Below are 165,806 nucleotides of genomic sequence, written 5' to 3'. Positions count from 1 at the left end.
AGAACGGCCTGAACCTCGGCCAGCCGTACACGGTGAACGGCTATCCGACTGGGACGAACATGGCAACCGGTCTGCCGTGGGCACCGGCAACCGACGGCCTGCGTAACCTGACGGGCCAGGTCGAGAGCGACGGCACCGTGATGTTGTGGGCGATCACGTCGACCGTCAGCGGCAGCGGCGACCAGGGTGCGGACCCGAACAAGCTGGTGGCGATCCGCGATTTGCTGAAGAACACGACCGCTCCCGGCGCCCAGGAACAGTTCGTCACGGTGCGTAACGCAGGGTTTGCGGAGGTGCTGCGCGGCGTATCGTTCACGCCGACGCACTAAAGCCGGCAGGGCCGCATGACGGTCCTGGCTTGACGGGAGGGCGGCCCGGAATTCCCGGGCCGCGCTTCCGTTCAGCTTCGTTCTCATCGAGACGCGCGATGGTCCGCTGTCTGGGGCGAACCAGTCGAACGAATGACATCATGCTCGCAATGGCACATGTCCGCTCGTGACCCGAACACGGGCCGGGCTCGAACCGCCGCCGTGCTCCATTCATGGTATTCCTGACAGAAAAAGGGGAAGACCGAAGTCTTCCCCTCGCGACGGCTATGCAGCCTTCCCGCGTTACACCGGAACCCAGCCACGCAACCGGTCCTCATCTTCACGCGCGGGGCTGACCGACAACACGATTCGCATCGAACCGTCAGCGTTCCGGGTACGCTGGCCTCTTAACCTCAACTCGCCAGCAGCCATCGCAGCTTCGTCGGAAGGCGGTTCGTCCCTGAACATCGGCAACAGCGACAGCCAGCCGCTGTATTCCGGTTCGGAAGCTTCCTTCGCATATGCGCAAACCCGAAGCTCGCCGACGTAGTGAACGTCTGTCGATCCAAATGCCAGACAGAGCAGATGCTCGCCGTCTATGCCAACTCCAAGTGAAGCAATGACGGGCATCACAGCGTCAGCCGTGCGGACAAATCCCATCATGAGCGGCCTGCTGACCGGACCACGCCATTCGTCGATCGCTTTCCGGGCCTCCGGAAGAACGAACAATTCAGCAGTTGCAACGGTTGTTACCGAGAACATATGGCCTCCAGAAAAAGGCCATCCGGGAGCGTCGTTGGACGTTCCACGAATGGCGGAACGTCGAACAACACTGGGTCGACATCCAGGCGAAAAAAGTCAGTTGTCCAGGTCAATGCTTAACGCATTGACGAGGCGATACACCTCCACCTAACGATTTATCACTGAATAGCAGTGCGAAGTTTCGTGAGTTTCACTGTTCTAGCGGGTCGAGGCAACGCTCCCATGTGGCCCGAGATCAGATCAGGTGTTATGTCGATCACGCGCGAGCAGGGTTCCGCGAACGGCAGTGATGCCGTTGCCGTCATTCATCTCACGCGGCTCAGCGGCCGCTTTAAAATTTGCAAAGGCCGCTTGCACGACGATCGGCCCGTGGCCGCGGAAAATCCCCGCCGGACGCAGGGCATCTGGCTATACGAAAATAACGGCAACGCGCCTTTACCAATTCTATCGGCGCAAACTCGCAAATTCCGCCCGCAGATGGGTGAGGAAGCGACAAGCCTTATAGGTCAGCGCGATCAAAGGTCAAGCCGTCATCGATATCGATCCTGCTTGCGGTCCAGGAAATTGCGGTTTGGCAACGGAGATCTGTCACACCAACCGGGGAACAGGCGCGCCGCTGCAGCAGACTACGCACGGATCGTTCACGTGCGCAGGGAATTGCGCGTGACGGGTTCAAGCCCATCGGTACGCATCCCTGAATCCTCGCTCTCCTGCGGTTTGCCAGCCACACTCGCCTTATTCAAAAGGTCAGAGGCGACCGCGCACAGGAGTGAGATGTCGACGGGCTTCCTGAGGTAAACAGTCTCCGACAGAGATGCAGGCTCCTCCGGTAGCGCCAGCGGCGAAGCAAGAGCAAGAATGATTGGTACCTGATTGAGCGCAGGAGTGTCCCGGAACAGACGGCGCAACGTCATACCGTCTATCTCCGGCAAAAGCCAGTCCGTGACAAAAAGATCCGGACGTGTGCTCATCGCGAGCGCAAGTGCGGACTCGCCGGCACGAGCCCATACGACCTCAAAGCCGTTCAGGCGGAGTGCCTCTGTCCATGCGCGGGCGGTCACATCGTCATCCTCGGCGAGCAGAACGACACGCTTTGATGTTGGCTGGTTCAAGCGATTTTCGCCAGTTGATCGGTCCAACAAAGCATTAGCAAATGGCGGACCTGATAGCGGCGTCCGTCCTGATCATTTTTCCTCGGTGCAGCCTGGGAAGCCCGTCGTTGGATGCGTTTCTCTGTACACCTGTTGCCTTGCCTGATAAGGTCCTTTATCCATATAACTGGTCATCGCAGAGGTGAGCCGTGGACAACAGACGACGGCCAGACGAGCCGGCCGATGCGGAGGTGGCCGCCGTGCTGGCGGCGCTCGAACAGGTCACACTCACGCTCAGCTTCGACCCGGATGACCCGGCCAGCATCGAGGCGGCGCTCGGCGAAATGGACGCACGCATCGACGCCGCGATCGCGCCGTTTCATGGACACCCCTTCGTCGAGGCGGTCGCCCGCCAGATCAAGGACGAATGCCGCTACCGCGTGCTGGAGCAGATCGCCACAGGCGCGGCGGCCGGTTCCAGCCGCACGCTGCACTGATGACGTCGTGGCGAATCAACAGCAGCTCGCGCTGCTGCAACAGCCGTGCGACTGACCAGGGCGGCGACGGGAACATGATCCGGCAGACGGAGCTGGCCATGGCGATGTAAGCGCGCCGCGGGCCTGAGCGACCGCGCGCTGATGGTGTTTTCGTTCGCGCGGGTGGGCGCGGCGCTCGCGATGCGTGTCGACGACGTCTATGTGCAGCAGCGGCGCCTGTGAGTGCGCCTCCGCGAAAAGGGCGACAAACGCCATGAGATGCCGCGTCATTACACGCTCGAGGCGTACCTGCATGCGTATCTCAAGGAGACTGGCCTCGCCCACGAGCCGAACGGGCCGCTGTTCCGCACGGTTGCGCCCGGCACGGGGCAACTGAGCGCGACGCCGCAGGCGAATGCGTACGATGGTGCGCCGGCGCGCGCTGCCGACCGGCATCGGCACGAGGATCAGCAACCACACGTTCCGCGCGACCGGCATCACCGCCTACCTGAAACGGCGGCGCGCTCGAGAATGCACGGGCGATATCACGAGTCGACGCGGACCACACAACTCTATGACTGGCGCCGCGACGACAAGGATATTCGCGAGAAGTGTCAGTGCTGAGGAAAATGGCCGAAAGGGATTCCTGACGTCGGGCCAGTTCAGCGGGAATCTTGCCGCACTTCGCGCGCGCATCGACACGGGAATCAAGAAAGTGGACCATTTGGGTTGTAGTACCTGCGCGCGCCACACGCATCCGCGAATTCGCGTACCGCGTGCACCGCAAGAAGTGACTCCCTACGGGTCTTGATGCGGCAGTTCGGTCTTTTTCGTCAGAGTGGCTTCGTCATCGAACTCATCGATACGCAGTAGCCGGCCAGCGTTGGCAATGACGATGAACGTACCGAGGTTGTGCAGGAGCGCAACCGAGACGGCGCCCACCACCCCCGTTGCGGCGAACCCGATCACGCCGACGGTCCACGCGAGACCGATCGCCGCGTTGACGGTTGCGGTACGGCGGCACTGTCGTCCGAGCCGGATACACGTGCCGATGCGCCGCAGGTCATCGCCGAGCAGCACGACATCTGCCGATGCCAACGCAATGTCGATGCCACGCTCGCCCATCGCAATGCTGGTTGAACCCGCCTTGATCGCGAGCACATCGTTCAAGCCATCTCCGATCATCAATGGATGGTGGCCCGCTTCGATTTCGCCCATCACGTAGTCAAGCTTGTCATGGGGCAAAGCCTGCGCGACCACGGTATCGATTCCGGCTTGCGCTGCGAGCTTGCGCGCTACCCGTTCGCGATCACCCGTCAGAAGCGTTTGCCGCACCAGACCCAGATCACGCAATTCCGACAGCGCGCCGCGCGCCTCCGCACGCAACCCGTCGGCAAAGCCGAACCACGCGAGCAATCTGCCTTCGAGTGCCAGACCGACACAGGGGCCGTCAATCCCGTCGGGTGGCATCGGCAATGCTCGCACGTGTTGTGCGAGCAACCCGTGCCGTCCGAGCACCGCAACGCCTTCCGGCGTATCAGCCACGACACCCAGTCCGCGCAGTTCCTGCGTATGCGCGAACGGTGTGCTCGCGCATCCCGCGCGTCCGGCGTCCATCGCATGTCGCACGAGGGCACGGCTCACGGGATGCGCACTGCCCTCGCCGAGTCGCGCCGCGAGCTCGAGAACCTGCGCCATGTCGGCGCCGCGCTCAAGGAACACGTTTTGGACGCGCAGTTCGCCGTAAGTCAGCGTGCCCGTCTTGTCGATCACGAGCGAGTCGATCTCAGCAATCTTGTCGAGAAACGCAGCGCTCCTGAACAGGATGCCATGCCGTGCGCCGACCGCGATCCCGGCGATAGCGGTTGAAGGTGCGGCGAGCACCAATGCGCACGGACACGCGGCGACTATGACGGCCAGCATCGCCGAAGCGTTCGCCGACGCAAACCACACGATCGACGCAATCAGCAGCACGAGCGCCAGATACGCACCCATATAGCGTTCAAGCGCTTGCGTGATCGGCGGTTTCGCCTGCTCTGCGCGCTGCATGAGTTCGATGATCTTGCCGAGCGTCGACTGCTTGCCGGCGTGCGTGACTTCAATGCGAAGCGGGCCGTCGAGATTCATCGCACCACCGAATACGGCGGAGCCGTCCTCCACGTCGATGGGCATGGACTCGCCGGTGATAGGCCCATTGTCGACGCTGGAGCGGCCGAGCCGGACGATCCCGTCAGCGGGAATCCGCGCGCCAGCCACGACTTCGACGAGATCGCCCGCACGCACCGCTTCGTACGGCACCTCCTCGATCGCGCCCGCCGCAGTGACGCGCCGCACTTTGCCCGACGTGAGCCTGCCGAGCGCGCGGATCGCCTCCTGTGAGCCGAGTACGCTGCGCTCTTCGAGCGCGTGCCCAAAGGTCATCACAATCGGCAGGAGCGCCGCGGTCTCCATGTCGCCGCGCGCCCAGGCGGCCAACATCGCGAGCGCGATCAACCGATCGGTCACGCCGTGCAGGCTGGGCGTCCTGAGGCTTTGCCATGCCCCCGCGAATACCGGCCCTGCAACAGCGAGCGACGCGAGCCCCGCCAGTACCTGTGCAAGCGTCTCTCCTCCCGTCGCGAAGTACCGCCACCCGAACGACAACACGAGCAGGCCGCCCGCCAGCAGCGCCAGCGCGATCTGACGTGAGACGGCACGCTGTTCGGATGCGGACAGCAGTGCAATGACTGGCCCTTCAGGCGGCTCGCCTGCCTCGAGCGTTTCTCCCGCGACGGTCCTATGCGCCGCGTTCTCGACGGATGCACTCACCTTGGGTTCCCCGGCAGAATCAGACTGGATGTGTTGTGAGGATCGATCGTTGTCACGTGCGCGACCTTCGACAGGATTTGCTGGACGCGGTCCCGATACACGCGCGCGAGCAGGCCGGGATCGCTGTTCTCGCGCAACGGCGCCTCGAGTTGCTGGATCGTCGTGGTTCTGGTCTGCGCCATTGCAACGCGTTCGGCGGCGCTCGCTTGCGCGTTCTGGACGATCCGGTCGGCATCCTGCTGCGCGTCCTGGCGGCGTCGCTCGGCGTCAGTGCGTGCATCGGCGATATTCCGCTCAGCCACCTGCAGGGATGTCAGCACCGAGTTGAACGCGTTCAACGCGGATGCCGGGAACGTACCCTGCACGTCGACACGTGCGACTTCAATGCCGAGTCCCCCGTGCGCGGACTCCAGCTGGCGCAGATGCTGTTCGATGACCTGTGCGAGATCGTCTCGTAGCTGCTCGCGTTTTGCGGCCATCTGCTGGTCTGCCGACTGCTGCTCGGGTCGCGCCACCAGGATCGCATCGAGATCCCGGTTTGCCGCCACCTCAACTGCCGACGCGGACACGATCCGCTCAAGCGCCGCATCGAGCCGGTCCTTCTGCAACACATAGGCGTACGGATCCGACACGCGGTAATACAGCGTAGCGCTGAGCTGAACAGCGCCGTTGTCGCCCGTCAGCACATAGCCGGAACCCGCCAGCGCGTCGGATTGCAACGAACGGCCAGGTTGATCGTCTGGACCCGGGATCTCCGCCTGTCCGGGTGGCTCCGCGTCCGTCATGTTCTGATCGCCTGCTCGTGCGCGTGGATCACGTTCCAGCGATTGAATGTGCCGCTCGAGCACGCGGGCGCTGCCCGGCACGAGCACCACGGATTCGAACGGGCGCGGCAATGCAATCAGCAGTCCGGCGTCCTGCGTGCGAACAAACGCGCCGAAGCGCGTGACGACCGCGCGGTTATCCGCGGGTATGCGCCGGATGTTCGAGCCTGCCCAGGCGCATGCGGCCAGCACCGCCACGACGGCGATAAACCAGAACGAAAGACGCACGGCCTCGCCACCGGGCCCAAGCTGTCGTGTGCCGGAGCCGGTTCTCATCGCGCAGGCCGACTCTTGTTCGACGCAGATGTTCCTGCTGGCGCGGCCTGCGCTGCTTGCCCCAGCCCGATGCCGCCCGGGCCCTGCACGAGCACCCGGAACGGCGCGGCGTCCGCGCGCAGGATCAGGTTCGTATTGGCGTTGACGACCGAGTCCAGCGTATCGAGCGAGCGCAGCATCGTGTACAGCTGCGGATTGCCCGCATAGCTCTTGCCGTAGATCGCGGCCGCATCCTTGCGCGACTGCGCTTCGATCCCGGCCGCCTTGACGTTCGCGTCCGCAATGGTGATGCGCGCGTCGCGATCCGCGTCCGAGCGAATCTGCGCCGCTTCGCGGTTGCCGTCCGCCGTGCGCTGCGCGGCCACTGTCTCTCGTTCGGCGCTCATCCGCTCGACACTTGCCGCCAGCGTGACGGCCGGCAGCGTCAATTTCTCGAGACCAGCCTGGACGACGTGCACGCCGTACGCAGAATACAGTTGTGCATCGATCTGTTTACGCAATGCGTCTTCGAATGCCGGGATTCGCACCTGCTTCGGATCGGTGTTCACAAGCGATGCGAGATCGAAGCCGGCGGAGGTCGTCTGCAAGGCGGACCCGAGAAGCGAACGGATCTGCCGCGCCGCTTCGTCCGGCTGGTTGCGCACGGCGCGCACGAAGCGGTTGATGTCGTTCGGCTCGTCCGCCACGCGCCATGCAACGTACGCCTGAACGATGATCCGCAGACCGTCGCATGTGCCGACGTCCTGCAGGCCGCTCGACGTCGTGTGCAGGCGCAGGTCCACAGGCACCGCCGCTTCAATCGGCGCAGGCATGCGCCACGCGAGGCCTGGCTCGAGCAGCACACGCACGGGCTCTCCAAAACGCGTGACCACTGCCGCCTCGCCGGCGCGCACCTGGATGAAGCTCGCCGCGGTGATCGCGACGAACACGCACAGCAACGCAAGCAGCACGCGCAGGCGGAAACCGCGGCCCTCAGGCGCTGGGCCGCCGTGCGCACGCTGGTCATGTCCATGATCATCATGGTGCCCATGAGCATGGGTGTGGGAATGAAGCAGACTCATAGTGTCACCCTGAAATCGCCTTGTTCAATGTTCAATGAGCGATGAAGTTCATCCATCTCATCGTTCGTCAGTTGCCGCGCAACAGACCGGCGAGGTCGCCGGCCCTGTACGAGCGCAGGTCCAGGGTTGCGTGCGTGCCCTCGATGAGCCGGTCGTCGATAACCGTGATGCGCGCGTTTTGCAGACCCTTTTGCAGCCTGCTCAGGTAGTACTCGAATGGGAAGGCCGGACCGCCGAGCCGGTACGCGACCATATCGGCGTCGAAATCGATCTGCTGAACGCGCGCAGAGGACACCGTGTCGCTCGCGCGTGCGCTCGCCTGGGCGACGCTCCCGATTGCCCGTTGCTGCGCATCGCCGAGCATGCTGGCCGCGAAGCCGCGCGCCTGCGCGACACTCGCTTGCGCACGGATTTGCGCGGCCTGCACGCCGTGCCAGGCTGCGGCCGCTCCCGCAGGCGGATGCACGCTTTCGATCACGACAGCCACCACTTCAATGCCGCTATTGAGCCGATCGAGTTGCGTCTGCACCGCGTATCGGACGCTGTCGGCCATGGCAGTCTGGCGCGTTTCGAGCAGTGACTGCAGCGTATGTGATGCGAGGTAGTGCACGACCTCCCGGTTCGCAACGGAGCGCACAGTGCCTGCAGGATCGACGGCGCGATAGAGCGCAGCACGTGCGGCGACATCGGTCAGGCCCACCCGGTAGTCAAGCCGGACATCCGCGTTAACGATCTGGAAGTTCTGCTGGCCACCGCTCGCACCCGCAATCACCTGGGTTGTCTCCCATGGATGCTGGACATCCCAGAGACGATTCAGCTGCGCGGGCGTGGCGTCATCGGCAGACACGGATGGCGCGCCGACGCTGCTGTCCTCCGCGCTTCCCGAAACGACCAGTTGGTGCACGGCGCCATTGTCGACGATGCGCGCCTTGCCGAACGGCCAGGGCATGCCGACATGCGGGCCGGGCTGCCAGACCGCGGCGGGCGCACCGAATCGTTCGTAGACGGCGCGCTGGTCGGGATCGAGTACGACGACGGCTGTCAACAGCCACGCGCAGAGGCCCATCACGACAACCGTCGCGGGCAGTTGGCGCAGAAACGTTTGCAATACCCAGTTCTGGCGCAGATCGATCCCATAACGGGTGCGCAATTCAAGGCAGAGCACGGCGAACGGGGATGGCTGCCGACGCAGCATGCCTGCGAGCAGGCTAGCCGGGACGCGCGCTGCGTTTGCACGCGAGCGAGGTGACAAGAAATCCGACAGCGCCGCGCGGATCGCGAGCTCGATGGCGATTGCACAGCTGAGGAGCGCCGCGGCATGAACCGGCCAATCGAGCGCGATCTGCGTTGCCGCCAGCCATGCAGCGCCAGCGGCCGCCGCAAGCTCGATCAGCAGCACCACGCGCAGCATCTGAGCGAGCGACGCCGACACACGGGAGCGCTCAGCACCGCGGGTGTAGAACCGTTCGGCGACGAGCGTGACAAAACCCAGAATCAGCGGCGCGACAGCGCCGGCGATGATGGCCCCCGGACCCTGCGCACCATTCAGCGCGGCGGGCAAAAGCGGCCTGAAGGCGCTCGCAGCAATCACAAAGGACAGGCAAGCGCAGGCGGGCACGAAGCAGCGTTGCCAGTGGATCGCATGAACAAGGACATTCCACCCGGCCGTATCCTGCTTCGGCCGGACAGCCAGCCTGATGGCCTTTGCGACGACGCGCCAGCTCAGGGGCTCCTTCGGAATAGGCGGCGTGTATTCGGCCAGCCGCACGCCAATCGCGACGATGAACACATTCAGGCATGCGCTGGCCAACGGCCCGCACCATCGCAGATCCACGGGCAGACTTCGTGCAAAACCCAGTGCGCCCAGGACCAACGCAAGCCCTGCGGCCACCCATCCGAGCGGCGCGACGCCGCCGGGTCCCGCAGCCCGATCACGGTCCCGTTCACGCTCCATTCGATAAGACATCGAGAGTCCTTACACATGCGTTACAGGGTGTGGTCCTGTCGTCGCCAGCCTGGGAATAATCCGCGAGCCGCAATCTAGCGCGTCAGATTGTGAAACTCAAGGGATACCCGCAGATGGTCGCCGCCCCGCCTGCGTGCCGTGCGCAGGCCGGACGCGCGGTGCCTTCCCCGATCCTTCGTTGACGGTTCGCTCTTGCCAGGTAGTCGTGCGAATGAAAGATGCTTGCGAAGGGTACCCAGGAGGATTCAGCGTGGATCAGCCGTTCGAATGACAAGTCGTCCGGCCTTGCCTACGGTTGCGCGAAAGCAATCCGAACTCATGTTTTGCTCGTTTGCTGTGTGATGTTATATCATAACGTCAGTTGCTCGAGGGACGTCAATGCTTCGCGCAACAGATTCACCCGATACGCGAGCGCATACCTCTTCCCGATCGACCGCTTAATGACCGTCCTTGTGCTTACTCTTTCCTGTCATAAAGCAGTCCTGATTGAATGATGGGCCCGTTGCTGAGGTCGATCACTCACTGTGTGCGGCCGATAGCGCGACGCAGCGCAGGTCGTCACATTTTTCCCTCGCATGCCTGTCACCTGGCGAGGGGGCGAGGCCGGGAGATCGTTCGCCGATCGCTTGTCATCATGAATCCAGCTTCCATAGGGCGAGCAAGAAGAATGAAAAACCGCACACTGATCGCACAGGCGGCGCTTGTGTTTTTCGCAGTCGCCTCGCGCGCGTGGGGCGCATCAGGTGGCACTACACTGACGGGCACGGTGTCCGATCCCGTGGGCAAGCCCGTCGCCAACGCGAAAGTGGATATCCAGGACGCCAGTGGCGCCACCATCAGCACATCCAGCACGGACACGACGGGGCATTTTGCGATCGGCGGTGTGGCGCCCGGCACATATGCGGTCGTGGTCACCGCACCCGGTTTTGCGAGTGGCAGCAGTATTGCGAGCGCCCAGTCCGATACGTCGGCGATGGTCAGCGTGCAGCTGCAAAAGAGCGACACGCTGGACGTGCAGGTCAACGCAAAACGTCTGAACGACGCACGCAACGGTTTGCTGCCCGAGACGGGCAGCAGCGTCTACCGTTTTACGCAGGCGGATATCAACACCATGCCCGCCGGCGAGAACACGCCGCTCAATCAGGTGCTGCTGCAGGCGCCCGGCGTCACCAATGACTCGTTCGGACAGTTGCACGTGCGTGGCGAACACGCGAACCTGCAATACCGGATCAACGGCATCATCATCCCGGAGCCGATCAGCGGGTTTGGCCAGTCGCTCGACACGCGGATCATCGACCAGCTGAACCTGCTGACAGGTGCGCTGCCTGCGCAGTATGGCTACCGGACAGCCGGTATCGTCGATATCCGCACGAAGTCGGGCGACGCGGGCAATGGCGGGGCGATCGATGTGTTCGGCGGCAGCCACCAGACCGTCAAAACGAGTGCCGACGTGTTCGGCAGCCAAGGGCCGTTCAGCTACTATCTGAGCGGTTCGCTGGGCATGAACAATCTTGGCATCGAGAACCCGACCGCAAGTGCCAATGCCATTCACGATCACACGCGTCAGGGCGACGCGTTCGGCTACCTGTCGTATCTGATCAATCCGTTGACACGCGTGAGCCTGCTTTTTGGCTCGACAAGCAACCAGTTCGAGATTCCGAACACACCAGGTCTGCCGACGAACTTCACGCTCAATGGCAACAGCACGTTCGACTCGTCGCAGCTCAACGAAACGCAGTCCGAGCTGAACAGTTTTGCGGCCATTGCGCTTCAGGGCACGAACGGAGGCGCACTCGATTATCAGGTCGCGCTCTTCACGCGCTATACCCGTACGAAGTTCAACCCGGACCCGGTTGGTGACCTGCTGTTCAATGGCGTCGCCTCCGAAGACTTCCACAGCAACTCGGCCAACGGCGTGCAGGTCGATACGACCTGGCGTCTGAACGACAGGCATACGATACGGGCGGGTCTTTTTTTTCAGCAGGAACACGCCGTGTTTGATAACAGCGTGAACGTCTTTGCTGTTGACGAAAGCGGCAACCAGCTCTCCGACGTGCCCTTCAACATCCCGGACAACAGCAGCAAGACGGGCTATCTCTACAGCCTGTACGCCCAGGACGAGTGGAAAGTCACTGACAGGCTGACGCTGAACTATGGCCTGCGCTATGACCGGATGGATGAGTACACGACTGCGAGCCAGCTAAGCCCGCGCGTCGGCCTGGTCTACACGCTCACGCCGACGACGACCGTGCATGCCGGGTACGCGCGATACTTCACGCCGCCCCCGTTCGAACTGGTGTCCGCCTCCACAATATCGAAGTTCAACGGCACGACGAACCAGAGCCCGTCGAGCCAGAACGACCCGGTGCAGCCGGAACGCAGCCATTACTTCGATCTCGGCATCACACAGAAGCTGGGCCCCGCCGTGACGCTCGGACTGGACGCCTACTACAAGAAATCGACTGATCTGCTTGACGAAGGACAGTTTGGCTCCGCGCTCATCTTTACGCCGTTCAACTACCAGTACGGCAAAACGTATGGGGTGGAATTCACCGCCAACTACAAACAGGACAACGTCTCCGCCTGGCTGAACCTTGCTTATTCCCGGGCGCAGGGCAAGCAGATCAATTCAGCACAGTTCAATTTCGATCCGGACGAACTGGCGTACATCGCGAGCCACTGGGTGTATCTCGATCACGATCAGCGCGTGACGGCCTCGTTCGGCGCCGCGTACGACTTCCACAAAACCACGTTCACGTTCGACGGAATCGTGGGGTCCGGCCTGCGCAGCGGTTTTGCCAATACGGATCGCCTGCCTGTCTATGCGCAGGTCAACCTCGGCGTGATCCAGCACTTCAACGAGCCCCTGCTCGGCAAGGTCGACGCGCGCCTGCTTGTCGTCAACGCATTCAACCGGGTCTACCAGCTGCGTGACGGCTCGGGCATCGGCGTGGGTGCGCCGCAGTATGGTCCGCATTTCGCCGTGTATGCGGGCGTGGCCAGGTATTTCTGATCGGCGGCCTCGGGAGAAAGATCATGCAGGAATGGACCGGCTTTCTGGCAGCCATCCGCACGGGTGGCTGGGTCATGTATCCGCTGAGTGTGCTGGGCATTCTCGCCCTGACTATCATCATCGATCGGGCCTACGTGTTCGCGCGCTTCGCGAGCGCGCCGGTCCGCATTCTGCAGCCCGTACCATTCCCTGTCGATGGGTTATCTGACGGATTCGCTATCAGTATCGGCAATCTTGCCGCACAGAACGCCTTTCGGCGCATGGCTGCACCGTGGTTGCCTGAATCAGACTCGCCAATCTGGTTGCGCGAGGCCTCGGCGCAATCCATCGCGGCGCAGATCGAGCGGGACATGGGTAGAGGCCTCTGGTTACTGGAGACGATTGTCACGGCTGCGCCGCTGCTCGGACTGCTCGGCACGATCGTCGGCATGATGAAATCGTTCCGGCTGTTCGGTGGCAACGGACTCGTCGATCCGGGTGGGGTCACAGGTGGTGTCGCGCAGTCGCTGGTCGCGACGGCAATCGGGCTGATCGTCGCTGTCTTCGCACTGTTCGCCTTCAACTATTTCTCGCGTCGGCTCGAGCGCCTGATGGACGAACTCGAACTGTTTGCCAACGCGCGACTCAATGAGATTCGCCTTGAAGATGATGCGCGAGGAGATCGGAGATGAAACTCAGACGCTCGCGCGCTTCCCGGCGCGGTCGCATCGAGATCATTCCGATGATCGACGTGATGTTCTTCCTGCTCGCGACTTTCATGCTGGCATCGCTCGCGATGCAGCGGCTCGACGCCGTCCGGGTCAATCTTCCGTCCGGACATGCGCAGCCGATTAACACCAGCGAGCCGTTGACGGTCTCAGTAAGTGGCAACAACGAGGTATCGGTCAACCGTCATGCCGTGCGCGCAGATCAGATCGAACCGGAAGTCAGGCGACTGCTGCGCCCCGACGGCAACGTCGTCATCGCAGCGGATGACCACGCGGGTCACGGCGCAGTCGTGCAGGCGATGCTCGCGGCGCGGCGTGCCGGTGCGGAACACTTCCTGATTGCCGTGCGCCGTGAATAGAAGCTGCCATGAGCTGCTTTGCGTGCGCAATGAGGCGAGCGTGCGCACGGGCGTCGCCTTTGTCGTTGCCTTGTGTATCTGGGTGCTGGTTCTGTTCGCCCTGTCATCTGGCCTGCTCAGGTCAAGCCGTCCGTCCCGACCGGCCGCACCTCTCGACATGCGCGTGGTCATGCTCGATTCGCCCGCAGCGCCTGCCTCAAATCTGCCCGAAGCGCCGGCTGCGCCGCCTGCTTCCGCAGCGGCTGAAAAAGCGGTCCCACGCGCACATGCGCAACTGCGCACACCGATACATCGCGCCATGCCGACGACCGGGACCAGACCAGATGCGACCAGGGCGCCGGCTCACCCCGCGCCCGGTGCAGCTCCCGCACAAGATCAGACGGAAGAGCAGCGGTTAGAAGAAGCGGCCGCAGCCAGATCACAGCAAACGTCCGCCGCGCATGATGGAGCGCCGTCTGCTGCATCGGCGTCGAACGCCGCTGCACGCTCGATCTCGCAACCACTACCGGCATTGCCCGACGATCTGCGCGAGCAGGCGTATCAGACGGTGGCGACGGCGCGCTTCACGATTCACGTCGACGGCTCGGTTGATGTCGAACTCGTCAAGGCGACACCGTGGCCGCGCCTGAACCAGTTGCTGCTCGAGGCGTTGCATCGATGGCGCTTCTTTCCCGCGTTGCGCGATGGCCGGCCCGTCGAAAGCACGCAGGAAATACGTGTGCATTTCAACGTCAGCTGACATCCCGATGTGAATCGACTGGAGCCGTGGCGCATGCGACCTGACGGACCCCCCTCAACGCGGAATCGGAAATTCGGAGAAACAGTCCCAGCGGCAGCAAGGCGACTTCTTTCAACTGACGGGTCGGCGAACGATAGCTATCAGATCCAATCAGCCGCCTCAATGACATGTCACGAGCCTACCTAGAGGACAGGTCCATGGCGGCACCTGGACTTTCCTGCCCCTGACTGGCAGTCAGAGCTCTACCGGTGGCAATCCTATTTGGCATCTCTGGAGCCCTCGTCCCGCAGGGCGGAGCCGGTATCCACCGGTGTTCGGGCCACGAGTCGATAACTTTATTGTCGCAACCGGGACAAACTAATACGGTCTATGAGGGATGGTGACGAAGCCGATCTTCGTGAGACCACCCGCCTGGGCCGCCGACATCACGTCCGCCACCTTCTCGTACGCAACCTTGCGGTCCGCGCTCAGATGCAGTTCCGGTTGCGGATTCTGCTGCGCAGCCACGGCGATTTTCGCCTGCAGCGCATCGTCGGAGATTTTCTGGTCGTCCCACAGCACGTTGCCGTCGGCGTCGATCGACACCGTCACCTGGGCGGGCTTCGTGTCTTCCTTCTGGCTGCTCGCGTGCGGCAGGTCGATCTTCACCGCGTGGCGGATCACCGGGATCGTCACCATGAAGACAATCAGGAGAACCAGCATGACGTCGACGAGCGGCGTCATGTTGATTTCGTTCATGAGGCCGTCGTCGTCGTCGCCGGCAAAAGGGCTCATTGCCATCGCCATGCCTCCTCGTTAGTTGGCGCGGGACGCGAGCCGCAGACCGTCTGCGCGCTTCGTCGACGACAGGCGCGCACCCGTCACGAAGAAGGCATGGAGGCCATGAGCGAAGCGGCTCAGCCTGCTGACGATCGCCTTGTTGGCGCGCGTGAGCGCGTTGTAGCCGAGCACGGCGGGAATCGCGACGAAGAGGCCGAAGGCCGTCATGATGAGCGCCTCGCCGACAGGACCGGCGACCTGATCGATCGACGACTGGCCCGTCGCGCCGATGGTCAGGAGCGCGTGATAGATGCCCCACACCGTGCCGAACAGACCGACGAAGGGCGCGGTGCTGCCGATCGATGCGAGAATCGCGAGGCCGCTCTGCATGCGCGCGATGCTGTCGTCCATTGTGTCCTTCAGGCAGCGCGTGACCCAGTCCGACACATCCATGCGGTCGTGCAGATGCGGCTGCGTCTGATGATGATGGTCGGCGGCTTCCTGGCCCGACAGCGCGAGCGCGAGGAACGGGTTTTCAGCCGGCGACGACGTATCGCTGCCGAGCTTCTTCACACCGTCGTTGAAATCGTCCGCGTGCCAGAATGCCTGCTCGGCGTTTTTCGTCAGGCGCTTGAGACGCATCACATGCCAGCTCTTGATGACGATCACGCTCCACGACAGCACCGACATGATGAGCAGTGCCACCGCGATGCCGCGCGTAACGAAATCCCCTTGTGCCCAGACGTGGGCAATACCATAGTTCTGCATGGCAACTCCTTTTCCCTTGAAGTCTGTCCAGGCCGATCAGTTCAGACTGAAGTTGAATGGCTGGGTATACGCGGCGCGGATCGGTTCGCCGTTTTCGAGGTACGGCTTGCACGAACTGGAATGCATTGCATCGAGCGCGGCCTGGTCGAGGCGATCGTAGCCACTGCTTGTTTTCAATTCGACGTTCTCGATCCTGCCCGTCAGCCCGACAACAAAGCGGACCATCGCTGTCCCGGACTCGCCATGTCGGCGTGAGAGTGCTGGATACTCGGGCTGGACGATGCTGCAATCGAGGTGCGACACGCTCTTCGGCGCGGACAGCGCCATCGTCGGCTTGCCGACGGCAGGCGCTGCGGGTGCAGTTGGCGTCGCGGGAGCGGGCGCGGCTGGCGCGGGTGGAGCCGGTGGCGCAGGCTCGGCGGGCCCGGCGATCTCGCGCTGCGACGGCGCCTGCGCAACGGGCAGCGGCTCGGGTGTGGACTTCGGCGTCGGGTGCGGCTGCACCTTCGGCTTGACCTTCCGCACGGGCATGGGCTTCGGCGGAGGCGGCGTCGGGATCGACTGGATCGCCGCCGGCGCGGCGACGGGCGCCGGGCTGATCAGCTCGGCCGTGATCGTGCGCGATTCGATCGGCCGCGCGGGCACGTCTTCGCGCATCGTGAACGCGACCGCGAGCGCGACAACGTGGATTGTCACGACGAGCGCAGCGACGACCGCAAACCGTCGTTTCACACGCGAAGCACTATCAATGTTGCGCGGGTACGGAGTTGCACTCACTACGATCCCCATATTCATTGCATACAAACCATGCGACATGCAGCGGACAGGACAACACCGTTTCGAACAGGTGCCTCGTGTTCAGCGCGACCTGTCACGTGCTGCCCAATCCCTGTTGCTGGACGCACCTCGACCATCCGGATGCCGCGACGTTCGGAGCCACGTTCAGTGCCCCATCGCGGTCGCACTTTTCGTCTCGCATTCGGCATTGACCTGCTCGCCGTCGCTGAACACAAATGTGAACGGAATCGACACTCCGACCTTGAGCGGCGTTTTCGGCTTTTCGAGCATCACGTGATATCCACCGGGCGTGAATGCCAGCGTGCCGTGCGCCGGCACGGTCACCTTGTCGACCATCACCATGCTCGACGTGCTGCCGCTGCGCCGGGTCTGGTGAAGCATCGCCGTCCCGTAAGCGTCGGTTCGAACGCCGGTCAGATCGACCGGTTGCGCACCCATGTTCACCACGTTGAAATAGGCGCCCGACGGAAGATTGCCGGGCAACAGCCGGATCCAGCAGCCGGACACCCTCACCGATGCGGGCGCCGCCGCAGCGGTTCCAGCCCAACCGCATAGCACGGCTAGCAGCATGACGAGAGGAGTCTTCATTTTGTCTCTCCTGATACGAGAATGCGCGACGGCGTCAGGACGCGACCGGCTGTGACGGGCGGCCGAAGATCATCCGGTCGGCGCACCAGACCGCGACGAGCGTGACGCCCATCAGCGGAAAGACCAGACCAAGCAGCACGAGGCCGAGCTTCCAGCCGCGCATCGGTGCACCGATATGTTCGCGGGCAGGTGCGCCGAGCGCGCCGGCCGGCCGGCGTTTCCACCACATTACGCAGCCGGTGACGGCAAGCGCAGCGAGTCCGAGCGAAAGCGCCGTGCAGACCAGCTGGTTCGCGAGGCCGAAGTAACGGCCCATGTGCAGCGACGTGCCATACGACACTGCCCTTCCAACAGCGCCGTAGTCGCCGTAGCGGATATCTTTCAGGATTGCGCCGCTGTACTGGTCGATGTAGAGCGTGCGTTCGAGCTTCGGGTCCGGCGGGAAATACGACACGGTGTAGACGCCGCTCGCAGAAGCCGGCAACGCGACGTCATATCCGTCGGTGAGGCCCAGGGCCCGCATCTGCGCGACGACGCGGCCAAGTGGCAATGCCGAAGGCCCGGCATCGTGCGACTGCGGCACCGGCACGGCGCCGGCGGCCCACGGGACCTGCGGCAGCGGCAGATCATCCATCGTCATGCCCGGCATCGCATCCATGCCCGACTCGTGAGCCTCGTGCGATCCATGCCGTGTTTGCCCATCAGCGGGTTGAGACCGATTGGCCGGCGCTTGCCCGCCCGGCAGCATCGAGTGCAACGGTAACCCGCCCCATGCGCCCGGCGGCGCACCGAGCCCGGCACTGGCCGACAGCGATTTGAACTGCTTGCCCCACGAACTGGTCCACGGCAAACCGGTAAGGACGAACGCGAGCGCGCCCACGGCAAGCCAGATGCCGAGCGCCGCGTGTACGCTTTTCCACAGCGGCCGGCCGCGCGGCGACAAGCGCGGCACGAGCGCGCCGCGCAGCGTCGTGCCCGCGCGTGGCCACCATAGCGCGATGCCCGTGCCGATCATGACGAGCGTCCAGCAAGCGACCAGCTCCATCAGCAGCTCGCCTGGTTTCCCGAGCAACAGCTTGCGGTGAATCATCCGGTCAACCTGCATCAGGCGCCCCTCGACGCTGAGTGTGCCGAGCACCGTGCCGTCGTAGGGATTCACGTAGACGCTCTGGCTCTCCCCATCCCGCAGCCAGAAGATGAATTCCGCGCTGCGGTCCTGTCGTGACGAGACTCGCGCGGTCGTCGCGACCGAACCCGGCGGCAGCGCGCGACGCGCATTCGCGAGCAACGCGTCTTCGTCGAGGCGCGGCGCGTTTTGCGGTTCGACAACGAGCCGGTGCGGATACAGCAGTGGCTCGAGCTGTGGCTGGAAGCAGTACAGCGTGCCCGTCAATGCGAGCACGACGAGAAACGGCATGACAAAGAGGCCGGCATAGAAATGCCAGCGCCACAGCGTGCGATAGGCTCGGCCTACGGTAGTGACAGCGGCCGGTGGTGGGCGCCGGTCGATTGCGGCAGTAGACATGCGACCTCCTCCGTTACAGATGCAGCCGGCCTTCGACATAAAAGGTCCGGCCTGGATACGGGTGATAGACGAAATAACGTGCATCGAAGATGTTGTCCACGCCTATGCCGATTTCGCTCTGCTTCGTCGGCCGGAACGTGAATTTCGCATCGGCAACCACGTAAGTGCTGGTGCCGCCGAACACGTCGGGATTCGAATCGGTATTCGTGAGCGTGTTGTACTGGCGCCCGGAATACCGCGCGGCGAGCGTCAGCGCGGCGCGCGCGTCGAAGTGGTAGGTCGCGGCGACGTTCGCGCGCCACAACGGAATCCGGTAGAAGTACTTGCCCACCGTCGCGGGATTCTGGGCGTTCTCGAGAATCTTCGATTGCGTATAGGCCGCGTTCGCAATCAGGTCGAGGCCACGCACAAACACGTCCTGCCCTTCATAGGCCGTCTCGACGCCGCGCGAGCGCACCTTGCCGATGTTCTGGAAGCTCGTCACGTTCGGAATGACGGTCGTATCGGTCTGGCTGAAGATCGTGTTCTTCACGTCGTCCTGGAACAGCGTCAGGCGGAACACGCCGTTCCAGTGAGCCCATTCGGCAGACAGCTCTTTCGAGAGGTCGTCCTCGGGCTGCAGATTCGGATTGTTGTTGATGATCGTCGAACCGTTGATCTTCCCCTGGAACAGCTCGCCGACCGTCGGAAAGCGATAGGCACGTGCAATCGACGCACGCAATGTCAGGTCGTCGGTGACATCGAACGACAGCGACGCCTTCGGCGAAAAGTGATGCTGGTCCGCGCCCGGATACGGCAAGGTCGTCGCGCCGAGCGCCTGGAACCCGTCGTACGCGCGCCAGTCTTCGTAGCGCAGCCCGTAGACGAACTTCCAGCGCGGCAGGAAGCGCCATGCGTCCTGTGCATAGGCGGCCTGGGTCTGCGTGCGGCCCCTGAACGCATTGGCGAAGCTGCCGGACGCGCCATCGCGCCACGCCGCGGTGTTGTAGGTCTCGTTGTCGAGGAAGTAGTTGTCGTAGTGATAGCCGAAGGTCAGCGCGTGGTTCGTCAGGCCCGGCTGAGGCGAAGCCGGCGTGTATGTGGTTTTCAGGTCGAGCGTCTTCCAGCCGGTGCCGTCGCCGAATGTGACGACACCTGGCCCGTTGCCAGGTCCGCCCGCGTTGGCCGTGCGCGCCACGCTGTTCGACACGTCGTAGTAGGAGGCGATGGCTTCCGCGTTCCAGCCGGTCGCGTTGTGCGTCTTGAGCCACGCGCCGTAGAGCCAGTTTTCGCTGTTGCCGAGGCTCGGCGCCATCGCGGCGGCCGGAATGTTGTACTCGAGGCCGTTGATCGCGACCCTGCCGCTGTACACCGGATTGCCGTTCGCGTCGCGCAGGAACGTCGACGTTTCGCTGTTGTACGTCTGATGCCAGTAACCGAGGGTGAAGCCGGCCTGCACCGTCGGCGTGAAGTCGTACTGCATCTTCATTTTCAGCTGGTCCTGAATGGTGCGCTCGATCCCTTCGCCGTTCACGCCGAGCACGGCAGTCGGCGCATTGGTCTGGTTGTTGTAGAAGTACGCGCCGGTGACGGGGGTGTCGCCCGGCCTGGCGGGCGTCGTCGATTGCGCGAGCGTCGCGAACTGCAGCGGCTGGCTGGTGTTCTCCAGATGGTTGGCGCCGATGAACCACGAGAACTTGCCAATGCGATCGCCGATGGTCGCGCTCGCTTCAGTGCCGCTGAAGTTCTGGTTGACCCCGTACAGATCGAAGTGCTGCGTGAACGCCTTGACGTCCGCAGTCGCTTCAAATTTCGTCGGCATGTGCGTGGTGATCAGCACCGTCGCGCCCAGCGAATTGCCCGGGTAGAGCGCGGAGTAAGGGCCATAGATCACATCGACCTGCTGGATCTCATCCGGAAACACCATTGACCAGCGCGGCGGGAACGAATAGCTGTTGCCGAGCAGATTCGACAGCAGCAGCCCATCCGCGTAGACGAGGCCGCGCGCGCTTTGCACATTGCTAGTGCCGCGCACGGCGATGATCGAGTTCAGGTCGCCGATGAAGCGTTTGCGCACCGCGAGGTTCGGCAGATATTTGAGCGCGTCTTCTGTGTTGACTACGTTACGGTTGTCGAGCTGCTCGCGCGTGACCGTTTCAGTCGTCGCGGGCAGGTTCGGATCGACGACCGGGCGATAGCTCCCGGCGCTGCTTGCTGTAATGGAGACCGCCGGCAACTCGTTCTCTGCACGCTGTGTGTCAGGTGTTGCGTCGGATGAGGCGCCAGTAGGAGCGGCGGCCACACTCGACGTCTGTGCGACGGCGGGAGGCACGGCGAGCGTAAGCGGCAAGAGGCCAAACGCGGCGTGGCGCATCCGCGCACGCGTGCCACGGCGAAGACTTCGCAAGGCGAAGTACAGCATGAGATTTATTCCTGTGCGTATTGGTGAACAGCCGCAGCGAATGGCGCCGCGCGCCTTCAATGGGCGCGTGCCAGTGCGGCGTGCAGCGAACGACGATCAGGAAAAAACGGGTGGGGCCCGTGGGCGGCCCGATGGGAAGGCGCCGAGTGGCGTAAAGCGCGTAGACAGCGCAGCGATCGCGGTCACGACCGGCAACAGAAGAACGGGCGCGACGGTCGGCGGAACGGGCGGCGGCGCGGCATGAGTCGCGAGCAGATCGCAATAGCCGCATGCGGAGAGCAGATCGCCCGCGTGATGGCTGCCGCTGTCCGCCTGCGTAGCAGAACAGAGCACCGCGACGGGTTCAGTCGTGCGGGCTGACGTCACCAGCTGGCTCACGACCGGCACGAACGTGACGAGGCACATGGCAAGGATGCCAAGCCATGTGCTGAGTCGTCGACGGGCGTGAAAGGTCATGGGTGATGAATCCGTGAGTGGGCGAAGTTTAACACCGGTTTTGTAAGGGAGTTGAACACTCCGTGTTCGCTTCCGGCTTCATGCACGGCGAGGCGCGGGCAGATGAATCATCACTGGGGGTGAGCGGGACCAGCGCCAGTATCGTCGCAAGCACGATGGCCGCTATCTCCAGGGCCGTCATGGATGTGACTGCGATCGCCTGCTGTGTCACGAGGTCGCAGTGATCGCATACGCCGAAGCTGTCGGCGAGCGTGTACTGCCTCGCGCTTTCGCTCCTGGCGGCAGAGCAGTTGACCGCGACCGGTTCCAACGACTCCGCCGGTTTAAGCAGTTGAACCGCGAGCGGCGTGATCACGATCAGCCACATGGCAACGATGGCAGGCCATGCGACAAAATGTTTGCGGGCGCGGATAGTCATGATCGTCCCAACGGGCATGCACGATATTCGATAGTCCAGGTCGCGCAAAACACCGAACCATCGCAATGCGGAAAGAGAAGTTTTCAGCGTTCATGCGTCACCGAAGCGCTCAGGCGGTTAACCGCGGACGAACGCGTTCCATTCCAGGACGTGCGGCCCGGTCGGTCCGGCTAACGCTCGCTACCTGCGCTTTTGGGGCTTACGTCCCATTCTAGGTTGACCGGCGAGTCGAAGAATGTGGACATGCCCCCGACAGCCATGGGTGGAGTTCCCCAATGTGAGCAGCCGGCGATGTGCACCACCAAGGGGATCGCGTTCGCCGGAAAATGACGGATCGCACAATGAACAAAGAACGACGACATGAACGGAAAGCAGCGGCTGAAGGAGTGGCCGGTGCGTCAGCGCACGGCTTCGCTTCGTTGCGCTGATTGCGCCCGGCACTGGGCCCGCCGAATGGCCTGGGTTTTGCCCAACGTGCTGGCGTCGGCCGTGATTACAGGCTCACCCGATGTGACGAATTGACTCAACAGCGGCCGACAGGAGTCGCCGCCGTACGGTCCCGGGACACGGTGCGCCCGTGGCATAATCGCAGACGTTCGATTTCCGAAACAACACCAGGCCAATGCGAAGCCGCCTTTTCCGGATGACCGGCAGCTTCCTGGGATTGCTTGCAATCCTGATGGCCACGCTCGCGCCCGCCATCTCGCATTCGCTCGCCGCCACGCACGGCGGCGGCGAAAGCGGCATGCACTGCTCGATGCCGTCGATGCAGCACAACGCACCGGACGCGCAATCGCATGCCCATGCACCCATACCCGACGGCGACGCCTGCGGCTATTGCAGCCTCCTTGCGCACATGCCGGCTGTCATGGCCCCGCAGCTGGTTTTCATGCAGGTCATCCAGGCTGTGCTCCATCGGAGCGCGACGCGCTATGAGAGCATCCGGCTTGTCGAGCCACTCAAGCCCGGGCAGCCGCGCGCTCCTCCCATCCTCCGTTTCTGATTCACGTTCGCCACCGCCGCAATGCGCGCCGCGCATTGCATACCCCTGCGCGCGCACTCGCGACACGCAAGGGATCGACAACAATCCAGAAACCGGATGAACCATGCACACCCGTTCAACGCGACGCCCGTCCCGGCGCGCCGCACTCTCACTCATTGCGACCATACTCACCACCGCGGCGATGCTGCCGCAGCACGCTCAGGCCCACGCGATTGCCGGTGACCGCGTCTTTCCCGCCACCCTGGCCGTCGATGATCCCGGCGTCGGCGACGAGGCCAACCTTCTGTACGGGCACATCCGCGTACCGGCCGACAACGGCGACCAGAGCGTCAACACGTTCCATTTCGAATACGACAAGCTCATCACATCGCGTCTCGCGCTGTCGGTAGGCGGCGCGTATGTGATGCAGAACAACCCGACGGCGCACGGCTTCGATAACTTCGACATCGGCCTGAAGTACCTGCTGTACATCAACGAGGCCCACGAATTCATGACTTCGATCGGTGTGACGGCGGAACTCGGTGGGACGGGCAGCCACGCAATCGCGAACAGCTTCTCGACCATTTCGCCGACGGTTTATCTCGGCAAGGGTATGGGCGACCTGCCGGATTCGCTCGCCTGGCTGCGCCCTGTCGCCATCACGGCCCAGGCAGCACCGGCGCTCACGACAGGCGCCGGACAGCCGAATGCATTCAACTATGGCTTTACGGTCCAGTACAGCCTGCCGTACCTGGAGCAGCACGTGCATTCGCTTGGCCTGCCGCAACCGTTTTCGAACCTGATTCCGATCGTCGAAATTCCCCTTTCGCGAAGCCAGGGGCAGACGACGGGAACCGTTAATCCCGGCTTCATCTGGATCAACCGCTACGGCCAGTTCGGCATCGAGGCGCAGATCCCGGTCAATCGCGCCAGCGGTTCACACGTCGGTGTTCTCGTGCAGGCGCATGTCTTCTTCGACGACATTGCGCCGACGACCATCGGCAAGCCGCTGTTCAACTGGTAGTGGAGCATCGCATGAACACACGTCATCATTTGCGTAGCGGCGCGACGCTGGCTGCGTTAGTCCTCGGACTCGCGTGGGCCGGTTCCGTCTGGGCGCACGTCTTTCCCCGCACGCAGGTTCCGGCCGCCGGTGCCACCGTCGCCTCGCCCAGCGAGGTGCGGATTGTCTTCGATGGCCCGCTTGAACCCGCGTTTTCGTCCGTGACCGTCACCGATGCAGGCGGCAAGCAGGTCAACACGGCGAAGGCCGCCGTCGACGCACAGAATCACGACGCGATTTCGGTCGCGTTGCCGCCATTGCCGGCAGGACGCTATACCGTGCATTGGGTGGCCGTGGCGTCCGACGGACACCGGACGCACGGAGACTATGGCTTCGACGTAAAGTAAGTGAGTTGGCGCTTTCGAACGGCTGTGTCTGCTGTAGGCCACCCTCAGCAGATGTGGCCGGAGATCGAAGCCATGGTGTATCCGGACAGGGGAGGCCGTTCACTGCATCGCGCATCGATGGCCTCGAAAAATGCCTGTCCAGCAGGCGGGAGAACGAAACATGAAACAGGATATTGCACGCCAGGCACTCGTCGCCACCGCCCTGGCAAGCCTTGCAGTCGTGGCGCCTCAAGCTGTGCATGCCGAGAAGAAAGTGCAATGCTATGGCGTCGCAAAGGCGGGCCAGAACGACTGCGCGAGCAAGACGGGGGTGCATGGCTGCGCAGGCGAATCGAAGGTCGACTACGACAAGGGCGACTTCAAAAACATGCCTGAAGGTACCTGCAAGAAAATGGGTGGGACGGTGGGCACCTGATCCCGCGCTTTGTCCGATGCAGCCGCGAAGATCCGTACGATGACCGAATATCCGCAAATCGTGGCGCCGCCGGGCGTCGGTGTCGGGCTGCGTCACGCGCACTACACGGACTTTCTCGATGCAGTCCCCGCCGTCGACTGGATCGAAGTCCATAGCGAAAACTATTTCGGCGATGGCGGATACGACCTGCATGTGCTGGAGACGGTGAGGCGGGATCTCCCCGTCAGCCTTCATGGTGTCGGTCTCGGGCTGGGCTCGACGACGCCACTGGACAGCGCGCATGTCGGCAAACTCCGGCGCCTGGTCGAGCGTATCGAACCGGCGATCGTGTCGGAGCATCTGTCGTGGAATGCTTCGGCATCCGGCTATGTCAATGACCTGCTGCCGTTGCCGCTGACCGCGCTGGCGCTCGACCACCTGTGCACCCGCGTCGATGCGCTGCAGGAAAGGCTCGCCCGGCGCATTCTGGTCGAAAACGTCTCGGCATACGTGCGCTTCAAAGCGGACCAGTACAGCGAAGCCACGTTTCTCACCGAAGTCGCGCGCCGCAGCGGGTGTGGCGTGCTGCTGGATATCAACAACCTCTACGTCAATCAATGCAACCACGCGGAGGATGCGATCCGCGCGATGAACGAACTTTCGCCGGAGGTTGTTGGTGAGATGCATCTTGCAGGGCACAGCGTGACTGATATCGCTGTGATCGACGATCACGGCTCACGCGTGGCACCGGAAGTCTGGGCACTTTACGAGTACGCGCTCCAGCGTTTCGGTCAGCGTCCCACGCTGATCGAATGGGACACGAATGTCCCGCCACTCGCAGATCTGCTCGACGAAGCGGACAAGGCGCGCACCCTCCGGGTGGGCGCTGCCCGCTTACCAGGCTTCGCGTGTTCAAACGCGGGACCTGCGCAATGAACACTCCATTCAACGACATCGAACAGGTGTTTGCCGATGCCATCCGCGATCCGCAAAAGGAGTCCGCGCTACTCGAAGAACTGTCGACTGACCAATCCATTGCAGCGCGCCGTCTGGCTGTATATCGCGGCAGTGTACAGACGCATTGCCATGCCGCATTGACAAACGCCTATCCCGTGTTGCTCGCGCTGACGGGTGAACGCTATTTCTCGACGCTTGCGCACGCATACGCCCACGCCTGGCCGTCGCGCAGCGGCAATCTGAGCCAGTTCGGTGAACATCTGGCCGACTTCATCGACAGTTGGGAATGCGATTCGCACTATCCATATTTCGGCGATGTCGCGCGACTCGAATGGGCCATTCATACGGCCTGGTACGCGACCGACCCGAGCGTACTCAGTGCGCCGCAGTGGCAGCAGATCGGCAGCGAAAAGCTGCTCGGCAGCCGACTGGCGACACATCCGGCTTGTGCCGCGATTCATTCGCGTTACGCGATTGCTGACATCTGGCGTGCGCACCAGTCCGGCGGAGTCATTCCGCTGCGCATCGATGCGCCAGCATCCGGACTCGTTGTACGTCCGCGGTGGCGACCCTTTGTCATCAATCAGAGCGACGCAGCACACGCGGCATTCATAGCGTTGCAACACGGTCAAGCTCTGAACGAGGCAATCGACGTCGCACTGGCTCTCGATGCCCGATTCGATATCTCATCGCAACTCCAAAGCTGGATCACGGTCAGCGCGGTTACCGGCCTCGCGATATAGCGGCAGATATATCTAACGGTCCGATGTCGAAGTGGAATCGGATGGTCGTGCTGTCCGTTCGGCGACTCTGCCGCCGACCCCAGTCAGCCGGCCGCGTTGCCGTTGTCCTCGTGGTGCGGCTCACCGGATTTCGGCATGCCGAGAATGCAGATCTGGAATATCGGCGTCGCGGCCAGTGACTCGAGATCCGGGTCTTCGGGATAGCGCAACAGCAAGGGCAAGAACACTGAGCCGCCGATCACGGCGCGACGGCTGTTATCGGCTGTCCTTAACCCCCAGATGTCCTGATACACGACCGGCACGGGAGGCCCGTCGAGTGCGGTGTTGCCCAGATAGAGCATCACGTGCCCACCGATGTAGATCAGCGTGCGCATCGGCTGACCATGCCGTGCGAGATAGTCGAGTCGCTCGGCCGGCGTCGACGCCGACAGGTCGATCATGTCGCCAGCACGCATCTGCGTCGATGAGTGACGCGGCAGCCATACGCCAAACGCGGCGAAGATGCTCTGCAGTTCGGCCGAGCAATCGTTGTCGAAGTTCGTGTTTCCCCAGCCATATGGCCGGCCGACGAGGGCTTTCAGCAACCATGCGAGATGGCGTGGCGTGGCGCTGAGCGGCGCGGGTACGATCTCGCTGTCCGCGAGCGTCGCCGCGCGCATGACCGCGTGGCCGTCGACTTCGCGCACCGGGACGACAATGCCCTGCATGTTCGCGGACGTCGTCGGTTGCAGCGGCAGCAACGTGCCGGCTGACGCATCAAAGCGGAACACGCCGCTATGGTCGCGCACCGGCGCTGACGCCGCGATCACGACACCGGGCATCGTGCGGACTGCGGCGCGCCAGGTCGCGACGAACGCGTCGTCGACGCGAGCGACACCATCGCTCCTGACCCAGCCCTGGACATCCGGCGTCTGCACGTAGCGCCAGCCGCCATCCGCACTCGTGCCGAGCACGTAGAGCGGCGTGCCGGGCCGCACTGCGCTCACCTGCAGGTTGTCGAACGGATAGCCTTCGCCTGCAATCCGATGGTCGTAGAACGATGGATCGATGGTCGGCAGTTCGCGCACGAGCAGTGCCGAGGTCGCGATTGCGCGCCGTGATGGGTCGTAGGCAGGTGCGCTTGCAAACTGTCCGGGATCGACGTTCCTTGCAATCGCATCGATCCACGCCGCTGTGTGCGGCACGAAGTTCATCCCGTAGCTGATCCGGCCACGGGGTTTGTCCGTGTTGTCGAACTGATCGAGCCGGCGCTCCTGCAGCGCCGTGATAACGCTGCCGCCGTCGCTGTAGACGTAACCGTCGATGTACGCCCGGTTCCATGGCGACGGGTCGTCGGGACCGGTGCCGAAGTATCGGGCATAGAGTGCGTCAAACCGGGCGTGCTGCACGTCGGGCGCGAGGAACGGCGTGTCGTAGCTGGGGGAGGCCGGATCGATCCAGTGATCAACGTCCTGAGGGTAATCGCCAAGCGGAAACAGGGTAATCGTGTCGGGCGCCGCCGTGCGGCCTGCATGGACCGACGCAGCGGGCCCGTTCGCGCAGCCGGTCAGGGCGCTGACGACAGACAGGCCGGTGAAGAGCACAAATGCCAATGCGCGAGCCCACCGTGACGCGTTGTTGTCCCGTCGAGCGTGCTCCGATGAACCGAACGCAGAGTACATGATTGAAGAAAGCCGGTCCGAAAGATGTGGATGATACCGGCCAGCCCACACATGGGACAGCCCGGGCATACCAGGCGGAATACACGAATGCACGACATATGTGATTGCTGACAATACGTCACGGTATGGCCTGACCACCGCTGATGCACCCGGATGGTCTTAAATTGTCGCTGGTTAGTACAGCGTCTCCGTTACGATGCACGTAAACGGGTGCCGCGGTATGGCAGCCATATGGCACGGATCCATCACCGGATCAGGACAGCGGGGAACGAATGCATGCGCTCCAATGACCGTTTCGATCATCGACGTTTGTGCCACTTTCGCTTTCTATTACTTTTCATCATTCCGTTTCTCCTGCTTCCGTTGAACTCCCAGGCTGCCGTGCCTGATTGCAGCGCAGGAACAGCCGTCACCGTCGTCGCCCACCTCGATGATGATCTGCTCTTTGTCGAACCGGCGATCAGCGAGCGGCTACGGGCGGGCTGGTGTGTCACCGTCGTCCACCTGATCGGTGGCGCGAATGGCGCGAAATTCGACTATGTGCTGAAACGCGAGGAGGGAACGCGTCTCGCGTATGCGCGTCTGGCGGGCGTCAGCAATGACTGGGATGAGGCGACCATCCATATTGCCGGCGAGCCGGTATTCGAGCTCCGGCTGAAAAAGCAGCCACGCGTGCGGCTGCTCGAACTGCGCCTGCCGGGCGGCGCTGTGCGAGGCGGGCGCGTGCCGCTCGCACTACTGTGGGATCAGGGCGCGACGCTGACCACCTATCCGATGGGACACGGTGAAGGCGTGCCTGGCCGCTACACGCGCGACTCGCTTTCCGCGACGCTCGGAGCGATCCTCGAAGGCGCGACGCGCATCTACACGCTCAACCCCGATACGGTTCCGTTCATCGAACACCCGGATCATATCTATTCCGCACGCATTACCCGACGCGTCGCGCAGTCCCTTGGGCGCACTGTCCCGATCTCGTATTTCGTCACCTATCCCATCGGCAACTGGCCGGTCAACCTGCCAGCTGACGAGGCACAACGCAAGCGCGATGTCGCTGCGACCTATTTCGCCGTCGATGGCGGCGATGTGGCGCAGCTCTTCGGCGAATACGAGTGGAATGGTGACTGGGTCCAGCGCCAGTATGCGCATAACGACTCGACGGCACACGTCAGGCCCGATTTTGTCGGCACGTCGACGGTGCTCTTCAATGCCGCGTCGAGCCGGTGCCTGACCTCGGCAGGCAGCGGGCGGGAGCCTGCTCTCTTGCCATGTAACGGTTCGATCCCGCAGCAATGGAAGTGGGAACCCAGAACCGCTTATCCCGGCAATGAGCACAATGCTGCGCTCGTTTCTGCGGCGACGGGACAATGCGTTGCGGAGCGCGGTACGCTCGTCGAAACAGCATGCGCAGAGTGGGATCCTTCACAGCGGTGGACGCCATGGGACTTCGGTCTCGTCTTCACGCCTTCACGGCGGTGCCTCGGGGAAGAAGACGGGAAGCTGAACATTCGCGGCTGCGCCTCGCTGACGACACGATACCGGTGGTCGACGATGCAGCCGACATCGTCCACCGATCTGCGGCTTGCGGGCGCCATGTATGGCGATGTGACGGGGCGTCACGTGCCATCTGCCGTCTATGTGCAGCGGCGTGGTGATGGTCCGGGCTTTGACGTCTATGTCCAGTCGTTGCAGGACGCTAGCACGCCCTTACGCTGGTTCGCCAACGCGGTTCCGTTCGACAGTCACGCGATTACTGCGACCTGCGGCGCCGACGCGATGTGCTTCGACGGCGCGCGTTTCCTGCTCGGCGACTTTGACGGCAATGGCCGCGCGGACCTGATGGTTATCACGCCGCGCGAAGGCGGCACCGCGTACTGGCTGTTGCGTAACACGGGTCACGATTTCGAGGCGCCGACGCTATGGTTTCAGAGCGATCACCAGATACCAGCCGGCCGCACGCAGCAGTACATCGCGTTCGCAAGCAGGGCACAACCGGCACAGCGGATACTGCTCGCGGTGCAAAAACCGGACAAGGGTGCGGAATTGTGGACGGTCGGCAAAGACGACACCGGCCATGTCCACCAGGTCAAGGTGTTGGACGATGCACGTTTGCGTTTCGATCTGCGCCTGCTCCCGACGCGCAGCCGGGACAGGGACACGGCATCTTTCCTTGCCCTTCAGCCCGCCGACAATGATGACGAACGCATCGCCGTTATCCCGCTCGCGCTTTCCGGCGGACACTGGCGTACTGGAACCCCATCGCTTCTGCCACCGGTGTTCAAGCCTGACACGACGAAGTTCGCCACCGACGACCAGCTCGGTGAGACGAACGCAGCGGTCGTCATGACGGTGCCCCGGTTCTCCGAACCAGGCGGGATCGACGTGTGGCAGTGGGCGCCGCCTGAAACCGGGACGAAGCCGGTTCTGCTCGCGTCCTTGCCCGATCAGCCATGGCCGGACGCGAGCCCCGCCCTGCTTCACAGTAGGGCACATACCACGCTGGCCCTTTACCGGCGAGCTGACGCAGTGCTCGATAACATCCACTTTTCAGGCGGCAATGCAATGCTCGTACAGTACGACATCGACGGCCGTGAAATCCGTGACAGGCCGCATGCGGTGTCGCCGCTGCCCGCCGTCTATTCGGAAACGCTCTGGCTGGAGCGGCTTAGCCGATAACTGGACATGGACGAAATTCTGACCGATACGTCACCGCATCCTTGTCAGCAAAAGAAGGAATGTTACCCACGCGAGCGAGATCAATGTGCAGGTCCAGAGGATGAGCGCCGCCGCAGCTGCGCGGCCGTGCCACGGTCCCCCGGCATCACCGCCGATGCGTGCATTGACGGGGGCATGTCTGTCGTCCTGTGTTGCGTGCTCACGCCAGCTCGACAGGTCCATGGTCATCGCAGTGATCTCCGTGTGGATGATGCAGGTGGCCGTTCACCAGATAATCGACGTGGCCCCATGGGGAACCGCTTCGTGTCCGCAACCTGGGCCGTGAACGTGATCGGGCGCATGGCCGCCACAGTTATGGTCGGGTGTACACCGGTCCGGGTTTATTGCGCTTACCTCAAGTTTGTGCTCATCAACATGATCCGCGTGTGGATTGTGCAGATGCCCGTCATGCAGGTAATCGACGTGGTCGCCGTGCCGGATCGCCGTATGTCCGCAGTTCGGGCCAATACTTATGCGTGGCGATTACTGGGCGGTAGGGCTTGTTGTCAGTTCGTCGTAGCCCTTCAGGCGATAGATAGCGAACGAGACCAGCCACGCCAGGATGAACACGCCGATGATGATGAAGCCCAGGTCGTTGAAATTGTCGTTGAGCGCACCGATGACGTCCCAGAAGCCGCCCTTCAGGTTGAACTGATCGCTCAGCAGTCCAAGCGTTTCGATGCCGCCGATCAGCACCGCGACGAGTACCGAAACCAGCGTGATGGTGAGGTTGTAGTACAGCTTGCGGATCGGGCGCACGAAGGCCCAGTCGTAGGCACCCAGCATTAGTACGCCGTCAGTCGTGTCGACGAGCGACATGCCTGCGGCGAATAGAACCGGAAACACCAGAATCACGGACATGGACAGACCTTGCGCGGCTTGGCTCGCCGAAATACCAAGCAGGCTCACTTCGGTCGCCGTGTCGAAGCCAAGGCCGAACAGAAAGCCGAGCGGCAGCATCCACAGCGGTTTGGAAACAAGCCGGAACATCGGGCGGAACAGGCGGGCGAGCAGGCCGCGGTTGTTCAGCAGGAGATCGAGATCTTCGTTGTCGTAAGGCTCACCTCGGCGCACCTTGCCAAACGCGCGCCATACGCCGCGCAGGATGATGATGTTCATGGCTGCGATCAGAAACAGGAACAGCGCCGAAACGCTGGTGGAAATGACGCCGCCGAGATCCTTCCATGCCTCGACGCGGCTTTCCAGTGCGGCAGCTGTCGCGGCCACAGCGGCAGCCACAAGCAGAACCACGGCGGAATGGCCGAGAGCAAAGAAGAAGCCAACGGTCACAGGACGCTGACCGTCCTGCATCAGCTTGCGTGTGACGTTGTCGATCGCTGCGATATGGTCTGCATCGACGGCATGACGCAGGCCGAAGCCGTAGGCGAGCAGGCCCGTACTTAGCAACAGCGGATGCGCATGAAACGCAATGAAGGCCCAGATCCAGGCGCCGATATTGAAGACAGCGAGAACGACATAGATTCCGGCAATGCGGCGGCGCAGCGTTCCCGGTGCGGAAGTGGTTTGCGCAATGGTGGACATTTAGCTAACAGATCCTGAGGTCGGTTTCTCCTTGCAACGGGCGCTGCCTGTGGCGGCGCTTTGCGCATCGGGACACCCCGCCCGTTTGCGGCTGCTTGGAGCTCGTCGATGGCAGGTCTCCTGGCTCGCGGGTCGATGCCCAATGCCGACCTTCCCGGTTTCCCAGTGGCCCTCGTGACATGGACTCGCCGCTCACAGTTGCGGGGGCAGCCGCAGACTCAAGGCGCTCGCGCCTCTACAGCGTTCCCTTTTGACCCCGTCGCCGGGAACCATCAGCGCGCAAGCGTAATGGCCGCACGCCTGACGCGTCAATCGCGTTGACGCCAAACGCGTGGTCATTTGCCAACCGGCGCATTCGTGCCGATCCGGATTACCCTGCCGCGCAACGCCGCTTCGACGGCGTTCTCTGTCAAAGCGCTCGTCATGCTAGCCGTACTGGCGCTGGCTGCGGTGCTGGGTCATATGTCGCCGACGGGCGGATAGCGAAGCGGCCATGTGGATACGCGACTGGTATGACGATCGAGCCGCGCCCTGGTGCTGCAACGTCGGTGCCACCGGCACATTTTCCTTAATGCGAACCTGGTCCGACCTCGAACCGCCGCCGTGCTCGACCGGTGATTTTCCCAACAGAAAAGGGGAAGACCGAGGTCTTCCCCTTGCGACGGCTATGCAGCCTTCCCGCGTTACACCGGAACCCAACCACGCAACCGGTCCTGATCTTCACGTGCGGGGCCGACCGACAACATGATTCGCATCGAACCGTCAGCGTTCCGGGTACGCTGGCCTCTCAATCTCAACTCGCCAGCAGCCATCGCAGCTTCGTCGGAAGGCGGTTCGTCCCTGAACATCGGCAACAGCGACAGCCAGCCGCTGTATTCCGGTTCGGAAACCTCCTTCGCATATGCGCAAACCCGAAGCTCGCCGACGTAGTGAACGTCTGTCGATCCGAAGGCAAGACAGAGCAGATGCTCGCCGTCTATGCCAACCCCAAGCGAAGCAATGACGGGCATCACGGCTTCAGCCGTCCGGACAAATCCCATCATGAGCGGCTTGCTGATCGGACCACGCCATTCATCGATCGCTTTCCGGGCCTCCGGAAGAACGAACAATTCACCAGTTGCAACGGTCGTTACCGAGAACATATGGCCTCCAGAAAAAGGCCATCCGGGAGCGTCGTTTGACGTTCCACGAATGGCGGAACGTCGAACAACACTGGGTCGATTCTAGGCGAAAAAAGTCAGTTGTCCAGGTCAATGCTTAACATATTGACGTGGGCGACGATATCGGGTGTATGTCAAAGCGGCGCTGTGGGCGAGTCACCAGACCACGAAGAGCAGGCAGTGGAATCGCGCAATCACTAACAGATGCTGTTCCCTGCGCACCGCGAATTTTCATCTGAAGCGCTATCGCTTCCACTCCTCTAGCAGCTTGCGGGCACTGTTGGTAATCGCAAAATCGCTCGGACAGATCGGCCTGCCGGTGGTGTCGTAACCGGTCGCGAGTTGCCTCCTGGTCAACTGATATAGCATCTCAAGCAGCGCCCGTTTTTCGACCGGCGACAGATCGCCAAGAGTACTAACGAGTGTACGCGTCATGATCGGCTCCTATCCGTTCTATGGATAAACGGTCGCGACGCGCCTGTTGTTCAGGTACACGTCCATCGCTTCGTTAATGCCCTCGTCGCGCAGCTTCCCGACGATGCGTGAGATCGACACATCAAGCGCGTCGATCTCGACACACACACCGGCCGCTGCGCGCTTCATGTCAATCCGCATACGCGTGCGCAGGTTCGCGCCCACGTAGTCGCCGAGCTGCACCATGCGCGATTCGGTGCGCGTGTTTCGCTGATTTACCTCACGTAGCAGCTTCATCATTTCGTGGTGCATCTGCTGGAACTCTGTCAGATGTGCCTGTTCGTTTTTCAAGATGGTCTCCTTGGTCAGCCTTTGGACACTTGAACATCGGGTGATCACCCGGATGTTCACGCTTGTGCTGCACACGCGCCACGACGTCCGGACTACGCGTTGCCCGGCATCTGGCGTATCCATGCTCCGTTTCTTCACGGATACGGGCAAGCGACAGCCGGCATCCGCACTGGCAGGACTTCCAGTTGCGCGATTTACAGTGACTTCGGGACACGGAGATGCGCACTTTGTAGTTTTCTACAGTTTGTCCGTTCAGGACGAACACTTTGTACTTGAGTACACTTCGTTCGCGTGCGCGGTGGACGGCCGGAGCGGCACCGGCACTGCCCTTGATCGGAAGAGGCCGCTGTTCCGCACGATTGCGCGCGGCACAGGGCGATTGAGTAGCACACGCTGCCCCGGGTCAACGCGTATGCAATGGTGCGCCGACGCGTGCTCGCGGCCGGCACCGGCACGAAGATCGGCAATCACACGTTCCGCGCGACGAGCATGACCGCCTATCTGAGAAACGGCGGCACGCTCGAAAATGCTGCGGCGATGGCCAATCACGCATCGACGCGCACCATGCAGCTCTATGACCGGCGCGGTGACGACGTCAGTCTCGATGAGGTCGTCTCGAGGGGGGCTCGCCAATATGCGCAATGCCATATAGCGCTCAAGGCGCTTCATCGTTTCGGCTGAATCGCATCAAACAGAAAGCGTGATAACTTTAGAAAGTTGATCAAAAAAGGCCTCCAAACCCTTTTGATCACTACTTCCTGGCGGGTAGGTGGGTCGGGTGGGCAGTCCGGCGTTGCTATAGCAACCCCTGGGTGCTCATCCGGGCGGGAGCACACAGCCACCCCCAGCCCGCAGGAGGTACAGATGCACCAGAAGCGGAAAAGCAAAGGCGGGTCGTTTCTGAAAGCAGAGGCGGTTTTTCGGACCATTTTGAAGGTCCTGAGGGTGATAGTCTGGATTTTGACTATCCTCTCTGTGATTGCTACGGCGGTCGTGAAGGCGGACACGCTCTTGGGAAAGGCGAACACCATCTGGCACGACATGCACCATGATGCAATCACAAGTACTGGTTCCAGGGAGCCGGTACCGCACGTGACGATTGATGCTCATGTGAGGATTACCCGGTAGGGTGTTCCTCCCCGAACCCAGGCGATCGGCAAGCCTGGCGTCGGCTGTTCAAGTAGACAGGATGCGCGCCTGTCTGCGCATCGCCCCAACGCAGTATCGAGACTGTCCGCCCTGAGGAGACGGCGGACAGTCTTCGACTAACCTCCTTAGATCAGCGCTTCCCCCTTGACTCGAATGGTCCAGCCTCAGCGCGTCGACACGCACTGTCGTGGCACTGCATGGTTATGTATTGGGCGACAACCGGACGACTTCGTTGGCGCGATTTACTTCTGCATCGGCTCGACCACGATCCGCATCCCCAAGCGTCCTAGCGCTTCCATGAACTGCTGTAGACCTTGATTGCCGAATGGCGCAAGGTCCGGGTACGGCATCACTTCATCGGCTCGAGGATCGTGCTCGGTGGGAGGCACGCGGCAATCACGCGCGTGGTCGAAGACGACAGCGGCCGCTGTAACGTGATCGCCGGCTGCCAGCGCGACATTAATTTGAGCGGCCTTCCCGGCGACGGTTTCAGGCGTGTGGCCGAAGATGCACAAGACTGCGTCCATCGTGTCGGCGTTATCGTTGAGTTCGGTTTTCATGACCTGGTTATCGGCAAAATTTAGCGAATCTTCAACTTGTTGACGGCGAAGTGCGGTGATGGCATTCGCCTGGACGAGGTCAAGCGGATCCATCGCTGAAATCATTTGCACTTTCCGTCGGGGAGCCGGTCATGGGTTATCTGTTCACGCGGCGGCAGCTGTACGAGCTGGTCTGGGCCGGGCCGATCACCGCGCTGGCGAAATCACTGGGCGTCTCTGATGTCGGGCTCGCGAAGGCGTGCCGGCGTGGCGACATTCCGTTACCGCCGCGAGGCTACTGGGCAAAGCTGAACGCAGGCCGGCATGTCGACCGTACGCCGCTGCCGCTGCGCGCCCCCGGCGCTTCCGACTGGGTCGAGGTCGGCTCTGGACGCCCTCAGGCGTTCGGGCAGGACGCCGTGGAAGCATCGATAACTGACATCGCGCCCCCTGAGCCGCCGGCCTACGACGAGACGCTCGAAGCCGTCGAAACGCGGATCCGGCAGGCACTGCCCGCGAAATTCCGGTTCGTGCGCGCGCTCGACGACGCGCACCCGCTGATCGCGCGGTTGCTGTGTCATCGTCGGGCCGCACCGGATGTCGCACGCGGCCGATGACACGACGCAGGCACACGGCGATCGAATGACCGTTTGCGGAGTGGAGCGGCCGTCTGAACGTCTTAGCGATGCATCAAACGAAGGGTCCCTTCGTGGCCGATCGGCGAGGCTCACGATGCACCCCCTGAGCGCCTGGCGTACGAAAAACCCCCTTTATTGTCGCCACCGCAAAACGAATGGGCGAGCCGTCAGATCAGCTCTGCGGCCTCGCGGATTCTCTGCGCAGTCGCGGGCAGCCCGCCGCGTTCAAGTGCCTGCGCGAAATCCTCGGCGGTTGCACGCGGCTTTTTTCGTCGTGCACGCATATGCTTGAACGCGGCCATCGCGGTCACCGGATCGAGATCCCACTGGTTGAGGATGAAACGGTCCGGGTCGATGACCTCAATGCCATAGGCCTCGACGACTGCTGCCGGAAAGTCACGCAGGTTCGCTGTCACGATGCAGTCCGCGTGGCCTGCGACCGCGGCGGCCAGCACATGTCGATCGTTCGGATCGGGTAATTCGTAGGCCGAAACAAGCGGTGCCCAAGCGGATTCCTGGACTTCCCAGTCGGGCACCGCGTCACGCATGCTGTCGCGGCGGACCTCGAGCCTGCCTTTGAGATCAGGTCGCTGTGCTTCGAGCGCGGTCATCCATTCCTGTTCGATCATGGTCGACCATTTCGCGGCAAACAGACCGCCCGTGGCGAGGCTCATCAGCGCGTCAGTCATCGCGAGCGGATAGAGGACGCACGCGTCCAGCAGCGCGGTGTAACGTGCGTTGCCCGCCATCAGTAGTCCAGCCCCAGTTCACGGGCGTTGTCAGCCATGCGTTCGAGGGCAGCGACCTGTTTCTCGCGCATGGTGCTGGCGTACTTCACCAGATCGTCAAACGCGATCCGCCGGTGTGTCCCCACCATCCGGTGCGGCAGCCGGCCTTCCTCGATTTCCTTGATCACGAACGGCCGCGAGACATTCAGGAAATGGGCAGCCTCGACCGTGGTGAACTCCCGGTTGGCAGGCATGACCGTGATCGAGCGACCTTCGCTCATCGCGCCAAGCAGCTGACCGATGAGTTTCAGTGCCGCTGGTGGCACCTCGACCGATGGATGTTCGCCCTTGTCCGTGGTGAGCGTGATGGAGGCAGCCCGAGAATGATCGAGGGCTTCCATGATGCAGCGCTGCGCGACGCGTGCCATCTCCAGTTCGTCATTGGTGAGCGGCGGCGGCGTCACCTCGCGGATTCGGTCTACGGTACGCATATCAGTCCCCTTTTAGTGATGCGCTGATGCAAAGTTCCAAGGCCTTGCTTCCGCAAAGCGGAAGCAAGGCTACCCTACATCTGCATTAGATGCAATAAGTGCAGTAAATGCAACGGATATTTTGCCGCACTGCGGTATGGCTGATCTATATGTGATAATCTCATTTATCAGACATATGAACATATGATCGGTGCTGAGATCCGGAACAATTCGAGCGAGGGCATATGGGCACGACACGAACACTGGATAGCTGTGAGTCGGAAAACGGCAAGACGTCGTGGCGGCTTTATGAAGAGCTCTTCGAGTCGGGCGCAGTCTATCTCGAACTGACTGGCGTAGGGGTCGAACTGGAAGCCACCGGGCAGGCGCAGACCCGCCTCGTGGTGCGCCTGCCGCTCGACTTGGCCAGGCGCCTCGCGACTGCGAACGTCACGCTTGCGCAGTGGGACGAGATCGCGAAGGAGCGCACCTTCGGAGTGCGGGGCTCGCACGGTGAATGATCTTCAGGTCCCGCTGACCGGTGACACCGAACGCCATTATCTGCACTCCGTACTGCGCGAACGGATCGTCGAGCATGCGTTCGTCGGTGATGCCCTGCGCCGGCTGTGGCAGCGCGGCGTCACCGACGTCGAGGTGCTGCGCTCCGAGTTCGATGCCGGTGGCTATGACCTCGTGATGAGTTACGGCGCCATCGTCCGCCACATCCAGTTCAAGGTGATGGTGGCCGGCGGCAAGCGGGCCAGCGTCACGGCTAGCCTCAGGCTGATGGACAAGCCGAGCGGTTGCATCCTCTGGATCGTGGTCACCGAGGGTCTGGATTTTCACTCCTTCCTGTGGTTCGGCAACCCACCCGGCGAGCCATTGCCGGACATCCGGGAGTTGAAGACCGCGACCCATACGAAGGCCAATGCGGCGGGCGTGAAGCTGGAGCGGCCCGGCCAGCGGACCATTCCGCGCAGCGCCTTCATACCGCTCGCGTCGCTGGATGCCGTGCTGGAGCAGCTTTTTGGCCCACTGCCATGAATCACGCCCTGTCCCTGACGTCGCCTGCTGTTCCTGCGCTTGTGACCGCGGCCGGCGACCGCGCCCGGGTGCGCTTTCTTGAGTTCTTCACCTCGGCAATCCGCAATCCGCACACGCGCCGCGCCTATGCGCGCGCGGCGGTGGATTTCCTCGCGTGGTGCCCCGGCGCCGGCGTGACGTCCATTACTGAAGTGCAGCCGCTGCACGTGGCTGCGTGGATCGAGCTGCAGGCGGCCACGCACGCCGCGCCGACCGTCAAGCAGCACCTCGCCGCGATCCGGCATCTCTTTGACTGGCTGGTGACCGGCCAGATCGTGCCGCATAACCCGGCCGCGTCGGTGCGCGGTCCTTCGCACTCCGTCAAAACCGGCAAGACGCCGGTGCTCGACGCGAGCGAGGCGCGGCAGCTGCTCGACAGTATCGATGTGAGCACGCCCGTCGGGCTGCGTGACCGCGCGCTGATCGCGCTGATGGTGTTTTCGTTCGCCCGGGTCGGTGCGGCGCTGGCGATGCGCGTTGACGATGTCTATGTGCAGCAGCGGCGGCTGTGGGTGCGCCTGCGCGAAAAAGGCGGCAAGGCCCACGCAATGCCGTGTCACCATACGCTCGAGGCGTACCTGCACGCGTATCTCGACGGCACGGGGATCGCGGACGAGCCGAAGGGCCCGCTGTTCCGCACGATCGCGCGTGGCACCGGGCAGCTCAGCACCACGCCGCTGCCGCAGGCGAACGCGTACGCGATGGTGCGCCGGCGCGCGCTCGCGGCCGGCATCGGCACAACGATCGGCAACCACACGTTCCGCGCGACCGGCATCACGGCCTACCTGAAAAACGGTGGCACGCTCGAGAATGCCGCAGCGATGGCCAACCACGCGTCGACACGCACCACGCAGCTGTATGTCCGGCGCCGCGACGACATCAGTTTGGACGAAGTGGAACGCATCCGTTTATAAAAACAGAAGGACATCTCTGATTTTAATCAGAAGATGTCCTAACCATACTGGACCCTAGTGTATGAAACCGATCTACCTTTTATCGCGATAAGAGTTGGTTATAGTGCGCCCTACGGCTACAGCCCGGTCGATGCGATGAAAGAAAGGAAGTTGGAGTTCCTTCTCTTTCCCATCTTCGCCAACAGACTTGAAATAGCACCCCTTCTTCCGTTCGTCCACAATCCATTTCAGAACGGCATATCCGTAGTTGAAAAAATCCTTTCGAGTGTCTATGCCGCACTCCTTCATGAAGGACTCCATCTCTGCCCAGTCCTTCTCTTCGATATCCAGTTGGATGCGCTTCATGTCGTTAATCGCCAGACCTTTCGGCCTAGTGTCTCGTTTCGTGATCACCTTTGCGGTTTGTCCGTCACGGTTGCCCTGACGAACATCTCGCGAGGCACCAAAGTTACCTGCCGACGCCTTTCGCCGTCCCTTATATCAGGGGGCTGTTTGCCCTCCTGACGCGTTTGGGGTTGCTTCTCTGAGTAGTGCTGCAGCGTTGACATGCCAATCTCTCCACGCGGTCGACATTTCCGAAATCACTGCGGTTCGCTCACTCATCCGGTTGACCCTCGCGAAAGAATGGTTCTGTACCCAGCCTAGGCTGAAAACGTCCTTATTTCAAGGTACTTTTGTGAGCAAATTACACTAGTCAGGCGCGCATTGTTTCGTTATAGGATGAGTATCAGTTACTCATGTAATACTGTCGGAGAGTTCAAATGTTCTTCGAGCTCGGCGTGTCAATCGTGTACTTCCTTAAAGGGTTCCACCACATTCGGCGCAAGCAATGTAGCGAGGCGGTGTCCTACTTCCTGCTCAGTTTGTGCGCTGCTGGAATCTTCTTCGTGAACGGCGGTGGGGACGAGATAGCCGCCCTAGTCCAGCAGTTGCCGTCCGGTGACGTCGCCGTTGTTGTCATTACGCCGGTTTAACCTTACCCGTAAGGCGAGACGCAATGACTGCCGCTGGTACAGCGGCGTTGTCGCTCGCGACCTTGGACGGCATCGATCTGTGCGTCACCACTCTTCGGCGGCGCTCCCGCTATTGGAGCGAGATCGAAAACAACGTCGTTCTGACGATGTCCATTCGCCAGAGGAGCCGATCATGGGTTATCTGTTCACGCGGCGGCAACTATATGAGCTGGTCTGGGCGGGGCCCATCACCGCGCTGGCGAAATCACTGGGCGTCTCCGATGTCGGGCTCGCGAAGGCATGTCGGCGTGGCGACATTCCGTTACCGGCTCGTGGATACTGGGCCAAGCTGGACGCGGGCCGGCAAGTTACCCATACGCCGCTGCCGCCGCGCGCCCCCGGTGCCTCGGACCGGGTCGAGGTAGGCTCCGGACGTCCCCAGACGGTCAGGAAGGATGCCGCAGAAGCATCGGTAACGGACGCCGCGCCCCCAGAGCCGCCGGCCTACGACGAGACGCTCGAAGCCGTCGAAGTGCGGATCCGGCAGGCGTTGCCCGCGAAATTCCGTTTCGTGCGCTCACTCGACAATGCCCATCCCATCATCGCCCGGCTGTTGCGCGAAGATGACGCGCGCCGTGAAGCGATGGCAAAGAACCGTTACGCATGGGACAAGCCCCGCTTCGAAAGCCCGTTCGAGCAGCGCCGGCTCGCGTTCATGAGCAATCTGTTTACGCTGCTTGCGACACTCGATGTGCGCGCGTCGGTCCGGGGACGTGACGCACGTGAGCTCGGCCTGCATATCGGTGGTCAGCATGTCGATCTGAAGATCGACACACTGGCGTCGTTGCGTCCGCGCAAAGGAGTGCCCAAGGGAAAACGCGGTGAGCCGATGGCGGCGGAAGTCCGGGTCGCACGCTGGGAGCACGATGAACGCGAAGAGTGGCTGTTCTGGAGCGACAGCGACGCGGACCGGCTGGAAGACCAGCTGCGCGAGATTGCAGTCGCGCTGGTGCTGACCGCCGAGCGGCAGTACCGGAAATCGCGACAGTTCTCCTACGAGTGGGCCAGGCACAACTTCGAAGAGAAGATAGAGAAGGCGCGCAAGGCACGGGAAGAAGCCGAGCAACGTGAGCGCGAAGCGCGCCTGCAGGCCGAGCGTGATCGCGTCACGCGACTGCTCGGTCAGGTCAGCGCATGGCAGCAGGCGCAACAGATCCGTGCGTATGTCGAGGCCGTCCTGTCTTCACCGGATGCGGTGGCGGGACGTGGCTTTGACGGAGAGGGCGACACGTGGGCGCACTGGGCACGCACTGTTGCCGACCGGCTCGATCCGCTTGCATCGCCTGATCCGGCCGACGCGGACCGCGACGCAGCATTTCAGGCGGGTGCGACGCTGATGGATGACATCTTCGACGGCCCATCAGGGCAGGCGCTGACCAATGAGGCGCGTACCCGATCTCCACCAACGCAGGAATAATGTTGTGATAAACTTTCGCTCGTTGGGGGGGTAGCTCAGCTGGGAGAGCGTCGCGTTCGCAATGCGAAGGTCGGGAGTTCGATCCTCCTCCTCTCCACCAATAGAATCAAGGGCTTAGCCGATGGCTAGGCCCTTTTTGTTTGCGGAATCTTTCGGCCTCGGTCGATCCGCACTTATCCTGCCGCCTCACAAAAGTCTCTTCGCAAGGTCCTCTGCCCTTGGCTCGTAGTAGCGCATCAGCATGCGCGGATCCTTGTGGCCCGTGATTTTCGTCAGCTCGTGCAGCGTGAAGATCGATGCCAGCCGTGAAACCGCCTCGTGGCGCAGGTCCTGAAATCGGAGATCGACGAGAAACCGCGTGTCTGGCGTCCCTTGCGCCTTCCGGCATTCATCTTCGTAGAGCTTCCGCGCACGGACCACCGCCCGCTCGAACGCCCGGGTTACCGCATCGCTCCGGATGCCAAAAATGGGGCCGTTCGGTTCCAGTCTGGCGCCTTTGGCAGGCTTCCTTGCGCCAGCGCTGTCTTTCAGGGATTGGAGGACGGTAACGGCACGGGAGGAAAGGGGTACGTCACGGGCGGTGCCGTTTTTTGTCGCTGGTAGATGCGCCACCCTGTGCTGCAGGTCCACATGCTCCCATCGCAACGCCACGATTTCGCCGCGACGCATCGCGGTTTCGACCGCCAGCCAGACAATGGACGGCAAAAGTGCGGATTCGCTGGCTGCTGCGACTCGGTCGAGTTCACCGTCGTAGGCGCGTCTATCGGCGTTGCGATCCTCTTTAGTTGTCTCGCAGGCCGAATCCGCAACCAGGCGTCGGGTACGGGCGTTGTCCGGCTGCGGCTTACGCAACAGTTCCACGGGGTTCGGAAGGCTGTCCATTCCCCACTCCTTACGGGCCACGCTGAACACGTGCGACAACACGGCCAGTCGCCGCAGCACAGTGGCGGGCTTGTAGTCTTTCAGCCATTCGTCTCTGAGCTTGGCTACATCCACGCTGCGGATCGAAGCAAGGGATCGCTTGGCCAGGGGGATACCCGTCCAGACCTTGAGGACGGACGCCTCCTGGACCGAGCCTTTCTTTCCTTGTGAGATTTCCGCCTCATAGCGCCGCAGAGCCTCATGGAGCGTCACGGCCTTCGCCTTGTCGCGGCTGACCCATGCGCCCCACGCCATCTCTGACTCGATCATCCTGGCCCAGGCTTCGGCTTCTGCCTTCGTCTCAAAGGTCTTGCTTTGCACTGGATGGCCGCGTCGCCGCACCTGGGCACGCCACTGATAAGGTCCTCGTTCGGTAATAGTCGCCATCGCGAATCTGCTGCTGTGTATGAGATCAATTTTATCTGGGCGAAGGTCTGGAGTTTGATCCTGGCACCCACCACGTATTTTTAGGACCGGCCCATTTGGGCCAGTTTTCATCATTTTGGCGTTGCTCCTTCGCCGTTCCTTGATCCCTCCGCAAGGGCGCCACCCACCGAAACATTGCGCCCATCACCGCGCTCCTAGACTGTATTTTTGCATGGGGAAGGCAAGGGGGCCTGATATGAGCGAACGAAGGCTTGGGCAAGCGTCTGTCCAATTTCACGGAACGCGAGGAGCGCACACCGATTTCCATGCTGATGGTGCGAAATGGCTCGCACGGCTCTCCCCCACGGCACTGGCGCATTGGCCCGCAGTCGCCAGGCAGTTGTCTGACGCAGGAGTGCTGGACCTTGTCGATGGGGAATCGCTAGCCCGCTACTGCGAAGCATTCGCGCAATGGCGTGCCGCCAGTGACCGGCTTGCCGCCATGCTGATCGATCTCGGCCTGATGGCCGGCCGCCGGGCGTTTGTCCAAGCCGAGCCGCCGCACAAGCCACCACCACCCGCTGCGACGGCAGAAACCAGACCGGAACCAGTCCGACGATCGCCTAACGCGATCATGCGTCGTTCAGAGGTCGAGCGTGAGACAGGGTTGTCGCGGTCAACCATCTATCAGCGCATCAAGGCGGGAACGTTTCCAGAACCGGTGCACCTCGGAGCGCGTTCTGTGGGATGGCGCGTTGCCGACATTGAGGCCTTTCTGGCATCGCCAGCCGGCTATCAGGCGGCTGGCCGGGACGTCTAATGGTGCGCTGGCGCGCTCCTTTGCGCCGGACGAAAAAAACCCGCCGTTAGACGGCGGGCGACAGGTAACCTCTGCAAGAGAGAAGCGCATGGACGTGAAGCGGCGCTTCCATTTAATTGTGGTCCGGTCAGATCAACGTCACCAGCGACGTAAACCCGCCCCATCCTGGTAAACAGAAACGGATCCAAGGGAGGCTGACATGTCCAGGCTTACCGCGCGTTACCCGAAACGCCTTGCCGACCGGTCAGAGCCTCAACATCCGCGCCCCCGCCTCAGACAGATCCCGGTTGAGCCGGTCCCGGAGTTCCGGTTTCCCGACTTCGCGATTGCGATGAAAGCGTTCGCGCTGGTGACCGTCTGCCTGCTCGTCGCCATCCCGCTGCTGATGCTTTTCGGGCTGCTGGTGGCTTCGCTTTGCATGGCGATATAGGGGGCGCGCGAGGCGTGTGCAAAACGAGGGCTTCGCGTGGGCAAATCGAGGGCGTCCCGTGCGCATCGGGCACGGCGACTGTATGTTCCCCTAAATCGACCCGGTAGCGTCGTAACTACGAAGTTCACTTCGGGGCGTTCCCCGGCACGCGCGGGTCGGGCTTTCGCGCGCGCGTCGAGCCTCGTTCCGAGCCTCGCCCTTTCGGGCTTCCACCCCTTAACGCAACCCCATATCCAGGTGCGGCCATCCGGCCGCACGTAGGCGCTCGCCGCGCGGCGACCAGCTCGGCTCCGATACACGCCCTCACGCATTGCCGTGAGTTCGTCGTCCACCACCGCGACCATAGCCAACCCGGCACGCCCATCAAGGGCCGCGCTTCGCGCTGAAATCCTCGCCCGTTCCTGCTCGCTGCGCTGCGCGGGCTGCGGCCTCCGGTTTCACCCTTGACGGCCGCACCGGGCCGGCTACCCCCGTCGCGGGACGACGAACTCACGGCAACGGCGGCATCGAGACGGTCGAGTCCCACAGCCTCACCGGCCCGATTACGCCGGGACTCGGAATCTTCGGCCCCGGTCAGCAGTAACCCCACCCCTTTTCATGGAGGTCGATATGCAACCGCTCACGCTGCATCATTGGATCGTAGTCCTAACTTGCGCATATGTGGAATACACGTTCACGCCCTGGGATGGCCGGAACTACTACCGCCGCACGGTCGATTACGGCCGCGTCGTGTGGTGCTGATCGGGGAGTGCCCGACATGCCACCCAGGCTCAGCACTTACCACCGCACCAACCATACCGCGAGCCTCGCGCTTGCGAAGAACCTGCGCAAGAACGGCAGCGCCCACGCCCGAATGATGGAGCTGGCGAAGGCGTCGCGCTTCTACTTCGAGCAGCTGCGAAAGATCGGCGAGTAACCCGCAACCCGAGGGCGGGCCGGCGAGGGCCTGCCCGCACCTGACAGGAGATGGATCGTGAACAGGTACAAAGCAAAGCAGCAAGCACGCCGCGCCCGCCTCGAGGCGAGCGCCGAGCGCGCCCGGTCGGCCTCGAGCATGCACTACACCCGCGCCAAAACGATGTCATCGGCTATCCCGCCTGGTCAGCCGATCCTCGTCGGCCACCACTCCGAGGGCCGCGACCGCCGCTATCGAGCGCGAGTACACGCGACATTCCGGAGGGCATTCGCGCTGCACGATCAGGCGGCCGAGCTGGACCGCCGGGCGGCAGCCGTCGGCAAGGGCGGCATTTCGGGCGATGACCCGGAAGCGCTCGACAAGCTGCGAGCGAAGCTCGCGGACATGGAGGAACGGCACGAGCGGATGAAGCGCACGAACGCGCTGATTCGCCGCGAAGACCGCGCCGGCCTCGCGCGCATGGGCTACACGGCCGACGCCATCGACAAGCTGTTCCTGCCTGATTGGCGAGGCCGCGCCGGCTTTGCTTCGTACGAGCTGACCAACAGCAGCGCGAACATTCGCCGCGTGCGCGAGCGCATCGCCGCGCTCGAAAAGATGGCCGGGCGTACCGACCGCGAGGAAGAAGGCCGGGGCTACACGTACAGGGAGGACATGGAGGACAACCGTGCTGTGTTCCTGTTCGACGCCAGGCCCGACAAGGCCGTGCGCGACCTGATGAAGCGCAACGCCTTCGTGTTCAGCCCGACGCGATCGCCGGCCGGCAAGTCGGCCTACGTGCGCAAGCTCACGCCGAACGCCATCACGACGGCGAAGTGGCTCCGGCCGCAGCTTGACGAGCTGATGACGAGCGAGTGATCCAGTTCCGGCCCGCTTCGGCGGGCCGCCATCGAGGCAACGACGATGAAATCGAATATCACCATCGCAGAGATTCACGCAGCGCGGCCGGATCTCGGCTTTGAAATTCTGTCGGGCGACACGCCGCTTATTCGCGAGGACGGCGGCTACTCGGTATCAATGCGGGGCTACTACAGCGCGGCCGAGCTGCGCGCGATCCTCGCCGACCTCGAGAGCGCCAATCAGGCGTTCGCCGACAAGCTCTGAGGACGAAGCCATGACGACCAGACCGGACTTCGACGGGGACCATGTCGCAAACCGCTGCCCCGCGTGCGGCGAATACGAATCGGAATGCACGTGCGTGGCCAGCGTGCGCGCACCCCAGCAGCGTTTCGTCTTTCAGGATGAGGCCGACGCCATCGCGTATTGGGCCGACAAGGAGTTCAAGAAATGGGCGATCGACGTGACCGCCGGCCCGGAGAAGCATCCGACCTACAGCCGTACGTTCTACGCGTGCGCGCGCACGTCCGGGCGCGCTATCGAGTGCGTCAGGCGCGACATGCTGCACAAGCCCGCCGGCGCGCGGTTCCGCGCGCGACTTGCAGGCCCGCGCGAGCTGGGTTGTGTGAAGGTGGAGGGTTCAGACGTAGTCACAGGTGAAAGTGAGCTGTAGGTCAGAGCGCCGATCGTGACGCGATTGGTGTCAGGAAATCACGAGCGGTAGTAAGCAGCCACTTCCGGACATTCATGCGTCATCCCTAATGCCCGGCTAGCCTGGCGTCTGCACCCAGTGACAGTTCCGGTGCGTTGTTGCCGGAGCTACGCGACCAGGCCCGCAACGAGGGTGGGATGTTCGCAGGCGACGGCCACGGTGTTTTGCATCGTGGCCAGCTGCCACTCGACGCCCGCGTATCACGCCCCTGGTTGCGCAGCTGTTCCACGATCTCTGTGTGCCGGCATACACTGCGGCGCATCAGCGCGACGTTCCGGTTCGCCTGATGCCGCTCGTCGAGTTCGGTCTGAAGGGCCGGCCACGCACCGGTTTACGCGTTGTCGTCTATCCACCCACGCAGCCACTCAGCAGCCCACTGGATCGCGCCCTCGGGTGTGTCCGAGACGCCGAGATTCTTGAACGTGTAACTGAAGTATCCGTCGTCCGCATCCGTACTCGTTCGCGAGATCGTGGCTTTGGCCGTGTACATCCCCGCGGCGGCAACCGGCTCGATGTCCAGCTTCCAATCCCGGTAGTCTTGGACCGCGTTCATGGCTTGTACCCTCCTGTATCCAGACCCAGAATTGTACTGCTCATATGTGACTGCTACCCGCCGCTGGCCTGCTGAGACCAGCGCACATGCGGGTAGTGCGGGCGTCAAATCAGGAGCCGACAACAGTACCAACATGTGGTCGCAAAAGACGATGCACGCCGAGGCCTCGCTCCGGTGAGAGCATCGGTTGTTGACACGTCCGGCAGGGATCGGCCAATTCCGGACACTTGCATGCGCCCTACATCCGTCGGTTGTGTGTCTGCTTCGGGCGGAGACCGACCAGTCAACCCAGAGTACGCACACAAACAGCGCTTGTTTCGAGCATAAGGCCGTTTAATGTTGCACGACGCTTATTTCTTTGCCGCTAGGATTCACTCGGGGCGATATCCTAAACACGTTTGGGAAGCCGCTCGGATCTTTGCGTCGGTGGTCTGCGCAATGCGCTGGAACACTTCGTAGCGGACTCAGCAGTGTATGCGTCATCTTTAACCTCGAGAGGACCCAAGTGCGTCTTGGATTTATCGGAACCGGCGTCATCACGAAAGCTGTCGTTACCGGCCTCGTCCGTTCCAGCTTGTCATTCGATCGGATAGCGCTGTCGCCGCGTAACGCTGAAATGGCAGCGGAACTTGCTGCACTCGATGCGCGCGTTGAAGTGTGTGCGAGCAATCAGGAAGTGCTCGACTCGTCCGAGATTGTGTGTGTTGCCGTCGTGCCGCAAATTGTCGCTGATGTGTTGCGCGAGCTTCATTTCGAATCGCGGCACCAGGTCATCACCTTCGTTCCCGGGACATCGATCGAGAAATTGAATCGGCTCGTTTGCCCGGCGAGCAAGCTTGCTCGCGCAATACCGTTGCCGGCGGTCGCGGATGGCAAAGGATGCACCGCGATTTATCCGCCAGATGGAGTCGCCAAATCCCTGTTCTCTGCGCTTGGCGAGACGGTTGAGGTCGAAAGCGAACACCAGTTCGACGCGCTACACGCCGTAACGGCGACGATGGCCAGCTCCTACGCAGTGCTCGAACACCAAGCATCGTGGCTAACTCAGCAAGGGCTCCCATATGGTGCGGCACGCGCTTTTCTGTCGGGGTACTGTGTTGGTCTGGCACACGAAACGACTCAAACCGAGCAGTCGTTTGCGGAGATGATTGAGTATCTCATGACGCCGGGCGGTCTAAATGAACAGCTGCATTCGGAGCTTTCTTCCCTTGGCGCCTACAGGCACTATGGCGATGCGCTCGATCGAGTGTTCGCTCGCGTTCAAGATCGGGCATAGCAGTCCTGGTGCGACAAAGGTTCTTCACCGAATTCCGGGAGGACAGTCGCGGACAGGCAGTGGTCGATCAGCTTAGGTCGTTCGATTCATCGAAAGCGCGGCCACTCCAATGGCTCTTTTGCATCCAGGAAGAGACAGCGGGGGTAACGCAGGACGAACGTCGGCAACGGGTCGCAAACTGCCGATCAAAGGTTGACGAAAGCCGTTCGATGTTGCAAGGGCATCGTGAGGCCGGGTTCGCCAAACGCCAAACCTATACCTTCAGTCGCGAATAGGATGACTCGGGCATGCGCGCGGACGAGCGCTCCTGCTGAGATTTCCGAAAATCTCCGAATTGAGTTTGTGGAAGGCAAATAGTGCGCGATCGATCTTCCGTAGATTCCACCGTTGAAGCCGAGTTTGGATGTCGACGATTTTGGACTTGAACGAGGGATATTGGCGCTGACCTCTTCGATGGTCTCGGCTTCCGCGGTGGCAGCGGAAATCTCGCTTCGTGAGAGTACTATGCTACGCGGCGCTTTTTCCGCGCCAGGAGGCCACCATGTGCACGAGCTACGAAGCCAATCCGAACGACGCTCGCTGGGATACGTTCAGCCTGTTTCCGCGACCTGATTTCGACTACAAGCCCGAGATCTACAAGGACTATTTCGCGCCGATCTTCCGGCGCGGCGGCGAGGCGTTTGAGACGGTGCCCGCGTCATTTGGCATCGTGCCTCGACGCCATATTCCGCCCGGTGTGAAGTTATTCGATACGATGAACGCTCGCGCTGAGTCGGTGGCAGACAAGCGCAGCTTCAGCGGTGCCTGGAAGAATCTGCAACTCTGCCTGCTTCCGTGTCGCGCGTTTTTCGAGCCGAACTATGAGACGGGCAAGGCAGTGCGATGGAAGATCGGGATGGCAAACGGCGACCCGCTGGCGATTGCGGGTCTCTGGCGTCAATGGAAAGAAGCCGACGGATCATTGTCGCTCGCGTTCACGATGCTCACAGTCAACTCCGATGCGCACCCGCTCATGAAGCGTTTTCACAAACCAGGCGACGAAAAGCGCTCGGTCGTGATTGTTCCGCCGACCGGATACGCTGACTGGCTATCGTGCAAATCGACCGACGAAGCTCGCTCGTTCCTTCAACTCTATCCCGCTGAGGCGATGCACGCGGAGCCGTTTCCTCTGCCGCCGCGAAAGCCAAAGCTTGCTGTGACAGAGGACGATCAAAGGCAGCTTTTGTGACGATACTCGCGGTGCTCGGCGATCCGTCTGGTCGATCGTAAGTTTCTCTATTACGGCGTCGGCGTAGCCTCGACCGCCTGTTCGGCGCCAGTCGGACCGGCCTCCCACGATGCAAAGCTACGGTCAATCTGCGTGGGGCTTGTATACAGTTTTCCGGCAATACGACCCGGCATGTATGCGATGGCGATCCGCGCCGGCAGGCTCAGGAGTGTGCTTTGCGAGATGACCGGTTGTTCCTGTTTGCCGATCATGCGATGGCCATCCCACTGTTCGCCGCCATGAAGATTGATCTTCGTTGATTCGCGTTGAACAACGTTCAGCCATCGGCCTGCGGACAGCTTTTCGGCCCATTCCGCCGTGCGTTCATCAGCGGCGCGATAGACAAACTTGATCGGTGTATTGACTTCAAATTCTCGGGCCAGCGCCTTGCCATCAAGGCGCTTATCATCCGGCGCTTCGAGGTTGGCGATCGACTGGGCGGCAAGCAGCAGATTGCAGCGGTTCTGCCGGATCGTCGCCAATGCGTCGTTGATTTCCGCACACGCGAGGAATTTCAGCTCGTCAATACCCACCGAGACATGAGCCGGACGCTTCGGTAGCAGACGTTTGATTTCGGCGGTCAGCTCGGAAATATAAGCCTTGGTTGCTGCCTTCACCACCGGATCAGCGAGATCGCCGCGCACGTAAACGACAGCGTTATTCATCAGGCACGCTTCGATCGAATGTCCCTTGCGCCTGGCGGGTTGAGCGAAAGTTTCGACGCGCGACCACTCTCGCAGCGAGTCCCGGAGCGTGGACAGATCGCGGTCGCCCGCATTGCCGTGATCCTTCACATAGGCCAACAGCGCCTTTATTGTGCCGTCCGTGTTTTCCAGCGCGTCATCGAGCAAGGCGCGCTCTTTTGCCTTGTAGACATCCGCATCGGTGCCGTGCGATTCGAGGTTAAAAGCGCGCACGATGCGCGTGCGTCGCTGCCGGAAGTCGCCGCCGAGAAACGGATGCCATACCCCCTTGCCACCAGGGTTGAGGTCGAGATACACAAACCGCCGCCCCGTCTCTTTCGCTTCGTTTTGCAGCAGGTAGGGTAGCCAGTCATCACCCTTCGGATCGATATAGAAAATGCCGAAGCCGAAGCGAATGCACTGTTTGAAAACGCTCTGCAGCAAGATGCCCTTGCCGTAAGCGGTCGGACCAAGAATCGCGTGATGCGTCGTGAAATACTCCTTGAGGTCGAAATAGATCGGCTGATTGTGTTCGTCCAGCCCGTAGAAAATCCGGCCTTCGGCAAAGTATTTTTCCGGCTGAAACGCTTTCGCTTTCAGTGTTGCGACCTCCTCGCGTGCGTCGACCAGCCTGTCGGTTTTCTGCGTGACGCGCATCGAACGCCACCAGGCCGACAGCCTTGGCGCAGCGTAGCGGTCCCACAGGAACCGCAGCGCCGCGCCATACAGGGCCGCCGTGAGAATGACCGGCCAGTACTGGCCGAACTGCGCGCGCAGCTCCGCACCGAAGCTCGTGGCGGCTGTCGCCAGCGGCAATCCCGACGCGGCGATATACACCACGAACGCGATCAGCGGTACAAGGAGCAGCCAGACGTAAAGCAAGAATACCGAAGCCCGCCTGCCGATGAACGCTATCCAGTCGTGGAATGATGCATCGTTCGACGGCAGTCGCCACGGCACCGGATGCAGCACCGACACCATGAAAAGCGGAATCGCCAGCACGATCCAATACCACGGGCTAGCCCATTGCAGCGCATTCCCCACCCCGGAAAGCAGGGCCGATTGCGCTGACTGGAAGGCAAAAGCGTTAGGCAACGACACAGCGTTCTCCAAGAATTGAGGAGGAACCGGAGAGACTTTCGTCTCTCCGGTTGTGGGCCGGCGCGTGCCGAAGCACGGACGGATTGCCTAAAAAGGCGCACCGCCCTGCCGGGCAGATACGGTCTGCGACCGGACACAATTGAAGGCTTCCCACACCTTCAACCTTGACGCTACTGACGCAGGCTTTTGGCCTGTTTGTCGGTTGACGTACCGGTTTCAAACCCCGGCTTGCCACAGAAAAGACGACGCGGTAGCGCCGTTTTCCTGCTTGCCACCGGTCCACAGGGGACCGTTCTGACCACCGGCCTGACTGCTGCCGGGTTGACTTGCGCGGACCGAAGTACGCGACTTGTTGACCACATCGGCCTGACTGCGGCCGGGTTGACTTCGGCCGAAACGGCCGGTAAATGCACTGCGTTTTGCTTCCACGACAAGCTCCTTTTTCAAGGGTTAATTACACGTTGGACACCTCGGGAGACCAATCCCGAGACGGGCGCGGGTACCAGCCGCGCCCGTTCCAACACTCCACTGCGGGAACCACCCCGCATCTTCACGCTTACGTGTGCCGTGAACTTTCGGACAGGCTTTCGCCTGCTGTCCGCGCTTCAGACGAATCGCGACGGACAGCTGCACGGCTTGCGCCGTGCGGCCCTACTGATCCACTCTCCCTCCCATAGCCATCGGGTTACCAGCCCGGTATTGGCCTTAGGGATTCCCACGTTAGTGCAACGCTACTGACGCCGAACTGCACGCCAGAGCACCACGCCTGCGCCTCAAGCAACAACAGTGAGGTGTTCCCTCTCGCCCATTGGGTTTTCAGCGGCCCGAGATTCCAAAGCGGCTCGCTTACCTGTTGTGCCGTCTACGGCTTCGTCTTCAGACAGGCTTGATGCCCCACCACATAGCGACCTCTGCGGACGCATTTACACGCTTAAGCTATGCAGCGACCCCACCAGCTTTCGCCGGCAGGTGCCACGTGCGCCAGGTTTCCCCTTGCACGTCTGCGCCCTTTCGGAACGCCTCAGCAGCCTACGTGTGTGGCACAGGTTCTACGGTTTCCCGCAGCCCCTGGACGGTGCTAACGACAGCGCGAACTGTCTCCCGTTTTCACGTTACACAGGGCAATAGCGCATTTCCTCGCCATGCCCGTTTCCGTGTCGCCCAACCTCTTCCCCATGCTGCGCGGGGATTGAGTCGAAGGACGGAGTTACACCGTCCAGCGCTCGTCGTAGTCGTACCAGCGCCATTACGCGCATACGACTTCAGCACACTCGGCACGGTTGGTAGCCGCGCCTTGAGCCTTGCGGCTCGCGTGAAGTGATGGAATCCAGGGGTGGTCAGCCCCCGGACTACTGCGGTGGTGGCTGCCCCTGATCCGTGTAATCGCTTGCGCGATACACCACTTCGGGCAACCTGGTACTGCAAAGGGTTGGTTGCCCTCGTGCTGCGTCGCTGTCCGCTTGTGGCGGCCCGGGCGACGCAGAGTGATGCTTGCGTGCCAGGGTCGCTTGTGGCGATCAGCGAATTTAGTGTAGTTGGAACGTGTGAAGAAAGCACGCTTCGCGTGCGGAATCTCTTATAATTATCCGGGAATGCGAAGCATGCCGGATAACTGGAAAGCCTTATGCATAAAGGCTCTGCATTATCAATGAATGGACTCCTACGCAATATTCAGTTTGCATAATTGGATCGATTCCAGATGCATATATGAAAGAAGTCGAACTCCAGGTCATCCGCTACAAGACATTGTTGATGCAGCGGCTGCTTGACCTTGTCAGGCACGGCTACCGGCATCACGCATCGGGCATGGTCAGCGCGGAGCGCGCGCGGGCGCTGTGCGAGAAGTTTCAGGAACGTTACGAGGTGTTCCTGAACATGAACCAGCGCGCTTACCGGAAGGGGCTGGGCAAGGCCAACGCCCGACTGATGCTCGCTGATCTTGAGCGCGGCGATTCGTTGCACTGGTTTCTGATGGTCACCGACGGTGAGCACGCCGCACACACGCTCGAAAAACTGAAGGACGCACTTGCACAGGGAGAGCGTGTACACGTTTCCGGTTACGAGCTGCTAAAACTTCCTCACTCGAAGGCGGCCGGGGGTGGTGTCCGGCTGACCTGGCGGATGACGACCGAGACGGAGCGGCAGTGGCGTTTCCAGATCCGCTCAACCGTGCGCTCCAGGCGCGCGGACGATCTTGTCGCCGGCCTGGTGCGATCGCTGTACCAGACGCCGGGATTTCATACAACCCGGTATCAGGTTGGCAAGCTCGTGGCGTTCCTGTCGGCGGAGTGGGAACGTTCGGGCCGCAAGGTCGAGGCGCTGCCCTTGCCGGGTGCCCTGCCCTACGTGCGACGCATGGCCGACGAAAATTTCACGCTGGACGACTGGCTCGCCGCTCGGTCGTGCCACGACAACTGACCGAGGTGACAGATGAGCGAGGTTCAGAAGCTGCCGGAAGTGGTGACGTTCACGGCCGATGAATGGCGCGGTGATGACGCGTCGGAGGCGTTCGGCGTTCGCAAGGTCGTGCCAAAGAAGAAGGAACCGACACCGGGTATGAAAGCCGTGCTGGTGTTCGCTGAGAGTTTCCGGCACGCGAAGAAACAGATGAGAGCTTATCCAGCATTCCGGCCGGTGCTGGACCTGCCCGAGCTGATCAGTGCCATGATCGATGTATGCGCCGCGGATCCGGCGCTTATGGAGCGCGTCATCCGCCGGGTCGTGGAGCAGCGCAAGGTGCATCTCGCAGCGATGGAAAGTGAGGTCAGCCCTCCGTGACTTGCCGTCGGACGTCTCCGCGTCCTCGGGCCAGACAGATTTTTCACCAGAAGCTCACTTCCCTTGGGGCGCGGTTGGGTTGCGGCCCAGATAGGGTGCCGTCAGAATCTTGTGCTTTGGTACATTTCATGCGTTTCGCGCCAACTCGTGAACGGCAACCCAACAGTTAGCGCAATCAATGCGCCGGCCGAGATAATCGAAAGGCATCTAGCGAGGCTCCCCACCGTCGCCGTGTAGGCGACGGGAGTGAGCTTGCTAAGCGCTTTGACCGAAGGCCTCCTGTTGCAAGTTGTGCAACGGTTGCTTTTCGTCCGCCTGTGACGGAGGGGATTACCTGTTCACGAGCAAGTCGCTATTTGCGCTGTCTAAGGTCGTGCGACTGAGGCACCCATTCAACATCTGCTCGACCACCGGTCGTTTCCATTCCAATGCACGCGGTCGGGCGCGGCGCCTTGCGGTAGCTCGACCGCCAGCCGTAAGCGGCGAATTATCGGAGGCCGCAGTCATCGTTAATCCGCCCTTCGCTTGGAGTTGGAAACAAAGCGACTTTGCGACAAGGGTGATTCGTAATAATCCTCGTCCAAGAAGCGAAGGATCTGTCGAAGTTCCGTCTTGTTAGTGGGTAAGATTATGCGTCCATGCTCGTTAACATTCATCGGCACGTTGAAGATCTGCGCGACGGCGACAAGCTGCTCTGTTGTGTGCTGCTCCAGGATGCCGGACTGACTTATGAGTGAAATCTTTTTACGGATGAGCGGTCCAGCGGAGGCCAGAAAATTCTGAAGGTCGGCCACGGCCATTTTCTCGTGCGTGGCGAACGCCTCGACCTCGTCGTTCGTTGCTTCGCGATAGAACTCGGACAGATCGAAAACCCGGCTCAAAAAATGAAAGCTCTGGAATTTAAGTGATCCTCCTTCAAGGACAGCGAGCAGGCGATTGTCGAAAGTCAGACCCGAGTCGCTCATTCGGTGGAAGGTGTTGCCAGAGAAGAACATCGCGATGCCTTTATTCGCGATGAGCCGTCGCCGCTCGAAATACTGGATCAATACCGCCGTCGCATTGTTTCGCTCGAAGCCCGTGAAGAGTGCTTTAACGGCGTCGAGCGGGTGCTCAGTGGGATCGAACAGCTCCACGTCGAGCGGGTTTTCCGCGGCTGCAGTCAACCCGTCGACGTCCTGGAAGTCATCGAGACGAAGGAGTTCGCCCTCTTCCGGAGTATAGCGTCCGTCAAATGGGATGATCTCAGCCACATTGACCTCGAACAAATTGAGCTGGTCCTCAAACAGGCCTTGTAGCTGCGCTTGAAGATCGGCCGTGAGCGGAAAGCGAAGGATTCGTGCGCCCGGAATGGTCGTCAGCGCAAAAAGATTCATTTGGTCGGCCCTCGTTGTTTTTGGTTGGCTTCCAGTATTCCATACTCGCTGAGCTGAACGACGCGCTCGACCGAGAGAATGTTAGTGATTTTTCGACGAGTGATCATCAGAAAAGTGATGCCGCCTTTGGTATCGACTTCGTAGAAGTGGTAGCCCATCACGCCCAGCACGGGGTTTACTTGCAGAGTATGAGTGCCCCACAAGACGAACAACAGCATGCCGGCCGCAAACAGCCACGCTTCCAGGTCTGGCGTCGCCTGCCCTCGGAGGATGAGTGGTAGTGCATAGGCGATGAAAAAGCCGATCACTTCCTTGTCAGCGCTTCGCGCTTTGACAATATTGATGGGCAGGACTTCCAGGCGTGCGCCGGCTTGGGCGATGATCCAGCGAGCGAGTCCGCCGAGGGCCAAACATCCAGCAAGCGCCGCCAGCGCCCAAAGGTATCTGTGCGCCTTCGCGAAAAGAAACGCCAATGAGATGGACAACGGCGCGATGGCGGTGAGTGCGAGAAGTATGCGCACCACTCGGTTCAACATTCTGCAAAAGCTCCTTTAAGCGCTACCGGGGGTAGGGAGCGTTAACTGCGCGCAACGCGGCTACCACGTGCAGCGTTCATACCGGATTCGGTGCAGCGCGCGGGGCTCCACAGCCGGTGCTCCGGCCGTCTGCCATCGGTTGCGATTTCAAACGCGCATTTCAATGCTCGGCGAATGGTGCACAACTTCATAGGAAGACAGAAGGAACTCTCGCTGACAGTTACTCCTGCTTGCATCTTCGGGCTATCCGCGAAGCGCGCGTGCAACCGCCTCGCGCGGATAGCGAGGCGGCAATCAGGCGTCGGAGCCAACGCTCCAACGTTTCGACCGGTCGGCGAACGTGGCTACGTACCTCGTCTATCGACATCTTGCGGAACGGCATACCTGTTCTTCCTTCGGTTTATCCGAACAACGTGCCGTCCGAATTTTCCTGTTCGCGAAGGCGGTACGCACTGCGCGTGATGTCCAAGAAAGAGTCGGTCGACTCCAGCGCTTCCTCGAGTCTGCCGGCCTGCTTGAGACTCGCAAACAGCGCTGCCGAGAACGCTTGGCAGTTCACCGACTTCTCCGGATTGAACACGATGTCGGTGAAGCCACCGGCGCCCGTCACGGCATCCCACAGCTCGCGGTTCTTGGCTAACGCATTGATGTACAGCCAGTCGTAGAAATAGGTGGCCGGCCGTAGCGGGAATTCCTGTTGCAGGAACACGAACCTGAGCAACCGCCCGGACGTCTTCAATCGTTCATCGCGTTTTGCCGTGCGTGAATCCGCCTCAAGGAGATCCTTGTAGGGGCCGCCTCGTTCGAAGACCTTGCTGGCCTGGAAGGCCATTTCGACCGAAAAGGTTCGGTTGTACTTTCTTGTCGTGAACGTCAGGTTGAACGCACTGAGCGCGACCCCCACCTTGTTCGCGGATTTGCTCGAGATTTCCAGCAAGTCGTGCAGGCCCGCCTTCGCGGCTTCGTGATGCAAAGACGCGATCGAACGTTGCGCCTGAGACACCGCCATACCGGGAAACCACGTGAATTCCACCGGTATCACACGTACGCCAATGTGATCCGAGGTAGGGATGAATACTGATCGGACAGCCACAGTCCTTTTACCTCCAATGTGGATAGTCCATGCGAGGACCTTCCCAGCCTGTGTCGAAGCGCATTCCCGGGTAGGTGCCGGCGTACAGCGTGCGCGCGGCTGCATCCTCGATGTGTATACGCCGAAAATAGGTTGGCTCGACCACGTCGCAGACGAGCACTTCAGCCTGCGGATTCGTCGGATAGTCCGTCGGCAAGCGCATGTCAGCCCGAGTCGGCTTGCCAAGCACCTCAGCATACATCGCCGTGATGCCCGGCACTCCGGTGCGCAGCGCCGCATCAATTTGCCGCGCTGCATTGCTGGCCGCATTTTCTGCGGAAAATACGCATGGCTTCTCCCAGAGGATCGCCGGCGCGCATTCGATCACTGCCCATTCGACACCGGGGTTGTCGCAGCGCAGTGGCCAAAACATCTTGTAGTTGGGCCAGCCGATCGTAAAGCAAGTCGCGTGAAGATGACCGTCGTAACGATATGCGTCGTTAAATTCGAACTGGAGATGGCGGTCGGTCAACACACTGCGGGGAATAATCCCATGCTGAAGAATCGACGGAAGGTTGTTCAAGCGTGTGAAATGCAACAAGTTGCGGATGCCCCGTTGTGTCACGAAGTTCTGCATGATGGTCTCTCTCGTTTTTTTGCTCGCGCCCCCCGCGAGTCGTTCAATCATATCCGCGCGAGATTGTCTGCGCCAGCAGCGCCTGGCGGTGGTCCGCCCGGCTCGCCCGAGCTACCGCTCGAACTGCATGAGCCGCGCGTGGTATTTGGCCGCTTCACGGCGCAGGCGAGTCGCTTCCCGTGAGATGTAAATCGACGTCGTGCCGAGCGACGCGTGACCCAGCGTCTGTTGCACGACTTCGAGCGCGGTGCCGCTTGCGAGCATCTGTGTGGCGACGGTGTGGCGAACGCGTGCGGTGACGTGCGCATCAGCTTGCGGCGCTCCGCTTCCGGCAGCTCGGGCAGTGCCTCGAGCAGCTGATCGATTGCCCAGCGCGTCAAGCCGCGCGCCCCGCGCACCGAATAGCCGCGCGTCGCGACGGGCGCGCCGTCCTCGTTCTCGATGCCGAACTTCGCGCGCACCCGCGGCATGGGCGGCACCACCCGCGGCGCAAAGAGGATCGGTATCGTCGAGAGGTCGAACATGCAGCGCCTGCCGTCGGGTTGATTCAAATTCCGCCCCCGAGGGGTCGGGTCCAGCGTCTTCGACTGTCATCGACGAGGGCGCGACGCCGCGCTCGGCCACGCACCAGAGCATCAGGCGCTCGAGCTCGCGCTTATAGGCGCACCGCGTCCAGGTCATGCGCCGCACGCACGTAGGCAAACCCCGGTGAGCGGTCCGCGCCGCGCGCGCCGGAGAGTGCGGCGGGCACCGCGAGGCGCTCGAGCGGTGCGAGGTGCGCGGCGCCGGTTGTGACCGTGAACGTGGCACTCGTCGCCGGCGGCGCAAGCGGATCGGCGAGCGTGACGTCGGCGTCGACCGTGTGGCCGATGGTGCTCGCGTGCCGGCGCAGCCAGGCCACCAGCACGCGTGCGCGCCCGACTCCAATGCGCGGGACGGAACGCCACCAGCTGCCGCCTCGGCGCTCAATGAACGCGACGAGCTCGCCAATGGTACGCAGGCCTTCGCCTACGAGCCGTTCGGCGATGAGCGGCCGGAACCAGCGCGCAAGCGAGTGCTCGGCCGCCGGCTGCGCCGCGGCCCACTGGTCGGCCGCCTCCTCGATCAGCTGAAGCGTCACCGGCGTGAGGCGCGCCTCGCCGTGTTTCGCGATTGACGCCTGCAGTTGCGAGACGAGCACCGACGAGCCTTCGCGCAGCGCGAGCGCGACCAAGTCGTCGCGCATCGTGCGCAGCAGCCGCTCGACATCGAGCGGCGGCTCCGTCGCCTCCGAATCGAAATAGGCGCGCGCAATGGTCGCGATCGACAGCCCTTTCACGCGCGCACGCAGCGCCGTGAACTCCGTGCGGCTGTAGGTGCGCGGTGCCGGCAACTCGAGCTGCTGCGGTCGGTTCGCCATGGCTAGAAGAGTCCCACCACGGACGAGAAGGTACCGAGCACGACCGCAGTGGCCGTCCACCGTGCCGCGAGGGTGTTCAGGCGGGCGATTTCCTGATCGGCGCGAAACTGCGCCGTCCACCACCACTGGTTCGACAGATCCCCGTCGACCGGCATGACCGCGTACGGGTCACCCTCCAGTGGATCGACCCGCACGCGCGTGGTGCGCTCCCAAAACCAGGCCGCCAACAGGCCACAAGTCAGTCCGCCGAGCGCCAGCGCGATCGCGATGCTTTTTGTGAGGGTCATCGTCGTCTATAAGTGAGAGAGTGCGTTTATTGTTCTTCTCGGGATGTCGTGGACGCGCGGCGCAGACTGCGCTTCAGACGGCGCTTGAGTGCCCTCCAGCGCGAACGATAGATCGGTAGCTGCGGCGTGTCCTGGGAGCACCGCCTTACGGCGAGTGAGTACCGGATGCGCGCCGGCAAATTCAGCACACTGGGCCGGCCGCTCTTGACGATCGCCTCGTCGCGAATGTCCTGCGCGATGTCGCGCTCACGCTTGCCCAACTCACGAGGCGGCAGAACGAATTGCCGCCGGTACCGCCGCGCTAGGGCGAGCGCTCGGTCGGCCACCGGATAGGCCCGCCGCTCTAATACCGCAAGCGCTTCCTCCGGACCGCCGAAGTCGGAGAAATACACCTCGTCGACGTGACGGTTGGCGTCGCCGACCAACTGCTGTAGACCGCGCCACGTTGCTTCGAGCCGCACATCGCCGGCGCCGTCCCCGGTCGAGAGGCCATCGGCTAGGGCCGGAAGTTCGAACTCGTACCGATAACCTGATCTGGTCGGCGCGCTCATGAGCCAGCCCTGATGGTTGCTGACGATCAAGTCCCAGACGACGCGCGCGTAGGCCTCGAGCTGTTCGGCGTTCGTGAGTGCCCGGCGCTTGCTGTCGCTCGCTGCAGTATTGCGACGCCGGCGCCAGCTAATCACGCCTTTCCACGCCGTCCCGATTGCGATCAGTGCGCTCGCAATGGACTTAATCGGTATCGTCGAGAGGTCGAACATGGAGCGCCTGCCGTCGGGTTGATTCAAATCCCGCTCCCGAGGGGGCGAGTCCAGGTTGAGGGTGCGAAGGGGCGCCGTGGGCCACAGCAGCAGTACCAGAGCCACGAGCCACGAGCCACGAGCCACGAGCCACAGGGCCCGCGGTGCCACTTCGCGATCGTCTCGTCCTCGATACGCAGTTGCGGACGGGATCGAGATGACAAACAGCAAGCGTGATCTGCGTCGCCCTTTTTCCCTTCGGCGCTGCGTATTTACTGGGACGCGACGCGAATGGCCGGTGCGTATTCGCAAAAATGAGGGTAAACCCCTATCAAAGCCGAGGCGCGATCCGATTTTCCGGTATTATTTTAATTAAACGCAATGCCGCTAAGGAGAGTTAGCGGCATTGATGACCCCACGAAGTTCCGGCCCGAGGCCGGGAAGTAGCCTGCGGCCGCATCGATCCGATCCTGCACGGTTCAGTGCGATCGATTTCGTTATCAGGCTTGAAAAGCCCGATCAGAGCTGCATTTAGTCGCGCCGAAATCCGGCGGCGCAACTACACTCGAACGACGATCCGTGTGGGAAAAGGCAGTTATCCTAAGCATCGAATTCGAGTGTGCACCCAAGATGCCAGTCACCAGGATGCGCAGCTCTTGTGACGGCCATAGACGTCGCCATATGTATGCGTCCGACAAGAGGCTGTGTCTCGGCCACGGAGCTTCCGTTGATAAAGTCAGTCAGTCTGGCTGATCTCCGGGGATCTCAGGAACAAGCGAGTTGCTGGCAATGAATGCCGCTCACGGGTTCTGCCTGCCCGGTACGTAGCGACGCGGTGAGGGCGCGTTCGGAAAGCGCGCATACCCGAAACCTCGCGTCATAGAAGACGGGGCCAGCGTTAAGCGTGCGCAGCATCTCCGCTAGCACAAAAGCAGATGACACAGCGCCGACGAACGGAACCGCGACTGACTTGCCCGCGACCAGAACGCGACCGCATTCATCCAGCGCAAGCGCGTCGTAGCCCTCGTTCCCCTCCGCCCGACGACGCGCTCGATCTTCCCTTTCCTGGCGCGCCTGCGCGTGCTCGAGTGGCCACAAATCGGCCGCAGGCCGTCGGTTCGGCCACGATTGCACAGCAACAGAGTCGAAGGTTCCGACCTCGCCTCCCAAGCCCGAATCGAAGATCAACGGAAAGCCTGCCTGGGCTAACCACTGACGCGCCCCGTTATCGTCGAATCCCGACAGCGCAATCACGGGCTCACGATAAGTTCGACGATAATTCCCATCTACGAAACGCTCAATCAGCCGGGTATCGAATCCGCGCTTCTCAAGCCATTCCGACACCACACGGGTCTTGGGGTGTGCGAGCATGTCGCTATTCAATAGAGCGCCCGTTTCCAGATTCGGAGATTCGACCAGATCATCGTCGCATAGATAGATTCTTGAGCCTTTGGTGGTAGAAAACGGCAGACATGCCAGTGCCCAAAGATAGGCTTGGCCGAGGTGACCTAACCCGAAGCAGGAAAGCTCCACCGGGGCTTCGTCGATGGCGGCTCCAATCGAGTCGGACGAATCACACGGCAAGTCCGGTCGCCACAACGAAAAGCTGATGGCGCGGCGTGCAGCCGCTACGCTAATACGAGCGAACGAAGCAAACACCTCGCCCACCGCGACGGCTGCGGCGGCAAGCGGCGCCAGCGCACACCATGGACGCTCAGGAAGCCGCGCGACTTGCGCCGCAGGTCCGACACTCACTCTCCAGCCATCAAAGGTAATGCGTAGCGAAAGCCTTCGCGGGTCCGCATCACCCAGCAGGATGTGAACCCGGTCAGGATCTACGCCTGCAAGGTGACGCTGTCCACCGAGTTCCTCGAGCGCCTTCCCCAGCGTCGGCTGCAAGCTGACGCGCACGAGTGTGGGTGCCGCCCACACGCTTTGCGGCGCGATAACCTGCACGGGAGCAGCAAAGCACTTTACGGCGAGATTTGCCACCGTAAGCAGTGCCACCTGCTTTGCATGGGAAATTGCAACATCGGCGCCGACGACGATTTGCAATCGGCGAGCCGCACGTGCGGTCCGGGATTCTTTCGGTGCGGTTCCGTCACGGTCAAGCCAGATTTTGTCGATACGGGACACATTGCCCGGAAGCTCCGATATTTCGATCATTACATCACCATAAGGAGAGACGCACGGGGACGTTCGCGTCCCCTGCGTCGAAAGACCGCCACTGGCGCTTCCCGAGAAAGCGGTGAATGCCCACCCTCGAAAGCGACCACAAGGACGTGTCGCCGAAGCTCGGCAGGATCAAAGCGACGTGCCCGGCGACTGGGATCATCGGGTTGGCCTTGTCCACCGAGCTCTGCCGGACATCCGGCGTCGGGTGTGTATGCACGTCAGCCAGCACATGCAGCCTGCGCCTGTTGCAGACCGCCCACAAAGAGGAGAAGCCCGTCCGATGGAACTCGACGATCCCGTGACTCAGCGCCCTGTGGTCCAGATCGTCATAGCAGATGAAATCAACGACCTGGCGCTTGGGGGCATTCTGCAGGCCGAGGAGAAACGCTCCGGATTCCCGTTGGCCGCGGCTACGTGAAGCGAGCTGGCGCACCAGCCTACGCCACAGCAGGACCGGGATTTCGATCTGGTCGCTATTGGCCAAGATAGTCCCCGCAGTTGAGCCAACGATAGACGAGCGTGATGAAATCAGTCAGCTTCACGGTCGGATTCCATGCATCCTTCGTCCAAGGGTGTCCCGGAATCGCGAGCCGGTCGTAATGGTGATAGAAACCACGACCAGGCGCGGCCCATCCGGCGACCTTGAACACTGACGCAACGGTAGAACCGGATCGGCCTTTCGGCCATTTTTCAGGAACGAGGAAGGTGCCCGTGCCCGGATCCCAAAAGCCGCCCGTGCTGGCTTGGCTGCCGTAATTGTCGACATTCCACCGCACCAGCCACTGATCCGGGCTGTTGGGTCGAATCGCTGCCGCGATCCATGTATCGATGTAAGGCCAGACGAGTCCTGACACCGGCGTTGCGAGCGCCCATCGGCCCCCCGCAACGCCAGCTCGAAAACGCCCGCCCGTCAGTTCCGCCTCAAGCAGGCGCTGCGCGTTCGTCGACATGGTCAGCCCTGCGGATTAACTTCTTTGACCAGGTTGAACTCGAGCGCATGCTGCCCGGGGCGCAGGAGCTCGCCAAGGTGCTGGTCGATCCGCGGAATTTCCTTGGACGGCTCCAGTTCCAGCACCAGTTCCGCACCATCAGCGTCGTCGATATGAAAGCGCTTTTTGGCCCACACCGTGACGGTTTCAATCGTCGCGGCAGGAGAAAAGTGACGCTTGGGATTGTGGCCGTTGTAACTCACCGTCACCGTGACGCTACGTGCCGCCTTCGTGTGAATGTGCCGCTTCTCAGGCAGCAGGAGTGCCAGCACGGTCAAGCTGACGTCGGCCGGCCCGTGAGTGTCGCAATCGCCGTCTACGTCAGTACGCGCCTCCTCGGCCTCTCCGACGAAAACGAACTCGTCATCTCCGGGCAGCGCGTTGTGGCGCGCGAGCACGTCCTTCAGCAGTTCGTTGCCCGCCGCCTCGATCACCTGCGGATCCCCGCAGCCGTGCAAAAACAGTTCAAATAATTGGGGTTCCATTGAACACCTCACGCAAAAACATGGTTGCGATCGTGCGAGGGGCATGGCAGACTTGTTGTCCAGACAAACAACCTCGCCTCATTTTCTGCGCAGACGCGGCATTTTTGAGCAAAAGCATCCGTTGTCTGGCTGGACAACAGCCTGACAGAACTTTTTACTGCTGTCAAGCAGAGGACATGGTGCGTCCGTACTTGCCTTCTCATCGGCACCGGGCATGGCCCGACCGAGGTCGACGACTGCGAGCTACCGTCTATCGCTTGTGAATATTGATTTCGGAGAAACCTGATGCCCCAGACCGGCCTGGGCGCAGCGCTGCGAGCGCTGCGTGAACGCCGAACGCTCTCACAGCGCGAGTTAAGCGAACTCAGCGATGTGGATAACGCCTACATCAATCGCCTTGAGAGCGGCGAGAAAACAAACCCCACCCCCGACACTTTGGCCAAGCTGATACGTGCGCTAAAGGCGCCAGAACGCGACGCTGCGATGGTCAAGTGGCTCGCGGATAATGCGAACGCGTCGGTGGAATTGGTCAAATATGTGCTTGACCACGCGGAGATTCCGGTGGACTACTTCATCTCCGCCGCGGGAATGCGATTTCGAGGCGACGCTCGACCCACTCCTGAAAAACTCATCGAACGGGTCAAGCGTCTTTACGAAGCCGAAGACGACGAGGAGTAAGCCGTGGATGATCAGGATGTTCAGCGCATCGCGCGCGACTGGATTTCAGACCTGGATCTATCGAACATCCGAAACGATCTCACGGCATACATCAAGAAGGCCAACGCCCGATTGCATGTGGATGATTTGGGCTCGGGACAGTCGGGCACCACCGTCACCATCAAGGGCAAGACACACATCACCGTCAACTCAGGCGAACCCGATGAGCGGCAACGCTTCACGATTTGCCATGAGATTGCCCACATCGTGCTTGGCCTTCCTTCCCGACACGAACTGGTTCCGCAATGGGGATATGTCAAGCGCGACCAGAATGAAGTCTTTTGCGACACCTTCGCCGCAGAACTCCTTATGCCGTGGCAGCAGTTCCAGACGGTCATTCGCGACATCGACGAACCGAGCCTCGCCGCCATACAGCAATTAACTCAGGAGTTCAAAACATCGTATCCCGCGGCCTGCTCGCGCTTCTCCCAGTTTGCACCATTCCCCTGTGCATTCGTGACAATGGAATCCGGACGCATCCGCTACGCCGCACGCTCGACGACATTACGTCAGATCGGTGCGAAGATTCCATCGAAGTCACCCATCCCCGATGCCTCCATCGCGGCGCGGCTGCGCGCCATGGAAAAAAACGGTACGGAACAAGACACCGTAGAGCAGGACATATGGTTCGACGATTGGGAAGCTGGGCTCGATCTCACTGAACTCGCCAGACACTATGCGAAGACGGATACCACCGTGTCATTGATCTGGTTTTCTGAGGAAGAGGCGCCAAGAGTCGAAGTCGACAGATTCGGCAGTCGCATCATCGAGGACGAAGGCCTGTCCGAACTGACGGGGGAGCTTTCGTTTTCCAAGCGGAGCAGACGCAGATGATCGTCGGTTTTTGACGGCGAACGGCCCTCCAGTTTTACGTCCGCTCATATCCCGGGCGACGTGATGGTGAACCGCCTCGTCGGTGACATTTCTATTCCGCTTAGCTCAAGCGCCTGTCCAGCAAGTCTTCGCTGTCCTCGTTGAGTCCCGCGGATGCGGATTGACACATCTATCGTCGCAACGGTGACAGAATCATTGCGGTTTACGGAACAAGAAGGAACCGACACCGGGCATGAAAGCGGTGCTCATGTTCGATGAGAATTTCCGGCGCGCGAAGAAAGAGATGAAAGGCTATCCAGCCTTCCGGCCGGCGCTAGATTTGCCTGGGCTGATCAGCGCCATGATCGACGTGCGCGCTGCCGGAACGCGTCATCCGCCGGGTCGTGGAGCAACGCAAGGCGCAGCTCGCAGCGATGGAAAGGGGGCAGCGTTCCGTGATTTCCGGGAAGAAGAGTCTCCGCGCCTTCCTGTCGTCCGGGTCGAGATAGATTCGCATTCCTTCCTCTTGTGGCGCGATCAGGATCGCGACCCCAGATGGGGTGACGGCAGGGCCGGCACCCTTCCTGGTCGCGCTGGCTGGTCGGGGAGCGCCCGCGCCTGGTGATCGTCCAATGCCCGCGTCTTGCCTTCGTTGCTCTCCACTTTCGGTCGCTATCGCCCTTCCCCGGGCGGTTCGCTCGCACAAGTAGTCGAACAGCAACGAGAGGGTGACCATTTTCGCCGGATCGCAGTGTCCGGTTTTCCCGGAGGCAGGTCCCCAACAGTGGTACGAAGGCGCATTACATCGCCCGGGCAAATGCGCCGCCCACAGATTGTTGCCAAACGTGAGCATAGACGTTAAATGCCACGAGCTTTTTTTCTGCGGGAGTAAAAGGCGGGTCAGGCAGCCTGGCGAATACCTCGTCAAGAATGAAGATTTCAACGTCCGCTTTCGTTTGTTCCTTCTCCCAGAACCGGTCGAGCTCGGCTAAGCGGGCTTTGACTGCCGCAAGCAGGTCTCGGCTCGCTTGCTTGACGCGCTCACGGACGGCATGGTCCAAGCCATCTTTGAGAAGCAGGTCAAACATGGCGAGTCCATCTTCGTCCAGTCCTTCCCGTGTTGCCCGCTTTTGTTCCTCGTCAAGGCTGTTCACCAGCTCCATTAGTCGGCGGAAGGTTTCCTCAACCGTGGTGCGGTCCTTTTCTTGGTTGTAGTCGGCGACAATCTCTTCGTACTTGCGTTGGTAATCCATGCGCGACGGGTTGCGCGCCAGCATCTCGGCGAGTTTCTGCTCCACAACGTCGCGGATGTCCTGTATCGCCGTTGCCTTACGTCGTACCTTCTTGGCGAACTCAGCGCGCAGCTTTTCAAGGTCGAGTTTGCTCAGGTCGAAGGTCAGGCCTTCAGTTTGATCTCGCCCCGGAGCTTGCGTGCGAATTGCCTCGTTGACGATTCTGTGCAGTTCCTTCAAAAGCTCTGTGACATCGGCAGTGTCTCGCCGCTCAGTCAGCTTCTTATAAATGGCTTCGATGTTGTCATGCCGCTCAGCATATTGGAACGCGGTTGGTTCCATCAGGAGCGAGCGGAATCGGATGAACACCTGTCGCGCGAGGATTTCAAATCGTTGCTTGCTGTCGTCGGTGGTGTAGACTGCATCCACGCCATCCTTGATGCCTGCGATGCGAGCAAAGCCCTTGGCCGCGATCAATGTGGCTGGGTCGAAGCCGACGCTGCGTAGATGGAACTCGGTCGCCTCTATGGCCTCAAGGAGCGCCTGAACGCGCTCCTCGACGGGGGCGATGATGTCGCCATCACCCGTATCGTCATCACCCAGCGCGTACTGTGCTAGCGCTTCGCGCAGGCTCTTCAGCATCCCGTTGTAATCTACGATCAGCCCGAAATCCTTGCCCGGATAGACGCGGTTGGCGCGCGCAATGGCCTGCATCAGCGTGTGCGCTTTCATCGGTTTGTCGATATAGAGGCTCGAGAGGCTTTCTACATCGAAGCCCGTCAGCCACATGGCGCATACGATGGCGACACGGAACTTGTGTCGAGGGTCCTTGAAGGCGGTTTCGACATCGACTCGTTCGCCGCCCGGAATGTCGAAACCCTGTTTCATGCGGGCGCGGTGGGGGATGATGTCAAAGCCCCACTTCTTGAAGTCGGCGACCTCGTTTTGCGCCTCACTAATAATGATTTCGATGATGGTTTCGTCGAGCCAGGTTGCCTGTGCAGCGAGCTTAGTGGCCTCGGCCTCCTTCCCATTGATCGCTGCATCTGCGGCGGCTGCCCGTACGGCGTCGGCCTTCGCCTTCCACCGCGGAATGATGCGCTGGTACATGCGGGCGCAGGTGATCTTGTCGATACAGACAAAAAGCACCTTGCCGGACTGCCAGCGTGTCGCGCAGTGCTCGACGAAATCGGCAGCAATCTTGTCCAACCGGTCGCCGGCGGTGATGACCTCGTAATCCTTGCCCAGTAGTTTGTCGAGCAAGGCGGTCTGGTCAGCGTCTAGGTCCGCCTCCTCAATCTTCTCGACGATATGGTCGTTGAGGTCGGCTCTGGCAATACAGAGCTTTTCACCCCGATTTTCGTAGACAAGCTTAACGGTCGCACCATCTTCCTCGGACCGCTTGAAGTCGTAACGCGATATATAGTCACCGAAAATGCGCTTGGTGATCTGGTCTTGCTTGAAGAGCGGCGTTCCGGTGAAGCCGATGAAAGCCGCGTTGGGAAGTGCCAGCCGCATGTTGCGCGCTAGCCGACCCGCTTGGGTGCGGTGCGCTTCGTCCGAGATGACGATGATGTCGTCGCGCTCGCTGTATGGTTCCTCCGGCTTAACATCTTGGTTGAACTTGTGAATCAGACTGAAGACATACCGGTGATTCTCCCTCAGCAACTTCTCAAGTTCGACGCCGGTAGACGCACGTGGCGTCTTGTTATCGGCAATGCCACAGCCGACAAACGTCCCGTAAATCTGACCATCTAGGTCATCGCGGTCGGTCATCAGCAGGAAGGTGAAATTCCCGGGCAGCTTGCGTCGGACCTTTTCTGCAAAGAAGGCCATCGAGTAGGATTTGCCGCTGCCCTGCGTGTGCCAGAACACACCCAATCGGCCAAGGTCTGGGTGTGCACGCTCAATGATATTGACTGGGCCCTGCGGCACGAATGAAGGTATATCCGGTGCACTGGCAACTTTTTCCTGGACCTTGGTGGTGCGTCGCCTGGTGTCAGGCCGGTCGAGTGGTAGCTCGACCACGCGGTGTCGCAAGCGCTCGCCCGGCGGGAATTGTCGTTTCAACTCCTCTTGTCGTGCAACGGAGGCAACAGCTTGGTTGACCCCAAGTACCTGATGGTTACGGGCGACAACTTTACGCGTGGTGCCAGGCTTGCTTTCGTCAAAAAGGATGAAATTCTCGATGATGTCGAGTAGTCGGTCATGCGCAAGCATGCCATTGAGCAGGACTTGAGCGGCAACGCTGCCCCTGTCGTTCTCGTCGAGCCGTTTCCATTCGTAGAAGTGTTCCCACAGACTGGTGATTGAGCCGTAGCGCGCATTATCGCCGTTGGAGACGATCAGGAAAGCGTTGTGGTGGAAGGCATGGGCGATAACGTTCTCGTCCATGTAGTCACTCAGGTTGCTGTCGAACCCAGCGCGAATGTTCTTGTAGACCGCCTTGAGCTCAATGAACACTAACGGCAAGCCGTTGACGAAGCACACCAAATCTGCACGGCGGTTGTAATTGGGCGTGCGAATGCCGGTGAGCTTCAATTCGCGTACCGCGAGGAATCTGTTTGCGCCGGGCTTATTATCAAAGTCAATCACGCGGGCCCGGACGGTTTTGCGGTGCCCGGCTTCATCGCGGAACTCAACCGGTACACCGCCACGCAGCAGGCGATAGAAATCGCGATTGTGCTGAACCATGGAGCGACTGACGTCGTAAACCGTGAGTTGGCGGAGCGCGTCGTCTACGGCAATTGCGGGCAATTCCGGGTTTAGGCGAACGAGCGCGGCACGCAGGTCACGCGTCAGAACGGCCTCTTTCGTGTCAGTTCGACCCAAGGTGCCGTGCGGCCCGAAAGTCTCTTCGTTCCAGGCATAGATGCTTTCCCAACCGAGCACCTTCTCAAGGTGTTCGGCGAACGTCTTCTGCACCAGTCGGTCTTCGCCATTGATGGGCGTTATAGCCATTGCGCTTCCCCTCCCATGCTCCTGTCACCCTAACGTCAGACTGCAATTTCCCCATTCATCAGGCGTGGCAATAGGAGGTCACGGGCCTCCACAAGTTGTTGATTTTGCTGATCCAAGACGCGCACCTGCTGAAACAGCGGTGAGACGGTCTCGTCGAAAAGTGATGCAAGACGGTCGGGGGGAACGGATACGTGATATCGATCGAAGCAACTAGCCTGCACTCGCTGTCGGCCCGATGATCCAATCATGCTTTTGATCGCGTTTTCCCTGAAGTCGGGTTGCCGCGCCGTCAAATAGACAAAATAATTGCTGACTTTTCGCCCCCGAAGAACAATGAACTCGGTCGATCCACATGCCACGTCTTCGGGTTGCAAAAATTGCACAAACCCTGTCTTTCCGTTTTCGAGACACGGTGTGATCCGCGCAAACAGTGTGTCTCCCGTTCGGAATCGAACGCCTGTAGAGATTCGGCGGCGCTCAAATGTCCGTTTATCAATGAGCATTCCCAATTCCGATAGCGACGCCATAGGAACATAGGTAATCTCCCCCTCGTCAGTACGTGGCGTCGGGGGATTGATATGAAATGCTTCCGATGCTGCAAGGCGCTCCCACCCGACTGGAAGGCCGTTAACGATCGAAATGTGTTCATGTCCTGGGAAGCGCAAATAGACGAACCACTCGCGATAAAGCAACTTCGCAGCCTCTTCCAGCAAGGTTATTCGCTTGCGATTGTTCTCGATCATATCGTCGTAGGCTGACAACACCGAGACAAGGCGCTCCTGCGTGGGTCTGTCTGGCGCGCGAACCTTGAGCGTGTGCAGTACGTTGCGATCGACACCTGGTACTGCCGCTTTCTCCGACCGATAGTTCTTGAGAGTATTCCGGAGCAAATAAGCAGCATATCGAGGGCAGTTTCCCTTGAAATCGACCACATAGAGCGCCGTGTTGAGAGGCCAGTACGGTTCCTCAATATAGAAGACCTCGCCGATGGTTCCATATCGGCCCGTCACGACGCCGGGTGGTTCGGCCTTTGCGATGTTGTGTTTCCCGGTTATTCCGGATGATGAGACAACAGGCACGGGACCATCGACGCGTACCCTGTCTGGCAGGTCGTGGCCCCGTTGAAGCTTGACAACATCGCCAAGCGTGCAGTCTTGCCAGCTCACGCGCCCAGCTCCTCAAAGTTTTTTGCAATGCGCGTCGCCAGCTCGACCGCTTCCTCGTTCAATCCTTTCAGATCAATGTGTATGGAGCGCAGTGCTTCCTCGAAGTCGAAATCCTCCTCCACTTCTTCCGGTGCGACACCGACATAGCGGCCCGGTGTGAGACTCCAGTCGTGATCCTCTATTTCCTTGCGGTTCACGAGCTTCACCAACCCTTCGACATCGCGTAGCGTGGCGTCGGGAAAGCGCTCTTGCAGCCAATCGGCCTGCTTCACGAAATAACGCACCTGGTGCAGCGCCTCAACGGCGTCGGCGCGTGCGGTTTCTAGGGCCTTGCGAGTCCGCGTAATATCTGTGCCGGGCCAGTCGGATGATTCGCGCGCATCAAGATCCTTGATCGCAATATCAATGGCGCGCCCTGCTAACTTGGCGGCCAGGTCGATCTGTTTTGTCAAATCCCTGCATTGCTCTGCCGCCGGATGCATTGCTTTGCGCGAGGCATGAAGCCCGGTGTTGCCGCGGGAAGCTTGAGCCCAGTCTTTTGAGCGGGCCGCAATCGCGTTGTTGAACGCCTTGACGTCCTGGCCGAGCGTTTTGCGCAACACAAGAATCTCTTCCCATGTTTCAGCGAGCGAGTCGGGATCGCGCTCCTGAGTTGCGAAAGGTTTTGCAAGCTCAATGAGCTTGTCCACCGCTGACAAGAACGCGGCAAGCTGCGCATCGGTCCTTTGGCCCTCCGCAATGGATTGGGCGATATAGGACTCGACCAGGTTGAGGAAGCGTTTATCTTGCTTGCGGTAAAGCCAGAAGATCGCGGCAATATTCTTTTGTTGCTCAGGCGAAAAATCGTAGACGGCGCGAGAGACCTTGCGGAAGATGTTGCGCGCATCGAGCATTAGAACGTGGTCGCGGCGCGCTTCATCGCGCTCTTTGGCTCGGTCGAAAAACCAGAGCTGGCAGGGCACCGTCCGGGTATAAAAGAAGTTACCCCGAATGTCGATCATCGCATCGACAGTCCCCGTCTCCACAATCTTCTGACGCACAATCGCTTCATCGCGGCCCGCGCTTGATGCTTGGGACGACATCACGACTCCCGCGCGGCCATCTTGGTTGAGGTAGCTATAGAAGTACGACAACCAGAGGTAGTTTGCGTTTGATACCTTTTTCGCCTTATTGACGCCGGGAAGGCCGAACGGCAGGCGTTTGTCGCTCTTGACCTTCTCCGCATCCACCTCGTCCACGTTGAAAGGCGGGTTCGCCATCACGAAATCACACTTGCCGATCAGTTCGTGAGGGTCCTTGTAGTACGTGATAGCCTCATTTCCGGCCCGTATTTTTCCTTCCAGTCCGTTGACAGCGAGGTTGATTTGCGCCAGCTTCGCTGTAGTCTCGTTCTTTTCGTGACCAAAAAAAGTGACGCGCTTCATTGTGTCCTGCCCGGCCTTCTCGATGAAGTGACTCGATTGGACGAACATGCCACCCGTACCGCAGGCCGGGTCTAGGACGATACCGTGGTTCGGCTCGATGACGTTGACAATGGTCTGCACGATAGAGGGCGGCGTATAGAACTCGCCGTTGTCGTGCGCCCCCGCCTTTGAGAACTCGGCCAGAAAATATTCGTAAATACGGCCGAAGACATCACCGGAAGCCTTTCGTAGGGCCTCAGTGTCGAATATCCGCATCATGTTCTCTAGGACTTCGCCGTCAAAGTGCTCGTAGTCCTTCGGGAGTTGACCTGCCAGCGGCGGGAAACCGTGCTCGATTTCCTCCATCGCTTGGGTTAGTGCCGCCCCGATGTTGCCGTCCTTGGGATTTTTAAGAATCTCGTCGTAGCAGGCTAATTGCGGGAGCATCAAAGCCCGGCGGCGGGCGAAATCCGCTGCCACGGGCGCCCGGCTGGGCATCCTCCCGGCTTTCTTGTCGGCCTCAATAGCCTCCAGCGCCGCGTAGTAGCGGTTGGTAGCCTGTCGTAGAAACAGCAAGCCCATGATTGGCAAAAAGTACTCATTGGAGGCGAGATTCGAATTGGCCCGGAGGTCATTGGCAATTTTCCAGAGTCCGGCTTCGAACTCTTCAATGCCTGTCATGTGGTCGGCGATCATCTAAGGCAACGGCGAGGTAATTGTCTGGGCATTATGCCAAAGCATGCGAAATTTACCGTGCTTTCTTTAGCGCGGGGCAATCTCCGGTTAGTTTTGCCGAGCGAAAACTTGAGCTCAGGGAATGACGGCCCACATATTCGGTCGATGTGTCCCGAACTGCGCGCCGAGAACATAAAGCTTTTCAGGGCGCAGTCTGACGAGCTGCGACGCCAGCATAGTAGCGAGCGACCTCTTCAACAACGCGCTGCTTTTCGGCTTGGACATAGATCGTCGTGGTTTGAAGCGACGCGTGACCCAGCACCTTCTGCACGACATCAACCGGTACTTCGTCAGCGACGGATTGTGTACCGAAAGTGTGCCGGAAAGCGTGTGCGTTCGCCTGACCGAGCAGCACCCGCTCATCCAGGCTCAACCCATCCATGGTCTCAACGAGCCCCTTGAGCATCCGGCCAATCAGCCGGTTCAGTCCGTCGGCGGTGTAACCGGCCTCACTTGAACCGGTCCGAACCCTTGGACTGAAAGGGCTCTGGCCGCCTCCCTGTCCCTGTCGATGCCGCCGGCGCGAGGGTACGGTCCACGGAATGATGACCGGTGCAAGCAGCGGTCCGCTCGATGCCTGGCCTGTAACTGTCTCGTCAAATCCCCTGCCCCGGTCAGCCCAATGGCCGCGCAGCGCCTGAAGCGCCGCCGCACTTACCGGTACCGTCCGCTCACGCTGTCCCTTGCCCACAATCGTTAGCTCCCACACGGGCCGCCCGGGCGTGCCGTAGACCGACGCCTTGAGATTTTCCCGAAGGGCCGACGCCGCTTCCTCGCGCCGCAGGCCCGAGTCGCCCATCAGAAGGATCGCCGCGCGCACAGCGCGCCACTGAACTGCGCGCTCGTCTGCGCATCGCACATCGAGCTCGACCCGCAACCGTCGCCACAGGTCGGCCGGTAAAGCTCGCTCGATCCTCATCGCACTGGCTCGCCGGATTACGGGTGGATCATTGACGGCGGTCCACGGGTTGCCGGCCAGATAGCGCACGTCGACCCACCAGGCGAATGCGGCGCGCAGCGCACGCACTGCGTAACGCTGCGAGTCCGCCGACAGCGAAGCCGCTCCGGCCGCACCCGATGCGAACGGTCGCCAGCGTGGCGAGTGACGCGCGAAGCGCTCACCGACGAAACGCGGATCCGGGCGCTTCAGGAAGTCCTTGTAGGCTTCGCAGTCGTCGACGCGCAGATCACTCATCGCCTTGCCACGCAGCACCACCGCCCACAGCAGAAAGCGCTCAAGCTCCTTGGTATAGGCGCGCAGGGTTTTCGGCTGGTCTCGGTAGCGGTTCAGGTACGCGCGCACGGCATCGAGGTCGTGCTTCGCCTGGATATAGCAGAAGGCCGCCGAACGGTTTTCGCCCTCGGCGCCCGAGAGTGCATGCGGCACCGACAGGCGTTCCAGCGGCGCGAGGGTGAGTCGACTCGAAGTCGTGCCGGATGGATTGCTATCTGGCACGACCTCGACCAGTTCGGCCGCGACCAGCGGCCTACCATCCTGTTCCACGGAGTCGACGTCAGGGTCCACCGTCAGCCCGAGCGCAATCTGTTGACGCCGCAACCAGCTGACGATCGCCCGCGCGCGACCGCGACCGATGCGGGGAATTGACCGCCACCAGCTCGCGCCGCGCCGGTTGCAGAACGCGACCAGCTCACCGAGCGTTCCGATGCCCTCGCCTTTCAGCCGGCGCGTCACGCGCGGACGCAGCCACGCCCCGATAGGATGATCGGGATGCGGCGGCACAGCAGCCAGCTGCGCCGCCTCCGTGACCATCCGGAAGGTCACCGCGGTCAGCTTGGGTTGCCCGTGCTGCCGGATCGACGCACGCAGATGATCGGCGAGCACCGCCGAGCCGTGCGCCATCGCGAGCTGTACCAGCGTGTCGAGCATCCGGGTCAGATGCCGCTCCATTGCGCCGGGCGTCGCCGCGTGCGGATCCTCGTCCGGATCATACCAGGTGCGCGCGATGACCGCCGGCTCGATGCGCTGCACGTACGCGCGCAGCGCCGTGAAATCCTTGATCGTGTAGCCGCGCTCAAGCGCGACCGGATGCGCCGGGCCCAATGGACGTTCAACCATGACGTCCCTTCCTGTCCATGCCATCATCCGGCGCGGAAGGTGTCGCGAAGCGGGCCAGCAGCGACCGCGCTTCCGCAAGGAACACCTCCGGGAACCGGCGGCACAGCTCCTCAAAAACCGGGCGCGCGGCCTGCAGGCGCGCCGCGACGCCGCCCACGGGCGCGCCTGCACCGTACCTTTTCAGGCCCCAGCCCGGACGGTCGGCGAACACCACCTGCTGCAGCACGACCACGGCACCACATTCCGCGATCCGCTGGCGCACGGCGCCGAAGTCATCGCTGAATACCACGGAGCTGTACGTCTGCACCAGGGCGCCCAGCACCATCAGCTCCGCGCGGCCCAGTGTTTCCGGGACGGGCAGGGAGATGCCATGGACCTCGTAGCGGATCGCCACCGCGCGCCGGCTCAGCGTGATAACGCGCTCGAGTTCAAGCACGAGGCGCGCGACCTCGCGGTCGGGCATCGCGTCGTCGGATTCGTCGTTATCCGGTGCGGAGTCTTGCGCCACGGGCCCTGGCCCTCTCTGGTAAATGGGAATTGCCGGATTTTACCCCTGAAACGCTATCCCGATAATAGCCATTATCAGGCTTGACCCAATTCCGTTGTTCCCTTCACCGGGAACCGCGACTGGGGTGCGGGCCTCGCGCATTCGCAAGAAGTTTGCTGTCAGGACGGAAGGAATTCAGAGCCGCGGCGAACCGCGCGGCCGGCTCGCCGTTTTTCAGGGTGACGGCGGTCAGCCTCGCGCTGCCATGCTTGCGGATGGAGCCGCGCAGCTGGGCGGCCAGCGCCGGTGACCCGCTGATCAGCGCGAGCCGCACGAGCGCGTCGGGCGTGGCCGCGTGCGGTGTGGTCACCGCGTACCCGCGCGCGCAGCGCCGCGAAGTCGGTCCGGATGAAGGTGCGGGGCGGTTGCCCCGTCAATTGCTGGGGCTGGTTGGACACGATCGGCGCCCGGTCAGTGGTCGTCGGGTTCGTCCGGCAGCCGTGTCTCGTAGTCCTGGCCGCCGTAATAGACGCCGAGCACCGACACGATGTCGCCGGTCACGCGGAACGCGATCACGGCGCGCTTGCGATAGTGGGTCACGCGCAGGCCGGGCAACAGGTCGTCGCGCGGCACGCCGCGCGAAGGAAAGGTCGCGAGCGCCGCGCAGAAGGTCACGATCGCGTCGACGTAGCGGGCGGCCGTCCCCGGGGCGCCCGCTTCGGCAATGTGCGCCTCGAGTTCGGCGAGCTGGTCGCGTGCCTCGGGGGCAAACTGGACCCGGTACGTCATGCGGGATCAGTGACGCCACGCTTGCGGCGCAGATGCGCGCGCACTTCGTCCACCGTCAGGCCGCGCTGCGGATCGGCCTCGAGGGCGGCGGCCGCCGGCAGGACCTGACGGGCCAGCCAGGCCTCAACGGCGCGATCGCGCGCGGCCAGCGAACGCAGCCCGTCGCGGATTACCTCGCTTTCGGACGCGTATTCGCCGCTCGCGACCTTGGCGCGCACGAGCTCGGCCATCTCGTTCGGCAGCGTGATGCTCATCTGCTGGGTAGTACGCATGATGGATCTCCTGATTCGACAGGATTTAATCCTACTCGCCGTCAGCCTGCCGCGCAATGCCAAGGGTTTCCCGGTCGGATCAGCGGTAACGAAACGCGCGCCGGATCGGAGCCAGCCAGGGTCTGACATCGGGGGCATCGTCAGTTGCTCGGCTGGGGTTGCGGTTTGAGCAGTCGCAGGCCAGGCAGATAGGCGAAGTCGTCGACGTTCAGCGTCATCAGGGCGTAGCCGTGCGCGATGGCCTGATCAGCGATCCACAGATCGTTGTAGCGAGGTCGGGGCGAGCGGCCGGACTGCCTCACCGCGGCGGCCAGCACGCCGAATGCAGCTGCCGTGTGCCGCGACACCTCGAGCACCGGACGACGATCGAGCTGCTGCAGCTAAGCGGCGCGCGCAGCGCGTTCGGCGGGATCCGCGCAGGCCTGGACGCCGAAGCCGAGCTCGCCGATCGTGACCACGGAAATGAACACCGGGGCGTCGCCGGCGGCATGGATCACGGCCTGCTGGTCAAGCGCCTTCGCGGCCAGCGCAACCCAGATGGAACTGTCCAGAATCACGCCCATGGATCACGCACAGCGTCGTCGAAGCCACCGCGGCTGTCGGCCAGCCATGCGTCGGCCTGCTTCGGCGTGAGTGCGGTCGGCAGGCCGGCGAGCGCCTGCGCGGCGGTCATCACTGGCTCGGCCGGCACGATGCGCGCAACCGGCATGTTGTTGCGTTCGACGATCACGGTTTCGCCGTGCCGGGCGACGGCATCGAGAATCTGGCGCGTCTGCCGTGCGAGTTCGGTGGCAGTGATGGTGCCCATCAGAAGCCCCAAGGTGTTATGTATCAATACGTATCATACCCAGACCGCCAGGCGGAAATAGCCTTAACCCCTTATCGGAGGTGCGACATAACGCGGGCTTCTCGTATTCCAGCCATTAAAATCTCCCGCCGCCCCTAGCCGCCATACGTCGCCCACATCCGCTCCAGGAACGCCTCGCTGTCGAACGGCTGGGGCGCACCCGATGCCTCGCCGGCTCTCAACGCTTCCTGCAGGGCCCGCACTTGCGTTTCATGCGATTCAAGCAGACGCAGGCCAGCGCGCACAACATCGCTGGCCGAACCATAGCGGCCGGACTGCACCTGCGCGTCCACGAAGTCGGCGAAGTGATTGCCGAGTGAAACAGACGTGTTTAGTGACATGGGAAGAGCCCCCTTTCAACGCATCCACCAGTGGCCCGGCACGTGCTGGTGTTTCGTGTGCGATTTAACGCAACTAACAATCATCTTTTTCATCAACAACTTTTTGGCCGCCAAGGGCCAGCGGCCTTCTGCCATCGATAGTTAGTTGCATTAATTCCGATCCGAAAGCACGTTTTTGCAGAACGTCTCTCTCAGTTGGGGCAAGCCGCGGAAGCGGCGCGTCAGGCCCGAAGGGCCTCGGCCGCGGGGAGCCTGTGGTCGGGTGCGGTATCCCGGCCCTAGGGCCAGGACTGTCCACACCCTTGTGGTGTGGGCAGCGCAGCCGTCCATAGGCGGGCGCGGGTGAACCACTGCGCTCGGGGGCGGGAACCTGGGCGTTGGAAATTTGCTTCCAATCGCGAGGCGAGAAAAGTGTCACTTGCCGCCGTCCGAACACAAAATCTGATACTGCGCATCGCGAGTGTGGAGTGCGCCTCCTGCTACTGATTCTACGAGAGCGATCATGGCAAGAAATGTGGCGCTTTCAGCAGCCGGCGAAGGTGCGCGAGGCACAAATTTCCGCAGGGCAAGTTATGCCCCTAAAAGCAGCTAGCAGGATAAAAGGGATTATTGCAACGCCAGCGTTTTACATGCACGCCTGCGGGGGCCTGGGCGACGCGACAGGCGCCTGTCGGATTGCCTGCCGTCATTCGTCGGCGTCGAGACTGGTCACTTTTGGTGTGGGAAGCTGCCGTGCGTGCGAAACGTTAGGTATGACATGCGGATGGCCCTTCGGATTGGCAGTAATTCGGGTTGCGGCTGGCGCTTCAGCCGCCGAACTGATCCTGTCTATCGCGTGCCGCAGTTTCTCGAATACATGTGGTTTGGTGATCACTTCGTCAACCCTGCCGGCGAACCACGGTACGTCCTTTGGCCACACGAGTGCAATGATGTGTGGTCTTTCGATGGCTTTGTTAAAGCTCTCTACGAACCACGCGGACGCGTCGTGAGCAGATGCGAAACTGGGCACGTCGAGCACGATCAAATGCTGCGACTGCGCACAGCAGAATTCAAGCCAGCTATCGAACCCACAGCCCTCCGACAGCAGGTAACCATTCAGCTTGAGGAGAACAGCCAGAGAGTCCCGGACCACCTTGTTGTCACCCACAACCAGGATGGGGCGGACGACTCGGGGTGGCTTCGGGAGAGCGTGAGCGGCGGCGATGCGCAGTTGCCAATGGCAGCGCAGCCACTGCACTCGCGACAGATCATAATGGTGCTGCGCCCTCGCAAGCGCAGCGAGAGACGTTGCTGGATCGCCGGCCAGCCGTTGCAATTCTTCCGTCGCTTTGTCTAACTCAGCGACCGCAGCGTCGTATGCGCGTTTGTCTCCAGGCGTCAGCATCGGATTCGCGGAGCAGACATCGAACGGTTTTCATCCTGGTGGCACGCATCACATCCTCGCGCCCTCTTTGTACCGTTGAAGCATAGGTCCGGTTGATGAAGAAGGCTATGCACGTTCATGCTTATCCCGGCAGCCGAGAGATCCATGCGACCTGGCGATGGGCTCACGCTTGCTTCATATCATCCGCAAAGCGATGGAGGTAACGTGCTGCACTGATTAACCTTGTGTGCCTTCCCGCTTCCGATGTCCAGATGTTCAAGTGATTACGCCTGCCGGGGCATGGCCTGCGAACGCGGCCACCATGCTCTTCATTCGCGCGAGGTTTTCTCGCACCGTAGGCGTGACGTCTCGGACACCCATCCCGCGAATAGCGCCCGCAGAGGTGCTGTCTCCGGCACGTCCGCGAACGGCCGCTCGCACGTTCGCCCTGCCCTGCACCGCCTGCGCGCGCGCTACATCGAAGCGTTCGGCAAGTTCAGACGTGGCGGCGATGATCTTGCCTGCCCGCAATCCGGCGACAAAGTCGGACTGCCAGCCGGCAACGGTGACCCGCCCGCTCGCCTCCTGGGCATCGAGCACGGTTAACGTGCTGGCGTCTGCAGCGATGTCCAGACGGTGTTGTGCAGGCGCGTCGAAGAACGTGCGGCCGGCACAGCGGGCGATTGTCTCCCGCACATGCTGGACATCCCGGACAGCTGCCTGTGCTTCGTCCGCGGCTGTTTGCCGGGCTCGACGCTCAAAGGCGAAATCGACGGGCACACTCAAAAGCTTACGCAGGTACGCAATCGGTGCATGGGCCTCGCGCAGATGCTCCCAGGCGACGTCAACGACGTCGGACAGGCGTTTGCCGTGCTGCCCGGCTTCACGCATGAGTTTGAAGATCAAGAATTTCCGAAAACCCAGGCTGCCGAGGCGCTCGAGATCGGCAGGGAGCTTGCCCGGTTGTCTCTTTTGAAAAGAAACAGGGGAAAGATCCTTATATATACGGCCGTCTGCCACGCTGGCAGACGGTAGTTCCGTTGCCGTGGCTGACGTTGCCGGGCCGGCCGGATCCGCTGTCGGGGGACGTTCGGTGGCTTCGGCGTCGACGAGACCGAGCAGCGCGGCCGCCTTGGGTGTGAGGTGCAAATAGGCGCGGCCGAACAGACCGACTTCACCATGGCGTCGCTGAGGGGGCCGGTGAATCAAACCGGCGTCTTCCAGATCATCGAGGCCGCGATAAAGCGTGCGCATGGACTGGAGGGCGCGGCCGGTGAGGAGCTCGCGGCGCGCGAAAATCGCCGCGTAAGGGCGTTCGCGATCGACGGTGCGGGCAAGGGCAGCCAGCAGGGCGCGGGCACGGGCTGGCAGACTGGAGAGATGCTCAGCCCGGAAGGCCGCCCGAAAAATGGCCCAGCGCAGGTTGGTTGTGTCGCAGGCGAATTGCAACAGCGCTTCGTGGTCAACGTCCACATCAGTGTCGTCGTGGTCGAAGGGACAAGCGTTCCCCTCGCCAGCAACGGAGCGTTGCGCGAACGACATATCCAGCGGTTCCAGCCCGAGGGCCTTTGCTTTGGTCGGTCGATTGTTATTACATCGGTGTCTTCCTGAACTCGTAATACCTTGATTTTCAAGGTTTCCCTAGTAGGGAAGGCATGGGCAGCGCTTCCTGCACCGCCCGCCCTCCTTCGCGTTCGCGGTGCTGCTCGAGCACTTGCAGGCGTCACTGGCCGCGCTGCAGCACGGCACGGCGCGTGCGCCCCATCCTTCCGGAGCCTGAGCCGACGCCCCACCCCATCCTGCCCGACGCCGGTCAACCGCCGACTCCATCGGACGAGCGCACTGGATACGCGGCTCCGGTGAACCGCCGCGACAGCCCGATCCTGCCGCCGGGGCTGTCCGACGAAGCGGGCGTCGCGCGCCGACTGGCGGCCAAGGCGACCGGGCGCGGGCGGCTCGCCGCGACCACCTTCGCGCAGTACCGGACCGAGGCCGAACGGCTGTTCTGGTATGCGCGCCAGACAGGCACGCCGATCTCCGCATGGACGCTCGACGAGTTTTCTACCTACATCGCGTTTCTACAGGCTCCCGCGCCGTGGGCGGGGCGCGCGCGGAGTGTGTACGCCCGCACAGTGTCACGGGTCCGATGATTTCAACGGACGCACACTTCTGCTAACTCCAGAAGGTCTGTGACCGCGTCACGATTTTCAGTACGGCGAGGACGGTGCAACTCGATTTGCTTCCCAAAACGTCCGGCGAGGATCAGACGAACACGCGTGCAGGAGTCGACCGCAGCTGAGCAAGCGCGCTGGAGAAAGTCATGGTTCATGGGGAAAGTGCCCATTCGCACTTTCGTTGCGCACCTGGCTTACGGTTCCCGTCCCTACCCCGAACCGAAAAGTCATGGTTTATGGGCATTACGCCGGATCTCGGTTTTCCGAGGAATTCCTGTCGTTCCCGCTCGTGCCAGTTGGAGATGCGGCGCCTCCCCGGGCCTGGACGCCGCCTTTGCCGCGGACCGCAACGGCGGTCCAATCACCGTATTCAGGAAATCATCCTGGGGTGGTTTCGGCATTTAGATAAGCCAAAAGAGCGATGGGCTGATCGGAAGATCTTTTCCCCGCTTACGGCATTACCCCCGCTGGGGATCTGTGTGTGAGACTGGATCAGGCGCGCAGCTGAATATATAAGTTATTGATTTTAAAAGCTATCCAACTTGGATGGCGGCGGCCGGGTTTTCTGCCGGCCACCTAAATGCTTGATTTTATTGCACATCCAAGTTGGATGATCCCGAACCTTCCGAATCAAGTTCGCGTCGGATGAAATTTGCTATCCGTTCGCCCCACTCTTCCGCCTTCGCTTCGCCGTCCTTTCCTGAAAACCGCAATCCAATCACTCCGCTTCGCACCGTCACATCACAGAACTTTTTCTTGCCGACGTTGATCGATTTCGCGATCGGCCGCGGAGTCTTGGGCCGAGCCGGGGCCGCAAGCGTCAGCGCCCTCTCCTGAGTCATCTCATCAGAATCCATCAGTGCCGCTATCGCACGAGTCACGCCTTCCTCGTGCCCCTGTTGAGCCAGTGCGGCAAACTTAGCGGCGGCGGTCCCTCCGAGCCGATGCGGCTTGACCGCAATCATCTCTTTGACGGCCGTGGGCAGATTGTCGAAGGACAGAATTCGCGCTACATGGCTTTGAGCCAGGCCCGAGGCACGAATGATGTCTGCCTGCCTGAGACCGAGGTTTTCCTGAATGCGCTGGAACTGTCGGTACTTTTCGAAGTCAGGAAGCGACGGAGCGAGCAGGTTCGAGAACGCCGCTCCAAGCTCAACCTCCGCATCGGTTCCGGTGAACGGTACACCGCGGATCTTCGTACGGCCCAGATCGTCTCGATAAATCGCGACCCGATTGTTCCCGGAAATGATTTCGTTACGCCCATCGCCCAAGGGCCGATAGACAATCGGATGAACAAGGGGATTGCCTTCCAGATTCGCACGGAGTTCGCCATATTCCTGCTGTGACAGAATACGCCGACGCCCCGGCACTTCGACAAGAGTGGATATTTCCACTTCTTCCGAATACGCATTGCCAGTTGATTCCAGTTCCTCGATACGCTTGATCGCAGCCCGGAGTTCCTTTTCCTTCTCGGCGAGTAAGGGCAGGGCCGCCATCAACTGGCCAGGCGCCGTCTTGGGCCTTCCCGGCACGTCCTCGTTGCTCTTTTGCGGACGCGGCGATGTGCCAATCGTCGCGGCCTTTGCGGCAAGACGGTCTTTGATGCTCATTCGGCCTCCTGATCTGCGAGCCAAAGTGCGACGAGCTGCTGGTCGACGATCTCAGCAAATCGGTCGTACGCCTCTCGTGCGCGTTGATAGGTTTTCAGACTTCCCTGGTAACGCGAGATGTCGTACACCGTGCCAAATTCCGCAGCGGCCGTTTGGGTAACGGCCGTCGTGGGGATTTCTATCGGAAGGACGAGACCTTCATAGGTCTTATTGATCCAGTCACGAACTATCGGCGTGGCGGCTTGACTCTGATCGACCTTGGCAAGAAGGACATGAATGAAGTCGAAGCTCTTAACGAGTTCAGGCGCTACCTGTTGCATGCTCTCGGAAAGATCCGAAAACAGATTCCAGAACTGGGTCGACGACGCGTAGTCGAGCGCGCTCGGCGGGGTCGGGACGATGAGTCCGTCCGCCGCCATGAATGCATTGATAGTCAGATAAGAGAGGGCAGGGGGCGTGTCGATGATGACGACGTCGTATTGGTCCAACAGTGGCTCAAGTCCCTTGTTCAGCACATTCCAGAACTGGAACGACTGATCTTTCGATTGCTTGAACGGCAGGAAAAATTCTGCGCCAAACAACGCTGCACTCGCCGGAACAAGATCCACTCCATCCCAGTACGTGGATTGAACAGCGTACTGAAGATCTTCCTCATCGCCATAAATCAAAGGAAGCACGGTTTGCTCATCCGAGACCTCGCTGTCCGCAAGGATTCCATGAAGTGCCGAGAGTGACGCCTGCGGATCAAGGTCAACCAGGAGGACCTTGCGGCCGAACAACGAGAGTCCTTGCGCCAAGGTCATCGCGGTAGTGGTCTTACTAACGCCGCCCTTGAAGTTGCCGATCGCAATCTTCTTGCCTTTTACGCCCGAAGGGCGTTTGGAGTAGGGCCCAATCCGATCAATCCATACCCGCGCTTCGGAAAGCGTAAACTCTCTGCTACGGCTATGCCGGAGCGTCCCTTGAGGAAGGTCGGCCTCGGCTCGCGACAGATAGTGCATTCGCTGCCTGTCGATCCGGCATAAGTCGCCAACCTGAGCAGTTGTAAACACCGGGGGGTTTTTGCGAGGATGTGGGGCAAGCATACTTTCTCGCACGTCTACGAGCATCCCACTGGCATTGCCTGCGATGGCCTTGATCGCGCCAAGTGGCATTGGCTTCGGGGCATGCTTCAGCTTTATGGACATCTGCGGCTTTTCGGCACGCCGGACTGCTGTGTTCATCAACGGCTCCCTTATCGATGTAACGACCACCGTCACATGTGTGATTCAACACGTAGAGCAAAAACTAGCAGCCAATGTTGAATTTCGCGGAAGCTTAGGTGTTAACCGCGCGAAGCGCAAGCAGATTTTCAATAGCAGCCAAACCCGGGGATGACCACCAGCCGGGGCTTCGCTCGGAGTTTATAGAAATAAGATTAGATCTGGCAGGCCAAGGTGAGTGACGTTACCCATAGGGGTGCTGTCGCGCTTTTAGACTGAAACGTCTCTCTCTTAGAGACAACACCTGTTTGTTGTTTCTTTAAGAAACAAAGACTTTAAAAGCGTTTACGATCGCCAGATCCTTTACTGGCAAGGCTTCGGCGGGTGTCAGGTCATGCTTTATGGGGCGATCGGTCAGGGTTTATGGGACGACGCCACGGTATGAGGTCAGCCTGCATGGGGCGAAAGGTCATGGTTGATGGGGTGAAGTCAGGGTCTATGGGTGCGGACGGACAAGGACGTTAACGAATTGATTTCACGACGTTTTTCGACGTTGCTGGAATTCAAAGGTCAGGGTCTGTGGGGGCAAGGTCACGGTTTGTGGGGGAGGGGGCTGGGTTCCCCATAGACCACGACCTTTTAGTCTCGGAACAGCGGGCCGATTTCGCACGAGCTGCGTCATGCACCGACTTCAAGACAGCATTTGGTGTTGTTCTCCGCCCCACAAACCCTGACTTTAAGGAGGGCGATGCGCTGTCCCGGCAACGCTCCCCACAAACCATGACCTTTTGATTTCTCCTCTCTCGAAAGCGCCCCATAAACCATGACCTTTCTTCCCTTCCGGAGGCGCCCCCACAAACCCTGACTTTTCCTTTCGCTCCGAATCAACATCGAAAGGTCAGGCTTCATGGGGAACACCGACCGGAAAACAGGAAAAGTCAGAGCGAGATGGGTTGTCGGCATGACTTTTAGCTCCTAGAATCCCGAAAGCCTTATGGAGAGTGCATGCCCAACATCAAACCGCTTGGCCCTCCGCCTAGCGAACTGAAAAAGCACGTCGCCACAGTTCATGTAAGCGGTGAACTGTCGTTGCTCGAGCGCAAAATCGTCAACGTCCTGCTACTTAACGCATTCGACGATCTCCTCACGAAGAAGCGTCATACGTTGCCCGTGGGCATCCTTTGCACCATGCTAGGTTTCGACAGCAAAAATCACGACGCGTTGAAGCGCGCATTGCTGAAGGTCATGTCGACACCCATCTCGTTCGATCTTCTGCACGACGGTGGCAAGACGGACTGGGAAGCGTCGCCACTCATCGCGTACGCCAGCATCAAGAACGGCCTCTGCTCGTACGAGTACAGCGACTGGCTCGCAGGGAAGCTCGCGAATCCTGACATCTACACCCTGATCAACATCAACGTTCAGCGGCAGTTTAGCGGGGGCTATGCGCTTGCCCTTTACGAGAACTGTCTCCGATTCAAACGAACGGGATCAACGGGTTGGATCTCAGTGGAAACATGGCGTCGCCTGCTTGGTGCGGACGCAAGCATGTACGATGAGTTCAAGCATTTCTCAGCCGAGGTGATCAAAAAAGCTGTTAAAGAGATCAATCAGGTATCGAACATCATCGTGACTCCAGAATACAAGCGAGAAGCACGGCGCGTGGTGCAGATACGCTTCCTGGTCGAAGACAATCCCCAAAAGTCAATGTACGACAACGAGGAGGATGAAGAGCAGAAAAGTATTCGGGAATCCGAGGCATTCAAGCGTCTCACTCTCCTGGGTGTCGGAGACCGACTCGCTATTAGCTGGATACAGCAGGAACCAGATCGAGCGTTACAGACAGCCATTTACGTCGAAGCGAAGGCAAAAAACAAGCAAATCCGCGGAAATGCAGGAGGCTACGCAAGGACAGTGTTCGAAAAGGGCGCTCGCATTGAAGTGGGGGCCAATGGCGTTGGGCAGGCCGAAGCGGTTTCAACACGTCCCTCAGTTGACAAGAAGGACATTTCTGCCGAAGAGCGTTCGCGCCAAACGACCGCGAAAATCAAATCATTGACGCTAGCGGAGAAGCAGAAGTTTGCCGCTGAATATATGGGGGAAGGTGGAAAGGGAAACACCTATCAGCCGGAAACTGGAACATTCAAGAACCCACTGGAGCGGACCGCTTACACGTCATGGTTGCGCGCAAAGATCGCGGGTGCGCCGGAGTGAATGCCGCAGAAAGGCGATCGTGCTGGGAAGGCGACCGGCTCTTCACGACCCACACTGAGACCTTGCCGCTGTGCGATTGAAAGGCCTCCGGGCCGCCCAAAGAAGGGGCGGCCAGGGTCTACAGTTGAGACTTCAAGCTCAACCGACCCGCTGTAGCTCTGCACCATTGGATAATTTAACTGTTACGACGCGCGCAAAGGCGATTGGTATCATTTGATCTATAATCAAGGTTCAAATGATAATGCGGAGGTTTCCCATGCTCCTGGTCTCGCCGGAACAGATCGCCGCGGTGATGGCGCTACCGCGCGTGCCGCATTCGGTTGCGGAGCTCGACGAGCAGGTCCGCGAGGGTCTGCCGAAGTCGGCGCTCAGGGAGGGCGTCGAGCACGCGACGCGCAGCGCGGAAGAACGTCGTGCCTTGCTCGCGCGCATCGTGCCGGAGGCGACGTTCAAACGCCGACGCGACCGGTTGAGCCCCGATGAATCGGAGAAGACCGAGCGGCTCGCGCGCATCGTCGCCACCGCCCGTTATGTGTGGGACGACGAGGGGGACGCAAGGGAATTCCTGAATACCGTGCACCCGTTGCTCGAAGGGCGTACCCCCCTGGAAGTGGCGCTCACCGAACTCGGGGCACGACGCGTCGAGGAACTGTTGTGGAAGCTGTTCTATGGGTTGCCGGCGTGATGCGACAGGGGATGCAGATGAACGTCGCTGAGCGCGGCGTCGCGCTCGTGCAGCCGGTACCGGCCTGATGCGCATATTCCGGATCGCCGATCGCCGTCACCCGGTCTGGAGTGGCACGGGCGCGATGCTGGTCGGGGACCGGTTCAACAGTCCTGGCCGGGGGGTTATCTACGGCGCCCTGAACTTCGCGGGGGCGATGCTCGAGGTGCTGGTGCATGCGCGGATCGGCAAGGTGCCCAGGCACCACGTCTGGGTCGAAGCGCAGGTACCGGAGGATGTGTCGATTGAACGCGTCGCCCTCGAGGACCTGCCCGCTGGCTGGGATGCGCCGGATGCACAGGCCGCCCGCCGTTTTGGCGACCAGTGGATCGAGGAGGCGCGCTCGGCGGTGCTGGTGGTGCCGTCGGTGGTGGCGCGAGCGGAATGCAATGCCGTGGTCAATCCGGCGCATCCGGACGCGGCGCGCCTGGCCGTCTCTGCGCCGCAGGCAGTGGTGTGGGACACACGGCTGTTTGCTGGCGGACGCGACGCGCCCCCTGAATAAGCTTACTGTCGTTCCCTGAAAAGACTCGCCTCACCTAATCCAACATTTCATCGGGCCATGGCTGCGCGCCGTGCAACACCCGCAGGATGCGCACGGTATCGCCTGCAACGCGGTAGGCCACGATATACGGCGTCCGGCTTATAACCAGTTCGCGAGTACCGTCGATGCGTCCCGGACGGCCAGTCTCGGGAAACTGCAGTAGCTGCCTGACTTGCACACGGATTCGATCATCCACGACGACGGCTGCATGCGGGCTGTCTTCTTCGATGTAGTCAAAAATCGCGTCGCGATCCTCTATTGCGTAAGCGGACCATTCAAGCCTCACGCGTCACCTTCGCCGGCTTTGCGAAGGGCCTCGGCGCGGCGCCTGGCGAAATGAGCTTCGACTTCATCGTCCGAGGTGGCGGGGCGCGGATCGTCCAATGCTTCCTGTACCTTCGCGCGGAACCAGGCGTCATGTATGGCCGGGTCGGTCGCAAAGGCGAACGGCAGCGCACCTTCGTTGGCAACGCGCGTCAGGAGGATTCGCACGGCGTCCGAGACGGTCAGTCCCATGTTGTCGAGCACCGCAGCCGCGCGCTCTTTCAGCGCAGGGTCGATGCGTGCTTGCACCAATGCAGTCGCAGCCATGGCAACTACTCCTACTGTAGTCCAGATTTCCCATTGTAATTCATTTGAATTACATGCGATGTCACTCGTCGCGGTCCTGTATCGCCTCTGGCGTCCAGAACAGTCATCAGTTCGACCCTACAAGCCGGCGACGTGTCGCAGCGCGACGCGCTGCAAACCGGGCTTCGACTTCTGCGGCGGGCACCAGATTGCCTGCGTCGGCCGAGGCCCTCGACCGCTGCACCTTTGCGCGTAGCCATGCGTCGTATTCAGCCGCTTCCTGTTGTTGCTTCACGTAGTCCCGCATGAAGTCTCGCAACAGTTGCGCGCCGGTGCGATCAGGGGCCTTCGCGGCATTGGAAAACTCGGCTTTCAGGGCCTCGTCAACGCGGAAGGTAAAGGTTGCCTCTGTCATGGCTGCATCCGTTTTGTGTCACGCGATAAGTGCATGGTAGTACGTGGCCACCACTAAACGGCGCATGGTGCTGAGGCTCAGGCCGTTACCGGGCGATTTAACTGTGCCCGTTTATGCGGAAACAAGCTTGAATATTCCAGCCATTTGTCCTACCTTTGCCATGTCGAGAGACGTTCCGCGCTATCCGTGGAGCGTCTCCCGACGCTCCCGGATGGCCTTTTTCACCTTGAAGGAGGTTCATCATGTTGACCGAAACCAGCCGTACTACAGCCGTTCTGTTCCCCGTTGACGAGGAACACGCCCGCGAGAATGGGCCGACCTTCACGGGGTCGATCAAGCTCGATGGCGTAGCGGTCCCGATGTCGGCCTTTCTCAAGGAAGCAAAGGGATCGGACAAGCGATTCCTCGACCTGTCGGTTGGAGCGAAAGGGCAGGTGCATTACTCGGGGCGGCTGTTTCGCAACGAGGAAAAGAAGACATCCAGGTCGCCAGACTATTCCGGTTACCTGGTAGTCCTACCGCTTAATCCTGACGTGCGCGATGAGCATTCGCAGGAAGAGTGGGACGAAGCACCACGTCTGATCGTGTATGGCCGGCGCGTGCGCAATGCCGATAATTCCGTCCGGATTGCGCTCGATGTGGTGCCGCAGCGCTCAGATGCGCCCGTAGGCGACGGTGAGGTAGCGTTCTAGGGAGCAGGCTCTATAGCCGACGCAGCAAAGGAAAAGGGAGAGGAGGCAACCTTCTCTCCCTTTTTTGTCGTACCAATAGCAAGCGATCCATCCACGAACGACGCCCCTCAGAGGATGTGTGCAGAGCGCGCGATATTGGTGACGTGAGTCAGCGGGGGCGGCCCCGACGTCTACTTCGATGTCGAACCCGTGATACCCGTAGATCCGGTTCACGGAAGCTGACGCACCGGTGATTCAGTGGCCGCTATAACGTCTCGTGGGCGCTAGAATTCCGCCAACTCCAGATTGGCGTCCGCTTCGGCAGACCCAACCATCGCACGCCTCACGGAGGCAGCGTTCGGCGCCGGGTGCCCGACGGCGCTTCTCGCCGACACTGTATCGGGTCGCTGCGGCGCCATCTGCATCCGTGCGCCATCGAGTCTGAAGACCCCGACCAGTCGGGCAAGATGCGCGGCCTGATCCTGCAGCGAGGCGGCCGCCGCTGCCGCCTCTTCGACTAGCGCGGCGTTCTGCTGCGTGACCTGGTCCATCTGTCCCATCGCCTGGTTGATCTGCTCGATTCCGGCGCTCTGCGACTGCGTGGCGGCCGTGATCTGCCCCATGATGCCCGTTACGCGCTCTATGCTGGTCACGATCTCGCCCATCGTGGCGCCTGCCTGGGCGACCTGTTGGCTACCGGTCTGCACCCGTTGCACGGAGTCGCCGATCATGGCCTTGATTTCTCTTGCTGCCGTCGCGCTGCGCTGCGCGAGATTCCTGACCTCGCCCGCCACGACCGCGAAGCCTCTGCCGTGCTCGCCCGCACGCGCCGACTCCACCGCAGCATTGAGTGCGAGGATATTGGTCTGGAATGCGATGCCCTCGATAACGCCAATAATCTCGACCACCCTGCTGGCGGATTCATTGATCGCGCCCATCGTATCGACGACCTGTGCGATGACAGCGCCGCCCCTGGTCGCAACCTCGGAGGCCGAGAGCGCCAGCCGGTTGGCCTGCAGCGCGTTGTCGGCGTTCTGCCTGACGGTGCTCGTCAGTTCCTGCATCGACGCGACGGTTTCTTCGAGCGAGCTGGCCTGCTCCTCGGTGCGCGAAGACAGATCCTCGTTGCCGTTGGCGATCTGGCCCGACGCGGTTGCGATCGTGTCCGTACCCGTGCGCACTTCACCGACGATTTTCTTCAGGCTGTCGTTCATGCGCCCGAGCGCCTGCAACAGCTGGCCGGTCTCGTCGTGCCCTGGGACATGTATGCGACTCGTCAGATCGCCGGCGGCCACCGTTTGCGCGATCTGTACCGCTTCGCGCAACGGCCGCGTGATGGAGCGGGTGATGACATAAGCGCACACGATGCCGATCAGCATCGCCGACAGACCGAGTACCAGCATCAGCACGCGAGCCGATTCGCTCACCTGCCGCGCCTCCTCGCCGCGCTCGTTGACGACGCGCCTCTGCAATTTCACAAGATCCCGGACCGATTGTTCGAGACGATCCAGTGTGGGAAGGGTCTCGTCATTCATCATCGTCGTCGCCCGATCGCGCTCCCCTTGAGCGAGCAACGCAGCTACCTTGCCGAACGATCCCACGTAGGCGGCACGCGTCTCGCTGATCTTCGCCAGCAGTTCCTTCCCTTCGGCCCGGGATACCAGCTTGTTGAGCGTTTCGAGCGCACTGTCGATGACCGCCTTGTTGGCGTCAATTTCGTGAGTGATCGCGGCAATCCTGTTGCGGTCGCCGGTGATGAACAGTTGCATGGTCAAACGTGCGTTCGCACGCGTCCTGACATTGACGACCTGCGCGGTGTCGGCTTTCACCCATTCCAGCTGGATGATCCTGTCGGTGATCTCACTGATACCGGCCAGCCGGTTCAACCCGACGGCAATCAGGGCCGCCATCAGCAGGAGAACGAATCCGAAGCCCGCGCCCAGGCGCACTCCGATTTTCAGGTCTTTAACATTCATTTTGCAGGGCGGCTCCGAAGATCAGGCGAAACATTATGCGATTAATAATTACGTTGACGTCGCTTCAAATTATCTCCGTAGGCCGGAAACAAATAACATCGTGTCATCCGCTACGGTCATGCCGTGAGGTTTTATCAGGTATTGGCTATAGCGGAAAAATCCAGAATGCATGGGGCTTCAAGGCGTCAGTGCGTTGGCCCAGCTCATGGTGATATAAGCCGCGAGTAGACCGGCATGTTCAAGTTGATGCATTCGCGTGTCACAGTCAGGCTATCGGCCAATAACAGGCCGGGCTTGAGAGCCTGAAACGCGATAATTCTTTTCTCATTGATTTAAATCAAGCTGTTCGCGCTTTATGCGAGACTGATTAATGCTAGATGCATGAACGCGGAACGTGCAGCGTTTATACGCCCATTTGCTTTCGCAATTGGCGACAGTGTCACTGTAACCACCAGATTTTCCCTTAGCGGATTACTGAGAAATACAAGCTGCCAATGCAGTTAGCTGTCAACGCAGGTAGGTGCCAAGGCATGCACGCATGTGTAAACGTACAGTGGTTATTCAACCGTGCCGAACTGACTGATGATCTCGTCCACGCTGCTCGCGTTCTGCTGCGAGCCGGGGCACTGATCGAGAAACTGACGGCGTGCGTCACGCGTCGGACCCAGGTCAAGGTGGCCGTGATGGTAGCGCCTGATCGAGAAGAAATCCCTGATAGCCTGGTTGCAGTCATCGCCGCCTGGCTGGCCCTGGGCTTTGCCGGCCATGCAGATGAGGCTTTCGCAGGAGGATGCCGATGCAACGGTCGCTGCGAACAGGCCAAGCAGAAGCGCGAGAAGGAATGAGAGGGCTTTCTTCATGGTGCGTTATCTCCACAGAGGACGATAGTCAGACGCAAGGCGTTCGAGCCGATACAGTGCTTCACGCAGGCCTAACAGTGCGATCGCCGCGCACGTCGCGAAGACCGCATTCCGAGGATGGGGCCAGTGATGGAAGTACTCAACGCCGAGCGCGACGAGTGCAATGAGAACAGCGCACGTCAATGCGAACCGGATATAGCGGCCGAAAAAACGAAGGCCGCACGCGATAAACAACAACCACGCGGTATCAAGCAACAGGCGACCAATCAGACGGACCGCGCCGGTGCGGCAAACCGGGGCGACGCGTTCGCGCACCGCTGCGAACCGTCGCGCGCGGTGTACACGCTTACCCGTTTTAATTGGAATGACCTGTCCCATGTCTCAGATCCTTTCGTCCTTCACTTCAAATTCCTCCAGTGACCGGCCGGCGTCCAGGTACGCCATGAGCCAGCCTGGCCGCCGACCAAAACCGGACCACGTGTTGTGGGGGTTCGCCGGATCGCGATACGTCGGTCTCGTGATCGGTGTCGCGTTCGGGATGGCGAATTCCTCGAGCGTCCGGCCTCGGTCGAGATACGCGACGAGCCAGGCGGGGCGCTGGCCCCAACCGGACCAGGTGTTAAGCGGGTTCGCTGGATCGCGATAACGCGCTTCGCCTCCTGGTGCCGTTTTCGACGGAAAAGGTACGAACTCGATCACGGTTCCATCCTGCCTGTTGACAAGACGCCGGTTTGCATTTTTGTCCTTGCCTGTCACAGATCACAACCCCATAATATACTCAGTCCGTTTTATGCGTAAGAGGATGTGTGAATAAGTACTCCGCACTCACTCTCGTGCCAGTCCTGACGCTTCCCCTTGCGGGGCAGGCGCAGCCCGCCTTGTCTCCGGAGATATTGACGTTGGCGCGCACGTGTGCGCCGGACGTGCATCCCCTTACAGTCGCGTACCTCGTTAGCGCCGAGTCACATAACAACCCGTTCGCCATCAACGTCAACGGCGGGCACAGCCTGAAACGTCAGCCCACCACCGAGCCGGAAGCCCGCGATGCGATCGCCAGGCTCGATGCGCGCGGTTGGAATTATGACGTTGGCTATGCGCAGATCAACTCGGCCAATTTTCGCAGCCTTGGCGTCACGGGTACACAACTGCTGGACGCCTGTACGAATCTGCGCGCGGGCGCGCGGGTTCTTGGCGACTGCTATGCACGTGCTGTCCAGCAGGTAGGGGAGGGACAGGCGGCATTGCAGCGGGCGCTGTCCTGCTACAACACCGGCAGCCCGCGGAAAGGCTTTGCAAACGGCTACGTGAAGCGTGTCGTCGCACAGGTGAAACTGAAAATCCCGGCCTTGCTTGACGGGCCAATCGACCCGAACACGTCGAGCAGCTCGAGCGCGAGCGACGTCAGCGTCACGGGGCCTACGCCGGCCGCCGCACAGATCTCCCGGCAGCAAAACCTGTCCGCGCCTGGCGTGCGTACGCGGCCTGGCGAGCCGGGCGCGGCAGGTCAGATCGAAGCGGGCGCGTTCGCCCATCCCGAAATAGGCGCATACCTGCGCCGGACCTCATCAAAGGGAGACCAATGAAAAAGAAAGTCGTTTATCTCGCGATGCAAAGCCAGCTCGAAAGCATCCTGCGTGAATGGCGGGTTGTACGTGTGGCGATCCAACGTATCGAAAAACGCGAATGGATACCGCTTCTCGACATCGAGAACGACGCGGGCCAGGCGTACACGTGCGCGATCCGTGTGAAGAAGGACATGGAGCCCAGAACATGGTCTGACCTGCGCGCCCTGGTCGACTGGCTCGACACGAGGGTAGGTGCCAAAGAGTGCCTGTTGTCCCTGTCCGATTTCGAATGGGAATCCGAGACGTTAGCCATGGAGTGAACCTGAGATGAAAAAGCGCATTCAAGTTGCACAAATCGTCGCTGGCACCCTCGCACTGGTTGCAGCGGGTCAGGCCTTTGCCGTTGACACCGGTGCGTCTTCACTGAACTCGATGCACTCGTGGGTGATGCTCTGGATTCCTGCCGCGTGCATTCTGGGTATCGTTGCGATCGGCGCTGGCATCTTCTTCCACCTGATCAAGTTCCATCAGATCGTCAACCCGGTTCTCGGCCTCATCATCATCGGCTCCGCGTCGGCGATAGTGGGTTTCTTCGGCCTCGTCTGATGGCCAGGAAATTTCCGCTCTTCAAGGGTGCGACGCGCGTAGCGACGTGGCTGCTGATCCCTCGCAACGTGTTCGTCCTGACCTTCATGTTTTCGGCGTCCCTGTTCATGGTGATCCACCTCTGGGCGCTGATCGTGTTCGGTGGCCTCTGGCTCATCGAGTGGAGCATCACGAAATACGACGACCGCATGTTCCGCATCATCGGTCTGTGGCTGAAAACGAAGGTCCGCAACATGTACGAATCCGCCTTTACGCGGCAGTGGGGCGGGTCCAGTTATTCGCCCGTCGATTACGCCGCACCGTCGATTAACGACATTCGAGGCGAGGAATAGCATGGCGGTCGCTATCCGGAATATCAGCAAAACCAAGACTTTCACGAAGGAACCTTCCTTCGTGAAGAACATACCCTATTCGCAGCATGTCACCCATACCATCATCAGCACGATCAGCGGCGAATATCTGATCGTCTTCCGCGTTCCCGGTCGCACGCACCAGAGTGCCCACGATGAAACGCTCAGGTCATGGGTGCTGGACCTGAACCACGTGGCCAAGCAGATCGGTAACGAACACGTGAAGTTCTGGACCCATCTGCATCATCACGAAACCGACAGCTATCCGGCCGGAAACTTCAGGACGCGCTTCGCACGCGAACTGGACCAGAAACTTCAGAAGGGCTTCGAACAGAGGCCGCTAATGACGAATGACCTGTATCTGACGGTCGTCTACAACCCGGTCGGTGACTTGACACAAAAATTTCTCGCCCGCTTCGACCGGCCTTCGCGCGAGCAGCTGCACGAGCGCCAAAAGCAGGCCATCGCGGCGCTCGAAGATATCGCCACGCAGCTCACGGGCGCGATGCGTTCGTACGGCGTTGAACCGCTCGGCCTCTACTACCGGGACAAGCAAGGCAATCTCATCGAGGAACAGGAGGACACCACCGATGCCGCCGATGAGCTGGACGACGATATCGAAGGCGACCTTCTCGCAGACCTGCCTGCGGACGATGACGGCGCGACCCCTCACACGGTACCGCCGGCGCAGCGCCATGTGTTCTCGCGCGCGCTGGAGTGGCTGGGGTTCCTCGCGAACGGCGAATGGTCGCCAGTGCCTGTGTGCCGGGGCCGCATCCGCGATTACCTGATGGCGAACCGCCCCGTCAGTTCGCTGTTCGGCGATGTGATCCAGATCCGTACCATCGACCGCAACCTGTTCACGGCCGCCGTCGAAATCCGCGAGTACGAGGAGGAGACGGAGCCGGGCCAGCTTAATCTGCTGATGGAAGCCCCGTTTGAGTTCGTTTTCACGCAGGTGTTTTTCTGCATGTCAAAGACGGCGGGCCGCATCTTTTTACGCAACCAGCAACTGTCGCTGATCGAAACGGGCGATCCAGGCCATTCGCAGATCAGTCAGATTACGGATGCGCGCGACGACCTCGTTTCGGGGCGGTGCGTGATGGGCTTTCACTATGGAATCCTGCACGTTGTCGGCGACACGGCCGAAAAGGCACAGACGCTCGCACGCCAGGCCAAGGTCATGCTCAACCAGTGCGGTGTTGTAGCGGGCGCGGTTGGCATGGCATCGGAGGCGGCGTATTACACCCGCCTGCCTGGCAATTCGGCATTCGTGCCGCGGCCGGTGCCCATCAATAGCTGGAATTTCTTCTGCTTCTCGTCGTTTCACAACTTCCTTTCGGGCAAGGCCACGGACAACCCGTGGGGCAGGGCGATTGCACTGTTTCGCGCTGTCACGGGCACCGAGATATTTTTCAGTTTCCACTCGACGCCCGGGAACGAGTGTTCGTTCGGCAAGCGGCCGGCCGGTGTGACGGGTATCTTCGGGCGCATCGGCTCGGGCAAGACGACGCTCCTGAACGTCCTGCTGACGCTCGCGACAGAGCTTTCGCTGAATCCCCGCATGGCGATCTACGACCGCGACCGTGGCATGTATCCGCTTGTCAAGGCACTCAGGGGGCGTTACACCGTGCTCAAGGACGGTGTGCCGACCGGATGGCAACCGCTCCAGCTCGAACCCACGCGCATCTACATCAAGTTCGTGAAGCGCCTGTTGCGTGTGCTTGCCGAAACCACCCTGAACGGCGAGCCGCTTGAGCAACACGAGATAGATGACCTGTCGGCGGCCATCGATGCCGTCATGGGGCCGCCCGTCGATGACCCGGAGGCTCACCAGGGCGAACAGACACTGATTCCGTTTGCCGACCGGTCCATCACCGCCGTGGTGGAGCATTTGCCCGATCCCTATCGCGGTCCGGGCCAGCGCATGACACTGGCGGCCATGCTCAGGCCGTGGACACGCAACGGCGATTACGGCTGGCTCTTCGACAACGACGCGGACACGCTGGACTTCAGCACGCGCGATATCAACGCGTTCGACCTGACGGAATTCCTTGTCGGGAAGGAAGAAGTCGCGCCAGTCACCCGCACGCCGATGCTGATGTATCTCAACTTCCGCGTGCGAGCAACGATCGACGGCAAGCGCCGATTCATCCAGGTCTTCGATGAGTTTGCGCAGTACCTGGATGACCCGATCATGGTCCGCGAAATCAAACGGGGCATCAAGAACGACCGGAAGAAAGACTGCATTTACGTGTTCTCGACTCAGGAGCCGAACGACGCCATTTCGAGCAGCATCGGCAAGACCGTAATCCAGCAGATGGTGACATTGCTGCTGCTCGAAAACCGTGAGGCGGACCCGGAGGATTACACCGGCTCAAAAGGACTGAAGCTCGCGCCAGCTGAATACGATGCGGTCCAGTCCATTCCGGAGCACAGCCGGCAGTTCCTTATCAAGCAGAGCGGTCAGGCGGGGCTCGCCTTGATGAAGCTTGATGGCATGGACGAAGAGCTCAGCATCCTGTCCGGCACGCCGGACAACTCGGATCGTCTGGAAAGGCTCATTCGCGACCTTGGCACTGACGATCCGGACGTGTGGTTGCCGCGTTACTACGCCGCCGTCGTTGGCAAGAAATCGGGCCGTTAACAGGAGAGACGCCGTGAACCGCTGGAAACACACCACCATTGCGCTCGCGCTGGCCGCATCGTGCACCGGCGCGCACGCGCAGATCATCACCGCATGCCCGACCTGCGACCTTACCGTTGTGACACAGGCGATGCAGCAGATCGCGCAACTGAAGGCACAGCTTGACCAGGCGCGACAGCAGTACGAAGCGATTACCGGGTCGGTCGGGGGCTACAGCAGCATGTTGCCAACGAGTATTTCGAGCCTTCGCGGCAACCTGCCGCAGAACTGGAGTCAGGTCTATTCCGACGCGATGAACAGTACCTCCAGCGTCTCTGGTTCCGCTTCGTCCATCCTCTCCCAGTTCGACAGCCAGATTCGAGGCATGGGTCGTGGCGATGCACTAACTTTCATCGACCAGCAGCTCCACGCGAAGGGGGCATACGACCGGGCGATGACGGAGCGGGCCTATGACAACCAGATGCGTGAACTGAACGACATGCAGACGCTCACGCAGCGGATCGGGCAGGCCACGACGCAAAAGCAGATCGAGGACCTGCAGGCACGCATCCAGACCGCACAGGGTGCCATTCATGGCGAGCAGGCCAAGCTTCAGCTCATGGCGATGGGACAGCGGGCCCAACAACAGCTACTCGAACAGCAAAGAGAGATTGCGCAAAAGCGATACCTCATCGGCGACCCAAGTGAATCGAACCAAGCACCCAATCTGAGCGGTAACTAAGGAGCCGACCATGAAGAAATACCTGTGCATCACCGCAGTGTTTTTCCTCGCCGCCTGCGGAAAGGAATATCACACGAGAGATTGGTACGTTGAACACGACGCAGAAAGAGCGGCGAGATTCAAGGAATGCGAAAACGACCCTGCTCAATACCTACGCCAAGGATCAGATTGCATTAATGCGAAAGATGCGAACGGCCTCGTGGTTTTTTACGGCAAGGAAGGGGCGTTAAAAGCAGCAAAGGGGCAGTAAGCGCAAGCGTAGCAATACTTGGGAGAAGGGCCATGGCCTACGATGGCGTAACGCAAATATTCAACTACATGGATCAAGTAACGACGCAAATCGTTGCTGAGAATGTAAGTCGAATCATTGGATGGGCCGCGCCGATTGCGGCGCTTGGCCTCACGATCCAGCTCACCATCGACGGCCTCGCTACGCTTTTGCGACCTAGTGGCGAGCCTTTGTCGCAGCTCGTAGAGAAGTTCGTCAAGTATTTTGCCATCGTAGCCATCGCGGGTGCCGGCGGCTTGTATGAAACGAAGCTGGCCAACGCCGCCATTAGCCTCCCGAATGAATTAGCGTCCGTCCTCCTGCTGCAGGGCAGTACAGGCGGAAACGATAGCGCCATCGCGAGCATGATCGACGGCGCCATCGATCATAGTTTGACCGTCATGAGAACCATGTTCGCCAACTCAAGCATCATGAGCAGTACGGGAATCGGTTTTTTTATCCTTGCACTTGTTCTCGTCATGTCAACGTTGTTGATTTGCGGCGTTGGCGCTATCTCTATCCTACTTGCGAAGTTTCTTCTTGCTGTGACGCTCTGTTTCGGGCCGATCTTTATCTTGTTCTTGCTGTCGCCGCCATTGGTGAGCTTCTTCGGGAACTGGCTCGGCTCGGTTTTCAATTACATCCTTCTCATTGCGATGACGGCGATGAGCTTCGGAGTGTTTGTTCATTTTTATGATTTGGCCGTTTCCGCCGCAGCGAAGCCAAATCCAGATCAGGCTGTAATCGGCGCAATCGTCACCGCCGGCATCATAACTGTCATGGCCGTTATGCTCCTAAAGTCCCTGCCTGACCTTGCCGCACGATGGACGAACGGCGTCAGCACAAAACTCGCCCAGCACCTTTCCCAGCCGCGTCTCTCCCCGACCGGCAACGGGGGCGGCAAGGTTAGTGGCGGAGGGAGCGGCGGATCAGGCGGCGGCGCCCGGAGCGGCAGCGGTTCGGGGCCGTCGGGTTCCGCCAGCGGATCTTCCGGAAGTTCCAGCGACGGCGGCGGATACACCTACGCCCGAGGTTCCCAGGGCCGAGGGTCCTATGGTGGCGGCTCATCGCCAGGCGGCGGCAGCTCATCGTCATCATCAAACAGCGGTGGCAGCTCGACGGCATCGAGCAACAGCGGCGGCGCAAACAATGCTTCGGCGCGCGGCTCCCAAGGCTCGCAGAGCCGCTCGTAAAGCAATCTCTGGGGAGGAAGCCATGAACTTTCGCCACATCGCTTTCGGTCTGTTTGCGTTGGCCTCACTGGCTGGGTGCGCCCACGTTACACCGCCGCCCGAGCCAGACATGACCCGGCTCGTGCCCGTCAACAGGACCATTCCCGAAGAGCTGCAGGGCCGTGTCACGCCGCAGCCGCTCACGTCGAAAAATGCAGGAGGAACCGCACGATGATGAATCTGGCTCCTGGAAACTTGGGAAAGGCGGGCGCGACGCCGATCACCGCAAGCGACATTGAGAAGTACAAGGAGGAGCGTCAGGGGCTCGAAGTCGATCTGCTCGATGAAGTCCTGACCTCGCGCAGGCGCGCATGGCAGGTCAGCGTTTCAGCCATCGGCTTCGGGTTCCTCTCGCTTGCCCTCGCAGGCTTCGTCATCTGGCGTTACAGCCAGCCGATACCGGAGCACATGCTGGTCATGGACCCGAAAACAGGCGCGGTCCAGCAGGTATCACTGATGCCAGGTGAAACCACGTCGTACGGCGAGGTTGTCGATAGCTACTGGATCGCCCAGTTTGTCATCCACCACGAAGGCTATGAGTTCTACTCGGCGCAGGCCGACTACGACTTCATCAGCCTCACGGCAACCGGCGAGGTTGCCGACAGGTACCAGAAGCTCTGGAACGGCGCGGACGCCCCGGACAAGAAGCTTGGTGACACCGAAATGACCCGGGTGAACGTTTCGTCTGTCATCCTGGATCGCGACCATGGCATCGCGACGGTGCGTTACTCGACGACCAGGAAGTATCGTGCCCGTCCGGGCGACGAGCCGACGAAATACTGGATCGCGACGGTTGCGTACAGGTACGCGACCAGGCCCATGACCGCGAAGCAGCGATTCATCAATCCGTTCGGATTGCAGGTGCTGGCGTTCAGGCCGAACGCCGAGGCTACGGAGAATTGAGCATGCGCCTTGCAATGATCCCGTTGCTCGCCGCGCTCGCGTTCACGGGCGTGCAGCACGCATGGGCCGTCGGCCCGAAGAAAGATTCTCCGTACGATCATCGCATCAAGTCGGTCACCTACAACCCGATCGATACCGTCGAAGTCAACTGCGTGATCGGGCTCGCGCTGACGATTACTGTCGCGCCTGGCGAGCGGTACGTTACGCACGCCTTTGGTGACCAGGCTGCGTGGGCACTCTCACAGAACGGCAATCACATCTTCGTGCAGCCCACGCAGGCGAACAGCGACACGAACCTGGTGCTGGTTACCGATCGCCGCGTGTATCACCTGCTACTGCACTTCATTGGCTCGAAAAAAGCCGACGATGGCAGTGCCGGCAACACCGCCGAGAGCTTCATCAGGACGCCGTGGGCCATGCGTTCGGCAACGATCGCATTGAACTACACCTATCCGGATGACGATCGCCGCGTGGCGCTCGCGAAGACCAACGCGCAGCGCGTGAAGGATGCACTCGCGACGGCTTCCGATCAGGGCCTGGTGAACATGAGCTACCAGCGGTCCTACGATCCGGCGATGAATGATATCGCGCCCGTCAACGTGTGGGACAACTACCGCTTCACGTCCTTCAAGTTCCTGCCGAACGCCGAGTTGCCGACCCTCACCTATATCAGCGCGAGCGGCAAGGAAACCGTACCTAACGTCCATATCGAAGGGCCGAACCACAACATCATCGTCGCCGAGCTGGTCGCCAGGGAATGGCGTATCCGCTCAGGGGGCAAGGTAATCGGTGTCCTCAACCAGAACTTCAATCCCGCGCTCGGCGCGAATCCTGGCGGCACGGTTTCGCCCAACGTTCGGCGGACTCTCAGGCAGAACAATGGAGATAACCCATGACCGACCGTCACGACACGCCCGAATCCGTACCGGACGGCCGGCAGCCGTTCGTGGCGGGTCCCAGGAGGACTGTTCCAGGGCTCGCCGCCTTTCTTCTGCTGATGGTCGTGCTGGGACTCGCGCTGACCGGTTTTCTCGCGTGGCACGCGCTGCACCCGAAAGCGCCCGACGCGGACCCGGCGAGCTCGAAGCGCGACGAGACGTTCGCCGGTGCGCTACCCCAGCGTCATTTCACCGAGACGCCGGCGAGTGCCCTGCCGGCCAGTGCCCCGGAGCCAGCCAGTGCGCCCGCCATCAGCACGAACGCTGCTCCACATGGCCAGCGACAGGCCTCACCCGAGGAACTCGCGAACCTGCGCCGTCTGGGGCGAAGCCCGGGCGGCGCAGGCAACGCGCAGGGTGCCGGCGCACAAACCGACGCCGGCACAACTGCGTCGACCTCGCCGGGTGGCTCGCCGGTCCACCGCGCGAGCCAGAGCAGTGACACGCTCGACCGGGCCACCACGGCCGCACGGCCGCAAGCCGTCAAGGCAACCATGCTCGCGCACCCGAGCCTCACGGTGCCGAGCGGCGTCATGATCCCGTGCGGCACCAAGACCGAGCTGGACACCACGCAGCCCGGCATGGTGTCGTGCCAGGTCAGCCACGACGTCTATTCGGCTGATGGCAAGGTGAAGCTGGTCGACAAGGGCGCGCACGTCGACGGCGAGATTTCCAGCGGCATCAAGATGGGCCAGAACCGCGTATTCGTGCTGTGGACGCGCGTGCGCAATCCGGATAACACCCTCGTCAACATCGACAGCCCAGGCACAAACGCGCTTGGCAGTTCCGGTATCCTGGGCCAGGTCGACACCCATTTCTGGACCCGGTTCGGCGGCGCCATGTTCATTTCGGTGTTTTCTGACGTGGGACAGGCTCTCGTGCAGCTCGCGGCCAACCGCAATTCCAGCGGCGGCAACACGAATATCAATCTTGATAACACATCGAACACCGGTAACCAGCTCGCGGCCGAGGCGCTGCGCGCGACGATCGACATACCGCCGACGCTGTACGACCAGCAGGGCGACCGCGTGATGATCTACGTTCGCCGTGATCTTGATTTCAGTGACGTGTACACGCTCACCATGGACGAGCCGCAACGATGAACGCTCCCGCAAATATCAGGTATTTCGACAACCGTTCGTTGCTGTCGACGCTGGGGCCGCTCAACGAATATCTGAGCGATCCGGACATCTACGAGCTGCGCGTGAACCGCTTCGGCCAGCTCGTGTGTGCGACCACGAAGGGGCGCGTCCTGCTCGATGCGCCATTTCTTACCCGGTCGTATCTCGAAAAGCTCACGAATACGCTGCTGAATGCCAATGGCCTGCCGCGCCGGCCCGTCAACGACGTGTTGTTGCCGGACGGCTCGCGCGGCGTCATCTGCTGGCCGCCAGCTGTTCTCGAAGGGACGGTGCTGATCGCGATCCGCAAGCACCTGGCCGTCGACAAGTCGCTCGAAGAGCTTGATGCGGAAGGGCGCTTCAGGAAGCTGCAGATCCGCACGTTTGCGGACTCGATGAAGCTCACACCGTTCGAAGAGGAAATGGTTGCCCTGCGCGACAGTGGCGACCATGTGCGCTTTCTCAAAAAGGCCATTGCCGGCAGGTTCAACGTTGCCGTCGCCGGGGCGACCGGCTCAGGCAAATCGACGTTCACGCGCACGCTCCTGAAATACGTTCCGCGCGATGAACGGGTGCTGATACTGGAGGACACGCACGAGGTCGGGTCCGACGATCACGACGAGATCGGCTACCTCGTGTACGGGGAACAGGAAGGGCGTCTGTCGGCACGGGAGTGCCTGAAAACCACCATGCGCCTGTCGCCCGATCGTATTTTCCTGACCGAGCTGCGCGACGACGCGGCCTGGGACTACATCAAGAGCGCGAACACCGGCCATCCCGGCGGCATCTTCTCGACCCACTCCAACAGCGCGGCCGAGACGCCGGGCCGAATCGCGGACCTTGTGAAGTCTTCCGAGGTCGGGCGCATGCTCGACTACGACATGATCCTGCGTACGATCCACGCTACGCTTGACCTGATTATCTACATGAAGGACTGGGACATTGTGGAATTGCTGTACGACCCGCTTTTCAAGAAGCAGAACGCTGCCAGTTGATAGAGGAACCACCCATGCAGATGACCTTTTACGTACTGTTTATGAACCTGGTCTGGCTGATTGCCGCCTGTATCGTGGCGACCATTGCCTTCCGCAAGATCGCGCCGTATCTGTGGGGCCGGCGTCAGGGTGAACCGATCCTCGATCATATCGAACGCGTCAGCCGCGCACAGAAAGAGGAGCATGACTTTCAGGTCAATCTCAACATGACGCCACAGAAAGCGCTTCTCGTACGGTCAACCAACATTGCTGTGCTGATGGGTTTCATGTGTTTCGCCGCTTATGTAGCCCCGAAAATCGGCCCGGAGTTCATGGTGAATTCCGTGCTCTGCTTCGGCGCGTATGTCGCGACAGGCCTTGTCGCCTGTTCGGTTGCCAGTGTGGTGCCCGCCGAACGCTTCGCCGGACTCGACTGGAACAGCCGCCTCAACGTGCGGCTTTATTTCGTGTGGCTCTGGCCGCTAAATGTCATCAAGGCGATCCGTCGCGAACTCTGAGGACTGACATGACCATGACGCAAAAACCTACCCGCAAATCTTCCGCACGTCTGCTGTTGCCGGTCGTCAAGCGAGAGCCGGAAAAGACCAGGCTGCCAGTCAACCTGTCGCAGGAGGTGCACGCCGACCTGCTGGCCTATCAGCGCGCGTATCAGCAAATGAACGATGCCGAAGTGTCACTCGATTTCATCGTCGAGCAAGTGCTTATCCAGCACATGAAGCGTGACAAGGCGTTCCATTCGTGGAAAACGACAAATGGAGGCTCGCAGGGCTGAGTCCGTAAGGTAGCCGGTCGGCACGGGCACATACGCGATCCGAACGTTTGGGCAACGTCACGATATGTTTCCTTCACGCGCTGTTGCATATGCTTGTAGGTAGCCATCATCCGCAGCGATCAGGGCCAACAGGCCGGTCGCGAATTACCGATCGCGAAGCAGGAGCGAACGAGAATGACTGACTACCGATTGCGCCCCGGACTTGAATCTGCTGAAGCGATACTGGATCGGCTCCGCCGGGCCGCCGAGGCGGCCGAAATTGGCACCTTCTACTGCCCTTTGCCGCTCGGCAGGGTCTACTGGAATGCGCGCTGTAAAACGCATTTCTGGCTCGATCCGGATACACCGGATGACGAGATTGACGTCGAAACGTTCTACCGTGCGATTCATCCCCAGGATCGGGAGAGAACCCGTGCTGCCGTTGAATCATCGATCACCAGCGGTACACCCTATGACGTCGAGTATCGAACCGTTTCGCCGCAAGGCGACGTCCGGTGGCTTCGGGCGAAAGGAAGCACTTCTTTTGATGACACAGGGCATGCCGTCAGGTTTGATGGCATCACGATCGACATCTCCACGCAGAAGCGGCTGGAAGCCGATCGGAATGCATTGATCGAGAGTGAGCGTTTGCTGCGGTTCGCTGCCCAATCGGCGAACGAAACGAAGGACGCCTTCATCGCGGCCGTCTCCCACGAACTGAGAACACCCCTGACGGCCATCCTGGCGTGGGCCGATCTTCTGGCGCAGGCCTCGGACGACTCCGGGTTTGTTCAGAACGGCATTTCCGTGATCCGTCGCAACGTCCTGGCGCAGACCCGGCTGGTTGACGATCTGCTTGATGCCAGCCGGATCAGCACCGGCAAGTTCACCGTCGAGCGCGTCCCCGTTGCACTTGCCGACTGCCTCAACGCGGCTCTTCAGGATATCCGGCCGATTGCTGATAGAAAGGGCATCTTCGTCGCGGACCTCGTTGCGGAAGAACCTGACGTATTGGGTGACGGGGCACGGCTTCGGCAGGTCTTCGGGAACCTGCTCAACAACGCCTTGAAACATACGGCGCAGGGCGGAAAAATCCTGCCTTCGCTCGTCGTCGCCGGCAACACCGTCCGCATCAGCATCGCGGACACCGGTGCGGGTATTCCTGCCGACCGGCTGGATGAAATCTTCGAGCCTTTCGTTCAGGTGGAAAGCCCCGTCACACGAGAGCACGCCGGGCTGGGTCTGGGCCTTGCCATCGCGCGCAGCATTGTCGTCATGCACGGCGGCGACATAACGGCCCAGAGCGGCGGAGTGGGACAAGGCGCCACTTTCACGGTCATTTTGCCAACCATTGGGCAGCGTGCGTCGGCAGCCTCTTTCTCGCAGGAAGAGGTGCTGAGCGGACCGACGATCACGGGGAAAACGGTTCTGCTGGTTGAAGACGATGATGACACGCTGGAAGCGCTCGCAATTACGCTCCAGCTCGAGAGCGCCAGAGTGCAGACTGCAAGGTCAGCGAAAGAGGCCCGTAAGACGATCATGCGAGATCCACCCGATGTGATCGTATCGGATCTGACCATGCCAGGCGAAAGCGGATATGACCTGATAAGAGGCTTGCGACAGGACGGCATCCGAACCCCCGCAGTCGCGCTCAGCGGGCATGTAAAGACCGAGGATCAACAAAAAGCACGGGATGCCGGGTTCGATGACTATCTTGGCAAGCCAGTCGATCCCGCGCACCTTCTCGAAGTCGTTACGAAGCTTCTTCGCGGGTGAGACGTCATGCCGGCAGCGCTGACCCGCGGCTCGTTCCTTGCTGATAGCGGCTCGGCGAAGACAGGTTGAAAACAATAAAGATGGTATTGCTGGTAGACGACGAGTCGACCCGCGCATCGTTTAAAGAACTTCTCGAAGCCTGTGGCGAACTGCGGGTGCCGTCTGGCGAAGCGACCGCCCCGGGCGCCGCGGCGCCGCAACGATAACCAGGTTTTCGTGCTGGCTTTGTGGTGTAGGCGCTGTTGACTACCCCTGCTACGCGCTTACGCTGTCTCAGCGTCAACTGACGCCGACATTCGAGGAGACAAAACAATGGAGTGGGAACGCATTATTGACGGAACATATAAGGCGAGGGTCAACGGCTCAAAGGTGGTTTTCGTCGATGGCCCGAAAGAAAGCTTTGCCTACTGGGCCATTTACCAAACCCTGGAAGGGTCGTTTTTCAGGCTCGTGATCGATCACGACGGGGAGACGGTCCTGCAGTGCGCGCCATTGTCGGATGAAGAGACACGGACATTGCTCGAACAGCATGCGCCTCGCCTCGTTGACCTGTACTTCGGTGCGTGGTGGGCTAGCTGACCCGGCGATCGCACTCATCGTGAGGTTGGCTGCTCCCGGTACTCGTCCTGAATTGCACTGATGCGCTGATGCCCGGTGAGCGAAAGTCGAATTTCTCGCGCACCGGCTGCTTTTCCAGCTCTCCAGCAAACATGTATTTCGTTTTTCGCTCGCCACCGTCACGTGGACTTTTGTAAGGTCCCCGTGCAAGAATCCAGGAACACAGTCATCGGAAGCCGAACGCGAAGACGAGAAATGGACCAAACCAGCACGAATATGACAGCGCCCATCCTTTGCGGCGACTCTACAGTCCTGTTTTCGGTCTACGGCTTCGGTTGGGGATACTGCGCTTTTTCGCTACCTTGTGAGGTCGTTTGCGAAAAACTCGGCGCTGCGAATCGCACCCCAAGGCAATTGATGCTGGCCTTCGAGCTTGGCAAGCGCCGACTACTGGAGGCTGCGCAGGCGAAAGCCGTCCACGGCATGGGTGGACGTATACCGCTGTCTGCCACTGACCTGTAGCGCAGGACGATTCAGCGCTCGCTTGCGGAAGCACATCGCGCGATCGGCTATACCTCGCTATCTTGTTGAGTGCTGCCAGGGGTCGGTCGCCTCTGAAATGCCAATCAAAGCGTCAGTACCCGACCCAAGGTGCACACGCACCTTGTTTTTGCGAAGGTCCGCCCGGAGCCACATTTGCGGTCCGCGGCACCCGGTTACCAAGCATCACCGGACACATCCGCGAACCTGCTGGCAATAGTCGGAGCAACGCTCTCGTCAGTGCGACCGGGATATCTCGAGGTCGCAAGCAAATCGCGGCTCGTCAGCACGCGCCGAAATTGAAGTTGAACGGCGTCGGGTCGCCGGCATGGCAATGCATCGGGTGTCGAACACGACACCCGAAATGCGTACTCCCTATTCGCCAACCGTGAAGCGCGCGCGCTCGTGTGCCGGCGTTTTCAGTTCATTGACCAGAGCAACTGCGTAGTCCTCGAAGGAGACCCAGTTCTCGCCCTGCTCGTCCACGAGAAGGTTGCGTCCCGTGCCGCTTGATCAGGATCTGGTGGCCGGGGCTCGCTCGGTCCTCGCCAAACATCGCGACCTCGGAGGGCACGTTGAAATCTTCCAATGGAAAGCTACTCGCGACTGCTACGGCAACCTGCTTTTTGAAAAGAACGGATGAACTGTAAAAGTCAGGCAGCGCGCACAACCGTGTACGCAACGACCCCGCCCAAAAGGCGTCCAGCATGGCGGGAAATCCCTGGGTATTTGTCTAGTTTTTGAGTCACTTTCTTCCTAACATATCGTTGCCGGGCCTGATTCCCCGGAAGCGTGTTTACGCGGACCCGCTGATGGACGTTGTGCGGCGGGTTCTTTTCCTTTTTTGTTTCCCGCGTCAACACCAACCGCGCCCACGCTGTCGCAATTGATTGCAATGGGCGCGATCTGAAGCGTGCTCCGCGCTCAACCAGCGGCCCGTCGTACCTCCTGCGCCCTACCACGCAGAAGACCCAAAAAAAGCAATGGGCGCTTCGTAGATTCGTGGGGGATGGATTTCGCTTCGCGACCCTCAAGGGACGATGGCCGCAAGTCGGCCCGATCGGCAGGTGCAGGCTGCACAACGGTCATTTGCTCCCTGACCGGCATACAACCCTGAATGGAGCCGCCTCGCGCTCGGGGCAGGCGCCGATTAAATTCCGTAACTCGCTCCATCGCTCCATCGCTCCATTGCTCGTTCCCCCGGACCACTCGAGCTGAAGGGCCGCCGTCAAATCCAGATCGGTGTGCACTGACTGTCGGTCTGGTTGAAGATTCAGCCACCAGGTTAGCGCCAGATCCTTTACGTCTGCAAGGTTGCGGCAATCATTCTTTCATTCAGCACCGCTAAAGTCGCAGCAGCCGTCCCCACGTTGTGCCATACAGAGAGCCATAGAATCCAACCGGTTTCTTCACAATATTCGGAGTCTGTACATGCAAACATTTATCCTGCGGCCCGCGATTGCCCTCACCCTGATTGCCGCTGGCGTGGCTGCACAAGCGGCCCATGCGAGCCAGTTCCAGCCCGGCAATCTGGTCGTCAGCCGCGGCGTGTACGACAATAAGTCGAGCAACGTTCAACCGGGCACGGTGCTGCCGCCGAATTGCGCGAGCACGCAAGGCGGCTGCGCGGCAGCGACCGGAGCGACGAACGACGGTACCTTTCCGTACGTGTTTAACAACGCGCTCTATGACTCGAGCTTCGGCATCACTGCACGAGCGTTCCTTGACCAGATCACGCCGGATGGCCAACCCGTCAACACGCTTGAGGTGCCGAACAGCATGAATCCGGGCCAGGGTGGCGACCAGATGGTGACGAGCTTCTCGTCCAAGTCGGAAATGGCGCTGAACCGGTCGACGGACGGCAAGTACCTGACATTCATGGGCTACGTCGCTCCGGTCAACACGATCGATGTGTCCAACTCGAACACGCCGGGCGCGGTCGATCCGACCAACCCGGTCGGCGAGAACGTCTATCGCGCAGTGGCGCGTGTCGATGAGAACGGCCAGTTCAAGTTCACGGAAACCAACGCGTACAGCGGTAACAACGGCCGTGCCGCGATCCTCAACAACAGCAACGGCCAGAACATCATCTACACGTCCGGCAACGCAGGCAACGGCGGGAACCCGCAGCCGAACGGCATTGTGCTCGGCGCCGGCGCGCAGGTGATGGACGGATCGAGCCAGCACGAAGCGCAGCAAACGCCCGGCACACCGACGCCCATCGGCAGCTTTTCCGTTACCGAACTCGGCGCGAAGGCCGACAAGATCGGCAAGGACGACAACTTCCGCGGCCTGACGATCTTCAACAACGTGCTTTACTACACGAAGGGCAGCGGCGGCAACGGCGTGAACACCGTGTACTTCCTCGATACGACGGGTACCGCATGCCCGAATGGCGTGGGCGTGCCGGCGCCGAATGCGACGCTGCCGACCCAACCGCTCACGTACAGCGCCGCCACGCTGCAGGCCAACGGCCTGCCGAGCAACATGTGTGTGCTCCGCGGCTTCCCGACTACGTCGAACAAGACGACGAATCCGACACACTTCCCGTTCGGTCTGTGGTTCGCGGATGCGAATACGTTGTACGTGGCAGACGAAGGCGACGGTGCGGGCGGTTCGACCCTGTACACGCATGCGGCGACGCAGACGCTCGCCGGTCTGCAGAAGTGGGTGTACAACGCGACGACGCAGGCCTGGGCGCTGGCGTACACGTTGCAGAACGGCCTGAACCTCGGCCAGCCGTACACGGTGAACGGCTATCCGACTGGGACGAACATGGCAACCGGTCTGCCGTGGGCACCGGCAACCGACGGCCTGCGTAACCTGACGGGCCAGGTCGAGAGCGACGGCACCGTGATGTTGTGGGCGATCACGTCGACCGTCAGCGGCAGCGGCGACCAGGGTGCGGACCCGAACAAGCTGGTGGCGATCCGCGATTTGCTGAAGAACACGACCGCTCCAGGCGCCCAGGAACAGTTCGTCACGGTGCGTAGCGCAGGGTTTGCGGAAGTGCTGCGCGGCGTATCGTTCACGCCGACGCACTAAAAGCCGGCATGGGTCGCATGACGGTCCTGGCTTGACGCGACGGCGGCCCGGATGCGGTCGGCCGAGTTCGTGCCCGAAGCGACCCCGGAAATCTCTGCCGCTCCTCCGGATGGGCATGAAACAAGCGCCCTCCCACTCTGATCCTGGCACCCTGGGATGCTGCTCACGCGGCACGGGTACCCTGGTCGACGCGAGACGGACAATCAGCGCATACTTCTCCGCACCACTGCTTCAGATAGCAGGAGCGAATCATGACGCCCCGGCTCGCGAATTTTTTCCTCCTGGCGATAATGCTGGTCGGAATGCTCGACGCGTTGACCGGCTGTGTGGGGAACGCCGTCGCACCCTCGCCTTCCGCGAGCGCCCCTGCGCCAGGGATTCCTGCCGGTGCGCCTCCCGCTGGATTATTCAAGATCTGCAAGGGGCAGACGTACGCGCTCTGCGCGACGGCCAGCTGTACGGTGATAAACCAGGTGGCCTACTGCAAATGCGACGTCAAAGAGGGGGACAGCATCAGTTTGCCGCTGCGGATCGACGGCGAGGACGTCTGCTCGATAAATGCCAACGGCGTCGACAACGGGTACATGGTGAGCACATTCAGCTTGCCGGAGTCCGTGGTTGCGCCGAACGGCCATCGTGCGCTCTATACCTGTCCAGCGGGGTCCACCGGCGGCTACGCGCAATGCGACGGCGGCATTTGCTTCAGCAGCAGCAGCGGCAGCTCGTTCCCCGGGTTCGACAGGCAGCTCGGAAGCACGGACATCATCTGCGCGTGTCCGATAACCCAGGCTCAGGGATCACCAGTCGGCTACCAGATCGCCGGTCCCTATCCCTGCGCCGATTCGTATTTCCGCTACTGCAACAGCCAGACCGCCAACACCAGCACGGGCTCGACGGTCAAGGTCGGCGCCCCGACAGGAACGGCCAGATTCCTGGCCCTGCAGCTCAACGGAAACGTGCCGAAGTTGAACGAGTGCCGCGCGCCCTCTCAGTAGCCGCGAGAGCATAACCCGGCCCGGGCGTTGTCACGTTGAGGTGCTGGCAACGCAGTAGAGGAAGCACATCTGCTCAGAAAGCCTTACAGCGAGCATCCTTGATGCAACGGGCGAAGCCTGTGCCAAACTGATCGCACCAGCGCCGGATCGTTTCATAACTGACCACGACGCCGCGCTTGAACAGCAACTCTCCAACGACGCGCAGATTCAACTGAACCCACGCTAATTAGGTATGCTACTGAACACTGTGACGGCCAGTGGGGCAACGAACTGTAGCTCGACCCTTAGCTGGCGCTCGAGTCGTCCCTCAGGGCCGTTGTCAGAGCCTTAACCGACCATCGCTCACGGGTAGATCTGGTGTGCGCCACGTCAGCCTGTCGCTGTAGCCGCTCCACCATCGGTTCATTCACGGTCGCGCAATGAGCGGAGATCTTTCTAGCTGATGTAAAAGATCGCAGCAGAAAGTAGAAGCCGCGTCACGCAGCACTAACGGCTGAGATCTCGCGAGATCATCGCGCTACCCCCCTCGTCATTCCCCTCAATACTCTGTCCGCGTCGTCGAGGACCATCATGGTCTTATCCATGATCGGCGGCCTGAGCGTCACTTCGAGCATCACCTGATTTTCGGACTTCCCTCCTGTCCCACGCTGTCCTTTTGGATCCCAACATAATCTACGGACGGAAAGCGATACGCACGCTTACACACAACCGACTTTCGGACACGCGCGGGATACGCTCATCCGCTCAAATACGCCCATCACGAGTAGGACAGCGCCGCCGCAAATACTGGGCTTGCCTGGAAAATTTGCTGCCGCACTATGGTTGGGCGTGTTCTTCGTGCTGGGCCATTTGACGTCCGGATTGCGTGCATGCTTGCGGCGTACGGCGTTGTCTGACGCGCGGTTACCACCCTGTGGTGGCGTGGGTTGGCCATCAGCACGGCAACTGCTACCCCGATTGTCGGGGGATGTGAGTTAGCCGAAAATTTTCCCTTGGACATCAAATAGTGAGAACGCCAATGACCATGCTTATCAAGACGCTTGCTGCAGTCGCAGCCGGTATCGTGCTGGCCACAAATTCCTTCGCCCAGGCACCCGGGAAGTCCGCGTCGCCTCACCGTACGCCGCCATCGATATCGAGCCCCCACCCAAACTGATTGTAGACCCCACGCCGCTTCCCGCAGGACTGGCCCACGGCATCGTCTGGATCCAATATCGGGTGGAGAACGTGCATATCGTGCCGGTGTTCGGGGCAGCCGCGCTCAACGTATCTCCACGGATCGGGCATCTGCACGTACACGTTGACGACCTGCCTTGGGGCTGGGTAGAAGCGAACGACGTCAATACAATCAGCGTGGCTGGCCTGCCACCCGGTCAGCACAAGATGCTTGTCGAGTTGGTCGACGCTCAACACCACCTATTCGCTGGGTGCACGGAGTGCAGGAAGACGGTGACGTTCACGGTCCCAGAGGCAGCATCTCACTCACACTGAAGGTGATAACAAGAGCCTCTCCGCTAGTCCGCCGGGAATGAAGTCCGACGCACCCTGTGTTTTCGATCTGGCTCGCTGTCGGACATCGGCGTCGATCCGATTTATCGGATGGCGCAGGAGGATACCCTAGCGCGGCGTTACGCGACGGACAGCACTTGGCGAATCCCCCGACTTAGACTTAAGAGCCTTTCGACGTTGCCATAATTCGGAGGTCAGGCCGTTCCTGAGACATGCACCGTACTGCATTAAAAACTACTACAGCACAAAGATGGATCCATGCGACTACTGGCGCTGCCATCGTCCCAGTCGCGACCCGCGTCCGTCCATGACCGTTCTACTGCGCTGCTGAACCGTCATCTGGATGGCGCGAGCAGCGCCGACGCGAGTGTTGCTTTGTGGCCGTCGTCTGCCTCATGCAACCGGTATTACGAGCGTTAACGCCAACCCTGATCTTCGATGGACAAGGGTGCAAAGCATTTCATTTTGCACTCACAGCCGGCGCGTGGACTTTTGTAAGGTCTCCGTGCAAGAATCCAGGAACACTGCCATCGAACAGGAACGCGAAAAGCAATGGACCAACCCGGTACGAATTTGACTGCGCCCATGATTTGCAGCGACTCTACTGTCTTGTTTTCGGTCTACGGCTTCGGTTGGGGATACTGCGCCTTTGCGTTACCTTGTGAAGTCGTTTGCGACAAACTCGGCGCTGCGAATCGCACCCCAAGGCAACTTATGCTGGCGTTTGAGCTTGGCAAGCGCCGACTGTTGAAGGCTGCGGAGGCGAAAGCAGTCCACGGCATGGGTGGACGCATACCGCTGTCTGCCGCTGACCTGTAGCGCAGGACTGCAATTCCGTGGTCGCTGCACATAGTCGGTCACTGGCGGGAGTCGCCACAGCCGAGCGTCAGCGACGGGCCAAAAGCTTTGTGACCGACTGCTTTCGCGCGCATCAGCACTCGGGCGCGGACAGTTGAATTCCAAGTCCGATATGTCCTTGAAAGTCGATCGTCACCCCACAGCCGAGATGCGCGACATCACGTCTTTGACGAGTGTGATTACGGAGGACTCGCGGACGGCTGCGATCTAGCGTTTTCGTGCAACCGCCTGAAGCACTGAATCGCCGTCGCGGGTCAGGCGCGGACGCTGACGTCCGGACGCGAGTTGTTCCAGCGCGACCAACTGTTGCTCCAGCAGGGTGTCAAGTTCTTCGCGGTTCAGGTCAATCTGGTCAGGCGCGGCCTTGACCAGCATCAAGGTGGCAAATTCGTGAGGGCTCAGCATGTATGCCTCTCTCCATTTATCTGGATTAGCATTGTCTGGACGCACTAACTGCTAAAATTCGATTTTTCGCAGCCAAGTTTGGATGGTAAGTCAGAATTGAACCCAATGCCAGACGAAATGATTAGGGCCGCTGCACATCTTTTGTCGGACATAGTTGCACCGCCTTGCACGTGCGTCTGAAACGTATTCTCAGTCTGTGCCCGCTGATGGCTGCTGTTTGGGCTTTTCAATGGCTTGTGTCATGCCATGTTGCGAAAACAGCCACACTAAACAGCCGCTGCAAAAAGGCGTTGCTGTCGATTCGGACAAAAAATCGGACACGGTTGGTTCAAATACCAATACTTTTAGCCGCTATCTTTTCATTGTCCCGACAGGCGATGATTAGGTTTCCCGGACAATTCATGGATAATCCGATTCTGAGATGGTCGAAGTTTCCTTGATGGAAGCAGGCGATGAATTGCTGCAAGCTTGCCGTTGCGCGCGGAGGGAAATCGAAACGGATGTGCGCCTGATCGCCGCGACCGATCGCGATCCCGAGCAGGCGGTGCTGGAAGGCAAGCTGCGGCTCGACCTGTATCACCGGCTCAACGTGTTTCCGATCAGCCTGCCGCCGCTGCGCGAGCGCGGCAAGGACGTCGAACTGCTCGCGCAATCGTTCCTCGACGATCTCAACGAGCAGCGCGGCACGAAGAAGCACTTTCCGCCCGCCGTGCGCGAGATGCTGCTGTCGTATCCGTGGCCGGGCAACGCGCGCGAGCTGAAGAATTACGTGCACCGCGCGCACATCATGTCGAGTCCGGACTCGGACGGCACGGCCACCGTGCCGCTGCAGATCTCGCTGTCGAAGCTGACGGCGGGCACCGCGATCACGATTCCGTTCGGCACGTCGCTGGCGGAAGCCGACCGTCAGCTGATTCTCGCCACGCTCGAGCAGTGCAGCGGCGTGAAGACGCGCGCCGCCGAGCTTCTCGGCGTCAGCCTGAAGACGCTCTACAGCCGGCTCGTTGAATATCGCGAGGCGGGCAGCTTGGAATGCGATGACGTCGACGACGAGATCGGAACGCGTTTTTGCAGAGGTGCAGCGCCAGCGGGTCGAGACCGGATCGAAAGCTCGGCGAACAAAGCCCGGTCATGCAGATGCATTGCGCAAGCCTCACAGCATTCGGATCAGGTATCCTGATGAACGTCTGGCGACACACTGACGTGAGTGCTCGATGTATGTTTCCGTCCCCGGGACGATTCCGGAAGCACAGCTTCGCGACGTTGAACCTTGATTTGGGCAGGCGCGGTGCATGCTAAGCGGACATGTTGGGCCGAGTCAGTCATCGGACTGAACGGCCAATTGATGACTCCGGCAAGGTTTACCTCCAAAGGAACGCGATGGCTCAGACTGCGCGCCGGTCCGAAGAGTGCGATCGTCCTTTCAAGGGATCAGGCGCTGAGGTGTCACTCAATGCCGCCGCCGCGCTGCTCGACCGCTACGCTCATGCGGTCTCCGACCGCGCCGTCGGCTGGGTCCCGGCGCCGGCGCTCCAACTGGCGTGGCTGGACTGGGCTCTCAACCTGGCGCGCTCCCCTGGCAAACAGTACACGCTTTGGCATCAGTGGGCACAGACGTTCCTGCGACTGACGCCCTCCTTCAAATCTGATTCCGTCGGCGGTACCGCGGACCCAAACCACACCGATGATCCGCGTTTTGCTGATCCCGCCTGGGCAGGCTGGCCATTCAATCTGCGGCGCGATGCGTTCTTCGAGACGGAGTCATTCTGGCAGAACGCCACCACGGGTCTGCACGGTGTCACGCCGCACCATGAGCACATGGTCAGCTTCGCCGCGCGGCAATGGACGGATATGCTTTCGCCCAGCAATTGCTGGTGGCTCAACCCGGAAGTACTCCGCGAGACGATGGAGACGGGCGGGCGCAATTTCATCGAGGGCGGGCGTCGCTGGCTGGACGACCAGCAGGAAGTGCTGGCCGGTTACAGCCCGCGTACCTCGCCGCGGCGGTGCATTGCACACTGCGTGGGACAGCATGTCGCGATCACGCCCGGCAAGGTGGTGTATCGCAACGAACTGATCGAACTCATCCAGTATGCACCGCAAACCGCAACCGTATGGCCAGAACCGCTGCTCATCGTACCGTCGTGGATTCTGAAGTACTACATTCTCGACCTGTCGCCGCATAACTCGCTTGTACGCTATCTGGTGGAACGCGGTCACACGGTCTATATGATTTCCTGGAAAAACCCTCGCGAGGACGGTCGCGACCTCGGGCTGGATGATTATCTTGAGCGCGGCATCTTCGATGCAATCGCGCAGGTGTGCCAGCCAGGCGGAGCCGCCTCGGTTCATGCAGCGGGCTATTGCCTGGGCGGGACACTGCTTGCCATTGCGGCAGCGGCGCTTGAACGCGACGGCGCGATGCCTCTCAGGACGATGACGCTTTTCGCAGCGCAGACTGATTTCAGCGAGCCGGGTGAACTGGGCCTGTACGTCGGATGGAATGAACTTGCGGATATTGACGCACTCATGTGGGATCAGGGCTATCTCGACGGTGCGCAAATGGCACGTGCCTTTCAGTTGCTCCATTCGCGCGACCTGATCTGGTCGCGGATGATGCGGGAATATCTTCTCGGCAAACACACCGTGCCCACAGATCTGATGGCGTGGAACGCGGACACGACGCGCCTGCCATACCGGATGCACAGTGAGACGCTGCGAGAGCTGTACCTGCGCAATGCGCTGGCTGAGGGGCACTACCACGTGCAGGGCCGCGCAGTGGCGCTCGCCGATATCCGGCTGCCGACGTTTGTCGTCGCCACCGAACGGGACCATGTGTCACCGTGGCGCTCGGTATATAAGCTACATCTAATGAGCAACGCGGAGATCAGTTTCCTGCTCACCTCGGGAGGGCACAATGCGGGCATTGTCTCCGAACCCGGACACCCTGGGCGTCGCTATCGCTTCAGCACGCGCGACAAGGATGCACCCTATCTGGACCCGGACGAGTGGCACGCGCAAGCGCCCGTGCGCGAGGGCTCGTGGTGGCCGCGCTGGCAAAACTGGCTCGTGACACATTCCAGCGAGCGGATCGCACCTCGTGCGGCGCCGGTCGAATCGGTGCTGTGCGACGCGCCGGGCACTTATGTACTCGAACCCTAACCAGGAGTCCAGGGTTCAAGATTTGCCCCCAGCCTGATACGGCGCTGATGTGTGCGTGTGCGGCTGTCGTTAGATGCGAGAGCGCGCGCCGATATTCCGGCGCGGTGGCGACGCCTTCGAAACAGTTCCGGCTTCGTTCGGTGTTGTTCACGGCGGGCTATACCGTCGGGCATGAACGTGTTCGATGATGAACGCGCGCCCGGAGTCCGTCGCCGAGAAGCACAGCTTCAGCGGCGCGCGGAAGAATCTCCAAGTTTGCCTCCCGCGCGTTCTATGAACCGAATTTCGAAACTGGGAAGGCCATGGGTCGCAAGCGGCGATTCGCCCGCGATCGCGGGCTTTTGGAGGTCATGGGCGGCGGTGGACGGTCACTGGTTCCCTGCGACGGTCACGTTTACCTTTAGCCCAGGCTATCTGGAAGTCAGTCCGCTGAACAGGAACGGCTTCTATGACAAGTGAGTTGGTCTTTTCGTCGGTGACAAGATCGCGCCGGAAATCGGCCAGCCCTGTGGGCCGATCATCATTGCGCATCGTGCCAGAGTGTTCTTAAGTACCGACCTGAAGGCGCGGGTTTTCCGCGCAGGGTATCGATACGCTGCTCATGGTGAGCATCTCGTCGACCAGCGTGGTCCTGTCGTCGGTTGGGTACACGAACTGGCGTGTTTCGTCACGTCTTAAAAGCGATTCGCCGATACAATTTTTTACATTCTCTCAACCGCACGCCCTTCGAGCCTCCTGGCCCCCAAACGAAGACAAACGAAAGCAGCCCTTCACGGGATTTTCTCATTTCAATACTTACCTCTCGTAGGGCACGGCCGTGCCCACCAACTTACGAGGCGAATAATGGACAAAATGAGGAAGTGGTTTGGAGTCGGTGCAATCTTCAGCGCGAGCGTGCTGGCGTTCGCGAGCATGGCCGCAACTGCGCAGGATGAGAATGGCAATCACCACCAGCAGTACACGCACGTTTTGCTGATCAGCGTGGACGGGATGCATGAGGCCGATCTGGTCAACTACATCAAGACTCACCCGAATTCCACCTTCGCGAAGCTGGTCCAACATGGCGTCGAGTACACCCATGCTTCGACCTCGAAGCCGTCGGACTCGTATCCTGGGCTTCTGGCCTTTGCGACGGGGGGGAGCCCTCTGAGCCACGGCGTTTTCTATGACGATACTTACGACGCGACCCTCTTCCCGCCGGGCAGTAATTGCACCGGCACGCCTGGCACTGAAGTGACGAACTTCGAAGCACTCGACTGGGATCTCACCAAGCTGGACGGCGGATCGGCACCGGCCGGCGCGACGTTTGATCCGCGAAATCCGCACATCAATCCCGAGAAGCTCCCGCTGGCAAAGACCTCCAGCGGCTGCGAGAAGGTCTGGCCGCATCTATATCTCAAGAACAAAACGAACACGATCTTCGAGATCATCCATCAGGCTGGCCTACGCACCGCGTGGTCGGATAAGCACCCGGCCTACGAGATCGTCAACGGGCCGTCGGGGACGGGTCTGGACGAACTCTACGCACCCGAGATCAACTCGACCTCGCTGCAAGCAAATGGCTTTCCGAACGCACCCTCGGACGCCGATTGGACCGCCGATCCCATATATACCCGGGCCTACGACGGCTTCAAGGTCAAGGTTGTCCTGAACTGGATCCATGGGCTGGATCAGACCGGGACGAAGCAGGTCGGTGTACCCACAATCTTCGGCATGAACTTTCAGGCTGTCAGCGTCGGACAGAAGGTCACGGTGGCCATGGAAAGCGGCTCCACGACCCGTGGTGGCTATGTCGACGCAGCCGCGACCCCGACAAAGCCGTTGGCGCAATCGCTAGACTTCGTCGATGCCTCTCTGAGCCAGATGTATGAGGCGCTCAAAGCGAGCCATCTCCTGCAGTCGACGCTGTTCATCGTCGGAGCCAAGCACGGCCAGTCGCCGATCGACATCAAGAAGCTTCATATGCTGAACGGCTCCACGAACGCCTATGCCACAGCTGACGTGACCGACGTCGCCGATCTGCTCGCCAGGAACAGCATATCGGTCGCCCAGGAAACGGCCGACGACGTGTCGCTCATATGGCTCGCAAACCACAGCGATGCGGGAAACGCAGCATCGATCCTCAGCAAGGACCAGGCGGGCGCCAATTCCACCCACATCCAGACCCTCTATGACGGCGCAACCTTGAAGGGGATCTGGGGCGATCCCATAGGGGGCCGTGTTCCCGATCTCATCATCCAGCCGATACCGGGGACGATTTACAGCAAGAGCGCGGCAAAGCTGGCCGAGCACGGCGGCCTCGCCGCTGACGATACGAACACGCTGTTAGTGGTCTCCAATCCGAAGCTGGAGAAAAAGGTCGTCGATATGCCGGTGACCAACATGCAAGTGGCGCCGACCATTTTGAAGGCGCTCGGCCTCGACCCAGACAAGCTGGTGGCCGTTCAGCGTGAAGGTACTAAGGTCCTTCCGGGACTCGTCCAATAGGAACGACGCTTCGGAGTAACGGCTATGAAAGCGCCGGCGGTCACTTGTAGCTTCGGGCCGTCGGCGTGGCGTATTCATGGAGAGCCGGCGTCACGACGGGAATGTTCGTTGAGCCCAAGCGAATTCAAAGATTTCCCTACTGATGCAATCGCAGAGTCACTGCCCGTTCATACACGACGAGGTCAGAATCCTCCATAGGCACCAACTGGCCTGAACCTCTTCATCGATCTTTCGTCTCACCCGAGCATCCTGCAAAGGACACGCGGTAGTCGATTGTGTCGGGCATCGGCATGACTTGTCCGGACGCCATTGCTGCATGCGCGCCATCGTCGTAGGCAGCCAGTGGTTGAAGTCCGTATCCCTCACTTCATTCGATATACTAACACATATTAATTTGGCAATCAGAGACCTGGAAACAGAAACCCCGATCACCTGTCAGCCCCGCCCGGTGTGGCGCTTTCGGATCGGATTACGACGCTCGACGTTGACGTAACCGGTAGCCCAATCACGCGCCCCGTCAGTTCGTTAATTTCAGGACCGGGAACGGCCGGTAGCCGTCTTGCGCAATGACTTTGCACGGCGCTGCCCGACTTTCGTTGCCCAGAGAAATCGGGCGACTCAAGGCGCTGCCTGATACCGTCAAGTCTCGCTGTCAGTTGTAGCCCAGGATCGCGGCCGTCGCGACATCAGTTCGGTCACTTGGGTTGCCAGCAAGCAAGACGGTCGGCTCGTGTAGCAGCAATCGATACGACGGCACGTAAGTTTCGCTCGCTGACACCGCGTCGCCCTGCGGGACCTCCTGCGCGCTGCTATTCTCGGGGTAGTTCATGAAAGCCTCCTGAATGATCTGTCTTGCAAATGGATTGATTCAAAAGCATGAACGACGTGTGTGCTTCGTCGCTCGCGTTGTACTTCGATAGAGGGCTTCGGATCTGCTCGTGATGTCGATCACCTTTACCCGATTTGCCCTATCGCGGCAGCCTGCCGCCGGTTCGGGCCCGATACGCAAATTCAGCAAGTTCCTTTAACGTCGAACCGAAAGCACCACGAAGCGCGTAGCTCGCTGCTACGAAGGACCATTCGCTGGCATGTTGCAGACGGAGCGGGTTACGTGCGGTGCGCTCCATCCCTACGAGCAAGCAAATCGACCAGTAATATTACATCACATTGTGACATTTTAAGCACCTGGCGTTAATACGGGGCCGGCCGGTGCACTTTGCGACCATCTCGAGTTCAGCGTTGTAGCACGCGTCCAACTGGAGCGCGTATGTGATCCGGGAATGCCACCGCACTCCCGTTCGTGAGCGGCAGTGAGAGCACCGCCTCGACGCGCTACGTCCCTTTTGACGCGCCCAGTCGCGACCATCCGGTCAGCGTGAGGAACTGTACCGATTTGCTCGCGCGACGCGCATCGATGACGGGTCTGGCACAACATCGCGGCCCTCGACGTTGTTACCGGCGCTGAATTCGCAGACGGATCCATCGATATCAAAGGACTACCACCGGGATAGCCGCCCGTGAGATGCGTGTAGCCAAACAGGCCGGTCGTCGTGTGGCCGAACAGATTGCCCGCTGCGTGCCGGTTGCGATTGGTGCGTTCAGCCCCCGCTCGCACTGGTCGCATCCGCCGCACATTTGGTGAACGGCACGACCACACGGCCTCCCTTCTTCAGCGCGGTATTTTCCCTGCCGACCTCGACCACTTCGCCCATGAATTCATGGCCTATGATGTCGCCAGACTGCATGCCGGGCCTGAATCCATCAAAGAGGCGAAGATCGGAGCCGCATATGGCACACATCACCTTGATGATCGCATTGCGCGGATCTTCGATGACCGGATCGAGCACGGTGTCGCATCGAATACCCAACTGTACGGCGCGCAGGTCATCGGGAACCGCGCCGCCGACTACCACGCGCTCGAAGTCCAAGGTGTGCTTGAGTCGGGCAATGCCGGTGGGTCGGATCGTGCGGCCATCCGATCACCGCGGCGACAGCAGCGGGTGCCGCCCTCCTCGCGTCAAGCGCGGGACTTTTGGATTCGTGAATCTGTGCCGCCGCCAATCCACAGGCGGACCAAATACCGGCCGGCGATCCCTCGGCGGCGACGCACCGTGCTGCTTATCGAACACGCCCTGACAGGCGACAAAAGAAAGGCTATCCTGCGAATCGATCAGCAGGCCATGATTGTGCTCGGCTCCGTATTTGATTGGCACTCCAACCCAATAACAGGCGCACCCACCTCAAAACGCACGGAACTGCAGCCGCGCTATATTCGTTCATAACCGGAATCTTCACGTGCGAAGTGCCGCCCGCGTGCCTCTCGCATTTTCGACTGCGAAAGGTACGCGCACGTGCAACGGGGAACCATTTGGCCCAGCTAAGGCGCGTAGAATGAGAGAATCCGCGCGTTGTTGTCTCGGATCGACGGTTGGCAGTGAACTCGCTGTTGGCGCTGCACATCGGCAGTGCCCGTTGAAAACATCCGACCCAACGCGGTAGCGTCGGTTCACACGTCAAGCCCGGCGCGAGCATCGTCGTGCAACAGGGCATTCTATGCTGCCGCCATTTGCGTCCTCGGATCCCTTCACGATCGGAGTCGAACTTGAAGTTCAGGTCGTCAATACCCATGATTACAATCTGACGAAGGCGGCGACGGAGTTGCTGAATCGGGTGAGAGACCAGAACTTTGTTGGGGCAATCAGGCCGGAGACGACAGAGGGTATGATCGAGTTGTCAACAGGCGTGTGCCGGAGTTTCGACCAGGTGAAGAGCGAATTGCAGGTCCTTCGCGATACGCTGGTTCGGGCAGCCGACTTTCTGAATGTCGGGGTTTGCGGTGGAGGCACAAATATTTTCCAGAACTGGTACGACCAGCGTTCTGATGGGCGCGAACGTTCCGAATACCTGATGGGATTGTATGGGGCTCTCTATCAGCAATTCACGATCTTTGGCCAACACGTGCATATAGGCTGCTCAGACGCTGATTCGGCGCTCGTTCTACTGCATTCGCTTTCGCGTTACGTTCCACACTTCATCGCCTTGGCTGCTTCCTCGCCGTATGTACAGGGAAGCGATACACAGTTCCAGTGTGCCCGACTGAATTCGGTCGCCCCGTTTCCTTTGTCTGGGCAAGCACCTTTCGTGACGAGGTGGTCCGAATTCGAACATTATTTCGATCGCATGGCGGTCACGGGTCTCGTAAAAAGTCTGAAAGACTTTTACTGGGATATACGTCCAAGCCCGGGCTACGGCACGATTGAAGTACGTGTCATGGACACACCGCTGCGGGTGGAATGGGCCGCCGCAATCGCCGCTTATATTCAAACAGTCGCGTGTTATTTGCTAGTTGAAAAGCCTTTGCGTCTCAGTGAGCGGGACTATGAGGTATACCGGACAAACCGGTTTATGGCGTGCCGATTCGGGCTCGATGGAGTATGTCTGAACCCGCAGACCGGGCATCGCGGTCCGATTCGAGGCGAAATTCTTGCCACGTTGGAAGCAATCGCTCGCCATGCGCGGACTCTGGGCGCGGAAGAAGGACTTGATATCATCAAGCGCACTGTGAGTGATGGTTTCAGCGATGCCATGTGGTTGCGCCGCATTTACGCCGCGAATGACTCGTTGCATGAAGTCGCCCGCCAGCAATGTCAGATCTGGCGTGGTGCGCAAATGCCGGAATAGACGTGGGTGTTTGCGATTCCGGTGTTTCTCCAATCTATGCGCGCGATCATGTACGATCGAAAACTATGCGGCGCGTCAGTCGATCAGCCTGGAAGGAGCCATCTCCTGGCAAGATCTACGAGGCTCAGAACGACTTCAAAACAGATTAGCCCGATTACATACCATTCCAGTTTGTGGATTTTCTTGTTCTCCACAATATCCGCCAAGGTTTGCACGGTATCCGAAATCAGAGTCAGTTTGCGCTCTAACGCTGCGTGACGCTCGTGCAGCTCAAATTCGTCTTCGAGGGCGGCATACAGGCCACCAAGGGCAGGAAAGTCCCACAGGATTTCCGGTTTGTCACCGATCTCTGCACGGCCAACCATGCGGTGTTCGATCAATATCAGATTGCCTATTTTCGAAAAAAGTGATTTCGAATCCGCACTCACCTTTCCCGAATTCGCCAGCTCCAGGGCAACGGGGGCAATCCCATCGAATTTACCCGCGACCTCTTTCTCATACAGTGACAGGACGAGGCTCTTCCCGAGCACGTCCGCGATTATCTGTATCTTCTCCAACGTGACCTTGTCCACCGACAGGGCGTCGCTCTGCACCCCCGCGTTGGATCTTCCACTGTAGATGTCGAGTTCTTCGACCTCGGGGCTGTCGTAAGCGTTGGTTATGATGGTTTTGAGGGAATCAATAAAAGCTGTTTCATCGTTGGTACCCACGCCAAAAAATACAACGACACCATAACGGAACAGAACTGCTACGCCGTCGTCAGACCCGACGGTCAGTGTCAGCGGCGTGGTGCCCATCGGATTGGCGATCTTATAGTTTTTCAAATCAAGCCGGTCTCCAATCAGGCGCGCGCGGGCTTTTACGTGTTGCCGGGAGTCGAAAGCGAGCTGGTTCATGTTCTACCTACCAATCCGGTTCATCTCTCTACATGCGCTTCGACCCATTGGCGTGCGGCTTTCCCAGGCGTTGGCGCTGTTACAACCTGCCTATCGTGACCGTCTTCCAGCGATCATCGTACCTCGACATCGCCGGGCTCCACAGTGACAGACATACCGTTCGCGCTGAGTTCTTCACCGACGTCAATCTTCCGACGGGCACGAATGAAGATTTTCTTCCGTCCAGTTCCGGTACGCAATTGGGATTGCATGAATGGATAATCCATCGTGCGCTGTTGCCACCGATGGCACCGTCGATCAGAAATGAAGCTCAGAGCTGCCTCACAAACGTCGACCGTGAGTGTCGGCTCAGGCCGACGCTGCCTGTCGGCTCACGCCGGATGTAGAACCCTTTGATCTACCCTCTCGCTTGCTGGCCGATTACGCGCGCAAGGATTGACAGATCATAGAACGGATATACCTTTCTTCAGGTTAAGCTGGTCGAAGGACAATAGGACAATACGAGCGTGACCAAAGTAAACACAACTCTCCCACCAGGCCGCAGACAGGAGGCTAAGACTCAAGCCACGCACCGCCAGCTGAATCAAGGTCGATGTGAGCCCTGCGCGATCGCTCTACGAGCAGGCCATTGAACTGAGCCACAAAGCCGCGGCACACAATCTCGGGCTTTTCTGGGAAGGCCTGTGGGGCGCGGACGACAACGGATTCCTTCCGGACCGCACGAAGGCCATGCAGAGCTATCGACGCGGTGGAGATGACAAAATTTGCCAACGCCGCCTGGAAGCGCTGCGTTGAGGTCCTGCCGCCCGCCGGTCGTGCGGTTGGCAGCTTTCACGCGGCACCCGACGGATATTTCGCATCAGTTGATCAAGGCAAGGTTACGGAGTAGCGACTCTCCGTCCTCCGTGATGCGAGGGCGTACTGCTCCGCCCGCAAGTCGCTCCAGTGCGACAAGCTGGCGTTCAAGCAACGCGCGATCAGCAATGTGATCGGCGGAGTCCTTGACCAGCTGCAATGTTGCGAATTCGTGGGCGCTCAACACGGGATGCTGCTGATGCAAAGAAAGAAACGCCGGTCGTCAGGTTTTCCGGTGACGGGGATTCGACGCAGAGTCCGAAGTACCTGAGCCGGCTCCTACAAGGACCGTCGACCAGCAACCCAGTTCCTGAGGATAGTTTGTCCTAGGAAGCGCAAATGTCAAAGAAAGTAGCTGGGTGCCCAAATTCGAAAGAATCACAGTCCAGGAATCCGGGACCTGAGGGCACGCGCCTGTCGCTCACTGACATCGATTCTGCTTTGCTGGTCGTCCTTCATGACGAGTTGAAAGGCACTGCGCGCAATGGCACGAATTTCCGACACCTTGTGCAGATTCACGAGCGTGCTGCGATGCGCCCGGAAAAAGCCGCTCGCGGACAAGGAGTGCTCGAGGTCGCCGATCGCATAGTCGACCCAGTACTGTTCGGCTTGTGTCTTGACCCGCAGGATGCCCCTATCCATCCAGAAGAAGCAGATGTCCGCCGGCTCCAAAAGGAGCAACCGCTCCGCCTTGCGCGCAACGATGTGCCGAACCCCTGCCGGTACCTCGTTCAACATGCCCCGCACCTTTTCGTCGTGCTCGGCAAGCTGCTCCTGATAGGTGTGAATGCCGTAGGCGCGCTCGACCATCGCATCGAGAACCTCCTCCTCGACCGGCTTGAGCAGATACGCCAGCGCCCGCGCCTGGAAAGCACTCAGCGCGTATTCATCGTAGCCGGTGACGAAGATCACCAGCGGAAGAGGCACGGTCGGCGCGATGGCACGTAGCACGTCGAATCCGTCTAGCCCGGGCATCTGCACGTCGAGGAATATCAGGTCGGGGCGCAGGCGCGCAATGAGTTCGGTCGCCTCGAGCCCGTCGCTCGCCTCGCCGATGATCTCGACATCGGAACGGCGTGCCAGCAGCCGACGCAAACGGAGCCGCGATGCCGGTTCGTCGTCGATCAGCAGTGTGCGCAACTCGACGCTCATGCCTTCTCCGTTTGCAGCGGAATCGTGACGCTCGCACGACTGCCTCGCCGTGGCTCGCTATCGAAAGAAAATCGTGCGCGGTCGCCGTAGGCTGCTTTCAGTCGGTCGCGCACGTTACGCATCCCTATTCCTTTGGTTGACGCATCGTTTGCGTCAGCGACACCCGTTCCGATGCCGTTGTCTTCTACAGTCAGTATCAGGTCGTCGCCTACGCGGGCCGCGCTGACCACCAGGCGGCACTCGCCTCGCTTCGGCCCAAAGCCGTGCTTGATTGCATTTTCGACGAGGGGCTGCAGGATCAGCGAAGGAATCGGCCAGTCGGCTATCGGGTCGGCGATGCGGAAGTCAACGCGCAGCCGCTGCCCGAAGCGGATTTGCTCGATCTCCAGATAGGCCCTCAGAAATGCGGCCTCCTCGCGCAGCGGGACGAATGATCGCGTGCTTTGGTGCAGCACGTGACGAAAAATCCTGGCCAGACGTACCGTCATCGTTTCTGCAATGTCCGGCTCCTGATGGACCATTGCCGCGATCGTGTTGAGCGAATTGAACAGGAAATGCGGATTGATCTGCGCGCGCAGCGTTCTCAGCTCGGCCTCGACCACCTGATGCAACAGGTTCGCCTCGCGCTGCGCGCTCTCAAGCCGCTCCCGTTCGCGTTCGAGCGCTTCGAGCCGTCGCCCGACCACCGCCGCGGCTTGCCGAAGGATGTCCAGTTCTCCGCTCAGCAGTGTGCGGCCATGCATGCTATCGGGCAGCAAGAGTTCCAGGGATGCGACTTCGCCTACAGGCACCGTGACAGGATCATCGGATGACATCGCCTCGGCCGTCCGGCACGACACATGCACTTCGATGTTCAGGATGTCGAACAGAAAGCGCTCGGCGCAGTGAAAAACAGTTGCCTGTGTCTCCTGCAAGGCGAGGCGCTCTTGCAATTCAGCGAGTGCCGCCTGGAGATCGTCACGGCCGAAGATGCGCCGATCGACAACGCGCACGCCTGCGTTTGCGATCCAGCCTGACAGCAGGAGCAAGGCAGCAGCCACTGCGCAGAAGAGCGCAGCGCGCGCAGCATCGGACGCGGTGCGCAGCGCGAACCCTTCGCTCAACAACCACGCGGCGAGCCCTGCGAGCGTCAGGCCCAGCATGCAAGCGAACAGGACGCGCAGGCCGAGTTTGGCAAAACGATCGGCAGCCCGGAATTGTCCGAGATATAGCAGCCCGCCGAGCATCGTCAGGACGATGCTCTGCTTTGCCAATACATCGAGCAGCGGATCCCAACGCGCCGGTAATGCGGCATACGTTCTCACCCAGTGCGCGGCCATGCTCAGCGACGGACCCAGCAGGATCAGCTTAAGCCCGATCCGCTGCGCACCTCGCGCAATGCGCGGACGAAGCAGGACGAGCGCGCTGAACAGAACAGCGAGCGCACTGTATCCCGTCATCCAATGCAGCGCATCGAGCCATTGGGGACGCAGGCGAGGTGCGACCGCGAGGCCGATCATCTGGAGTGCTGCCAGCACGAGCGCACAACGCAGGAGGCAGTCTCCTGCTTGCTTGCGCCATGGAGTCGCAGGGTCGATGTTCCAGAACAGCAGCAGGCAAATTGGCCAGGCGGCCGGGGCAAAAAACGACAGGCTGTCAACCCACGTCACAGTGATCGCCTGCGAAGAAACACCGGCCGCAAGCAGGCTGAATCGCGTCAGGCCGCCCATGCTCCATATGGCTCCGCAAGCGGCGTTGAGCACACGCGCATGACGGTCTTCACCGGGAGAGCACCACGCGAGCGCTGCCAGGAGAACCGCCAGCACCAAGCTGACGCCGTAGCCGATGAGCTGTCCGAATAGCGTTGCGGGATTGAGCTGTGCGTCCATGAGTGTCCGGATTCGAAGCGGCCTCGCGCGTTGCCGGACAAGTTTGCTCCAAACCGTGACGGTTTGCATTCCCGTCAGGCCCAGCGCCGGATTTCGGCTTCAAACGCGGACGTGCAGAGTGCGAACGAAACAGGCTTCGCCGTTGCCTTTCTCGCCGTTTTCCGACGCGCGTTCGCCGGCGCAATTGCAGCGTTTGTGCGCCGAATCCCGCGCTCACGCCAGTCAGTCTGGGTTCTGTTCTGCCGGGCTCCTATGGTGTCTGCGAAAGGTATCGCCTCGCGCGGCCATCATTTACCGGAGGAACGACATGAAAAGAAGGAATCTTCTGAAGCTGGGTGCCTTGGGCACGCTCGGCGCTTTCACCGGTGTGCGCGGCCTCGCGCAGACCGTCGGATCGACGTCACCGCTCCCCTGGTTTGCTCTGGCGACCTCGATGAATCAGGAGTTGAACTACGCCGCACGCGTCGAGGGGCAGATGCCCGGAAACCTCGTGGGTACGCTGTTTCGCAACGGACCGGGTCTGTTCGAGCGGGCGGGTTGGCGCAAGCAACACATCCTTGACGGCGACGGGATGATCCGCTGCTACCGGATCGATTCACAAGGCGTGACGTTCCAGAATCGCTTTGTCGGCACCAGCAAATATCTCGACGAATCGAACGCCGGACAATATCTCTACTCCACATGGGCCTCCCAACTCCCGGGTGGACCGGCTCGTAACGCGCATCCCGACTTTCACGGCGGCCAGGCCGGCGTCTCGGTGCGGTGGCGTAACGGCCAGCTCTATGCGTTCGACGAATCATTTCAACCCTATCAAATCGAGCCGCAATCGCTATCGACACGCGGGGTATCGCTGTTGGGCCTGCCGAGCGGGCTGATCGTGTATTCCGCCCATCCCAAGGAGGACCCCGTCAGTGGCGCATGGATTCACTTCGGTACGCAGTACGGGCCGACCTTGCAGATTCATCTGACGGAGTTTGACCGGACAGGCAAATTGAGCTGGCACCGGGTTCTGCAAGCGCCACGCTATGTCTATGTGCACGACTTCTTCGTGACGGAACGTTACATCGTCTTGCATCTGCACCCGGCTTTCATGGACGTGGCAAGCTGGCAGGCAGGCGAAACCAGCTTGCTGGGATGCATCCACTGGCAACTCGAGGCTGGTGGCCTACTGCTCGTCGTAGGCCGGGGCAGCAGCGCGGACCCTATCCAAATCGAGACGGGAGCGGTATGGATGTGGCATGGTGTCAATGCTTACGAGCGGGGAAGCGAAATCGTGGCCGACTGCGTTGCGTACGACAATCCCAGCACTTTTTTGGGCTCGAATGCGAGCTGGCGTGCGATCATGACCGACCAGCAGGGGTTGGTTGGCGCGCCGGGCGCGATTCGGCGCTTCGTCATAGCGCCGCAGCAGCGGCGAGCGCGTATGGAGACGCTTGACGCGGGTAACCATGAGTTTCCCACCATCAATCCGATGCATGCATTGCGGCAGAACCGGTACGGCTATTTCGGCCTGGGCACCGACGATACCGGCTTCTGGAACGCAATCGTGCGCATGGACATGCTGAGCGGCAGGCGCCAGCAGTTTACGTTTGACGCCGGACAGTACTGTGCGGAACCTGTTTTTGCCGCCGAGCCGGACAGGGCAGACTTGCTTAAGGATGAAGGCTGGCTTCTCGTCGAGGTTCTCGATAGCCGGGTTCAGCAGAACTGCCTCGCGGTGTTCCGGTCAGACCGTATCGAAGATGGACCCGTTGCCAAAGTCTGGCTCACGCACACGCTGCCACTGAGCTTTCACGGCTGCTGGGTACACGAAAAATGAGCAAGCGAGCGATTGCTCCTCGCCAGCAAACAGGCCCCGCCCCTGTAGCACCGAAGCGCATGCCTGGTGCCTTACCTGAATTACGTATAGCCGAGCGCGGCCGATATGTCGTAACTGCGGCCGCAAGTGCCGCGCGGATCTGTGTGTATTTACGATAGATATACTGAATAACCTCTTCCGGTCTCTGGTGTTCGAAATCGACGTCGATATCTGGTGGACCGCCGCACATCTGGCGCTCGCGTATGCGGGTTGGCTGGGTGGCTGTTCTCGGCGCGGTTGTTCACGCGTGCAGCCGCCTTGACGAAAAGTGCTTTGCGCGGGCGAGTTCGGGAACTTCAGCCTTCGCCGCCGGATAACTCCCAACTGGGTCCGTAACGATCCTGCGCGGCACCGGGTTTGAACGCAGCATCCGGCGAAAGAAGCGCTTGGCCGCTGCCTTGTCGCGCCGCTTTTGCACCAGCACGTCGATCTCGGCGCCATGCTCGTCGACCGCTCGCCACAACAGATACGGCTCGCCGCGCAGCGTTACGAACATCTCGTCCAGATGCCAGGTGCTGCCCGGCTTCCGTCGCACCGCCTTGGCGCACTGTGCGAATCCAGCTCCGAACTTGTCGCGCCAGCAACGGATCGTTTCGTACGTGACCACGACGCCTCGCTCGAGCAACAACTCCTCGATGTCGCGCAGGCTCAGGCTGAACCGAAAATACCAGCGAACCGCGCAGCTTATGACGTGACAGCAGGGAAGCGGTAACCATGATAAAGCGATTTCGTCTTCTTCATCGCGTTTCATTTTACCGTCGCCTGCCCACCAAGCTGACAGAGCCCTTGTCGCCTGCCGGCGTCCGGGTGAAAAGGCCGTATACGACGAAGGGAACGCGACTGTTTCATTACGTCACTAGCGTTGGCGCATCAGTTTCACGAACTTCTCCATTATCGCCGGCAACGTCCTGCCTCTTTTCTTGACGATCGCGATCGACCGCACGAATGCCGGATGGTCAATCTTCTTCACGACGAGCCCCGCCTCGGCTCGCACCTCGCGCGCGGTCTCGGGCAGGATGGTCACACCAAGGCCGGCACGCACCATCGCGACGGCCGTCATCATGTACGTCGGTTCGCACGCGATATCCAACGGCTCGCGCGATTCACTCAGCGCCGCATCGACGACCGCTCTCACGGCCGTTCCCGGCGCGGTCAGCACGAGTGGCGCCTGCGCCAGATCGTTCAGGCCGATTCGCCGCTTTCTCGCAAGCGGATGCGCCTGCGGACACACGGCGACGAGCCGGTCAACGCCCGTTCGCAGGACCTCGAGCATCGGATCGAGCACCTCGCTGCCGGGAAGACCGCTGTCCGCTTCCTCATTACGCACGAGGGCATTGACGGTGCTCGCGACGACATCGCGAATCTGGAAGACGACGCGCGGCACCTCGCGCTTCATGTCGATGATCAACTCGGGCAACACGCTCGCCGCGAACGTCGGCAAGCACGCGACGCGGACAATACCGCTCTCCCCTTCACCTAGCGCTCGGGCATCGCGGTTTCCATGTCCTGCAGTGACTTGCGCAGCAGCGGAAGCAGCTCGCGGCCGGTCGCCGTCAACGCGACGTTACGGCTGTTGCGGTCGAACAGGCGCGCGCCGACCGCTTCTTCGAGCCTGCGTATCTGCACCGTGAGCGCCGGCTGCGACAGATGCAGCCGCTCCGCCGCGCGCGTGAAGCTGCCCGCCTCGGCCACGGCAACGAGCGCACGGATATCGGCCACAGGGCCGCGGCACACAATCTCGGACTCTTCTGGGAAGGCGCTTGGGGCGCCGGCGACAGCTTTATCCCGGACCGCACGAAGGCCATGCAGAGCTACCGGCGCGGCGGCGATGACAAAACTTGCCAACGCCGGCTGGAAGCGCTGCGTTGAGTTCCTGCCGTCCGCCAGTCGTGCGGTTGGCAGCTTTCACGCGGCACCCGACGGATATTTCGCATCAGTTGATCAAGGCAAGGTTACGGAGTAGCGACTCTCCGTCCTCCGTGATGCGAGGGCGTACTGCGCCGCCCGCAAGCCGCTCCAGGGCGACAAGCTGGCGTTCAAGCAATGCACCAAGTTCTTCCCGATCCGCAATGTGATCGGCGGAGCCCTTGACCAGCGTCAATGTTGCGAATTCGTGGGCGCTCAACACGGGATGATCCTGATGCAAAGAAAGAAACGCCGGTCGTCAGGTTTTCCGGTGACGGGCGCCGCATGACCACCCACGACCGTGGGCTGACTACCGAGGGCAGAAAGCTTAATTCGGAAATATGACAGCATGAGGACGGCGTCAGATGCCGACATCGCCTCATCTATAATCACGATACCCAGAATATCCACATCGCTTGGAGCTGTATTTTATGAGTCAAGCCCACGGACGATATGCGGGATCCCGGCGCAACGGCCAACGCCAGCCACACCACGAGAATAAGTCTCCGCCCCAACGGCGGGGACCACCGTATGTGAAGGCGCCTCCCCGAGACTCCACCGAGACTGCCTCCATCTTCAAAACACGATCGTTTCAGTTTCTGGTCGATGCGGTAGGCGCAGAGAATATCGCCATTGCACTCGAATCGAACATGACGCGCGTGGGCGAACTGATGAAAGGCGAGCGGTTCACGCCCGAGACCGCCTTTCACATGGAAACTACGTTGCGTTACCGCATGGCTTTTTTGACCAGCCCAATCCTGCGCTTGCGGACGAGACCATCGCTCGTCTGAAGTCACCGCTCGACTTCGTCCAGGTCGATGAAGGATTCGACGCAGAGTCCGAAGCACTTGAGCCGGCTCCTGCCAGGACCGTCGACCAGCAACCAGTTCCTGAGGATAGTTTGTCCGGGGACGCGCAAATGCCAAAGAAAGTAGCTGGCGGTTCGCCGAGAGCCGTCAAGAATCGTCGAAGCGACATGCCTGAACAGCCTGAACCTCGTGCGCCGCGCAAAGCTTCGCGCTCGAAAGACAAGCCGCCTCCCAAGACGCCGCAACAGCAACCGTTGGCATTGAGCGATAGCGCCGAGGTGGAGAACATCCGACGCGCTAACCTCCACCTTCTCACCAAGCGCAACGGATCAAAAGTAAGACTCGGCGTGGTGATGGAGATGAGTGGATTCAACATCGCCGATCGGCTACATGGCAAGAAGCGCATGGACAGTGTGGAAATAACCTGGTTCACGGAGCGACTCGGATTGCCAGTTGGCTGGTTAGACAGTCCGCGCACGGAAGCCGACATTCCAGAGTCGGTGTCGCGCATGCTTGCGCCTGCTCCACGCGGTCGCGCATCCGTTCAACAACATGAGCCGCCTGCGCTGGCAACGAACGATGGCGTACAGGGAAAACGCGTCGACGGGAAGGTGCGCACGCGACGCGAGCGTGCGACCGCCCTGGATGCATCGGAAAGCGCCGCATCTGTTTCGGCGGACGTCGCCGAAGACAGGGAGACGATCGTCGTCAGCCCGCGAGCGGATGTCAATGATTTCCCCGACGACCTTGCCACCCGTTCATTCGAAGAAAATGATGAAGCGGTTCGGGCACCCACGCGAGCACCGTCTGAGTCGATGCCCGCCTCCGCGCAGCCGCAGCAAAGTCCGGCTCCGCTCCCCTTCGCTACCGTGACCAGCCTGGACAATCTTCACGGTATTGCACCGATAGCAGAAGAATTGATCAAGACACTGGCGGGCAAGGCACGCACGGGTCGACTGGACGAATTGAAAGCGCTGGAACTTCTACAACAAGCGATCCTGTTGAAAGTCGTTGACCGCGTCGACCAATCAACGATGCCGCCGCTGATCCGTAAGCGCCAGGTCGGCTGGATTTGCGCTGAGTTCCATGAGGTCCCACTGAGACGGCAAACCTCTGGAACGACGCCTTTTTTTTGGCCGGGAAATTTGAGCCGCTCGCCGTTCATCGGACACAAGCGGCTCGACGCTTGCCTGTTATCTGGTCTGTTGTCATGCACGCGAAGCGGTTTTTATATCGACTCTGAGCGCGCTCGCCCTCCCCAGCCTCGCTCGGCCTTTGCAGACATTGACCTGATGACGTCGGTGAAGCGCTTCAGGGCATTTTGCCGCCGTTCGCTCGGCCGTCGCCTCGCATGTCAGGAACCATTCGAACAGAACGAGAACTTGTGAACCGAAGGCGACGTTCTCGGGAAGAAGCCTGCCCGGTAACGTAACCTGCATCAGCCGTTAGCCGCAACCTTCTTGCGTGTTTTTACCCGCGGCTTCTGACTCACCCATGCCGACTCGTCAAGCAAGCGTTCAAAGAGCCGGCTCATCATCGCCTCCGGCAACGGCGAAAGCCCAAGTAGCGAATTGAATGCGAGGCCGCTGGCGGCGAAGTAGCGCAACAAGGAAAGTTCAAGGTCGCTCGACTCTTCCCGCAGTTTTTTCATTCTCTCTGCATCGGTTACCTTGAACTCGACCAGAAGCTCCGGACTCTCGACCAGTGCAGCAAGTACCGCGCGCGCGACAGAATGCGGCTGCTTGACGGATTCCCGATAGATGGCGATCTGCGAAGACAGACACGGTTCTGTCTTCGTTGTGCCCACCTTCGCCATATGCGCATGCGCGATCTGCTCGAACTGCTGCCGCTGATGTTCGAGCAATGCCTTGAGCACGCCATTCTTGGTACGAAACTGATGCAGCAACCCGCCCTTGCTGATTCCGCTCTCGCGCGACAGTGAATCGAACGTGAGGCCACCCACACCTTCACGCGTGAGAATCGTCAGTGCGGCCTCGATGGCCTTCTTGCGAGTATTTTCCGAACGTGTCTGGTTATCCATTGATCTTGAAAGTGACGTCATTCGAGCCGGTTAGCTACCTGTTTGCCGAAGTCGTGGCCGCGCAAACCCGACACGCCAGTAGCTACTGAAAAGCTGCAAGTAGCATATCGCCCGAACCGGGAAACCCAGATTGTACGCTCGGCGTCTCGGTGCAGAAACAAACCGGATAGACGGTTTACATCCGAAACCGACGATGCTACGCTTCGGCCACGTCGGCTTTCACACGAATCGAAACGTCGCCGACATCTGACATCCACTCGCAAGGAACCGGAAATGCCCACCATGAGACCCGCCCTGCTGCTTTTCGTCAGCACGCTAACGCTCGCCCTGACGGCATGTTCGAGTGTGCCGCCCGTTGCCTACTCGGGCATTTCGTCGTCGCCGCAACTGAAGCAGAACCGGGAGAATGACGCGGCAAAAGTGCCTTACCGGTATGCCGCTCCCGTCGTCTGGTCGCGTTACACGCAGGTCATGATCGACCCGGTCGTCGTGTATCGGGGCAATGACAACCAGTTCGCGGATATGCCGGAGGACGACAAGGCCGCGCTCGCGGATTACATGGGCAAGACGTTTGCGACGAAGCTCTCGAAGCGTTTCGAAATCGCCAGCCAGCCTTCGCCTGCGACCTTGCGCGTCAAGCTCACGCTGACAGGAGCGGAAAAGACCACTGCGCTCGTCGGGCAGGTGATGCACTTCGATATCGCGGGGAACCTCTACAACGGCGTCCAGGCGATCCGCGGAGGCAAAGGCGCGTTCAGCGGCTCGGTGACATACGCCGTCGAGGTGTATGACAGTTCCAACAACCGCCTTTTGCGGGCGTATGTGTCGAAGCAATATCCGAACGCGATGAATCTGCCCGCTGCATTTGGATCGCTCAGCGCGGCCAGAACCGGCCTCGACAAAGGTGCCGAAGCCCTCGTCGCCCAACTGCAATAAGAGACGGTGAGCCCAACGGCCGACACGCGGCGAAGCAAGGGTTCGCGTTGCAAGGATGTGTCCACGACAGCAGCAGCACGTCGACACGGACGGCTGCTCATCACCTGTTGGATCGGCAAATGATGCACGCAGTGACAGACCTCCTGATGACGACACCGCCGCCGTTGATGGTGGTGATCGTGTTCGCAGTGACGTACTTCGTCGTGGGACTACCCGTCCATTTCACGCGAGGGGCTGGATACCGGGATGTGCTCGGAACGACGGCGGGCGTGTTCGTTGCGCTTGCCTACATCACGCTGGTTGTCCACTTTCATGCGAATGCCCGCTAAGCGCCCGGTCAACACGAAAGGCGTGTTACGGACCGTTCGATCATGATGGACGGGTGGCAGCGCATGTGGCATTGGGTACGAACCCGGTGTCGTGGTTGTGCCTTTTTATGTGACTGGTTCGCGCGTGAGTCTGTAGTCTGTACGTGAGTCTGCGCTTGAGTCTTTCAGGCACTCGAAGGACCGCCTTTGCCGTCGCTTCGACGCGTGCATCACCAAGGCGCGCCGAATCGGCAAACATCTGCGTGATGTCGTTACGGGAGAGCTGTAATGAGCGATCGGCTCCTACCGTCGATCGTGTGGCTGATTCCCGTTGCCGCGTTGCTCATCTCAGGCGCGCTGCTCATTCGCGTGACCGTGCAGCGCGGACCACGCATCACGATCGGCTTCATGACAGCCGAAAGCCTGGAGGCGGGCAAAACGCGGGTGCGCTACAAGGATGTCGAAATCGGCACACTGAAGGCCGTGCATCTTTCGACGGACCGCACTCGGGTTCTCGCCGATGTGCAACTGGACGATTCCGCAAAACCGTTTGCGACATGCGGCACACGCTATTGGGTGGTTCGTCCGCGCATCGGCATGACAGGTATTTCGGGGCTTTCGACAGCCATTTCCGGCGCATACATCGCCGCGGATATGGGCGGCACATCGAGACAATGCAAAGCGTTCATCGGACTCGAAACGCCTCCCTCCGTCACAAGCGATCAGAAGGGCAAGCGCTTCGTGCTTCACGCCGACTCCTTGGGCTCTCTGACCGCCGGCTCACCCGTGCTGTTCCGTCACGTGCAAGCCGGCCGGGTTCTCGATTATTCGCTTTCCGCAGATGGCGCCGACGTGGTTGTCGACGTATTCGTGGACGCACCCTACGACGGGTATGTGACATCCGCGACCGGCTGGTGGCAGGCAAGCGGGATCGACGTGCGCTTCGGCTCCGACGGTCTCAGACTCGATACGCAGTCTGTCGCGTCGCTGCTTTCCGGCGGCGTCGCATTCGATACGGTCACACGCATGCCAGCCGCGCGCCAGGCTGCAGATGGCGCTTCCTTCGCGCTTGCCGCCAACCGCACCGATGCAGCGCAACGAGCGGAGGATGGAGCCGCCGCGCGTGTCCTCATGCGATTCGATCAATCGTTGCGCGGTCTGTCCATCGGCGCACCCGTCGATTTCCACGGTGTCGAACTGGGCCGGGTGACGGCGATCGATATGGACTTCAATCCCGCAACGGCCCGGATCGACATGCTCGCCACGCTCGATCTGTACCCGACGCGGCTGGGACACCACTACCGGCAGGCACTCGGAAACGGCGACAGCGCAGCGGGCAGATATCTGCTGCATCAACTCGTCGAGAACGGCTTGCGCGGGCAACTGCGCACAGGCAGCGTTCTAACAGGACAACGATATGTAGCGCTGGACTTTTTTCCACACGCACGCAGCGTTCGTATCGATACGCAGCGAACGCCCGTGGAACTTCCTACAGTGCCCAATACTCTCGAAGAACTTCAGGATCAGCTTGCAGGCATCGTGAACAAACTGGACCGCGTGCCATTCGACAACATCGGCCGAAGTCTCGACCAGACACTTCGCACCACCGCGTCGCTTTTCCAGCGGGTCGACGCCGAACTGATACCTGAGACTCGCGCAACACTATCAGCCGCCCAGAAATCGTTCAATGCCGCGAACGCTACGCTCGCGCAGGATTCTCCACTCCAATCCGACGTGCATCAGGCGCTGACGGAACTGCGACGCACACTTGCTTCGCTCAATTCGCTCGCCGATTACCTGCAACAACATCCGGAATCTCTCGTGTGGGGGAAGTCGTCATCGTCTGCTAAGGGTAATTGAACATGCCGGTAGGATCGTCTGAACGATCGCACCGGTTCCTGGCGGGATGCACGGCTGATATGCCGCTGCTCTGTGACATTGGCATACTGATGACAAGCCTGTCAGTCATCCCAGTAAGCCACCGCGCGGAGCACAGTCGGAGCTGTCGACGCTGCCATCCACCCCGCACCGATTGCACTTTCCGCCCATCAGCTTCCACTCATCAGGTTTCCCCATCGCATCAAGCAGGTTCGAGACCATTGAAGAGACATGCAAACCGTCCTGCGATCAGGCTGTGCGTGCCTTCCTGCGTCCGGACGATGGCTCCGATGCAGACATGATCAGCGTCGCGGCCTCTTCGTCACCGATCGTCCTGAAGCAGTTGCCGATTTGGGCCGCGCCGAAACCTCTCACTGTCGTCTCAAGCCCGGAACGCGGCCACTTTCGTTTTGCGGCGGGATTCATCACCAGATATCGCCTGCGGTAAAACCATTCGTGAAAGGCGGGATCGAGCACATAAGTACTAAAACCCTAGATCCACGATTGTCCCGAGACGGTGGTCACGACGCATTTGTACTCGGCGATCTTCAATTCTTCGACAAGTGTGCCCGTATAGACGACACCGAGCATGCCTTCATGACGAAAAGGCACGTCGAGCTTGAGTTTGCCCTTTGCGTAGAGCGTGGCTATTTTTGCGCAGGTACCCCGCCGCGCGATGTGCTTCGTTGCCGCGGCTAGCTGTAAAGCCAACAAGGCTGTGCGCGGCGGAGGTATTGGGCAGCACTTCAGTCCGGTCGAACGCGAACTCGATGCCCTTGTCATCTCCTGCCCACTACGTTTGCGTGCGGCTTGCCGACACGGCTTTGGGGCTGCCAATGTGGCCCAGATAGAAAGCGAGCTACGGCATCTATTCAGCAATGTAGAACGTCCTTGCCGCTGATTCGCTTCATGAGCGCAGTGCAAGACCGTCCATTGATCACTAACTAGTCCAGGACTCGATGTTGAGGACGATACGCGCGACCGGGTTGTCGTCGGTGATATTCGGAAAGAACTTGATCTGGGCGAACGTTGCGAGGCTAAAAGCGACTACCACCAGCGTTGTCGACGCTGCGATGCGGTTGATGTATTTCACGGGTACCTCTTTTTGATGGTGTAGCCAGGAACTGACGAAGCTGACAGGAGCGCCGAATCATCTTCAGCGGCACGTCGGCCCCAACCCGGCAAAGAGGGACACGGCCGTCAGATTGCGCTTGCCGATCGGGAATGGACTGCGAGGAAGGGGTCAACTCAGACAGCTCAACTATAAATTGTTTATGGGCATGCTTGCATGCGGCAACCGGTTGCAACGGACGCGTAATCGTTCGAGCGGTGTCTTCTTTGGAAGGTGTTCAAAAAGGCGCGTAGGTTCGGATTTTCAATCCAGCGCGCGCCTGGCGCAACGTATCCGAGCCCCATATCTTCGAAGGACCGGAGAGCAAACCATGCTATGGTGAGTAGAACCGAGTACCTCGAGTCTCTCGCAGAACCGAACTCAGCATAATTGTCTCCGCACGCGGCTGCCCCGCGCTGGCACCCAATTCGCTCGCAGGTTGACTGAAAAAACATCACGAATCCTTCTTCAAGTCATCGCGCAGTTCTGACTCGATCTCGCGAATCGACGGCAATGTCGCTTTAAATGAAAGCGGTACTTCGCGCATCAACTGGTACTCGGCGACGCCCATCGGCTTTGCCACACCCCGCAGGGCATATTCGGCAACCAGGCGGTTCTTTTCCTTGCACAGCAGCAGGCCGATGGTCGGGTGATCGTCCGGCGCCTTGACCTGGGCATCGATGGCAGACAGGTAAAAGTTGAGCTGACCTGCATACTCTGGCCGGAACGGCGTCGTCTTGCGTTCGACGACGACGTAACACCGCAACTTCAAATGGTAAAACAGGAGATCAACAAAGGATTCATCGCCGCCCACATCCAGCCGGTACTGGCGTACCGACACGCAAAGCCGCGCCAAGTTCCAGCAGGAAACGGGTGATGTGCTGCGTCAGTGCCTGCTCGATATCGCGCTCCTGCGCGTCGTCCGTGAGGTTGAGGAAGTCAAAAATGCAGGGATCCTTGAGCGCTGGCGGGCAAGCTGGACTGTGGGGGTAGCAGTCGTTCCTCGAAATTGGTGATGGCGCTTCCGGTCCGGATGTGTGCGCCCGTCTCGACCTGCATCGCGAGTACGCTTCGTGACCAGTCATGCTTGAGCGACTTGCTGGCATACCAGTCGCGTGCGGCCGGCTCCTTGATCTTGTCGAGCAACGTGCAGAGATGGACCACGGCAATTGTGCAGCAGGCTGCTGCACAAATTCCGGCTCCAGCCACGCCAAGGCGAGTGCTCGCATGTACTTGAGGTTGCGCGGCGAAAACCCGCGCATGTCCGGAAGCGCCGCCTTCAGGTCGCGCGAGCTGATCCACTACCCGGGCGCCCCACCCCTGCCGTTGCTGGCGTTCAACAATGTCCCGACCGAGCTGTCAATACGGCGAAACGAACTCACGAGTGGCACTCGCGATCGCGCGCAGACACGCACGCTCGACTCGCTGCTCGAGTTCGATCAGATAGTTTCGATAGTCGTCGCCCCACGCATGACGGGCAGGTCATCCATCATTCACGTCTCTGAGCGTGCTCGCGCACAAACGGACCCTGTCCGAACATCGGCGTCGACCGGAAAACGGGGACCGCGGCGCCCTACCGACTGGCTAACCGACGCCAGCGTACCTCCATCTGACTTGCCGTCCGCCGCAATGCTGTATATAGTAACAGTACTGTGTTTTTATACAGTATTCGGAGGCACCATGGAACATCTGGTCAGGGTGTACAACGAACGAGACCGTCGGACGCTTGAATGGCTTCGCAGCCATGTCGGTGACGCGACCATTACGGCCGCCGTCAAACGGTGCGTCGGCGGCAAACCCTTCCTATCATCAGTGTGTCGGCAGATCGGCGTACGGCCACCGGATTTTCCGCCAGCGACCCGTCGTGCCCCAACTGCGGCTGGGGAACAGGCGCTGGCGACGATTCGCGGGATACTCGCCGCAAAAGCGGGGGTGGCAACGGGGACGGTATCCGGTCGGATGCATTGACCGCGAGCCCGCGTCACCCGCCCACGCATGGGAAAGGCGTCAGAATGGCTGCGGCGCACAAACTTCGGCGGAAGGGTCCTGTTGCCTGTTCAGTACGCAACCGGGTTGAGTAGCGCGGGCGCGCCAAACTCCTGCAGTCTGGCGTTCGACTGCTGGAAATAGAGCGTCCAGAACTGTTTCAGTGCGCCGATCGTCTGCGGGTCGCGATATGCATTCTTTGCCTTGGCGTCACCCGCGAGCAGACCGGCACCGATCACGTAGATTCGCGCCCCGCCGAAATCGCCGATCAGATTGGCTGCACTCGCCTTCTTCATTTCCGCCTCGGGATCGATCCGCCGAACGGCGTTGTGTGCATAGAAGCTCGATACCGAACTGTTCTCAAGCATGTCGGACGCGAGGAATACGATGCGGTCAGATGCTGGCGATGCCCGGACCTTGTCACTGATATCCTTCAACGCAGCCAGTATGTCTGACTTCGCAAGCTCATTGGTTGCAGCCGACTGAACCTGGGTAATGGCGGTCAGGAGTGACTTCCTGGCGAAGGCCGATTGCCCCGTCATGCACGCATCAAAAGTCCGTAGTGCACGTTCGCTGATATCGTCACGGAGTTTTTCGGGTATTGGTGATTCGACGACGCCGCGTGTCATCACTTCCGTGTAACGGCCTTGCGAGAATGCCGAGAAGTCAAGCAGCGTGTAAGCGCTGCCCGGCCTGATGGCAGCAGATGCTGTTGCTGCGATCTGCGCCTGCAACTTCTCATCAAAGACGGTCGTCTGGTCGCCTGCGATAAAAAGTTCGTGACCGATCCCGCTCGTGACGGGCTTGATGTGATTGGCTGCATAGCAGCTTGGAATATCATTGCTGATTCCCGCCAAAGCGGGACCGGCGCCCAGACTCAATACGGCTGCGGCAAGCGCAAACTTGAACTGTTTGATCATGGGTCGACGGTCAAACCTTGAAGAGGTCATCCAGTTGCGATTCGAGGGCATTTTTCGCCTGCTCGGCCCGTTCCTTGCGCGCCTTGATCTCGTTGATGACCTGGGTGCGCATGGGCTCCTCGATGCGGTAGATCAGCTCCTTCTTGCGTGTAACGTCGGACGTGGCCTCGATTTCCGCCACAATCGCGTCGATCGGGGCCGTCGGCTCCTTTGCAATCGAAGATGACGCGGTGACCGGCGGTGCAACGTCTGACGAGGCCAGTACCTGTGCGTCCCTTGCCACAGGCGCATTTCGAGACGCTTCGGTGATTGCGGTATCGGAACGTGTGCGAACGGGATCCGGCTCCAGATCAGAAAGCGTGCGTTGCTCGATCACGTAGTCACGGAATGTTTTGGTAAATGTCTTGCCCGAGATATCGGCGTTCTCGGCCATCCGTTTCTGGAGATTTTCAAGCTGTGACTGCGCGATAGCACGCAGCGGTGTGTAGTAGTTGTCGTAGTCCTCGAACGTCGTGAAGCCTTTGGTCGTCTTCCATGCTGCACGACTTTCCCGGCCACCGAAGCCCCAGGCAAAACCGCCAAAGATCCCGACGATCTGGGTGACAACAAAAATGACAGCGAGCGTGATAAAGGCGGCCGCGCCTTCGCTGCGCGTCGATGAAGATTCTTCCGCACGAGCCCGGTCATCCGCGGCCTTCTGGCTGGCGACAAGTTCGGCCGGCACGGCGTTGGCCGTCGCAAAGGGATTGCCGGCGTCCGCGACCTGGCTGACGCCCATTGTTTCACGTGTCTGTTCTGCGTTGAGATTGCTCCAGCGCATCCAGGTGGACGTCACGGCAATGACCAGAATCACCACGACGGTCAGAGCAACCATGAAATAGCTGTGACTGGTGCCGACGCGGTTGACGATCTGCGTATAGTCAGGCTGTCTGTCGTCCACCGACTGATCTTCATCGAGCTTGACCTTGCGGCTCGAGAAGCGTTCCTGCGTCTTGTCCTGCTTCCATTGCTTCCGGCATCGCGCAACGAGATTCGATCGATACAGCTGGTGTCCGGCCACATGGGTGAGAAACACCATGATCACGCACAGTACGAGCACAATCGCCGCCATGAGCAGGGTGTGCGTATTCGCGCTGCCGTCACGTGCCATCCAGCTTCCCAGCAAATAGGAAAAGCCGAGACCTTCGGCGATGACCAGTACCGTTAGGAGTGCCATCAGCCACAGGGGCGTCGGGGAGCGGCCACTGTCGTCGGCCTTGGCAAGATATTCGTTGCGTTTGCTGAATTCGGCCTTCGACAGGTACGAAATGAACTTGTTGTAGTCGCCGCAAAGCGTGCGCTCCGAATCCGTCCACCCGCCCTGCCCGTGAATGCCGTGACGTGAAAGGCGTGCGGTCTTTCCCAGAACGGGAAACGTGTACTTCCAGTGGTTCAGCCAGAACTCCAGCGTCGAACGGTACGAAAAGGCACCGACAGCAAGCAGCGCAGCTACGACACACCAGATCACGGTGCCCAGATTGGCCTGAATAAAGTCCATCATGATCGTCTTTCCTGTTTTTATGTGCGCGCGATCGCGGGCACGTAATCGACGGTGAAATACTGATTGCTCTTGTGCCGCACGAGCTCGCCGGCGGTCGCCTTGCCGTTCGAAAAGATGATGTCGGCGCAGTCGAATACGCCGGCATTGTTGACGAACACGCGATACAGCACCCCTTCCTTGACGGCATAAGCGTTCACGTCAGGTGACAGCCGCACCTGCGCCGGACCGGATAACCCACCGTTCTGTTCATAGTCTTTCCACACCAGCAGGGTCGGTTTTGTGCCCGCCGTCGAGCCATTGCGCAGGACAGATACGTCCTTGAGCGCAAGATACTGCCCGTTGAGCGTTGCCCCCCAGCTGCTGCCATACAGGTTTTGCATGTGATCACGTACGGGCACCGCACGGTCATCGGCTACGGACTTCATCGCGTGCGAAACGCGTGGTCGGTCATTCACGCAACTCTTCGAAACGGGCGCCTCATCGGCGACTGCGGGAGACAGAAAAGAGAAGGACGACGACGCGGGCGCCGCCGCAAACTGAAGGCCGATCGTCGCAGGCACCGCTTCATGCCAGCCGAAATCAATGCCGTCGGACAACACAGCGCGTGCGGCAGCGTCGGGCGGCACGAAGGCTCCCGCCGACGTCGTCGTGGCCGCGGGGACTGTCGGTACAGCCGCGGCGATCCGGCTATCCGCGTGGGGATTTTTTCGCTGCGAACCCGGCTGCGGGCTCGTGTCGGGCGCCGTCCTTGTCAGCTTCCCGGCCGGTTTTCTGGCGGGCGATGGCGTTGGCAAGGTGTCGGACTGGGGCGTTGCGGCGCGATAGTATTGATACTTCGGCACCCGGCTGCCCGCATAGCTTTGCAGGATGTCGGATCTCGCGCCGATGAGATCGACGATTTCCACCCGGCGATTCTTCGCGCGCCCGTCCTCGGTCCGATTGTCGGCAATCGGCAGGGTCTCGCCAGCGCCCTGATAGAAGACGTTTTCCGGCGCGATGCCGTGTTCGGCAAAAAGACGTGCCACGGTACGCGCGCGCCGCTCCGACAGATCAGCGTTGAGTTCGGAACTGCCCGTGTCGTCGGTGTGGCCGATAAGCAGGATTTTGGTTTGCGCAGCAGCGGCCTTCTCCGCAGCGGTGGACGCATCGGCCACACGCGTAGCGGTGCGATACTGTTCAGCAATCTCGCCGAAGTAGATTTTTGCTTCCGGCGTCAGCTCAGCCGAGCCTGTCTCGAACTGGGTATGTCGGGCAGTGTCGACAACCGTGAAAGAACTGCCGACCTGTTCTGTCTTGCCCGTGTCCGGCGCACGTACCTCGAGCGGGGCTGCCGTATAGACGAGGTCGTGCTTCGCGGCGATCTTTGACAATGCGCAACGGCGGTTGTCGACAGCATGGCCAATCAGGCCGCCCGCGAGGCCGCCCGCCGCACCCGCGATGGCAGCCGCAGCGACCTTGTTCTTGTTTGCGATCACCGCACCGAGAATTGCACCGACGCCAACACCAATGGCGACGCCGATATTCCGGTTGCTGTTAGCGCAAGGATCGGGATTCGCGAAAGTACTTTCGAAGATGTTGAGGTCGGCCTGCCCCGTCGAATCGCGTTTTGCACTGTCAGCGTGCTGGAAACCGCCGGGATTCGCGCACCCGGAAATGGCAAAAACGGTGATTGTGGCAAGCCATAGCGGCCTTGCCCTGCCCAATGCTCTCAATGGAAACCCCTCGGTGGTTCGTCTTTTTATTGCACCCGCTCGGGCGCTGGATCCCGGTCTCCTGTCCGGTCCGACATGACAGGCTCGCCTTTATCGATTACGGCAGACCGTCAATGATCTTTAGGCCGATTTCGATTGATTGCGGCCACGCGCGGGCCTCGCGACCGAACCGCGTTCAGGGCGCATCCATCCAGATGGAAATGGCGATGGCAAAAGCCGACAAGAGCAAACGATTGCCGGTGTGGCGGGACCGCGAGTATGTCCACTCTCACGGGCGTCGGGATCATCGCGCGACTGAGACGTCCTGCGCCCGTCCATGGTGAGTGACGTATCGCCAGGACCTGGCGGGCCCTGAACGGGGTTGCCGCATTGTGTACGTCCCGCCCCGAGCCTGAACATGGCGGCTAATGATCGATCCGAGGCGCGCCGAATGCTTGCGTGTCAAAGCTATTTTGAAATGTCGGGGCTCCGGCTAAATACAGATGTCGGGGTTGAGATCGGGTTTGGGTTGTAGTTGTTGGTTGTTTTGCAGTCCTCCATATCTATCTGGAGGGGGTTTTTAGCACCGAGCCTCCCGGGTTCCGGTGCGTCCCCATTACTGCCGCATTCCAGTCCTCGAGCGTCACCTCGCGCTGCTTCTTCGTGCCAGGCAACGGTACCGGTTTGCGTACCGCAGCGCCGCGGTTCGTGCGGGATGGCGAGCCTGATACGCGACGGTTATCGCGCTGCGCCTGCAGCGCCTGGGCGACGCGCAGCGCATGGCCGAGCCGCTTGTGCTCGATCACGGCGCCCTGGTCGATTTCCGAGAGCTTGTCATAGGGGATACAGGGCAGTGCTGCACCGCCGGCCCGCAGCTCGATGCGACCGTCCGGATACTCCCATACCTCGATGTAGCGGCCGATCAGCCGGCGGGTTGCCGGCGTGTCCTTCAGCAGCCAGATCACGCGGTCGTTCAGCAGCGTGAGTGAATCCGACACCTTGCGCTGTACCCGCCAGGTCAGGATCGCGTCGAGATCCTCGTCGGCACGCAGCGGCCGGTGTGCATCGAACCGGCTTCTGGGCGGCTTCGCGAAGCGGGCGTTGTAAGCCGCCATGAACGCGGGTGCCCAGGCGTTCGCTTCGTCCAGCGTGCTGATGCCGCGCAGGCGCAGTTCCTTCACCAGGCGATCCTGCAGCGTCAGATTGGCGCGCTCCACGCGGCCCTTGGCGGGGCTTGAGTTCGCGCAGAACGTGTCGATATTGAGCTCATACATCGCCCGGCCGAACTGGGTGACACCTTTGCCTGCGGTCTCGGCGCGGCGCTTCACGTAAAAGACGCTCGCCTTGTCGCTGTAGAACGCCACCGGCTTGCCGTAACGCTCGAGGTAGGCACGCGTCGCCTCGAAGTAGCTGAACGTCGACTCCGTCGCCGTGAAATGCAGCGTCATCAGCCGGCTGGTCGCATCGTCGACATACACCAGCAGCGTGCACGCGGGCGCCCGGTCCTCGAACCAGCGGTGGTCGCTGCCGTCGATCTGCACCAGCTCGCCGAAACATGCGCGCCGTGCGCGCGGCTGGTAGACCTTCGGTGGACGCTGTTTGCGCGGCACCCATAGGCCGGTCTTGGTCATCAGTTGGCGCACCGTTTCCTTGCACAGCCGGATGCCATGGCATTCATCCAGCTTCTCGCGCGCCAGCGTCGGCCCGAAATCGGCGTAGCGCTCGCGGATGATCGTCAGGGCGCGCAACGCCAGGCCTTCGTCGAGCTTGCGGTTACCTGGCTGACCGCGCCGGCCCGAGGCCACGCCAGACGGCCCGTGCTCCCGGTACCGGATCACCAGTCGTTCGATCTGACGTACTGTCAGACCCAGCCGTTCGGCGGCACGGCCGGGCTTGAGGCCCGTCTCAACGACGGCCTGTATAACCTTCAGTCTGTCCAGTTCGCGCATGCTCAAACTCACCAGCGTCGTGTCCGGCTTCATGGCAGGCCCCGCAGCGGTTGCAGCAGTCTGCCAGCTTGCCAGCGCTCAAAAACACGACATCTGTAAATAGCCAGAACACGACATTAGGACGTAGCCCCTACATTGCGTTGTGCGCCAGTTTGGTTTATGTTAAATCAGCGCCTGAAAAAGACACGCGCGATGACGGCCCCCAGCGTCTATGGATTGGACGCATGCAGTTCCCAATCACTTCCAGCGCGGGCTGGTCGTGCCGGTCGAAACGCGCCAATCGCGTCGACGAACTGCTTCCGTGGGTAGTTGCCGATCAGATCAAGAACGACCACGTCTGAGAATCCGCAAACACTCACCGGTGTCAAGAACGGCCTACACCCCACCGCTTACCACTTATCCAGTATCCGCAACCTTGGCTATCTTTGCCCATTCCCCGAAAACTGAGAATCCTCCTCAAACGCTTGCCAGGAAAGACACTCCGGGAATGCGCAGTAGCGAAGATCGCCAACCAAACTATGTTGCAGACAGGGAATCGAGTTCCTGCAAGGCACGCTGCAAATTCCTGCTGCGTTCGCTATTCGGACCGGGTAACTCCTTCAGCAATCGCTTGACCAAGACCTTCAGCTCGGAGACGTAGGCAGGTGCCCACGGCTGAGCGGATGCAATTGCCCGAATCAGGGCGCCGTACTCTCCGTACTGGTCGGAAATGATCGCCGCGACAACTTTCGTGGCCAATTCCACCGGCTCGACGTCTGCGTCGACGCTTACCTGGACCAGATCGGAGCAGGCCTCGTCGAAAACGCAGCTGACTTCCCACCCCTCTTCTGTCGTGCGTTCAAATATTGTTCCGGCCGTCGAGAAGAACTGCCACATCAGATCCGGCGCAAGATCCGGCGCCGCCCGGGAAACATTCGAGGCAATGGTGACCCGTATGGCGTCGAGCTCCTCGGCCAGTTCGCGGACCTGTTCCGCGTCGAGAAACGACGTTTGCGTGCCGAAGTCGCTGATCCATTGGCGAACGGCAACGGCAACGCTTTCGCCCTTTTGTGCGGAAAGCTCGAATTGCAACCGACGCCGCATGCAGGGGTTCGTCATAACCGCCCCGGCCAGCAGTGTCGCCAGGCGTTCTGGTCCGATAGCCGCCAGGGCTTTGGCATCGATCGGATTCTCGTCTTTCGACATCGCTTCTCCTGCAGGTTGAAAACCGCTGAGGTCACGGTTTCGGTGAAATGCGGTTGTGCTACGTTCTGCAAGGCAACTCAAGGCCCACCCCCAGCCAGCAAGCTCATGCTCAGGCAAAGCGAACACCTGATTCCCTCTTGCGCGCGTTCGAGAATATAACCTCATGACCGCCTCGCACCGTCTCTCGAACCTCACACGTGCCGAACTCGACGAACTGTATGCGTTACCGCGCTTTACCGACGAAGACCGGCACACGTACTTCGAGCTCTGCAACGCCGAACAGCAGCTCGTCCGGGCGCGCACACTTTCGATCGCGCTCCACCTCGTCCTGCAACTCGGGTACTTCAAGGCCAGATTCCAGTTCTTCCACTACGACCCGCCAGCCGTCGCAGATGATCTGCGCTACATCCTCGCGCGGCATTTCCCCGACGAAGCGCCTCCCGCTGTAACGATGCCTTCGGCACCCACGCGCCGCGCACTATAGCAAAGCATCCTCGACCTCTTCGGTTTCCGGCTGTGCGAGGGCGCCACAAAGGCCCACGTCGAAATGCGGGCACAGCGCCTCGCGAGGCTTTCCACGCAGCCCGCCTTCATTCTGCGCGAATGCCTGCAGTATCTGAAGCACGAACGTGTCGTCGCGCCCGCCTACTCATTCCTGCAGGACATGGTCGGCCGTGTGGTCGCTGCGGAGCGCCAGCGCGTTTCGGCGCTGCTCGAACGCGCACTCACCAGGTCCATCGCACAGCAGCTCGATGCGATGCTCGAAGCCGACGACTCGATCTATCAGGTGACGCTCCTCAAGCGCGAACCAAAGGACTTCAGCTGCAAGGAACTGCAACAGGAATCCGAACGCAAAACGTTCTTCGCACCGCTTTACGCATTCGCCCGGCGGTTTCTCGACACCACCGGCATCTCTGCGGACAGCATCCGCTACTACGCGTCGCTCGTCACCTTCTACACCGTCTACAAGCTGCGCCGCATGAACCGCGGCGTCGCGCGCCTGTACCAGCTGTGCTTTACCTGCCACCGCTTTCGCCAGGTCAACGACCGCCTGATCGAGGCCTTCAGCCGTCTCGTCAACGACTACGAGCAGACTGCGCGGCAGGCTGCCAGCGAGGCGGCGCAAAACGCGCTCACCGAAGTGGGCACGCACCTGAAAGCCGCGGGGTGAGGTCCTGCGCCTGTTCGTCGACGGGTCGATTCCATACCATGCCTCCTTTGCCAGCGTGCGCAAGAGAGCGTTCGCGCTGCTCGCGCCCGAGCGTTTCGAGATCGTTTCACGATACTTGCGCAACGTCACCTTCGATAAGACCAGCTTCGAGTGGTCACGCTATACGGCGCTCTCACACGCGATCAAACGCAATCTGCGGCATCTGTTCGTCGAACTGCCCGTGGCCGGTCGCGTCGAAGACACGCCGTTGCTCGAAGCAGTCGCCTTTCTGCAGGCGTGCGTGCGCGACGGCATGCCGCTTCGGCAGTGCAAACCATCGTCCTTTCCGACGGCATTCATCCCGAAGACGCTCAAGCCCCATCTCTATGGCCTCGGACCCGGCAAGACAAAGCAGCTCGACGTTGACCGGTACGAGTTTCTCGTCTACCGGCTGGTGCGCAACGCGCTTGAGGCAGGCGACGTCTTCTGCCACGACAGCAACGAGTTTCGCCGCTTTGAAGACGACCTGATCAGCAACGCGCGCTGGCAGCACAAGGACGCCATGCTCAAGGAGCTCAACCTGCCTGTCCTGCTCGCGCCCATCGAGCAGACGCTTGCCGGGCTTCACGATGACATCGAACGCCTTCTCGGACACGTCAACGATCACATCGACAAAGGCGGCGATCCCTACATCAGGGTCCGGCACCAGGGCGGCAAGCCTCGTCTGAACCTGGTTTATCCCGACCCCGACGAAAACGTCAATCATGCCTTCTATGGCCAGATTCCCAGTATCGACATCGCGCGGCTGCTCTGGTTTGTTGGCAGTCGCACCGGCTTTCTCAAGGCATTCACGCATGTGCTCGACCGGTACGTCAAGCATGAGGCCGATCCACGCGAACTCCTCGCCTGTATCATCGCAATGTGCACCAACATGGGCCTGCGCAAAATGGCCGAAATCTCAGGCCTCAGTTACGCCGCGCTCGCAAGCTGCGCACACAACTATCTTCGCTTCGAAACCGTCCATGCAGCCAACGACGCGATCAGCAACGCGACCGCCGGGCTGCCCGCCTTTCATCTCTTCAACATCGGCGACCAGATCCATTCAAGCAGCGATGGCCAGCGCTTCGAGACCCAGTTCGACACCTTCCAGGCACGCCATTCGCCCAGGTACTTCGGCCTCGACAAAGGCATCAGCGCCAACACCGCCGTCGCCAACCACGTACCGCTCAACCTGACCGTCTTCGGCGCCCACGAGCACGAAAGCCATTACGTGTTCGACCTGCTCTATAACAACACCTCCGACATCCGCCCGCAGCTGCATTCCACCGACACGCACGGCACCAACCAGGTGAACTACTGGACCCTGTATGCCTTCGGCTATCAGTTCGCGCCGCGTTATCGCGACTTCCACAAGAAACTCGGCGGTCTCGTTAGTCTTCATGCCCCGGGCCACTACGGCCTGTGGCTCGTCAAACCCTCGCGCAAATCCAATGATGAGCTGATCATCCGCGAATGGCCCGCCATCCAGCACATCATGGCCTCGCTCGGGCAGAAGCAGGTCTCGCAGGCCACGATTGTGCGCAAGCTCAGCAGCTACAAACGCCAGAACCAGACGAAAAAGGCGCTCTGGAAACTCGACAACCTCTGCCGTACGCGCCACATTCTGCGCTTCATCAATGATGTCGACCTGCGCCGGTCCGTGCAGAAGGCCCTCAACCGTGGCGAAGCCTACCACCGGCTACGCCGCGCGGTCGCCTTCGTCAACGGGGGCAAGCTGCGCGTGCATACCGAGGCCGAGCAGCAACTGTGGAACGAGTGCGCCCGCCTGGTCGCCAACGCCATCATCCACTACAACACAGCCTTGCTCTCCCGCGTCCACGAGCACAAGCGGGTCGCGCGGGACGAGGCCGCGATGGTGTTCATCGCAGGTATGTCGCCGGTTGCCTGGCGGCACGTCAACCTGTTCGGTGCGATGGATTTCGGTGCCGCCACCACGCCCGTCGACATCGACGCGCTCGCCTCGCATTACGCCGACCCCGGGTACTGGTCCCGCATGCTGCAGGCGGCGGCCGAAGAGGAGGACAAGGAAGCCTGAAATTCAGCCTTATGGAAGCCTATGCCACCACCCGATATGCCCCGGGAAGCGTTATCCGGTAGGGGTTTGAGGGACATTTTCAGTTTTCGGGGGTTGGGCAAAAATAGCCCGTTTGCTGCATCAACTGCTGACGCCATTACATATAAGTCATGAAAGTCATGTTGTTAGAGCTTCTAAGCGCGTATGCTGGGAATGCCACCTTGGCACGCAACGCACTAGGAGCAATACCATGGCCAAGAGTCAACTACGCAGCACTCGCGAAGCGAAAAAGCCCAAGCAGCCCACGAAGCCGTCAGTGCCGGCAACCCCGTTCAGCACGGTTCATTCGCGGGTTGGGAAAGAAGGTGTCGCCAGGAAGAAGACGTAAATCGGTTGGCCGCGGACATGCGGCACAGTGATCACACGCAACTTGTAACATTCACCGCAGGAAATCGATATCTCCACATTGAAAGCGCAGACCGCTTCGGGAGGCGCATCATGATCCATCACAACTCGGATCCCACTTTTCGCGGGCTTCCGCTCACGGCCGAGCAAGACTCGGAAATTCGTCACTACCTGAACAGGAAGGCCAAGCTGGGCAAGCCATGGAATACCCCCGAACTGCGCGGGATGCTTGAGGACATGCTGCTGCCGCCAGGTACCGAGGACGACAGCCAGTGCGACATCCCGGGCGACGCGTTGACCGCCGCTGAGCACGCAGCCGCGTTCGTCGATCAGGACATGGAGCCAATCGAGGCGTACGAGGAATTGCATGCCGCGATGGAAGCCGAGAGCATGAAAGGCGAGAGGCACTAACGGGAGCGCTCCGCGCTGGTCGTGAGCGTGCAACCCGGTCCATCAAAGGCGTCGAACGGAGGACGACACATGGCACTCAGTTTTTCCAACCCCAGCCGCAGCTATGATGGGACCAGGCACGGCGTGTGGTTCTGGGGTTACGACAACGCACGCGAGATTACGTTCTTTGTGGAAGACCGCGTACTAAAGAATTTCGACTCCGCTCTCGGTTCTGACGAAGCCGGGGTGCTGGCCTCCTTCGACCGGCATCGCAATGAGATCCTGAAGATCGCCATGACGCAATATGTCGAGGGGCCGCAGACTCTCTACACGCTGCACTAGGAAGCCCTTGCCCTTACGCGCGCCGCCATTCCGATGCATGACACATGGCAGCACGCGCTGGATAGAGAGCGTTGGTAAAGCACGGCTTCGCGGGGTTTAACTTACCAGTTCCCGCCAGTATCGAGTTTTGAACAGATATTGAACAGGCCCAGGCTGTACAAGGGTTTCAGGCTGATGGACCCTATCGGCACAATTGTGGTGGCTCCCGGCGCCAACGGCACGACCTTTACGGTGTCGCTGCCGCGCACCACGCCACCGCCCGCCTGACACGCGGGCCGGCCGCTCGTGACGTGGTGCTGCTTGTTCACGATGTGCTCTGGCGGGTTCAAGACAAGCCATCCGCAGCCCACATTACGAGATCGCCGAATTCCCAAACCGCTCTTTGGGATCCTCCTGATCAACATTCAACGGTCCGTCTGGACGGACGCGGCAAGAAGTGTTTGCGAGGAGCGGCCTGTGAGATTGCGTACGTCCCGATCTGCCGGCTGAACTCACCGGCTGCCAGTCGCAAGGCGAAGTTACTTCAGGTGAATGAGGACTGATCCCTCCGATATTTCCGGCGCGGCCACGCCCATGTTTCCGGCGTTTTTCGCGATCCAGTCCATCGCCTTTTGCACGCTTTCATCAGTGCCTGCCTTGTCTTCGCAAACAGTGACCGAGAATCCGCCGGGGAAGGCCGATACGACTGGATGCGTGAGCAGGCAGGACGCCCAGTCGCTGCGCCGGGGTAGTGGCCGACAGCATGTACACAAGGGAAGCCCCCTGGCGTGGTCAGGGATGACCAACCGGACGCCCGCGAGGGTGCAACGGCCATTCACGCCACAGCGTCCGGCAGTAAGTCGTCGGCCTTCAAAGCTTTCCATGATGCCAAGCTCCAGTCGGTTGGCCGAAGGGGTGGACAGAAGATCGCGTATGTCACGGGCACCATAGCCGCGAGCTGCTTCATCGCATTCCAGATCAAGCTGCTGTCGTTGAACGCGGCCGTCGAGGCCGTGCGCGCCAGGGCGCAGGGCCACGGCTGCGCGATACACAGCGCATGAACGCGTACCTTCATCCCCTGATCCCGTCAGAACGTTAAAGGTTGCCTAGCAACGCAAGTTGATGTCCGGTCTCGCTACCTTCGACCAACGAGTAAGCGCACAAGCGCTTCCGTTCGTCGGACGAGAAGCCGTACTCCCGGGAAAAGCTATCCCAGTGCGCGTCTACGATCGACATCGGTTTGCCATGCGCGCGTGCGAACCAGTTCATCATGCGACTTGCCTGGCGGCAAATCAGCACGCGCTCCCGGTCCAGAACGTACGATTCGTATCCGGCGCGAAGAACAAGATAGTGAGGAATTCCCTGCATTTCGCCACTCCGTGGGCCGTCAGCGTTCAGTGAGCTTCATCAGAATGTCTGCATACCACGCGCAGTTCAGGCCAAGCGCCTCGTCATGCTCAGTGTCGCGCGCACCGATATCGAAGCGCGTCGAATGGACGCCGAGCAGCGTCCAGTGCAGTCCGTCATCGTGCATATTCAACCGTCCGCTGTCTGCCATGACAACAGGGGCTCCGCTGGTTCCCCGATGCGTTCGCGCGTCAGTCAGAAATTGCCCTTTCCCCTGGAATCTCAAGCCGAACGCGAAGACGCGACAACAGCGTGGCGGACCACCGGCAGATGGTGAAGCGAATCATGAAAACCAAGCGGATACCCCACCACGAGAAGCGGGCTGCCAATCTCAACGGCCTGATCCAGGCCGGGCAGGTGCGCCGGGGTAAAGGTCCGATAAGCCATCGTATCCGGCAACGCCGATTCCTGCAGCTCCACAGCAGCCACATCGATCGCACCGCCTGCATCGCAGCCTTGTCGCCAGACGGCTCGCCGGTCGACATAAAGCGGGACTGAAAACCAGGTAGAAGCACCGAGGTTCGCCGGATCGATGTGCAGCTCGATTTCAATGCGGTCCGGGCAATGGCCGCTCGGCTCGTCAATGAGGACGTGCCTGCTCGTCACGAAGACTAGCCGCTTCTCGCGGGCAAAAAAGAAGCCGCTCGCGCTCGTCATCATCGCATCCTGCGAGTACGTATGCACGCGGGTAGCAGCTAGCAGTAGTGAATCCATGAACCTTGCCTACCCGTTTGGCCGCACGTCGATGCAGCCCGATAAGCGTGCGCGGAGGGCTCGACGGTGGGCCGTCAACTTACTCCGGAACCGCAATATCGCCGTTCACGAGCTGCCAGCCGTAGACCTCGGCGAAGTTCTTCGCGTGCTGCGCATCCTCGCATAGGGGCATGTCTGCGCAGCCGCGAAACGGATAGATGACCCGCTTGTCGGAAAGACGGATCACCTTCAACGTCGGAACAACGCCACCCATCGTCCGACGAAACGACGCGGCAACCTCATAGTTCTCCGCGCCAGGCTTATATCGCTGCATTCGCGTCTCCTCGTCAATTGCACGGTCTTGCGGCCCGCTCATAGATCACGCACCGACTGCCCGTCGACCTGTCCATCAATCAGGCGCTCCGCATAGTCGCTCGATGCCTTGCGCGCCTCGCCCGCCTCGCCAAACGGCGCACGATGTGGAATCCGAAATACGCGGCTGGCCGTCAGTGTGTCGTTGGTGCCTCGGCGGCATATCCTGACAGCAGCGTCGAAGCCGGCGCCGTAGTCGTATGATCCAACGGCACCCCGAGGAATGTGGGGATAGACGAGGGGATAAATCTCCAACCCTCTGTAGGTTCTGACGTGCTCGCTCATGATGTAGTCCAAAGGTGTGAGCCAAGACGAGAAGTAGCGGGAACCGCCCAGTGTGAGCAAAAGGGCGATTGCCGCAAACGAAATGGCGATGCACAGCGCGCCGCAGAGGTCGGGATGGGGCAACTATCGCAGCGGCGCAGCTAGCGGAATCGGCGTCCGGAGACGGAACATCGCTTCCTCCGGAAAGGGGAGAAAGCTAACCAGTAGTAGACGGGAATCGGGTGCCGCCCGTGAACACGAACTCCGATGGACGGCAGGTATGAGAGTCGACTGGAAGCGACGCAATCAGTGTACCACCCGGCCCTGTAGTGGGTCGCCCTTTTTATCAAGCGTCAGACATCGGTGATCCCGGGCTTCGGATTGGCCTCGTAGTTGGAAGGCAATGCCGCTCGGGGCCGCGGCCGATGGCGATTGTACGAAATCTGGTTCGATGGCTAACCGATGCTAGCCGCGGATCGCGAACGTCCCCTGCCAGAAGAAGCGCGCGCGACATTGGAATGTCCACGCGAAAGCGGAGGCGAATGACCCTTGATGGCCCGTCATCCGCTTCGCGCAACCGGTGTACCGAGCGTCAACGCCACTACCTCTGATTTTTTGATGTGCAAGGGTGCAAAACATTTCATTCTTCTCTCACCGCCGCCGCGTGGACTTTTGTAGGGTCCCCGTGCAAGAATCCAGGAACACTGCCATCGGACAGGAATGCGAAGAGCAATGGACCAACCCGGTACGAATTTGACTGCGCCCATCCTTTGCAGCGACTCTACAGTCTTGTTTTCGGTCTACGGCTTCGGTTTGGGGTACCGCGCCTTTGCGCTACCTTGTGAAATAGTTTGCGAAAAACTCGGCGCTGCGAATCGCACCCCCAAGGCAATTGAGGCTGGCCTTCGAGCTTGGCAAGCGCCGACTGCTGGAGGCTGCGGAGGCGAAAGCAGTCCACGGCATGGGTGGACGCATTACGCTGTCTGCCACTGACCTGTAGCGCGGGAGTGCGATTCGGCGGTCGCTCCTGGAAGCAGGTCGCGCGCTGGGCTATACCTCGCTATCTGTTGAGTGCTGCCCGGCGTCGGTCGCCCTCTGGGGTGCCGATCACCACCGTCACTACCTGACCCGAAGCGGTCTTACCTGCATACGTCGGAAGAGCGGCCGTTTCCAGGGTGCTGGCGACATTCGCACAAGTTAACTGCGCGGCGGGTGGGTCACCGCCGTGGGGTAAGATGCCTGGTTATCCGACAACGAATTGCCCATCATGGACAACGCCGCCCCGTTCGACGAAGCCCACCTACTGACCGACTACACGGCGCTTCGCCAGCGCGCAGCCGCGCTCGAGGAACAGGTGCCTGCATACCTGCAGCGCATTTCGGAAACGCTCCATCGGATCGGTGGCGAGTCGGACTTGGCAAACCACCACAGGAGCCTGCTGGTCAGCGCACGCGGCAACGCGATGATGGCGATCGAAAACTACCATCAGGCGTTCCCGTTCCTGCAGACGGCGGGATCTCTGGTTGAGCAGCTGGACAGGCAGCCGATTTCGTTTGAGGGAGCGGAATGGCGCGATGCCTTGCTGCAGAGCCTTGACGAGCTCATCGATAATGCCGTGGTCATGATCGACGAAGCAGAACTGCGCTTCGGCGAGGCAAAAGACCCCGACCCAGCCGCGGTGCCCCGGTCGATTCTCGACGTCTAGGCGGCGCCTGTGTCAACGCGGGCGTAGCCACGTTGAGCAGTAGCGGTGGAGTCGCGGCGCTGCCCCGATGAAAAAAGCGCATCAGGCATAAGGGGCCACGGCGCCACCGACCATCGCTGCGAGATTGATGAGTGGAGGTACGCTGACGACGCACGCAGGCATCGGGCGGATGGACAGGCTGTCAGATTCCCTGTGGCGAATGCTACTTGCATCGCACGCGTGGCTGCTGCCGACGATCGAAAGTCCTGCGAAAACGCTGATTAACTTCTACGGTGCATTCGTCTTTCTGGCAACATGGGCTTACACGCCCAATCTCCGCCACCTGGGCCGAAATAGTCCTGTCGCCGATGATCGGTCGGTCGTTTCATTGCCAGGACGGCGTGTCTGGCCAGCTATCCCCTTTTGTCGGAGAAGATTGTCATGTCGACGCTACAGCCAGGCATCTACAAGGGATTTGAACTTCATCCCCTGGTCTTTTCACGCGTGTTCACACACTTCGATGCGCATTCCCGATATGCCGAAGGTTACGACGTTGCGGTTCGCATCGCTCGTCCGGGGGCCGCGGCCGGGACGCACGAGAGCCGCGTCTTCAGGCTCCATCTGGAGAACGCTGTCTCCGACTTCGGAATGGCCAGAAGCGTCGCTTATCAGCGGGGCAGGGATATCATTGACGGAAAGGTGGATGGCGAATCCGTCGATGACCTGTGAATTGACTTACACGCGAGCAGCAACAGCAACCATCCATGGGGATTGACTACATCACGTGTGACCCCGAACTGCGCATCGTCGGCACGCATGGCTGACAACACCCCTTCGTTCTGGCCCCGCCGATAGTGGCGGGGCAGATGGCGGCCCTCAGTTAAAATGCAGGACTAGTTGGCTTCGCACAACACAGAAAAGACGCGTGTTGGTTAGTCGCGAATCTTCCTTTAATTGATAGTCCGGTGAGGCCAGCGATAACAGTGCTCGCTGGACTGCACGCCCCGACTCGCATCGGACCGGTATTGCGGGCCGCCGCGTCTGACCAATCCCCTCGCGTGCCTAATCCGCCGCCCGGACAGGGCGGTGTCCGTGACTTCCAGGACGCGAGGGCTGTGACCCTTACCTGTGCCACGACGCTGCGTGCACATCCACATCACCATTCGCCATTGCTGCCGGATCTCAATCAAGGAAAAAATTGACTACCGTAATTCTGAAACCCGACGAGCCCGTAGAGGTTGCATTACGCCGTTTCCGTCGCGCGATCGAGCGAACCGGCTTGATTCCGGAGCTTCGTGCCCGGACAGCCTATGAAAAACCTACCGCAGAACGCAAACGCAAAAAGGCTGCTGCAGTGGCTCGCCTGCGCAAGCAGATCAAACGGTCGTTGCCGCCGAAAAAGCGGTACTGACCGGGAACTGCCGGGCAGCCATGCTGAAGCGGCCGTGTAGCGCCCGGCCGGGTGTCTCGCGTAACCTCCGCATGGGGAACAGGTTCTAATCTGGGCCGAGTGGCCGGTTGAATCCGCCTTCACATACCGGTCACTCAATTTTCTGCGATTGAATCTCGACTCTACCGGACGGAGTCAACCGCCGGCGTAGGGAGTTGTGGTTGTTCTCTGGTGGGACCCCCAGAGGCATTCGCGCCGATTTCAGATTTCGAACATTGTCATCACGGTAGGTTTTACTGTGGCGGTATGTTTGCCCGTGAGCCACACGTCCCCAGAGGGCGGTCAAGCTCCATCGACCGCTTCGAAAAAGAACGTCAGGAACAGGAGGAGCACGCCCGACCAGTCAAACAGCGTGCCGAAGAGGTTTGACGTACCGAATCCCGCGCCAGCCATCACAGCCGACAGACAGAACGAGAGAGCGGCCATTGGTTGCAAGCGCCTGGCGTGTTTGGATACCTCAGCTTAGCGAGGGCGCCCAAATATCGCTCTCGACTATGTGTGTTCCCCCACTGACATTTTCCGCCATGTCCTCGCTCACCGAGACTCAGGCGGTCGCCGGCGTGTCAATCTGCTCGAGCATCGCCTTGATCGCGGCATGGTCAGTATCGTTTGTCCCAGACGTCGCCGACGGACAACAAATGAGCGGGTTCGTCTTCACGTTCGCGGCGCATATGAAAACACACTAAGAAACGGTTTCAAAAAGAGTTCCTGGGGGCTGTTAACCCGTAACGCAACCTGTAATGGGATGGTCACCCCCACCTCGCAGCCGGTAAGCTGCCGGGAATTTCCTTTGGAGGCCACTGTCATGCAGAACGTCACCTTGGTAGGAATTGATCTGGGCAAGCATTCTTTCCATCTGCATGGCCAGGACAAGGCCGGCAAGGCAGTGTTTCGCAGGAAGGTTTCACGCAAGCAGCTCGTCGAGTTCTTCGCAACGTTCCACGCCTGCACGGTCGTGATGGAAGCCTGTGCCGGTGCGCATTGGCTGGCACGTAAGCTCGGCGAGTACGGACACTGCGTCAAGCTGATCTCGCCACAATTCGTGCGTCCATTCGTGAAGAGCAACAAGAACGACTTCGTCGACGCTGAGGCGATCTGCGAGGCTGCATCACGGCCTTCGATGCGGTTCGTCACGCCGAAGAACGAGTCGCAGCAGATCCTGTCGGCGCTGCACCGGGTCCGCCAGGCCCTGGTTCGGGATCGGGTACGCACGACAAATCAGATGCATGGATTCCTGCTCGAATTTGGCATCAGCTTGCCCGTAGGCCATGGCGTCGTGAAGCGCCTTCCTGTCGTACTGGCCGAACACCAGTTACCGCCACGACTTATCGCGATCCTTGAGCGATTGCACGACCATTTCAAGTACCTTACCACGCAGATCAGCGATATCGAGAAGGAACTTGAACGGCAGCTTGCCGAGGACGCCCTTGGACAGCGCCTCCTAACGATTCCCGGCGTCGGATCCATCACCGCAAGTCTGCTCGCCTCAGAACTCGGCGATGGCAAGCAGTATCGATGCAGTCGTGATTTCGCCGCTGCAGTGGGGCTCGTACCAAGGCAATATAGTACGAGTGGCAAATCGAACCTGCTCGGAATCTCCAAGAGAGGCGACAAGAACATTCGCCACCTGCTAGTCCAGTGCGCGCGGGCGTTCATGCTTCACCTGGATAAGCAGACCGGTTGCATGGCTGATTGGGTCCGCGCAATGTTGGCGCGACGACATTCGAATGTCGTCGCCTGCGCACTCGCCAACAAGCTTGCGCGAATTGCGTGGGCTATCTCGAGCCGCAACACCGTATTTGAGCGGAGGACGGCTGTTACCGTCGCCTGACGGGCGCTACCACGCTCCGTATAAACAAACTTAACCCACCTGGTTTTGCGACCGCTGATTATCGATGACGTGAACGGTACACCGGCCTGGCGGACACGCTGAAAGGTTAACGAGCTCTTGAAGCTGCCCCTGTTATCAGCACTGCCAGGCGCGATTCTCATCGTGGCGCGGGGAGTCATCCTCATAGCGACGCCGGATAGATTTGCGCTAACCATCACCAATCGAGATCCGTGTTGCAAAAAAGGGGGTGACCATAGATTAACCTCGATCGTCGTAACAACGGGATCGAGGAGATGGGCAAACCAATCATCGACGACGAACTGTGGGCACTGATTGAGCCACTACTACCGCCAGCAAAGCCACGCCGCTTCAAGTATCCGGGCCGCAAGCCGGTAGTGGATCGGGCTGCGCTGACAGGCATCCTGTTCGTGCTGAAGACCGGTATCCGCTGGCGCGATTTACCGGCTGAGATGGGATGCGGCTCCGGTGTCAGTTGCTGGCGCAGGCTGCGCGATTGGCAGCAAGCCGGCGTGTGGGATCGATTGCACGCAGTGCTCCTGGCCAGGTTGCGAGCCGTGGACAGGATCGACTTTTCACGCGTGGTCGTCGACTCGTCGTCGATCCGCGCAGTTGGGGCGGGCGAAAAACTGGCCCGAACCCCACCGATCGAGCGCGACCCGGATCCAAGCACCACCTCGCCACCGACGCCCACGGAACGCCAATCGCGGCGATCCTGACTGGCGCAAATCGATGGCCTCAATCAGCGGAACGCGAGCTGCGTGACGTCGTTACGTGGGCGGCCTCTGAGCCGCCCTGGACGCGTCTATGCTGATCGAGGTTACGACCACGACAAGTACCGACGCATTCTGCACGAGCGCAATATCCCCACCAGCATTGCGCGGCGCGGCCATCCGCACGGTAGCGGCCTTGGAAAAGTCCGTTGGGTCGTCGAACGTACACATGCCTGGCTGCATCATTTCCGTCGTCTACGTATTCGTTTCGAACGTCGCGCTGACATTCACGAAGCGTTCCTCAAGCGCGGCTGTTGCTTGATCTGCTGGAACACTTTTCAGCGAGCTCAACAGTCTTTATGAAACCGTCTCTTAGCCGCCGGCGACTGTGATCAGAAGGCACCCGAGATACGACCGAACCGGACAACGTCGACGCAGGAGCGAGTTCGAGGGTTTCGGCGATCCAGCTTTTTGTGAACTCGTTAGGGTTCGTCCCCTTAAAAACGGGCGAATCATTCGCGACGTCTCCCTAACGTTCGTTCCATACCAAGCGAGATCAACGCAGCGGGTATGAAAACGAACCAACCCACCCTTCTTTTAAGGTGAAACGCTACAAAAAGGCCGGGCGTCCTGATAAGCGCCCAGCCTTTCAAGATGGTCCTGACGGAGGTGAGTCAGAACCTTGCTGCCATGGTCTAAGAGTTAGAGCATTCCGGATGCCTGAAGGATGGACTACAGCAGTTTGTGAAGATCCCATCCCAGCAGTCTTAGCGGGCCGGCTCACCGGACCGAACAGATAATTCGACACCCGTTCACCGCGGAGGAGGTTCACAGAACTGTTTCCTTTTCAGCATGGCGTACTTCACCGCAGGCCGTTCCCAAATCAGCAGGGAGTAGGTCGCGCGTACCCTGAGCGGCTCCTTCGGCCAACTTCTGTCTTTTCGCCGATGCCGATGCGCCGACATATGAATGTCCGGCTCGACCCGACGGAAATCTGCAGACCCGCTGTACATCTCGTCGCACCGCATTCGCCTACACGCTTACTTCACGCCACGGCATACGCGTCTCGCGGAGTATGCATCATGCTCGGTCGGGGCTATATTTGTTCTCGTGTGGTAAAGCTGAGTGCGGCGTGATGGGTACAAACCTGCTCGTCCCGGCGCGATACGACGGACGCAAAACGCAGCTTGACTCGTACGGTGGCCCGCGCGATTAAACGCCGTCAGACGCAGCGTGCTTCCGTTCCGGGGGATGCTTGTGCTGGCGCATGGCAGGTTGGGCCTGTGGATTCCCATCATGCCTTTCCCCGAGATGAATGAGCATGGACACGCAATGTTTGGCTTTGGAGAGGGATCTCGAAGCGGCAGCCCGGATTCGGGTGCTCTCGGTGTACAGGCGCCTACTGCGGCAGCGCATACTTGTCGCCCGGCTGGCCGCGACCGACGCAAATCGCGCAGTCGCCGAAAATTGTCTGGGCGAGTTGGAGAGTTGCTTCCGCCTGCACAGCGAAATCTGGGAGCTGCGCCTGGGTGCGCTTGATTCAATGATCAGCGTTCGCCAGGCCTTGGACACGGTTGGTTTTTAGATCCGTCCGCCTCCCTATGACACCTGAGTGCAGACATCTTGCCTACCGATTCCACAGTCACCTTTTAGCGTCCTCTACTTCCTGCTTGACCAGTTCACACAAGTCCTGAAGTGCGTTCAGGCTGGCGACCAGATTTCCGTATAGCGTTTCAGGTGTCTCGTCGTTGGGTGCACTCTTCCTGATCGACGCGGTTCTTTTGCTCTGCTACCGATTTCACCGTTTACTGACAGGATCTCGCCGACGAATTCGAGAAGGCGAGCAAAGCGAACCGTGTGAAAGTGTTGTCCCGAGACGCGACGAATTCTGGGCGCCGACGGAGTCTGTCCGACCGAAGTTGTGGAAATTGCCGGTCCCACCTGCGGATAACATCGTCTGCCCGGAGGCGAGGCCGGTACGGCTCTCTCCGGACAATGCCTGGGTGGAGTTCGCGCGGAAATACGAGGCACGCTTTTAAGGTCTCCCCTCCCATCCCATGGTGCGGTGTACACCATCGTCGGCGCGATACCGCGGGTGAATTCGACCGGTCCGATGAAGATCCTGGCAATCATGCCCTCCACCGGCTTCAAGGGTGGAAGCGGTGTAAATCAGTTTCACCGCTCAGGGCGCCGTTAGCGCGGTGCGATCTCGATCTTCACATCCAAGGGGTGACAGATTTAGTGCTGCCTACGGCCGGGGACCGATTATTTTTTACAAGTCACGAGTAATCGAATCCCGGAAAGTCCGTCGCGGGTCGGAGCCTGGACGCCGTTGGTCTGTTGCTCGCCCGTTTCCCATCCGCGATTCCGCCAGCGTCCCGTTCAGAATGCGCGACCAGTCGCGCATTGGCGCGCGCATTCGCCACCGTGCAGGCGGCATGGATCCCAGGCAGGATTCCTGCTGCTTGGTGGATGTTGTCACGTTCGACCTTCCCTGTTGTTCAACCGTGCTTGCCCTGTCCAAATGCGCTTCCTTTTCGTCATCGGCAATCTGGGCGACTATCACGTCCCGCGGTACGAAGCGCTTGCAAAGCTCGCGATCGCTCGCGGAGACAAAATCTCCCTAGTCGAGGTATTTGGAAGGTCTGGCGCTTATTGCTTTCCGCAGGAGGGTCGCATCGCATTCTTTCAGGGCTCCCCACCGGATGCTGTCACGCTGATCGAAGATGCCAGCGAGACAGATCATCATTGGTTGCGTGTCGGTAACGGATTGCTCACGGCGCTACGTCGATACAGTCCCGACGTCGTCGTGACGCTTGGCTATAACACGTACTACTCTCTTTTCTTGTGGTTACTGAAAGCCCTGGGAAAACGCTTCACGCTGATCTACATGTCGGACTCAAAAGCCGATGACGGCAGGCGATATGCGCTCAAGGAGCGCCTGAAACAGGTGCTGGTCTCGGGCTTTGATGGCGCGCTGGTCGCGGGCGAAAAACACCGCGCTTACGCCCGGTCGCTGGGTATTCCGATGAGCCGGTCCAGAACCGGCTTCGATGTGATCGACGTCGAGTATTTTTCGGCGGCTTCACGCGTAGCCCTCGCGAGCGCGTCGACGATTCGTTGCAACTTCGGCCTTCCCGCGCGTTACGTCATCTGCGTCAGCCGGTTCATCAAGCGCAAGAACGTCGATCTGCTGATCGAGGCATTCTGTCGGTCACAACTGCATGCGGCGGGACTGTCCCTGCTGCTGGTAGGACAGGGGCCGTGCGGCCCGGAAGTCCGCAACGCAATCGATCGACTCGGGATGCACAGACATATACAGATCCTTGGTAGCGTCCCCTATTGCGAAATGCCGGCCCTGTATTCACTTGCCGAATTCGCCGTGCTGCCGAGCGCGTACGACCAATGGGGGCTTTGCATCAGCGAGGCGTTCGCCGCAGCCAAGCCTGCCATCGTAACCAGGACCTGCGGCGTCGCAAACGAGCTGGTGCTTGACGGTATCAACGGCTTCATCGTCGAGCCGGGCGACGCTGCAACGCTGGCTGACCGGCTTGTAAAACTGTCTACGGACGATGCGTTGCGGGAGCGATTCTCACAGAACGCCGTTTCAACGGTCCGTCGCTGGACGCCCACACTCTTCGCGAGGAACGTTATCGAGCTCGCCGATTCGCTCACCGGAGCAGTGACATCTCTCGCCCGTAGTAGAGGCGCCGCAGCGTAGCTCGCCGTTACGATCACAGATAGCGTACAAAAGCCGGGGGCGCTTTGGCCGCACCCGTCGGCTTGAGCATTCTTGCGATCGAGTACACATTGACCGTACGTTGCACATCAAGCCATTGCTTGAGTGAGCCACCGAAGCCATTCAGGAAGTCAAAGGCCAGCGCCTGAGATTCTGCTGGGACTCAGCGTACCGGGAACGCGCCATGCTCGCTAGAGTGAGCCACTTGCGCGACACACGACGAGAGGCGCCAGTCGTTGAGCACGGCGCGCTCGATGGAATCGCCAATGTTTGAGGTTGACCCGGTTCGACGGACAGATTTGCAGTCAGCAATTTGATGTGATCTGGCCTCCGTTAAGCGTTGAGTCGCGGGTTGTCCACGGGCGGGCGGCGGGTCGCCCCTCACGACCATGACGCTG

Annotated in this window: 164 protein-coding genes, 1 tRNA gene, 13 pseudogenes and 1 riboswitch; of the genes and pseudogenes, 83 read left to right on the top strand and 95 right to left on the bottom strand. The window is 60.6% G+C overall.

Annotation, left to right across the window (positions count from 1 at the left end):
• Positions 1-329, top strand: a pseudogene (locus VSR68_RS30805) (hypothetical protein); the annotation flags it as partial.
• Positions 330-611: 282 nt separating this feature from the next.
• Here VSR68_RS30805 and VSR68_RS30800 read toward each other — a convergent pair.
• Positions 612-1,070 carry a hypothetical protein gene (locus VSR68_RS30800; RefSeq protein WP_342943452.1) on the bottom strand — a complete coding sequence of 153 codons (459 nt, stop codon included), beginning with the start codon at positions 1,068-1,070 and terminating at the stop codon, positions 612-614.
• Between the two features lie 641 nt (positions 1,071-1,711).
• On the bottom strand, positions 1,712-2,182 hold the full coding sequence (locus tag VSR68_RS30795; protein WP_342943451.1) for a response regulator: 471 nt from the start codon (positions 2,180-2,182) through the stop codon (positions 1,712-1,714).
• A gap of 188 nt (positions 2,183-2,370) precedes the next feature.
• On the opposite strand from VSR68_RS30795, the gene VSR68_RS30790 reads away from it, so the two are divergent.
• Both VSR68_RS30790 and VSR68_RS30785 read left to right on the top strand, forming a co-directional pair.
• Positions 2,371-2,658: a hypothetical protein gene (locus VSR68_RS30790; RefSeq protein ID WP_342943450.1), complete on the top strand. Its 288-nt coding sequence runs from the start codon at positions 2,371-2,373 to the stop codon at positions 2,656-2,658.
• A 222-nt stretch (positions 2,659-2,880) separates the two neighbouring features.
• Entirely contained in the window at positions 2,881-3,261 is a 381-nt protein-coding gene (locus VSR68_RS30785; RefSeq protein WP_342943449.1) for a hypothetical protein, read from the top strand.
• Positions 3,262-3,435: 174 nt separating this feature from the next.
• Here VSR68_RS30785 and VSR68_RS30780 read toward each other — a convergent pair whose 3' ends face one another.
• From VSR68_RS30780 to VSR68_RS30765, 4 genes are all read right to left on the bottom strand, one after another.
• Entirely contained in the window at positions 3,436-5,445 is a 2,010-nt protein-coding gene (locus VSR68_RS30780; RefSeq protein WP_342943448.1) for a cation-translocating P-type ATPase, read from the bottom strand.
• On the bottom strand, positions 5,442-6,545 hold the full coding sequence (locus tag VSR68_RS30775; RefSeq protein WP_342943447.1) for an SPFH domain-containing protein: 1,104 nt from the start codon (positions 6,543-6,545) through the stop codon (positions 5,442-5,444). The genes VSR68_RS30780 and VSR68_RS30775 overlap by 4 nt, the downstream gene beginning before the upstream one ends.
• Positions 6,542-7,606, bottom strand: coding sequence for a protease modulator HflC (locus VSR68_RS30770; protein ID WP_342943446.1), 1,065 nt, complete (start codon positions 7,604-7,606; stop codon positions 6,542-6,544). The genes VSR68_RS30775 and VSR68_RS30770 overlap by 4 nt, the downstream gene beginning before the upstream one ends.
• A 67-nt stretch (positions 7,607-7,673) precedes the next feature.
• Positions 7,674-9,572 (bottom strand): protease modulator HflK, encoded by a 1,899-nt coding sequence (locus VSR68_RS30765; protein ID WP_342943445.1) that lies wholly within the window; start codon positions 9,570-9,572, stop codon positions 7,674-7,676.
• A 667-nt stretch (positions 9,573-10,239) separates the two neighbouring features.
• On the opposite strand from VSR68_RS30765, the gene VSR68_RS30760 reads away from it, so the two are divergent.
• The 4 genes from VSR68_RS30760 (at position 10,240) to VSR68_RS30745 (ending at position 14,390) form a co-directional block, all read left to right on the top strand.
• On the top strand, positions 10,240-12,585 hold the full coding sequence (locus VSR68_RS30760; protein WP_342943444.1) for a TonB-dependent receptor: 2,346 nt from the start codon (positions 10,240-10,242) through the stop codon (positions 12,583-12,585).
• A 23-nt stretch (positions 12,586-12,608) separates the two neighbouring features.
• Entirely contained in the window at positions 12,609-13,256 is a 648-nt protein-coding gene (locus VSR68_RS30755) for a MotA/TolQ/ExbB proton channel family protein (RefSeq protein WP_342943443.1), read from the top strand.
• Positions 13,253-13,651, top strand: a complete 399-nt coding sequence (locus tag VSR68_RS30750) for a biopolymer transporter ExbD (protein ID WP_342943442.1) — start codon at positions 13,253-13,255, stop codon at positions 13,649-13,651. Before VSR68_RS30755 ends, VSR68_RS30750 begins: the two co-directional genes overlap by 4 nt.
• A gap of 298 nt (positions 13,652-13,949) precedes the next feature.
• Complete coding sequence (locus tag VSR68_RS30745; protein ID WP_342943441.1) at positions 13,950-14,390, top strand: energy transducer TonB; 441 nt, start codon at positions 13,950-13,952, stop codon at positions 14,388-14,390.
• 357 nt (positions 14,391-14,747) lie between these two features.
• Here the strand turns inward: VSR68_RS30745 and VSR68_RS30740 are convergent, their stop codons facing one another.
• The 8 genes from VSR68_RS30740 to VSR68_RS30705 all read right to left on the bottom strand — a co-directional run bounded on the left by VSR68_RS30740 (position 14,748) and on the right by VSR68_RS30705 (position 22,103).
• Positions 14,748-15,170 carry a biopolymer transporter ExbD gene (locus VSR68_RS30740; RefSeq protein ID WP_342943440.1) on the bottom strand — a complete coding sequence of 141 codons (423 nt, stop codon included), beginning with the start codon at positions 15,168-15,170 and terminating at the stop codon, positions 14,748-14,750.
• 15 nt (positions 15,171-15,185) lie between these two features.
• On the bottom strand, positions 15,186-15,917 hold the full coding sequence (locus tag VSR68_RS30735; RefSeq protein WP_342943439.1) for a MotA/TolQ/ExbB proton channel family protein: 732 nt from the start codon (positions 15,915-15,917) through the stop codon (positions 15,186-15,188).
• Between the two features lie 36 nt (positions 15,918-15,953).
• The gene (locus VSR68_RS30730) at positions 15,954-16,712 is read right to left on the bottom strand and encodes an energy transducer TonB (RefSeq protein ID WP_428983625.1); all 759 of its coding nucleotides are present in this window, start codon (positions 16,710-16,712) and stop codon (positions 15,954-15,956) included.
• Positions 16,713-16,859: 147 nt separating this feature from the next.
• Positions 16,860-17,303, bottom strand: a complete 444-nt coding sequence (locus VSR68_RS30725) for a copper chaperone PCu(A)C (RefSeq protein ID WP_342943438.1) — start codon at positions 17,301-17,303, stop codon at positions 16,860-16,862.
• Between the two features lie 34 nt (positions 17,304-17,337).
• The gene (locus VSR68_RS30720; RefSeq protein WP_342943437.1) at positions 17,338-18,828 is read right to left on the bottom strand and encodes a PepSY domain-containing protein; all 1,491 of its coding nucleotides are present in this window, start codon (positions 18,826-18,828) and stop codon (positions 17,338-17,340) included.
• Positions 18,829-18,841: 13 nt separating this feature from the next.
• A complete protein-coding gene (locus tag VSR68_RS30715) occupies positions 18,842-21,229 on the bottom strand; it encodes a TonB-dependent receptor (protein ID WP_428983624.1) in 2,388 nt (795 codons plus the stop codon).
• A 96-nt stretch (positions 21,230-21,325) separates the two neighbouring features.
• The gene (locus VSR68_RS30710) at positions 21,326-21,685 is read right to left on the bottom strand and encodes a DUF2946 domain-containing protein (RefSeq protein WP_342943436.1); all 360 of its coding nucleotides are present in this window, start codon (positions 21,683-21,685) and stop codon (positions 21,326-21,328) included.
• A 28-nt stretch (positions 21,686-21,713) separates the two neighbouring features.
• The gene (locus VSR68_RS30705) at positions 21,714-22,103 is read right to left on the bottom strand and encodes a DUF2946 domain-containing protein (protein WP_342943435.1); all 390 of its coding nucleotides are present in this window, start codon (positions 22,101-22,103) and stop codon (positions 21,714-21,716) included.
• 622 nt (positions 22,104-22,725) lie between these two features.
• Here VSR68_RS30705 and VSR68_RS30700 point away from each other — a divergent pair.
• The 6 genes from VSR68_RS30700 (at position 22,726) to VSR68_RS30675 (ending at position 26,589) form a co-directional block, all read left to right on the top strand.
• Positions 22,726-23,106, top strand: a complete 381-nt coding sequence (locus tag VSR68_RS30700) for a DUF2946 domain-containing protein (protein WP_342943434.1) — start codon at positions 22,726-22,728, stop codon at positions 23,104-23,106.
• 103 nt (positions 23,107-23,209) lie between these two features.
• Positions 23,210-24,109, top strand: coding sequence for a hypothetical protein (locus VSR68_RS30695; protein ID WP_342943433.1), 900 nt, complete (start codon positions 23,210-23,212; stop codon positions 24,107-24,109).
• Between the two features lie 11 nt (positions 24,110-24,120).
• Positions 24,121-24,495, top strand: a complete 375-nt coding sequence (locus VSR68_RS30690) for a copper resistance CopC family protein (RefSeq protein WP_342943432.1) — start codon at positions 24,121-24,123, stop codon at positions 24,493-24,495.
• Between the two features lie 160 nt (positions 24,496-24,655).
• Entirely contained in the window at positions 24,656-24,910 is a 255-nt protein-coding gene (locus tag VSR68_RS30685) for a BufA1 family periplasmic bufferin-type metallophore (protein WP_152765424.1), read from the top strand.
• 60 nt (positions 24,911-24,970) lie between these two features.
• Positions 24,971-25,825 carry a DUF692 domain-containing protein gene (locus VSR68_RS30680; RefSeq protein ID WP_342943431.1) on the top strand — a complete coding sequence of 285 codons (855 nt, stop codon included), beginning with the start codon at positions 24,971-24,973 and terminating at the stop codon, positions 25,823-25,825.
• On the top strand, positions 25,822-26,589 hold the full coding sequence (locus VSR68_RS30675; protein ID WP_342943430.1) for a DNA-binding domain-containing protein: 768 nt from the start codon (positions 25,822-25,824) through the stop codon (positions 26,587-26,589). Before VSR68_RS30680 ends, VSR68_RS30675 begins: the two co-directional genes overlap by 4 nt.
• A gap of 83 nt (positions 26,590-26,672) precedes the next feature.
• Here VSR68_RS30675 and VSR68_RS30670 read toward each other — a convergent pair whose 3' ends face one another.
• A complete protein-coding gene (locus VSR68_RS30670; protein WP_342943429.1) occupies positions 26,673-28,181 on the bottom strand; it encodes an SH3 domain-containing protein in 1,509 nt (502 codons plus the stop codon).
• A gap of 345 nt (positions 28,182-28,526) precedes the next feature.
• Between VSR68_RS30670 and VSR68_RS30665 the strand changes: the two genes are divergently transcribed.
• Positions 28,527-30,923 (top strand): RICIN domain-containing protein, encoded by a 2,397-nt coding sequence (locus VSR68_RS30665; RefSeq protein ID WP_342943428.1) that lies wholly within the window; start codon positions 28,527-28,529, stop codon positions 30,921-30,923.
• A gap of 30 nt (positions 30,924-30,953) precedes the next feature.
• On the opposite strand, the gene VSR68_RS30660 is transcribed toward VSR68_RS30665, so the two are convergent.
• The 5 genes from VSR68_RS30660 to VSR68_RS30640 form a co-directional block, all read right to left on the bottom strand.
• A complete protein-coding gene (locus VSR68_RS30660; protein ID WP_342943427.1) occupies positions 30,954-31,151 on the bottom strand; it encodes a hypothetical protein in 198 nt (65 codons plus the stop codon).
• A 294-nt stretch (positions 31,152-31,445) separates the two neighbouring features.
• Complete coding sequence (locus tag VSR68_RS30655; RefSeq protein ID WP_342943426.1) at positions 31,446-32,504, bottom strand: HoxN/HupN/NixA family nickel/cobalt transporter; 1,059 nt, start codon at positions 32,502-32,504, stop codon at positions 31,446-31,448.
• A gap of 93 nt (positions 32,505-32,597) precedes the next feature.
• Positions 32,598-32,793, bottom strand: a riboswitch (cobalamin riboswitch).
• A gap of 394 nt (positions 32,794-33,187) precedes the next feature.
• Complete coding sequence (locus tag VSR68_RS30650) at positions 33,188-33,646, bottom strand: hypothetical protein (protein ID WP_342943425.1); 459 nt, start codon at positions 33,644-33,646, stop codon at positions 33,188-33,190.
• 261 nt (positions 33,647-33,907) lie between these two features.
• The gene (locus tag VSR68_RS30645) at positions 33,908-34,099 is read right to left on the bottom strand and encodes a hypothetical protein (RefSeq protein ID WP_342943424.1); all 192 of its coding nucleotides are present in this window, start codon (positions 34,097-34,099) and stop codon (positions 33,908-33,910) included.
• Positions 34,100-34,117: 18 nt separating this feature from the next.
• Entirely contained in the window at positions 34,118-34,552 is a 435-nt protein-coding gene (locus VSR68_RS30640; RefSeq protein ID WP_342943423.1) for a hypothetical protein, read from the bottom strand.
• A 190-nt stretch (positions 34,553-34,742) separates the two neighbouring features.
• On the opposite strand from VSR68_RS30640, the pseudogene VSR68_RS30635 reads away from it, so the two are divergent.
• Positions 34,743-35,110, top strand: a pseudogene (locus VSR68_RS30635) (hypothetical protein); the annotation flags it as partial.
• A gap of 710 nt (positions 35,111-35,820) precedes the next feature.
• Here VSR68_RS30635 and VSR68_RS30630 read toward each other — a convergent pair.
• Positions 35,821-36,243 carry a hypothetical protein gene (locus tag VSR68_RS30630; protein ID WP_342943422.1) on the bottom strand — a complete coding sequence of 141 codons (423 nt, stop codon included), beginning with the start codon at positions 36,241-36,243 and terminating at the stop codon, positions 35,821-35,823.
• Between the two features lie 26 nt (positions 36,244-36,269).
• Between VSR68_RS30630 and VSR68_RS30625 the strand changes: the two genes are divergently transcribed.
• The gene (locus VSR68_RS30625) at positions 36,270-36,734 is read left to right on the top strand and encodes a hypothetical protein (RefSeq protein ID WP_342943421.1); all 465 of its coding nucleotides are present in this window, start codon (positions 36,270-36,272) and stop codon (positions 36,732-36,734) included.
• A 188-nt stretch (positions 36,735-36,922) separates the two neighbouring features.
• Here VSR68_RS30625 and VSR68_RS30620 read toward each other — a convergent pair whose 3' ends face one another.
• Both VSR68_RS30620 and VSR68_RS30615 read right to left on the bottom strand, forming a co-directional pair.
• The gene (locus tag VSR68_RS30620) at positions 36,923-37,504 is read right to left on the bottom strand and encodes a PIN domain-containing protein (RefSeq protein ID WP_342943420.1); all 582 of its coding nucleotides are present in this window, start codon (positions 37,502-37,504) and stop codon (positions 36,923-36,925) included.
• Entirely contained in the window at positions 37,504-37,974 is a 471-nt protein-coding gene (locus VSR68_RS30615; RefSeq protein WP_342943419.1) for an excisionase family DNA-binding protein, read from the bottom strand. The genes VSR68_RS30620 and VSR68_RS30615 overlap by 1 nt, the downstream gene beginning before the upstream one ends.
• 224 nt (positions 37,975-38,198) lie before the next feature.
• Here VSR68_RS30615 and VSR68_RS30610 point away from each other — a divergent pair, with 224 nt between their 5' ends.
• Genes VSR68_RS30610 through VSR68_RS30600 form a run of 3 tightly spaced genes read left to right on the top strand, consistent with a single transcriptional unit; the run spans position 38,199 to position 39,950 of the window.
• Positions 38,199-38,474, top strand: coding sequence for a hypothetical protein (locus tag VSR68_RS30610; RefSeq protein ID WP_342943418.1), 276 nt, complete (start codon positions 38,199-38,201; stop codon positions 38,472-38,474).
• Positions 38,467-38,997 carry a hypothetical protein gene (locus tag VSR68_RS30605; protein ID WP_342943417.1) on the top strand — a complete coding sequence of 177 codons (531 nt, stop codon included), beginning with the start codon at positions 38,467-38,469 and terminating at the stop codon, positions 38,995-38,997. The genes VSR68_RS30610 and VSR68_RS30605 overlap by 8 nt, the downstream gene beginning before the upstream one ends.
• Entirely contained in the window at positions 38,994-39,950 is a 957-nt protein-coding gene (locus VSR68_RS30600; protein ID WP_342943416.1) for a tyrosine-type recombinase/integrase, read from the top strand. Before VSR68_RS30605 ends, VSR68_RS30600 begins: the two co-directional genes overlap by 4 nt.
• Before the next feature lie 72 nt (positions 39,951-40,022).
• On the opposite strand, the gene VSR68_RS30595 is transcribed toward VSR68_RS30600, so the two are convergent.
• On the bottom strand, positions 40,023-40,295 hold the full coding sequence (locus VSR68_RS30595) for a hypothetical protein (protein ID WP_342943415.1): 273 nt from the start codon (positions 40,293-40,295) through the stop codon (positions 40,023-40,025).
• Positions 40,296-40,711: 416 nt separating this feature from the next.
• Between VSR68_RS30595 and VSR68_RS30590 the strand changes: the two genes are divergently transcribed.
• From VSR68_RS30590 to VSR68_RS30580, 3 genes are all read left to right on the top strand, one after another.
• Entirely contained in the window at positions 40,712-40,924 is a 213-nt protein-coding gene (locus tag VSR68_RS30590; RefSeq protein ID WP_342943414.1) for a hypothetical protein, read from the top strand.
• A 172-nt stretch (positions 40,925-41,096) separates the two neighbouring features.
• Complete coding sequence (locus VSR68_RS30585) at positions 41,097-42,380, top strand: hypothetical protein (RefSeq protein ID WP_342943413.1); 1,284 nt, start codon at positions 41,097-41,099, stop codon at positions 42,378-42,380.
• Positions 42,381-42,404: 24 nt separating this feature from the next.
• A tRNA-Ala gene (locus VSR68_RS30580) sits at positions 42,405-42,480 on the top strand.
• 86 nt (positions 42,481-42,566) lie between these two features.
• Here the strand turns inward: VSR68_RS30580 and VSR68_RS30575 are convergent.
• Complete coding sequence (locus VSR68_RS30575; protein ID WP_342943412.1) at positions 42,567-43,688, bottom strand: site-specific integrase; 1,122 nt, start codon at positions 43,686-43,688, stop codon at positions 42,567-42,569.
• Between the two features lie 211 nt (positions 43,689-43,899).
• Here VSR68_RS30575 and VSR68_RS42930 point away from each other — a divergent pair, with 211 nt between their 5' ends.
• The 7 genes from VSR68_RS42930 (at position 43,900) to VSR68_RS30535 (ending at position 47,343) form a co-directional block, all read left to right on the top strand.
• Entirely contained in the window at positions 43,900-44,487 is a 588-nt protein-coding gene (locus VSR68_RS42930) for an AlpA family phage regulatory protein (protein ID WP_428983622.1), read from the top strand.
• 199 nt (positions 44,488-44,686) lie between these two features.
• Positions 44,687-44,917: a hypothetical protein gene (locus VSR68_RS30560; RefSeq protein ID WP_342943411.1), complete on the top strand. Its 231-nt coding sequence runs from the start codon at positions 44,687-44,689 to the stop codon at positions 44,915-44,917.
• 609 nt (positions 44,918-45,526) lie between these two features.
• Positions 45,527-45,658: a hypothetical protein gene (locus VSR68_RS30555; RefSeq protein WP_342943410.1), complete on the top strand. Its 132-nt coding sequence runs from the start codon at positions 45,527-45,529 to the stop codon at positions 45,656-45,658.
• A 16-nt stretch (positions 45,659-45,674) separates the two neighbouring features.
• Complete coding sequence (locus VSR68_RS30550) at positions 45,675-45,833, top strand: hypothetical protein (RefSeq protein WP_342943409.1); 159 nt, start codon at positions 45,675-45,677, stop codon at positions 45,831-45,833.
• Between the two features lie 57 nt (positions 45,834-45,890).
• Complete coding sequence (locus tag VSR68_RS30545) at positions 45,891-46,691, top strand: DUF3560 domain-containing protein (protein ID WP_342943408.1); 801 nt, start codon at positions 45,891-45,893, stop codon at positions 46,689-46,691.
• Positions 46,692-46,736: 45 nt separating this feature from the next.
• Positions 46,737-46,937, top strand: coding sequence for a hypothetical protein (locus tag VSR68_RS30540; protein ID WP_342943407.1), 201 nt, complete (start codon positions 46,737-46,739; stop codon positions 46,935-46,937).
• 94 nt (positions 46,938-47,031) lie between these two features.
• A complete protein-coding gene (locus VSR68_RS30535; RefSeq protein WP_342943406.1) occupies positions 47,032-47,343 on the top strand; it encodes a hypothetical protein in 312 nt (103 codons plus the stop codon).
• A 370-nt stretch (positions 47,344-47,713) separates the two neighbouring features.
• Here VSR68_RS30535 and VSR68_RS30530 read toward each other — a convergent pair whose 3' ends face one another.
• Positions 47,714-47,935, bottom strand: a complete 222-nt coding sequence (locus VSR68_RS30530; protein WP_342943405.1) for a hypothetical protein — start codon at positions 47,933-47,935, stop codon at positions 47,714-47,716.
• A gap of 505 nt (positions 47,936-48,440) precedes the next feature.
• Between VSR68_RS30530 and VSR68_RS30525 the strand changes: the two genes are divergently transcribed.
• Together VSR68_RS30525 and VSR68_RS30520 are read left to right on the top strand one after the other, a co-directional pair.
• Complete coding sequence (locus tag VSR68_RS30525; protein ID WP_342943404.1) at positions 48,441-49,211, top strand: pyrroline-5-carboxylate reductase; 771 nt, start codon at positions 48,441-48,443, stop codon at positions 49,209-49,211.
• Positions 49,212-49,752: 541 nt separating this feature from the next.
• Positions 49,753-50,439, top strand: coding sequence for an SOS response-associated peptidase (locus VSR68_RS30520; protein ID WP_342943403.1), 687 nt, complete (start codon positions 49,753-49,755; stop codon positions 50,437-50,439).
• 50 nt (positions 50,440-50,489) lie between these two features.
• Here VSR68_RS30520 and VSR68_RS30515 read toward each other — a convergent pair whose 3' ends face one another.
• The gene (locus VSR68_RS30515; RefSeq protein WP_342943402.1) at positions 50,490-52,262 is read right to left on the bottom strand and encodes a conjugal transfer protein TraC; all 1,773 of its coding nucleotides are present in this window, start codon (positions 52,260-52,262) and stop codon (positions 50,490-50,492) included.
• A 216-nt stretch (positions 52,263-52,478) separates the two neighbouring features.
• Positions 52,479-52,691: a hypothetical protein gene (locus VSR68_RS30510; RefSeq protein ID WP_342943401.1), complete on the bottom strand. Its 213-nt coding sequence runs from the start codon at positions 52,689-52,691 to the stop codon at positions 52,479-52,481.
• 1,278 nt (positions 52,692-53,969) lie between these two features.
• On the opposite strand from VSR68_RS30510, the gene VSR68_RS30505 reads away from it, so the two are divergent.
• Together VSR68_RS30505 and VSR68_RS30500 are read left to right on the top strand one after the other, a co-directional pair.
• The gene (locus tag VSR68_RS30505; RefSeq protein WP_342943400.1) at positions 53,970-54,680 is read left to right on the top strand and encodes a hypothetical protein; all 711 of its coding nucleotides are present in this window, start codon (positions 53,970-53,972) and stop codon (positions 54,678-54,680) included.
• Positions 54,681-54,692: 12 nt separating this feature from the next.
• Entirely contained in the window at positions 54,693-55,040 is a 348-nt protein-coding gene (locus VSR68_RS30500; protein ID WP_342943399.1) for a hypothetical protein, read from the top strand.
• 509 nt (positions 55,041-55,549) lie between these two features.
• Here the strand turns inward: VSR68_RS30500 and VSR68_RS30495 are convergent.
• The 12 genes from VSR68_RS30495 to VSR68_RS30440 form a co-directional block, all read right to left on the bottom strand.
• Complete coding sequence (locus tag VSR68_RS30495; RefSeq protein WP_342943398.1) at positions 55,550-56,413, bottom strand: Kiwa anti-phage protein KwaB-like domain-containing protein; 864 nt, start codon at positions 56,411-56,413, stop codon at positions 55,550-55,552.
• Positions 56,410-56,949 (bottom strand): hypothetical protein, encoded by a 540-nt coding sequence (locus tag VSR68_RS30490; RefSeq protein WP_342943397.1) that lies wholly within the window; start codon positions 56,947-56,949, stop codon positions 56,410-56,412. The genes VSR68_RS30495 and VSR68_RS30490 overlap by 4 nt, the downstream gene beginning before the upstream one ends.
• A 400-nt stretch (positions 56,950-57,349) precedes the next feature.
• Entirely contained in the window at positions 57,350-58,042 is a 693-nt protein-coding gene (locus tag VSR68_RS30485; RefSeq protein ID WP_428983621.1) for a DarT1-associated NADAR antitoxin family protein, read from the bottom strand.
• Between the two features lie 7 nt (positions 58,043-58,049).
• Positions 58,050-58,658, bottom strand: coding sequence for a DarT ssDNA thymidine ADP-ribosyltransferase family protein (locus tag VSR68_RS30480; protein ID WP_342943395.1), 609 nt, complete (start codon positions 58,656-58,658; stop codon positions 58,050-58,052).
• A 111-nt stretch (positions 58,659-58,769) separates the two neighbouring features.
• Complete coding sequence (locus VSR68_RS30475; protein WP_342943394.1) at positions 58,770-59,339, bottom strand: tyrosine-type recombinase/integrase; 570 nt, start codon at positions 59,337-59,339, stop codon at positions 58,770-58,772.
• The gene (locus VSR68_RS30470) at positions 59,314-60,030 is read right to left on the bottom strand and encodes a phage integrase family protein (protein ID WP_342943393.1); all 717 of its coding nucleotides are present in this window, start codon (positions 60,028-60,030) and stop codon (positions 59,314-59,316) included. The genes VSR68_RS30475 and VSR68_RS30470 overlap by 26 nt, the downstream gene beginning before the upstream one ends.
• Before the next feature lie 29 nt (positions 60,031-60,059).
• Positions 60,060-60,344 (bottom strand): hypothetical protein, encoded by a 285-nt coding sequence (locus VSR68_RS30465; protein WP_342943392.1) that lies wholly within the window; start codon positions 60,342-60,344, stop codon positions 60,060-60,062.
• Between the two features lie 26 nt (positions 60,345-60,370).
• Positions 60,371-61,132 (bottom strand): hypothetical protein, encoded by a 762-nt coding sequence (locus VSR68_RS30460; protein ID WP_342943391.1) that lies wholly within the window; start codon positions 61,130-61,132, stop codon positions 60,371-60,373.
• Between the two features lie 717 nt (positions 61,133-61,849).
• Complete coding sequence (locus VSR68_RS30455) at positions 61,850-63,250, bottom strand: hypothetical protein (protein WP_342943390.1); 1,401 nt, start codon at positions 63,248-63,250, stop codon at positions 61,850-61,852.
• A gap of 4 nt (positions 63,251-63,254) precedes the next feature.
• Positions 63,255-63,743, bottom strand: a complete 489-nt coding sequence (locus tag VSR68_RS30450; protein WP_342943389.1) for a hypothetical protein — start codon at positions 63,741-63,743, stop codon at positions 63,255-63,257.
• Positions 63,733-64,209 carry a DUF7665 family protein gene (locus VSR68_RS30445; protein ID WP_342943388.1) on the bottom strand — a complete coding sequence of 159 codons (477 nt, stop codon included), beginning with the start codon at positions 64,207-64,209 and terminating at the stop codon, positions 63,733-63,735. The genes VSR68_RS30450 and VSR68_RS30445 overlap by 11 nt, the downstream gene beginning before the upstream one ends.
• Before the next feature lie 2 nt (positions 64,210-64,211).
• Complete coding sequence (locus tag VSR68_RS30440; RefSeq protein WP_342943387.1) at positions 64,212-64,733, bottom strand: hypothetical protein; 522 nt, start codon at positions 64,731-64,733, stop codon at positions 64,212-64,214.
• Positions 64,734-65,018: 285 nt separating this feature from the next.
• Between VSR68_RS30440 and VSR68_RS30435 the strand changes: the two genes are divergently transcribed.
• The 3 genes from VSR68_RS30435 (at position 65,019) to VSR68_RS30425 (ending at position 66,888) form a co-directional block, all read left to right on the top strand.
• The gene (locus tag VSR68_RS30435; RefSeq protein WP_342943386.1) at positions 65,019-65,411 is read left to right on the top strand and encodes a helix-turn-helix transcriptional regulator; all 393 of its coding nucleotides are present in this window, start codon (positions 65,019-65,021) and stop codon (positions 65,409-65,411) included.
• A gap of 3 nt (positions 65,412-65,414) precedes the next feature.
• Positions 65,415-66,284 (top strand): ImmA/IrrE family metallo-endopeptidase, encoded by an 870-nt coding sequence (locus VSR68_RS30430; protein ID WP_342943385.1) that lies wholly within the window; start codon positions 65,415-65,417, stop codon positions 66,282-66,284.
• Between the two features lie 232 nt (positions 66,285-66,516).
• Entirely contained in the window at positions 66,517-66,888 is a 372-nt protein-coding gene (locus VSR68_RS30425) for a hypothetical protein (protein ID WP_342943384.1), read from the top strand.
• 175 nt (positions 66,889-67,063) lie between these two features.
• On the opposite strand, the gene VSR68_RS30420 is transcribed toward VSR68_RS30425, so the two are convergent.
• From VSR68_RS30420 to VSR68_RS30355, 14 genes are all read right to left on the bottom strand, one after another.
• The gene (locus VSR68_RS30420; protein WP_342943383.1) at positions 67,064-70,456 is read right to left on the bottom strand and encodes a type I restriction endonuclease subunit R; all 3,393 of its coding nucleotides are present in this window, start codon (positions 70,454-70,456) and stop codon (positions 67,064-67,066) included.
• 35 nt (positions 70,457-70,491) lie between these two features.
• On the bottom strand, positions 70,492-71,622 hold the full coding sequence (locus VSR68_RS30415) for a restriction endonuclease subunit S (protein WP_342943382.1): 1,131 nt from the start codon (positions 71,620-71,622) through the stop codon (positions 70,492-70,494).
• A complete protein-coding gene (locus VSR68_RS30410; protein ID WP_342943381.1) occupies positions 71,619-73,721 on the bottom strand; it encodes a class I SAM-dependent DNA methyltransferase in 2,103 nt (700 codons plus the stop codon). Before VSR68_RS30410 ends, VSR68_RS30415 begins: the two co-directional genes overlap by 4 nt.
• Before the next feature lie 181 nt (positions 73,722-73,902).
• A complete protein-coding gene (locus VSR68_RS30405; protein WP_342943380.1) occupies positions 73,903-75,837 on the bottom strand; it encodes a site-specific integrase in 1,935 nt (644 codons plus the stop codon).
• The gene (locus VSR68_RS30400; protein ID WP_342943379.1) at positions 75,830-76,345 is read right to left on the bottom strand and encodes a hypothetical protein; all 516 of its coding nucleotides are present in this window, start codon (positions 76,343-76,345) and stop codon (positions 75,830-75,832) included. Before VSR68_RS30400 ends, VSR68_RS30405 begins: the two co-directional genes overlap by 8 nt.
• A gap of 103 nt (positions 76,346-76,448) precedes the next feature.
• Positions 76,449-76,694, bottom strand: a complete 246-nt coding sequence (locus VSR68_RS30395) for a hypothetical protein (protein WP_342943378.1) — start codon at positions 76,692-76,694, stop codon at positions 76,449-76,451.
• A gap of 101 nt (positions 76,695-76,795) precedes the next feature.
• Complete coding sequence (locus VSR68_RS30390; protein WP_342943377.1) at positions 76,796-77,113, bottom strand: type II toxin-antitoxin system RelE/ParE family toxin; 318 nt, start codon at positions 77,111-77,113, stop codon at positions 76,796-76,798.
• Positions 77,110-77,385: a type II toxin-antitoxin system ParD family antitoxin gene (locus tag VSR68_RS30385; RefSeq protein ID WP_342943376.1), complete on the bottom strand. Its 276-nt coding sequence runs from the start codon at positions 77,383-77,385 to the stop codon at positions 77,110-77,112. Before VSR68_RS30385 ends, VSR68_RS30390 begins: the two co-directional genes overlap by 4 nt.
• A 140-nt stretch (positions 77,386-77,525) precedes the next feature.
• The gene (locus tag VSR68_RS30380) at positions 77,526-77,741 is read right to left on the bottom strand and encodes a hypothetical protein (RefSeq protein WP_342943375.1); all 216 of its coding nucleotides are present in this window, start codon (positions 77,739-77,741) and stop codon (positions 77,526-77,528) included.
• 24 nt (positions 77,742-77,765) lie between these two features.
• Positions 77,766-77,948, bottom strand: coding sequence for a hypothetical protein (locus VSR68_RS30375; RefSeq protein WP_342943374.1), 183 nt, complete (start codon positions 77,946-77,948; stop codon positions 77,766-77,768).
• The gene (locus VSR68_RS30370; protein WP_342943373.1) at positions 77,939-78,193 is read right to left on the bottom strand and encodes a type II toxin-antitoxin system Phd/YefM family antitoxin; all 255 of its coding nucleotides are present in this window, start codon (positions 78,191-78,193) and stop codon (positions 77,939-77,941) included. The genes VSR68_RS30375 and VSR68_RS30370 overlap by 10 nt, the downstream gene beginning before the upstream one ends.
• A 134-nt stretch (positions 78,194-78,327) precedes the next feature.
• Entirely contained in the window at positions 78,328-78,573 is a 246-nt protein-coding gene (locus VSR68_RS30365) for a type II toxin-antitoxin system ParD family antitoxin (RefSeq protein WP_342943372.1), read from the bottom strand.
• A gap of 685 nt (positions 78,574-79,258) precedes the next feature.
• Entirely contained in the window at positions 79,259-79,957 is a 699-nt protein-coding gene (locus VSR68_RS30360) for a response regulator receiver protein (protein WP_342943371.1), read from the bottom strand.
• A 255-nt stretch (positions 79,958-80,212) separates the two neighbouring features.
• Complete coding sequence (locus VSR68_RS30355) at positions 80,213-81,478, bottom strand: Replication protein O (protein WP_342943370.1); 1,266 nt, start codon at positions 81,476-81,478, stop codon at positions 80,213-80,215.
• A 317-nt stretch (positions 81,479-81,795) separates the two neighbouring features.
• Here VSR68_RS30355 and VSR68_RS30350 point away from each other — a divergent pair, with 317 nt between their 5' ends.
• Complete coding sequence (locus VSR68_RS30350) at positions 81,796-82,086, top strand: hypothetical protein (protein ID WP_342943369.1); 291 nt, start codon at positions 81,796-81,798, stop codon at positions 82,084-82,086.
• A 614-nt stretch (positions 82,087-82,700) separates the two neighbouring features.
• On the opposite strand, the gene VSR68_RS30345 is transcribed toward VSR68_RS30350, so the two are convergent.
• On the bottom strand, positions 82,701-83,720 hold the full coding sequence (locus VSR68_RS30345) for a chromosome partitioning protein ParB (RefSeq protein ID WP_342943368.1): 1,020 nt from the start codon (positions 83,718-83,720) through the stop codon (positions 82,701-82,703).
• Entirely contained in the window at positions 83,717-84,943 is a 1,227-nt protein-coding gene (locus VSR68_RS30340; protein WP_342943367.1) for a ParA family protein, read from the bottom strand. Before VSR68_RS30340 ends, VSR68_RS30345 begins: the two co-directional genes overlap by 4 nt.
• A gap of 984 nt (positions 84,944-85,927) precedes the next feature.
• On the opposite strand from VSR68_RS30340, the gene VSR68_RS30335 reads away from it, so the two are divergent.
• The 3 genes from VSR68_RS30335 (at position 85,928) to VSR68_RS30325 (ending at position 88,365) form a co-directional block, all read left to right on the top strand.
• Positions 85,928-87,136 carry a replication initiation protein gene (locus tag VSR68_RS30335; RefSeq protein WP_342943366.1) on the top strand — a complete coding sequence of 403 codons (1,209 nt, stop codon included), beginning with the start codon at positions 85,928-85,930 and terminating at the stop codon, positions 87,134-87,136.
• Between the two features lie 256 nt (positions 87,137-87,392).
• Positions 87,393-87,821, top strand: a complete 429-nt coding sequence (locus VSR68_RS30330; RefSeq protein ID WP_342943365.1) for an antitoxin Xre/MbcA/ParS toxin-binding domain-containing protein — start codon at positions 87,393-87,395, stop codon at positions 87,819-87,821.
• 67 nt (positions 87,822-87,888) lie between these two features.
• Positions 87,889-88,365: an RES family NAD+ phosphorylase gene (locus VSR68_RS30325; RefSeq protein WP_342943364.1), complete on the top strand. Its 477-nt coding sequence runs from the start codon at positions 87,889-87,891 to the stop codon at positions 88,363-88,365.
• 34 nt (positions 88,366-88,399) lie between these two features.
• On the opposite strand, the gene VSR68_RS30320 is transcribed toward VSR68_RS30325, so the two are convergent.
• From VSR68_RS30320 to VSR68_RS30310, 3 genes are all read right to left on the bottom strand, one after another.
• Positions 88,400-88,690: a type II toxin-antitoxin system RelE/ParE family toxin gene (locus VSR68_RS30320; protein ID WP_342943363.1), complete on the bottom strand. Its 291-nt coding sequence runs from the start codon at positions 88,688-88,690 to the stop codon at positions 88,400-88,402.
• Entirely contained in the window at positions 88,687-88,995 is a 309-nt protein-coding gene (locus VSR68_RS30315; RefSeq protein ID WP_342943362.1) for a type II toxin-antitoxin system RelB/DinJ family antitoxin, read from the bottom strand. Before VSR68_RS30315 ends, VSR68_RS30320 begins: the two co-directional genes overlap by 4 nt.
• A gap of 106 nt (positions 88,996-89,101) precedes the next feature.
• Positions 89,102-89,389: a hypothetical protein gene (locus VSR68_RS30310; protein WP_342943361.1), complete on the bottom strand. Its 288-nt coding sequence runs from the start codon at positions 89,387-89,389 to the stop codon at positions 89,102-89,104.
• Positions 89,390-89,631: 242 nt separating this feature from the next.
• Here VSR68_RS30310 and VSR68_RS30305 point away from each other — a divergent pair, with 242 nt between their 5' ends.
• Complete coding sequence (locus VSR68_RS30305; RefSeq protein ID WP_342943360.1) at positions 89,632-90,081, top strand: hypothetical protein; 450 nt, start codon at positions 89,632-89,634, stop codon at positions 90,079-90,081.
• 263 nt (positions 90,082-90,344) lie between these two features.
• Here VSR68_RS30305 and VSR68_RS30300 read toward each other — a convergent pair whose 3' ends face one another.
• From VSR68_RS30300 to VSR68_RS30285, 4 genes are all read right to left on the bottom strand, one after another.
• On the bottom strand, positions 90,345-92,036 hold the full coding sequence (locus VSR68_RS30300; protein ID WP_342943359.1) for a methyl-accepting chemotaxis protein: 1,692 nt from the start codon (positions 92,034-92,036) through the stop codon (positions 90,345-90,347).
• 557 nt (positions 92,037-92,593) lie between these two features.
• Complete coding sequence (locus tag VSR68_RS30295; RefSeq protein WP_342943358.1) at positions 92,594-92,896, bottom strand: TrbM/KikA/MpfK family conjugal transfer protein; 303 nt, start codon at positions 92,894-92,896, stop codon at positions 92,594-92,596.
• A gap of 6 nt (positions 92,897-92,902) precedes the next feature.
• The gene (locus VSR68_RS30290; protein WP_342943357.1) at positions 92,903-93,274 is read right to left on the bottom strand and encodes a hypothetical protein; all 372 of its coding nucleotides are present in this window, start codon (positions 93,272-93,274) and stop codon (positions 92,903-92,905) included.
• A gap of 3 nt (positions 93,275-93,277) precedes the next feature.
• Positions 93,278-93,595, bottom strand: a complete 318-nt coding sequence (locus VSR68_RS30285) for an H-NS histone family protein (protein WP_342943356.1) — start codon at positions 93,593-93,595, stop codon at positions 93,278-93,280.
• 107 nt (positions 93,596-93,702) lie between these two features.
• Here VSR68_RS30285 and VSR68_RS30280 point away from each other — a divergent pair, with 107 nt between their 5' ends.
• The 18 genes from VSR68_RS30280 to VSR68_RS30200 all read left to right on the top strand — a co-directional run bounded on the left by VSR68_RS30280 (position 93,703) and on the right by VSR68_RS30200 (position 107,849).
• Positions 93,703-94,479, top strand: coding sequence for a lytic transglycosylase domain-containing protein (locus VSR68_RS30280; RefSeq protein ID WP_342943355.1), 777 nt, complete (start codon positions 93,703-93,705; stop codon positions 94,477-94,479).
• Positions 94,476-94,781 (top strand): KorA family transcriptional regulator, encoded by a 306-nt coding sequence (gene korA, locus VSR68_RS30275; protein ID WP_342943354.1) that lies wholly within the window; start codon positions 94,476-94,478, stop codon positions 94,779-94,781. Before VSR68_RS30280 ends, korA begins: the two co-directional genes overlap by 4 nt.
• 7 nt (positions 94,782-94,788) lie before the next feature.
• On the top strand, positions 94,789-95,067 hold the full coding sequence (locus VSR68_RS30270) for a TrbC/VirB2 family protein (protein WP_342943353.1): 279 nt from the start codon (positions 94,789-94,791) through the stop codon (positions 95,065-95,067).
• Positions 95,067-95,399, top strand: coding sequence for a VirB3 family type IV secretion system protein (locus VSR68_RS30265; protein WP_342943352.1), 333 nt, complete (start codon positions 95,067-95,069; stop codon positions 95,397-95,399). Before VSR68_RS30270 ends, VSR68_RS30265 begins: the two co-directional genes overlap by 1 nt.
• Before the next feature lie 61 nt (positions 95,400-95,460).
• Positions 95,461-98,064 carry a conjugal transfer protein TraB gene (locus VSR68_RS30260; protein WP_342943351.1) on the top strand — a complete coding sequence of 868 codons (2,604 nt, stop codon included), beginning with the start codon at positions 95,461-95,463 and terminating at the stop codon, positions 98,062-98,064.
• 13 nt (positions 98,065-98,077) lie between these two features.
• Positions 98,078-98,785: a type IV secretion system protein gene (locus VSR68_RS30255; RefSeq protein ID WP_342943350.1), complete on the top strand. Its 708-nt coding sequence runs from the start codon at positions 98,078-98,080 to the stop codon at positions 98,783-98,785.
• 10 nt (positions 98,786-98,795) lie between these two features.
• A complete protein-coding gene (locus tag VSR68_RS30250; protein ID WP_342943349.1) occupies positions 98,796-99,035 on the top strand; it encodes an EexN family lipoprotein in 240 nt (79 codons plus the stop codon).
• 32 nt (positions 99,036-99,067) lie between these two features.
• Positions 99,068-100,246, top strand: a complete 1,179-nt coding sequence (locus VSR68_RS30245) for a type IV secretion system protein (protein WP_342943348.1) — start codon at positions 99,068-99,070, stop codon at positions 100,244-100,246.
• Positions 100,203-100,460: a hypothetical protein gene (locus VSR68_RS42925; RefSeq protein WP_428983620.1), complete on the top strand. Its 258-nt coding sequence runs from the start codon at positions 100,203-100,205 to the stop codon at positions 100,458-100,460. Before VSR68_RS30245 ends, VSR68_RS42925 begins: the two co-directional genes overlap by 44 nt.
• The gene (locus VSR68_RS30240) at positions 100,457-101,188 is read left to right on the top strand and encodes a type IV secretion system protein (RefSeq protein WP_342943347.1); all 732 of its coding nucleotides are present in this window, start codon (positions 100,457-100,459) and stop codon (positions 101,186-101,188) included. The genes VSR68_RS42925 and VSR68_RS30240 overlap by 4 nt, the downstream gene beginning before the upstream one ends.
• A gap of 2 nt (positions 101,189-101,190) precedes the next feature.
• Complete coding sequence (locus VSR68_RS30235) at positions 101,191-102,084, top strand: TrbG/VirB9 family P-type conjugative transfer protein (RefSeq protein ID WP_342943346.1); 894 nt, start codon at positions 101,191-101,193, stop codon at positions 102,082-102,084.
• Positions 102,081-103,229, top strand: a complete 1,149-nt coding sequence (gene virB10 / locus VSR68_RS30230; protein ID WP_342943345.1) for a type IV secretion system protein VirB10 — start codon at positions 102,081-102,083, stop codon at positions 103,227-103,229. The genes VSR68_RS30235 and virB10 overlap by 4 nt, the downstream gene beginning before the upstream one ends.
• Before the next feature lie 38 nt (positions 103,230-103,267).
• Entirely contained in the window at positions 103,268-104,242 is a 975-nt protein-coding gene (locus tag VSR68_RS30225; RefSeq protein WP_342943344.1) for an ATPase, T2SS/T4P/T4SS family, read from the top strand.
• A 14-nt stretch (positions 104,243-104,256) separates the two neighbouring features.
• On the top strand, positions 104,257-104,739 hold the full coding sequence (locus tag VSR68_RS30220) for a hypothetical protein (RefSeq protein ID WP_342943343.1): 483 nt from the start codon (positions 104,257-104,259) through the stop codon (positions 104,737-104,739).
• 8 nt (positions 104,740-104,747) lie between these two features.
• A complete protein-coding gene (locus VSR68_RS30215) occupies positions 104,748-105,014 on the top strand; it encodes a DUF2274 domain-containing protein (RefSeq protein ID WP_342943342.1) in 267 nt (88 codons plus the stop codon).
• A gap of 174 nt (positions 105,015-105,188) precedes the next feature.
• Entirely contained in the window at positions 105,189-106,769 is a 1,581-nt protein-coding gene (locus tag VSR68_RS30210) for a hybrid sensor histidine kinase/response regulator (protein ID WP_342943341.1), read from the top strand.
• A 312-nt stretch (positions 106,770-107,081) separates the two neighbouring features.
• On the top strand, positions 107,082-107,348 hold the full coding sequence (locus tag VSR68_RS30205) for a hypothetical protein (protein ID WP_342943340.1): 267 nt from the start codon (positions 107,082-107,084) through the stop codon (positions 107,346-107,348).
• Between the two features lie 234 nt (positions 107,349-107,582).
• On the top strand, positions 107,583-107,849 hold the full coding sequence (locus VSR68_RS30200) for a hypothetical protein (protein ID WP_342943339.1): 267 nt from the start codon (positions 107,583-107,585) through the stop codon (positions 107,847-107,849).
• A 393-nt stretch (positions 107,850-108,242) separates the two neighbouring features.
• Here VSR68_RS30200 and VSR68_RS30195 read toward each other — a convergent pair.
• Positions 108,243-108,359, bottom strand: a pseudogene (locus tag VSR68_RS30195) (NAD(P)-dependent oxidoreductase); the annotation flags it as partial.
• Positions 108,360-109,298: 939 nt separating this feature from the next.
• Between VSR68_RS30195 and VSR68_RS30190 the strand changes: the two are divergent.
• Together VSR68_RS30190 and VSR68_RS30185 are read left to right on the top strand one after the other, a co-directional pair.
• The gene (locus VSR68_RS30190) at positions 109,299-110,912 is read left to right on the top strand and encodes a hypothetical protein (protein ID WP_342943338.1); all 1,614 of its coding nucleotides are present in this window, start codon (positions 109,299-109,301) and stop codon (positions 110,910-110,912) included.
• Positions 110,913-111,163: 251 nt separating this feature from the next.
• The gene (locus tag VSR68_RS30185; RefSeq protein WP_342943337.1) at positions 111,164-111,907 is read left to right on the top strand and encodes a hypothetical protein; all 744 of its coding nucleotides are present in this window, start codon (positions 111,164-111,166) and stop codon (positions 111,905-111,907) included.
• 82 nt (positions 111,908-111,989) lie between these two features.
• Here VSR68_RS30185 and VSR68_RS30180 read toward each other — a convergent pair.
• A pseudogene (locus VSR68_RS30180) lies at positions 111,990-112,121 on the bottom strand (IS6 family transposase); the annotation flags it as partial.
• A gap of 770 nt (positions 112,122-112,891) precedes the next feature.
• On the opposite strand from VSR68_RS30180, the gene VSR68_RS42920 reads away from it, so the two are divergent.
• Positions 112,892-113,398, top strand: a complete 507-nt coding sequence (locus tag VSR68_RS42920; RefSeq protein WP_428983628.1) for a DUF6130 family protein — start codon at positions 112,892-112,894, stop codon at positions 113,396-113,398.
• 1,083 nt (positions 113,399-114,481) lie between these two features.
• Here VSR68_RS42920 and VSR68_RS30175 read toward each other — a convergent pair.
• Positions 114,482-114,679 carry a hypothetical protein gene (locus tag VSR68_RS30175; RefSeq protein ID WP_342943336.1) on the bottom strand — a complete coding sequence of 66 codons (198 nt, stop codon included), beginning with the start codon at positions 114,677-114,679 and terminating at the stop codon, positions 114,482-114,484.
• 484 nt (positions 114,680-115,163) lie between these two features.
• Between VSR68_RS30175 and VSR68_RS30170 the strand changes: the two are divergent.
• The 4 genes and pseudogenes from VSR68_RS30170 to VSR68_RS30155 form a co-directional block, all read left to right on the top strand.
• A pseudogene (locus VSR68_RS30170) lies at positions 115,164-115,730 on the top strand (helix-turn-helix domain-containing protein); the annotation flags it as partial.
• A gap of 329 nt (positions 115,731-116,059) precedes the next feature.
• Entirely contained in the window at positions 116,060-117,841 is a 1,782-nt protein-coding gene (locus tag VSR68_RS30165; protein ID WP_428983619.1) for a PHA/PHB synthase family protein, read from the top strand.
• A 399-nt stretch (positions 117,842-118,240) separates the two neighbouring features.
• A pseudogene (locus tag VSR68_RS30160) lies at positions 118,241-118,547 on the top strand (cysteine hydrolase); the annotation flags it as partial.
• 137 nt (positions 118,548-118,684) lie between these two features.
• A complete protein-coding gene (locus tag VSR68_RS30155) occupies positions 118,685-120,328 on the top strand; it encodes an alkaline phosphatase family protein (protein WP_342943334.1) in 1,644 nt (547 codons plus the stop codon).
• Between the two features lie 652 nt (positions 120,329-120,980).
• Here VSR68_RS30155 and VSR68_RS30150 read toward each other — a convergent pair.
• Positions 120,981-121,157 carry a hypothetical protein gene (locus VSR68_RS30150; RefSeq protein ID WP_342943333.1) on the bottom strand — a complete coding sequence of 59 codons (177 nt, stop codon included), beginning with the start codon at positions 121,155-121,157 and terminating at the stop codon, positions 120,981-120,983.
• Positions 121,158-121,781: 624 nt separating this feature from the next.
• A pseudogene (locus VSR68_RS30145) lies at positions 121,782-122,211 on the bottom strand (alcohol dehydrogenase catalytic domain-containing protein); the annotation flags it as partial.
• A gap of 228 nt (positions 122,212-122,439) precedes the next feature.
• On the opposite strand from VSR68_RS30145, the gene VSR68_RS30140 reads away from it, so the two are divergent.
• Both VSR68_RS30140 and VSR68_RS30135 read left to right on the top strand, forming a co-directional pair.
• Positions 122,440-122,610, top strand: a complete 171-nt coding sequence (locus tag VSR68_RS30140) for a hypothetical protein (RefSeq protein WP_342943332.1) — start codon at positions 122,440-122,442, stop codon at positions 122,608-122,610.
• A gap of 271 nt (positions 122,611-122,881) precedes the next feature.
• On the top strand, positions 122,882-124,009 hold the full coding sequence (locus tag VSR68_RS30135; RefSeq protein WP_342943331.1) for a YbdK family carboxylate-amine ligase: 1,128 nt from the start codon (positions 122,882-122,884) through the stop codon (positions 124,007-124,009).
• Positions 124,010-124,092: 83 nt separating this feature from the next.
• Here VSR68_RS30135 and VSR68_RS30130 read toward each other — a convergent pair whose 3' ends face one another.
• The 4 genes from VSR68_RS30130 to VSR68_RS30110 all read right to left on the bottom strand — a co-directional run bounded on the left by VSR68_RS30130 (position 124,093) and on the right by VSR68_RS30110 (position 128,780).
• Positions 124,093-124,905, bottom strand: a complete 813-nt coding sequence (locus tag VSR68_RS30130) for an RMD1 family protein (protein WP_342943330.1) — start codon at positions 124,903-124,905, stop codon at positions 124,093-124,095.
• 859 nt (positions 124,906-125,764) lie between these two features.
• Positions 125,765-125,947, bottom strand: coding sequence for a hypothetical protein (locus VSR68_RS30120; protein ID WP_342943329.1), 183 nt, complete (start codon positions 125,945-125,947; stop codon positions 125,765-125,767).
• Between the two features lie 191 nt (positions 125,948-126,138).
• Positions 126,139-126,912 carry a LytTR family DNA-binding domain-containing protein gene (locus VSR68_RS30115; RefSeq protein ID WP_342943328.1) on the bottom strand — a complete coding sequence of 258 codons (774 nt, stop codon included), beginning with the start codon at positions 126,910-126,912 and terminating at the stop codon, positions 126,139-126,141.
• Positions 126,909-128,780 (bottom strand): histidine kinase, encoded by a 1,872-nt coding sequence (locus tag VSR68_RS30110; protein WP_342943327.1) that lies wholly within the window; start codon positions 128,778-128,780, stop codon positions 126,909-126,911. The genes VSR68_RS30115 and VSR68_RS30110 overlap by 4 nt, the downstream gene beginning before the upstream one ends.
• Before the next feature lie 307 nt (positions 128,781-129,087).
• Here VSR68_RS30110 and VSR68_RS30105 point away from each other — a divergent pair, with 307 nt between their 5' ends.
• Positions 129,088-130,599: a carotenoid oxygenase family protein gene (locus VSR68_RS30105; RefSeq protein WP_342943326.1), complete on the top strand. Its 1,512-nt coding sequence runs from the start codon at positions 129,088-129,090 to the stop codon at positions 130,597-130,599.
• A 58-nt stretch (positions 130,600-130,657) separates the two neighbouring features.
• On the opposite strand, the pseudogene VSR68_RS30100 reads toward VSR68_RS30105, so the two are convergent.
• The 4 genes and pseudogenes from VSR68_RS30100 to VSR68_RS30085 form a co-directional block, all read right to left on the bottom strand.
• Positions 130,658-130,822 (bottom strand): annotated as a pseudogene (locus VSR68_RS30100) (hypothetical protein); the annotation flags it as partial.
• A pseudogene (locus tag VSR68_RS30095) lies at positions 130,820-131,379 on the bottom strand (IS6 family transposase); the annotation flags it as partial. The pseudogenes VSR68_RS30100 and VSR68_RS30095, both read right to left, overlap by 3 nt.
• A gap of 115 nt (positions 131,380-131,494) precedes the next feature.
• Positions 131,495-132,357 (bottom strand): annotated as a pseudogene (locus VSR68_RS30090) (LysR family transcriptional regulator).
• Positions 132,358-132,571: 214 nt separating this feature from the next.
• Positions 132,572-132,766, bottom strand: coding sequence for a hypothetical protein (locus VSR68_RS30085; RefSeq protein WP_342943325.1), 195 nt, complete (start codon positions 132,764-132,766; stop codon positions 132,572-132,574).
• Between the two features lie 208 nt (positions 132,767-132,974).
• Here VSR68_RS30085 and VSR68_RS30080 point away from each other — a divergent pair.
• Positions 132,975-134,356, top strand: a pseudogene (locus tag VSR68_RS30080) (hypothetical protein); the annotation flags it as partial.
• A gap of 434 nt (positions 134,357-134,790) precedes the next feature.
• On the opposite strand, the gene VSR68_RS30075 reads toward VSR68_RS30080, so the two are convergent.
• The gene (locus VSR68_RS30075; protein WP_342943324.1) at positions 134,791-135,393 is read right to left on the bottom strand and encodes a TetR/AcrR family transcriptional regulator; all 603 of its coding nucleotides are present in this window, start codon (positions 135,391-135,393) and stop codon (positions 134,791-134,793) included.
• Positions 135,394-135,666: 273 nt separating this feature from the next.
• Between VSR68_RS30075 and VSR68_RS30070 the strand changes: the two genes are divergently transcribed.
• The 3 genes from VSR68_RS30070 (at position 135,667) to VSR68_RS30060 (ending at position 138,497) form a co-directional block, all read left to right on the top strand.
• The gene (locus tag VSR68_RS30070; RefSeq protein ID WP_342943323.1) at positions 135,667-136,329 is read left to right on the top strand and encodes a DUF3313 domain-containing protein; all 663 of its coding nucleotides are present in this window, start codon (positions 135,667-135,669) and stop codon (positions 136,327-136,329) included.
• Between the two features lie 119 nt (positions 136,330-136,448).
• Positions 136,449-136,658 (top strand): hypothetical protein, encoded by a 210-nt coding sequence (locus tag VSR68_RS30065; protein ID WP_342943322.1) that lies wholly within the window; start codon positions 136,449-136,451, stop codon positions 136,656-136,658.
• A 267-nt stretch (positions 136,659-136,925) separates the two neighbouring features.
• Positions 136,926-138,497, top strand: coding sequence for an intermembrane transport protein PqiB (locus VSR68_RS30060; RefSeq protein ID WP_342943321.1), 1,572 nt, complete (start codon positions 136,926-136,928; stop codon positions 138,495-138,497).
• A 510-nt stretch (positions 138,498-139,007) separates the two neighbouring features.
• Here VSR68_RS30060 and VSR68_RS30055 read toward each other — a convergent pair.
• From VSR68_RS30055 to VSR68_RS30020, 10 genes are all read right to left on the bottom strand, one after another.
• Positions 139,008-139,127, bottom strand: coding sequence for a hypothetical protein (locus VSR68_RS30055; protein ID WP_342943320.1), 120 nt, complete (start codon positions 139,125-139,127; stop codon positions 139,008-139,010).
• Positions 139,128-139,455: 328 nt separating this feature from the next.
• The gene (locus VSR68_RS30050) at positions 139,456-139,608 is read right to left on the bottom strand and encodes a hypothetical protein (protein WP_342943319.1); all 153 of its coding nucleotides are present in this window, start codon (positions 139,606-139,608) and stop codon (positions 139,456-139,458) included.
• Positions 139,609-140,080: 472 nt separating this feature from the next.
• Positions 140,081-140,467, bottom strand: coding sequence for a PDDEXK nuclease domain-containing protein (locus VSR68_RS42915; RefSeq protein WP_428983618.1), 387 nt, complete (start codon positions 140,465-140,467; stop codon positions 140,081-140,083).
• On the bottom strand, positions 140,427-140,573 hold the full coding sequence (locus VSR68_RS42910; RefSeq protein ID WP_428983627.1) for a PDDEXK nuclease domain-containing protein: 147 nt from the start codon (positions 140,571-140,573) through the stop codon (positions 140,427-140,429). The genes VSR68_RS42915 and VSR68_RS42910 overlap by 41 nt, the downstream gene beginning before the upstream one ends.
• Positions 140,566-140,928, bottom strand: a complete 363-nt coding sequence (locus tag VSR68_RS42905) for a hypothetical protein (protein WP_428983617.1) — start codon at positions 140,926-140,928, stop codon at positions 140,566-140,568. The genes VSR68_RS42910 and VSR68_RS42905 overlap by 8 nt, the downstream gene beginning before the upstream one ends.
• A gap of 755 nt (positions 140,929-141,683) precedes the next feature.
• Positions 141,684-142,532 carry a hypothetical protein gene (locus tag VSR68_RS30040; RefSeq protein WP_342943318.1) on the bottom strand — a complete coding sequence of 283 codons (849 nt, stop codon included), beginning with the start codon at positions 142,530-142,532 and terminating at the stop codon, positions 141,684-141,686.
• Positions 142,533-142,542: 10 nt separating this feature from the next.
• Positions 142,543-144,072 carry a hypothetical protein gene (locus VSR68_RS30035; protein WP_342943317.1) on the bottom strand — a complete coding sequence of 510 codons (1,530 nt, stop codon included), beginning with the start codon at positions 144,070-144,072 and terminating at the stop codon, positions 142,543-142,545.
• Positions 144,073-144,089: 17 nt separating this feature from the next.
• Positions 144,090-145,784, bottom strand: coding sequence for an OmpA family protein (locus VSR68_RS30030; RefSeq protein WP_342943316.1), 1,695 nt, complete (start codon positions 145,782-145,784; stop codon positions 144,090-144,092).
• A 542-nt stretch (positions 145,785-146,326) separates the two neighbouring features.
• A complete protein-coding gene (locus tag VSR68_RS30025) occupies positions 146,327-147,745 on the bottom strand; it encodes an ISNCY family transposase (protein WP_342943315.1) in 1,419 nt (472 codons plus the stop codon).
• 483 nt (positions 147,746-148,228) lie between these two features.
• Positions 148,229-148,897: a DUF6880 family protein gene (locus VSR68_RS30020; RefSeq protein ID WP_342943314.1), complete on the bottom strand. Its 669-nt coding sequence runs from the start codon at positions 148,895-148,897 to the stop codon at positions 148,229-148,231.
• Positions 148,898-149,060: 163 nt separating this feature from the next.
• Here VSR68_RS30020 and VSR68_RS30015 point away from each other — a divergent pair.
• The 3 genes and pseudogenes from VSR68_RS30015 (at position 149,061) to VSR68_RS30005 (ending at position 153,258) form a co-directional block, all read left to right on the top strand.
• Positions 149,061-152,142, top strand: a pseudogene (locus VSR68_RS30015) (Tn3 family transposase).
• Between the two features lie 477 nt (positions 152,143-152,619).
• Positions 152,620-152,937, top strand: a complete 318-nt coding sequence (locus VSR68_RS30010; protein ID WP_342943313.1) for a hypothetical protein — start codon at positions 152,620-152,622, stop codon at positions 152,935-152,937.
• A 69-nt stretch (positions 152,938-153,006) separates the two neighbouring features.
• Complete coding sequence (locus VSR68_RS30005) at positions 153,007-153,258, top strand: DUF1488 domain-containing protein (RefSeq protein WP_152768328.1); 252 nt, start codon at positions 153,007-153,009, stop codon at positions 153,256-153,258.
• Between the two features lie 101 nt (positions 153,259-153,359).
• Here the strand turns inward: VSR68_RS30005 and VSR68_RS30000 are convergent, their stop codons facing one another.
• From VSR68_RS30000 to VSR68_RS29970, 7 genes are all read right to left on the bottom strand, one after another.
• The gene (locus VSR68_RS30000) at positions 153,360-153,566 is read right to left on the bottom strand and encodes a hypothetical protein (protein WP_342943312.1); all 207 of its coding nucleotides are present in this window, start codon (positions 153,564-153,566) and stop codon (positions 153,360-153,362) included.
• 210 nt (positions 153,567-153,776) lie between these two features.
• Complete coding sequence (locus VSR68_RS29995; RefSeq protein ID WP_342943311.1) at positions 153,777-154,274, bottom strand: hypothetical protein; 498 nt, start codon at positions 154,272-154,274, stop codon at positions 153,777-153,779.
• 58 nt (positions 154,275-154,332) lie between these two features.
• Complete coding sequence (locus VSR68_RS29990; protein WP_342943310.1) at positions 154,333-154,605, bottom strand: hypothetical protein; 273 nt, start codon at positions 154,603-154,605, stop codon at positions 154,333-154,335.
• 19 nt (positions 154,606-154,624) lie between these two features.
• Positions 154,625-154,795, bottom strand: a complete 171-nt coding sequence (locus VSR68_RS29985) for a hypothetical protein (protein ID WP_342943309.1) — start codon at positions 154,793-154,795, stop codon at positions 154,625-154,627.
• A gap of 71 nt (positions 154,796-154,866) precedes the next feature.
• Positions 154,867-155,358, bottom strand: a complete 492-nt coding sequence (locus VSR68_RS29980; RefSeq protein WP_342943308.1) for a hypothetical protein — start codon at positions 155,356-155,358, stop codon at positions 154,867-154,869.
• A 79-nt stretch (positions 155,359-155,437) separates the two neighbouring features.
• Complete coding sequence (locus VSR68_RS29975) at positions 155,438-155,671, bottom strand: DUF6723 family protein (protein ID WP_342943307.1); 234 nt, start codon at positions 155,669-155,671, stop codon at positions 155,438-155,440.
• A gap of 38 nt (positions 155,672-155,709) precedes the next feature.
• The gene (locus tag VSR68_RS29970) at positions 155,710-155,994 is read right to left on the bottom strand and encodes a hypothetical protein (RefSeq protein ID WP_342943306.1); all 285 of its coding nucleotides are present in this window, start codon (positions 155,992-155,994) and stop codon (positions 155,710-155,712) included.
• Between the two features lie 1,246 nt (positions 155,995-157,240).
• On the opposite strand from VSR68_RS29970, the gene VSR68_RS29965 reads away from it, so the two are divergent.
• The 3 genes from VSR68_RS29965 (at position 157,241) to rpsU (ending at position 159,068) form a co-directional block, all read left to right on the top strand.
• Positions 157,241-157,678, top strand: a complete 438-nt coding sequence (locus VSR68_RS29965) for an ATPase (RefSeq protein ID WP_342943305.1) — start codon at positions 157,241-157,243, stop codon at positions 157,676-157,678.
• 420 nt (positions 157,679-158,098) lie between these two features.
• Positions 158,099-158,386: a hypothetical protein gene (locus tag VSR68_RS29960; RefSeq protein WP_342943304.1), complete on the top strand. Its 288-nt coding sequence runs from the start codon at positions 158,099-158,101 to the stop codon at positions 158,384-158,386.
• Positions 158,387-158,855: 469 nt separating this feature from the next.
• Complete coding sequence (rpsU, locus tag VSR68_RS29955; RefSeq protein ID WP_091997207.1) at positions 158,856-159,068, top strand: 30S ribosomal protein S21; 213 nt, start codon at positions 158,856-158,858, stop codon at positions 159,066-159,068.
• A gap of 321 nt (positions 159,069-159,389) precedes the next feature.
• Here rpsU and VSR68_RS29950 read toward each other — a convergent pair whose 3' ends face one another.
• On the bottom strand, positions 159,390-159,533 hold the full coding sequence (locus VSR68_RS29950) for a hypothetical protein (RefSeq protein ID WP_193727774.1): 144 nt from the start codon (positions 159,531-159,533) through the stop codon (positions 159,390-159,392).
• A 379-nt stretch (positions 159,534-159,912) separates the two neighbouring features.
• On the opposite strand from VSR68_RS29950, the gene VSR68_RS29945 reads away from it, so the two are divergent.
• The 4 genes and pseudogenes from VSR68_RS29945 (at position 159,913) to VSR68_RS29930 (ending at position 165,390) form a co-directional block, all read left to right on the top strand.
• Positions 159,913-160,938, top strand: coding sequence for an IS110 family transposase (locus VSR68_RS29945; RefSeq protein ID WP_342943303.1), 1,026 nt, complete (start codon positions 159,913-159,915; stop codon positions 160,936-160,938).
• A gap of 293 nt (positions 160,939-161,231) precedes the next feature.
• A pseudogene (locus VSR68_RS29940) lies at positions 161,232-162,032 on the top strand (IS5 family transposase).
• A 952-nt stretch (positions 162,033-162,984) separates the two neighbouring features.
• The gene (locus VSR68_RS29935; protein WP_342943302.1) at positions 162,985-163,254 is read left to right on the top strand and encodes a hypothetical protein; all 270 of its coding nucleotides are present in this window, start codon (positions 162,985-162,987) and stop codon (positions 163,252-163,254) included.
• A 939-nt stretch (positions 163,255-164,193) separates the two neighbouring features.
• Positions 164,194-165,390: a glycosyltransferase family 4 protein gene (locus VSR68_RS29930; RefSeq protein WP_342943301.1), complete on the top strand. Its 1,197-nt coding sequence runs from the start codon at positions 164,194-164,196 to the stop codon at positions 165,388-165,390.
• Positions 165,391-165,806: the final 416 nt, after the last annotated feature.

It is taken from the genome of Paraburkholderia phymatum, assembly GCF_038900715.1.
Taxonomy (GTDB): Bacteria; Pseudomonadota; Gammaproteobacteria; order Burkholderiales; family Burkholderiaceae; genus Paraburkholderia; species Paraburkholderia phymatum_A.
The sequence above is the reverse complement of the archived record's forward strand: the minus strand, read 5'-3'. Positions and strand labels throughout refer to the sequence as shown.

Bases quoted from the DNA above. Each gene is read 5' to 3' on its own strand.
- VSR68_RS30800 (WP_342943452.1), bottom strand. From the start codon at position 1,070: ATGTTCTCGGTAACAACCGTTGCAACTGCTGAATTGTTCGTTCTTCCG.
- VSR68_RS30775 (WP_342943447.1), bottom strand. From the start codon at position 6,545: ATGAGAACCGGCTCCGGCACACGACAGCTTGGGCCCGGTGGCGAGGCC.
- VSR68_RS30770 (WP_342943446.1), bottom strand. From the start codon at position 7,606: ATGAGTCTGCTTCATTCCCACACCCATGCTCATGGGCACCATGATGAT.
- VSR68_RS30765 (WP_342943445.1), bottom strand. From the start codon at position 9,572: ATGTCTTATCGAATGGAGCGTGAACGGGACCGTGATCGGGCTGCGGGA.
- VSR68_RS30760 (WP_342943444.1), top strand. From the start codon at position 10,240: ATGAAAAACCGCACACTGATCGCACAGGCGGCGCTTGTGTTTTTCGCA.
- VSR68_RS30755 (WP_342943443.1), top strand. From the start codon at position 12,609: ATGCAGGAATGGACCGGCTTTCTGGCAGCCATCCGCACGGGTGGCTGG.
- VSR68_RS30750 (WP_342943442.1), top strand. From the start codon at position 13,253: ATGAAACTCAGACGCTCGCGCGCTTCCCGGCGCGGTCGCATCGAGATC.
- VSR68_RS30745 (WP_342943441.1), top strand. From the start codon at position 13,950: ATGCCGACGACCGGGACCAGACCAGATGCGACCAGGGCGCCGGCTCAC.
- VSR68_RS30740 (WP_342943440.1), bottom strand. From the start codon at position 15,170: ATGGCAATGAGCCCTTTTGCCGGCGACGACGACGACGGCCTCATGAAC.
- VSR68_RS30735 (WP_342943439.1), bottom strand. From the start codon at position 15,917: ATGCAGAACTATGGTATTGCCCACGTCTGGGCACAAGGGGATTTCGTT.
- VSR68_RS30730 (WP_428983625.1), bottom strand. From the start codon at position 16,712: ATGAATATGGGGATCGTAGTGAGTGCAACTCCGTACCCGCGCAACATT.
- VSR68_RS30725 (WP_342943438.1), bottom strand. From the start codon at position 17,303: ATGAAGACTCCTCTCGTCATGCTGCTAGCCGTGCTATGCGGTTGGGCT.
- VSR68_RS30720 (WP_342943437.1), bottom strand. From the start codon at position 18,828: ATGTCTACTGCCGCAATCGACCGGCGCCCACCACCGGCCGCTGTCACT.
- VSR68_RS30715 (WP_428983624.1), bottom strand. From the start codon at position 21,229: ATGCTGTACTTCGCCTTGCGAAGTCTTCGCCGTGGCACGCGTGCGCGG.
- VSR68_RS30710 (WP_342943436.1), bottom strand. From the start codon at position 21,685: ATGACCTTTCACGCCCGTCGACGACTCAGCACATGGCTTGGCATCCTT.
- VSR68_RS30705 (WP_342943435.1), bottom strand. From the start codon at position 22,103: ATGACTATCCGCGCCCGCAAACATTTTGTCGCATGGCCTGCCATCGTT.
- VSR68_RS30700 (WP_342943434.1), top strand. From the start codon at position 22,726: ATGCGAAGCCGCCTTTTCCGGATGACCGGCAGCTTCCTGGGATTGCTT.
- VSR68_RS30695 (WP_342943433.1), top strand. From the start codon at position 23,210: ATGCACACCCGTTCAACGCGACGCCCGTCCCGGCGCGCCGCACTCTCA.
- VSR68_RS30690 (WP_342943432.1), top strand. From the start codon at position 24,121: ATGAACACACGTCATCATTTGCGTAGCGGCGCGACGCTGGCTGCGTTA.
- VSR68_RS30685 (WP_152765424.1), top strand. From the start codon at position 24,656: ATGAAACAGGATATTGCACGCCAGGCACTCGTCGCCACCGCCCTGGCA.
- VSR68_RS30675 (WP_342943430.1), top strand. From the start codon at position 25,822: ATGAACACTCCATTCAACGACATCGAACAGGTGTTTGCCGATGCCATC.
- VSR68_RS30665 (WP_342943428.1), top strand. From the start codon at position 28,527: ATGCGCTCCAATGACCGTTTCGATCATCGACGTTTGTGCCACTTTCGC.
- VSR68_RS30660 (WP_342943427.1), bottom strand. From the start codon at position 31,151: ATGACCATGGACCTGTCGAGCTGGCGTGAGCACGCAACACAGGACGAC.
- VSR68_RS30655 (WP_342943426.1), bottom strand. From the start codon at position 32,504: ATGTCCACCATTGCGCAAACCACTTCCGCACCGGGAACGCTGCGCCGC.
- VSR68_RS30650 (WP_342943425.1), bottom strand. From the start codon at position 33,646: ATGTTCTCGGTAACGACCGTTGCAACTGGTGAATTGTTCGTTCTTCCG.
- VSR68_RS30645 (WP_342943424.1), bottom strand. From the start codon at position 34,099: ATGACGCGTACACTCGTTAGTACTCTTGGCGATCTGTCGCCGGTCGAA.
- VSR68_RS30640 (WP_342943423.1), bottom strand. From the start codon at position 34,552: ATGGATACGCCAGATGCCGGGCAACGCGTAGTCCGGACGTCGTGGCGC.
- VSR68_RS30630 (WP_342943422.1), bottom strand. From the start codon at position 36,243: ATGATTTCAGCGATGGATCCGCTTGACCTCGTCCAGGCGAATGCCATC.
- VSR68_RS30625 (WP_342943421.1), top strand. From the start codon at position 36,270: ATGGGTTATCTGTTCACGCGGCGGCAGCTGTACGAGCTGGTCTGGGCC.
- VSR68_RS30620 (WP_342943420.1), bottom strand. From the start codon at position 37,504: ATGGCGGGCAACGCACGTTACACCGCGCTGCTGGACGCGTGCGTCCTC.
- VSR68_RS30615 (WP_342943419.1), bottom strand. From the start codon at position 37,974: ATGCGTACCGTAGACCGAATCCGCGAGGTGACGCCGCCGCCGCTCACC.
- VSR68_RS30610 (WP_342943418.1), top strand. From the start codon at position 38,199: ATGGGCACGACACGAACACTGGATAGCTGTGAGTCGGAAAACGGCAAG.
- VSR68_RS30600 (WP_342943416.1), top strand. From the start codon at position 38,994: ATGAATCACGCCCTGTCCCTGACGTCGCCTGCTGTTCCTGCGCTTGTG.
- VSR68_RS30595 (WP_342943415.1), bottom strand. From the start codon at position 40,295: ATGAAGCGCATCCAACTGGATATCGAAGAGAAGGACTGGGCAGAGATG.
- VSR68_RS30590 (WP_342943414.1), top strand. From the start codon at position 40,712: ATGTTCTTCGAGCTCGGCGTGTCAATCGTGTACTTCCTTAAAGGGTTC.
- VSR68_RS30585 (WP_342943413.1), top strand. From the start codon at position 41,097: ATGGGTTATCTGTTCACGCGGCGGCAACTATATGAGCTGGTCTGGGCG.
- VSR68_RS30575 (WP_342943412.1), bottom strand. From the start codon at position 43,688: ATGGCGACTATTACCGAACGAGGACCTTATCAGTGGCGTGCCCAGGTG.
- VSR68_RS42930 (WP_428983622.1), top strand. From the start codon at position 43,900: ATGGGGAAGGCAAGGGGGCCTGATATGAGCGAACGAAGGCTTGGGCAA.
- VSR68_RS30560 (WP_342943411.1), top strand. From the start codon at position 44,687: ATGTCCAGGCTTACCGCGCGTTACCCGAAACGCCTTGCCGACCGGTCA.
- VSR68_RS30555 (WP_342943410.1), top strand. From the start codon at position 45,527: ATGCAACCGCTCACGCTGCATCATTGGATCGTAGTCCTAACTTGCGCA.
- VSR68_RS30550 (WP_342943409.1), top strand. From the start codon at position 45,675: ATGCCACCCAGGCTCAGCACTTACCACCGCACCAACCATACCGCGAGC.
- VSR68_RS30540 (WP_342943407.1), top strand. From the start codon at position 46,737: ATGAAATCGAATATCACCATCGCAGAGATTCACGCAGCGCGGCCGGAT.
- VSR68_RS30530 (WP_342943405.1), bottom strand. From the start codon at position 47,935: ATGAACGCGGTCCAAGACTACCGGGATTGGAAGCTGGACATCGAGCCG.
- VSR68_RS30520 (WP_342943403.1), top strand. From the start codon at position 49,753: ATGTGCACGAGCTACGAAGCCAATCCGAACGACGCTCGCTGGGATACG.
- VSR68_RS30505 (WP_342943400.1), top strand. From the start codon at position 53,970: ATGAAAGAAGTCGAACTCCAGGTCATCCGCTACAAGACATTGTTGATG.
- VSR68_RS30500 (WP_342943399.1), top strand. From the start codon at position 54,693: ATGAGCGAGGTTCAGAAGCTGCCGGAAGTGGTGACGTTCACGGCCGAT.
- VSR68_RS30495 (WP_342943398.1), bottom strand. From the start codon at position 56,413: ATGAATCTTTTTGCGCTGACGACCATTCCGGGCGCACGAATCCTTCGC.
- VSR68_RS30490 (WP_342943397.1), bottom strand. From the start codon at position 56,949: ATGTTGAACCGAGTGGTGCGCATACTTCTCGCACTCACCGCCATCGCG.
- VSR68_RS30480 (WP_342943395.1), bottom strand. From the start codon at position 58,658: ATGCAGAACTTCGTGACACAACGGGGCATCCGCAACTTGTTGCATTTC.
- VSR68_RS30475 (WP_342943394.1), bottom strand. From the start codon at position 59,339: ATGACCTGGACGCGGTGCGCCTATAAGCGCGAGCTCGAGCGCCTGATG.
- VSR68_RS30465 (WP_342943392.1), bottom strand. From the start codon at position 60,344: ATGACCCTCACAAAAAGCATCGCGATCGCGCTGGCGCTCGGCGGACTG.
- VSR68_RS30455 (WP_342943390.1), bottom strand. From the start codon at position 63,250: ATGATCGAAATATCGGAGCTTCCGGGCAATGTGTCCCGTATCGACAAA.
- VSR68_RS30445 (WP_342943388.1), bottom strand. From the start codon at position 64,209: ATGTCGACGAACGCGCAGCGCCTGCTTGAGGCGGAACTGACGGGCGGG.
- VSR68_RS30440 (WP_342943387.1), bottom strand. From the start codon at position 64,733: ATGGAACCCCAATTATTTGAACTGTTTTTGCACGGCTGCGGGGATCCG.
- VSR68_RS30435 (WP_342943386.1), top strand. From the start codon at position 65,019: ATGCCCCAGACCGGCCTGGGCGCAGCGCTGCGAGCGCTGCGTGAACGC.
- VSR68_RS30425 (WP_342943384.1), top strand. From the start codon at position 66,517: ATGAAAGCGGTGCTCATGTTCGATGAGAATTTCCGGCGCGCGAAGAAA.
- VSR68_RS30420 (WP_342943383.1), bottom strand. From the start codon at position 70,456: ATGGCTATAACGCCCATCAATGGCGAAGACCGACTGGTGCAGAAGACG.
- VSR68_RS30410 (WP_342943381.1), bottom strand. From the start codon at position 73,721: ATGATCGCCGACCACATGACAGGCATTGAAGAGTTCGAAGCCGGACTC.
- VSR68_RS30405 (WP_342943380.1), bottom strand. From the start codon at position 75,837: ATGGTTGAACGTCCATTGGGCCCGGCGCATCCGGTCGCGCTTGAGCGC.
- VSR68_RS30390 (WP_342943377.1), bottom strand. From the start codon at position 77,113: ATGACGTACCGGGTCCAGTTTGCCCCCGAGGCACGCGACCAGCTCGCC.
- VSR68_RS30385 (WP_342943376.1), bottom strand. From the start codon at position 77,385: ATGCGTACTACCCAGCAGATGAGCATCACGCTGCCGAACGAGATGGCC.
- VSR68_RS30375 (WP_342943374.1), bottom strand. From the start codon at position 77,948: ATGGGCGTGATTCTGGACAGTTCCATCTGGGTTGCGCTGGCCGCGAAG.
- VSR68_RS30370 (WP_342943373.1), bottom strand. From the start codon at position 78,193: ATGGGCACCATCACTGCCACCGAACTCGCACGGCAGACGCGCCAGATT.
- VSR68_RS30365 (WP_342943372.1), bottom strand. From the start codon at position 78,573: ATGTCACTAAACACGTCTGTTTCACTCGGCAATCACTTCGCCGACTTC.
- VSR68_RS30360 (WP_342943371.1), bottom strand. From the start codon at position 79,957: ATGCTGACGCCTGGAGACAAACGCGCATACGACGCTGCGGTCGCTGAG.
- VSR68_RS30355 (WP_342943370.1), bottom strand. From the start codon at position 81,478: ATGTCGTTCGCGCAACGCTCCGTTGCTGGCGAGGGGAACGCTTGTCCC.
- VSR68_RS30345 (WP_342943368.1), bottom strand. From the start codon at position 83,720: ATGAGCATCAAAGACCGTCTTGCCGCAAAGGCCGCGACGATTGGCACA.
- VSR68_RS30340 (WP_342943367.1), bottom strand. From the start codon at position 84,943: ATGAACACAGCAGTCCGGCGTGCCGAAAAGCCGCAGATGTCCATAAAG.
- VSR68_RS30335 (WP_342943366.1), top strand. From the start codon at position 85,928: ATGCCCAACATCAAACCGCTTGGCCCTCCGCCTAGCGAACTGAAAAAG.
- VSR68_RS30330 (WP_342943365.1), top strand. From the start codon at position 87,393: ATGCTCCTGGTCTCGCCGGAACAGATCGCCGCGGTGATGGCGCTACCG.
- VSR68_RS30325 (WP_342943364.1), top strand. From the start codon at position 87,889: ATGCGCATATTCCGGATCGCCGATCGCCGTCACCCGGTCTGGAGTGGC.
- VSR68_RS30315 (WP_342943362.1), bottom strand. From the start codon at position 88,995: ATGGCTGCGACTGCATTGGTGCAAGCACGCATCGACCCTGCGCTGAAA.
- VSR68_RS30310 (WP_342943361.1), bottom strand. From the start codon at position 89,389: ATGACAGAGGCAACCTTTACCTTCCGCGTTGACGAGGCCCTGAAAGCC.
- VSR68_RS30305 (WP_342943360.1), top strand. From the start codon at position 89,632: ATGTTGACCGAAACCAGCCGTACTACAGCCGTTCTGTTCCCCGTTGAC.
- VSR68_RS30300 (WP_342943359.1), bottom strand. From the start codon at position 92,036: ATGAATGTTAAAGACCTGAAAATCGGAGTGCGCCTGGGCGCGGGCTTC.
- VSR68_RS30295 (WP_342943358.1), bottom strand. From the start codon at position 92,896: ATGAAGAAAGCCCTCTCATTCCTTCTCGCGCTTCTGCTTGGCCTGTTC.
- VSR68_RS30290 (WP_342943357.1), bottom strand. From the start codon at position 93,274: ATGGGACAGGTCATTCCAATTAAAACGGGTAAGCGTGTACACCGCGCG.
- korA (WP_342943354.1), top strand. From the start codon at position 94,476: ATGAAAAAGAAAGTCGTTTATCTCGCGATGCAAAGCCAGCTCGAAAGC.
- VSR68_RS30270 (WP_342943353.1), top strand. From the start codon at position 94,789: ATGAAAAAGCGCATTCAAGTTGCACAAATCGTCGCTGGCACCCTCGCA.
- VSR68_RS30265 (WP_342943352.1), top strand. From the start codon at position 95,067: ATGGCCAGGAAATTTCCGCTCTTCAAGGGTGCGACGCGCGTAGCGACG.
- VSR68_RS30250 (WP_342943349.1), top strand. From the start codon at position 98,796: ATGAAGAAATACCTGTGCATCACCGCAGTGTTTTTCCTCGCCGCCTGC.
- VSR68_RS30245 (WP_342943348.1), top strand. From the start codon at position 99,068: ATGGCCTACGATGGCGTAACGCAAATATTCAACTACATGGATCAAGTA.
- VSR68_RS42925 (WP_428983620.1), top strand. From the start codon at position 100,203: ATGCTTCGGCGCGCGGCTCCCAAGGCTCGCAGAGCCGCTCGTAAAGCA.
- VSR68_RS30240 (WP_342943347.1), top strand. From the start codon at position 100,457: ATGATGAATCTGGCTCCTGGAAACTTGGGAAAGGCGGGCGCGACGCCG.
- VSR68_RS30235 (WP_342943346.1), top strand. From the start codon at position 101,191: ATGCGCCTTGCAATGATCCCGTTGCTCGCCGCGCTCGCGTTCACGGGC.
- virB10 (WP_342943345.1), top strand. From the start codon at position 102,081: ATGACCGACCGTCACGACACGCCCGAATCCGTACCGGACGGCCGGCAG.
- VSR68_RS30220 (WP_342943343.1), top strand. From the start codon at position 104,257: ATGCAGATGACCTTTTACGTACTGTTTATGAACCTGGTCTGGCTGATT.
- VSR68_RS30215 (WP_342943342.1), top strand. From the start codon at position 104,748: ATGACCATGACGCAAAAACCTACCCGCAAATCTTCCGCACGTCTGCTG.
- VSR68_RS30210 (WP_342943341.1), top strand. From the start codon at position 105,189: ATGACTGACTACCGATTGCGCCCCGGACTTGAATCTGCTGAAGCGATA.
- VSR68_RS30205 (WP_342943340.1), top strand. From the start codon at position 107,082: ATGGAGTGGGAACGCATTATTGACGGAACATATAAGGCGAGGGTCAAC.
- VSR68_RS30200 (WP_342943339.1), top strand. From the start codon at position 107,583: ATGGACCAAACCAGCACGAATATGACAGCGCCCATCCTTTGCGGCGAC.
- VSR68_RS30190 (WP_342943338.1), top strand. From the start codon at position 109,299: ATGCAAACATTTATCCTGCGGCCCGCGATTGCCCTCACCCTGATTGCC.
- VSR68_RS30185 (WP_342943337.1), top strand. From the start codon at position 111,164: ATGACGCCCCGGCTCGCGAATTTTTTCCTCCTGGCGATAATGCTGGTC.
- VSR68_RS30175 (WP_342943336.1), bottom strand. From the start codon at position 114,679: ATGCTGAGCCCTCACGAATTTGCCACCTTGATGCTGGTCAAGGCCGCG.
- VSR68_RS30165 (WP_428983619.1), top strand. From the start codon at position 116,060: ATGGCTCAGACTGCGCGCCGGTCCGAAGAGTGCGATCGTCCTTTCAAG.
- VSR68_RS30155 (WP_342943334.1), top strand. From the start codon at position 118,685: ATGGACAAAATGAGGAAGTGGTTTGGAGTCGGTGCAATCTTCAGCGCG.
- VSR68_RS30150 (WP_342943333.1), bottom strand. From the start codon at position 121,157: ATGAACTACCCCGAGAATAGCAGCGCGCAGGAGGTCCCGCAGGGCGAC.
- VSR68_RS30135 (WP_342943331.1), top strand. From the start codon at position 122,882: ATGCTGCCGCCATTTGCGTCCTCGGATCCCTTCACGATCGGAGTCGAA.
- VSR68_RS30130 (WP_342943330.1), bottom strand. From the start codon at position 124,905: ATGAACCAGCTCGCTTTCGACTCCCGGCAACACGTAAAAGCCCGCGCG.
- VSR68_RS30115 (WP_342943328.1), bottom strand. From the start codon at position 126,912: ATGAGCGTCGAGTTGCGCACACTGCTGATCGACGACGAACCGGCATCG.
- VSR68_RS30110 (WP_342943327.1), bottom strand. From the start codon at position 128,780: ATGGACGCACAGCTCAATCCCGCAACGCTATTCGGACAGCTCATCGGC.
- VSR68_RS30105 (WP_342943326.1), top strand. From the start codon at position 129,088: ATGAAAAGAAGGAATCTTCTGAAGCTGGGTGCCTTGGGCACGCTCGGC.
- VSR68_RS30075 (WP_342943324.1), bottom strand. From the start codon at position 135,393: ATGGATAACCAGACACGTTCGGAAAATACTCGCAAGAAGGCCATCGAG.
- VSR68_RS30070 (WP_342943323.1), top strand. From the start codon at position 135,667: ATGCCCACCATGAGACCCGCCCTGCTGCTTTTCGTCAGCACGCTAACG.
- VSR68_RS30065 (WP_342943322.1), top strand. From the start codon at position 136,449: ATGATGCACGCAGTGACAGACCTCCTGATGACGACACCGCCGCCGTTG.
- VSR68_RS30060 (WP_342943321.1), top strand. From the start codon at position 136,926: ATGAGCGATCGGCTCCTACCGTCGATCGTGTGGCTGATTCCCGTTGCC.
- VSR68_RS30040 (WP_342943318.1), bottom strand. From the start codon at position 142,532: ATGATCAAACAGTTCAAGTTTGCGCTTGCCGCAGCCGTATTGAGTCTG.
- VSR68_RS30035 (WP_342943317.1), bottom strand. From the start codon at position 144,072: ATGATGGACTTTATTCAGGCCAATCTGGGCACCGTGATCTGGTGTGTC.
- VSR68_RS30025 (WP_342943315.1), bottom strand. From the start codon at position 147,745: ATGAAGCCGGACACGACGCTGGTGAGTTTGAGCATGCGCGAACTGGAC.
- VSR68_RS30020 (WP_342943314.1), bottom strand. From the start codon at position 148,897: ATGTCGAAAGACGAGAATCCGATCGATGCCAAAGCCCTGGCGGCTATC.
- VSR68_RS30010 (WP_342943313.1), top strand. From the start codon at position 152,620: ATGATCCATCACAACTCGGATCCCACTTTTCGCGGGCTTCCGCTCACG.
- VSR68_RS30005 (WP_152768328.1), top strand. From the start codon at position 153,007: ATGGCACTCAGTTTTTCCAACCCCAGCCGCAGCTATGATGGGACCAGG.
- VSR68_RS29990 (WP_342943310.1), bottom strand. From the start codon at position 154,605: ATGCAGGGAATTCCTCACTATCTTGTTCTTCGCGCCGGATACGAATCG.
- VSR68_RS29985 (WP_342943309.1), bottom strand. From the start codon at position 154,795: ATGGCAGACAGCGGACGGTTGAATATGCACGATGACGGACTGCACTGG.
- VSR68_RS29980 (WP_342943308.1), bottom strand. From the start codon at position 155,358: ATGGATTCACTACTGCTAGCTGCTACCCGCGTGCATACGTACTCGCAG.
- VSR68_RS29975 (WP_342943307.1), bottom strand. From the start codon at position 155,671: ATGCAGCGATATAAGCCTGGCGCGGAGAACTATGAGGTTGCCGCGTCG.
- VSR68_RS29970 (WP_342943306.1), bottom strand. From the start codon at position 155,994: ATGAGCGAGCACGTCAGAACCTACAGAGGGTTGGAGATTTATCCCCTC.
- VSR68_RS29965 (WP_342943305.1), top strand. From the start codon at position 157,241: ATGGACAACGCCGCCCCGTTCGACGAAGCCCACCTACTGACCGACTAC.
- VSR68_RS29960 (WP_342943304.1), top strand. From the start codon at position 158,099: ATGTCGACGCTACAGCCAGGCATCTACAAGGGATTTGAACTTCATCCC.
- VSR68_RS29950 (WP_193727774.1), bottom strand. From the start codon at position 159,533: ATGGCCGCTCTCTCGTTCTGTCTGTCGGCTGTGATGGCTGGCGCGGGA.
- VSR68_RS29945 (WP_342943303.1), top strand. From the start codon at position 159,913: ATGCAGAACGTCACCTTGGTAGGAATTGATCTGGGCAAGCATTCTTTC.
- VSR68_RS29935 (WP_342943302.1), top strand. From the start codon at position 162,985: ATGAGCATGGACACGCAATGTTTGGCTTTGGAGAGGGATCTCGAAGCG.
- VSR68_RS29930 (WP_342943301.1), top strand. From the start codon at position 164,194: ATGCGCTTCCTTTTCGTCATCGGCAATCTGGGCGACTATCACGTCCCG.